A 227,045-nucleotide genomic window follows, 5' to 3' on the forward strand; every position below is an offset into this window, starting at 1 on the left:
GGGCGTGGGCATCGAACTGCAGGTGATCGCCGCGGTGGTGATCGGCGGCACCAGCCTGATGGGCGGGCGCGGCTCGGTGGTCAACACCTTCTTCGGCGTGCTGATCATCGCGGTGCTCGAGGCCGGCCTGGCGCAGGTCGGCGCCAGCGAGCCGAGCAAGCGCATCATCACCGGCGCGGTGATCGTGGTTGCGGTGATCATCGACACCCTGCGCCAGCGCCGCGCCGATCGCCGGCTGGCCTGACGCTCCCCCTCCCCACGAAGCAGCACCCCGCAACAGGAACACCCAGGCCATGGCCACCATCAAGGACGTCGCACTGCGCGCGGGCGTGTCGGTCACCACCGTCTCGCACGTGGTCAACGACACGCGCCACGTCAGCGCCAAGGGCCGCGAGCGCGTCGAGCTCGCGATCCGCGAACTCGGCTACGTGCCCAACGCGATGGCGCGCAGCCTCAAGAGCAACACCACCTCGACGCTCGGGATGCTGATCCCGAACAGCTCGAACCCCTACTTCGCCGAGATCGTGCGCATCATCGAGGACCGCTGCTTCGGCGCCGGCTACACGCTGATCCTGTGCAACACCGACGACGAGCCGCACCGCCAGAGCGTGTACCTGCAGGTGCTGGCCGAGCGCCGCATCGACGGGCTGATCGTGGTGTCGACCGGCGACGACGACTCGCTGGCCAGGCAGCTCAACGGCCTCAAGGTGCCGACCGTGCTGCTCGACCGCGAGATCGCCGACCCTCACTGCGACCTGGTCGAGACCGCCCACATGCAGGGCGGCCTGCTCGCGGTGCGCCACCTGCTGTCGCTGGGCCACCGCCGCATCGCCTGCATCGGCGGGCCGCAGGGCGTGTCGCCGAGCGAGCAGCGCATCGCGGGCTGGCGCATGGCGCTGGCCGAGAGCGGCAACAGCACGGGCGCGGCCGACGCCGACGCGCTGCTGTGGCGCGGCGGCTTCACCAGCCAGGGCGGCTACGAGGCGATGCACGCCATCCTGCGCGCCGGCACCAACGACATCCCCTCGGCGGTCTTCGTCTGCAACGACCTGATGGCGATCGGCGCGCTGCGCGCCGCGCACGAGAGCGGCGTGCGGGTGCCCGACGAGCTCTCGATCGTCGGCTTCGACGACATCGAACTCTCGGCCTACACCAGCCCCGCGCTCACCACCGTGGCCCAGCCCAAGGAGCGCATCGGCGCGCTGGCCGTCGACATGCTGCTCGAGCGCGTGGGCGGCCGCCGCCGCGATGCGCGCAAGGTGGTGCTGCAGCCCGAGCTGCACGTGCGCGCCTCGACCGCGCGCTATTCCGGAGCGCCCGCGGCCGCACCGGTATCCGTCCCCTCTTCCGCCGACACCCGAAAGTCCCGCACCCCGTGAGCCCGACGTCTTCCTCCCGCCCCGCGGCACCGCGCATCGTGGTGCTCGGCAGCCTCAACATGGACCTGGTGCTGCGCGTGCCGCATGCGCCCGCCGCGGGCGAGACCCTGCTGGGCCGCTCCTTCGCCACCATCCCCGGCGGCAAGGGCGCCAACCAGGCCGTGAGCTGCGCGCGCGAGGGCGCGCAGGTGCGGATGATCGGCTGCGTGGGCGACGACGACCACGGCCGCGCGCTGCGCCAGGCGCTCGAACGCGACGGCATCGACACCGAGGCCCTGCGCACCGATGCGGCCGAGCCCACGGGCACCGCGCTGATCATGGTCGAGGACAGCGGCCAGAACCGCATCGTGATGATCGCGGGCGCCAATGCCGGCGTCGACCTCGACGCGGCGGACCTGCGCACCCGGCTCGAGGGCGCGGCCTTCCTCGTGACCCAGTTCGAGACCCCGATGGCGCAGGTCGAGCGCGCGATCGCGGTGGCGCACGAGGCCGGCTGCAAGGTGCTGCTCAATCCCTCGCCGGTGCAGGCCATCGCCGAGCCCCTGTGGCCGAAGATCGACACGCTGGTGGTCAACGAGATCGAGGCGCGCACGCTCAGCGGCCTGGGCGCCGACAGCCCGCAGGAGGCCGCGGCCGCCGGGCAGGCGATGCGCGCGCGCGGCATCGCGCGCGTGGTGGTCACGCTCGGCGCGCGCGGCGCGGTGGCGGTCGATGCCGACGGCGCGCGCCACCATCCGGCGCTGGTCGTGCAGGCGGTCGACACCACGGCCGCCGGCGACACCTTCCTCGGCGCGCTCGCCACCGCGCTCGGCGAAGGCCAGTCCTTCGACGAGGCCGTGCGCCTGGGCATCCGCGCCGCCGCGCTGTGCATCCAGCAGCCCGGCGCCCAGCCTTCCATCCCGCAGCGCGACGCCGTGCTGCGCAGCCCCCTGCCCCCCGACTGGATTCCGCTGTGAAACGTACTGCCCTGCTGCACTCCGAACTGTCCCAGGTCATCGCCACCATGGGCCATGGCGACATGCTCGTGATCGGCGATGCCGGCCTGCCGATTCCCGACGGCCCGCGCCGCATCGACCTCGCGCTCACGCCCGGCGTGCCGCGCGTGGCCGAGGTGCTGAAGGCGGTGCTCAGCGAACTGCAGGTGGAGCGCGCGCTGCTCGCGCGCGAGGCGGTCGAGGGCCGCGCCACGGGCGAACTGCCCGAATGGTGCGCGGGGCAGCTCGCGGTCGTGCCCGAGACGGTGTCGCACGAGGAACTGAAACGCCTGAGCGCGCGCGCCAGGGCAGTCGTGCGCACGGGCGAATGCACGCCCTACGCGAACATCATCCTGTGCGCGGGCGTGACGTTCTAGCCGTTCATTCGAACTTGTAGTTCGCTCCCACGGGCTGCCCGACCTTGAGCATCTGCTCCACGCCCTGGATCACGATGCAGTTCATGCCGAAGGTGATGCCGCCGTCGACGCGCGGATCGGCGCGGTAGGTGCGCAGCGTGTCGTTGACCTCGGGACTGCTGAGCGCGGTGGCCGGGTCGATGTCGGGAATGGGGCAGCGGGTGCAGGGCTTGACCGGCTGCAGCTGCGCGCCGTCCGCCGAGCCCCCGGCTCCGCTGGCGACATGCAGCATCTCGACGCGGTCCTCGTCGTGCGACTCGATGCCGGCCAGCACGATGTTGGGCCGGAAGCGCTCGATGCCCACCGGGCCATGGCCGTCGCGCGCCAGCCGCTCGTTGAGCTCGGCCAGCGAGCCCTCGCTGGCCACCAGCAGCGCGAAGCCGTCGGCGAACTGGGTCTGGGCCTCGATGCCGCCGGTCCACTTGAGGCTCGACAGCCGCTTGACCTCGGGGTCGAAGCGCACCAGGCGCAGCTGCTGCGGCTTGCCGGGCTCGGAGAGGAAATCGCTGAACCACTGGGCCGCGATGTCGCCCATGTCGTAGGCATCGACCTCGTCCTTCCAGACCCGCACCCGCATCGGCTGCTCGACCCGGTCGAAGGCCAGGTGCAGCGCCAGCATGCCGGGCGCGCGCAGCACCACCTCGGTGTGCTTCATCTGCGGCTTGATCAGCGCCATGCGCGGCAGTTGCCGCTGCGTGACGAACTCGCCCTGCGCGTCGACCACCATCCAGGCCCGGTCGAACTCGAGGCCGGTCTCGGTCAGCAGCGCTTCGGGCAGCTCGACGCCGGCGCAGGACTTGACGGGGTACACGAACAGGCGCGCGATGGTGGCCTGGAGATCGAAATCTGTCACGGGGGCTCCTCGGATGGGGACTCGATTGTCCTCGCTCCCGGCATACCCCCATGGACGGTTTCCCCACGGGGCCGGCCGCAAGAGCCTCCTCCTACAATGCCGCGATGGCCCTCCCCCCCGAAGTCTGTATCCGCGGCGCCGGCATCGTCGGCCGCACGCTGGCCCTGCTGCTCGCGCGCGAACGCGTGCGCGTGGCGCTGGTGGCGCCGCCCGCCGCCGTCGAGCGGGAAGACGTCCGCGCCTATGCGCTCAACGCCGCCTCGCGCGAACTGCTGGTCTCGCTGCGCGCCTGGCCCGAAGGCATCAGCGCCACGCCGGTGCGCGAGATGGTGGTCGACGGCGACGAGGGCGGCCGCGTGCAGTTCAGCGCCGCGCGCCAGAAGGTCGAGGCGCTGGCCTGGATCGTCGACGTGCCGGCGCTCGAGAAGCAGCTGGCCGACGCGGTGCGCTTCCAGCCCCAGATCGAGGTGGTGAGCGAACCGGTCGCCGCGCCGCTCACCGTGGTCTGCGAAGGCAAGGCCAGCGCCACGCGCGAGGCGCTCGGCGTGAGCTACGCGGTCACGCGCTATCCGCAGCATGCGATCGCGGCGCGGCTCGAGGCCGAGCAGTCGCACGACGGCACGGCACGCCAGTGGTTCAACGACAAGGGCGAGGTGTTCGCGCTGCTGCCGCTCGACGGCGTGCACGGCCGCAGGCTGGCGCTGGTGTGGTCGGTCGATCAGCTGCGCGCGCCGGCGCTGCTCGCGCAATCGGCCGAGGAATTCAATGCCGCCGCGACCGAGGCCAGCCACCAGGCCTTCGGCGCGCTGCGGCTGGTGAGCGAGCGCGCCGCCTGGCCGCTCTCGCGCGCCATCGCCGACCGCTGGACCGGCACCCTGCCCGCCACCGAGCAGACCGCCGGCCAGGCGCCGCGCACCTGGGCACTGGCCGGCGACGCGGCCCACACCGTGCATCCGCTCGCGGGCCAGGGCCTGAACCTCGGCCTGGCCGACGCGGCCGCGCTGGCCACCGTCATCAAGGAGCGCGACTACTGGCGCAGCGTGGGCGATCCGCGCCTGCTGCGCCGCTACGAACGCGCGCGCCGCACCGAGGTGCTGCAGATGAGCCTGGCCACCGACGGGCTGCAGCAACTCTTCTCGCACGGCCTGGGCCCGCTGCCCGCGCTGCGCAACTGGGGCATGCGCGGTTTCGACCGCACGCGCCTGGTCAAGCACTGGGTCACGCGGCAGGCCATGGGCCTGAAAGCCTGAAGGCCTGAAGGCCTGAAGACCCTACTCCGGACGAACCGAACAACGACCTCCTCGAACCCATGAAGACACTCGCACGCCACCTGCTTCCCGCCGCCTTCGCGTCGCTCGCGCTCTTCGCGGTTTTCGGCGCCCATGCCGGCGAAGCCGAGATCCGCAAGAACCTCAAGGAACGCATCCCGCAGTTCCCGACCATCGACGAGGTCAGCAAGTCGCCGATGCCCGGCCTCTACGAGGTGCGCGTCAACGGCGCGCAGATCTACTACACCGACGAGCAGGGCAACTACCTGCTCGAGGGCAACATGATCGACGTGAACGCGCGCCGCAACCTCACCGAGGAACGCGTGGCGAAGCTGTCGGAGGTGGCCTTCGACAAGCTGCCCGTGAAGGACGCGATCAAGATCGTGCGCGGCAACGGCAAGCGCAAGCTCGCGGTCTTCGAGGACCCGAACTGCGGCTACTGCAAGCGCTTCGAGAAGGACATGAAGTCGGTCGACAACGTCACCGTCTACCTGTTCCTCTACCCGGTGCTGGGACCCGATTCGACCGTCAAGTCGCGCGACATCTGGTGCAGCAAGGACAAGGGCAAGGCCTGGAGCGACTGGATGGAAGCGGGCACGCGCCCGGCCACCGCGCCCGGCAGCTGCGACGTGACCGCGCTGCAGCGCAACGTCGAGTTCGGCCGCCGCTACAACATCACCGGCACGCCCACCCTGATCTACAGCAACGGCACCCGCACCCCGGGCGCCGTGCCCGCCGAGCAGGTCGAGAAGCAACTCGCCGCCTCCGCCAGCTGATGGCGACGAAGTCCCCCTCGCGGCGCGCGGCCGCGACGCCCGCGGCCGTGGCCGCGCCCGGCGTGCACTACCGCGTGGAATGCGCCGACCTGCATGCGCGCCTGTTCGAGGTCACGCTCACCATCGACCGCCCCGCGGCCGAGCAGCAGCTGACGCTGCCGGTGTGGATCCCGGGCAGCTACCTCGTTCGCGAGTTCGCCAAGAACCTGCAGGGGCTGCAGGCCTCGCAGGGCCGGCGCAAGGCACCGGTGCTGACGCAGCTCGACAAGTGCAGCTGGCGCGTCGAATGCACGGCCGGCCAGCCGCTGGTGCTGCGCTACAAGGTCTGTGCCTACGACAACTCGGTGCGCACCGCCTGGCTCGACGCCGAGCGCGGCTTCTTCAACGGCACCAGCCTGTGCCTGCGGGTCGAGGGCCAGACCGACGCGCCGCATGCGCTCGAGATCGTCGCGCCCGCCGCCTCGGCGCTGCCCGAGGGCGCCGCGCCCTGGTCCTGCGCCACCGCGCTGCCGCCGCTGAAGACCGACCGCCATGGCTTCGGCCGCTACCTCGCGGCCGACTACGACGAGCTGGCCGACAGCCCGGTCGAGCTCGGCGCCTTCTGGAGCGGCGAGTTCGAGGCCGGCGGCGTGCCGCACCGCTTCGTGGTCGCGGGCGCCGCGGCCTCGTTCGACGGCGATCGGCTGCTGGCCGACACCAAAGCCATCTGCGAAGCCGAAATGCGCTTCTGGCACGGCGACAAGGTCGGCAAGCGCGGCGGTCCCAAGCCGCCGATCGACCGCTATGTGTTCATGCTCAACGCGGTCGACGACGGCTACGGCGGCCTCGAGCACCGCCATTCGACGGCGCTGATCTGCAACCGGCGCGACCTGCCGCAGCTCGGCATGAAGAAGGCCGGCGACGGCTACGTCACGCTGCTGGGCCTGATCAGCCACGAGTACTTCCACACCTGGAACGTGAAGCGGCTGCGGCCCGCCGAGTTCGCGCGCTACGACTACGGCCGCGAGAACTACACGCGGCTGCTGTGGTTCTTCGAGGGCTTCACCAGCTACTACGACGACCTGCTGCTGCGCCGCGCGGGCCTGATCGACGACGCGGCCTATCTGCGGCTGGTCAACAAGACCATCAACCAGGTGCAGCAGACGCCGGGCCGGCAGGTGCAGTCGGTGGCCGACGCGAGCTTCGACGCCTGGGTCAAGTACTACCGGCAGGACGAGCAGACGCCCAACGGCACCGTCAGCTACTACACCAAGGGCGCGCTGGTCGCGCTGTGCCTCGACCTCAAGCTGCGCGCCGAGGGCCGCGGCACGCTCGACGACGCGATGCGCCACCTGTGGAATGCGAGCGGCGGCGGGCCGGTGAGCGAGGCCGACATCGCGGCCGCGCTCGAAGCCGCCGGCGGCCGCTCGTACGCGGCCGAGCTCGCGGCCTGGGTGCATTCGACCGCCGAGCTGCCGCTGTCCGAGCTGCTGCGCCTGCACGGCGTGGCCGCGCTCGACGATCCCTCGCAGCCCGCGCAGACGCTGGGCCTGCGCGTGGCGGAGAGCGGCGGCAGCGTGCAGGTCAAGGTGGTGCTGCGCGGCGGCGCGGCCGAGAAGGCCGGCTTCGCGGCCGGCGACGAATGGATCGGCATCGAGCTGCCGGCCGCGGGACGCAAGCCGGCGCAGGGCTGGCGCATCGGCAGGCTCGACGATCTCGCGCTCTACCTCGGCGCGGGCAAGCGCTGCACCGCGCTGGTCGCGCGCGACCGCAAGCTGGTGAAGCTGCCGCTGGTGCTGCCCACGGGCGTCACGACCTGGCGCCTGCTCGCGCAGGACACGGGCCGGGTCTCGAAGTGGCTGGCGCCGGTGGCGATCGCGGCGACGAAGGCTTAGGCCGGACACGCACCATGCAAAACGGGCCGTCGTCGGCCCGTTTTCTTTTGGCACTTCAGCCCGCGGGCAAGGCCCGTTCGGCCGCGGCCTCCTCGGCCGTCTCGCGCCGCACGAAATGAATCGGCTGCGGCTCGCCCACCATCACGCAGGGCTTGCCGGTGCGGCGGCAATGGTCCTGCACGCGCCAGCAGGCGTCGTGGCTCAGGCAGCCGGTCTGGCAGATGACGAGGTCGGCCGCGCGCAGGCTGGCCTCGAACGCGGGATCGTCGGCGCCATCCGCGCCTTCGAGATGCAGGAAGCGGCCACCGGCGATCTCGACCAGTTGGCGCGCGAGCGAAGGCGTGCGCTCGTCGCCGCCCACGCAGAGCACGGCCTTCTCGCGCAGGCCGGCAGGCACCGGCGCCTGCGCCGGCACGGCCAGGCGGCGCGCGGTGCCCGGCGCGAGCAGCGCATGCAGCCGCTTGGGCAGGGCCGCGCCGACGGCCGCGCGCGCGGCCAGTTCCTCGCGCACCATCGCCATCGCCGAATCGCGCGCCACCAGCGCGCCACGCAGGCGCACGATCTGCGCCTCCAGCCGCTCCACCAGCGCGGCCTGCTCGGTCAGCAGCTGCGAGCAGCGCTCCTGCACGCGGGCATAGGCCCGCAGCAGCACGGCATCTTCTTGCATCGGGAACTCCATGGCCGCGGATTCTAGTTGAGAACAATTCTCAACAAAGCCATGCAGCGGGAAGGGCAAAGGCCGCGGCGAGCAGCCCCGTGTCGCGGTGGCGCACGGCACGGTGGGTATAGTGAAGCGCGTTTTTCTTCCCTTCCCCGGAGACACCATGAGCTACGAGAACATCGAAGTGCGGACCGAAGCTGGCAAGGTCGGCATCATCACCCTCAACCGACCGAAGGCGCTCAACGCGCTTAACGACGCGCTGATGACCGAGCTGGGCCAGGCCCTGAAGGCCTTCGACGCCGACGACGCCATCGGCTGCATCATCCTGACCGGCAGCGAGCGCGCCTTCGCGGCCGGCGCCGACATCGCGGCGATGGCCAAGTACAGCTTCATCGACACCTACCGGGGCGACTACATCACGCGCAACTGGGAGACCATCCGCTCGATCCGCAAGCCGGTGATCGGCGCGGTGGCCGGTTTCGCGCTCGGCGGCGGTTGCGAGCTCGCGATGATGTGCGACTTCATCATCGCGGCCGACAACGCCAAGTTCGGCCAGCCCGAGATCAAGATCGGCGTGATCCCCGGCGCCGGCGGCACGCAGCGCCTGCCGCGCGCGGTGGGCAAGAGCAAGGCCATGGACATGGTGCTGACCGCCCGCATGATGGACGCCGCCGAAGCCGAGCGCGCGGGCCTCGTGAGCCGCGTGGTGCCGTTCGAGAAGCTGGCCGACGAGGCACTGGGCGCCGCGCTGGTGATCTGCGGCTTCTCGCAGATCTCGGTGATCGCGGCCAAGGAGTCGGTCAACCGCGCCTTCGAGAGCGGCCTGAGCGACGGCGTGATGTTCGAGCGCCGGCTGTTCCATGCGCTGTTCGCGACGCAGGACCAGAAGGAAGGCATGGACGCCTTCCTGACCAAGCGCCAGCCGGACTTCAAGAACGCCTGAGGGCGGGCGGGCCGAGAGGCCCGCTTTTTTTTGCCCTGGGGCCCGATGCCTTCAGCGCTGCGGCGTCGAAGGCGTTGTGCGTGCGCGCTCGAGCGCGGCGCGCAGCGAGGCGAGCGCCTGCGCGGGCGGCGTGCCGATGAAGGCCGAAGCACCGGGCTGCGGCGACCAGCGCACCTGGTCGCCCGCGATCTCGAGCAGCGCGACCAACGTACGACCACGGTAGAGCGCGATGCGCGCTTCGACCGGCGCGGCCAGCACCGCATCGGGCTGGATGGCCGAGCGCGCCACCGCGCCCAGCAATGCGGGGAAGGCTTCGATGTCGGCACGGCCATGGCGCGGTGCCGCGTCGCCCGAGTCCGACCAGGCGGTCCAGCGATCGAGTGCGGCAAAGGACGGCGCGCGCTCGGCGGCCAGGCGGGCACGCGATGGTGGCGGGTGCGCGGCGGACTCCGCTTGCGAGAGCTGCGCGGATGGCGCGGCGGCGGCGCCGCGGGTCGAGGCCCGTTCGCTTTCGCTCTTCTTGTAGGACTGCTCGGCCGCCGGTTGCGAGGCGCCAGGGGCGGCATCGGCGACGGGCGGTGCTGCGCCCGGTGCGGGTGGCGTGGCGGCGATGGCGGGCGCGGGCGCCGCAGGCGGTGGTGGAGCCACGGCCGCGGGCGGTGGGGCCATGGCTGCCGGAGGCGGCGGTGCCTGCGCGGGCGCGGGGGCAGGCGGCGGGGGCGCCGGCGCCGCGGCTGCCGCAGCGACTTCGGCCGGTGGCGGCGCCACGGCCGCGGCCGGCGGCGGAGTCGCTGGAGCCGGCACGGCCCGCTCCCGCGATGCCGGCTCGCGCGACTTGGCAACCGGCTCGGCCGGAGCCTGCCGCCGCTCGGCCTGCGGTGCCGGCGCGCGTTGCGCAGCCGCCGCGGGCGCGGGCGGTCGACGGACCGCGTCGGCATTGGCGGTCGCATCGGCCGCCGCACCCGAAGGCGCAGCGGGCGCAGAGGGCGCAGCGGGCGCAACGGGCGCGGCAGCTTCGGGCCGCGCCTCGGGCACCACCGCGGGCGCCTCGCGCGGTGCCGGCGGCGCTTCAGCCACCGTGCCACCCACGCGCGCCTCGCCATCGAGCCGCGCATCGGGCACCGGCTCCTGCCGCCACAGCACGGTGACGAAGCCGACCACCAGCAAGGTCGCGAAGGCCGCGTTCCACGGCATGCGTCCGCGCGCTTCGCCGCCGCCGAACAGGCGCCGCCACCACGGCTGCGCGGCCGGCACCTTGGCGGCGGCCGGCGGCGTGGCGGCCGCGAGGTTGTGCGCCATCTTGAGGATCGCCTCGCGCGTGCGTGCCTCGGGCAGCGCCTCGTTGTCGGGCGCGTGCGCGAGCGCGCGACGCAGGCGCGCGTCGCGCAGGTCGTCGTCCTCGTCGAATCCGGCGCTCATCGCGCGCCCTCCAGCACCGCGAGGTAGCGTTCCATGCAGCCGCGCAGCTTCTGCAGCCCGTAGCGCAGCCGGCTGCGCACCGTCTCGAAACCGATCTGCAGGCTGGTTGCCAGCGCCTCGACCGTGAGGCCGTCCTCGTGGTGCAGCAGGAAGGCCGCGCGCTGCTCGGTGGGCAGTTCGTCGAGGCAGGCCAGCAGGCGCCGGCCCGCGGCGCGCCAGAACGCGAGTTCCTCGGCCGAGGGATGCGTGGCCACGTCGTCGGAGGCGCCGTGCACGCCGCGCTCGAGCGCGGGAATGGCCTCGTCGTCCTCGCCCGCGTGGCCGTCGAGGGCCACTTCGCGCCCGCTCACGCGCAGCCGGTCCATCGCGAGGTTGTGCGCGATCGTGAAGGCCCAGGTGCGCCAGGCCGCGCCCTGCGGCGAGAAGCTCTCGCGCGCCGTGATGATCCGCACCCAGGTGTCCTGGAACACCTCGTCGGCCTGCGACGCCAGCCGCGCACCCAGCAACCGCCGCACGAAGCGGAACAGCCCGCCCTCGTGGCGCGCATAGAGCACGTCGAAGGCGGCGGCGTCGCCGCGCGCGTAGGCCAGCATCAGCTGATCGTCGGGCATGGCGTCGCGGCCGGTCCCTTCGGGCGCGGCCGGGCTGGCAGGGGCGGTGGAGGAACGGGCGCGGGGCAGCGCGGACATCGGTGGATTCTCACCTCAGCTGGTACGCACGGCGGCGCCGGTCGGGGTTGGCGCGGCGCAAAAAAAGACGCATCGGCTTAACCCCGCTGGCGGCGGCGCGCCGTAACAGCCTGCACCGATTCACTTCACGGAGCCGTTCCATGATCCCGTCACCGGCCTTTCGCCCTCGCCGCCCCCTCGTCGCGCTGCTGTGCGCCTCCCTGGTCCTGAGCGCCTGCGGCGCCACCGAGCCGCGGCCGGCGGGCCGCGACGATGCCGCCGTCGCCACCGCTGACAAGCGCTGGCCCGCGCCGGCGGTGCAGGCCACCGAGGCCATCACGCCCGCGCGCCGGATCGAGCCGGCGATGCCGAACTTCGAGGCGCCATCGGCGAAGCATTGCGCGCGCCCGATCCGGACCAGCGAGACCCCGGGCAGCGGCGGGAGCGCGCGGCACCGGTCCGCCCTGGGTGCCGTCGGCGCGCCCGCCGCGATGCCCGCACCCATCGCGCCGGGCACGGCACCGCCCGCCATGGCCGCGCCACCCCTCGCGTCGATGGCGGCACCGATGACCCCGGCACCCGGCGCCGCCCCCATGGCCGAAACCCGCGCCAGCGCGAAGATGGCGCGCCCGGCCATCGTGGAATCGGCTCCGGCCGCCGCGCCGCGCGACGCCCGCGCAGCCGTCGTCGCCCAACGTCCCGCGAGCGAGCCCGTCACCGCCGGCATGGTCGACGACAACGCCGACTTCGGCGAGTACCTGGCCTTCCGCAACCGCACCCAGGTCGCGCACCGCGAGCGGGACGTCAGCGAGCGCTACCTGCTGCAGGTGCGCGATGCGCAGGGCAGCGTCGTGCCCGATGCCGAGGTCGCCGTGCAGGCCGCGAACGGCGCCGCGATGTGGGCCCGCACCGATGCGGGCGGGCGTGCCTGGCTGCATCCCAAGGCCTTCGATGCCGCATCGAGCCCGGTGTACGAAGTGACCGTGCGCAAGAACGGTCGCCAGGCGACCTCGTTCCTGCGCCGCGGCCAGAAGAACGCGGTCGACGTGGTGCTCGAGCGTCCCGGCGCCCGCCCCGCGCGCGCGCAACTCGACCTCGTGTTCCTGATCGACGCCACCGGCTCGATGGGCGACGAGATCGCGCGCCTGCGCAGCACGCTGCGCGACATCGCCGACCAGGTCGCGCGCCTGCCGAGCCGTCCCGACACCTGCTTCGGCCTCGTCGCCTACCGCGACATCCATGACGAGTTCGTGGTGCGCCGGCACGACTTCACCAACGACCTCGACGCCTTCCAGGGCGTGCTCGACGCGCTGCAGGCCGCGGGCGGCGGCGACTATCCCGAGGCGATGAACGAAGCCCTGCACGAGACGGTGCAGCGCCTGAGCTGGCGCGGCGACGACACCACGCGGCTCGTCATGCTGCTGGCCGATGCGCCGCCGCACCTGGACTACCCCGGTCCGCAGTACGACGACAGCATGGTTGCGGCGCTCGGCAAGGGCATCAAGGTGCTGAGCGTGGGCGCCTCGGGCCTCGACAAGCAGGGCGAGTACGTCCAGCGCCAGATCGCGCAGTACACCGGCGGGCGCTTCGTGTTCCTGACCTACCGGAACGCCGCCGATCCCGCGAGCGGCCCGGGCACGCAGACCGTGCACGACGTGGGCAACTACTCGGTGCAGACGCTCGACAAGCTGGTGGTGCGGCTGGTGTCCGAGGAGCTCGGCAAGCTGCCCGACGCGCAAGCTTCGCAAGGTGGTTGAACTGTGCCAAAAGCCTGGGCTATAATCGCGGGCTCGGCTCTTTAGCTCAGTCGGTTAGAGCGATGGAATCATAATCCACAGGTCCGCGGTTCGAGTCCGTGAAGAGCCACCACACAAAAGAGAAGCCCGCTGTCCATCGGACAGCGGGCTTTTTCTTTGGTCCTGGCGCTGGCTTGCACCGGCGACGGGCCAGTACTTCAGTTCACATCGGGACTGCGCTTGGGCACATCATTGAGCACGGGAGCCTTCCGCTCGCCCAGCCGAGCCCCCGCCGGGTAGCGCGCGGCCCTCGATGCATGGGCCGCCAGCGCTTCATTGACCGCACGCGGCGACAGCAGCTGGACCTTGCCGCAGTTGCTGCACTGGTAGGCGCGCAGCCAGGGAAAGAAGCGCATCCAGGTGCTGCGCTTGACCCGGTTCAGGTGGGTCACGCTGCATTGACAGCAGGTAAAAACCGACATTGTGTTGATACCTGCGTATTAATGGTTAGCCCTTATTATTGCGCCCCAACGTGACAAAAGTCACGCCGTGAATGCCGACCAGACGTAAAGTCTGTTTCGTGACGCTCGAGTCTATTTTCGTGCGTCCAGTCTGCGCGGCAACTGCGCGCAGCAGCCTTGGAGACGTGAAATGCCCATGGACTTTCTTCGCCGCATCGAAGACGCTTCGTTCCCGCTGGTCATCGCGGATGAGAAAGACGTCCGCAGCGCAATCGTTCTGGAGGCCGCCGGGATGATCAAGGCGCAGCTGCCGAATCCGGAGCGGCCCGATGCCCGCCCGGCGGTGATCTTCGCCATCACGCCGCTGGGCCGACGACGCCTCAACGAGGACGCCGCCCCGCCTTGAGCGTGGTCCGCGCCGCTCACCAGGCCACCGTCCGCCCCCGGTAGTCCAGGTACTCCAGCCCGGGCCGGCCGCGCTTCGCGAGCATCACCTCCACCAGGCTCGGCACGCTCTGCCCGATCGTCAGCCGGCCCTCGGGCCCGCCGAGCTCGGTGCGCACCCAGCCGGGCGCCATCGCCAGCAGGGCACGCGGCGTTCCGGCCTGGCGCGCGGCGAAGCTGCGCAGCAACTGGTTCAGCGCCGCCTTGCTGCCGCGATAAACCTCGCGCTGGCCCGTCTCGTTGTCGGCGATGCTGCCCTGCCCCGACGACATGACGCCGATCAGGCCGTCCGGCGGCACGTTGCCCGCGAGGCTTTCCACCACCCGCATCGGGCTCAGCGCATTGGCGACCATGAGGTTCACGAAGTCCTCGGTCGACACCTCGCCGATGGTCTGGGTCGGATCGGGGTTGGTGGTGCCGGCATTGACGAACAGGATGTCGAACAGGCGGCCCGCCAGCCGTTCGCGCAGGGCCTGGATCTGGCCGGGATGCGTGATGTCGAGCGACTCGATCTCGACACGGCCGGGATGCGCGTCGGCCAGGTCGTGCAAGAGGGTGCGGGCCGTGCCGCGGACCGTGCCCATGACGTTCCAGTCTTTCGTGAGGAATTCGGCCGCGATGGCATGGCCGAGGCCACGCGAGGCGCCGACGACGAGGATGCTGTGGCGAGGATGGGACATGAGGCGTGCTCCTTGTTGGCTGCGATGCCACCCATTCTGGGAACGGGCTCCCGTTTGCACCAGACGCCCGGCCTGCAACCAACGATTGCGCCTGACGCCACATATCGTCCCTTCGGCCCTATGCTGGCGCCATGCCCCGCGTCGACCTCAACCTGCTGCCCGCCCTCGATGCCCTGCTGACCGAGGGCAGCGTGACCGGCGCGGCGCGGCGGCTCGAGCTCAGCGTGTCCGCCATGAGCCGCACGCTCACGCGCCTGCGCGAGGCCACGGGGGACCGGCTGTTGCTGCAGGCCGGCCGCGGCCTGGTGCTCACGCCCTACGCGATGCAACTGCGCGAACGCATCCCGGCACTCGCGCGCGAGGCGCAGGCCGCGCTGGCCCCGGCCGACCACGCGCTGCAGATCGCCACGCTCGACCAGTGCTTCACGCTGCGCGTCGGCGAGGGCTTCATCGACCTGCTCGCCGCGCCCCTGCTGGCACGCATCCGGCAGGCCGCGCCGCGGGTGCGGCTTCGCTTCGCGCCCAAGCCCGACTGGGACGCCCGGCCGCTGCGCGAGGGCGGGATCGACCTGGAGATCGGCACGGTGAAAACCACGGCGCCCGAACTGCGCACGCGCCGGCTGTTCCGCGACCGCTACGTGGGCGTGTGCCGCGTCGGCCATCCGCTGCTCGACGCGGCGGAGATCGCCGCCGAACGCTATGCCGCCTGCGGCCACGTGGTGGCCTCGCGCGCCGGCGAGATGGACCATCCGGTCGACGAAGCGCTGGCGTCGCTCGGTCTTGCGCGGCAGGTGGCGATGGTGGTGCCGGCCTACACCCACGCGATGCAGGTCGCGCGGCAGTCGGACCTGCTGGCCGTCATCCCGCACTCCTGCCTCGGCAACCCGTTCACGCCCGGCCATGCCGCGGCCCTGGGCCTGCGGCACTTCGAGCTGCCCGTGCCGACAGCGCCCTTCAACGTCTCGGCGATCTGGCATCCGCGGCTCGACCAGGAGGCCTCGCACCGCTGGCTGCGCGGCGAGGTGCTGGCGCTGTGCGAAGCCGCCTATCCCTGAGCGGCCCGCGGCTCAGGCCGCGACGGCCTCGCGCGCCGGCGCGACCTTCGACGGCACCGGCATGTGCGCCGACCACTCGATGATCTCGAGCTGTCCGTCGGCATGCTCGGCCAGCGCCGTGAGGCTCTCGACCCAGTCGCCGTCGTTGCAGTAGAGGATGCCGTCGATGTCGCGCATCTCGGCATGGTGGATGTGGCCGCAGACCACGCCCTGCGCGCCGCGGTTGCGGGCCTCGCGCGCCACGGCGTTCTCGAAGTCGCCGACGTAGCTCACGGCGCGCTTGACCTTGCCCTTGAGGTACTTCGACAGTGACCAGTACGGCAGCCCCAGGCGCGCGCGCATCGAGTTGAGATGGCGGTTGAGCTTGAGCGTGAACTCGTAGAGCGAGTCGCCCACGTAGGCCAGCCACTTGGCGCACTGGATCACGCCGTCGAACAGGTCGCCGTGGATGATCCAGAGCTTGCGGCCGTCGGCGGTCTCGTGGATCCATTCCTCGGCCACGTCGATGCCGCCGAAGTTGTGGTTCAGGTACTTGCGCGCGAACTCGTCGTGGTTGCCCGGGATGAAGATCACGCGCGTGCCCTTGCGGGCCTTGCGCAGCAGCTTCTGGATCACGTCGTTGTGCGCCTGCGGCCAGTACCAGTGCCGCTTGAGCTGCCAGCCGTCGATGATGTCGCCGACCAGGAACAGGGTCTCGCACTCGGTGTGCTTGAGGAAGTCCAGCAGCGCCCGGGCCTGGCAGCCCGGCGTTCCGAGGTGCAGGTCGGAGATCCACAACGTTCGAAACCGCTGCATCGGCCGCGAAACGTCCTCGTCCTCCGCCTCGGGGGGGCGGGCATCGGTGTCGCGCCATGCGCGCAGAAAAGCATCGTCGCGTTGCATGGACCGATAGGTTGGCTGTCTTGCGTGACCTGGCCATGGCAAGTGCGTGACATCCCGATGACGTCCCCACGCGTGCGCGGCCCACAATCGCGCGATGCGTCCCGGCCAGATCATCGTCCTCGCGACCCCCGTCTTCTTCCTGCTGATCGCGATCGAGTTCGCGGTCGGCCGCGTGCGCGCGCGCCGCGGCACGGGGCAGGACACCTACCGCCTCGCCGACGCGGTCAACAGCATCGGCCTGGGCATGCTGAGCCAGATCAGCGCGGTGCTCACCGGTCTGCTGCGCGTCGGCATCTACACGGCGGTGTACTCGGCCGTGGCACTGTTCCCCGACACCGACTTCTGGACCACCTGGTACGGCTGGCTGCTGGCGCTGGTGTTCTACGACTTCTGCTACTACTGGCTGCACCGCATGGGCCACGAGTCGGCCGTGCTCTGGGCCGCGCACGTGGTGCACCACCAGAGCCAGCACTACAACCTGTCGACCGCGCTGCGCCAGACCTCGAGCGGCGCGCTGCTGGGCTGGATCTTCTACCTGCCGATGGCGGCCGCGGGCGTGCCGCCGCTGGTGTTCGCCGTGGTCGCGCTGGTCGACCTGCTCTACCAGTTCTGGGTCCACACCGAGCAGGTCGGCAAGCTCGGCTGGTTCGACCGCTGGTTCTGCTCGCCCTCGAACCACCGGGTGCACCACGCGGTCAACGACCGCTACCTCGACCGCAACTACGGCGGCATCCTGATCGTGTGGGACCGGCTGTTCGGCAGCTTCAAGGAAGAGGACGAGCGCTGCGTCTACGGCACGCGCAGCCCGCTCGCGAGCTGGGACCCGCTGTGGGCCAACGCCGAGGTCTACTGGGGCCTGGCCAGGGATTCATGGCACGCGCGCAGCTGGGGCGACAAGCTGCGCGTGTGGCTCAAGCCGCCGGGCTGGCGACCGGCCGACGTGGCGGCGCGCTTTCCGAAGCCGGCCTTCGACATCGCGCAGGTGCGGCGCTACGAGCCCGAAGTGGGCCGCGGCGCGCAGTGGTTCGCGGGCGTGCAGTTCCTGCTGCTGCTCGCGGCCGTGGCGGTGTTCCTCTGGTTCTCCGACGGCCTGCCGCTCTCGCGCTCTGCCGTGTGGCTGGCCGCGCTCACCGCCGCGCTGTGGGCCATCGGCGGCGTGCTGCAGGGGCGGCTCTCGATCGCCGAGGCCCTGCTGGTGGAAGCCGCCGCGCTGGCGACCGCGAGCGCCGCGCTCGGCCTGCCCTGGCTGCACCACGCGACCAAGCCGCTGGCGCTCGCGATCGCGGTCTTCATCGCCGCGCGGCGCGCGCTGGCGCGGCCCGGTGGCATGACACGCTTCGATGTGCTGCTGGTCGCGGGCCTCGTCGGCTCGCTCGCGGGCGACGTGCTGCTGATGGGCCCGGCCTCGCTGTTCGTGCCCGGCCTCGTGTGCTTCCTGCTCGCGCACCTGGCCTACATCGGCGTGTTCCGCATCGGCGTGGGCTTCTTCCCGCGGCCCGCGGCGCTGGCGGTCACGCTGGCGATCGGCGCGGCGATGTACGCCTTCCTGTGGCAGGGCGGGCTGCCGGTCGCGCTGCGCATCCCGGTCGCCCTCTACGTGCTGGTGATCGCCTGCATGGCGGCCCAGGCGCTGGGCCGGGCCTTCGTGCTGCGCGACACAACGGCTGGATGGGGCGCGGGCTGGGTGGCGACCGGCGCCTGCTTCTTCATGCTGAGCGACGCGCTGCTCGCGACCAACCGCTTCGTGGCGCCGCTGCCGCTGGCGCAGCTGTGGGTGCTCGCGACCTACTACGTGGCGCAGACGCTGATCGTGCGGCACGCGCGGCCGCCGGGCTGACGCCGTGCGCCAGCGGTCGCGTCAGTCGTGGCAGCGCTGGATCTCGACCGTCGAGTGCCGGATCTCCTCGTGCATCGAGAAGCAGGCCCGCACCTGGTCCGCCGTGAGCGTGGCCGAATGGGTGACCACCGTCAGCGCGCAGGCATAGGCCTCGCGGCCCACGCGCCACACGTGCAGGTCGGCCACGCGCGTGAGCGAATCGACCAGGCCGGCCTCGATGCCCTCGCGGATCTCCTCGGCCACCGGGTGGTCCATCTCGCGGTCGAGAAGCACCTTGCCGGTTTCCTTCAGCAGCCCCTTGGCCCAGACCGCGACCAGCACCGCGCCGACGATGCCCATCGCCGGGTCGAGCCAGGCCCAGCCGTAGAACCAGCCGCCCAGCAGCGCCGCGATCGCGAGCACCGAGGTCGCGGCATCGGCCACGACGTGGATGTAGGCCGAGCGCAGGTTCAGGTCGTGGCCATGCGCGCCGTGCGCGTGGTGATGGTCGTGGTCGTGGGCGTGCGCATGCCCGTGATCGTGGCCATGGTGGTGGTGCGCCCCGCCCAGCAGCCGCGCGCAGACCAGGTTGACCACCAGTCCCAGCACCGCCACCGAGATCGCCTCGGGATAGTGGATCGCCGACGGCGACCACAGCCGCTCGAGCGAACCCACCACCATCAGCGCCGCGATGCCCAAGAGCACCAGCGCGCTCGCGAAGCCGCCGAGCACCTCGATCTTCCAGGTGCCGAAGGCGAAGCGCGGGTCGCGCGCATAGCGGCGCGCGGCCGCATAGGCGAAGGCGCTCAGGCCGATGGCCAGCGCGTGCGAGCTCATGTGCCAGCCGTCGGCCAGCAGCGCCATCGAGTTGAACCACCAGCCGGCGCCGATCTCGAGCGCCATCATCGCGGCGGTGATCCACATCACGAGCCGCGTGCTGCGCTCGGCGCGTTCGTTGTCGCTGCCGAAGTGGTGCTCGTGCTGCCACGCGCTCAGGTCATGGGTGTGCATGGCGAAAAGTCCTTCAGGTTCCGAACAGGTCCTGGCCCTCGGTGCGGCTCGATGGCGGCGTCACGCCGAGATGGCGGTAGGCCGCCAGCGTGGCGATGCGCCCGCGCGGCGTGCGCTGCAGGTAGCCCTGCTGGATCAGATAGGGCTCGATCACGTCCTCGATGGTGTCGCGCTCCTCGCCGATGCTGGCCGCGACGTTGTCCAGTCCCACCGGGCCGCCGTCGAAGCGGTGCACCACGGCCTCGAGCAGCTTGCGGTCCATGAGGTCGAAGCCCTGCGGATCGACGTCGAGCATGGCCAGCGCCTTGTGCGCGATCTCCTCGGTGATGCGGCCGTCGCCCTTGACCTCGGCGTAGTCGCGCACGCGGCGCAGCAGCCGGTTGGCGATGCGCGGCGTGCCGCGCGAGCGGCGCGCGATCTCGAAGCCGCCGGTCTCGTCGGTCTCGACCTTGAGCAGGCCGGCGCTGCGGCGCACGATCAGCGCGAGCTCCTCGGGCGTGTAGAACTCCAGCCGCGCGACGATGCCGAAGCGGTCGCGCAGCGGATTGGTCAGCATGCCCGCGCGCGTGGTGGCGCCCACCAGCGTGAAGGGCTGCAGGTCGAGCTTGATGCTGCGCGCGGCCGGGCCCTCGCCGATCATGATGTCGATCTGGTAGTCCTCGAGCGCGGGGTAGAGGATTTCCTCGACGACCGGACTGAGCCGGTGGATCTCGTCGATGAACAGCACGTCGTTGGGCTCGAGGTTGGTCAGGAGCGCCGCCAGGTCCTTGGGCTTCTCGAGCACCGGGCCCGAGGTTTGGCGCAGGTTCACGCCGAGCTCGGCCGCGATGATGTGCGACAGCGTGGTCTTGCCCAGGCCCGGCGGGCCGAACAGCAGCACGTGGTCGAGCGCCTCGCGGCGCTTGCGCGCGGCGCCGATGAAGATCTCGAGCTGCTCGCGCACCTTGGCCTGACCGACGTACTCGTCGAGCAGCTTGGGGCGCAGGGCCCGTTCGATCGCCTCCTCGTTGGGCGAGGCGGGCGCGGCGGACACCACGCGTTGCGGGGCGGGGGCGAAGTCGTCGGTCTGGATGGTCATGGGCGCGGGGGGTGCGGCGAGTTTAGTGGCTGCATCGCCGTTGCGGACGGCCCGCGGCCCCGGCGCCACGAGGGCCTTTCTCGGCCATTAGCAAGCATTCGCGGGCTTTCGCAGGCGCGGCCTGCGCCTACGAGGCGCCCGTCATGCACTGGCAGAATGCGCCGACCAGAATGAAGAGGGGATCACGACAGTGTCGATCTACGAACTGAAGCCGCGTTTCCAGGCCCTGCTTCGGCCGCTCGTGGTCGCACTGCATGCCCGGGGGGTCACCGCCAACCAGGTCACGCTGAGCGCCTGCGCGGTCTCGGTGGCCCTCGGCCTGTGGCTCTACCTGGCCGCGACCTCGCTCGCGGCCTTCGCATTGATCCCGGCCTGGATGTTCCTGCGCATGGCCTTCAACGCCATCGACGGCATGCTGGCGCGCGAGCACCACCAGCAAAGCCGGCTCGGCGCCTTCCTCAACGAACTCACCGACGTGGTCTCCGATGCCGCGCTGTACCTGCCCTTCGTGCTGGTGCAGCCCTTCAGCCCGGCCTGGGTCGGCACCGTGATCGTGCTGGCCGGCCTCAGCGAATTCGCCGGCGCGCTCGGCCCCACGGTCGGTGCCTCGCGCCGCTACGATGGGCCGCTCGGCAAGAGCGACCGCGCCTTCGTGTTCGGCGCGCTCGGCCTCTACGTGGCGCTCGGCGGCCCGCTGCCGGGCTGGACCGCGCTGCTGATGCCGCTGCTGGCGCTGCTGGTGGCCTGGACCGTGGTCAACCGCGTGCGCCGCGCGCTCGCCGAAGCCGATGCCGCGGACAGCGCCACGCCAAAAGAAACAACAGGGATTCAATGAACGACAACACCACCGACCTCGACACCGGCGCCTCGCCGTCCTCGCTCACGCAACGGCCGCTGGCCGAGCGCCAGTTCCGCACCCACGACGGCGAATCGCTGTTCTACCGCCACTGGCCGGCCACCGGCCCCGCGCGGCGCGGCGCCATCGTGCTGTTCCACCGCGGCCACGAGCACGGCGCGCGCATGGCGCACCTGGTCGACGAGCTCGACCTGCCCGACTTCGACGTCTTCGCCTGGGATGCACGCGGCCACGGCCGCTCGCCGGGCCAGCGCGGCTACAGCCCCAGCTTCGGCACCTCGGTGCGCGACGTGCAGACCTTCGTGCAGCACATCGTCGGCACGCACGGCGTGGCCGAACACGACATCCACGTGATCGCGCAGAGCGTGGGCGCGGTGCTGGTCGCGACCTGGGCCCACGACTACGCGCCCAAGGTGCGCGGCCTCACGCTGGCCTCGCCGGCCTTCAAGGTCAAGCTCTACGTGCCGTTCGCGCGGCCGGGCCTGGCGCTGATGCACAAGCTGCGCGGCCTGTTCTTCGTCAACAGCTACGTCAAGGCCAAGTTCCTCACGCACGACCCCGAGCGCATCGCGAGCTACGAGAGCGATCCGCTGATCACGCGGCCGATCGCGGTCAACATCCTGCTCGGTCTGTACGAAGCGGCCGAGCGCGTGGTGACCGACGCCAACGCGATCACCTTGCCGGTGCAGCTGTTGATCTCGGGCGCCGACTGGGTGGTGCACCACAAGCCGCAGCACCAGTTCTTCGAACGGCTGGGCAGCGCGGTCAAGACCAAGACGGTGCTGCCGGGCTTCTTCCACGACACGCTGGGCGAGAAGGACCGCGCACCCGCCGTGCAGGCCATCCGCGAATTCGTGCTGCGCCTGTTCGACGAGGCGCCCGCGCCGGTCGACCGCCGCGGCGCGCACCTCGAGGGCGAGACCGCCGAGGAATCGCGCGCGCTGGCCGCGCCGCTGCCGGCGCTGTCGCCGCGCGGCCTCTACTGGTCGCTCACGCGCGCCGGGCTGCGCTTCGGCGGCGGCCTGTCCGAGGGCGTGAAGCTGGGCCACGACACCGGCTTCGACTCGGGCAGCACGCTCGACTACGTCTACCGCAACGTCGCGCAGGGCAAGGGCGCCATGGGCCGCGCCATCGACCGCAACTACCTCGACGCCATCGGCTGGCGCGGCATCCGGCAGCGCAAGATCCACGTCGAGGAGCTGCTGCGCATCGCGATGGAACGGCTGGCCGAGATGCACCGCGAGGTGCGGCTGATGGACATCGCGGCCGGCCATGGCCGCTACGTGCTCGACGCGGTGCTCGCGAGCCCGGTCAAGGCCAGCTCGATCCTGCTGCGCGACTACAGCGAGATCAACGTGCGCGACGGCCGTGCGCTCATCGCCGAGAAGGGCCTGGAGGACGTCGCCCAGTTCGTGCAGGCCGACGCCTTCGACCGCATGAGCCTCGCGAGCGTCACGCCGCGGCCCACGCTGGCGGTGGTGTCGGGGCTGTACGAGCTGTTCCCCGACAACGAGATGGTGCGGCGCTCGCTCGCGGGCGTGGGCGACGCGGTGGAGGACGGGGGCTACCTGGTCTACACCGGCCAGCCCTGGCATCCGCAGCTCGAGATGATCGCGCGCGCGCTCACCAGCCACCGCCAGGGCGAGGCCTGGGTGATGCGCCGCCGCACGCAGGTCGAGATGGACCAGCTGGTGGAGGAGGCGGGCTTCCGCAAGATCGACCAGCGCAGCGACGAGTGGGGCATCTTCACCGTCTCGCTGGCCCGGCGCACCGAGCACTGAGCGACGCCATGCGCGCCTGGTTCGCGGCGAGACCCTGGAAGCGCGCCGCCGGCTGGCTGGCGGTGCTGGGGCCGCTGTTCTACCTGACCTACGGCCTCGCCAACTGGTGGGCCACCACGCGCGCGCAGGTGCCCTCGATGGCCTTCGCGTGGGAACGCCAGGTGCCGTTCTGGCCCTGGACCATCTTTCCCTACTGGACCATCAACGTCTTCTACGCGCTGTCGCCGTTCCTCGCGCGCGACCGCCACACGCTCGACCGCCACGGCGCGCGGCTGCTCAGCGCCACGCTGATCGCCTGCTCCTGCTTCGTGATCTGGCCGCTGCACTTCAGCTTCGGCCAGCCCGCGGTCGAGGGCGCGCCGGCCTTCCTGTTCGCGGCGCTGCGCGGCTTCGACCAGCCCTACAACCAGGCGCCCTCGCTGCACATCGCGCTGGCGGTGATCCTGTGGGACTGGTATCGGCAGTTCATCCGGCCGCTGTGGGCGCGCTTCGTGCTGCACCTGTGGGCCTTCGCGATCTGCGCGTCGGTGCTGACCACCTGGCAGCACCATTTCATCGACATCCCGACCGGCGCGCTGCTGGGCCTGGTCTGCATCTGGCTGTGGCCGCTGCGGCGCACGGTCTCGATGCCGCGCGCCTGGCGGCTCGCGCGCGATCCGCAACGCTGGAAGCTCGCGGCCTGCTATGCGCTGGGCGCGCTGGCCTGCCTCGGGCTCGCGCTGTGGGGCGGCGGCTGGGCGCTGTGGCTGGCCTGGCCCGCGGCCTCGCTGTCGCTGGTGGCGCTCAACTACGCGGGCTTCGGCGCGCGCGGCTTCCAGATGGACGGCCAGGGCCGCATGGGCTGGGCCGCGCGCTGGCTGTTCGCGCCCTACCGGCTCGGCGCGGCGCTCAACGCACGGCTGTGGACGCGCGGACTGCCGCCCGCGGCCGAGGTGGTGCCCGGGCTCTGGCTCGGCCGCCTGCCCACGCCGGCCGAATGGCAGGCCGCGGGCCGGCCGCGGCTGGTGAGCCTCTGCGCCGAGCTGCAGGTGCCGGGCGGCACCACGGGCGCGCGCTGCGTGCCGCTGCTCGACCTCGTGGTGCCGCCCCGCAGCGGCTGCGGCGCGCGGCCGCAGCGATCGAGGGCCAGCGTCGCGCCGCGCGCGGCCCGGTCTGGGTCTGCTGCGCGCTCGGCTTCTCGCGCAGCGCGGCCGCGACCATCGCCTGGCTCGGCACGCACGGCGTGGCCAGTGCCGCCGACGGGCTGGCGACGGCCGAGGCCGCGGTGCGCCGCGCACGGCCGCAGATCGTGCTGCGGCCGGCCTGGTTCGCCGCGCTCGCGCCGCTCGGCGCCCCCAGCTTCACCTCCGGAGCAGCGCCCCATGAATGACACCGACCGCGCCACCTGCGCCGCGCTCGCCGGCCTGCTGCGCGCGGCCGGCGTGCTGGCCCTCTGGGGTTTCGCGCTCAGCGCGATCGCGGCGCTCGTGCTCGCGCTCACCTTGCGCTCGCTGCCCACCACGCCGAGCATGGCCTTCGGCGCCGTCGCCATCCTCGGCGTGCTCGAGCGCTATTTCGCGTTCCGGCTGCGGCTCGACCAGGCGCTGTTCGAAGACCTCGCGCGCGGCGCCATCGCCTCGCTCGAAGCGCTCGACCAGGCGCTGGCCCGGCTCGGCCTGCGCGCCAGCGATGCTTCTTCCGCCGCGCGGCCGCTGGCCGACCGCACCCAGGGCACCCGCCAGCTGCTGCAGCGCCACGCCATCGTGGTCGCCTGCCAGAGCGCGATGTTCCTGCTCGCCCTCATGACACAGGACCTCACTTGAACGACGCCGCTCCTCCCCCAGAAGAAAAACAACCCGACAGCGGCATCGTGCGCCGCGCGCTCGCCGTGGTCGCGGGCAAGCTGATCATCGGCGCCGCGGGCCTTTTGACCGGCGTGCGCGCCATCTGGTCGGGCACCAGCCCCAAGGCCGAGCAGACGCTCTACTTCGCCAACCACACCAGCCATGGCGACTTCGTGCTGCTGTGGGCCACGCTGCCGCCCGATCTGCGCGCGCTCACGCGGCCGGTGGCGGGGCTGGACTACTGGATGGCCTCGAAGCTGCGCCAGTTCATCGGCGCCGACGTGTTCAACGCGCTGATGATCCGGCGCGACGGCTCGGGCCAGGGCGACAACCCGGTCGAGCAGATGAAGGCCGCGCTCGAGGCCGGCGACTCGCTGATCATGTTCCCCGAGGGCACGCGCAACACCGGCGACGAGATCCTGCTGCCGCTCAAGAGCGGGCTGTTCCACCTCGCGCGCGCCTGCCCCAACGTGCGGCTGGTGCCGGTGTGGATCGAGAACCTCAAGCGCGTGCTGCCCAAGGGCACGCTGGTGCCGATCCCGCTGGCCTGCACGGTGCGCTTCGGCACGCCGATCGTGCTGGCCGAGGGCGAGGACAAGCTGAGCTTCCTGGCGCGTGCGCGCAGCGCCATGCTCGATCTGCGGCCCGAGTACGACCGCCTCGACGAGAAGCCCAAGCCGGCCTCCGGGAGCGCCGCATGATCGAACTCTCGCCCTTCGCGCAGACCACGCTGCAGCTGTTCGGCGGCGTGCTCGGCGTGCTGCTGCTGGCCTCGGGCATCGGCGCCGTGCTCAAGTGGCGGGTGGCGCACGGCCAGCCGCATTCGGTGATCGACAACCTCAACGCGCGCGTCAATGCCTGGTGGGTGATGGTGGCGGCGATCGGCCTGGCCTTCGCGTTCGGCAAGGGCGGGGTGATCGTGCTGTTCTACCTGATCTCGTTCTACGCGCTGCGCGAGTTCATCAGCCTGGCCTACACCCGGCGCGGCGACCACCACGCGATCGCGGCCGCCTTCTACATCGGCCTGCCGGTGCAGTACTTCCTGGTCTGGATCGACTGGTACGGCCTCTATTCGATCTTCATCCCGGTCTATGCCTTCCTGGTGCTGCCGATCCTCGCGGCCGTGGGCGGCGACACGCAGCGCTTCCTCGAGCGCACCTCGAAGATCCAGTGGGGCCTGATGATCTGCGTGTTCTGCATCAGCCACGTGCCGGCGCTGCTCACCCTGCAGATCCCGGGCTTCGAGGGCCGCAACCTGCTGCTGATCGCCTTCCTCGTGATCGTGGTGCAGGGCAGCGACGTGCTGCAGTACATCTGGGGCAAGCTGTTCGGCAAGCGCAAGGTGGCGCCCGAGCTCTCGCCCTCGAAGACCTGGGAGGGCCTGATCGGCGGCATCGCGAGCGCCACCGCGCTCGGCGCCGCGCTGTCGTGGGCCACGCCCTTCAATGCGTGGCAGGCCGCGCTGATGTCGCTGACCATCTGCCTGATGGGCTTCTTCGGCGGCCTCGTGATGTCGGCCATCAAGCGCGACCGCGGCGTGAAGGACTGGGGCTCGATGATCGAGGGCCATGGCGGCATGCTCGACCGGCTCGACTCGGTGATCTTCGCGGCGCCGATCTTCTTCCACGCGCTGCGCTACTGGTGGGTGCCGTGACGGCGGCGAAGAAAGCGCCGGCGAAGAAGGCGACCGCCGCGGCCGAACGCATCGTCGACGACACGCCCATCGAATGCGCCGACGACGCCGCGCTCGCGCGCTGGTACGAGCGCCACCACGCGAGCCATGCCGGCGTCTGGCTGCGGCTCGCGAAGAAGGCCAGCGGCATCGCCTCGGTCGACACCGCGCAGGCGCTCGATCTCGCGCTGTGCCACGGCTGGATCGACGGCCAGCGCAAGAGCGAGAGCGACACGCATTTCCTGCAGCGCTACACGCCGCGCACCAAGCGCAGCACCTGGTCGCAGATCAACCGCGCCAAGGCACTGCAGCTGATCGAGGAAGGCCGCATGCAGCCAGGCGGCCTGGCCGAGGTCGAACGCGCCAGGGCCGACGGTCGCTGGGCCGCGGCCTACGAGGCCTCGCGCGTGGCGACCGTGCCGCCCGACCTGCGGGCCGCGCTCGACGCCAACAGGAAGGCCGCGACCTTCTTCGCCGCGCTCGATGCGCGCAACCGCTTCGCGGTGCTGTTCCGCACCCAGAGCGCGAAGAAGCCCGAGACGCGCGCGCGGCGCATCGCGCAGTTCGTCGAGATGCTCGCCAAGGGCGAGAAGATCCACCCCTGATTCAGGTGCCGGCCGCGATGCGCGCGAGCCGTTCGGCATCGACGATGCGGATGCGCTTGTAGCGCATGTCGATCGCGCCCTCCTCCACCAGCCGCCCCAGCTCCTTGTTGACGGTCTGGCGCGACAGCCCGAGCATGGCCGCGAGGTCGGTCTGCGACAGCCGCACCAGCGGCGGCGCGCCGTCCTCGCCCTGGCCGTTGTAGAAGTGCACCAGGTTCATCAGCGCGGCAGCCACGCGGCCGTGGATCGAGTTGAGCATCTGGTTCTGCAGCAGCACGATGCTCAGCCGCTGGCGCTGCAGGCCCAGCTTGGCCACGTCGCGCCACAGCAGCGGCTCGGCATCGAGCACGGCCAGCACCGCGTCGCTCGGCAGGTGCACGATCACCGAGTCCTCGTGCGCGTGGTAGTCGTAGGCCAGCGGCACCTCCTCGAGCAGGCGCACCAGCGGCGCCACCTGTCCCGGGCCGAGCAGCGCGTTCACGTACTTGCGGCCGTTCGGGCTCATGCTGCTGATCTCGAGGCAGCCCGACACCACCACCAGCAGCTCGCGCCGATGGCGATCGTGCGCCAGCACCTGCGTGCGGCGGCCGTAGCGCTCGAGCCGCGCCGACTTCATGAGCTCGGCGCGGCGCGCATCGGGCCAGCGCGAGAACAGCTCGTTCCAGCGCAGCGCGCGCTCGAGCAGCGCGGCGTTCTCCTCGGCCTCTCGTTCGGTGGTCTTGCGCGGTCGGGTCAGCGGGTTCTCCCTGCGGCGATGTTCGGGAATCTGTCAACGCTTTGACAGATTCGGGGGGCGGTCGTTTCTATCGTAAGCACCGGACACCGACAAGCACGCAAGCGGCAGCCGCCCTCGAGGGGCGACGAGCCCCACCGGAGACAACACGACATGAAGAAGACAGCCGCCGCGGGCCTCGCGCTCGCGGCCTCCTCCTCGCTCGCGCTCGCACAGGGCAGCGTGACGATCTTCGGCACCGCCGACCTCTACCTGGCCCATGCGAAGTCGGGACCGAGCTCCTCGACGCGGCTCGAGGATGGCGGCCAGACCGCGTCGCGCCTCGGCTTTCGCGGCGCGGAGGACCTGGGCGGCGGGTTCGATGCGCACTTCACGCTCGAGGCCGGCTTCGCGCCGGACACCGGCAAGGGCACGCTGGCCGGTCCCGAGATCGCGTTCACGCGCCAGTCCTTCGTCGGCCTGTCGACACCCTGGGGCCAGGTCGACGCGGGCCGCATGTACACGCCGATGTTCTACACGCTGTTCAAGGCCGATCCCTATGGCGTGAACTCGGTGTTCTCGCCGATCAACCTGGTCGCCGCGACCGACGCGCAGCCCGGCCTGCTGCCCTTCGCGGCGCGCGCCAGCAACATGGTGCGCTACCGCACGCCGGCCATCGCCGGCTTCTACGCCGACCTCGCCTATGCGCCCGGCGAGGCCAGCGCCGCGAGCCACCGCAGCGGCACGCTCTACGGCGGCAGCCTGAGCTGGGGGCGCCAGCCCTACTACGTGGGCTACGCCTTCCAGCGCGCGCGCTCGGGTTCGGCCGCCGCGCCCGTGGCCGAGCCGAGCACCAGCACCTACCAGGCGCTGAGCGCGGCCTACGACTGGGAGGCGATCGGGCTGCAGCTCTACGCCAACTACGTGCGCAACAGCACCAGCCTGCCCGGCGTGCCGAGCGCGAAGCTCGCGAGCCTCGGCCTCACCTACAACATCACGCCGGCCTCGAACCTGATGTTCGAGGCCATGCAGCGCAAGGTGGACGCGAGCGAGCGATCGCAGCTGGCCTGGACCCTGGGCTACGACTACTACCTGAGCAAGCGCACCGTGCTCTACGCGCGCTGGCTGCGGCTGCTCAACCGGCATGGCGCCTCGGCCACGCTCGCCACGGTCGCGGTCGCGCCCGACAGCGGCAACGGCGTGCGCGTGCTCGCGACCGGCATCCGCCACAACTTCTGAAACCCCTCGTCGCCTCTTCCATGGATTTCTTCAGCTCCCAGACCGAATCCCTGTCGGCCCTGTTCGCGCCGCGTTCCATCGCGGTGGTCGGCGCCTCCTCCAACCCGCAGAAGATCGGCGGCATCCCGGTCGACTACCAGCGCCGCTTCGGCTTCGACGGCGCGCTCTACCCGGTCAACCCGAACGCCGAGCGCATCCAGGACCTGCGGGCCTGGCCCAGCCTGCGCGCCATCGGCCAGCCGGTGGACCTCGCGATCCTCTCGGTGCCGGCCGCGCTGGTCGATGCGGCGCTCGACGATGCGATCGAAGCGAAGGTCAAGGGCGTGGTGCTGTTCTCCTCGGGCTTCGCCGAGACCGGCGCCGAAGGCACGGCCGCGCAGGCGCGGCTCGGCGCCAAGGCCCGCGCGGCCGGCCTGCGGCTCATCGGGCCCAACTGCCTGGGCTTCATGAACATCGCGCACAAGGTCTACGCCACCTTCTCGCCCGCGCCCGGCGTGGGCCGCGTGGCGCCGGGGCGCATCGGGCTGGTGAGCCAGTCGGGCGCCTTCGGTGCCTATGCCTACGCGATGGCGCGCGAGCGCGGCGTCGGCCTGTCGCTGTGGGCCACCACCGGCAACGAGGCCGACCTGCAGTTCGCCGACTGCCTGGCCTGGCTCGCGCAGGACCCGGCCACCGACGTGATCATGGGCTACATGGAAGGCTGCCGCGACGGCCCGCGGCTGCGCGCCGCGCTGGCGCTCGCGCAGGCCGCGGGCAAGCCGGTGGTGATGGTCAAGGTCGGCCGCACCGCGCTGGGCGCGCAGGCGGCGGCCTCGCACACCGCGGCGCTCGCGGGCGACGACGCGGTGTACGACGCGGTGTTCCGCCGCTACGGCGTGCTGCGCGCGCGCAGCCTCGGCGAGTTCTTCGACCTGGCGCACAGCGCCGCCGTGGCCGGCCGGCCGCGCGACCGCTCGATCGGGCTGTTCACGCTGTCGGGCGGCGTGGGCGCGCTGATGGCCGACGACGCCTCGGCCCAGGGCCTCGACGTGCAGCCGCTCGGCGAGGCTGCGCAGGCCACGCTGCGCGGCTGGGTGCCGTTCGCGGCGCCGCGCAACCCGGTCGACATCACGGGCCAGGTGACGAACGACATGAGCCTGCTCGAGCGCAGCGCGCGCCTGATGCTCGACGACCGCGGCTTCGCCTCGTGGATGGGCTTCCTCGCGGCCGCGGGCGCGTCGGACGCGTTCTGGCCCACGCTGCGCGCGCTGGTGGCGTCGCTGCGCGCGGCCTACCCCGACACGCTGCTCGCGATCAGCACGCTGCTCTCGCCCGAACGCCGCGCCGAACTCGAAGGCCTGCGCTGCCTGGTGTTCGCCGATCCGTCGGACGGCATCCGCACCATCGCCGCGCTCGCGGGATTGAAGAGCGGCGCCCTGCCCGAGGCCGATGCGCGGCCCGTCGGCGATCCGATCGCGCTCGCGCCCGGCGCGATGGCCGAACCCGCGGCGCTCGCGCTGCTCGCCGAGGCCGGCGTGCCGGTGGTCGCGCACCGCGTCGCGCACAGCGCCGACGAGGCCGCGGCGGCGGCCGAGGCCTTCGGCGGCGCCGTGGCGCTGAAGATCGTGAGCGCCGACATCGCGCACAAGTCGGACGTCGGCGGCGTGGCGCTCGGCCTGCGCGGCGCGGCGCAGGCGCGCGCGGCCTTCGAGCGCACGCGCGACCACGCACTGAGCGCGCGGCCCGAGGCGCGGCTCGACGGTGCGCTGGTGGCGCGCATGGCGAGCGGCGGCGTCGAATGCATCGCGGGCGTGCACCGCGACCCGGTGTTCGGGCCGGTGCTGATGTTCGGCCTCGGCGGCATCCACGTCGAGACCCTGCGCGACGTGGCGCTGCGCGTGCTGCCGGTCACGCGCGAGGACACGCTGGCGATGGTGCGCGAGCTGCGCGCCTTCGCGATCCTCGATGGCGCGCGCGGCCAGGCGCCGGTCGACCTCGCGTCGATCGCCGATGCGCTGTGCGCGCTGGCCGACTTCGCGCTGCGCGCCGGCGACTCGCTGGCGAGCGCCGAGATCAATCCGCTGATCGCGCGGCCGCGGGCCGAGGGCGGCTGCGTGGCGGTCGATGCGCTGATCGTGGGCCGCGACCCATCGCCGGCGGAAGGAGGCACCGCATGACGCCATCGAAGCGACGCCTGCTGCTGTGCGCGCTCGCGGCCTTCGCGGCCACCGGCGCCCGCGCCGAATTCCCGTCGAAGCCGCTGCGCATCGTCGTGCAGTACCAGGCCGGCGGCTCCTCCGACATCCTCGCGCGCCTGGTCGCCGAGGGGCTGTCGAAACGGCTGGGCCAGCCCGTGGTGGTCGAGAACCGCAGCGGCGCGGGCGGGATCATCGGCACCGACCACGTCGCCAAGAGCGCGCCCGACGGTCACACGCTGCTGCTGACGGTGCCGGGCCCGGTCACGGCCAACATCGTGCTCTACGGCAAGCTGCCCTACGACCCGCGCACCGACCTGCGCATGGTCTCGGACATCGCCACCACGCGCACCGTGCTCGCGGTGCACCCGTCGGTGCCGGCCAAGGATGTCGCCAGCCTGATCGCGGTGCTGAAGGCCGCGCCCGGCAAGTACGCGATAGGCTCCTGGGGCCCGGGCACGCAGCCGCACCAGATCCAGGTCTACATGGACCGCGCCTACGGCCTGCGCACGCTGCACGTGCCCTACAAGGGCGAGAGCCCGATGGCGATCGACCTGATCGGCGGCGTGATCCAGCTGACCGTGGGCTCGATCGCCACGCTGCAGCCCTACATCGCGGCCGGCAAGCTGCGCGCGCTCGCGGTCGCCGGGCCGCGCCGCGCCAAGGCGCTGCCCGAGGTGCCGACCTTCGCCGAGCAGGGCTTCGCCGACGAGGTCTACGCGCTGACCGGGCCGACCTCGCTGATGGCGCCCGCGAAGACGCCCGACGCGGTGGTCGAGCGGCTCGGGCGCGAGGTCGCGGCGGTGGTGCACCAGCCCGAGGTCGCGCGCCGCATCGAGGAACTCGGCGCCGAACCCGTGGGCAATCTGCCCGCGGAAGCCAGCGCCGCCTACCGCGCCTTCCTGCCCGTGACGCTGCGGCTCACGCAGGCCACGGGCGTGAAGCTCGATTGATTGCCTTCCCTTTCCTTCATCGCCACCAGCCAGAGGTTCCGTCCCCATGAATGCTCCCGCCTCCCAGGCCACCGTCGACGCCGCGCGCCAGGCGCTCGCGCGCTCGATCGGCCTCGCCGCCTTCGTCTACGGCTATCCGCTGACCGAGACGTATCGCACCTGCGCGCTGCAGACCGGGCCGCGCGCCGAACGCCGCATCGGCACCTCGGCCGGCTCGGACGTGCGCGCGCCGATCAACACGCTGCACCATGCGCCGCGCCCCTCGACCCACGAGGACCGCGACGTGGTGACGCCGGCCAACGACTTGCTCTACACCATCGCCTGGATCCACCTGGCCGACGGCCCGATGCTGCTGAGCGTGCCCGCGGCCGCGCGCCATCCGGGGCGCTACTTCGTGCTGCCGCTGTACGACGCCTACACCGAGAACTTCGAGAACCTCGGGCCGCGCAACTGCGATCCCGCGGGCGAGACCGTGGTGCTCGTGGGCCCGGGCGGCACGGTGCCCGAGGCGCTGGCCGCGCACCGCGTGGTGCGCTGCCCGACCGACCTGGTGTGGCTGATCGGCCGCATCCTGGTCGGCGACGAGGCCGACTGGCCCGCGGCGCGCGCGCTGCAGTCCGAGATCCGGCTCGCGCCCGCGCCCGGCACGGTGCCGCGCGGCCGCCCGGCGGCGATCGAACGCTGGGTCGGCGAACCGGTCGATGCCATGGCGGCCGCCTTCGAGAACGGCGAGCCGGCCGCGCAGGTCGCGCCGCGCTTCTTCGCCAACCTCTGCCAGGCGCTCGCCGAAGCGCCGGGCCGCGTCGAGGACCGCGCGCTGGTGGCCTGGTTCGGCCAGGCCGGGCTGCGGCCCGACGCGGCCTTCGCATGGGACACGCTCGACGCGCCGCTGCGCGAGGGCCTGGTCGAAGGCTTCGCCGAGGGCGTGCGGGTGGTCGGCGCGGTGGGCCGGCACCACCGGCCCAAGGCCTGGGCCATGACGCCCGCCACCGGCCGCTACGGCAGCGAGTTCCTCGGCCGCGCGCGCACCGCCTACCTGGGCCTGGGCGCACTGGCCACCAGCGAGGCCGTGTACGCCGCCTCGCACCACGACGCGACGCTGGAGCCGCTCGACGGCCGGCGCCGCTATGCGATGCGCTTCGAGGCCGACGACATGCCGCCGGCCGACGCCTTCTGGTCGGTGACGCTCTACGACAGCGACCGCTTCCTCTATCCCAACGCCATCGGCCGCCATGCGATCGGCGACCGCACGCAGGGCCTGCGACGCGGTGCCGACGGCAGCCTGGAACTGGTGCTGGGCCATGCACGGCCCGCCGATGCCGCCAACTGGCTGCCCGCGCCCGCCGGCCGCTTCTACCTGATCCTGCGCATGTACCACCCGCGCGAAGGCGTGCGCGCCTGGCGCATCCCGGCCCTGCAGCCGCAGGAGGACTGACGTCATGGCCGCGACGATCGACACCGGCATCGACACCCTGGCCGAGGAGGCCGTGGTCTACGCCTGGCCGCTCTACGAGATGTGCCGCATGCGCGCGGCCACCTCGCCGCAACGCTGCGAGACCGCCGGCGAGGCACCGGCACCGCAACGCTGGTGCAACGTGTTCACCCATGCGCGCAAGCTGCTGGGCCCGGGCAAGAGCCGCGTCGTGACGCCGAACAACGACACGCTCTACACCCACGCCTGGCTCGACCTCGGCGCGGGCCCGCTGGTGATCGACGTGCCCGACACCACGGGGCGCTACTACGTGCTGGGCCTGCTCGACTTCCATACCAACCCCTTCGCCCACCTCGGCCAGCGGCTCACGGGCACGGCGGCGCGTTCCTTCGTGCTCGTGCCGCCAGGTTGGCACGGCGCGCTGCCGGCCGCCTTCGACGCGCCCGGCGCGCGCATCGAGGCGCCCACGCGCTGGCTCTGGGTCATCGGCCGCATCCTGGTCGACGGGCCGCACGACCTGCCCGCGGTGCATGCGCTGCAGGACGGCTTCGTGGTGCGGACGCTGGCCGACTGGCAGGCCGGTGCGGCGCCCCAGCCGATGGCCTTCGATCCGGCCTGCGATCCGAAGGCGCCGCCAGACGCGGGGCATTTCGCGGCGCAGGTGCAGCGCGCGCTGCGCGAGAACCCGCCGCCCGCGCGCGATGCCGACCGGCTTGCGCGCTACGCCGCGCTCGGCCTGCACCCCGATGCCGTCGTGCTCGACGACACGCAGCGCGAGCGGCTGCAGGACGCGATCGCCCGCGTGCTGCCAGGGCTGCGCGCCACGGAAGCCGGCCGCGCGGCCGCCAGCGGCTGGGTGGCCATGCCGACGGTCGAAGCGAGCTTCGGCGACGACCACCGGCTGCGGGCGCTGGTCGCGCTCAAGTACATCGGCATGCTCGAGAGCCGCGAGGCCACCTACCCGCTCGCCTGGCACGACGCCGCGGGCCGCGCGCTGCACGGCAGCCACCGCTACAGCTTGCGCTTCGGGCCCGGCGAGCTGCCGCCGGTCGAGGCCTTCTGGTCGCTCACCATGTACGACAGCCGCGACTGCATGCTGGTCGACAACCCGATCGACCGCTACGCCATCGGCGACCGCACCCCGGCGCTGCGCCACGACGCCGACGGCGGCCTCACGCTGCGCATCCAGCATGCGGCGCCCGCGGACGATGCCGCGCGCGCGAACTGGCTGCCCGCGCCCGCGGGCGCCTTCTACCTCTGTCTGCGCGCCTACGTGCCGCGCGCGGAGATGCTCGACGGCCGCTATGCGCTGCCGCCGCTTCAACGACTGGGAGACGACGCATGAGCAGCACACAGGAACAGGAGAAGCCCTTCCTCATCGTCGGCAGCGGCACCGAGACGGTGGCGCCGGGCCTGCACATCCTGCGCGGGCAGGGACAGTCCTTCGTGGCCGAGACCGATGTCGGCCTGGTGGTGATCGACGCCGGCCCGGGCGGTGCGGTGACGCAGGGCATGATCGACGCGGTGCGCGAACTCAGCGACGCGCCGCTGCATGCGCTGTGCTACAGCCACGGCCATGTGGGCTACAACGCCGGCGTGCCGATGTGGCTCGCCCATGCGGCGCGGCGCGGCGACGCGCCGCCGCGCGTGATCGCGCACCGCAACGTGCCGCGGCGCCTCGCGCGCTACCGCGAGACCGAGGCGCTGCAGCACCGCATGGCCGAGATCCAGTTCAACCGGCCCGCGGGCTTCTTCGCGCAGCGGCTGTCGATGCATGCGCCGACCGAGACCTTCGACGAGCGGCTGGCCATCGGCCACGGCGAACGCGCCATCGAGCTGCGCTGGGCGCCCTCGGAGACCGACGACGCGATCGCGCTGTGGAGCCCCGCGCAGCGCGTGCTCTACGGCGGCGCGGCGCTGATCGATTCGATCCCCAACATCGGCACGCCCTTTCGCACGCTGCGCGACACGGTGCGCTGGGCCGACACGCTCGAGGCGCTGGCCGCGCTCGGCGCACGCAAGGCGGTGCGCGAGTTCGGCGCCACGCTCGAGGGCGAGGACCAGGTGCGGCACGTGCTCACGCACACGGCGCGCGCCCTGCGCTGGCTGCGCGCCGAGGTGGTGCGGCTGATGAACGAGGGCCTCAACGAGCGCGAGCTGCTGGCGCGCATCCGCTGCCCCGACGAACTGTTCGCGGTCGACTGGATGAAGCCCACCTACGGCGACCCGGCCTACATCGTGCGCGACATCTACCGCTCGGAGAACGGCTGGTGGGACCGCAACCCGACCAGCCTGCATCCCGAGCCGCCCGAGGCCGTCGGCCAGGCCGTGGCCGAGGCCATCACCGACAAGGCCGGCCTGATCGCGCGGGCGCGCGCGCTCGCGCAGCAAGGGCAATGGCAGCTCGCGCTGCACGTGATCGACCTGCTGGCCACCGCGCGCGGCGACGCGCCCGAGCTCGCCGAGGCGCGCGCGCTCAAGGCCGAGTGGCTGCGCCAGCGTGCGCGGCAGGTGCCCAGCTACGTGTCGCGCAACCTCTACCGCGTGAGCGCCGACATGATCGAGCAGGGCACGCAGGCGCGCTTCGGTATCCAATGACTTCCCGAGGACCCGCATCCATGACCGCATCCCTTCTCCGCACCGGCCTGTTCCTTGCCGGCCTCGCCGGCCTGCTGGCCACGGCCGCCGCGCAGGGCGCCGAGGCCTATCCCGACAAGCCCGTCACGCTGGTCGTGCCCACGGCCGCCGCGGGCGGCACCGACACCATCGCGCGGCTGGTCGCCGACGCGCTGGGCAAGTCGCTCAAGCAGCCCTTCGTGGTCGACAACCGGCCCGGCGCCAACGGCATCCTCGGCACCGAGCAGGTGGCGCGCGCGGCGCCCGACGGCTACCGGCTGCTGTTCACCTACGCCGCCGCGATGGTGGTGAACCCCAGCCTCTACCGCAAGCTGCCCTACGACCCGGTGAAGGACTTCGCGCCGGTGGCCCAGATCGGCCGCGGCGGCAACCTGCTGCTGGTGCGCAACGACCTGCCCGTGAAGACGCTGGCCGACTTCGTCGCCTATGCCAAGGCGCGGCCCGACAAGCTCAGCTATTGCTCGTGGGGCAACGGCTCGGGCGGCCACCTGGCGATGGAAAGCCTCAAGAAGCAGGCCGGCCTGGTGATCGAGCACGTGCCCTACAAGGGCAGCGGCCCCTGCGTGCAGGACCTGATGGGCGGCCAGGTCGAGGCGGCCTTCGCCGACATGTCCTCGACGGTGGAGCTGGTGCGCGCGGGCCGGCTCCGGGCGCTGGCCAACAGCGGGCCCTCGCGCATCCCGATGCTGCCCGAGGTGCCGACGATGACCGAGTCCGGCTACCCGTTCACCACCTATGCCTGGTACGGCGTGCTGGCGCCCGCGAAGACGCCGCCGGCGGTCGTGAAGAAGCTCAACGAGGCGGTGAACCGCGCGCTGCGCGACCCGGCCGTGGTGCAGCGCCTGCGCGAGCTCAACTTCACCGACCTGCCGCAGAACACGCCCGAGCAGTTCGCCGCGACCCTGCGCCAGGACCTGCGCGACTGGGGCGCGCTGGTCAAGGACATCGGGCTCCAGCCCGAATGAGGCGGCGGCCGGACCGAGGGTAAGCAAGATGGTCAAGCGCTCGCGCTTCTTGCAGACTGCGCGCTGATCGGCACGGTTCCTGCTCGTCGGCTCGACGACGGCCCCCGTGCCAGCGTCCGCGCCGACCATGACCGAGCTTCACTTCTCCCGCCACCTGAACGCCGAGGCCCAGGCACAGGCCTCGAGCCTGGACCACTGGGACCAGCACTACGAGCAGCTGTCGAACGGCCGCTTCGAGGGCCTGTCCGAGGACCTGCACCTGGGCTTCGTCCAGGTCTTCCACGAGCATGCGAACCAGACCCTGCTGCAGAACGGCCAGGGCCGCCCGGGCACGGTCTCGTTCGCCGTCACCGAGGTCGCGGGCAGCGGCAGCTGGTACTGCGGCCACGAGATCGAGGGCCGGCGCCTGATCGCGCTGTCGCCGCGGCGCGAATTCGAACTGCTGGCCGGCGCCGGCATGGACCTGATGGCGGTGTGCATCGACACGGCGCCACTGGCCGAGCTCGCGGCCACGCTGTTCGGCGCCGACTTCGAGCTGCGCCTGCCCGAGCCGGCGCCGGTGCGCCAGCCGGGCTTCGACGAGAGCGAGCTGTCGAAGCTGCTGGGCGCGGCGCTGTCGCTGGCGCGCGGCAACCTCGCGCAACTCGAGCAGCCGGCGGCGCGCCACATGCTGTCGCTGTCGCTGGCCGACGCGGTGCTGCACTGCATCGGCTGCGACGCCTTCGAAACCCGGCTGCCGCCCGGCACGGTGGCGCGGCGCCACATCGTGGCACTGGCGCGCGAGTACATGCGCGCCCATGCCGACGAGGCCATCAGCGTGCCCGACCTCTGCGCGGCCACCGGCGTGTCGCGCCGCGCGCTGCAGTACGCCTTCGAGGACGTGGTGCACCTGAGCCCCGTGACCTACCTGCGCGTGATGCGCCTGAACCGGGTGCGGCGCGAGCTGCAGACGCACCGGCGCGACAGCATCGGCGACGTGGCGGCGCGCTGGGGCTTCTGGCACCTGTCGCGCTTCGCGGCCGACTACAGCCGATTGTTCGGGGAACTGCCCTCGGCCACGCGCGCGCGCTGGCTTGCCGAATCCGGCTAACCGCCGCCCGGGCCGCGCCCTTAACTTCGCTGTCGCTCGTCACAACATGCGAAGAAAAGGGAACAGTCGTCCATGCGCAGCAGCCACCACCGAACGCCGGTCCGCGGCACCACCCGCACCCTTCTTGCCACCGCGCTCGCGCTGGCCCTCGGCCCGCTCGCGGCCGGCAACGCCCAGGCCCATGGCGGCGCTGCCCACATGGTGCCGCTCAAGAAGACGGTCGAGGATTTCGGCGCCACCGTGCGCTTCGACAGCTTCGCCAACGTCTGGACGGTGGCGCGCAACGGCACGCTGGTGCGCATCAAGCCCGGCTCGAAGACCGCGCTGATCAACGGCCAGCCGCTGCAGCTCGACGTGCCGGTGGTGCTGCGCAAGGGCGCGGCCTGGGTGCCGCACGACTTCATCAACCAGGTGTTCCAGTCCAGCCTGGACCGCACCTTCGTGGTCGAGCGCACGCCGAATCCGCTCAATCCGCTGTCGGCCGAGGAGATCCAGGCCGCGCTCGAGACGATCAAGGCCTCGGGCAACTACAGGCCCGGCCTGCGCTTCACCGAGATCAGCCTCAAGCGCCCGCCCAAGGACCAGGTCTGGGCCTTCGCGCTCTCGGGCCAGCCGGTGCGCGCCGCGCGGCAGGCGAGCTTCGTCGCGCTCGACGGCAAGAAGGTGATCGAGGGCAGCATCGACCTCGCGGCACGCAAGCTGCTCGAGTGGAAGCCGGTGGAAGGCGCGCACGGCATGGTGCTGCTCGACGACTTCGCCACCGTGCAGAGCGCGATCGAGGCCAGCGCCGACTATGCGAAGGCGCTCGCCACGCGCGGCATCGACGACGTGAAGAAGGTGGTGGCCACGCCGCTGACCGTGGGCTACTTCGACGGCAAGGATTCGCTGCGCCAGGAAGACCGCCTGCTCAAGGTGGTGAGCTACCTCGACGTGGGCGACGGCAACTACTGGGCGCACCCGATCGAGGGCCTGGTGGCGGTGGTCGACCTCGAGCAGAAGAAGGTGCTGAAGATCGAGGACGGCGGCCTGGTGCCGGTGCCGCTCAAGCCCACGCCCTACGACGGCCGCGATCGCGCCGGCACGCCCGCGCCCAAGCCGCTGGAGATCACCGAGCCCGAGGGCAAGAACTACACCATCGCCGGCAACATGCTGCACTGGCGCAACTGGGACTTCCACCTGCGGCTCGACTCGCGCGTGGGCCTGGTGCTCTCGACCGTGACCTACAACGACAAGGGCACCAAGCGCAAGGTGATGTACGAGGGCTCGCTGGGCGGGATGATCGTGCCCTACGGCGACCCCGACACCGGCTGGTACTTCAAGGCCTACCTCGACTCGGGCGAATACGGCATGGGCACGCTGACCTCGCCGATCGAGCCCGAGAAGGACGCGCCGCAGAACGCGGTGCTGCTCGACGCCACGCTGGCCGACTACACCGGCGCGCCCGTGAAGGTGCCGCGCGCGATCGCGGTCTTCGAGCGCTATGCCGATCCCGAGTTCAAGCACCAGGAGATGGGCAAGCCCAACGTGAGCACCGAGCGGCGCGAACTGGTGGTGCGCTGGATCAGCACGGTGGGCAACTACGACTACCTGTTCGACTGGGTGTTCGCCGAGAACGGCACCATCGGCATCAACGCGGGCGCCACCGGCATCGAGGCCGTGAAGGGCGTGAAGTCGCGCACCATGCAGGACGCGACCGCCGCCGAGGACACGCGCTACGGCACCCTGCTCGACCACCACATCGTCGGCACCACGCACCAGCACATCTACAACTTCCGGCTCGACCTCGACGTGGACGGCGAGAACAACTCGCTGACCGAGGTCGATCCGGTGGTGCTGCCCAACACCCGCGGCGGCCCGCGCACCAGCACCATGCAGACGGTGCAGCGCACGGTGGCGACCGAGCGGCAGGCGGCGCAGAAGTTCGACCCGTCGACGATCCGGCTGCTGAGCAATCCGGCCAAGAACAACAAGGTCGGCAACCCGGTCTCGTACCAGCTCATTCCCTACGCGGGCGGCACGCACCCGATCGCCAAGGGCGCCAACTTCGCGCAGGACGAGTGGATCAACCACCGACTGAGCTTCATGGACCGCCAGCTCTGGGTGACGCGCTACGACCCCGAGGAGCAGTTCCCCGAGGGCAAGTACCCGAACCGCTCGAACAAGGACACGGGCCTGGGCCAGTTCACCGCCGACGACCAGGCGATCGTGAACACCGACAACGTGGTCTGGCTCACCACCGGCACCACCCACGTCGCGCGCGCCGAGGAGTGGCCGATCATGCCCACCGAGTGGGTGCATGCGCTGCTCAAGCCCTGGAACTTCTTCGACGAGACGCCGACGCTGGGGCTGAACCGCCCGGCCAAGCCTGGCAAGTAAGGAGCTGCCGCATGGCGGACACCGAGGCCATCGGCCGGCTCGAGGACCTGATGACGCTGGCGCCCGAGCTGCAGGCGCCCACCTACCGCCACATGGACCGGCTCTATGCGACGCGCACGATCAAGCGCGGCGCGCAGGTCCATCCGCTGCCCGCGGGCCGCGCGGTCGACGTGCGCTACCGCGCGGGCGACGCGGAGTTCGGCATCGACGCGTTCATGGCGCGCAACCGCACGGCGGGCCTGCTGGCGATCAAGGACGGCCACGTGGTGCTCGAGCGCTACGCGATGGGCAACGACGCGGCCACGCGCTGGATGTCGTTCTCGGTCGCGAAGTCGATCGCCTCCACGCTCGTGGGCGCGGCGCTGCACGACGGCCTGATCGCGAGCCTCGACGACCTGGTGGTCGCCTACGTGCCCGCGCTGCGCGGTTCGGCCTACGACGGCGTCACGCTGCGGCAGGTGCTGCAGATGAGCTCGGGCGTGGCCTGGAACGAGGACTACCTCGACCCGGCCTCCCACCGCCGCCGCATGCTGCGCGCGCAGCTCGACCGGGACGCGGGCGCGGTGCTCGCCTTCATGGCGACGCTGCCGCGCGTGGCGCCGGCCGGCACGCGCTTCAACTACAGCACCGGCGAGACCTACCTCGTCGGCAGGATCCTGGCCGGCGCGCTGCGCGAGCCGATCGGCGACTACCTGTCGCGCAGGATCTGGGCGCCCTTCGGCATGGAGGCCGATGCCTACTGGCAGCTCGATGCGCCGGGCGGCCAGGAGTTCGCGGGCAGCGGCGTCAACGCGACCCTGCGCGACTTCGGCCGCTTCGGCCTGTTCATCCTCGGCGGCGGCATGGCCGGCGGACAGCGCGTGCTGCCCGAGGGCTGGCTGCGCGACGCCACGCGCGCCGACCCCGCGCAGCGGCTCGCACCCGGCACGCTCGAGGGCTACGAGCCGATGGGATACGGCTACCAGTGGTGGACCTTCCCGCGCGGCGCGCAGGCGCTGCCCGAATTCGACGGCGGCCTGTTCGCCGCGCTCGGCATCTTCGGGCAGCAGCTCTACATCCATCCGAAGGAAGGGCTCGTGGTCGCGATCCACAGCGCCTGGCCGCAGCCGGTGCACGGGCCGAGCCTGGTCGAGACGCATGCGCTGCTGGGCGCGCTGGTGGCAGCGTTGCGCGGTCAGGAAGCGCAGCCGCCGCGTACTCCAAACGGGGGATGATCCTGCCGCGAGGCATGGTCACGATGCGTCCGTCGAACCCTCGGCATGAAGGAGACGGACATGACCATCCTCGGCAGACCGCGCGCCCTGCGCGCTTCGCTCGCCTGCGCCACCCTTCTCGGCGCTTGCGCGGGAGCGTTCGCCAGCGAGAACGACAGCCACTGCGTGAGCGTCCAGAACCGGACGCTCGTCAACCGATGCAGCTTTCCGGTCGACGTCGGCTTCTGCGTCGAGAACCCGCGCCAGACCAAGAACTTCTTCGACAGCTCGGAAGCCTTCCGCTGCCCCAATGGCGGGCTGAGCACGCTGAGCCCGGGACGCGGCGAGGGCAACATCCTCAACGGCCGGGTCCAGTGGTGGGCCTGCTCGACCGCGCACCGCGGCAAGGGCCGATGGCGCTACGAGGCCGGAGCGGGCTACAGGGGACGCTGCGCCTGACGGCTGGCCCGCGCGCTGGCTAGCGAACGCCACGCACCAGGCCGACCAGCGCGGACTGCCGGTGGGTGCCGGTCTTCGCGAAGATCTGGCGCAGTTGCGAGCGGACGGTTTCGTAGGAGATCTCGCGCTGCTGCGCCAGCTTCTTCAGCGAGGTGCCGTTCACGAGGCCGCACACGACCTGGATCTCGGCGGGCGTCAAGCCGTAGGCCTCACGCAGCGCGCCGACCTCGTGGGCGCCGACTTGCTGCGGCGCGTGGATGAACAGCGCGGCCACGGCGGCCGAGTGATGGCGCCGCGTGCCGGGCAGCGGCTGGACCGTGAGCACCAGCGGGGCGCCGCCGGCCTGCGGAATCACGATTCGGGCCGACGGCGAGGCATGGGCATCCTGCAACGCGGTGGCGCCAGGGCGGCATCGCCGCAGCGCGGCGCGCAAGGCGTCCTGGTGTGCCGTGCTCCGAAAACGCAGCGTCTCGTCGGGCCCGAGGAAAAGCCCCCGCTCCCGCTGCAGCAAGGCCCGCGCCGCGCCGCTCGCATGCAGTATTCGCGCGCCTTCGCTGAGCAGGACGATCGGCTCGCGCGCATGCTCGATCGCCTGCTCCAGCCCCGCGACCCGCAGCAGCGCTTCGTCCAGCCTTTCCGCGGTGGCGCAGGCGCGCCGGATGTGCGGCAGCAGCATGGCCAGCCTGCGCCGATGCTCGGCCTGGGGTGGGCAGTCCTGCTTGCGGTAGTGGACCGCCAGCGCGATCAGCGGCGATCCGTCGCTGCGGCGCCGGACCCAGGTGTTGAGGGAATCGAAGGTGCCCCAGGGCTGCAGGAAGTCCGCGAAGAAGGGCATGCGGCCGAGCTCGCGCGTCGTCCAGACGTCGCTGTCGGCCACGATGCGGCCTTCCGCCATCGGCAGGTAGAGCTGCGCGACGCGCGGGTTCTCGTGGGTGACATCGCTCATGTAGTCGGCGATGTAGGTCAGCACGAAGGGGTCGACGCGCGCCGGGTGGAAGGCCAGATAGTCGAGGGTGTCTGCATCGAACATGTTGAGGTCCGCGGCCCGCGCACCGAGGACATCGCAGACGGCCTCCAGGGCCAGGCTCCAGCTCATCTCGCCGATGGCGGCCCCGTGCACGTGGTCGATCGCCGTCAGCAACCCCTGTTCGAGATTCTCGAAAGACATGTGGCACCCCGCTCCTCGTGCTCCGGTTTTCCGGGGGCCCGGCCTGGCGGGTACCACCGGATGGGCTGCGCCCTTTTTCTCGGTGAGCAGTCTATGCCAAAGGTATTCACTTTTGGCGAGGGATCGCGCCTGCCTCGCGCGTGGCGCAGCAGTCGCGGTGGGGCATGCCCGAGCGCGTTGTCTACTTCGCCAGCGCCTTCAGCGCCAGCTTGATGCCGTCGCTCACGCTCACGTCCTTCGGCAGTGCCTTGAGCGCGGCGGCCGCTTCCTTGTCGCTGTAGCCCAGCGCGACCAGCGCCTGCAGGATGTCGGCCTGGGCATCGGAGGCGATGTGCGCGGGCAGGCCGATGTCGGCGCCGAGCTTGCCCTTGAGCTCGAGCAAGAGGCGCTCGGCGATCTTCTTGCCGATGCCGGGCACCTTCACCAGCCGGCCGGCCTCCTGCAGGGTGACGGCCTGCGACAGCTCGCCCACGCTCATGCCCGAGAGCACGCCCAGCGCGGTGCGCGGGCCCACGCCCGAGATCTTGATGAGCTGACGGAAGGCGGCGCGCTCCTCGGCGCTGCCGAAGCCGTAGAGAATCTGCGCGTCCTCGCGCACGATGAAGTGCGTGAGCAGCGAGATCTTGGCGCCGACGCCGGGCAGGTTGTAGAAGGTGCTCATCGGCACGTCGACCTCGTAGCCGACGCCGTTGCAGTCGATCACGACCTGCGGCGGATTGCGCTCCGCCAGGGTTCCGGTGAGTTTGCCTATCATTGGCCCACCCCCGTTGCTTGCTCACTTCGTGTAGCCGCCTCCCCCCTCGAGGGGGCAACACCAGCGGCCCGGCAAAGCCGGTTCCGCGGTGTTTCCCGCGCTGAATCGTGTTTTTTCGAGCAGGGCCGGTCTTGCATGGGCTACCAACAAAGATGGAAATGGAAACCGCGTGATTCTGCGACACACCTTCGCTCCGCCCAACAACACGCGCCTGGGCCACCTGTGCGGCCCGCTCGACGCCCACCTGCGCCGCATCGAGGAAGCGCTCGCGGTGAAGATCGCGCACCGCCACGAGCAGTTCAAGATCGACGGCCCCAAGGTCAACGCGCAGCGCGCGATGGACGTGTTGCAGGCGCTCTACGAGATCGCCCAGCGCCCGATCGATGCAGCCGTGGTGCAGCTCACGCTGGCCGGCGATGGCTCGATGGACGAGGACGTCGACAGCGCGATCACGCTCGCCACCCGGCGCGCCGACCTGCGCGCGCGCACGCCCACGCAGGGCCTGTACCTCGACAACATCGCCAAGCACGACATCACCTTCGGCATCGGCCCGGCCGGCACCGGCAAGACCTACCTCGCGGTGGCCTGCGCGGTCGACGCGCTCGAGCGCAGCGCGGTGCAGCGCATCGTGCTCACGCGCCCGGCGGTCGAGGCCGGCGAACGCCTGGGCTTCCTGCCGGGCGACCTGACGCAGAAGGTCGACCCCTACCTGCGGCCGCTGTACGACGCGCTCTACGACCTGATGGGCTTCGAGAAGGTGCAGAAGGCCTTCGAGCGCAACGCGCTGGAGATCGCGCCGCTGGCCTTCATGCGCGGGCGCACGCTCAACAACGCCTTCGTGATCCTCGACGAGGCGCAGAACACCACGCCCGAGCAGATGAAGATGTTCCTCACGCGCATCGGCTTCGGCGCCAAGGCGGTGGTGACGGGCGACGTGAGCCAGATCGACCTGCCCAAGCAGCAGCTCAGCGGCCTGATCGACGCCGAGCGCGTGCTGCGGCGCGTGAACGGCATCGCGATCACGCACTTCACGAGCGCCGACGTGGTGCGCCATCCGCTGGTGGCGCGCATCGTCGACGCCTACGACGGCCAGCGCAAGCGCGCCGGCGCGGGCGGGCACTGAGATGGCGCTGGCCGCACTCACCCTGTCGCTGCAGTTCGGGCGCTTCAAGGGCGTGGAACGGCACCGCGCCGCACTGCCGCGCCACGGCGTGACGCGCTGGATCCGCCATGCGCTCGATGCCGACGCCGAGATCACGGTGCGCATCGTCGATGCCGACGAGGGCCAGCAGCTGAACCGCGAATTCCGCGGCAAGGACTACGCGACCAACGTGCTGACCTTCGACTATGCGCAGGCGCCGCTGGTGATGGCCGACCTGGTGCTGTGCGCGCCGGTGGTGGCGCGCGAGGCGAAGGAACAGCGCAAGACGCTGGCCGCGCACTACGCGCACCTGCTGGTGCACGGCACGCTGCATGCGCAGGGCTGGGACCACGAGACCGGCGAAGAAGACGCCGAGGCGATGGAAGCGCGCGAGATCGAGATCCTCGCGGGGCTGGGCATCCGCGATCCCTACAACCGCTGAGACGGCGCGCACCGATGGGCGTGGATGGCACCGACCCGTGGCTCGTGCGCTGGTTGCCGCTGCTGGCCGAATGCGCGGGCGCCGATCCGGTGCTCGAACTGGGCTGCGGCGACGGCCGCGACAGCGCCACGCTGGCGGCCGCGGGGCTGCGCGTGGAGGCGATCGAGCTGTCGGCGCAAGCTGCGGATGCCGCGCGCGAGCGGCGCCTGGCGGGCGTGCGCGTGCACCACCAGGATTTCCGCGCGCCCTTTCCGCTGGCCAAGGGGCAGCGCATCGGCGTCGTGCTCGCGAGCCTGTCGCTGCACTATTTCGAATGGGACCAGACGCTGGAACTGGTCGAGCGCATCCATGCGCTGCTGCGGCCCGGCGGCGTGCTGCTGTGCCGGCTCAACTCGGTCAACGACCGGCACTACGGCGGCTGCGGCCCGGGGCGCCCGGACGAGGACAACCTCTATCTGGTCGACGGCGCTCCCAAGCGCTTCTTCGAGCGCGCCACGGTGCAGCGGCTGTTCGCGCGCGGCTGGCGCATCGCGCAGCTCGAGGAACTGAGCATCGACCGCTACGAGCACCCGAAGGTGGCGTGGGAAGCGCTGCTGCGGCGCGACTGAAACGGGGCCGACGCGGCCCTCAGCTCATCTGCAGCGGAATCGTGACCGGCCCGTCGTTGAGCAGGTGCACCTGCATGTCGGCGCCGAACTCGCCCGTGGCCACCACGGGATGCGCGGCGCGCGCCTTCGCGACGAAGTGGTCGTAGAGCCGGCGGCCCTCGTCGGGCGGCGCCGCGAGCGTGAAGCTCGGGCGGTTGCCGCCGCTCACGTCGGCCGCGAGCGTGAACTGGCTCACCACCAGCAGGCCGCCGCCGATGTCCTGCACGCTGCGGTTCATCTTGCCGGCCTCGTCGGAAAAGATGCGCAGCTTGAGCATCTTGGCGAGCATGCGGTCGGCCGCGGCGTCGCTGTCGCCGCGCTCGGCGCACAGCAGCACCAGCAGCCCGGCGCCGATCTCGCCGACGGTGCGGCCCGCGATGTCGACGCGCGCCTGTGCCACGCGCTGGAGCACTGCTTTCATGGATGGGATTCCTCGGGGTTGTCTGGCGGAAGCTGGGTGGCGCGGGCTTCCATGCCCAGCGGCAGCAGCTGGATGGTCACGCGCAGGCCGGGCACGGCGTCCATCAGGGCCTGCTCGAGCGCGTCGCGCAGGGCGGCGGCGCGCTGCAGGGTCCAGTCGCCGGGCACGTGCATGTGCAGGTCGGCGAAGCGGCGCTGGCCGGCGCTGCGCGTGAAGATGTCGTCGAAGCGCAGCCGGCCGCCCTCGGGCACGCCGGCGGCGAAGCGCTCGAGCGTGGCGCGCAGCAGCGCCTGGGTCTCGGGCTCGAGCGCCTCGTCCATCAGGCCCTGCGAGGAACGCCAGACCAGCTTCACGCCCTCGCGCGCGATGTTGAGCGCCACGCCGATGGCCAGCAGCGGGTCGAGCCAGAGCCAGCCCGTGAAGTGCACCGCGACGATGCCCACCAGCACCGCGGCCGAGGTCCAGACGTCGGCCATCAGGTGGCGCGCGTCGGCCTCGAGCGCGATCGAGCGGCGGGCCCGGGCGGCACGGAACAGCAGCCACGCGAGCCCGGCGTTCAGGCCCGAGCTGACGATCGACAGCGCGAGGCCCCAGCCGAGCTGCTCGAGCGGCTGCGGCGCCAGCAGCCGCTGCACCGAGACCCAGAAGATCGCGACGGCCGCGCCCACGATCAGGATGCCCTCGAAGCCCGAGGAGAAGTACTCGGCCTTGTGGTGGCCATAGGGATGGCCCTCGTCGGCCGGGCGTTCGGCGATCGTCACCATGGCCAGCGCGAAGGTGGCGCTGGCCAGGTTCACGAAGGACTCCATGGCGTCCGAGATCAGGCCCATCGAATGGGTGATGTAGCCCGCGAGGCCCTTGAGCACAATCGTGACCAGGGCCACCGCGATGGAGGCCCGCAGCAGTGTCTTGGGTGTGAGGTTCATGCGTGCCCGGGGGGCGTTGACGGCGACAAGCGACAGGAAAAACGGTAAAAGGCCGCAGATAGGCACCGAATTATCATGTTCGTGTCCAGGTGTAACGCCTTGGCATTAATAATTGTGTCCGCCCCGAAACAGTTCGCGGAAAACCTGATGATGCACAAGAAATTCCTACTGCCCCTGCTGGGCTGCGCGCTGTTCGGCGCCGCGGCGATCTCGCAGGCGCAGACCGCCCCGGGCACGCCCGCGGCAACCGCAACCGCCGCCGCCCCCGAGCGCCAGGCCGGCTTCGTGAAGTCGGTGCGCGGCGACGTCAAGCTGCTGAGCGCCGCCGCCACCGCGCGCAACGCCGTGCCCGGCGACGCGCTGGCCTCGGTCGACCGGATCGTGACCGGCCCCGATTCCTCGGCCGCGGTCGTGCTGCGCGACGACACCACGCTGGTGGTCGGCCCGTCCTCGCGGCTCGACCTCAAGCAGTTCCACTTCGACGCCACCACCCACGAGGGCGGACTGCTCGTCTCGCTGCTGCGCGGCTCGATGCGCATGATCACCGGCCTGATCGGCAAGACCAACCCCGACGCGGTGCGCGTCGAGACCCAGACGGCAACCATCGGCATCCGCGGCACCGACTTCATCGTCCAGACCGACGGCCAGCCATGATGCGTTCCGGTTCCAGTTCCCTCCTTTCCTCCCGCCTGCGCTTCCTCGGTGCCGCGCTGCTGGTCGCGCTGCTCGCGGCCTGTTCCTCGCCCGCCACCCGCGTGGTGCTGCTGCCGCAGGCCGACGGCTCCGCGTCGGCGGTGGTGGTGCGCGCCAAGGATGGCGAGGAGGTGCTGTCGCAGCCCTACCAGCGCGCCACGGCCAGGAAGGGCGCCTCGGGCGCGCCGGTGGTCGATGCCGCCGACGCGGCCAAGGTGCAGGCCGAGAACAAGCCGCTGTTCGAGATGCGCCCGCCGCCCTCGCAGCGCTACACGGTGTACTTCGAGCTCGGCACCATCACGCTGACCGCCGCCTCGCAGAAGATCATGGAAGAGGCGCTGACCGCCGCCCAGACACGCCCCGGCGGCGACATCGTGGTGGTCGGCCACACCGACACCAAGGGCACGCTGCAGAACAACGACGTGCTCTCGCGCCGCCGCGCGCAGGAAGTGGCGCAGCTCTTCATCGAGCGCCGTTTCCCGGCCAACCGCATCGAGGCCGCGGGCCGCGGCGAACGCGAACTGGCGGTGCCGACGGCCGACGAGGTCGACGAGCCGCGCAACCGGCGCGTGACGATCGAGGTGCGCTGAAGCGCGCTCGCCAGGCAAGAAGGCCGGGATCGCCCCGGCCTTCTTGCTTTTGGCGCGCCCGGTTCAGGACAGCGTCACGCGCGCGAACTTGCGCTTGCCGACCTGCACCACGTAGCTGCCGGCCGGCAGCTTGAGCCCCTTGTCGCTGACCACCGCGCCGTCGATGCGCACGCCGCCGCCGTCGATCAGCCGGTTGCCCTCGCCGGACGAGGCCGCGAGGTTGGCCTGCTTGAGCAGCTGGCCGATGCCCAGCGGGGCGCCGGCCACGCTCACTTCGGGAATCTCGTCGGGCACGCCGCCCTTGCTGCGGTTGACGAAATCCTGCTCGGCCGCCTCGGCCGCCGCCGGGCTGTGGAAGCGCGCCGTGATCTCCTTGGCGAGCGCGACCTTGGCGTCCTTGGGATTGCGCCCGCCCTCGATCTCGGCCTTGAGCGCGGCGATCTCCTCGAGCGAACGGAAGCTCAGCAGCGTGTACCAGCGCCACATCAGGTCGTCGGAGATCGACAGCACCTTGGCGTACATGGTGTTGGCGTCTTCGCTGATGCCGATGTAGTTGTTCTTGCTCTTGGACATCTTCTCGACGCCATCGAGCCCTTCCAGCAGCGGCATAGTGAGTATGCACTGCGGTTCCTGGCCGTATTCCTGCTGCAGGTGCCGGCCCACGAGCAGGTTGAACTTCTGGTCGGTGCCGCCGAGCTCGAGGTCGCTCTTGAGCGCCACCGAGTCGTAGCCCTGCATCAGCGGGTAGAGGAACTCGTGCACCGAGATCGACTGGCCGGCCTTGAAGCGCCTGTTGAAGTCGTCGCGCTCCATCATCCGCGCCACCGTGTACTTGGCGGCCAGCTGGATCATGCCGCGCGCGCCCAGCGGGTCGCTCCACTCGGAGTTGTAGCGGATCTCGGTCTTCTCGGGATCGAGCACCAGGCTGGCCTGCTTGTAGTAGGTCTGGGCATTGGCCTCGATCTGCTCGCGCGTGAGCGGCGGACGCGTGCTGTTGCGGCCCGAGGGGTCGCCGATGGTGGTGGTGAAGTCGCCGATCAGGAAGATCACGCGGTGCCCCAGGTCCTGGAGCTGGCGCATCTTGTTGAGCACCACCGTATGGCCAATGTGGATGTCGGGCGCGGTCGGGTCGAGGCCGAGCTTGATGCGCAGCGGGGTGCCGGTGGCCTCGGAGCGCTGCAGCTTGCGCACCCATTCGTCCTGGGGGAGCAGTTCGTCAGCCCCCCGGAGGGAGATTTCGAGCGCGCGTCCTACACTATTTGAAAGGGCCACGGATGTAACAGATTCGGCGTTCATGGGCTTTTTTTGGCTGACTTTTGGAGTGCGGAAGCTATACTCGCCCGACTTTTCAAGCGCCGGATTCTAAGCGGCGCTTTTTCCGCACCGTCCCGCCGCCCTGACCGCTCTGGGCTTTGCCGACGGATCTGCAGAAACCTGAGCTGGAATTCAAAGTTTGATCAACGGCATTCTTGCCGCCGAGGAGCTTCTCGCTTCTCGCGTGGCCTATACGTTCCGGACCTACCCCAAGCAGATCACCGCGATCATCGCGGCGGCGCTGCTGAGCGCCGGAACCCTCGCCGTGGCTTCGCTCGGACCCGACGCCTCGGACCTCCCGGTCCACCAGGTGCTCGAAGCCACCTCCGCCCCCCTGTCGTTCGCCGAACAGGCCACGTCGCTCGAGGACTTCAGCTTCACGCTGTTCCGCACCGACGTCACCCGCTCGAGCGACACCGCCGAGGCGCTGCTCAAGCGCCTGGGCATCTCCGACCCGGCCGCCAGCGCCTTCGTGCGCGGCAGCGGCGAGGCCCGCACCGCGCTGTTCGCGCGCGCCGGCCGCACCGTGACCGCCGAGGCCACCCAGGACAATCAGCTCAAGAAGCTCAGCGCGCGCTGGATTCCCGACGGCGACGGCGGCTTCAAGCGCTTCGTGGTCGAACGCACGCCCGTGGGCTTCGTGGCCCTGACCGAGCGCGACACCCTCACGCCGGGCGCCCGCCTGGCCAGCGGCACCATCCGCAGCTCGCTGTTCGCCGCCACCGACGAGGCGCGCATCCCCGATGGCGTCGCCAGCCAGCTGGCCGACATCTTCGCGGGCGACGTCGACGTGCGCCAGCTGCGCAAGGGCGACCGCTTCGCCGTGGTCTACGAAACCTTCGAGGCCGACGGCCAGGCGCTGCGCAGCGGCCGCGTGCTCTCGGCCGAGTTCGAGAACAACGGCAAGATCCACCAGGCCGTGTGGTTCCAGCCGCCGGGCGCGGGTCAGAAGGGCAGCTACTACCGCCCGAACGGCGACAGCCTGCGCAAGGCCTACCTCGCGACGCCGGTGGAATTCACGCGCGTGTCGAGCGGCTTCGCGATGCGCATGCATCCGATCCTCAACAGCTGGCGCCAGCACAACGGCATCGACTACGCGGCGCCCACCGGCACCGCCGTGCGCACGGTCGGCGACGGCACGGTCGATTTCGCCGGCACGCAGAACGGCTACGGCAACATCGTCATCATCAACCACCGCAACAACCAGCAGACGGCCTATGCGCACCTGAGCCGCATCGACGTCAAGGCCGGCCAGAGCGTGAGCCAGGGCCAGACCGTCGGCGCCGTGGGCTCCACGGGCTGGGCCACCGGTCCGCACCTGCACTTCGAATTCCGGGTCAACGGCGTCTACCAGAACCCGACCTCGATCGCGCAGGAAGGCGGCGCCCCGATCACCGCCGCGATGCGCCCGGCCTTCGAGCGCATCGCCGTCGGCGCGCGCAACGAACTGGCCGCCGCGTTCTCGGTGGTGCAGGCCAGCGCGGACTGAGCGCCGCGCTCCTCCTCTCATATATAGAAGCGCCGGAACATCCGGCCGCTCCCCCAGCCCCATGGCCACCGGCGACCTCTACATCGGACTGATGTCGGGCACCTCGCTCGATGGCGTGGACGGCGTGCTCGCCGACCTCTCCGACGGTGGGATCTCGGTCACCGGCTACGCCAGCGCCCCCTTCCCGGTCGGCCTGCGCGGCGAGCTGATGGCCCTCAACACCCCGGGCGACAACGAACTGCACCGCGCGGCGCTCGCCGGCAACGGGCTGGCGCGCGTCTACGCGGGCGTGGTCGCGCAGCTGCTGGCCGATGCCGGCCTCGAGCCCGGCGCGGTCCGTGCCGTCGGTGTGCATGGCCAGACCGTGCGCCATCGGCCCGGCGAATTCGACGAGGTCGGCTACACGCTGCAGCTCAACAACCCGTCGCTGCTGGCCGAGCTCTGCGGCATCGACGTGGTGGCCGACTTCCGCAGCCGCGACCTCGCGGCCGGCGGCCAGGGCGCGCCGCTGGTGCCGGCCTTCCACCGGGCGCTGTTCGCCGGGCCCGGCGAGCCGATCGCGGTGCTGAACCTCGGCGGCATCTCGAACCTGAGCCTGCTGCCGGCCAGCGACGCGCCCGAGGGCGCGGTGGTGCTGGGCTTCGACTGCGGCCCCGGCAACGCGCTGATGGACCACTGGTGCCAGCGCTACCACGGCCAGCCCTTCGACCTCGACGGCCAGTGGGCCGCGAGCGGCACGGTACTGCCCGAGCTGCTCGCGCGGCTGCAGGGCGAGCCCTTCTTCGCCAAGGCCCCGCCCAAGAGCACCGGGCGCGACCTGTTCAATCCCGAATGGCTGGCCGCGCACGTGGGCACCGGCGCGGGCGATGCCCCGGTCGACGTGCAGGCGACGCTCGCCGAGCTGACGGCCAGCACCTGCGCCGCCGACCTGCTTCGCTACGGAAAAGAGAGCAAGCTGCTGATCGTCTGCGGCGGCGGCGCGCTCAACGGCCACCTGCTGTCGCGGCTGCGCGCGCTGCTGCCGGGCATCGCCGTGGTGGCCTCGAACGAACGCGGCCTGCCGCCGCAGCAGGTGGAGGCGGCCGCCTTCGCCTGGCTGGCGCGCGCCACGGTGCGGCGCGAGAGCGGCAACCTCGCCAGTGTGACCGGCGCCCGCGGCGCGCGCGTGCTGGGCGCGATCTACCCGGCCTGACTCAGCCCTGGCCCGAGACCTCGGGCTGCGCGGGCCGCGACGCCCGCACCTCCGCCGGCAGATGCCAGAAGATGAGCGCCGAAGCCACCGTGATCAGGCCCATGCTGGCGAAGGTGGCCTGGAAGGCATCGAGCGTGCGCACTGCCGTGTCGGTGCCGAAGATGCCGTTGTAACCCGCCAGCACCGCGCCCGCGGCGGCCACGCCCATGCTCATGGCGAGCATCTGCACCATCGACAGCAGGCTGTTGCCGCTGCTGGCCATGCTGCCGTCGAGGTCCTTGAGGGTGATCGTGTTCATCGCGGTGAACTGCAGCGAATTGACCGCGCCGAAGAACAGCAGCTGCAGCACATGCAGCGCGAAGGGCTGGCCCGGCGCAGTGAGGCCGAAGCTGGCCATCGCGAGCCCCACCAGCGCCGTGTTGACCACCAGCACCTTGCGGTAGCCGTGGCGCGTGATCAGCGGCGTGGCGAAGCGCTTCATCGCCATGCCGGCCAGCGCCACCGGCAGCATCATCAGGCCCGCGCGCACCGGCGAATAGCCCATCGACACCTGCAGCAGCAGCGGCACCAGGAAGGGCATGCAGCTGCTGCCCAGGCGCGAGAACAGGTTGCCGAGCAGGCCGATGCTCAGGGTCGGCACCTTGAACAGCGAGGGCGCGAACAGCGGGTCGGGCGTGCGCGCCGCGCGCAGCCAGTAGGCCACCACGCTCGCGAAACCGAAGATCAGCACCACCATCACGCCGCCCTGGCGCAGGCCGAGTTCGGCCACGCCGTCGAGCGAGAGCGAGATCGCCACCATGCCGAAGGCCAGCAGGCCGTAGCCCACGGCGTCGAAGCGCCGCAGCGCGGCGCCGCGCAGGTCGGGCATGAAGCGCAAGGTGGCGATGCAGCCGGCCAGGCCCACCGGCACGTTGATCAGGAAGATCCAGTGCCACGAGGCGTACTGCACCAGCCAGCCGCCCAGCGTGGGCCCGAGCAGCGGGCCGATCAGGCCGGGAATGGCCACGAAGCTCATCGCCTGCAGGAATTCGCCGCGCGGCACGGTGCGCAGCAGCGCCAGCCGACCCACCGGCAGCAGCAGCGCGCCGCCGAGGCCCTGCACCACGCGCGCGGCCACCAGCTGGCCCAGCCCGTGCGAGAGCGCGCACAGCACCGAGCCCAGCCCGAACAGCACGATGGCCGCGAAGAACACGCGCCGGGTGCCGAAGCGGTCGGCGATCCAGCCCGAGGCCGGGATCAGCATCGCCATGGTCAGCGCATAGGCCACCACCACCGACTGCATGCGCAGCGGGCTCTCGCCGAGGCTGGCCGCCATCGCCGGCAACGCCGTGTTGATGATGGTGGCGTCCAGCGTCTGCATGAAGAAGCCCACCGCCACGAGCCACAGCAGGCTCTTGCGGGCGGGGGCGACGGCGGTGTTGGCTACGGCGGTGTCGGGCGGCATGGGCGGGGAGGGAGGCGCAAAGCAAAAAGCCGCCCGGAGGCGGCTTCGTGGGGGGATGGTGCGCCGCGGGCAGGCACCATCGGTGGATCAGGCCGAGAAGCTGGAGCCGCAGCCGCAGGTGCTGGTGGCGTTCGGGTTCTTGATCACGAACTGGGCGCCCTGCAGGTCTTCCTTGTAGTCGATCTCGGCGCCGACCAGGTACTGGTAGCTCATGGCATCGATCAGCAGCGACACGCCGTTCTTGGTCATGGTCGTGTCGTCTTCGTTGGTGATCTCGTCGAAGGTGAAGCCGTACTGGAAGCCCGAGCAGCCGCCACCCTGGACGAACACGCGCAGCTTGAGGTCGGGATTGCCTTCTTCGGCGATCAGGTCGGCCACCTTGGCGGCCGCGCTGTCGGTGAAGACGATCGGTTCGGGCATCTGGGTCTGGATGTTTTCGGCAAGGGCGCTCATGAGGGGAAACTCCTGGAGAGGGGCCGGAACATGCGGCCAAGGGAGGGAATGCTACTGCAATGCGGGCTTTGGAGCCGGGGCCGCGGGCGGTGCACCCAATGCAAGTGGGGTCGCAACCACACGGCGGCAAGGCCGATCCGGCGGCAATGCCCATGAAAAAAACCGCCCGAAGGCGGTTTTCTCGGCAGGCGAAGGCTGGAGATCAGCGCTTCGAGAACTGCTTGCGGCGGCGTGCGGAGTGCAGACCGACCTTCTTACGTTCGACTTCACGCGCGTCGCGGGTGACGAAGCCGGCCTGGCTCAGCACCGGCTTGAGGCTCGCGTCGTAGTCGATCAGCGCACGGGTGATGCCGTGGCGGGTTGCGCCGGCCTGACCCGATTCGCCGCCGCCGTGCACGTTCACCATGACGTCGAAGGCTTCGAGGTTGTTCGTCAGCGCCAGCGGTTGCTTGGCGATCATGATCGAGGTCTCGCGGCCGAAGAACGCTTGGATGTCCTTGCCGTTGACCGTGATCTTGCCGGTGCCCTTCTTCAGGAACACGCGAGCGACGCTGGATTTGCGACGGCCGGTGCCGTTGTTCCATTCACCAATCATTCTCAAGGCTCCTTACAGTTCCAGCACTTTGGGCTGTTGGGCGGTGTGCGGATGCTCTGCACCACCGTACACCTTGAGTTTCTTGATCATGGCGTAGCCGAGCGGGCCCTTGGGCAGCATGCCCTTGACGGCCTTTTCCAGCGCGCGGCCGGGGTGCTTCGACTGCATGTCGCGGAAGTTCGTCGCCGTGATGCCGCCCGGGTAACCCGAGTGACGGTAGTACACCTTGTCGATGGACTTGGCGCCGGTGACGCGCAGCTGGGCTGCGTTGATGATGACGATGAAGTCACCGGTATCGACGTGAGGCGTATAAATGGCCTTGTGCTTGCCGCGCAGACGGAGGGCAACTTCGCTGGCTACCCGTCCGAGGACCTTGTCGGTCGCGTCAATCACAAACCACTCGTGCTTCACGTCAGCGGGTTTTGCGCTGAACGTGGTCATGAGATTTCTCTTTTCGTAAGAGGGTTTGGCGGGCCCTTTTCCACGGTCGGTTTTCCTCTGGTGGGAATCTCTTAGGTGGTGGAAGTACTTCGCCGCGGGGCCACAAAAACGCTGCGAAGCCCGCGATTATACGAAGAATCGGGGTTGGCGGGCAATTTTCGGGATGGCCGCCCCTTCGAGCCCCTCGAACGCCCGCTGCGGGCTCAGCGCCAGACCCGCACCAGCTCCAGCGTCTCGCGCGTCATGCCGAGGAAGACGCGGCGGTATTCGGCCTCGAAACGGACCACCCGGCCCAGGTCGGGCGCGTAGGAGACCGTCGCCTTGAAGGGCAGCGCCTGCGCGGGCCCGGTGCCCACGAGCGCGAACATCCAGCCGTCGTAGGCGATCTGCTGCACGCTCAGCGCCTCGCCGTCGACGGTCAGGCGGCTCGTGCCGATCACCGCGGCATCGAGCGCGTAACGCACCGTCTCCCCGCTGGAGGCCGAGGTGTACTCGCTGCGCCAGCGCATGCCCGGCGTCATCGCGGGCCGGGTCCAGCCGCCGGGCGGCGCGGCCGCGTCGAACAGCCCGCCGGCCGGCGAGGTCGCCGACACCAGCTGGCCATCGGCCTTCTCGACCCGCCCGCCCTGGTTGTAATAGACGTTCTCGCCCTCGATCCGGTCGACCCGGTAGCGCACCGGCGTCCGCACGCCCGTGAGGCCGTCGATCAGCGCGTATTCGAACACCTCGCCGAGCCGTGGCGCCCCCGGACGGCCCGCCGCGGGCGCGCCGCGGCCGTTGCCGTCGGCGCCGCTGGCGCCGACGGCGCGTGCTTCCAGCGCGGTCTTCGCGCGCGCCGGCAGTTCGGCCAGCCATTCCGCCGGCACCGCGAAATTCAGGCTGCCGCCATCCCGGGCGGCGAAGGTCGTGATGCCCAGCAGCCGGCCTTCGCTGTCGAACAGTCCGCCGCCGCTCGAGCCGGGCGCGATGGCCGCGGTGGTCTGCAGCAGGCGCTCGCCCTCTTCGCCGCGCAGGCCCGACAGGATGCCGTCGCTGAGGGTGTTCTCGAGGCCGCGCGGATTGCCGATGGCGTAGACGCGCTGTCCCACGCGCGCGCTGCCCGCGGGCGCCAGCGCAACCGGCGGCGCGGTGAAGTTCGCCACCTTGACCTGGCACAGGTCGCGTTGCGGGTCGGGGTACTCGAGGGTGGCGCCGTAGGCCACGTTCTCCTGGCGCACGACGAAGCTGCTGGCCTTGGCCAGCACATGGCAGTTGGTCACGAGCCGGCCGGGCGCGATCACGACCGCGCTGCCGGCGCTGAGCGGCCGGGACTGGGCGTCGAAGGTGCGGATGGCCCAGACGCTGCCCGACACCTTGGCGAACAGCGCGTCGGGCTCGAGCGCCGCGGCGGGGCCGGCGACCAGCAGCGCCGCCAGCCAGAGAACGCGAGCCCTCATGGCTTGGCGGGAAGCAGCGCGCCGAGATCGTCCATCGAGACGCGCGCGCCGACGGCGCGCGGCGCCGGTGGCGGCACGACGGGGGCCACGGGCGCGACGGGTGGCGGCGCGACGGCGACGGGCGGCGGCACGGCGGCCACCACCGGCGGCACGGCGGCCACCACCGGCGGCGCGGCGGGCTTCTGCTCGGCCACCGGCGGCGTCGGCGCGGGCGTGGGCGCGACCGGGGGCGGCGTCACCGCGATGGCAGTGGGCGGCGGCGGCACGACGGAGGGCGCCGCCAGCCGGGTCTCGCCGATGCGGATGCCCGCCAGCGGCTGGTCGCCGGTCTGGCCGCTGCGGTCGAAGCTGCGCACCTCGCCGAACACCAGCTGCATCCAGCTCGGGTAGTTGAAGCCGGCGCCGGTGCCCGAATCGATGGCCGCGCCCAGCACGCCGCCGATCAGGATGTTGCCGACCATGCCGGTGTTGACGCGCGAAATCGCCTGCCCCGTGGCCGGCGCCAGGCCCGGCTGCGTGCATTCGATGTTCAGCAGCGCGCCCGAACGGCGCACCGAGACGCTTTCGCCCGAGCGCATCACGATGCCGTTGCGGTCGTTCGTGAGCGTGCATTGGGCGCCCTCGACGGTCTTGCCGGCCTCCGTCAGCGTCTCGATCTTCACGCTCTGCTGGGTGCCGTGCGTCACCGACGCGCACCCCGTCAAAATGGACAAAACGCCCGCACCCACGCACAGGCCCCAGAATCTCCACCCTGCTCCACGCATTTGCGCCCTCTTTCTTGTTAATTAATGTTTCCGGCGCGCGAGTCTAGCGATCTCGCCGGATGCATGCCTCCACCTTTTAGGTACTTCTTCTCATGTTCAGCTACCGCCACGCCTTCCATGCCGGCAATCACGCCGACGTGCTCAAGCACCTGGTGCTGATCGCCACGCTCGATCACATGCTCGAAAAGGAGACCGCCCTGACGGTGGTCGACACCCACGCGGGCGCCGGCCTGTACCGGCTCGATGGCGATTACGCGGGCACCAGCGGCGAGGCCGCCGAGGGCGTGCTGCGCCTGGTCGCCGACCCCAAGGCCGCGCCGGCCCCGGCACCCGCCCCCGCGACGACGGCCGCCGCCAAGAAGGCGGCCAAGGAGGCCGAGGCCCCGCTGGCCGACGCGCTCGCGCGCTACCTCGAGGTGATCCACGACTTCAATGCCAAGGGCGGCGCCCGCGTCTACCCGGGCTCGCCGTTCATCGTGCAGCACCTGCTGCGCGACCACGACCGGCTCAAGCTGTTCGAGCTGCATCCCACCGACAGCCGCACGCTCACGGCCAACATCGCGCAGCTCGAGGCCGGCCGCCAGATCGCGGTGCTGCACGAGGACGGCTTCGGCAGCGCCACCAAATTCCTGCCGCCGCCCTCGCGGCGCGCGCTGGTGCTGATGGACCCGAGCTACGAGCTCAAGACCGACTACGGCCGAGTGCTCGACTTCATGGCCGAGGCGCTCAAGCGCTTCGCCACCGGCACCTACGCGGTCTGGTATCCGATCATTCCGCGGCCCGAGGCGCACGACCTGCCGCGCCGGCTCAAGACCATGGCGACCAAGGCCGGCAAGTCCTCGCTCAACGTCACGCTGACGGTCAAGTCGAGCAAGATCACGACCGCGCCCAGCGGCGAAACGCGCCGCCCGGGCCTGCCGGCCAGCGGCATGTTTTTGATCAACCCGCCCTATACGCTGAAGCCGCTGCTCGAGGCGGCGCTGCCGCAGCTGGTGCAGAAGCTGGGGCAGGACCGCAACGCGGGCTTCACGGTCGAAGCCGCGGGCTGATCCGCGCGGCGCGCGCTCAGCGCCGCCTTACCGGCGCGCGGCGCACCGGCGCCTTGCGGGCCGCCGCGGGCTGGGCCTGCGGCCGCAGCGGCGCCACGTCGAGCGAGGGCGTGTCGGTCTCGCCCGGCGCCGCCGCCTCGCCGTCGCAGCGCATGCCCTCGCGGTCGATGACGGTCAGCGCCACCTGCTTGATGCCCAGGCTCGCGAGCCCGATGCGGTCGGCCGCGGCGCGGCTCAGGTCGATCACGCGGCCCTGCGTGTAGGGGCCGCGGTCGTTCACGCGCACCAGCACTTCCTTGCCGTTGACGAGGCTGCGCACGCACACGCGGGTGTTGAAGGGCAGGGTCTTGTGGGCGGCCGTGAGGGCGCCCATGTCGAAACGCTCGCCGCTGGCGGTGCGGCGCTGATGGAACTGGATGCCGTACCACGATGCGCCGCCGCGCTCGAACACCTCGCCGCGCGGCTCGTCGCCAGGCAGGCCGTCGGCGGGCAGTTCGTCGGGCCCGGTCACCGCGAGGTCGTAGCGCACCGAAGGCACGTTCGAACGCGGCTCGGCGCCGGGCGGCACCGTCATCTGGCGCGGGATCGGCGACAGACTCTCCTGTGCCACGGCGCCGGGCGCCGCGCCGCCCTCGGTGGCCGGCGGCATGGCGCAGCCCGCGAGCGCGCAGGTGCAGGCCACGAGCGCGGCGCGAAGCGCCCCGCGCAGCGAGCCAGGCGCCCGCGCCGCCCCTCTCAATCCAGGCGCTCCAGGACAGCCAGCGTGGCCGCCGACTGGTTCATCGTGTAGAAGTGCAGCGCCGGCACGCCGCCCTCGCGCAGCCGCGCGCACAGGTCGGTCACGACGTCGAGGCCGAAGGCCTTGATCGAGGCCGTGTCGTCGCCGAAGGCCTGCAGCCGCAGCCGGATCCAGCGCGGGATCTCGGCGCCGCAGGCGTCCGAGAAGCGCATCAGCTGCGTCGAGCTGGTGATCGGCATGATGCCGGGCACGATCGGCGTGTCGATGCCGAGCGCGCGCGCCTCGTCGACGAAGCGGAAGTAGGCATCGGCGCTGAAGAAGTACTGCGTGATCGCCGAATCGGCGCCGGCCTTCACCTTGGCCGCGAAGGCCTGCAGGTCGGCCTCGGGCGAACGCGCCTGTGGATGCACCTCGGGATAGCAGGCCACCTCGATGTGGAAGTCGCGGCCGGTCTCCTGGCGGATGAAGGCCACGAGGTCGCTCGCGTACTGGAACTCGCCGCCGGCGCCGTAGCCGCTGGGCAGGTCGCCGCGCAGCGCGACCAGGCGCTTCACGCCCATGGCCTTGAGCTCGGCAAGCTGCGCGCGCACCGTCTCGCGCGTGGCGCCGATGCACGAGAAATGGCTGGCCGCGTCCACGCCCTCGGACAGGATCTCCTGCACCGCGCCGAAGGTGCCCTGGTGGGTGGAGCCACCCGCGCCGTAGGTGACCGAACAGAACTCGGGCTTGCGCGCATAGAGCTGCTGGCGCGCCGCGCGCAGCTTGACCGCGCCTTCGGGCGTCTTGGTCGGGAAGAATTCGAAACTCAGCGGAAGGCGCACCTGCGTCTCCTTAGGAACCGCCCGCGCCCGTCGCGCGCACGACGTGAATGAAAAACTCGCGGTTGCCGTCGCCGCCGGCGATCGGGCTGTCGAACCAGCGCAGCACGCGCAGCTCGAGCGCGGCGCAGGCATCGCGCAGGCGCTTCTCGACGATCTCGTACATCGCCGCGTCGCGCACGATGCCGCCCTTGCCGACCTGGCCCGGCTGCAGCTCGAACTGCGGCTTGACCAGCATCAGCAGCTGGCCGTCGTCCGCGAGGAACTGCACCACGGCCGGCAGCACCAGCGTGAGCGAGATGAAGGACAGGTCGCCGACGATCAGGTCGAAGCGCTCGTCGAAGGGCTCCTCGCCCTCTTCCTGCAGGTCGTCGGCCGAGAGCGCGCGCGCATTGACGCCCTCGATGGCGAGCACGCGCGCGTCCTCGCGCAGCTTCGCATGCAGCTGCCCGTGGCCGACGTCGACGCCCACCACCCGTGCGGCGCCGCGCTGCAGCAGGCAGTCGGTGAAGCCGCCGGTCGACTGGCCCACGTCGAGGCACAGCTTGCCGGCGGCATCGACGCCGCCGGCCTCGAGCGCGCCTTCGAGCTTGAGCCCGCCGCGCGAGACATAGCGCGCCTCGGCCGCATCGTCGAGCTCGAGCTCGGCCGACTCGGGCACCTCGTCGCGGTTCTTCGCGACCGCACGCCACGCATCGGTCGAGCCCGCATCGCGCCAGCGCATGCCGCCGGCGATGAGCCGCACGGCCTGCGAGCGCGAGGCGGCGAGGCCGCGTTCCACCAGCAACTGGTCGGCTCGCATGCGCGGCGATCAGTAGCGGTAGCTGTCCGGCTTGTAGGGGCCGTTCTTGCTCACGCCGATGTAGGCGGCCTGGGCGTCGGTCAGCTCGGTGAGCATGGCGCCGACCTTCTTCAGGTGCAGGCGCGCGACCTTCTCGTCGAGGTGCTTGGGCAGCACGTAGACCTTGCCGGCCTGGTAGGCGTCGGGCTTGGTGAACAGCTCGATCTGCGCGATGGTCTGGTTCGCGAACGACGACGACATCACGAAGCTCGGGTGGCCCGTGCCGCAGCCCAGGTTCACCAGGCGGCCCTTGGCCAGCAGGATGATCTTCTTGCCGTCGGGGAAGGTGATGTGGTCGACCTGCGGCTTGATCTCTTCCCATTCGTACTTCTCGATCGACGCGACGTCGATCTCGTTGTCGAAGTGGCCGATGTTGCAGACGATGGCCTGGTCCTTCATCTTCGCCATCGTGTCGTGCGTGATGACGTCCTTGTTGCCGGTGGTGGTCACGAAGATGTCGGCCTTGTCGGCGGCGTACTCCATCGTCACGACCTTGTAGCCTTCCATCGCGGCCTGCAGTGCGTTGATCGGGTCGATCTCGGTGACCCACACCTGCGCCGACAGCGCGCGCAGCGCCTGGGCCGAGCCCTTGCCCACGTCGCCGTAGCCGGCCACGCAGGCCACCTTGCCGGCGATCATCACGTCGGTCGCGCGCTTGATGCCGTCGACCAGCGATTCGCGGCAGCCGTAGAGGTTGTCGAACTTGCTCTTGGTGACCGAGTCGTTGACGTTGATGGCGCGGAACAGCAGCGTGCCCTTGGCGCTCATCTCGTTGAGGCGGTGCACGCCGGTGGTGGTTTCTTCGGTCACGCCGATGATCTCGGCCGACTTGCGCGTGTACCAGGTCGCATCGACGGCCAGCTTGGCCTTGATCGCGGCGAAGAGGATGCGCTCCTCTTCGCTGCCCGGGTTGGCGATCACGCCCAGGTCCTTCTCGGCGCGCTGGCCCAGATGCATCAGCAGCGTGGCATCGCCGCCGTCGTCCAGGATCATGTTCGGGCCTTCGCCCTTCGAGTCCTTGGGACCGAAGTCGAAGATGGCGTGGGTGTAGTCCCAGTAGTCCTTGAGCGACTCGCCCTTGATCGCGAACACCGGCGTGCCCGACGCGGCGATCGCGGCGGCCGCGTGGTCCTGCGTCGAGAAGATGTTGCACGAGGCCCAGCGCACCTGCGCGCCGAGGGCCTGCAGCGTCTCGATCAGCACCGCGGTCTGGATCGTCATGTGCAGCGAGCCGGTGATGCGCGCGCCCTTGAGCGGCTGGCTCTTGGCGAATTCCTCGCGGATGGCCATCAGGCCGGGCATCTCGGTTTCGGCGATGCGGATTTCCTTGCGGCCCCAGGCGGCCAGCGAGAGGTCGGCGATCGCCTGGTCGGCGGACGAAACAGGGGTGGGCTTGAGAACAGCGCTCATGTGAAGTGAACTCCAGAACTGTGTTTGAACGAGGCCACTGCGATCGGGGGAAAAGACTCACCGCGAGAACAGCGGATGAGCGTGGTTGCGATGGGTCCGAGCCTCACGCCTGACGGCGCTGCAACGCTCCTCGGAAGCGGCGGATTGTAGACGTGCCGGACATGGGCGCCAACGGCCGGGACTTCCCACATCACGGAACGCGAGCACGCGCCAACACCCCGCGTCATGCAGGGCTCAGAGTCGAGGCGTACAACGCGGCTTGCCTACTTTTTCCGCGAAAGCCTCTGCGATGCGTTCATCCCGCCCCTCCCTCCCCTCTTCGTCCACCGCGCGCCGCGCGCTCTGCACGGCGGCCTTGCTCGGCCTCGCCACCTTGCCGGGCCTGTCCTTCGCGCAGCAGGCGCAGGCCACGCAACCCGTGGTGCGCGTGCGCGGCACGCTGGTCTATGCCGATGCGAGCAAGCTCGTCGTCAAGGACCGCGGCGGCGAGGTCGTGAGCCTCGCGCGGCCCGCGGACATGCCGCTGTCGGAGGTCTATCGCATCAAGCTGTCCGACATCAAGAAGGGCAGCTTCATCGGCACCGCCGCGATGCCGCAGGCCGACGGCACGCAGAAGGCGCTCGAGGTGGTGGTGTTCCCCGAGGCCGCGCGCGGCACCGGCGAGGGCCACTATCCGTGGGACCTGCAGCCGCAGAGCACCATGACCAACGCCACCGTGGCCGACCTCGCGGCCGCGCCGCGCTCGGTGCACGGCGGGCAGCAGCTGCGCCTGTCCTACAAGGGCGGCGAGAAGACCGTGATCGTGCCGCGCGACGTGCCGGTCGTGACCTTCCGCGCCGGCACCGAGGCGCTGCTGGTGCCGGGCGCCAAGGTGCTGGTCAATGCGCAGGAGCGCAACGGCACGCCGACCGCGCTGCGCGTGGTGGCCGGCCGCGACGGTTTCACGCCGCCGATGTAAGCCGTTGCAGCTACCCGGCGACACCGCATCGATCGCCGACGCCGCAACGCGCACCATCCCTTCGGGAAATCCCCCAGGCAATTCCGCGGCCGCGATCGCCGCGGCAGGGTCGCCGCGGCGTATCGTGGCGGCGGACCGCGCGCGTGCGCTGCCGGTCCCGCCCCCATCTTGTCCAACGTCCTCAGGAGATTCCGCACCATGGCCACTGCCAAGAAAGCCGCCGCCAAGAAGACCACTGCCAGCACCGGCACCAGCGGCAGCGGAAGCGCCGCGAGACAGTCGACGCCCAGCGCGGCCGACATGCTCAACCCGCTCAAGGGCATGACGGAGCGGCTGCAGAACCTCAACATGACCGACGGCGCGAGCAAGCTGCTCGACAGCGGCCGCAAGGACCTGCAGGCGCTGATGCAGGCCAACGAGAAGTCGTTCCAGGGCCTGCAGACGGTGGTGCAGCGCCAGACCGAGATGATCAAGAGCGCGATCACCGACTGGCAGGCGGCCGCCAAGGACATCCCCGGCAAGGACCCGAAGGAAAGCCTCGCCAAGCTCGACGCGCTCGGCCGCCAGTCGTTCCAGCGCGCGGTCGACGACATCAAGGAACTCGCCAACCTCGCGGCCAAGTCGCAGGCCGATGCCTTCGAGGTGGTGCGCCAGCGCATCCAGTCGAACGTCGACGAGGTCACGAAGATGCTGCAGCGCAAGTAGCGCGCGGCCCAGGCGCCGCGCCGGCGCACGGCGCGGCCTTCCGACGACGAACCTCGGTGTGCGGCCATGACCCAGTCCTCCTCTCCCCTCGACCCCATGGCGATCTGGCGCGAACTCAGCGCGCAATGGGAAAAGAGCACCAACGCGTTCGCCAACGAGGCCATGGCCTCCGATCCGTTTCGACAGGGCATGCATGGCGGCATGAACGCCTCGCTGGGCGCGCAGAAGGCGCTCGGCGACCTGATGGCGCGGCTGCTCACGATGCTCAACCTGCCCACGCGCGCCGACCTGCAGGCGCTGTCCGAGCAGCTGCAGCACATCGACGACCACCTGGCGCGGATCTCGCGGCAGCTCGAGGAGGGCGGTGCCGCGCCAGCGCCGGCGCCGCGGTCATCGGCGGCACCCAAGCGCACGAAGCAGCCGCCCTCGGCCGCCGCCGCGCCGAGCGCACCCGCGAAGAAGGCCCCGGCCCGCACCCGCCGCCCGCGCCCATGAGCACGCCCGCCGCCGAGCTGCCGGTGCTGCCCGACCTGCGCGCCGAGATCGAGCGCACCATCCAGCGCAACATCAAGGGCCTGGAGTTCCTGACCAGCGCCACGCCCGCGGTCGGGCTCACGCCCAAGGACGAGATCCATCGCCGCGGCACGCTGAGCCTCTACCACTACCGGCCGATGGTCGACGAGATCTACCGCGTGCCGGTGCTGATCGTGATGGCCACCACCAACAAGGGCTACATCCTCGATCTCGCGCCGGGCCAGAGCATGGTCGAGCACCTGCTGCGGCAGGGCTACGACGTCTACATGATGGACTGGAACGCGCCGCGGCCGCAGGAGAAGCGGCTGCGCATCGAGGACTACGTGCTCGACTTCATCCCCGACTCGATCCGCCGCGTGCAGCAGCGCTCGGGCGAGGAGGACGTGAGCATCGTCGGCTACTGCATGGGCGGCGTGCTCTCCACGCTCTATGCGGCGCTGCATCCGGGCGGGCCCCTGAAGAACCTCGCGCTGTTCACCACGCCGATCGATTTCAGCCGCATGACCATGTTCCATGCCTGGTCCGACAAGCGCTATTTCGACGTCGACCGGCTCGTGGACAGCGTGGGCAACGTGCCGCCCGAGATGCTGTTCGCCTCCTTCGACATGCTGCGCCCCGCGGGCCGCGGCGCGGGACTGGTGCAGCTGTGGGACAACATGGCCAACGACGAGTTCGTCAAGTCCTACCGCATGTTCGACCGCTGGGGCGCCGAGATGCTGCCGCTGGCGGGCGAGTACTTCCGCCAGACCGTGAAAGAACTGATGTGGGGCAACAAGCTGCTCAAGGGCGAGCTCTCGATCGGCGGGCGGCCGGTGCGCCTCGCCGACATCGAGGTGCCGGTGCTGCATGCGCTCGCGCAGCACGACCACATCGTTCCCTATGAGGCGGGCGCGCCGCTGATCGCGGGCATCGGATCGGCGGACAAGGAGGAAGTGGTGCTCAAGGGCGGCCATGTGAGCCTGGCCGCGGGACCGAACGCGGTGCGCCGGCTGTGGCCGAAGCTCGACGAATGGCTGGGAGTGCGATCCACATGACGAATGCCGCAGACACCTCGACGAACCCGGGTTCGACCCGGCTCTATCCGCGCACGCTGCCGCATGCCGACGGCGAGATCGCGCTGCGCCGCATGGACGCCGCCGACGCGCCGGCGGTGCTGGCCTTCGCGCAGGCACTGCCCGCGCACGACCTGCTGTTCCTGCCGCGCGACATCACGCAGCCCAAGGTGATGGACGCCTGGGTGCGCGCCATCGCGCGCGGCGACATCGACAGCGTGCTCGCCGTGCGCGGCGGCCAGGTGCTGGGCTGCGCGGCCGTGATCCGCGATCCGCATTCGTGGTCGCGCCACGTGGCCGAGCTGCGCGTGCTGGTCGATCCAGCCCTGCGCGGCAGCGGCCTGGGCCAGCAGCTCGCGCAGGAAGGCTGCGCGCTCGCGATGGAACAGGGCCACGAGAAGGTGGTGGCGCAGATGACCGTGGACCAGCGCGGCGCGATCGCGGTGTTCCAGGCGCTGAGCTTCCGGCCCGAGGCGCTGTTGAGCAAGCACGTGAAGGACCGCGAGGGCCGCGCGCACGACCTCGTGGTGCTGTGCCAGGACGTCGCGCAGGTCGAGGCGCAGATGCGGGCCTATGGCGTGACCGAGGCGTTCTGAGCCGGCGAACCGGAGCGCCCCTGCGCGGCGAAGGCATCGAGCGTGCGCGCCAGGCGCCGCGCCTGCGACAATCGCCGGTTCGCCCGACCGACCCCTTCTACCTGGCCCTACCGTGTCTTTCGCCTCCGAAACCCGCCGCCGCCGCACCTTCGCGATCATTTCCCACCCCGACGCCGGCAAGACCACGCTGACCGAGAAGCTGCTGCTGTTCTCCGGCGCGATCCAGATCGCCGGCTCGGTGAAGGCGCGCAAGGCCTCGCGCCACGCGACCTCCGACTGGATGGAGATCGAGAAGCAGCGCGGCATCTCGGTGGCTTCGTCGGTGATGCAGATGCTGTATCGCGACCACGTGATCAACCTGCTCGACACGCCCGGCCACAAGGACTTCTCGGAAGACACCTACCGCGTGCTCACGGCGGTCGACTCGGCGCTGATGGTGATCGACGCGGCCAACGGCGTGGAAGCGCAGACGCGGCGCCTGATCGAGGTCTGCCGCCAGCGCGACACGCCGATCATCACCTTCGTCAACAAGATGGACCGGGAAGTGCGCGAGCCGCTCGACATCCTCGACGAGGTGGAGCGCGAGCTCGGCATGCCCTGCGTGCCGATGACCTGGCCCGTGGGCCAGGGCAAGAGCTTCCGCGGGATCATGAACCTGCGCACGCAGGCCATGACGGTGTTCGAGTCGGGCAGCGAGCGCCTGCCGCAGGACTTCGAGACCATTCCCCTGAGCGAACGCGACACCCTTGCCAAGCGCTTCGGCGCCGACTTCGAGACCGCGATGGAGAGCATGGAGCTCGCCACCGGCGCCTCGCCAACCTGGGACCGCGAGGCCTTCCTCGCGGGCAAGCAGACGCCGGTGTTCTTCGGCTCGGGCGTGAACAACTTCGGCGTGATGGAAGTGCTCGACGCGCTGGTCGACCTCGCGCCCTCGCCGCAGTCGCGCACCAGCACCACGCTGGTCAACCGCCAGCCGGTGGTGAAGGAGATCCAGCCCGAGGACAAGGACTTCGCGGGCGTGGTCTTCAAGGTGCAGGCCAACATGGACGCCAACCACCGCGACCGCATCGCCTTCGTGCGCATGGCCTCGGGCAAGTACACGCCGGGCATGAAGCTCAAGGTGCAGCGCACCGCCAAGGAACTGCGTCCCACCAGCGTCGTGACCTTCATGAGCCAGCGCCGCGAGGCGGTCGAGGAGGCCTATGCGGGCGACATCGTGGGCTTCACCACCCACGGCGGCGTGCAGCTCGGCGACACCATCACCGACGGCGCGAGCCTGCAGTTCACCGGCCTGCCCTTCTTCGCGCCCGAGCTGTTCATGACCGTGATCCTCAAGAACCCGCTGCGCACCAAGCAGTTGCAGCAGGGCCTGGCCCAGCTCGGCGAGGAAGGCGCGATCCAGGTGTTCCGCCCCGAGATCGGCGGCCCGATGCTGCTGGGCGCGGTCGGCCAGCTGCAGTTCGAAGTGGTGCAGCACCGGCTGAAGGCCGAGTACGACGCCGACGTGCGGCTCGAGGGCTGCCAGTACACCGGCGCGCGCTGGATCACGGCCGACACGCCGGCCGAGCTGCGCGAGTTCGTCAACGCCTATCCGCAGCGCATGGCCAAGGACGCGGCCGACACGCTGGCCTTCCTGTGCACCTCGCCGTACGACGTGCGGCTGGCGCAGGAGCGCTTCCCGAAGATCCATTTCCACCCGCTGCGCGAACACGCGGGGCTGGCGCTGCAGAGCGCGGGATAACGCGGAAGCGGGCAGCCGGACGCAGAGGACGCGAAGGTTTCGCGAAGGACGCCAAAGAGAAACAAAAAGGTTTTCTTCGCGCCCTTCGCGAAACCTTCGCGTTCTTCGCGTCCGGAAGTCCGAATTCAACTGCCCGTCGAGGCGTAGTGCCTCAGGCCCAGCCCCCAGACGCGGAACGCCAGCGCGAGGAAGACGAAGCCCGCCAGCGGCGACACCCAGCCCACCCAGTGCGGCGCGCCGAGCGGATCGGGCCGCCCGAGGATCAGCAGCGCGGGGTAGTAGGCCACGCAGGCCAGCGGCACCGCGAAGGTGAGCAGGCGCCGGAACCAGCGCGCGTACAGCGCCAGCGGGTACTGCGCCGCCTGCACGCCGCCATAGGTCAGCACGTTGGCGATCTCCAGGCTCTCGACGGTCCAGAAGGCCAGCGTGCCCTGCAGCACCAGGATGCCGAGGAACAGCGCCACGCCGCCGGCCAGTGCGAACAGCGCGACGGCCACCGCCTCGGGCGTCCAGGCGATGCCGGCCTGCGCGGTCGCGAAGCCGATCACCGCCAGCCCCTGCAGCAGCCGGCCCATGCGGCTGATGCGGAAGTCGTGGCCCATGAGCTGCAGCGCGAGCGGACGCGGGCGCAGCAGCAGGCGATCGAAGGCGCCGCTGCGCAGGAACTCGGTGCCCAGCACGTCGAAGCCGCGGCCCAGGGCGTCGGCCAGCGCGAACATGCAGTTGACCAGTCCGTAGAACAGCGCGACCTCGCCGAGCGTCCAGCCGCGCACCTCGCCGAAGCGGTGGAACATCGCCCAGACCGCGACCACCTCGATGCCGGTGACGAGGAACTGGCCCACCGTGAGCATCAGCGCCGAGGCCGGGTAGCGCGCCTGCGCGCCGACCGAGGCCTTCACCAGCCGCAGGAACAGCGCGATCGATCCCGGGGACCTGCTCATGTCGCGCTCACCCGCCCTGCACCTGCAGCCGGCGCATGGTGCGCACCAGCAGCCAGCGGCCGGTGGCCACCAGCAGCGCGATCCAGAAGCATTGCAGTGCCAGCCCGAGCAGCGCGTCGGCGCCGCGCAGCTGGCCGAAGTAGAGCCGCGCGGGAATGTCCATCAGCCCGGCCAGCGGCTGCACCAGCAGCGCCGTCTGCCAGGCATCGGGCAGCAGCGCGAGCGGCAGCAGGTTGCCCGACAGCACGATCACCAGCGGCGCCGACAGCGCGTTGATGCCGCGCTCGTTGAGCGCCGACAGCGTCGCGACGTTGAGCAGCATCACCATCGCGGTCGACAGCGCCAGGCCCAGCCCCATCGACAGCGCGAAGGCCAGCGCGGCCGCCACGCCCACCGGCGGCTGCCAGGCCCAGGCACCGAGCCCCAGCAGCGGCAGCGCGACGGCGGCGAAGCCCAGCATCAGCGCCGCGCGCGGCAGCAGGCGCGCGGCGATCCAGCCCGCACTGCGCGCATACCAGAGCGCATAGGCATCGACCGGGCGCAGCCGGTCGTAGGCCACCGAGCCGGTGCGCACCGACTGCGCCACCTCGGGATCGACCAGCCAGGGCATCAGCACCAGCAGGCCCTGCGCGAGCCAGGTGTAGGTGATGGCGTGCTCGAGCGACATCGGCGCCTGCGCGGCCGCCGAGGCGCCGCCGTAGAAGGCCGCGAACACCATCACCTTGATGCCGCCCCACCAGCACTGCGTGCCGAAGCCCGCGAGCGCGGCGGTGCGGTACTGCAGCATCTGCAGGAAACGCGAGGCGAAGGCCGCGGTGTAGGGGCGCGCGATCTCGCGCCATCCTTCCTTCATGCGTCGGCCGCTCCATGCATCGCATAGAAGCGCGCGATCACGGCCTCGATCGCCAGCCCCTCGAGCCGGATGTCCTCCACCGCATGCGCGGCCGCGATGCGCGCGATCAAGGCCGGCGCGGAGACGGCCGCGGGATCGAAGTCGAGCACCAGCGTGCGGCCGTCGCGCGCGTTCACGCGCACGCCGGGCCAGTGGGTGCCGAGGTCGTCGGGCAGTTGCGCCTCCTGCGCGAAGTCGACCACCAGCCGGCGCTCGGCCAGCACCTGCGCGCGCAGCGCCTCGACCGGGCTGTCGGCCAGCACGCGGCCATGGCCGATCACGATCACGCGCCGCGCGAGCGCCTCGATGTCGTGCATGTCGTGCGTGGTCAAGAGCACCGTGGTGCCGCGCTCGCGGTTGGCGCGGCGCACGAAGTCGCGCACCGCGAGCTTCGAGGGCGCGTCGAGGCCGATGGTGGGCTCGTCGAGGAACAGGATCTCGGGCTCGTGCAGCAGCGCGGCCGCGATCTCGGCGCGCATGCGCTGGCCCAGCGAGAGCTGGCGCACCGGCTGGTCGAGCACGCGCTCGAGGCTCAGCAGCGCGACCAGCTCGTCGCGCGTGCGGCGGTAGCGTTCGCGGTCGACGCGGTAGATGTCGCGCAGCAGGTCGAAGCCCTCGCCCACCGGCAGGTCCCACCACAGCTGGGTGCGCTGACCGAACACCACGCCGATGCGGCCCACGTGGCGCTCGCGGTCGGCGAAGGGATCGCGCCCGTCGATGCGCACGCTGCCGCCGTCTGGCCGCAGGATGCCCGAGAGGATCTTGATGGTGGTGGACTTGCCCGCGCCGTTGGGACCGATGAAGCCCAGCAGCTCGCCGCGCTCGAGCGCGAAGGACACGCCCGCGAGCGCCTCGACCGTGCGATGGCGGCGATGCAGCAGGCCGCGCACGGCACCGAGCACGCCGGGGTCGCGTTCGGCGATGCGGTAGGTCTTGAGGAGGCGGTCGACGACGATCTGGGACATGGGCGGGCCGCGCCGGGGCGGTCTGCGCGACCGGCCGGCGGGGGCGGGATGCTACACGAAAGCGCGGCGCGCGCGGCCACCGGTACGATCCGCGCTCCTGCCGTGCCTCGTCCGCCATGTCCTCCTCCACCGCGTCTTCCTCCCTCCCCGCCTCGCCCGACCGCCTGCTGCCGCTCGGGCAGTGGCCCGCCGCCGCGCGCGCCACGCTCGCGGGCGTGTTCACCGACATCGACGACACGCTGACCACCGAGGGCGCGATCACCGCCGATGCACTGGCCGCGCTCGGCGCGCTGCGCGCGGCCGGGCTGCAGGTGGTGGCGATCACCGGCCGGCCCGTGGGCTGGAGCGAGCCCTTCGTCAACGCCTGGCCGGTCGATGCGATCGTGGCCGAGAACGGCGCGGTGGCGCTGCTGCCGCTGCCCGGCGGCGGCATCGCCAAGCGCTACCAGCAGGACGCGCCCACGCGTGCCGCCAACTACCGGCGCATGCAGGCGGTGCTCGCGCGCATCGAGGCGGAAATTCCGGGCGCCGGCCGCGCCACCGACTCGCCGGGCCGCGAGACCGACATCGCGATCGACCACAGCGAGTTCGTACGGCTCGACGACGCCACCATCGCGCGCGTGGTGGCGCTGATGCGCGGCGAGGGCATGCATGCCACCGTGAGCAGCATCCACATCAACGGCTGGTACGGCGGCAACGACAAGCTCGAGGGCGCGCGCTGGATCGTGCGCGAGCTCTGGGGCCGCCGGCTCGACGACGAGATCGCGCGCTGGGCCTACGTGGGCGACTCGACCAACGACCAGCTGATGTTCCGCAGCTTCGCGCACAGCATCGGCGTGGCGAACGTCGCGCGCTTCGTGCCGCAGCTGGAGTTCCTGCCGCACTACGTGACGCGCGGCGAGCGCGGCGCGGGCTTCGGCGAAGCGGTGGCCGCGATCCTCGCGGCGCGACCGAACTAAGGCGCGGCACGCCGGCGCAGCGGCGCCCATTGGTTCCAGGTGCCCACGGCCGCCACCAGCAGCAGCACGCCCGCGTAGCCCTCGACCGTCGCGAGCAGCCCCAGCGGCGCGACCAGGAAGCCCGCGAGCATCGCCGGCAGGCTGAAGGCCAGGTAGCTCACCACGAAGATCGCCGCGAACAGCTCGCCGCGTTCGTGCGACTGGGCCAGCGGCGCGAGCGTCTGCACCAGCGCCGAGAAGGCGCCGCCGAAGCCGATGCCGGCCACCGCCGTGCCGACGAAGAACAGCGCCAGCGAACGCGTGGCGAGCGCCGCCAGCAGCAGCACCAGCCCGAGCGCCAGGCTGGCCATGCCGAGGATCGCCGGGCGCGGCGCCGCGAGGCGGCCCAGCAGCGTGGGCGCCGCGGCACCCACGCCCGACAGCACCGCGATCGTGAGGCCGTTGACCACGCCGCTGTCGATGCCGAACACGTGGTGCATCAGCGAAGGCGCGAGCGACAGGAACAGCCCGCCCAGCGCCCACACCGCGATGAACACCGGCAGCCCGCGCGCGAACTCGGCGCGCGCCCGCGCGGGGATCGACACCCGCGGCACCAACGAGGCCAGCGCACCGGCGCGCGGCGTCACCGTCTCGGGCATCCACAGCACCAGCGCCGCGCCGAGCGCGAACACCAGCGCCAGCACGCCGAACACCCACGTCACCGGCTGCCCGGTCCAGCGCACCGCCATGCCCGTGAGCAGCGCGCCCAGCGCCAGGCCCGCGAGCGGCGACACGCTGGTGATCAGCGCGCCCAGCCGCTTCTTCGCGGCCGGCGCCGCCTCCACCACGGCCGCGCTCAGCGCGCCGCTCGCGATGCCGGTCGCCACGCCCTGCACCACGCGCGCGAGGATCAGCCCGCCGATGTCGCCCGCCAGCAGGAACAGCCCCATCGCCACCGCCTGCAGCACCAGCGCCGCGAGCACCACCGGGCGGCGGCCGATGTGGTCGGACAGCGAGCCGGCGACCAGCAGCGAGATCAGCAGCGCGATGGCGTAGATCGCGAACGCCACCGTCAGCATCGAGGACGAGAAGCCCCAGGCGTGCTGGAACACCACGAACAGCGGCGACGGCGCGGCCGCCGCGAAGAAGAAGGCGAACAGCACCGCCGCCAGCAGCGGGAAGGCCAGGGCCGCCGGCATGCGCCGGGGCGCCGCGGCAATGGGCGCCGCGCGGACAGGGGCGGCGGCGGTGCCGGGGCGGCTTGCGAGGTCGGGGCATTGGGACACGGTGAACTCCTTGGCGCGGAACGACTCTTAACGCACAAATCTTTGCGTTTGCGATTCTAGGCCTCTCCCGCTGTTAAAGCAAATATCTTTGCGTTAAAGTCGATTCACCATGAACACCGCCGTCCCGTCCGCCGTTCCTTCGTCTTCAGCCAAGCGCCCCGGCGGGCGCAGTGCGCAGGTGCAGGCGCAGGTGCGCGCCGCGCTCGAGGAACTGGTCGCCGAACAGGGCCGAGAGCGCGTCACCGTGCCGGCCGTGGCCGAGCGCGCGGGCGTCAGCGCCTCCAGCATCTACCGCCGCTGGGGCGATCTTTCAGGCCTGCTCGCCGAGACCGCCACCCACCGCCTCGATCCAGACCGCCCGCTGCCGGACACCGGCACGCTGCGCGCCGACCTCGAGGCCTGGGCGCGCGAACTCATCGAGCACCTGGCCAAGCCGTGCAACACCTCGCTGCTGAAAGCCGCGGCCGCGCTGGCCAACGGCGACGAGGACACCGACTGCCTGCGCAGCCGCCGCCGCGAGGCGCTGGCCCTGGTGGAACAGGCCCGCGCGCGCGGCGAGGCCACGCCGACGGCCGAACAGGTGATCGATCACCTGATCGCGCCGATCGTGTTCCGGCTGGTGTTCGGGGGGGAGCCGGTGCGCGGGGAGCTGGGGGAGCGGCTGGTGGGGGAGTTGTTCGCGATCAGCCAGTGAGCGCCATACCCATGCCGGCCATGTTTAAAAAACCATCAAAAATCGACACGTTTTCGCGATATGTCGATCACATCGACATGTCTCACGCCACGAGTTCGTCGAAAAGCGCGTCGTTGACATAGTACTTTTCGCGGCCGTGGCGGCTTTCGCGCAGCACGCCCAGCCTGGCCAGCACCTGAAGATAGCCCGATGCCGTCTGCCGCTTGGCGATGCCGGCGTCGACCACGAACTGGATCTTGGTGTAAGGGTGACGGAAGATCACCTCGATCAGGTCCTTGCTGTAGACGTTCGGCGCCTCCCGCTGCACCCGCTCCCGGACCCTCTCCATCAGCGCTCGGATGCGCATCACCTGATCGAAGGTCTGCTGGGCCGTGCTCTCCACCGCCCGCAGCATGAAGAGCAGCCAGTTCTCCCAGTCCCGCGATTCGGTCACCCGGCGCAGGCCATCGTAGTAGCCGGCCCGGTTCGCGATGAAGTAGCGCGACAGGAAGAGCACCGGGCTGTCCAGCAATCCCTTGTCGACCAAAAACAGCAGGTTCAGGATGCGCCCCGTTCGGCCGTTGCCGTCCGCAAAGGGATGAATGGCCTCGAACTGGTAGTGCATCACTGCCATCTTCAGCAAGGGGTCGAGATCGTCGTCGCCGTGGATGAAGCCCTCCAGGTTCGCGAGCTTTTCCCGGATCACGGCTTCGCCGACCGGCGGCGTGTAGATCACCTCGCCCACGTTGTTCTTCAATGCGGTGCCGGGAATGGCGCGCACGCCGAACTCGATCTGCTTGATCCGCTGCGCGATCTCGATGAAGAGGTTGGTGGCCAGCGGGCGCGTCTTCAGGGCCTCGAGCCCGAGGTACAGCGCCTCGCGATAGCGCAGGACTTCCTTGGTGTGCGCATCGGCCTTGCCATCGGCATCGGCGTCCGCGCGATACAGCTCATCGTTGGTGGTGACGATGTTCTCGATCTCGGACGAAAGCCGGGCCTCCTGCAGAACGATGCTGCTGATCAGCACGTCCTGGTTCGGAATCTGCGCGGCGAGCCCTCGAAGGTTGGCCAGGACCCGGTTGGCGGAGATCGCCTGCTTGAGCACCGCCTTGCTTTCGAGCTCGATCGCGGGCGGCAGCAAAGGCAGCGCATTGAAGGGTTGCAGGCGATCGAATGCCATTCGGAAGGCCGGACGTGTATAGGAAACCGCCGATTCTTATGCATGTCCGCCTTGTCATGTTTAAAAAGCTTCAACTTTTAAACATGTTTGACAAAGAAGCAGGGAGCCCGCCTCACTTCTCCTTCGCCAACCCCAGCTTCTCGATCAGCACCTTCTCCCGCGCCACCGTGTCCTGCGCAAACTTCGTGTACTGCGCCGAGCTCATGTAGTCGGGCAGCATGTCGTAGCGCCCGAGCGCGGCGACGTAGCTCGGCTCCTCCATCGCCTGCTTGAAGGCGTCGTGCAGCTTCTTCACCACCTCGGGCGGCGTGCCCTTGGGGGCGCCGATGCCGAAGGGCGAGTTCTGCACGATGTCGTAGCCCAGCTCCTTGAGCGTGGGCGCGTCGGGGAACTTGGCCAGGCGCTTCTCGCCCCAGGTGTTGAGCACGCGCAGCTTGCCGGCCTCGACCTGCGGCGCGAAGCCGGTGCTGTCGGCGGCCGCCATGAGCTGGCCGCTGACCACGGCGAGCATCAGGTCGGCGCTGCCCTTGTAGGGCACGTGCTGCAGCTCGATGCCGGCCTTCTGCGCGACCAGCTCGGTGGTCAGGTGCGGGCTGGTCAGGGTGCCGGTGGAGCCGTAGGTCAGCTTGCCGGGATTGGCCTTGGCATAGGCGACGAAGTCGGCCCAGGTCTTGAACGGGCTGTTCGCGGGCACGACGATGCCGAAGGCATAGCCGGTCACGTTGATGACGTAGTTGATGTCCTTGAGCGGATCCCAGTTGATCTTGGTGGTGTAGCCGAGGCGGAACACGCCGAGCGGAATCTGGGCGATGGTGTAGCCGTCGGCCTGCGAGGTCTGCAGCGCCTGCGCGGGCAGCGTGCCGCCGGCGCCGGGCTTGTTGTCGACGATCACAGGCTGGCCGAGGATGCGGCTCGCGTTGTCGGCGAGCTGGCGCATGGTGATGTCGGTGGGGCCGCCCGCGGGGAAGGCGATCACCAGCTTGACCGGCTTGGCGGGAAAGGCCTGCTGCGCGAAGGCCGCGAGAGGCGCGGCGAAACCGCAGGCGGCGAGCGCGGCGGCGCGAAGGAAGGTGTGGCGGCGGAGCATGGCGGCTGGGGTCCCGGCTGGATTTGAAAGAGCGCGATTGGGCCCCGCCGATCCGGCCACGACAACCGGGGCAGCCCTGATTTCCTCAAGGCCGCAAGGACATTCAGGCCTGCTCGAAGCCCTCGAGCACGTTCACCGCGTTGACGCCCACCTCGGCCACCGCATAGCCGCCCTCGAACACGAACACCGTCGGCAGGCCCGCGCGCGCGAGGTCCTCGCCCATGCGCAGGTAGTCGTCGCTGCGCAGCCTGAAGCCCGAGATCGGATCGCCCTCGAAGGTGTCGACGCCGAGCGAGACCACGAGCGCGCCGGCCTTCACCTCGGCGATGCGCGCGAGCGCGCTCGTCAGCGCCGCGCGCCAGCCCGCGAAGTCGGTGCCGCGCGGCAGCGGCAGGTTGTGGTTGAAGCCCAGCCCCGCGCCGGCGCCGCGCTCGTCGGCATGGCCGAGGTAGTAGGGATAGTCGGAGACCGGATCGGCATGCAGGCTCGCGAAATGCACGTCGTCGCGCGCATAGAAGATGGCCTGGGTGCCGTTGCCGTGGTGGTAGTCGACGTCGAGCACGGCGACGCGCTCGATGCCCGCGTCGCGCAACGCCTGCGCGGCCACGGCGGCGTTGTTGAGGAAGCAGTAGCCGCCGAAGAAATCGGCGCCCGCATGGTGGCCCGGCGGCCGAGTAAGCGCGAAGGCGGCGCGCTCGCCGCCGACGACGCGCTGCGCGGCGGTGAAGGCGCTGGCCGCGCCGTGGCGCGCGGCGACCCAGCTGCCGGCCGTCAGCGGCGTGCCGGCATCGAAGCCGAACAGTCCCAGGCGCGCGGGAAAGCTCGCGGGCAGCACGTCGGTGCGCATGCCGCGCGTGGGCCAGTACGAGGGCAGCGCGTCGCGTTCGGCATTGGCGGGATCGAGCGCCACCCATTCGTCCCAGGCACCGGCGATGAAGTCGAGGTAGCGCGGCGCATGCACCTTGGCGAGCAGTGCGTCGGGCAGCGCATCGGGCGCGAGCAGCGGGCCGAGCGCGCGGCGCTCGATCTCGGCCTTGACGTGGTCGGCGCGCGCCGGCACCTCGAAGCACGGCACGAGCTCGCCGCGGAACATCTCGACTTTGCCCTGGTGCAGTGCGTGCCGGTCGTTGTAGATGGTGAGCATGGAACGGGGTCGGCGGCGGGCGCCGTGGCTGGACAGCCGCCCATCATGCCGCACGCCGCAGCACGGCCCGGCGCCGGCCCGCGGCCGTGAGCCCGAACAGGTCCTTGGGATCGTCGAGCTCGGGCACCAGCGCGATCTGCCGGCCCACGCCGCGCTCGATGGCGAGCTGGTGGATGTAGCGCAGCGCGGTGTAGTCCTCGAGCGCGAAGCCGACCGAATCGAACACCGTGACCTGGTCCGGCCGCTCGCGGCCCGGCACCTCGCCGAGCAGCACCTTCCAGAGCTCGTGCACGGGGAAGTCGGCCGCCATCTGCTGGATCTCGCCCTCGACGCGGGTCTGCGGCTCGTACTCCACGAACACGCGTGCGCCGCGCAGCACGCCGGGGTCGAGCTCGGTCTTGCCGGGCGAATCGCCGCCGACGGCGTTGATGTGCATGCCCGGTTCGATCATTCCGGGCTCGAGCACCGTCGCATGGCCCTGGTGGGCGGTGACGGTGGTCACGATGTCGGCGCCGCGCACCGCCTCGGCCACCGAATGCGCGCGCACGATCTCCATCGGCGAGCAGGCCGAGAGATGGCGCACCAGCTTGTCGGTGGCATGCGGGTCGATGTCGAACACGCGCACCTCCTCGATGCCCAGCAGCGCATGGAAGGCCAGCGCCTGGAACTCGCTCTGCGAGCCGTTGCCGATCAGCGCGAGGCTGCGCGAACCGGGCCGCGCGAGCGCGCGCGCGGCCATGGCGGAGGTGGCTGCCGTGCGCAATGCGGTGGTGAGGGTGAGCTCGGACAGCAGCACCGGGTAGCCGGTGTCGACCTCGGCGAGCACGCCGAAGGCCATGACGGTGGGCAGCCCGACCGCGGTGTTGTGCGGATGGCCGTTGACGTACTTGAAGGCATAGGCGCCGTCGTCGGCCACCGGCATCAGCTCGATCACGCCGAGGTGCGAATGGCTGGCCACGCGGGCCTTCTTGTCGAACTCGCGCCAGCGCAGGAAGTCGTCGCGCAGCGCGTCGGCCAGGGCCGTGAGGAACTGCGGCACGCCGGTCTCATCGACCAGGCGGACCAGGCTGTGGACATCGATGAAGCGGGTCATGGCAGGACTCCTTGCGAGCCCCGGCCGGCGCCGCACCCGATCCGTTCCACCATGGCGGGTCCAGGATGTGCGCCTGCGCCAAGGGTTCGAAGCCATTCTGCGCCGCGCGCGCGGCCGCGGCGAGGCCCGAGGCCCCGACCGCGTCGAGCGCAGGGGCAAGCCCCCGCGCCCGACGGTTCGGGGCTACCGTCCGGCGTTGGGCGACAGCAAGCGCGAAACACCTTCCACCCGTTCACGCTGAGCCTGTCGAAGCGCCGCGCGAGGCTTCGACAAGCTCAGCCCGACCGGTTCGGGATTTCAGCGCGCCAGCACCGGCGCCAGCGCCACGCCCGTGTGCGTGCCCAGCCGCACCACTTCCTCGGGCGCCGCCGCCGCCACCACGCGGCCGCCGCCGTTGCCGCCCTCGGGCCCGAGGTCGACGATCCAGTCGGCCTCGGCGATCAGGTCGAGGTCGTGCTCGATCACCACCACGCTGTGGCCGCCGTTCACCAGCCGGTGCAGCACGTGGATCAGCTTCTCGACGTCGGCCATGTGCAGGCCCACGGTCGGCTCGTCGAGCACGTAGAGCGTGTGCGGCGCCTTCTGGCCGCGGCGCGTGATGTCGTCGCGCACCTTGCTGAGCTCGGTCACCAGCTTGATCCGCTGCGCCTCGCCGCCCGACAGCGTGGGCGAGGGCTGGCCCAGGGTCAGGTAGCCGAGTCCCACGTCCTTGAGCAGCTGCAGCGGATGGCTGATGTTCGGCATGCTCGCGAAGAACTCGACCGCCTCGTCCACCTCCATCTGCAGCACGTCGCCGATGCTCTTGCCGCGCCAGCTCACGGCCAGCGTCTCGGGGTTGAAGCGCGCGCCGTGGCAGACCTCGCAGGGCACCTTCACGTCGGGCAGGAAGCTCATCTCGATGGTGCGCACGCCCGCGCCGTCGCAGGCCGGGCAGCGGCCCTCGCCGGTGTTGAAGCTGAAGCGCGCCGGGCCGTAGCCGCGCGCCTTGGCCTCGAGGGTGTCGGCGAACAGCTTGCGGATGGTGTCCCAGAAACCGATGTAGGTCGCGGGGCAGCTGCGCGGGGTCTTGCCGATCGGGGTCTGATCGACCTCGAGCACGCGGTCCACGCTCTGGTAGCCCTCGACGCCCTTGCAGCCGGCCCAGGCCGGGCGCTTGCCCGCGGCATCGGCGTCGCGGCCGGCCTTGGTGCTGCGCTGCTGCACCACCGCCTGCACGTTGGCCAGCAGCACGTCGCGCGCGAGCGTGGACTTGCCCGAGCCGCTCACGCCCGTGACCACCACCAGCCGCTGCAGCGGCACGGTGACCGTCACGTCCTGCAGGTTGTGCATGTCGGCGCCGCGCACCGTGAGCCACTGGCCGTTGTCGGGCGCCTTCGGGTCGGGCGAGGGAATGAGCCGGCGCGCCTGCAGCGGATGCTTGATGGCGTCGCGCAGGTAGCGGCCGGTCTGCGACTCGGCCGCCTGCTCGATGTCGGCCACCGCGCCCTGCGCCACCAGGCGACCGCCGCGCTTGCCGGCGCTCGGGCCGATGTCGATGATGTGGTCGGCGCGGCGGATCGTGTCCTCGTCGTGCTCCACCACCACCAGCGTGTTGCCCTTGTCGCCGAGCTTGTGCAGCGCGTCGAGCAGGATGCGGTTGTCGCGCGCATGCAGGCCGATGGTCGGCTCGTCGAGCACGTAGCACACGCCCTGCAGGTTGCTGCCGAGCTGCGCCGCGAGCCGGATGCGCTGCGCCTCGCCGCCGCTGAGCGTGGGCGCGCCGCGGTCGAGCGTGAGATAGCCCAGGCCCACCTCCTCGAGGAATTCGAGGCGGCTCTTGATCTCGGGCACCAGGTCGCGCGCGATCTCGGCCTCGCGGCCCGAGAGCGAGAGGTTCTCGAACCAGGTGCGGATGTCGGTCACGCTCATGCGCGCGAGCTCGGTGATGCCGATGCCGCCCTCGCCCCAGCCCGGCGTGCCGGCATGCGCATGGACCGCGCCGCCACCGAACAGCACCGCGCGCGCGGTCGGATTGAGCCGCGTGCCCTTGCAGGTCGGGCAGGCCACGTCGCCCACGTCCTCGGCGTCGGGCTCGGCGAAGGTCTGCTCGCGTCCCTTCTGGTCGTCGGCCATCACCGAGTCGTCGAAGATCTTGCGCTGTTCCTTGCTGAGCTTGACGCCGGTGCCCACGCAGTCGGGGCACCAGCCGTGCTTGCTGTTGTAGCTGAACAGGCGCGGGTCGAGCTCGGCATAGCTGGTGCTGCAGACCGGGCAGGCGCGCAGGGTCGAGAACACGCTGACGCGGCCGATGCCCGCGGCCGTCACGCCGGCCATCATCGCGGCGCGCAGCCCGTCCATCTCGCTGAGCACGTGCACCACGCCCTTGCCGTGCTCGAGCGCCTTCGTGAGCGCCTCGCGCAGCTGGTTCTCGTTCGTGGGCAGCACGTCGAGGCTGGCCACGGGCAGCTCGATGCTGTGTTCCTTGAAGCGGTCGATGCGCGGGAAACCGGCGGTCGGCAGGAAGTCGCCGTCGACGCGCAGGTGCGTGAAGCCGCGCGGCCGCGCCCAGTCGGCCAGCTCGGTGTAGACGCCCTTGCGGTTGCTCACCAGAGGCGCGAGCAGGCCGATGTGCTGCCCCTTGAAGTTGCGCATCAGCTGCGCCGCGATGCTGTCGGGCGTCTGCGGCTGCACGGCCGCGCCGTCCTTCACGCAGTGCTGCACGCCGAGCTTCACGAACAAGAGGCGCAGGAAATGCCAGACCTCGGTGGTGGTGCCCACCGTGCTCTTGCGGCCGCCGCGCGACAGGCGCTGCTCGATCGCCACCGTCGGCGGAATGCCGTAGACGGCATCGACCTCGGGCCGGCCCGCGGGCTGCACGATGCTGCGCGCATAGGCGTTGAGCGATTCGAGGTAGCGGCGCTGGCCCTCGTTGAACAGGATGTCGAAGGCCAGCGTGGACTTGCCTGACCCGCTCACGCCCGTGACCACGCTGAACTTGCCGCGCGGGATGTTGACGCTGAGGTTCTTGAGGTTGTGCTCGCGCGCGTTCACGATCTCGACCGCGTCGGCGCCCGGCGCCTTCTTGGCCTGCGCGATGTAGCGGCGCGCCGCGCGCTCGGCCACCTTGTAGGCGCCCGGGCCGATCGCGAGCTCGTAGTCGGCCAGCGCGGCGCCCGTGAGCGAGGCGCGGTTCTCGCGCAGTTGCTCGGGCGTGCCCTCGGCCACCACCTGGCCGCCGCCTTCGCCGCCTTCGGGGCCGAGGTCGATGCACCAGTCGCTGGCGCGGATCACGTCGAGGTTGTGCTCGATCACGATCAGCGAATGGCCGGCGTCGAGCAGCTTGCGCAGCGCGCGCATGAGGCGCGCGATGTCGTCGAAGTGCAGGCCGGTGGTGGGCTCGTCGAACAGGAACAGCGTGCCCTTGCGCGCCACCGCCTGCTTGCTCGAGGTCGCGCCCTTGGCGGCCTCGGCCAGGAAGCCCGCGAGCTTGAGGCGCTGCGCCTCGCCGCCCGACAGCGTGGGCACGGGCTGGCCCAGCTTCACGTAGTCGAGGCCCACGTCGGAGATCGGCTGCAGGACGCGCAGCACGTCGCGGTCGGCGTCGAACAATGCGGCCGCCTCGGCCACCGTGAGTTCGAGAATATCGGCCACGTTGTAGCTCTTGCCGTGGCGCTCGATGCGCACCTCGAGGATCTCGGGCCGGTAGCGCTTGCCGTCGCAGTCGGGGCAGCGCAGGTAGACGTCGGAGAGGAACTGCATCTCGACGTGCTCGAAGCCCGAGCCGCCGCAGGTGGGGCAGCGGCCGTCGCCCGAGTTGAAGCTGAACTTGCTCGCGGTGTAGCCGCGCTGGCGCGAGATCGGCGCGGTGGCGAAGATCTCGCGGATCGCGTCCCAGGCGCCGACGTAGCTCGCGGGATTGGAGCGCGCGGTCTTGCCGATCGGCGACTGGTCGACGAACACCACGTCGCCGAGGTGGTCGGCGCCGAGCAGGCGGTCGTGCGCGCCGGGCGCCTCGGTGGCCTTGCCGAAGTGGCGCATCAGCGCGGGCGCGAGCACGTCCTGCACCAGCGTCGACTTGCCCGAGCCGCTGACACCGGTCACGCAGACCAGGCGCGCGAGCGGGAACTCGACGCTGATGTCCTTGAGGTTGTGCTCGCGCACGCCCTCGAGGATGAGCCGGTGCGTGTTCTCGCTGACCAGCCGCTTGAAGCCCATGCCGATCTTCTTGCGCCCGCCCAGGTACTGGCCGGTCAGCGTGTCGGCGTCGCGCAGCGCGTCGGTGCTGCCGTCGAACACGATCTGGCCGCCGCGCGCGCCGGGGCCCGGGCCCATGTCGATCACGCGGTCGGCCGCGAGCATCACGGCGGGATCGTGCTCGACGACCACCAGGGTGTTGCCCGCGTCGCGCAGCCGCAGCATGGCCTCGGTGATGCGGTTCATGTCGCGCGGATGCAGCCCGATGCTGGGCTCGTCGAGCACGAACAGCGTGTTGACCAGCGAGGTGCCGAGGGCGGTCGTGAGGTTGATGCGCTGCACCTCGCCGCCGCTGAGCGTGCGGCTCTGGCGGTCGAGCGTGAGGTAGCCGATGCCGACGTCGTGCAGGTAGCGCAGCCGGGTCGTGATCTCCTCGAACAGCAGCTTGAGCGCCTGGGCCTCGCCGGCAGCGCTCGAACGCTGCGTCTCGCCGGCCGTGGCGGTGCCGCCGGCCGTCATGCGGTCGAACAGCTGGCGCAGCCGCTCGATCGGCAGCAGCATCAGGTCATGCAGGCACAGGCCCGGCAGTGCCTCGAGCTGCGCGCGCGTCCACTTCACGCCGATGGGCATGAAGCGCTTCTCGGGCGGCAGCACCGCGTCGGCGTCTTCCTTGCTGCCGATGCGCCACAAGAGGCTTTCGAGCTTGAGCCGCGCGCCCGCGCAGGTGGGGCACGGCGTGTAGCTGCGGTACTTCGACAAGAGCACGCGGATGTGCATCTTGTAGGCCTTGCTCTCGAGGTAGCCGAAGAAGCGGCGGATGCCGTACCACTGCTTGTTCCAGTTGCCCTCCTTGTAGTTGGGCGTGCCCTCGATCACCCAGTGCTTCTGCTCGGCGGTGAGCTTGTTCCACGGCGTGTCGCGCGGGATGCCGGCGGCCTCGGCATGGCGCATGAGGTCGTCCTGCGCCTCCTTCCAGGCCGGGGTCTGGATGGTCTTGACCGCGCCCGCGCGCAGGGTGAGCTTGTCGTTCGGGATCACGAGGCCGAGGTCGACGCCGATCACGCGGCCGAAGCCGCGGCAGCTGTCGCAGGCGCCGACGGCCGAGTTGAACGAGAACATCGAGGGAATCGGGTCGCCGTAGCGGATGTCGCTCTCGGGGCAGTGCAGGCCGGTGGAGAACTTCCACACGTCCGTCGGCGCGTTCTCCTCGGCGCCGGTCGCATGCACCGTCACGCGCCCGCTGCCGCGCTTGAGCGCGACCTCGATCGCCTCCACCACGCGCGAACGCTCGGCGCTCGAGACGCGGAAGCGGTCGGCCACCACGTCGAGCACCTTGCGCGGACCGGTGGGCGTGGCCACCTCGCGCTCGGCCTGCACGCGCGTGAAGCCGCTGGCCGACAGCCACTGCGTGACCTCGTCGGCCGTGGTGCTCGCGGGCAGCTCGACCGGGAAGGTCACGACCAGCCGCGGATCGCCCGCGGCCGCGGCGCGCTCGACGATCTGCGCATAGATGCTGTCGGGCGAGTCGTGGCGCACCGGCAGCGCGGTCTCGCGGTCGAACAGGTCGGCCGCGCGCGCATAGAGCAGCTTCAGGTGGTCGTTGAGCTCGGTCATCGTGCCGACCGTGGAGCGCGAGGAGCGCACCGGATTGGTCTGGTCGATGGCGATCGCGGGCGGCACGCCCTCGACCTTGTCGACCGCCGGCTTGTCCATGCGGTCGAGGAACTGGCGGGCGTAGGCGGAGAAGGTTTCGACGTAGCGCCGCTGGCCCTCGGCGTACAGGGTGTCGAACACGAGGCTCGACTTGCCCGAGCCGCTGGGCCCGGTGACCACGGTCATCTCGCCGGTGCGGATGTCGAGGTCGAGATTCTGGAGGTTGTGCTGGCGTGCGCCACGGATGCGGATGGAGCCCTGTGTCATGAGTGCCTTGGGGGTGGGGCAAACATTCTAGGGAGTGGTCCATGACGCGCCGGTGCACCCCGCTGTAAGGACGGTGGCCGCGCAGGGGTTTGTCCGAATGGTGGATTTAATACTTTTAGAAACAAATAAGGCGTTGGTTTGCAACGATGGCGACGCCATCGCAACGAAGGGACGAACACACATGACGAAGAAGCACGGCCGCCTGCGCGCGGCACTGATCGCGCTCGGCGCGCTGGTTCTGCTGCCCGCGCAGGCGCAGATCCTGATCGGCCAGACCGCCGGCATGACGGGCCCGGTGGCCGCCAGCGTCAACGAGACCATCGGCGGCGCGCAGCTCGTGATCGATGCCGCCAATGCGCAGGGCGGCGTGCATGGCGAGAAGATCGAGGTGGTCCGGCTCGACGACGGCTTCGACGTCAAGCGCGCGGGCGAGAACGGCCGCGCCCTGATCGAGGACAAGAAGGTGCTCGCGCTCTTCATGAGCCGCGGCACGCCGCATTCGCAAGCCATCATCCCCTGGCTCGACAAGCACGGCGTGGCGCTGATCGGGCCCTCCACCGGCGCAATGGTGCTGCACAAGCCCGTGCAGCGGAACGTGTTCAACGTGCGCGCCACCTACCAGCGCGAGGCCGAGAAGGCGGTGCAGCACCTGTTGACCATCGGCATGGTGCGCATCGCGGTCGTGCACGTGACCGACTCCTTCGGCGCCGATGCGCTCGAGGGCGCGATGACCGGCTTCGGCAAGGCCAAGGCCCAGCCCGCGGCCACCGTGCCGGCCGACCGCGACAAGCCCGACTACGCGGCCATCGTGCCCGCCATCGTCCAGGCCAATGCGCAGGCGGTGCTGTGGATCGGCTCGGGCAGCGCGGTGGTCGATGGCATCAAGGCGCTGCGCGCGGCCGGCTCGGCGGCGCAGGTGGTCACGCTGTCGAACAACGCCTCCTCGGGCTTCATCAAGCAGCTCGGCGACGCCAGCCGCGGCGTGGTGGTCACGCAGGTGTTCCCGAGCGAGCGCTCGATCAGCTATCCGATGGTGAAGGAGGCGATGGCGCTCGCGAAGGCCAAGGGGCAGAACGAACTCTCGCCCGCGGCGCTCGAGGGCTTCGCCTCGGCCAAGGTGCTGGTGGAGGCGCTGCGCCGCGCCGGCCCCAAGCCCACGCGCGCCCGCGTGGTGGCCGCGCTCGACGGCCTGCGCGACTACGACCTCGGCGGCCTCGAGATCAGCTACACGCCGCAGGACCACAGCGGCATCGATTTCGCCGACCTCTCGATCATCAGCGAGGGCCGCTTCAAGCGCTGAAGCGCCGCCTTTCCCTCTCGACGAAGCCGGGCCCAGCGCCCGGCTTTTTGCTTTTGCAAACAACGGTTTGACAGGGTTTGCACGAGGAATCGCATGTCACGTCTAGCTACACATAATTGCATTTGCTGACATGGACACGAATCCCGACGGGAAAGGTTTTGTCGATGAAGAAGAAGAAAAGCATCCCGCGCCTGCGCGCCGCTGCGTTGCTGATCGCGCTCGCGGCGACCGGCGCCTCGGCCCAGATCGTGATCGGCCAGTCGGCCGACCTGTCGGGACCGGTGGCGGCCAGCGTGAAGGAAACGATCATGGGCTCGCAGCTGGTCATCGACCAGGTCAATGCCCAGGGCGGCATCAACGGCGAGCAGATCGAGGTCATCCGCATGGACGACGGCCTCGATGCCAAGCGCTCGCTCGAGAACTCGCGCATCCTGATCGAGGACAAGAAGGTGGTCGCGCTGCTGCTCAACCGCGGCACGCCCAACACGCTCGCGGTGATCCCGCTGCTCGACAAGCATGGCGTGCCGCTGGTCGGCCCCTCGACCGGCGCGATGGCGCTGCACAAGCCGGTGCAGAAGAACATCTTCAACGTGCGTTCCACCTACCAGCGCGAGGCCGAGAAGGCGGTGGTGCACCTGCAGACCACGGGCATCCAGCGCATCGCGGTGGTGCAGGCCGACGACTCCTTCGGCAAGGACGGGCTCGAGGGCGCGAACCGCGGCTTCGAGAAGGCCAACCTCAAGCCGGTGGTGATCGCGCTGGCCGACCGCAACAAGCCCGACTTCGCGGCCATCGTGCCGAAGCTCGTCGAGGCCAATGCGCAGGCCGTGCTGTGGATCGGCTCGGGCACCTCGGTGTCCGACGGCGTGAAGGCGCTGCGCGCCGCGGGCTCGGCCGCGCAGGTGGTCACGCTGTCGAACAACGCGGCCTCGGGCTTCATCAAGGACCTCGGCAGCGCGAGCCGCGGCGTGATCGTCACGCAGGTGTTCCCCTACGAGCGCTCGTTCGGCAATCCGCTGATCAAGGAGGCCCTGGCGCTCGCCAAGGCCAAGGGGCAGGAGGAGCTGTCGCCCGCGCTGCTCGAAGGCTTCGTGGCGACCAAGGTGCTGGTGGAGGCGCTGCGCCGCACCGGGCCGAAGCCCACGCGCGCGCGGCTGCTGGCCACGCTCAATGCCTTCCAGTACGACCCGGGTGGCGGGCTCGACATCTCGTTCTCGCCGACCGATCACACGGGCATCGAATACGTCGACCTCTCCATAGTGAGCGACGGCCGCTTCAAGCGATGAGAGCCCCCCGGCTTTTCACGCCGCTGCGCGGCGTGTAACTCCACCCCCCGAGGGGGAGGCGCGGCCGCCTTGGGGCGGCCCGGCGGCGGCCGCAGGGCATCGCGGCTTACTTCGGCGCGCTCGCGGCCGCGGCCGGTGCGGCAGGCGCCGGCTCGTGCACTTCCACGCCGTGCTTCTCGCCCGACATGTCGACCTTGTCGCCGGCCTTCGAGATCACGTACAGCGCGATGGCCGCGAAGATGGCGAAGCCGACTGCGATTTTCCACATGGGTTCTGTCTCCTGAGAGGGGTAGTGCTGGGTTCAAGAAAAAGGCCTCATGCCGAGGGTCGGCATGAAGCCTCTTTGTTGAACGGAGGGCGCGCGGCGCCCTCCTCTCATCGGCGCCGTGGCGCTCAGTCGTGGGCGTAGATGTCCACGTCCTTCGTTTCGCGGATGAACAGCGTGCCGATCACCAGCGTGATGCCCGCGATGATGATCGGGTACCAGAGGCCGTTGTACATGTTGCCGGTGGAGGCCACGATGGCGAAGGCGGTGGTCGGCAGCAGGCCGCCGAACCAGCCGTTGCCGATGTGGTACGGCAGGCTCATCGAGGTGTAGCGGATGCGCGTGGGGAACAGCTCGACCAGCATCGCGGCGATGGGCCCGTAGACCATGGTCACCAGCAGCACCAGCCAGAACAGCAGCAGCACCGTCAGCAGCTTGTTCATCTTCGCGGGGTCGGCCTTGGCCGGGTAGCCAGCGATCTTCAGGTCCTCGGCCACGCCCTTCTTGAAGGCGGCGATCTCCTTGGCGGAGGTCTCGTCGAACTTGAGGTTCACGACGTTGCCGATCGGTGCTTCCACCGTCTTGTCGCCGATCTTCACGATGGCCTTCGAACCCGGCGCACCGGCCACGTTCTCATAGCTCACCGAGTTCTGCACCAGGTAGCGCTTGGCGATGTCGCAGGAGCTGCGGAAGTCGATCTCGCGTGCCACGGGGTTGCCCTGGAACGAGCAGGTCGCGGGGTCGGCGGTCACGGTCACGCCGGCCGTGGCCTGGGCGCGGGCGAGGTCGGGGTTGGCGGCCTCGGTCAGCATCTTGAAGACCGGGAAGTAGGTCACCACGGCCAGCAGGCAGCCGGCCATGATGATCGGCTTGCGGCCGATCTTGTCCGACAGCGTGCCGAAGACCACGAAGAACGGGGTGCCGAGCAGCAGCGCGGCGGCGATCATCAGGTTGGCGGTGGTCGCATCGACCTTGAGCTGCGCGGTCAGGAAGAAGAGCGCGTAGAACTGGCCCGAGTACCAGACCACGGCCTGGCCGGCGGTCAGGCCCACGAGCGCCAGGATCACGATCTTCAGGTTCTTCCACTCGCCGAAGGATTCGGCCAGCGGCGCCTTCGAGGTCTTGCCCTCGGCCTTCATGCGCTGGAACGCGGGCGATTCCGACAGCGACAGGCGGATCCACACCGAGATGCCCAGCAGCAGGATCGAGACCAGGAACGGAATGCGCCAGCCCCAGTCGTTGAACACCGCTTCGCCCAGGCCTTCGCGCACGCCCAGGATCACGATCAGGCTCAGGAACAGGCCGAGCGTGGCCGTGGTCTGGATCCACGAGGTGTAGGCACCGCGCTTGCCGTGCGGCGCGTGCTCGGCCACGTAGGTGGCGGCACCGCCGTACTCGCCGCCGAGCGCCAGGCCCTGCAGCATGCGCAGCGCGATCAGGATCACCGGCGCCGCGACGCCGATGGTCGCGTAGCTGGGCAGCAGGCCGACGATGAAGGTCGACAGGCCCATGATCAGGATCGTGACCAGGAAGGTGTACTTGCGCCCGATCATGTCGCCGAGCCGGCCGAACACGATGGCGCCGAACGGACGCACCAGGAAGCCGGCCGCGAAGGCCAGCAGCGCGAAGATGAAGGCCGCGCCCGCATCGAGGCCGCTGAAGAACTGCTTCGCGATGATCGCCGCGAGCGAACCGTAGAGGTAGAAGTCGTACCACTCGAACACGGTTCCCAGCGAAGAAGCGAAGATGACCTTCTTCTCCTCCGCCGACATGGGCCGGGGGGCCGGATGCGGCACTCCCCGTGAATCTAGTGTGGCTGCCATTGATCGTCTCCTGTGTATGCGTTCATGCGGCGCCCGAATTCGGGACCGTGGGGCATTCTTGGAGGCGCGACTGACCCGAGCCTTTCGCGAAACTGAACGGGCGCTTACGGATTAAGGTGAAACCCTCGACGCACGTTTCAGCCTGTAAGAAATGCAGCCTGGCGGCCGACGACGCTCAGTTTTTGCTGCTGCGCAGCAGGGCCGGACGCTGGTCTGTATCGGCCCATTGCGGGCCGTCGAACCAGGCATCGCCCGCGAGGTAGGCGCGCAGCATCGCGAGGCCGTCGAAGCCCCAGAACAGCCGGCCGTCGACCGCATAGGCCGGCGTGCCGAACACGCCGAGCGCGATCGCGTCCGCGGTGTTGCGCTGGAGCAGGGCCTTGCTCTCGTCGCTGCCGGCATCGCGACGCGGTTGCAGTTGCGCGGTGAGCGCGGCCAGCCGCGCGGGATCGGCCGCCTCGAGGCCGCCGCGCCAGACGTGGCGAAAGACGGTCTCGGCCACCAGCCGGCTCACGCGGCCGTCGTCGCAGGTGGAGAGCGCGAGCCGCAGGTGCGCGAGCGGGTTGTAGGGGTGCGAGGCCGGCATCGCGATCTCGATGCCGTGCTGGTGGCCCAGCCACAGCACGTGGCGGTAGGTCCAGCCGCGCTTGGCGGGAATCTCGGCCGGCCCGAGCTGGCCGTGCGCCTTGAGCACCGCGCCCAGCAGCACCGGCCGGTAGTCCACGCTGTAGCTCAGGCCCTCGAGCGCCTGCGGCAGCTGCTCGAACGCGAGGTAGGCATAGGGCGAGATGAAGTCCAGGTAGAAGTCGATGTGCTTCATGCGTCGATGTCTCCGATGGCCGGCGCCCGCCAGATGCCGGCCCGGGCCCGCCACTCTATCGCGCGCCAGACCTGCCGCCGCTCCTCGTCCTCCATGCGGCTCCAGCCCGCGATCTCGGGGATGGTGCGCAGGCAGCCCTCGCAGAAGCCGCTGAGCCGGTCCATGCGGCACACCGAGCTGCAGGGCGAGGGCACCGGCTCGGCCCGCTCGCGCAAGTCGGCGGCGCGATCGGCCAGGGCCTGCGCTTCGGCGACGTTCACGCCGCGGCCACCACCACGTCGGCCACCGGCGCGCCCGTGAGCGTCTCGAGGTCGTGCGGGCGCAGCTGGAACACCGCATGCGGATGGCCCGCGGCGGCCCAGATCTCCTCGAAGCGGAACAGCTCGCGGTCGATCAGCACCACGGGCTTCGTGACATGGCCCACGGGCGATACGCCGCCGATGGTGAAGCCGGTGCGCGCCTTCACGAAGTCGGCGTCGGCGCGGCCGGTCTTGCCGACGATCGCGTCGACCTTCTTCTCGTCGACGCGCTTGTCGCCCGAGGTGATGACCAGCACCGCGACCTCGTCGCTCTTGCGCCGGAAGATGATGCTCTTGGCGATCTGGCCGACCGCGATGCCGAGCGCGTCGGCCGCCTGCTGCGCGGTGCGGCAGGCGTCGTCGAGCATGCGCGGCGCATGCGGATGGCCGGCGTCCTGGAGCACGCGCGCGACGCGCTGGACACCGTCGGGAAGGGAATGGAGTTCGGAGCCGCACATGGCTTGGGTCTTCGGAGGTTCGTGGGGGCGTGCGCCCCGCGTTGCAGGCTCCCGAGCATACGAAAAAGCCTCGGGCCCGGCGCCACGGCCGCGCGGCCACCCTTTCTGGCACCGCACCAATGCGGACAGCGCCGCACCGCCGCCGCGCCGCTTTCGGTGCGATTGCGGTGCGCGCACGGGCCCCGACCGGTCTTTTTCGGCGGCATGGATATTGCTCGACCCCAACGCGGACCTCCCGGCCTGGGTGGGTCCGCAGTGCCTCCGCTAACGACGGCGGGGTTCGAGCGAGCCGATGGCGATGAGCCGCCGGATTCGTTTGTCCATCCGATTATTCGCATCCGTTCCGTCGCGGAGGCCTCCTGCCGCTGTCCCTCCGACAGCCCTGGTGGCCTGCCTCCGAGGACCGGCTGCCCCCGCAGGACCTCACCATGAAAATCGCAGTCATCGGCCACGGCATGGTCGGCCACAAGTTCCTCGAGCAGCTCCACGCGCTCGGCATTCCCGGCGCGGAAGTCACCGTCCTGTGCGAGGAGCCCCGGCCGGCCTACGACCGGGTGCACCTGTCCGAATTCTTCGCGGGCAAGACGGCCGACGACCTCTCGCTGGTCGAGCCCGGCTTCTTCGAGCGCAGCGGCTTCACGCTGCGCCTCGCGGCGCGCGCGGTGGCCGTCGAGCGGCGCAACAACACCGTCACCACGGCCGACGGCGAAGTCGTGGCCTACGACAAGCTCGTGCTGGCCACCGGCTCCTTCCCCTTCGTGCCCGCGGTGCCCGGACGCGACCGGCCCCACTGCTTCGTCTACCGCACCATCGAGGACCTCGAGGCGATGAAGGAATGCGGCGCGCGCTCGCGCAGCGGCGTGGTGGTGGGCGGCGGCCTGCTCGGCCTCGAATGCGCGAAGGCGCTGCGCGACATGGGCCTCGAGACCCACGTGGTGGAGTTCGCGCCGCGACTCATGGCGGTGCAGGTCGACGAGGGCGGCGGCCGCGCGCTGCGCGAGAGCATCGAGGCGCTGGGCCTGCACGTGCACACCGGCCGCAACACGGTGGAGATCGTCGACGGCGCCGCCGCGCGCCACCGCATGGTGTTCGCCGACGGCAGCTACCTCGAGACCGACATGATCGTGTTCTCGGCCGGCATCCGCCCGCGCGACGAGCTCGCGCGCCAGTGCCTGCTGGCCGTGGGCCCGCGCGGCGGCGTGGCGGTCGACGACCACTGCCGCACCAGCGACCGCGACGTCTACGCGATCGGCGAATGCGCCTCGTGGAACGAGCAGACCTTCGGCCTGGTCGCGCCCGGCTACGACATGGCGCGCGTGGCGGCGCGCCACATCGCGGGCGAGCAGGAAGCCGCCTTCACCGGCGCCGACATGAGCACCAAGCTCAAGCTGATGGGCGTGGACGTGGCGAGCATCGGCGACGCGCACGGCAGGACGCCGAAGTCGCGCGCCTACCAGTTCATCGACGAGCGCAAGAAGGTCTACAAGAAGATCGTCGTCAGCGAGGACGGCAAGCTGCTGCTCGGCGCGGTGCTGGTGGGCGACGCCGCCGAATACGGCACCCTGCTGCAGATGGCGCTCAACGGCATCGCACTGCCCGAGGATCCCGAGTTCCTGATCCTGCCCTCGAGCGACGGCAAGGCGAAGCCGGGCCTGGGCGTCGAGGCCCTGCCCGACAGCGCGCAGATCTGCTCGTGCAACGACGTCAGCAAGGGCCAGATCTGCGAGGCCGTGGGCCAGGGCGCCTGCACCCCGGCCGCGATGAAGGCCTGCACCAAGGCCGGCGCCACCTGCGGCGGCTGCGTGCCGCTGGTCACGCAGGTCATGAAGATGGAGATGGCCAGGCGCGGCATGGCCGTCAACAACCACCTCTGCGAGCACTTCCCCTATTCGCGCCAGGAGCTCTACCACCTGATCCGCGTGGGCGAGATCCGCAGCTTCGCCGACCTGCTCGCCAGGCACGGCAAGGGCCTGGGCTGCGACATCTGCAAGCCCGTGGCCGCGAGCATCTTCGCCTCGTGCTGGAACGAGTTCGTGCTCAAGAAGGACTTGGCCGCGCTGCAGGACAGCAACGACTACTTCCTCGGCAACATCCAGAAGGACGGCACCTATTCGGTGGTGCCGCGCATGCCGGGCGGCGAGGTCACGCCCGACGGGCTGATCGCGGTCGGCCAGGTGGCGAAGAAGTACGGCCTCTACACCAAGATCACCGGCGGCGCGCGCGTGGACATGTTCGGCGCGCGCGTCGAGCAGCTGCCCGCGATCTGGGAGGAACTGATCGCGGCCGGCTTCGAGTCGGGCCATGCCTACGGCAAGTCGCTGCGCACGGTGAAGAGCTGCGTCGGCTCGACCTGGTGCCGCTACGGCGTGGACGACAGCGTGGGCCTCGCGGTCGAGCTCGAGAACCGCTACAAGGGCCTGCGCGCGCCGCACAAGATCAAGTTCGGCGTCTCGGGCTGCACGCGCGAATGCGCCGAGGCGCAGGGCAAGGACGTGGGCGTGATCGCCACCGACAAGGGCTGGAACCTCTACGTCTGCGGCAACGGCGGCATGAAGCCGCGCCATGCCGAGCTGCTCGCGAGCGACCTGTCGAAGGCCGAGCTGATCCGGCTGATCGACCGCTTCCTGATGTTCTACGTGCGCACCGCCGACCGGCTGCAGCGCACCAGCACCTGGCGCGAGAGTCTCGAGGGCGGCCTCGACTACCTCAAGGGCGTGCTGCTGCAGGACACGCTGGGCCTCAACGCCGAGCTCGAGACCCAGATGCAGGCCGTGGTCGACACCTACCAGTGCGAGTGGAAGACCGCCGTCAACGACCCGGCCACGCGCCAGCGCTTCCGCTCCTTCGTCAACAGCGACAAGCCCGACGAGCACATCGTGTTCGTGAGCGAGCGCGGCCAGAAGCGGCCCGCGCGCGCCGAGGAACGCAGCGAGGCCGCCGACGTCTCGATGGCCTGAAGCACGACCACCCAAGAGGAAGCCCCATGACCCAGCAAGACCTGCACTGGACCGCCGTGTGCGCGGCCACCGACATCCTGCCCGACACCGGCGTGTGCGCGCTGGTCGAGGGCGTGCACGTGGCGATCTTCCGCGTCGGCCAGGAGGCCACGCTCTACGCCATCGACAACGTCGACCCGAAGGCCGGCGCCAGCGTGCTCTCGCGCGGGCTGGTCGGCAGCCTCGGCGACCGCATCGTGGTCGCCTCGCCGCTCTACAAGAACCACTTCGACCTGCGCAGCGGCGAATGCCTCGAGGCGCCCGAGCACTCGGTGCGCGCGCATGCGGTGCGCGAGCACGAGGGTCGCGTGCTCGTCGCGCTGGCCTGAGCCGCGCTCCCCCCTTCCCCGGCATTCCATTTCTTCCCAAGGATCCCCATGGCCTACCTAGCCCCCGCCGAGTTCGTCACCAAGATGGTCGATGCCGGCGAATCCAAGCTGCTGATGTCCACGCGCGACACGCTGATCCGCTCGTTCATGGCGGGCGCCATCCTCGCGCTGGCGGCGGCCTTCGCGGTCAGCATCACGGTCAACACCGGCAATGCGCTGGTCGGCGCGATGCTGTTCCCGGTCGGTTTCATCATGCTGTACCTGCTGGGCTTCGACCTGCTGACCGGCGTCTTCACCCTGGCGCCGCTCGCGGTGCTCGACAAGCGCCCCGGCGCCACCTGGGGCGGCGTGATGCGCAACTGGGGCCTGGTGTTCGTCGGCAACTTCGCGGGCGCGCTCACGGTCGCGGTGTTCATGGCGATCATCTTCACCTTCGGCTTCAGCGAGGCGCCCAACGCCATCGGCGAGCGGCTCGGCCACATCGGCGAGGGCCGCACGCTCGGCTATTCCACGCACGGCGCGGCCGGCATGCTGACGCTGTTCATCCGCGGCGTGATGTGCAACTGGATGGTGTCGACCGGCGTGGTCGCGGCCATGATGTCGACCACCGTCTCGGGCAAGGCGATCGGCATGTGGATGCCCGTGATGATCTTCTTCTACATGGGCTTCGAACATTCGATCGTCAACATGTTCCTGTTCCCCACCGGCCTGATGCTCGGCGGCAAGTTCACGCTGATGGACTACCTGATCTGGAACGAACTGCCCACGGTGATCGGCAACCTGGTCGGCGGCCTGAGCTTCGTCGGCCTCACGCTCTACGCCACGCACTACAAGACGGCGCCCAAGCGCGTCGCGGGCTGATCGCGCCTCCATGGCCGCCGGGCGCCAGGCGCCGCGCGTCACGCTGGGCCAGCACTCGCTGGCGGGCGTCGGGTCGGCGGTCAACCAGGACTTCCATGGCGCGATGCTGCCCGAGGGCGCGCAGCGCGCCGCCAAGGGCATCGCGCTCGCGCTGGCCGACGGCATCGGCTCGAGCCGCGTGAGCCAGGTCGCGAGCGCGGCCGCCGTGCGCGGCTTCCTCGAGGACTACTACGCCACCTCCGACGCCTGGTCGGTGCGCCGCGCGGCGCAGCGCGTGCTGGGCGCCACCAACTCCTGGCTGCATGCGCAGACCATGCGCAGCGACGCGCGCTTCGACAAGGACAGCGGCTACGTCTGCACCTTCAGCGCGCTGATCCTCAAGGGCCGCGAGCTGCACCTGCTGCACGTGGGCGATGCGCGCATCTACCGCGTGCACGCGAGCGCGCTCGAGCAGCTCACCGACGACCACCGCGTGCATGTCTCGTCGGTGGAGTCGTACCTGGGCCGCGCGCTGGGCGCGGGCCCCAACGTCGAGATCGACTACCGCTGCTGGGAGGCCGAGGCCGGCGAGGTCTACCTGCTGGCCACCGACGGCGCGCATGCGCACCTCGATGCCGCCGCCGTGAACGACGCACTGGTGCGCTGCGCCGGCGATCTCGACGCGGCCGCGCTGCGCCTGGTGCAGATCGCCCGCGCGCGCGGCAGCCAGGACGATGCCACCGTGCAGCTGCTGCGCATCGACGAACTGCCCGCGCCCGATGCGCCGGCGCCGGCGCTCGAGCGCGAAGGGCTCGCACTGCCGCCGGTGCTCGCGCCGCGCGACCGCTTCGAGGGCTTCACGCTGGTGCGCGAGATCCACCTGAGTTCGCGCAGCCACGTCTACCTCGCCACCGACGACGCCAGCGGCCGCCCGGCGGTGCTGAAGCTGCCCTCGGTGGACCTGCGCGAGGACGCTGCCTATCTCGACCGCTTCGTGCTCGAGGAATGGGTGGCGCGGCGCATCGACAGCCCGCACGTGCTCAAGGCCTGGCCGCTGGAACGTGCGCGCGGCCACCTGTTCGTGGCGATGGAATACGTGGAGGGCCAGACGCTCGCGCAGTGGATGGTCGACCACCCGCGGCCCTCGCTCGACAGCGTGCGTGCCATCGTCGCGCAGCTCGCGCGCGGCCTGCAGGCGATGCACGGCAAGGAGATGCTGCACCAGGACCTGCGGCCCGAGAACGCGATGATCGACCGCGCGGGCACGGTCAAGCTGATCGACCTGGGCGCCACCCACGTGGCCGGGCTCGACGATGGCGGCGGCGAGCCGCGCGCGCTCGCGATCGAGGGCACGCCGCAGTACACCGCGCCCGAGTACTTCACGGGCCAGGGCGGCACGGCGCGCTCCGACCTGTTCTCGCTGGCCGTGATCGCCTACCGCATGCTGAGCGGGCAACTGCCCTACGGACTGCAGGCGTCGCGCATCCGCACGCAGGCCGATGTCAACCGCCTGCGCTACGTGCCGCTGCGCCAGTTCCGGCCCGAGCTGCCGGCCTGGGTCGACGCGGTGCTGCACAAGGCGCTGCATCCGCAGCCCGCGAAGCGGCAGCAGGCGGTGTCGGAGTTCGCGCACGACCTGCAGTCACCCGGCGCCGAGTTCCTGCGCGCGCGAGCGCCGGCGCTGATCGAGCGCCGGCCGGTGCTGTTCTGGCAATGCACCACGGTGCTGCTGGCCCTGGCGGTGGTGGTGCTGCTGGGTCTGCGCGCCTTCGGGCGCTGACGGCGCTCAGCCCGCGCGCTTGGTGCGGATCGCCTTCGAGGCGCGCGAGTTCGGCTCGCGGCCCAGCGCTTCGCTGATGTAGACGCCGGCGTCGATCAGCTTGTCGAGGTCGATGCCGGTCTCGATGCCCATGCCGTGCAGCATGTAGACCACGTCCTCGGTCGCCACGTTGCCGGTCGCGCCCTTGGCATAGGGGCAGCCGCCGAGGCCGGCCGAGGACGACTGGAAGTTCCACACGCCCAGCTCGAGCGCCGCCAGCGTGTTGACCAGCGCCTGCCCGTAGGTGTCGTGGAAGTGGCCCGAGATGGCGTCGACGCCGAAGTGGGCCAGCGTGGCCTCCATCGCCGCCTGCACCTTGCGCGGCGTGCCCACGCCGATGGTGTCGGCCACGTCGACGCGCTGCACGCCGATGCCCTTCATCAGCTGCGCGAGGTAGCCGACCTTGGCCGGGGCGATCTCGCCTTCGTAGGGGCAGCCGACGGTGCACGACATCGCGCCGCGCACGCGGATGCCCTTGTCGAGCGCCGCGGCCACCACGGGCGCGAAGCGCTCGATGCTCTCGGCGATCGAGCAGTTGATGTTCTTCTGGCTGAAGGCCTCGCTGGCGGCGCCGAACACCACGATCTCGTCGGGCCATTCCTCGCGCGGCGCGGCGATGGCGGCCTCGAAGCCCTTGAGGTTGGGTGTGAGCACCGAGTAGCGCACGCCGGGCTTGCGCTTTATGCCGTGCATCACCTCGGCGTTGTCGGCCATCTGCGGCACCCACTTCGGGCTCACGAAGCTGGTGACCTCGATCTCCTCGAGGCCGGCGTCCTGCAGCCGGTGCACCAGGCCGATCTTGGTCTCGGCCGAAACCGGCTGCTTCTCGTTCTGCAGCCCGTCGCGCGGGCCGACGTCGACGATCTGGACGCGGGTGGGGAGTTTCATGGCTTGTCTCTGGTGTCGCGGGAGGATGGAACAGCGGAATCCATTGTCCGGCAGATGGGCCCGGCCTGCCTGGTACACAAGGCGCGGAAGGTAGCAATGCGCGCCAGAGCGGTTGCAAATGGTGCCAGCCTCCTTCGCATCGGGACTAGCCGTCGCTGCGCTCGAGCATGCTGGTGCGGAACGCCATCTTGCGCACGATGGCCGCGAAGGCGCGCGTGGGCGCCGCCTCGCGCGCCTTCGGTGCCCACAGCATGCCGGGCGTGCGCACCGGCGTCGGGCTCTCGAGCCGCACGGTCGCGAGCCCCGAGTTCGGCAGCACCGCATTGGCCGAGACGATGGCCGCGAGCCGCGTCTTCGCCACCAGGCCCATGATCGGCGCCAGCGTGTTGATCTCGGCCACCACCTGCGGCTCGGCGCCGCAGGAGCGGAAGCACTCGTCGAGCATCTGCCGCGTGGCGAAGCTCGCGGGCAGCAGCGCCATCGGCAGGCGGTGCAGCTCGACCATGCGCAGGCGCTTGCGCCGCGCCAGCGGATGGTCGTGCGCCACCACCAGCACCATCTCCTCGTTGTAGAGCGGCTCGAACTGCAGCGGCCCGGGCTGGGCCGGCCGGTAGGCGATGCCGAGGTCGAGCGTGCCCTGCTGCAGCCGCTGGCCGATCAGGTCGGCCGCGAGTTCGTCGACGATCACGCGCACGCGCGGATAGCGCTGCTGGAAGCCCGCGATGCAGTCGGGAATGAAGCCGAGGTTGAAGGTGTGGGTCGAGCCGATGCGCAGCTCGCCGGCCGCCTCCTGCGGGTCCTCGCGCAGCGCGCCGAGGCCGCGGTCGATCTCCTGCAGCGCGCGCGTGGCGTGGTGCAGGAAGGCCTCGCCGGCCTCGGTCAGCGCCACGCGCTTGCCGATGCGGTCGAACAGCGGCCGGCCCAGCTCCTCCTCGAGCTGCTTGATCTGGTGCGACAGCGTGGACTGCGTGACGTGCAGCCGCTCGGCCGCGCGCGTGAAGTTGAGCGAGCCGGCCAGGGCGCTGAAGTAGCGCAGGTGCCGCAGTTCCATGGAGGCCTTCCGTTGCGTCGAACGATCGATGCCATCGATGGTATCCATGCAAAACCATCATTGTTAAAAAACGGGCCGCCTGCATAGAGTTCGCTCCCATCCCGCGAGGGCATGACACGACACGACAGCAGGAGACACACGAGTGCACAAGGTCCTCAGCGGCATCAAGGTGCTGGAGCAAGGCACGTTCATCACGGGACCGGCGGCCGGCATGTTCCTGGCCGACCTCGGCGCCGAGGTGGTCAAGGTGGAGCAGCCCGGCAGCGGCGATCCGTTCCGTTCGTTCCGCGGCGGGCTCTACAGCCCGCACTTCCAGACCTACAACCGCAACAAGCGCAGCGTCACGCTCAACCCCAAGCTGGCCGAGGACGCGGCAGTGTTCGACGAGCTGGTGAAGGACTCGGACGTCTACATCCAGAACTTCCGCCCCGGCGCGGCCGAGCGGCTGGGCGCGGGCGAGGCGCGGCTGCGCGAACTCAATCCGCGGCTGATCTACTGCGCCATCAGCGGCTTCGGCCAGACCGGCCCGGCCGCGGCGCGCCCGGCCTACGACACGGTGGCGCAGGCGGCCAGCGCCTTCCTCAAGCTGCTGGTGAACCCGGCCAATCCGCGCGTGGTGGGCCCGGCCGTGGCCGACGCGATGACGGGCTTTTACGCGGCCTACGGCGTGCTCGGCGCGCTGGTCGAGCGCGGGCGCACCGGCCAGGGCCGCAAGGTCGAGGTCTCGATGCTCGAGGCCATGTGCCACTTCAACCTCGACGCCTTCACCCACTACTTCTCCGAGAACGAGATCATGGGTCCGTTCAGCCGGCCCAGCGTCTCGCAGTCGTACGTGCTCGAGTGCGCCGACGGCCTGTGGATCGCGCTGCACATGTCCTCGCCCGAGAAGTTCTGGCAGGGCCTGGCCAACGCGATCGAGCGGCCCGACCTGTTCCAGGACGCGCGCTTCGCCACGCGCGAGGGCCGCATCGCGCACCAGAACGACCTGATCGCGCTGCTCGACGGCCTGTTCCGCGCGCGCACGCGCGCCGACTGGTGCGCGCGGCTCGAGGCCGAGGACGTGCCCCATGCGCCCATGTACGACACGCGCGAGGCCATGGAGGACCCGCAGGCGCGCCACCTGCAGCTCGAGGTCAGCGCGCCCCATCCCGAGGGCGGCGACTGGCGCACCATCCGCTCGCCCGTGAGCTTCGACGGCGAGCGCGCGCTCGAGGTCACGGCACCGCCGGTGCTGGGCGCCGACAACGCGGCGATCGTCGAACCCATACGCCGACGCCTGCGGCAGCGCTGACGCATTCCCACCCCAGAAGAAGAGAACGGAGACAAAGCCCCATGACCCCATCGAACGCCGACGAGCTGACCCGGGCCGCGCTGCAGCGCCTGGAAGGCGCGGCCGACCCGCGCTTCGCGCGCATCATGCAGTCGCTGATCGAGCATCTGCACGCCTTCATCCGCGAGGTCGACCTGCAGCCCGCCGAATGGATGGCCGGCATCGAGTTCCTCACCGCCGTCGGCCAGGCCTGCGACGACAGGCGCCAGGAGTTCATCCTGCTGTCGGACACGCTGGGCGCCTCGATGATGGTGGTGATGCTCGATCAGTTGCGCGCCGCCGCGCGCGCCGGCAGGAACGGAGAGGCGCTGCCCGCGACCGAGACCACCGAGGCCACCGTGCAGGGCCCCTACTACTGGGACGGCGCGCCCGAGCTGCCGCTGGGCGCCGACATCGCGCCGGGCGTGCGCGGCGAACCGGCCTTCTACAGCGGCCGCGTCAGCGACACGCGCGGCGAGCCGCTCGCGAACGCGCTGCTCGACGTCTGGTCGGGCGACGGCGAGGGCGTCTACGACATGCAGGTCGAGGGCGCGGGCATGGCGGCGCGCGCGCGCATCCGCACCGACGCCGAGGGCCGCTACTGGTTCTGGTCGATCAAGCCCTCGTACTACCCGGTGCCGGTCGACGGCCCGGTGGGCCGCATGCTCGACGGCATGGGCCGCCATCCGAACCGGCCCGGCCACATCCACATGAAGGTGGCGGCCGAGGGCCACGTGCCGGTGACCACGCACCTGTTCGTCGCGGGCAGCCCCTACATCGACTCCGACGCGGTGTTCGGCGTGCGGCCCAGCCTCGTCGTCGACTTCGAGGCCCATGCGCCGGGCCGCGCGCCCGACGGCCGCGCGCTCGAGCGGCCCTACTGGTCCGCGCACTACGACTTCCATCTGCAACCCGCCACCTCGAACGCCCTCTCATGAAAATCGGCAAATCCACCGTCCCGCGCACCGCCATCTGCACCTCGGACGAACACACCATCGTCGTGCGCGGCCAGGACCTCTGCCGCGACCTGATCGGCCGCGTCTCGTTCTCGGACTACTTCTTCCTGCTGCTCACCGGCCGCCGTCCCGACGCGGCCTGCAGCGCGGTGCTCGACGCCACGCTGGTGGCGATCGCCGAGCACGGCCTGGTGCCCAGCGTGCAGGCCAGCCGCATGACCTTCGCGGCCGCGCCCGATGCGCTGCAGGGCGCGGTGGCCGCGGGCATCCTGGGCTGCGGCTCGGTGATCCTCGGCGCCTCCGAAACCGCGGGCCGGCTGTTCGCCGGCGTGGCGGCGCGCGTCGACGCGGGCGAAGCGCTCGACGACGTGGCGGCCGACACCCTTCGCGCGTTGAAGGAAGGCCGCCAGGCCATCCCCGGCTACGGCCATCCGCTGCACAAGGCCAACGATCCGCGCGTGGACCGGCTGATCGAGGTCGCGACCGAGGCCGGCGCCAACCTGCGCTACGTGCAGATCGCGCAGGCGCTCGAGCGCGCCATTCCCGCCATCGTGGGCCGCGAGCTGCGCATGAACGTCTCGGCCGCGATCCCGGCCGTGCTGCTGGGCGTGGGCTTCCCGGTGGCCTCGCTGCGCGGCGTGCCGATCCTCGCGCGCACCGCGGGGCTGATCGCGCACCTGGCCGAGGAGGCCGAGTCGCCGAGCGGCTTCGCGCTGTCCTACCAGGCCACGCGCGAGCTGCAGTACGAGGGCGAGCTGCCCGCCGGTTTCGGGAGCGCCGCATGAAGCGCCGCCTGCTGCTGGCCGGCGCGCTGCTGGCCACGGGCGCGGCGCTCGCGCAGGCGCCGGGCGCCGCGCGGCCGCTGAAGATCGTCGTGCCCTTCGGCGCCGGCACCTCGACCGACATCGTCGGCCGCATCCTGGCCGATGCGCTGGGCCGCCAGCTCGGCACCGGCGCGATCGTCGAGAACAAGCCCGGCGCGGGCGGCGCCATCGGCAGCGAGCAGGTCGCGCGCGCCGGCGCCGACGGCCAGACCCTGTTGCTGGGCACGGTGGGCACGCACGCCATCAACCCCTCGCTCTACAAGCGGCTGAGCTACCAGCCGCTGCGCGACTTCGTGCCGCTGGGCTTCATCGGCGCCACGCCCACGCTGCTGGTGGTGCCCGCCGGCTCGCCGTGGAAGCGCGTGGCCGACCTGGGCAACGCGAACGGCAACGTGAACTTCGCCTCGGCCGGCAACGGCACCTCGGGCCACCTGGCCGGCGAGCTGCTCAACGTGCGGCTCGGCAAGAGCTTCATGCACGTGCCCTACCGCGACGGCGCGCAGGCCATGACCGAGCTGATGGCCGGCAACGTGCAGTTCATGTTCTATCACCCGGCCGCGGTGCTGCCGCAGGTGCGCGCGGGCAAGCTGCGCGCGATCGGCGCCTCGGGCGCGAAGCGCAGCGCCGCCGCGCCCGAGGTGCCCACGCTGATGGAGCAGGGCGTGAAGGACTTCGACCTCGTCGCCTGGTTCATGTTGTACGCGCCCGCCGGCATGCCCGCCGCGCAGCGCGACCGGCTGCGCGAGGCCACGCGCCAGGTGCTGGCCCAGCCCGAGGTGCGCGAGAAGCTCGCGCAGCAGGGCATCGAGCAGGCCGAGATGAACGCCGACCAGCTCGACGCCTTCGCGCGCACCGAGATCGCCAAGTGGGGCGAGGCGGTGCAGCGCTCGGGCGCGCAGGTCGATTGATCGGTTCGAAAAAAAAAGCGGGACCTCCCGCGACAGGAGACAGACATGCGTACCCGATTCCAATGGCTGGCCGGCCTCTTCCTGGCCCTGGCCTGCAGTCTCGCCCTGGCCCAGGGCACGGCCTGGCCCAACAAGCCGATCCGCATCGTGGTGGGCTTCGCGCCCGGCACGCCGCCGGACATCTTCGCGCGGCTCTACGGCGACTACATGGGCAAGCAGCTCGGCGTGCCGGTGGTGATCGACAACAAGCCGGGCACGGCCGGCAACCTCGCGTCCGACACCGTGGCCAAGGCGCCGCCCGACGGCTACACCTTCCTCTACAACCTCTCGACCGCGTTCACGATCAATCCCTACATCTACGCCAAGCTGCCCTTCGATCCGCAGAAGGACCTGGTGCCGGTCGCCACCACGATGCGGCAGGGGCTGGTGCTGATCGCGAGCCCGAAGCTGCCCGCGAAGTCGATCAAGGAACTGCTGGCCGCCGCGAAAGCGAAGCCGGGCTCGATCTCGCATGCCTCCTACGGCGCGGGCAGCCCCTCGCACCTGATCGTGGAATGGCTCAAGGACGAGACCGGCACCGACATGCTGCACGTGCCCTACCGCGCGAGCCCGGTGGCCGACGTGATCGGCGGCCAGGTCGACACGGTGATGGAGCCGATCGCCACCGGCTATCCGCTGATCAGCAGCGGCCGCGTGCAGGCGCTGGCCTATTCGGGCCCGAGCCGGCATCCGGCCATGCCCGAGGTGCCCACGCTCGCCGAGGTGGTGCCGGGCCTCACGATGACCTCGTGGCACGGCCTGTGGGCGCCGGCCGCGACGCCGGCCGCGATCCAGCAGCGCTTCAACGCCGTGATGATCGAGGCCAGCAGGGACCCCGATCTCGCGAAGCGCATCCGCGAGCTCAACAGCGAGCCGCTGGGCCTCACGCAGGCCGAGATGACGGCGGCGCTGCGGCGCGACGCGGAGATCTACAGCCGCATCGTGAAGGCGAAGAACATCCGCGTCGACTGAGCGGCGCTCAGTAGCCGCGCACCGGATCGACCACGCCTGCGACCGGCAGCCCCTGCTCCATCGCGCGGATCTTGCCGGCGATCTGCGCGATCGACTCCTCGCGCAGCGTGCGCGCCGAGCCGTGCGGCGTCACGACGATCTTGGGATGGCGCCAGAAGGCATGGTCGGCCGGCAGCGGCTCGACCTGGAACACGTCGAGCGTGGCGCCCGCGAGCTGGCCGCCGTCGATCAATGGAATGAGGTCGTCCTCGACCAGGTGCGCGCCGCGCGCGATGCTGATCAGGTAGCCCTCGGGCCGCAGCTTGCCGAGCGTCTCGCGGTTGAGGATGCCGCGCGTGGCCTCGGTCAGCGGCAGCAGGTTGACCAGCACGCGCGTGGACGACAGGAACTCGTCGAACTGCGCCTCGCCGCTGAACACGCGCACGCCCTCGATCTGCTTGGGCGAGCGGCTCCAGCCCAGCACCGGGAACTCGAACTGCGCGACCGCCTTCGCGACCCGTTCGCCGAGCACGCCCAGGCCCATGATGCCGACCGGGAAGTCGCTGCGCGCCTTCGGGCGGCGGTAGCTCCACTTGCCTTCGCGCGCATCGGCCTCGTAAGCATCGAACTCGCGGAAGTGGCGAATCAGCGTGTGGCACACGTATTCGGCCATCTGCACCGACATGCCCGCGTCGTCGAGCCGCACGATGCGCGTGCCGGTTGGAATGCGGAGCTTGAGCAGCGCGTCGACGCCGGCGCCGATGTTGAAGATGCCGCGCAGCGCGGGCTGCTCGTCGATGAACTGCTGCGGCGGCGCCCACACGACCGCATGGTCGGCCTGCGGCGCGCCGGGGCGCCAGGCTTCGATCTCTGCGTCGGGCAGTTCGGCCTTCAGGCCTTCGATCCAGGGGTCGGGACGGTTGTCGGTGAGGTAGACGGTGATTCGCATGGAGCGAATCTTAGAGGCCCCAAGCGGCGGCGGCGGTCGCCGAGGCGGCCCTCCTCACCACTCGCGCCATTCCTCGGTGATGTCCTCGCCCTCGGTCTCCAGGCCCGCATGGCCCGCGGCCGCGATGATCAGCTCGCACAGGTCCTCGCGCTGGTCGGTCTCGATCAGGCTGCCCTCGCTGTCCTCGTTGAGGCGGTTGAGCTGCAGCACCACGCGCTCGACGGCCGCGAGGATCGCGGCGTCGCGCTTCGCCTCCGAGGCCTCGTCGATCGCCGCCAGCGTCGCGAGGTACTCGTCGACGATCTCGGTGCAGCGGTCGACCTCGGCCTGCGTGTAGCCGGGGTCGAATTCGGGATCGTGGTCCGCGTCCTCCTCGTCGTTGCGCATGTAGTCGACCATGCTCGCGAGGGTCTTGTCCTTCAGGGCCTGCAGTTCGGGTGTCATCGGTCTGTCGCTCCGTTCGTCTAAGAGATCGCCGCACGAGCGCCGGGGGCGACAGCCCACGCCTTGTGTGCCCATGCGCCATCTCCTATGCTCGATCGTTCAATCCGGAGACCCTACCCATGATCAAAGTCAGTGTGATGTACCCCTACACCGAAGGCGCCCGCTTCGACCACGATTACTACCGCGACAAGCACATGCCCCTGCTGAAGGCGCGCATGGGCGACGCCTGCAAGTCCTACACCATCGACAAGGGCCTGGCCGGCGGCGCGCCCGGCGCCAAGCCCACCTACGTCGGGATGTGCCACGTGTTCTGCGATTCCGTCGAGGCCTTCCAGGGCGCCTTCGGCCCGCATGCCAAGGAGATCCTCGGCGATGTGAGGAACTACACCGACATCGCGCCGGTGATGCAGATCAGCGAAGTGGTGGTCGGCTGAACGGCCGCCCGCCCACCCTCGCTTCCCTCGCGCCGGTGCCGCCGCCTCAGGCGGCCCTGGCCTGGCGCCGGCGCAGCCACAGCCGGCGCACGCCCCACAGCACGGGCACCAGCAACAGCAGCCACGGCAACACCGCCGCCACGAAGGTGATCAGGCTGCCCACGCTCTCGGCCAGCACGCGGCCCGCGTTGCGCAGGGCCTGCGTCATCGGGTTGTAGCTCTCGCCGCCGCCGACCAGCGCGCGCACGGTGGTGAACTGGATCTGGATGTGCTGCTTGCTGGTCTGCTGCTGCAGCACCTTGCGCTGCGTCGCCGAGGCATCGAGCTCGGCCTGGGTGTCGGCCAGCGTGCGCTGGATCTGCAGCAGGTCGGCCATGGTGCGCTTGGTGGTGGTGTCGCGCAGCATGACGCGCAGGCTGTCGCGGAACTCGGTGCGGTTCTTGATGCGCGCCTCGACGTCGATCACCTCGGCGGTCTTGTCCTCGCTGGTGGTGTTGTGCGCCACCACCTTCGCCACGCCCGCGAGGCCGGCCAGCAGCTTCTCGACGTCGGCCGGCTCCACGCGCATCTCGAGCGTGGCATTGCCGGCCTGCTGCGGCGTCTCGCGCAGCAGCGAGGACGACAGCAGCTCGCAGCGCAGGGTGCCGCAGAGGTCGCGCACCTTGCCCCAGGATTCGGCGAGCTGGTCGGGCGCGACCTCGACGTTGAGGTCCTGGCGGATCGCGAGGTAGCGCTGCAGCGGCGCGCTCTCGCCCGCCTGCTTCCCGGCCTGCTGGTCGAGCGACATCGCGACGGGCGCGGGCGCAGGCGGCGCGGACTCGGCCATGCGCCTGGACTCCATCGCGCCGCCGGCCGCGTAGTTGCCCGAAGGCCGGGCCGCGGCGGCATCGACTTCCGCGGCCGCGTCGCGCCGCTCGCAGGCGCCGAGCGTCAGCGCCGCGGCCAGCGCGAGCAGCAGCACGCGCGGGCGGGCGCCGAGGCGCTGGAAGGGGGAGAACGAAGAGAGCTGCGGCGGGCGATGCGTCATGAAGAATCCTTCAAGGGAAGTGGGCATCGCGGTGATACGGCCTGTCGGCGGCGCCGGGGTTAAAGCGGCGCCGCCATCTGGTAACAGCTTGCAAGCCCCGTGGACCGGGGCCGCTCATTCAGGCCGCTGCGGCCATGCGCAGCAACTCGTCGCCCTCGGCCACCTGCTCGCCCGGCGCGAACAGCAGCTCCTCGACCGTGCCGTCGGCCGGCGCGGCGATGGTGTGCTCCATCTTCATCGCCTCCATCACCGCCAGCGGCTGGCCGCGGCTGACCTTGTCGCCGGCCTTGACCGCGAAGGACACGACCTTGCCCGGCATCGGCGCCGTGAGGCGGCCGCCCTCGGCCTGCGTGTCGCCCGCATGGGCGAGACGGTCGATGGCGGTGATGCGGGTCGCGCCGCCCGCGGCGAACACGTGCGCGGTGGCATCGTCGAGGTAGACGTCGAGCGTCTGGCGCTGGCCCGCGAACTCGAGCTCGATCTCGCCCGCGGGCAGGCGGCCGACGACCAGCGGACCGGCCACGCCGCCGGCCTCGAGCCACAGGCTGCCGTCGCGCTTGTAGGTCAGCAGCGCGCTCTGCTCGGCGCCGCGGAATTCGAAGTCGAAGCGGCGCGTGTATTCGCCGAGCGCGCGCCAGCCGTCGCGGCGCGCGAAGGGATCGATGCTGCCGGCCGGCGCCGCGGCGAGCGCGGTGCGCGCCACGGCCGCGGCCGCCGCCAGCGGCAGGCCCAGGGTCTCGCGGTCGAACAGCACGGCGCGCTCGCGCTCGATCAGCGCGGTGTCGAGGTTGGCCTTCGAGAACGACTCGGTGGCCAGCACGCCGCGCAGGAACTGCACGTTGGTCGCCACGCCCACGATGTGGGTCTGCGCCAGTGCCGCGTCGAGCCGCGCGAGCGCCTCGTCGCGCGTGGCGCCGTGCACGATCAGCTTGGCGATCATCGAGTCGTAGAAGGGCGAGATCTCGCCGCCCTCGCGCACGCCGTCGTCGATGCGCACGCGGCTGCGCTGGAAGGCCGTGGCCTGCGGCTTGCGGTAGATGCGCAGGGTGCCAGTGGCGGGCAGGAAGTTGTTGTCGGGGTTCTCGGCGCAGATGCGCGCCTCGATCGCATGGCCGTGGATGCGCAGCTCGGACTGCTGCGCGGGCAGCGTGCCGCCCGCGGCGACGCGCAGCTGCCATTCGACGAGGTCGAGGCCGGTGATGGCTTCGGTCACGGGATGCTCCACCTGCAGGCGGGTGTTCATCTCCATGAAGAAGAAGTTCATCTCGCCGCCGTCGCGCTGCTCCACGATGAACTCCACCGTGCCCGCGCCCACGTAGTCCACGGCACGCGCCGCGGCCACCGCGGCCTCGCCCATCTGCTGGCGCATCGCCTCGGTCATGCCGGGCGCGGGTGCTTCCTCGAGCACCTTCTGGTGGCGCCGCTGCACCGAGCAGTCGCGCTCGAACAGGTAGACGTAGTTGCCGTGGCTGTCGCCGAAGACCTGGATCTCGATGTGGCGCGGGCGCTGCACGTACTTCTCGATCAGCACCGCGTCGTCGCCGAAGCTGTTGATGGCCTCGCGCTTGCACGAGGCCAGCGCGGCCTCGAAGTCGGCCGCCTTGTCGACCGCGCGCATGCCCTTGCCGCCGCCGCCCGCGCTGGCCTTGATCAGCACCGGGTAGCCGATGCGGTCGGCCTCGCGCTGCAGCAGCGCCGGGTCCTGGTCGTGGCCGTGATAGCCGGGGACCAGCGGCACGCCGGCCTTCTCCATCAGTTGCTTCGACTCGGCCTTCAGGCCCATGGCCTTGATCGCCGAGGGCGGCGGGCCGATGAAGACCAGGCCGGCATCGGCGCAGGCCTGCGCGAACTCCTCGTTCTCGCTGAGGAAGCCGTAGCCCGGATGCACCGCCTCGGCGTCCGTGGCCTTGGCGGCCTCGAGGATCTTCTCCCAGCGCAGGTAGCTGTCCTTCGGCGCGCTGCCGCCCAGGTGCACCGACTCGTCGCAGGCGCGCACGTGGTTGGCATGCGCGTCGGCATCGGAGTACACGGCGACCGTGCGGATCGCCATGCGGCGCGCGGTGGCAGCGACGCGGCAGGCGATCTCGCCACGGTTCGCAATCAGGATCTTCTTAAACATTGGACGAGTCTCCCGGAGGATTCTTTTTCAGTTGAAACGCGGGCACGACACCCGGATCGGGCCGGCCGCTGAAGATGCGGGCGACGCGGGAGAACAGCGCCTTGAGGAAGCGCCAGCTCTTGCGGGTCAGCCACACGCTCGCGACCAGCACGAGCACGAACAGCACGAGGAAGACGAAGGGATGCGCCACGGCCAGCCACAGGCCCGCGGGCACCATGGTGTCCTCCACCAGCGAGGCACCCACGTTCGAGAACGGCTCGGGCGAGGTGTTGATGGCCGCGCGCGTGGTGGCCTTGGCCGCATGCGCGGTGGCCGCGAAGCCGCCGCCGAGCAGCGCCGCCACCAGCGCCATCGCGCCGTGGTCGACACCGAACACGCTGGCCGCGAGCGCCGCGCCGGCCGGAATGCGGATCGCGGTGTGGACCACGTCCCAGAGCGAATCGAGCCCCGGGATCTTGTCGGCGAAGAACTCGACGAACACCATGAAGCCGCTGGCCGCGATCACCACCGGATGCGCGAGCAGCTGCAGCCCGCCCGGCAGCGGCACCCAGCCGAGGTAGCCGACCAGGCCCGTGAGCAGCACCACCAGGTACAGCCGCACGCCGCTGGCCCAGCCGATGGCGGCGGCCAGGGCGAGCAGTTGGGGCATGTCGAGCGCGGTCATGGGATGAAGGGGCCGGTCAGGACGACGCGCCCGCAAGCCAGGACGGCTTGCGCTTCTGCAGGAAGGCCTGCACGCCCTCGCGGCCCTCGTCGCTGGCGCGGATGTCGGCGATGCCTTCGACCGTCTTCGCGATCAGCGCGTCGTCGATCTCGCGGCCCGCCACGTCGGCCACCAGCTGCTTGCAGGCGCGCACGGCGGCCGGGCTCGCGCCGGTCAGCGCCTTGAGCAGCTCGTCGACCTTGGCATCGAGCGCATCGGCCCCGACCACCTCGTGCACGAAGCCGATGCGGTACGCCTCGACGGCGCCGAAGCGCTCGGCCGTGAGGAAGTAGCGCTGCGAGGCGCGCGTGCCCATGGCGCGCAGCACGTAGGGGCTGATGGTGGCGGGCACCAGGCCGATCCTGACCTCGCTCAGGCAGTACCAGGCGCTGTCCACGCTCACGGCCATGTCGCAGGCCGCGACCAGCCCCATGCCGCCCGCGTAGACGTCGCCCTGCACGCGCGCGATGGTCGGCTTCGGGCACTCGGCGATGGTGCGCAGCATGGCGGCGAGCTTGCCGGCGTCGGCGATGTTCTCGTCGCGGCTGTAGTCGGCCATGCGGCGCATCCAGTTGAGGTTGGCGCCGGCGCAAAACGCCGGGCCGTCGGCGCCCAGCACGATGGCCTTGACCTGCGCCGCCGCGCCGGCCTCGGTGAAGGCCCGCGTCAGCTCGGCGATGACCACGTCGTCGAAGGCGTTGCGGGCCTCGGGCTGGTCGAGCCAGATGCGCGCGACGGCGCCGTCGATCGCGAGGCTCAGCTTAGTGAAGTCGCTCATGCCGCGTTCCTCCTCACATGCGGAAGATGCCGAACTTCGGCTCGGGGATCGGCGCGTTGCGCGCGGCCGCCAAGCCCAGCGCGAGCACGCGGCGCGTGTCGGCCGGATCGATGATGCCGTCGTCCCACAGCCGTGCGGTGGCGTAGTAGGGGTGGCCCTGGTCCTCGTACTGCTGGCGGATCGGCGCCTTGAAGGCCTCTTCCTCGTCGGCGCTCCACTGGCCGCCCTTGGCCTCGATGCCGTCGCGCCGCACGGTCGCGAGCACGCTCGCGGCCTGCTCGCCGCCCATCACGCTGATGCGCGCGTTGGGCCACATCCAGAGGAAGCGCGGGCTGTAGGCCCGGCCGCACATGCCGTAGTTGCCGGCGCCGAAGCTGCCGCCGATGATGATGGTGAACTTCGGCACGTTGGCGGTGGCCACGGCCGTCACCATCTTGGCGCCATGGCGCGCGATCCCCTCGTTCTCGTACTTGCGGCCCACCATGAAGCCGGTGATGTTCTGCAGGAACACCAGCGGCGTCTTGCGCTGGCAGCACAGCTCGATGAAGTGCGCGCCCTTATGCGCCGATTCGGAGAACAGGATGCCGTTGTTGGCGACGATGCCCACCGGCATGCCCTCGATCTCGGCGAAGCCGCAGACCAGGGTGGCGCCGAAGCGGGCCTTGAACTCGTGGAACTCGCTGCCGTCGACCACGCGCGCGATGATCTCGCGCACGTCGAAGGGCTTGCGCGTGTCGGTGGGGATCACGCCGTAGAGCTCCTCGCGCGGGAACGCGGGCTCGCGCACTCCACGCGTTCGGGCTGAGCTTGTCGAAGCCTGTCCCGGCACTTCGACAAGCTCAGTGCGAACGGATCTGGACAGGTTCAGGTTGGCCACCGCCGAGCGCGCGAGCGCCAGCGCATGCAGGTCGTTCTGCGCCAGGTGGTCGGCCACGCCCGACAGCCGCGTGTGCACGTCGCCGCCGCCCAGGTCCTCGGCCGTCACCACCTCGCCGGTGGCCGCCTTCACCAGCGGTGGGCCGCCCAGGAAGATGGTGCCCTGGTTCTTCACGATGATCGATTCGTCGCTCATCGCCGGCACGTAGGCACCGCCCGCGGTGCACGAGCCCATGACCACGGCGATCTGGCCGATGCCCTGGGCGCTCATGTTGGCCTGGTTGTAGAAGATGCGGCCGAAGTGCTCGCGGTCGGGGAACACCTCGTCCTGGTTCGGCAGGTTGGCGCCGCCCGAGTCGACCAGGTAGATGCACGGCAGGCGGTTCTGCTCGGCGATCTCCTGCGCGCGCAGGTGCTTCTTCACCGTCATCGGGTAGTAGGTGCCGCCCTTCACGGTGGCGTCGTTGCACACCACCATGCAGTCGACGCCATTGACCCGGCCGATGCCCGCGATGATGCCGGCGCCGGGCGCGTCGCCCTTGTACATGCCGTGCGCGGCCAGCGGCGACAGCTCGAGGAAGGGCGTGCCCGGATCGAGCAGCTCGGCCACGCGCTCGCGCGGCAGCAGCTTGCCGCGCGCCGTGTGCTTGGCGCGCGCGGCCTCGCCGCCGCCTTGCGCAACCGCGGCGAACTGCGACTGCAGGTCGTCGACCAGCGCGCGCATGGCGGCGGCGTTGGCCTGGAAGTCGGCCGAGCGGGCGTTGAGTTTGGTTTCGAGTTGGGTCATGGTGAAATCAAATTCGGGGGCAGGACGCAGAGGACGCGAAGGTTTCGCAAAAGGCGCGAAAGAATTCAATCAAAAGATTTGGCTGTCCTTTTGCGTCCTTCGCGAAACCTTCGCGTCCTCTGCGTCCGGACCCCGTATTCATGCAGTCCGCGCTTCGTCGAGGCCGAGCTCGGCCTTCATCTCGTCGCGGATCTTGAACTTCTGGATCTTGCCGGTCACGGTCATCGGGAAGGCCGGCACGAAGCGGATGTACTTCGGCACCTTGTAGTGCGCGATCTGGCCCTTGCAGAACTCGCGCACCTCTTCCTCGGTGACGCTCTGGCCGGGCTTGGCGATGATCCAGGCGCAGAGCTCCTCGCCGTACTTGCGGTCGGGCAGGCCCACCACCTGCACGTCCTGCACCTTGGGATGGCGGTAGAGGAACTCCTCGATCTCGCGCGGATAGATGTTCTCGCCGCCGCGGATCACCATGTCCTTGATGCGGCCCACGATGTTGACGTAGCCCTCGGCGTCCATGGTCGCGAGGTCGCCGGTATGCATCCAGTGCTCGGCATCGATGGCCTCGCGCGTCTTGGGTTCGTCGTCCCAGTAGCCGTGCATCACCGAATAGCCGCGCGTGCAGAGCTCGCCCGACTGGCCCGGCGGCATGGTCTCGCCGGTCTCGGGGTCGACGATCTTCACCTCGAGGTGCGGCTGCACCGTGCCCACGGTCGACACGCGGCGGTCGAGCGGCGTGTCGGTGCTGCTCTGGCAGCTCACCGGGCTGGTCTCGGTCATGCCGTAGGCGATGGTGATCTGCTCGAGGTGCATCTCGCTGACCACGCGCTTCATCACCTCGATCGGGCACGGCGAGCCGGCCATGATGCCGGTGCGCAGGGTCGAGAGGTCGAACTCCTTGAAGCGCGGATGGTCGAGCTCGGCGATGAACATCGTGGGCACGCCATGCAGGCCGGTGCACTTCTCGGCCTGCACCGTCTCGAGCACGGTCAGCGGATCGAAGCCGTCGTTCGGATAGACGATGGCCGAGCCGTGCGTGAGGCAGGCCAGGTTGCCGAGCACCATGCCGAAGCAGTGGTACAGCGGCACCGGGATGCACAGCCTGTCGTCCGGCCCGAGCTTCATGCACTCGCCGATGAAGAAGCCGTTGTTGAGGATGTTGCGGTGCGTCAGCGTCGCGCCCTTGGGGAAGCCCGTGGTGCCGCTGGTGAACTGGATGTTGATCGGGTCGGTGGCCTTCAGCGTCTTCTGCACCGCGGCCACCTTCGGGTCGGCCGCGTCGCCGCTGGCCAGCAGCGCCGAGAAGCGCCGCATTCCGGGCACCTCGGCGCCCTCGCCAGCCTTGTCGATCCAGAAGGTGTGGGCCAGTTGCGGCAGCCGCTTCGGGCCGAGCTCCTGCAGCATGCCGAGGTAGTCGCTGGTCTTGAATTGCGCCATCGTCACCAGCGCCTTGCAGCCGACCTTGTTGAGCGCGTATTCGAGCTCGGCGGTGCGGTAGGCGGGATTGATGTTGACGAGGATCAGGCCGACCTTGGCGGTGGCGATCTGCATCAGCACCCATGGCGCGTTGTTGTGCGACCAGATGCCCACGCGGTCGCCCGGCGCGAGCCCCAGCTTCAGCAGCGCGCTGGCGAGCCGGTCCGACTCGGCCTGCAGTTCGCGGTAGCTGAAGCGCAGGCCTTCGTGGCGGCTCACGAGCGCCTCGCGATCGGGTTGCCGCTCGACCATGGCGTCGAAGAAGTCGCCGATGGTCTGTTCGATGAGGGGGACGTCGGTGGCGCCCTTGCCGTAGCTCTCGGTCAGTGCTGCAGTCATGTTGATGTCCTTGTCTCCTTGCCTTGCCTCTTCTCCTCTGGGGGAGGGAGAAAAACCGAACTAAGCGGTCTCTGCGAACAGCTCGCGCCCGATCAGCATGCGCCGGATCTCGCTGGTGCCGGCGCCGATCTCGTAGAGCTTGGCATCGCGCCACAGCCGCTCGACCGGGAATTCCTTGGTGTAGCCCACGCCGCCGAGCGCCTGGATCGCCTCGCCGGCCATCCAGGTCGCCTTCTCGGCCGAGTAGAGAATCGCGCCGGCCGCGTCCTTGCGGAAGGTGCGCGCATGGTCGTTGCGGTCGCAGGCCTTGCCCACGGCGTACACGTAGGCGCGCGTGGCCTGCCAGGTCGAGTACATGTCGGCGATCTTGCCCTGCATGAGCTGGAACTCGCCGATGCTCTGGCCGAACTGCTTGCGCTCGTGGATGAAGGGCAGCACCGCATCCATGCAGGCCGCCATGATGCCCAGCGGGCCGCCAGAGAGCACGGCGCGCTCGTAGTCGAGGCCGCTCATCAGCACCTTCGCGCCCTGGCCCTCGCCGCCGAGCACGTTCTCCTCGGGCACCTCGCAGTTGTCGAAGAACAGCGGGAAGGTGTTGGAGCCGCGCATGCCGAGCTTGTCGAGCTTGGTGCCGGCCGAGAAGCCCTTGAAGCCCTTCTCGACGATGAAGGCGGTCATGCCGCGCGCGCCCATCTCGGGCTCGGTCTTGCCGTAGATCACCAGCGTGTCGGCGTCGCCGCCGTTGGTGATCCACATCTTGCCGCCGTTGAGCACGTAGTAGCCGTCCTTCTTCTCGGCCTTGAGCTTCATGCTCACCACGTCGGAGCCGGCATTGGGCTCGCTCATGGCCAGCGCGCCCACGTGCTCGCCGCTCACCAGCTTGGGCAGGTACTTCTTCTTCTGTGCCTCGCTGCCGTTGCGGTGGATCTGGTTCACGCACAGGTTCGAGTGCGCGCCGTACGACAGGCCGACCGAGGCCGAGGCGCGCGACACCTCTTCCATCGCCACGATGTGCGCGAGGTAGCCGAGCTCGGTGCCGCCGTACTCCTCCTTCACGGTCATGCCGTGCAGGCCGAGGTCGCCGAGCTTCTTCCAGAGGTCGTGCGGGAACAGGTTCTCGCGGTCGATGTCCGCGGCGCGGGGCGCGATTTCATTCGCGGCGAAGTCCTGGATCGCGCTGCGCAGCGAGTCGATGGTCTCGCCCAGGTCGAAGTTCAGGCCGGGATCGTGCATGGGTGTTGTCTCCTCTGAAGGGGGCCGGCGCGTGGGGCTGCCCGCGCCACGACGCGCTGGAAAGGCGCCAGCTTACGCCTCGCGGCGCCGCAATTGGCGCCACAATGGTTGCAATTTGCGCCACGCCGGCACCGCCTCGCCATGTCCTCCCCCTCCTTCCTCCGCCCCGCCCGCGCGGTCACGCCGATGGCCTTCGTGCGAGCCATCGTCAAGGGCTACGAGCGCTACTGCCAGGACCCGTCCGAGGCGCTGAAGGCGGCACAGATCACGCCGCGCGAGCTCGCGCGGCCCGGCGCGCGCGTGACGGCGGCGCAGTTCGAGGCGCTGTCGGGCCATGCGATGCAGGAGCTCGACGACGAGGCGCTGGGCTGGTTCTCGCGCCGCCTGCCCTGGGGCAGCTACGGCATGCTGTGCCGCGCCTCGCTGACCTCGCCCGACCTCGGCGTGGCGATCAAGCGCTGGTGCCGCCACCACCGGCTGCTGACCGAGGACATCGGCCTCGCGCTCGAGGTGACGGGCGGCGTGGCCACGCTGCGCATCACCGAGAACCGCCCGCTCGACCCGGCCTTCCGCGAGTTCTGCCTCGTGACCAGCCTGCGCTTCATGCACGGCTACATGTGCTGGGCCATCGACTCGCGCATCTCGCTGCGGCAGGCCGGCTTTCCCTTTCCCGCGCCGGCGCACCGCGACGCCTACGCGGCGATGTTCACGCCCGAGGTGCGCTTCGACGCGGCGCGCGCGAGCATCGCCTTCGACGAGCGCTACCTCGCGCTGCCGCTGCAGCGCGACGAGCGCGCGCTGCGCACCATGCTCAAGCGCGCGCTGCCGCTCACGATCCTGCAGTACCGGCGCGACCGGCTGCTGGGCCAGCGCGTGCGCGAGCTGCTGCGCTCGCGCGCCGCCGAGACCACCACCGCCGAGGCGCTGGCCACGCTGCTCAACGTGTCGAGCCGCACCCTGCACCGCCAGCTGCAGGAGGAAGGCAGCTCGCTGCAGGCGCTCAAGAACGAGGTGCGCCACGAGCTCGCGGTCGACCTGCTGCGGCGCACCCACCGGCCGATCAAGCAGGTCGCGCTGGCGGCGGGCTTTCGCAACGAGAAGAGCTTTTCGCGCGCCTTCCTGCAATGGACGGGACTCGCGCCCAGGGACTTCCGCCAGCAGGCGGCCACGCCCGCGCCCGGACCGTCACGCACCCGGGACCTCCCTCCATGAACGGCTACACGCGGATTCGCAGGCTCCGGGTCTTCGGCGCCCGGGTCTACATCCACTGGTCCGCCCTTCTGCTCGGCCTGGGCCTGTTCCTGCTGTGCATCCGCACGCCGCTGCTCGCGGTCCTCACCATCGTCTCGTACTTCGGCATCATCTTCCTGCACGAGGCCGGCCACGCGGGCTTCGCCCGCCGCATGGGCTACCGGCCGTTCGCGATCTACCTCGGCGTGATCCATGGCGTGTGCGACTACGAGGAGCCCTACAGCCACAAGGACGAGGCCATCGTCGCCTGGGGCGGTGTTGCCGCGCAGCTCGCGGTGGCGCTGCCGCTGATCGCGCTGGCCGCCACCACGCCGCTGGCGAGCGTGCGCGGGCTCGGCCCGGTGATCGCCTTCCTCGGCTACTTCAACCTCGTGTTCGCGCTGCTCAACCTGGTGCCGGTGGCGCCGCTCGACGGCGCCAAGGCCTGGGCGCTGATCCCGATCGCGCTGGCCGAGCGGCGCCACAAGGCGCAGGCCGCGCGCCGCTCCGGCAAGCGCTGAACCGCGGCGCTCACTGCGCCTCGATGCTGAGTTCGCGCATGCGCCGCGTGATGACGTCCAACTCGGCGCGGTAGGCGCTCGCGAACTGCTCGGGCGTGCTGTTCATGATCTCGAAGCCGCGGGCCACGAACTGCTGGCCGACCTCGGGCGCGCCCACCACCTCGCGCACCTCCTTCGCGAGCCGCTCCACGATGGGCTTCGGCGTGGCCGCGGGCGCCAGCAGGCCGATCCAGACGTTGCTGTCGTACAGCGGATCGTCGAAGCCCAGCTCGTGCATCGTCGGCACCTGCGGCAAGGTGCTCGAGCGCTGCCGCCCGAGCACGGCCAGCGGCACGATCTTGCCGCCCGGCACATGCTGCATCGCGCTCGCCACCGACGACAGGCCGATGTCGACCGTGCCCGACAGCAGGTCGGTGACCACCAGCCCCTCGCCGCGCTGCGGCACGTGCACCATGCCGCCGCCCAGGCTTCGGTTGAGGCTCTCGCCGGCCAGGTGGCCGAGGCCGCCGATGCCCCACGAGGCATAGCTGAGCTTGGCGCCGCCGGAGCCGGCCTTGGCCTTGAGGTCGGCGAGGCTGCGCAGGCCCGAGCCTGGATGGGTCGAGATCAGCGCCGGGCTGCGCACGATCTGCGTGATCGGCGCGAAGTCCTTGCGCGGGTCGTAGGCCAGCGTGCGGTAGAGCGCGGTGTTGTTGATCTGCGAGTCGGTGATCGTCATCAGCAGCGTGTAGCCATCGGCCTTGGCGCGCGCCACCTCGGCGGCGCCGATGGCACCGGCCGCGCCCGCCTTGTTGTCGATCACCACCGGCTGGCCCAGCGCCTTCGACAGGCGTTCGCCGACGGTGCGCGCCACGTAGTCGGTGGCGCCGCCGGCCGGATAGGGCACGACGATGCGGATCGGCCGCGACGGGTAGGCCTCCTGGGCGGCGGCGGGAACGGCGAAGGCCAGCGCGGCGCAGGCGATCGAAAGCAGCTTGAGCATGGGTCTTGTCTCCTCGTTGGGTTCTTGTGGGGTCCGGTGCGCAGCGCGTCAGCAGCTCGCGGCGCGCTCGGGCTGCGAGGGCACCTCGTTCCGCCGCTCGTCCTCGAGCGCCTGCGCCACCAGCCGGCGGAACTGCACCAGTGCCGAATCCATGGCCAGCGGCAGCATCGGCAGCAGGGGCGCGTGCTCGATGTTGCGGGCCTGCGCGGTGATCATGTCGCGGTCCTCGTTGAAGGCCACGATCAGGCTGTCGTAGAGCGTGCGCGTGAGCTGCTCGCCGCCCAGCGAGGGCCGGTGCGCCTGCTGGAAGAAGTAGTGGGTGCTGGTCTCGGTCTCGGGCGTCAGGGTCTGGCAGCTGTGCAGCTCGACGGCATGGCGCATGTCGCCCTCGGCGTCCTCCACCGGCCGGCCGCCCGACTGCATCAGCAGCGTGCCCGGCAGCACGAAGTCGTAGACGAACCAGCGGTCGAAGCGCGCATCGGGCGCGAAGGGCCGCGCGCCGGCCCAGTGCGCGGGCGGCGGCACGTTCGCCACGCGGCGCGTCACGCGCAGGCCGCGCTCGATCTTCTCGATCTCGGGCCGCGCCTGCGCGATCGCGGTCGAGCCGCCGAGCGTCTTCTCGTGCACGTAGCTCAGGTGCGAGAAGTCCAGCAGGTTGTCGCAGATCAGCAGGTAGGGCGTGTCGTAGTGCAGGTAGCCCGGGATGTGGCGCCACTCGGGGTGGTCGCACGAGAAGTTGTCGGGCAGCAGCGCCGTGTCGGCGCGCTCGGCCTCGCCCATCCACACGAACACCCAGCGGTTGCGCACCGCCACCGGATAGCTGCGCACCCGCGCGCGCGGCGGCACCGTCGCCATGCCCGGCACCTCGACGCAGGTGCCGCGCGCATCGAACTTGAGCCCGTGGTAGCCGCAGCGCACGCAGTCGCCCTCGCGCCGGCCCTTGGACAGCGGCGCATGGCGATGGCAGCAGCGGTCTTCGAGCGCCACCACCTCGCCCTGCGCGGTGCGGTACAGCAGCAGCGGCTCGCCGATGACGGTGCGGTTGAACAGGCCCTCGGCGGGAATCTCGTGGTCCCAGGCGACCACGTACCAGCAGTTGCGGATGAACATGCGCGTTCTCGTCTCCATCGTGTGCGACGAGATCGTGTGCCCGCCGCTGCCGCGATCGTGGGGCGAACGACCGGGCGGCGCGTCCCCCGCGAAGGGGACGGCGACGACGATAGTCAGCGACGGAGGGTCAGGCCGCGAGCCGCACCAGCGCGGCGCGGTCGTGGATGCCGAGCTTGAGGTAGGCGCGCTTGCGCAGCGTGACCACGCTCGAGGGCGCGATATCGAGGTCGGCCGCGATGCCGTCGGCCGTGAGCCCGCAGGCGATGCGCGCCGCCACGTCGAGCTCGCGCGCGCTCAGCGCGCCCGCCAGCGCCGCGATGCGCGCGCGGGCCAGCGCGATGCGGGTGTCCATGTCGGGCCCGACCCCGCCCGCGCCCACCAGGTTGCGGTGCACCTGCCGCAGCAGCGGCGACACCGCGAGCACGCGCTCGATCTCCTGCGGCGCGAAGCGGCCCATGGCCTCGCTGCGGTAGAGGTTGATCGAGAACGCGGTGCGCGGCGCCGGCATGTAGAGCAGCGCCAGTCGCTCCGAGAGGTGCTCGCGCTCGTAGATCTGCTGGCGCCAGCCGGCATCGGGGATGTCGGGCGAGCGCATGTGCAGCACCGTCATCGCGGCCGACTCGCGGGTCTGCACGCGCATCTGCCGCGCGATGCGCGTGGCGTCGTCGAAACGGTAGAAGTGGCGCCGGTACTGCGCGAAGCAGTCGCGCGTGACGTTGGGCGTGGCCGCGTGGAACGCGTGCCCTTCGATCTGCGCCGGTGCCTCGTCGCCGTGCGACACCAGCGAGATGAACTCCACCGGCAGCAGCGCATTGAGGAAATGCAGCATCGCGCGCGCCGGTGCCGCGTCGCGCGGCGCATCGAGCAGCAGCGAGACCGTGCGCAGGTCGAGCACGGCCGACGACGGCCGGCCGAGGGCGGCATCGGAGACCTGCCAGGTGGATTGCGGCGGCGTCGGCTGCATGCCGGGATTGTGGCGGCCGGCGGCGCGGCGCGGAATGCCTGGCGCTCGGGATTAACCCGCGCGCGATGCCACGGGAAGACGCCTCAGGCCGGCTGGGCGATCTTCGCGAGCGCCTCGGCGATCGAGGCGCTGTCGGTGGGCCGCACCAGCTTTGCGACCTCGCGGCCGTCGCGCATGAACACCAGCGTGGGCCACAGCTTCACGCCGAACGAGCGGCCCAGCGGACGCCCGCTGCCGTCCTCGACCTTGATGTGGCGCAGGCCCGCATGCTGCGAGAAGGCCTCGGCGATGTTCGGCTGCGCGGCCTTGCAGATGCCGCACCAGTTGGTGCCGAACTCGACCACCGCGGGGCCTTGCAGGGCGTCGATCTCGCTGCGGTCGGGCTGTTCGGTCTTGTACTCGGAGGTCATGCGCGGGGGCTCCTGGTGGGCATTGGAGGGTGGGCCGGCGCCGCCGGCGGCCGGGCGTGATTCGATTCGAACAGAAAGCCGGCAGCCCTGCCGCCGGTGGGTGTTCGCTTCAGCCGATGGGCCGGTGCGCCGCGAGCAGGGCCGGCAGTTCGGCCATGTCGCTGAACACCTGCACCGCGCCGACGCTGCGCAGCGCCGCGGGCCCGCTGTGGCCCGACTCGCCCGTGCTGTAGCCGAACACCGTCGCACCCGCCGCCACGCCCGCCATCGCGCCCGTGACCGTGTCCTCGACCACCGCGCAGCGCTTCGGATCCACGCCCAGCGCCGCCGCCGCCGCGAGGTACACGTCGGGCGCCGGCTTCGAGCGCGGCATCTCGTGCCCGCTGAAGACCCGTCCCGCGAAGCAGTCGAGGATGCCGACCTTCTCGAGCTGCAGCTCGACCTTGAAGCGATCCGCCCCCGAGGCGCAGGCGATGCGTCCGTCGAGCCGCTCGAACAGCGCGCGCACCGCGGCGGGCGCATTCGGAATCGCCGTCAGGTCCCGCTCCAGCGCCTCGTTGCGGCGCTCGCGAAAGCCGTGGAGCCATTCGGGCGTGATGCGAAACCCCGTCTTCGACTCGATCAGATCGGCTTCGTCCTTGACCGCCTTGCCGGTGAAGATGCGCATCGATTCGTCGGTGGTGAGAGGCCAGCCCAGTTCGCCGAGCATCTCGGCAAGCACGCGGTTGGTGATGGGTTCGGAGTCGACGAGGACACCGTCGCAGTCGAAAAGGACCGCGGCGAAAGGAAAAGAAGACATGGGGAGATGGTACCGGCCGAGCAAAGCGAAGGCCCGGCCACCACCGAATGGCCGAGCGAAGCGATGGCCCGACCCACCCCCCTCTGGCTGCGCCGAGGAGCGCAGCGTTTCGCGGATAAGGGCTCGCAGCTGTTTGAGCGAAGCGAGTTCTGCGAGACCCCGCGAAACGCGAGCACCGCAGGTTGCCCGCAGCGAAGCGGAGGGACGCAGACAGTGGGGTCGCCTTCTTTTGCTTACTTTTCTTGGCGAGACAAGAAAAGTGAGTCGCCCGCCGGGGCGAGTCCCGGCCAACGACCGAAGCAAGAAGCAAAAAGGCAGAACCCCTCAGACCGCCCGAATAGGGATGTACATCTCCCCCCCACCCGCCACGAACTCCTTCGACTTCTCCTCCATCCCCGTCTCCACAGCCAGCGCCTCCGCCACCCCCTTCGCCGCAGCGTACTCCCGCACCTCCTGCGTGATCTTCATCGAGCAGAACTTCGGCCCGCACATCGAACAGAAGTGCGCCACCTTGCTCGAATCCTTCGGCAGCGTCTCGTCGTGGAATTCGCGCGCCGTATCCGGATCGAGCCCCAGGTTGAACTGGTCCTGCCAGCGGAACTCGAAGCGCGCCTTGCTCAGCGCATCGTCGCGCGAGCGCGCCCCCGGGTGCCCCTTCGCCACGTCCGCCGCATGCGCCGCGATCTTGTAGGCAATGATCCCCTGCTTCACGTCGTCGCGGTCGGGCAGCCCCAGGTGCTCCTTCGGCGTCACGTAGCACAGCATCGCCGTGCCGGCCCAGCCGATCATCGCCGCGCCGATCGCGCTCGCGATGTGGTCGTAGCCCGGCGCGATGTCGATCGTCAGCGGGCCCAGCGTGTAGAACGGCGCCTCGTGGCAGTGCTTGAGCTGCTCGTCCATGTTCGACTGGATCATGTGCATCGGCACGTGGCCCGGGCCTTCGATCATGGTTTGCACGTCGTGCTTCCAGGCGATCTGCGTGAGCTCGCCGAGGGTGCGCAGCTCGGCGAACTGCGCCTCGTCGTTGGCATCGGCGCCGCTGCCGGGGCGCAGGCCGTCGCCGAGCGAGAAGCTCACGTCGTAGGCCTTCATGATGTCGCAAATGTCCTCGAAGTGCGTGTAGAGGAAGCTCTCCTTGTGGTGCGCGATACACCACTTCGCCATGATCGAGCCGCCGCGCGAGACGATGCCCGTCATGCGGTCGGCCGTCAGGTGGATGAACGGCAGCCGCAGCCCGGCGTGGATGGTGAAGTAGTCGACGCCCTGCTCGGCCTGCTCGATCAGCGTGTCGCGGTAGATCTCCCAGGTCAGGTCCTCGGCCACGCCGCCCACCTTCTCGAGCGCCTGGTAGATCGGCACGGTGCCGATGGGCACCGGGCTGTTGCGCACGATCCAGTCGCGCGTGGTGTGGATGTTCTTGCCGGTCGACAGGTCCATCACGTTGTCGGCGCCCCAGCGGATCGCCCACACCAGCTTCTCCACCTCTTCCTCGATGCTCGAGGTGACGGCCGAGTTGCCGATGTTGGCGTTGATCTTCACCTTGAAGTTGCGCCCGATCGCCATCGGCTCCACCTCGGGGTGGTTGATGTTGGCGGGGATGATCGCGCGGCCGCGCGCCACCTCGTCGCGCACGAACTCGGGCGTGATGATGCGCGGGATGCTCGCGCCCATGGGGTTGCCGGCCACGCGCTTCGCGCGCTCCTCGTTGGCGAGGTACTCGGCCATCCACTCGCGCTTGCCGTTCTCGCGCAGCGCCACGTACTCCATCTCGGGCGTGACGATGCCGCGGCGCGCGTAGTGCATCTGCGTGACGTTGGCGCCCGACTTCGCGCGGCGCGGCGTGCGCTGCAGCGCCGAGGCGCCGGCGCGCAGCTCGGCCAGGCGCTGGGCATCGCGGTCCTCGTTCTTCGCGCCGTCATCGAGCGCATGGTGCGTGCGCCCCTCGTAGCTCTCGGTGTCTCCGCGCTCCACGACCCAGGCACCGCGCACGTCGGGCAGGCCGCGGCGCACGTCGATCTCGACCTTCGGGTCGGTGTAGGGGCCCGAGGTGTCGTAGAGCGACACGGTCTCGCCGTTGGTGAGCTTCACGTCGCGCACCGGCACGAACAGGTCGGGCCGGCTGCCGGGGATGACGCACTTGTGCGACGCGGGGAAGGGCTCGCGCGTGAGCGAGAGCAGGGAGGTGAACTTGTCGGGGGCATTCATGCGGGGCACTCCTTGTGGATGGAAAGGGTGCTCCGCAATCGCTCGGTGGGCTGTGGGCGCCATCCCGGGTGGGGAGGGACGACGGACCGAAGCCAGGGAGTGCAGCTCTTCTTACGCCGGTATGACCCGGATCAAGTTCGCGGGTCGGCAGCTTTGCCATCTCAGCACGCCACATGCGTGCACCCCGGAGCGGGGCTGATTGTGCGAGCGCCGGGGCGCGCCGTCAACCGCCCGCGTCAATGCCGAGGCTCAGGCCCGGGCTTGCAGGTCGCCGTCGACGTAATACCAGCGCGACAGGCCCGCGTCGTCGGACTCGCGCACGAAGCGGCTGCGCTCGTGCAGCCGCGAGGCCGTGCCCGAGGCGCCGCGCTGGCGCGCGACGAACTCGACCTCGGCATGGTCGGCATCGCTCATCGAGCGGCCGCGCACGTCGAGCCCGAGCCAGCGCACGTCCGGCTCGAAGTCGAGCGAGGCCGGCCGCGTGCTCGCGTGCCAGGTGCCGAGAAGGTACTCGGCACGCTCGCGCACGAAGGCCGTATAGCGCGAACGCATCAGCGATTCGGCATCGGGCGCGGGGGTGTGCTCGAAGTCGTCGAGGTAGCGGCCGCAGCACATCGCGTAGGCGATGGGCTTGTCGCGGCGGTCGGTACGGCCGCAGGGGCAGGGTGCGGTGGAGGGATCGGGAACGCTGGGCATGGAGGCCCCTATTGGAACACCGTGCGGGCCGGGCCCCCAGAGGGCAAGCCCTGGGGCCGCGGGCATCCACCCTTGGCGTGCCGCTTGCTACCCGCTAACGTGGCGCCCCGGAGACCGGGGTGGACCACGAGAAGACAACGCACACCATCGAGGAACAACGGCCATGTACCTGAGCGCTTCCGAACAGCAGGCCCTGCGCGGCGTGTTCACGCTGCTCGCGCGCGACGAGTGCGGCGAGCGCGAGATCCGCGAGCGCCTCGGCCATGCGCTGCTCGGCCTGCTGCGGGCCGACCAGTTCGCGTCCTTCGTCTGGGACGCCGAGCGCGGCGGCTTCGGCTCGCGCGTGGCGATCAACATGGCGCCGGCCAACCTCGACACCTATGCGCAGTGGCACCAGCACCACGACCCGATCACCTTCGTGCTGCAGTCGCGCCGCCGCGCCACGCGCGTGACCGAGGTGATGCCGCAGCGCGAACTGATGCGCACGCCCTTCTTCAACGACTTCCTCGCGCGCGACGGCCTGCACTGGGGTCTGAACCTTCACACCTTCGACGGCGAGCGCGCGCTCGGCGACCTGCGCATCTGGCGCCGCAAGGAGCGCGGCGACTTCGGCGCACGCGAGACGCTGATGCTCGACCTGATCGAGCCCGCGTTCGCGGGCGCGCTGCTGCGGGCGCGGCAGCGCGCGCAGGCGCCTTGCGTCGCGGCGCAGGACAGCGCCGCCTCGCCCTGGGCCAGCCTCAGCGCGCGCGAGCAGCAGGTGGCGCGCGCGGTGCGCGAAGGCCTCACCGACAAGGACATCGCGCGCCGCATGGCGGTGGGCGTGCCCACGGTGCGCACCTACCTGAGGCGCATCTTCGACAAGCTCGGCATCGAGCGCCGCTCAGCGCTCGCGGGCGTGCTGCCGCGCGATTGAATCACTTCGCGGCCGGCAGCCGTCCCAGCAGCGGCTCGATCGCCAGGCCCAGCGCCAGCAGGCGGCGGTCGCTGCCCGCCGGGCCGTCGAGCTCGAGCCCGATCGGCAGGCCGCTGGTCGCGCCCAGCGCCGAGGGCAGCTGCAGGCCCGGGATGCCGGCGTTGCTGCCGGGGTCGGTGTTCTGGATCAGCGCGCCGAAGTTCTCCGGGCTGCTGGCCTCGTGCGCGGCCAGCAGCGCCACCTGCGGCACGGTCGGGAACACCAGCGCGTCGAGCCGGTGCTTTGTGAAAGTGTCGCGGTAGAGCTTCTGCAGCGCCGGGCGCGCCACGCGCATCGCGTTGTCGTAGGCCGGCCTGGCATCGACCGTGCCGTTCGCGGCCGGCAGCTTGCGCGGCAGCACCAGGCCGTCGAAGGTGCCCTTGACGTCGGGGCTGGCGATGCCGGCGGCGAGCTGCTTCAGGTCGATGCCCGTGTCGTACTTCGCGAGGTAGGCCGCCATGTCGTCGTTCGCCTCGTAGAGCGCGACCGGGAAGCCCACCGCGCCGTTGAGCTCGCCGAGCTTCGGCATCTCGAGCTCGACCAGCGTGACGCCGGCCGCGCGCAGCTTGGCGAGCGCGGCATCGGTAGCAGCGCGGGTGTCGGCATCGAGGTTGGCGAAGAAGGCCGGCACCACGCCGAGCCGCACGCGCTTGAGGTCGGCCGGACGCACCGCCGCGCCGCCCGCGATCGCGCGGTCGAGCAGCACCAGGTCGGCCACCGACAGCGCCATCGGCCCGGCGGTGTCGCGCGTGTGCGAGATCGGCGCGATGCCCTGCTGCGGATAGCGGCCCATCGAGGGCCGCAGCGACGCGCAGCCGTTGAAGGCACAGGGAATGCGCACCGAGCCGCCGGTGTCGGTGCCCAGCGCGGCCGACACCATGCGCGCGCCGAGCGCCGCGCCATTGCCCGACGAGGACCCGCCCGCGATGCGGCGCGGGTCGTAGGCATTGCGCACGCCGACCTCGGGGCCCGAGGGAAAGGCCGGGTTGTAGCCGGTGACGCCGAAGGCCAGCTCGTGCATGTGGGTCTTGCCCAGCACGATGGCGCCGGCCGCGCGCAGCTTCGCGACCACCGGCGCGTCGGCCGCCGGCACGAAGCCCTTGAGCGCGGGCGTGCCGGCGCTGGCGGGCAGGCCGCGCACCTGGATGTTGTCCTTGATCGCCACCGGCAGGCCATCGAGCGGCTTGCAGGCCGCGCCCGGCTTGCGCGCGGCATCGGCGGCGCGCGCGGCGGCGAGCGCGCCCTGCTCGTCGAGCGTGATGAAGGCGTTGAGGTTGGCCTTCGCCCTGGCCTGCGCGACATAGGCCGTGACCAGCTGCTCGCTGGTCAGCCGGCCGGCACAGAGCTCGCGCACCGCCTCGCTGGCGGTCAGGGTGGCGATGTTGGGCGCGGCCGGCTGCTGGGCCTGGGCGCCCATGGCGAGCACGGCCAGCGCGGACGCGGCGAGACGCGCCGGGCGGCGCAAGGGGGCGAAGGAAGAACGGGTCATGGCGACGGCCTCGATGAACGAACGGAAGGCCGCCATCGTGCGCCGCCGCGCGGCGGCTGTCTGTCGTCGAAACCGATGACAAGGCGCGAATGCGCGACGAGAAAGCGCTACTCGAACATCACCCACTCGGGCCGCATGTTGAAGCGCACCGGCAGGATGCTCACGCCCAGGCCGCTGGTCACGTACATGCGCCGGCCGCGGTTCTCGATCCAGCCATAGGCCCAGGTGCGCGGCGCCGCGCCGGGCACGATCGGCGCGCCGTAGCCCGGCACCCAGACCTGGCCGCCATGGGTGTGGCCGGCCACGGTGAGCAGCGGCGCGGGCGCGGCGAGGCGCGGCATCCCGGCCAGGCTCGCGGGGTCGTGCATCAGCACCAGCGTGGGAGCGCCGGCCGGCACGCGCGACAAGGCGCGATCGGGCCGCGAATGACCGGTGGAGTGGTCGCCGATGCCCACCACCCAGAGCGCGCGCCCGGGCAGCGGCACGGCATCGTTCTCGAGCACCACGATGCCCTGCGCCGACAGCGCGTGCGTGATGCGCGCGCCGTCGTGCCACCAGTCGTGATTGCCGAGCACCGCGTACACGCCCAACGGGGCCTTCAGCCGCCCGAGCACCGCGGCCATGGTCTCGATCGGCAGCGGCTCGTCTCCGCCGTGGCCGGCCAGGAAATCGCCGGGCAGCAGCACCAGGTCGGGCTGCGCGGCATTGATGGCGTCGACGATGCGGCGCGCGCGCTCCACGTCGGTCACGCGCCAGAGGCTGCGTTCGGTGATGTGCCAGTCGCTCGCGACCGCGATGCGCAGCCGCGGCTGCGCGCCCCAGGCGGCGCTGTCCAGCGTCTCGGTGCGCGCCGCGACCCAGCGCGGCTCGATCGCGACGCTCCAGAGGCCGAGCGCGGCCAGCGCGAGCGCCGCGAAGGCGCGCCATCCGGGGCGGCGCATCAGCGCGGCCGGCTCACAGTGCCCGCTGGATCAGCAGCTTCTGGATGTCCGAGGTGCCTTCGTAGATCTGGCACACGCGCACATCGCGGTAGATGCGCTCGAGCGGGAAGTCGTTCACGTAGCCGTAGCCGCCCAGGGTCTGGATCGCCGCGCTGCACACGCGCTCGGCCATCTCGCTCGCGAACAGCTTGGCCATCGCGGCCTCTTTGAGGCAGGGGCGGCCGGCGTCGCGCAGGCTCGCGGCATGCCAGATCAGCTGGCGCGCGGCCTCGAGCTGCGTCGCGCAATCGGCGAGCCGGAAGCCCACGGCCTGCTGGTCGAAGATGGAACCGCCGAAGGCCTGGCGGTCCTTGGCATAGGCCACGGCCACGTCGAAGGCGCTGCGCGCCATGCCCACGCTCTGCGCGGCGATGCCGATGCGACCGCCCTCGAGCGCGCCGAGCGCGATCTTGTAGCCCTCGCCCTCGGCGCCGATCAGGTTCTCGGCCGGGATGCGGCAGCCGTCGAAGTTGATCTGCGCGGTGTCGCTGCTGTGCTGGCCGAGCTTGTCCTCGAGCCGCGCCACGTTGTAGCCCGGTGCGTCGGTCGGCACGATGAAGGCGCTCATGCCGCGCTTGCCCGCGGCCTTGTCGGTGACCGCGATCACGATCGCGACCTGGCCGTTCTTGCCGCTGGTGATGAACTGCTTCACGCCGTCGATCACATAGCCGTCGGCGTCCTTGCGCGCGGTGGTGCGCAGGCTCGAGGCATCGCTGCCGGCCTGCGGCTCGGTCAGGCAGAAGGCGCCGAGCATCCGGCCCTGCGCGAGCGGCTCGAGCCACTGCTTCTTCTGCTGCGCATTGCCGTAGCGCATCAGGATCGCGTTGACGGGGCAGTTGGTCACGCTGATCGCGGTGCTGGTGCCGCCGTCGCCGGCCGCGATCTCCTCGAGCACCAGCGCGAGCGTGAGGTAGTCGAGACCGGCGCCGCCGTGCTCCTCGGGCACGCAGATGCCGTAGGCACCGAGCGCCGCGAGGCCCTGGTGCACTTCCTTCGGAAAGCTGTGCTCGCGATCCCACTTCGGCGCGTGGGGCCAGAGTTCGGCCTGCGCGAAATCGCGCACGGCGTCGCGGATGGCTTCCTGGTCGGTGCTCAGCAGCATGGCATGTCTCCTTGTGTCGTTCTCGTCGCGTCGTCGTTACTTGCCGGACCCCAGGTCCATGATCAGGCGGGCCGCCATGTACAGGCGGCGCGGGATCGCGCTGATGTCCACGTACTCGGCCTTGTCGCTGTGGTAGCCGAAGCCCGGCAGGCCCAGGCTCTCGATCACGGGCTTGCCCGACAGCGCCGCGTAGGCCGCGTCGGTGCCGCCGCCGGTGCGCTCTTCCACGCCCAGCGTGCCGCCGGCTTCCTTGTAGTAGCCCACCGCCTTGTCGACCAGCTTCTTGCCGCCTTCGCCGGCATTGAAGGCCGGGCGGCCGCGCGTGACGATCACCTTCACGTCGGCATCGGGCAGCTTCTTCTGCTGCGCGCGCTCCTCGAGCGTCTTCATCGCGGCATCGAAGTCCTCGTTGCGCGCATAACGCACGTCGGCATTGAGCGTGGCGCTGGCCGGGATGATGTTCGAGACGTTGCCGGCCTTGGCGATGGTCCAGTTGAAGCGCAGGTTCTTCGACTTGTCGTCGATGCTCATGGTGCGCAGCACCAGGTCCGAGGCCTCGACCAGCGCGTTCACGCCGAGGTCGGGCGCGGCGCCCGCATGCGAGGCCTTGCCGGTGATGTTGACCTGCACGTAGGCGATGCCCGAGGTGCCGAGCGAGAGCTTCTCGTCGCCGGCGCCGGTGGGCTCGAACGAGAGCACGTAGTCGGCCAGCTTGGCCTCTTCCTGGATCAGGTCGCGCGAGCCGAAGGAGCCCTTCTCCTCGTCGGTGTTGAACAGCACGGTGATGGTGCCGTAGTCGCGCACGCCGTAGTCCTTGAGCAGCTTGAGCGTGTGCAGGATCACGGCATTGCCGCCCTTGTCGTCGGCGATGCCGGGGCCGTAGGCCTTGTCGCCCTCGATGCGGAACGGCGCCTTGGCGAGCGTGCCCTTGAGGTAGACGGTGTCCATGTGCGACATCAGCAGCAGGTTCTTGCCGCCGCGGCCCTTGAGCTTGCCGACGATGTTGTCGCCCACCACCAGGCCGGCCGACTTGCTGCGCGTGACGGTGAAGCCCAGGTTCTTGAGCTCGCCCTCGAGGAAGTTGCCCGCCGCGGCGATGCCCTCGGCGTCGCCGGTGCCGGTCTCGATGTTGACCAGCTTCTCCAGCGTCTTGATGACGGCGGGCTGCTCGTCGGTGGCGGCCTGGAACAGCACGTTGTCGCGCTTCTGCGCCCAGGCGGCCGGCGCGAGCAGGGCGCCCGCGAGCACGGCGGCGATGACGTTGCGTGAATGAAAGGGACGCATGGGACCTCCTGCTTTTCTGCGATTCGTTCGAAAACTGGGAAAGCCCGCCGGCAGCCGCCGCCGGCCGGCCGCCCGGTGGAGGGGCGGAAGGCGGCGGGCGGCCCGGGCCGGCGGACGGGCGTCGTACCTTTTACAGCAGTTCGAGCGCCACGGCGGTGCCTTCGCCGCCGCCGATGCACAGCGTGGCCACGCCGCGCTTCTTGCCTTGCGCCTTGAGCGCGTGGATCAGCGTGACCATGATGCGCGCGCCGCTGGCGCCGATCGGATGGCCCAGCGCGCAGGCGCCGCCGTGGATGTTGACGCGGTCGTGCGACACGTCGAGCTCGTGCATCAGCGCCATCGGCACCACCGCGAAGGCCTCGTTGACCTCCCAGAGGTCCACGTCCTTGACGGTCCAGCCGGTCTTCTTGAACAGCTTGGCCACGGCGCCCACCGGCGCGGTCGAGAACCACTCGGGCTGCTGCGCATGCGTGGCATGGCCGACGATGCGCGCGATCGGCTTGGCGCCGATCTTCTTCGCATGCGACTCGGTCATCATCACCAGCGCGGCGGCGCCGTCGTTGATCGACGAGCTCGAGGCGGCGGTGATGGTGCCGTTCTCCTTCTTGAACGCGGGCTTGAGCGTCGGGATCTTGTCGAGCTTGACCTTGCCCGGGCCTTCGTCGATGGAGATCACGGTGTCGCCGCCGCGGCCCTTGACCGTGACCGGGGTGATCTCGTCCTTGAACAGGCCGGTGTCGGTGGCCTTCTTGGCGCGCTCGACGCTGGCGATGGCGAAGGCGTCCTGCTGTTCGCGCGTGAACTTGTACTTGGCCGCGCAGTCCTCGCCGAAGGTGCCCATCGAGCGGCCCGGCTGGTAGGCGTCCTCGAGGCCGTCGAGCATCATGTGGTCGAAGATGCGGTCGTGGCCCATGCGGTAGCCACCGCGGCCCTTGAGCATCAGGTAGGGCGCGTTGGTCATGCTCTCCATGCCGCCCGCCACCATCACGTCGTGCGTGCCGGCCAGCAGCAGGTCGTGCGCAAGCATCGCGGCCTTCATGGCCGAGCCGCACATCTTGCTGAGCGTGACGGCGCCGGCGCTGTCGGGCAGGCCGCCCTTGTAGGCGGCCTGGCGCGCGGGCGCCTGGCCCTGACCCGCCATCAGGCAGTTGCCGAACAGCACCTCGCCCACGCTGTCGGGCGCGATGCCGGCACGCTCGACGGCGGCCTTGATCGCGGCGCCGCCGAGGTCGTGCGCCGCGAGGGAGGAGAAGTCGCCCTGGAAGCTGCCCATGGGGGTGCGGGCGGCGCCGACGATGACGATGGATTCGGACATGTGAGTGCTCCTTGATGCTGGAAAAAGAATGCGGGTCCGCGGATGCGAAGGCCCGTCAGGAATGCGCCGCCTGCTCCTCGTCGTGGAAGCGTTGCGACTCTTCGTACGGGAACACATCCAGCATCTGGCCAGCCTGGATGCGTTCCTTGTGGTGCTGCCAGAAGGCAGCGTCGAGCAGGTCGGCGTGGTGTGCCATGAAGGCCTCGCGCACGTCCTTGTTGCCCAGCAGGAAGGGCTCGAAGGTCTCGGGGAACACGTCCTTCGGGCCGACCGAATACCAGACCTCGCCGCTCATCTCCTCTTCCTCGTTGCGCGGCAGGGGCACCTTGCGGAACTGGCAGTCGGTGATGTATTCGATCTCGTCGTAGTCATAGAACACGACCTTGCCGCCGCGCGTGACGCCGAAGTTCTTCCACAGCATGTCGCCCGGGAAGATGTTGGCCGCCACCATGTCCTTGATCGCGTTGCCGTACTCGATTACCGCCTGCTCGAGCTGCTCCCGGGCACGCCTGGCCTGCGCCGGGCTCTCGGGATGCGCGAGCATGTCGAAGGCCTCCTGCAGGTAGATGTTCAGCGGGATCATCCGGCGCTCGATGTAGACGTGCTTGAGCACCAGCTCCATCTCCCCGTTGCCGTCGCGGTCGCCGATCTCGAGCTGGCTGGGCGCGAACTTGCGGATCTCCTCGATCAGCGCGGGCTCGAAGCGGTCGAGCGGAAAACCCACGTCGCTGTACTCAAGCGTGTCGGCCATGCGGCCCACGCGGTCGTGCTGCTTCACGAGCATGTACTTGCTCTTGATCTGCTCGCGCGTGGTGTCCTTCGGCGGCGGATAGAAGTCCTTGATGACCTTGAACACGAACGGGAACGAGGGCAGGTCGAACACCAGCATCACCATGCCCTTGATGCCGGGCGCGATGCGGAAGCGGTCGCTCGAGTAGTTGAGGTGCGAGAGGAAGTCGCGATAGAACAGCGTCTTGCCCTGCTTGGCCAGGCCCAGCGCGTTGTAGATCTCGGCGCGCGGCTTGCGCGGCATCAGCGAGCGCAGGAACTGCACGCAGGCCGAGGGCACCTCCATGTCGACCATGAAGTAGGCGCGCGCGAAGCTGAACAGCATCTGCAGGTCGTCCTCGCCGAACAGCACCGCGTCGACATGGAAGCGGCCCTGGCCGTCGTGCAGGATCGGCAGCGCGAAGGCCAGCTCGACGAAGCCGTTCATGATCTTGCCGACCACGTAGGCGCCCTTGTTGCGATAGAACAGCCCCGAGAGCACCTGCAGCTGGAAGTTGGCGCGCAGCTTGACCTGGTGGAAGCGCGCCTGCATCGCGCTCGCCACGCGCTCGGCATCGCGCCGCTTGTGGGCCCAGCTGCCGAGCAGCGCGAAGTCGTCGAGCATCTGCTCGATGGTGTCGGCCAGCGTGGCGGGCGACGGATAGTAGGGCCGGTAGGTGGGCGCGCCGCGCGGCTCGATGTACTCGGTGCTGATGGCCGGGCGCACGAAGATGAAGTCGTTCTGGAAGTACGCGCGGTGCAGGATCTTGGTGGTGACCGAGTTGAAGAAGCTCTCGGCCAGCTCGGGCTGGTGGTGGTCGACCAGGAGGCCGATGTAGTGCAGCTTGACCTGGTGCCAGACGTCCATCGGCTGCTCGCCGGCCTTGAACTCCTTCTCGAGCCGCGCCACCGCCTCGCTCACGCGCAGGTCGTAGAACTCGATGCGCTCGCGCTGCGCGCGCTGCTGGCCGTGCCAGTCGGCGGTCTCGAAGCGATGCTTGGCGCGCGCCGACTCGGCCCGGAACAGCCTGTAATGGCGGTTGAAGCCGTCCATCATCGCCTTCGCGATGTCGTAGGCCAGCGGGGAGTCGAGGCGCTGCGGGAACATGGACCGAAGAAGGCGCGGCCTTCAGCCGGCGGCGGGCGTCGGCGTCGGTGCCGCGGCGGGCTTGCCCGTGAGCTGGGTCACCAGTTCGCCGGGGCGGCTGTACTTGTGGCGCACGCGCTGCACCGCGGCCTTGTAGAGCGACTCGAGCGACTTGTCGCCTTCCACGCTCATGCCCAGGTCCTGCAGCAGGCCGTCGTGCACGCCGAAGGTCCAGCCGTGGATCGTGACCTTCTGGCCGCGGCTCCAGGCGTCGACCATCACCGTGCTGACGGCCACGTTGACCACCTGCTCGGCGACGTTGAGTTCGCACAGCGCATCGGCGCGCACTTCTTCCGAGAAGCTGTCGAGCATCACGTGGTGGCGGTCGCGCACGTCCTGGATGTGGCGGATCCAGTTGTCGGCCAGGCCGATGCGGGTGCCGTTGAGCGCGGCCTTCACGCCCGCGCAGCCATAGTGGCCCACCACCATGATGTGCGAGACCTTCAGATGCTCGACCGCGAACTGGATCGCCGACAGCGCGTTGAGGTCGGAGTGCACCACGATGTTGGCCACGTTGCGGTGCACGAACACCTCGCCGGGCTCAAGGCCGGTGATCTGGTTGGCCGGCACGCGGCTGTCGGAACAGCCGATCCACATGTAGCGCGGCGTCTGCTGCTTGACCAGGCTGGTGAAGAAACCAGGCCGGTCGCGTTCCATCTGCGCGGACCAGGCGCGGTTGTGGGCGAAGAGGTCGTCGAGTGATTCGGACATGCGGGGATTGTCGGTGAGGTGGAGGGGGATTCGGTGCGCCGGCGCCCGGCGCCGGCGGCTCTCAGGCGGCCCTGGCCGGTCGCGGTACCTTGCCGTTGGGTTTGCCGGCGGTTTCGGCCTTCTGCGCGCGCGCCAGCGCTGTCTGGCCCTTCTTTTCGTGAGCGCGCACTTCCGCGATATTGGCCTGCAGCTCGGCGAGCTGGCCCTCGAGTTGCGCGCGGTGGGCGCCCAGGATGCTGAGGAAGCGCTCGAGCTGCGGCACGGTGTCGCGCGGGCTGTCGTACATGTCGAGGATGTCCTTGGCCTCGGTCAGGCTCAGGCCCAGGCGCTTGGCGCGCAGCGTGAGCGTGAGCCGGGCCCGGTCGCGCGCGCTGTAGATGCGCTGCAGGCCGGCGCGCTCGGGCGTGAGCAGCCCCATGTCCTCGTAGAAGCGGATCGCCCGCGTCGTCAGGTCGAATTCCTTCGCGAGCTGGCTGATGGTGAAGGTTTGCGCTGGCATGGAGGCTGGTTCGAGGGGCACGAGGAGGCGCCGGGACGGGGGCGTTGCGGGGGCGACAGCACATTTGCGCCGCGCTCTCTACAATGGTGCCCTCAACCCATGACGTTTACGTAAACGTCAATCCTACATGAATCTGCTCGAACGCGAACTCCACTACCCCCTCGGCGACACCCTGCCCGCGCCCGGCGAGGCCCTCGAAGTGGCGCCCGGCGTGCGCTGGATCCGCATGCGGCTGCCGTTCGCGCTCGACCACATCAACCTCTGGCTGCTGCGCGACAACTACCGCGGCGTCGAGGGCTGGACCGTGGTCGACTGCTGCATCTCGCGCGACGAGGCGCGGGCGCAGTGGGAGCAGATCTTCGAGACCCAGCTGCAGGGCCTGCCGATCGTGCGCGTGATCGTCACCCACATGCACCCCGACCACATCGGCCTGGCCGACTGGCTGTGCAAGCGCTGGAACGTGCCGCTGTGGATCAGCTCGACCGACTACCACGTGGCGCGCGTGCTGTGCAGCAGCGGCGACACGCTCGCGGGCGGCGAGCATGCCGCGCGCTTCTTCAGCGCGCACGGCCTGGCCAACCCCGAGGCCCTCGACAAGATCCGCGGCCGCACCAACTACTACGCCAACATGGTGCCCTCGGTGCCCGAGAGCTTCGTGCGCATGCTCGACGGCGAGAGCGTCGACATCGGCGGCCATGCCTGGCGCTGCATCAGCGGCTACGGCCATGCACCCGAGCACATCGCGCTGTACTGCGACGACCTCAAGCTGCTGCTGGGCGGCGACATGATGCTGCCGCGCATCTCGACCAACGTGAGCGTGTACGCGGGCGAGCCCGAGGCGAACGCGCTGCGGCTGTTCCTCGACAGCATCGAGCGCTTCAAGTCGCTGCCCGCCGACACCCTCGGCCTGCCCGCGCACGGCAAGCCCTTCACCGGCATCCACCGCCGCGTCGAGCAGCTGCAGGAGCACCACCGCGACCGCCTGGCCGAGCTGCTCGAGGTCGCGCTGGCGCGGCCGATCACGGCCTTCGAAGGGCTGCCGATCCTGTTCAAGCGCGAACTCGACCTGCACCAGATGACCTTCGCGATGGGCGAGACCGTGGCGCACCTGCACCTGCTCTGGTACTCAGGACAGGTGAAGCGCGAGCTGGGCGCGGACGGCATCTACCGCTTCGGCGCGCTGGCCTGAGTTCCTGCGCGGCATGACATGGCGTGGCGCGGCCGACGGCCGCGCATAGACTCGCGGGCATGAACATGTCGCACACGCTGGCCGATCTGCGCGCGGGCCGGCTGGCCGGCGCCACGCGGCTCGATCTGAGCTGCGGCCTCGATGAATTTCCGCGCGAGATCCTGGACCTGGCCGACACGCTCGAGGTACTGAACCTCACGGGCAATGCGCTCGAGCGCCTGCCCGACGACCTGGGCCGGCTGCACCGGCTGCGCGTGCTGTTCTGCTCGGACAACCGCTTCACGCGCCTGCCCGAATCGATCGGCGACTGCGCGCATCTCGACATCGTCGGCTTCAAGGCCAACCGCATCGCCGAGGTGCCGGCCGCGTCGCTCGCGCCCTCGCTGCGCTGGCTGATCCTGACCGACAACGCGATCGAGCGCCTGCCCGACACGCTGGGCGACTGCGCGCGCATGCAGAAGCTGATGCTCGCGGGCAACCGCCTGAACGCCCTGCCCGAGACGCTGTCCGGCTGCACGCGGCTCGAGCTGCTGCGCATCTCCGCCAACCGCTTCGCGGTACCGCCAGCCTGGCTGTGGTCGATGCCGCGGCTGTCGTGGCTGGCCGCCGCGGGCAATGCCTTCGACGCGCGCGACGAGGAGGCCGCGGCGATCGCGCCCGCGGTGCCGCGCATCGACTGGCACGCGCTGCGGCTGGGCGCGAAGCTCGGCGAAGGCGCTTCGGGCGTGATCCACGAGGCGCTGCTGAACGAGCGGGAGCCGGTCGCGGTCAAGCTCTTCAAGGGGGCCGTCACCAGCGACGGCTGGCCGCGCAGCGAACTCGCGGCCAGCATCGCGGCCGGCGCGCATGCCACCCTGATCGGCGCGCAGGGCCGCATCGACGGCCATCCCGAGGGCACGCAGGGCCTGGTGATGGCGCGCGTGCCGGCGTCGTTCCGCACGCTCGCCGGGCCGCCGAGCCTGGCCTCGTGCACGCGCGACGTCTATGCCGACGACGCCCGCTGGTCCGCCGCCACCGCGCTGCGCATCGCGCGCGACATCGCGGCGGCGATGCGGCACCTGCATGCGCGCGGCCTGGTGCATGGCGACCTCTATGCGCACAACATCCTCTGGCATCCCGAGGACGGCGCGCGCCTGGGCGACTTCGGCGCCGGCTGGTTCGCCGATGCGCTGCCCTCCGGCGACGCGGCGCGCGCGCGGCAGCTCGAGGTGCGCGCCTTCGGCTGCCTGCTCGAGGAACTGGCCGCGCGCTGCGATGAACCGCTCCCCGCGATGACGGCGCTGCGCGATCGCTGCCTGCAGCCCGAGGTGGCCTCGCGGCCCTCGGCCGCGCTGCTCGCAGAGGCGCTCGCATGAGCCGCGGTCGCCTCGCGCATCCGCCGCTGCCGATGCGCGACGGCGTGAGCGCGAGCTGTGTCGGCCTGCCGACCGAGGACCACTGGCCCACCATCGCCGATTTCCTGATCGCGCGCTTCACCGCCATCGCGCCCGAGGCCTGGATGCGGCGCATCCGCGACGGCGAGGTGGTCGACGAGCACGGCGTGCCCGTCACGCCCGAGCGCCGCTACCAGGCGCCGCTGCGCGTCTTCTACTACCGCGCGCTCGACACCGAGCTGGCGATCCCGTTCGAGGAGCAGGTGCTGTACCGCGACGAGCACCTGCTGGTGGTCGACAAGCCGCACTTCGTGCCGGTCACGCCCACCGGCAAGTACCTGCACCACAGCCTGCTGGTGCGGCTCAAGCGCAAGCTCGGCATCGAGGCGCTGTCGCCGCTGCACCGCATCGACCGCAGCACCGCGGGCCTGCTGCTGTTCTCGCTGCGGCCCGAGACGCGCGGCGCCTACCAGACCATGTTCGCGCAGCGCACGGTGCACAAGGCGTACGAGGCGATCGTGCCGCTGCCCGGCGGCGAGGCCGCCGCGGCCGCGCTGCCGTCGGTCTACCGCAGCCGGCTGGTCGACGACGCGCACTTCATGCAGGTGAAGGAAGCGCCCGGCGAACCGAACTCCGAGACCGGCATCGCGGTGCTGAAAGTCTTCGACGGCCTCGCGCATCTCGCGCTCTCGCCGGTCACGGGCCGGCGGCACCAGCTGCGCGTGCATTGCATGGCGCTGGGCATGCCGATCATGAACGACCCCTTCTATCCGGTGCTGACGCCGGTCGACAGCGACGACTTCGACCGGCCGCTGCAACTGCTGGCGCGCTCCATCGCCTTCACCGATCCCCTGACCGGCGAGCCGCGCCGCTTCGACAGCCAACTGCGCCTGCTGCTGGCGCCAAGGTGACGCCCGCGGCGCGACGCCGGCACTAAGCTGCGGCCTCCGGCTGCCCCTGCCCTTCTTCCATCGGGCGGCCTCATGCACACCAGGAGACGCCGCACATGGACACCACCCGACTCTTCTCGCTCCAGGGCCGCACCGCCCTCATCACCGGCGGCTCGCGCGGCATCGGCCGCATGATCGCCGAGGGCTACCTCGCGCAGGGCGCGCGGGTCTACATCTCGGCGCGCAAGGCCGAGGCCTGCGACCAGACGGCCAAGGAGCTGTCGGCCTTCGGGCATTGCGTGTCGCTGCCGGCCGACGTGTCGACGCTCGAAGGGGCGCAGGCGCTGGTCGATGCATTCGCGAAGCACGAGTCGTCGCTGGACATCCTGGTCAACAACGCCGGTGCGGCCTGGGGTGCGCCCTATGCGGAGTTTCCGGAGAGCGGGTGGGACAAGGTGGTCGACCTGAACCTCAAGACGCCGTTCTTCCTGACGCAGGCGTTGACGCCGCTGCTGAAGAAGGCGGCCGCGGGGGGCGATCACCTGGCGAAGGTGATCAACATCGCTTCGATCGACGGGATCTCGGTGAATCCGCAGGAGACCTATTCGTATGCGGCGAGCAAGGCGGGGCTGATCCAGCTCACGCGGCGCATGGCGCTGCGGCTGGCGCAGGACGGGATCGTGGTGAGTGCGATTGCGCCGGGGGCCTTTGCCTCGAGCATGAACAAGGATGCTCGGGACCACGGGGATGAGATCAAGGGGCGGATTCCTGCGGGGCGGATTGGGAAGCCTGAGGATATGGCGGGGGCGGCGATTTATCTGGCTTCGGATGCGGGGGACTATGTGATGGGGTCTACGTTGGTGGTGGATGGGGGGGTGACGCACGCGCGTTGATTTTTGTGCTGCGTTTTTGTTGAGGCTGTTGGCCGGGTCTCGCCCCGGCGGGCGACTCACTTTTCTTGTCTCGCCAAGAAAAGTAAGCAAAAGAAGGCGACCCCGCTGTCTGTGTCCCTCCGCTTCGCTACGGGCAACCTGCGGTGCTCGGGGAAAGCGGGGGTCCGCAGAACTCGCTGCACTTCGTTCCGCTCAGACAGCTGCGGCCCTTATCCCGCTTTCCCCTGCGCTCCTCGGCACAGCCAGAGGGGGGTGATTCGGGCCTTTGCTTCGCTCGGCCGCGGGTACCTAACAGGCCATCGCTTCGCTCGGCATTGGTATTGCCCCCCTCTCCCTCTGGGAGAGGGCTGGGGTGAGGGCTCCGGGCGATGGATACCATCGCAACATTGGTAAGTCCCGGTGCCCTCACCCTAACCCTCTCCCAGAGGGAGAGGGGACAAGACAAACACAAGGCCGAGCAAAGCGATGGCCCGAACAGCATTGCAAGGCCGAGCGAAGCAAAGGCCCGACCCACCCCCTCTGGCTGCGCCGAGGAGCGCAGCGTTTCGCGGATCAGGGCTCGCAGCTGTTTGAGCGAAGCGAGTTCTGCGAGACCCCGCGAAACGCGAGCACCGCAGGTTGCCCCGCAGCGAAGCGAAGGGGTCGCAGACAGCGGGGTCGCCTTTTCTTTGGTTACTTTCTTTTGGCGAATGTATGGACCGGAGACATGGGTGACACATGTGCGAGGACATGGTGGACACATTCTGCATGGTGGTTCAGGCCTCGCGCAGGTCGATCTCGCGCAGCTTGTGGTGCACGAAGTAGACGTCATAGCAACCCTGTCTGCCGGGCTGCTCGCGCAGCGCGATCTCGTGGTCCTTGAGTGCTGCGGACACCTTGAAGCGCTTGCTCTTGAAGCGCACCTCTCCCAGCCAGCCGACCTTCACCACCGTGTCGTTCGGTCCGTACTCGAGCGGCGGCAGCGTTCTCGGATAGGCCCTCTCGCTAGCGCGATACCGGCTCGCCGGGGTGTTCATGCCCAGCGCCTGGTGCGGGCGCTCATGGTTGTAGACATGCCTCCAGCGATCGAACTGCTGCTGCGCCTGCGCCAGATCCTGGAAGCTGCGCCCGGCCAGCAACTCCGCCTTCAGGCTGCGATGGAAGCGCTCGTCCTTGCCATTGGTCTGCGGGTGATAGGGGCTGCTGAAGCTCACCCGCACGCCCAGGCGGATGAGCCACAGCGCGAGTTCGCTGAGTTGGCCCGGCTCGCGCGGACTGCCCCAGGGCGCGCCGTGTCCGCATTGATGCGCACCGGCAAGCCGTAGCGGGAGAAGACATCCTGCAGTTGCTCCTTCACGCTGGCCGTTTGCTGACGGGCGCAGGCGCGCAGGGCCAGGTTGTAGCGGGAATGGTCGTCCAGCAGCGTCAGCGGGTGGCAGCGCCCTGCTGCGGTGGACACGTAGCCCTTGAAGTCGATCTGCCAGAGGCTGTTGGGCGCCTCGTGCTCGAAGCGCTGCCAAGCGGTGGCCGCACTGCTGGCCTGGGCGCTGATGAGGCCGTGGCGCTTGAGGATGGAGTTGACGGTGCTCGGAGCCACGCAACCCTGTCCGAGGTCACTCAGTCGCCGTGCGAGCTTGCGTGCGCCCCAGGCGGGGTGCTGCTGGCGCAGCGAGACGATGGATTGTTGAAGCTCGGGCGAGGTCTCGCCGGGACTGTGGTGCGGGCGTCGACTGGCATCGCCCAGGCCGGCGGCACCCAACGTGGCGCTGCGCGCGAGCCATTTGTAGCCGGTCTGCGGGCTGATGCCGAAGCGCCGACACAGCTCGCGCCGGTTGGCACCTTCCTGGCGTGCCAGGGCAACGAACTCTTCTCTCAGGCTCATGGTGTCTCGGGTGCTCCAGGGCATGGTCGTCTTCCGATCGGGCGATATGCCCAATGGTGTCCACCATGTCCTCGCACACCTGTCCACCATGTGCCCGGTCCATACAGGCGAAGCAAAAGAAAGTGACTCGCCCGCCGGGGCGAGACCCGGCCGACGGCCTAAACAAAGCTCACCCCCACCGAGGCACAGCCTCCTCCTTCAACTGCTGCCTCAAAACATCGTAGTCAGGCACGACGCTCTCGACCGTCTCCCAGAAGCGATGCGAGTGATCCATCACCCGCAGATGCGCCAACTCATGCGCCACCACATAGTCGATCACCGACAACCGAAAGTGGATCAACCGCCAGTTCAGCCGAATCGACCCATCCGCACTCGCACTCCCCCACCGCGTCGCCGCATTCGACAACGACAGCTTCGCCCACCGCACCCCCAGCAGCGGCGCGAAGTGATCGAGCCGCTCGATGAACAGCTTGCGTGCCTGCCGCATCAGCCAGGCCTGCGCCGCATCGCGGATCTGCGACGGCTCGGCGTTCTGCGCCACGGCCAGCCGCAGCAGCCGCGGACCCGTGCCATCGCCCGCGTCGAGCGCCCCGCCCACGCCCTCGAAGCCATGCTTCGGATCGAGCCGCACCACCACCGGTTCGCCGAGGAAGGGAAAGCCCGCGCCGTCCTTCCAGTCGATGCGCGTGGCCTCGACGCGCGCGTGGCGCTGCTGCGTCTCGGCGAGCTTGCGCAGGATCCAGTCGCTCTTTTCGCGAACGGCGGCATCGACATCGCGCAGCGCGACCCAGCGCGGCGCGCGCACCGACAGGCCTTCGGCGCCGACGACGAAGCCGATGGTGCGCCGCTTGCCGCGCTTGAATTCATAGGCGACGCGCGCCGCGCCCAGCATCAGCTCGCGCGAGGCCTGCGGATGCACGAAGCTCGCGGGCGTCAGGGTGTCGGCCAGCGGCACGGCCGGACGCGGGTCCTCGACCAGCGGCACCGGGGTGGTGGGCACGGCCACCACCGGCGGCACCGCGAAGGGCAGCGCGTCGGGCACGAGGCTGCCGGGCTGACGCGCGCGCGGCCGCGCAGGGCCCGGGCTCTTGCGGGCACGCGGCGCGGCGGGCGGCGGTGCGGCCGCGGCGCCGTCGCCGAACAGGTCCAGCGCCAGCTGCATCAGCTCCCGCATGCGTGATTCCCGATGATGGACGACAAGGAAGGGACGGCCGCCGAAGACGCGCGCGCCCTCAACCCACCTTCTCGACCGCGGCGCCGCCGGCCACGCCACCGGTGGCATCGGCATCGCGGTACGCCTCGGGATCGAGGCGATGCATCTCGGCCTCGATCCAGGCCTCGACCTCGCGCATCAACTCGTCGGGCTTGCGGCCCGCGCTCGAGATCGGCACGCCGATCGACACGTCGACCACGCCGGCGCGCTTGATGAAGGCCTTGCGCGGCCAGACCTTGGCCGAGGTCACGGCGATCGGGATCACGGGCACGCCGGTCTCGCAGGCCAGGCGCGTGCCGCCGCTCTTGTAGGTGCCCTTCTGGCCACGCGGGATGCGCGTGCCCTCGGGGAACATGATGATCCAGATGCCCTGCGCGAGCAGCTTGCGGCCCTGGCTCACCACCTTGTTGAAGGCCTGGGCGCGCTGGCTGCGGTCGATGTGGATCATGTCGAGCCGGCCCATGGCCCAGCCGAAGAAGGGCACGTAGAGCAGTTCCTTCTTGAACACGTAGGCCAGCGGATGCGGCATCAGCGTGGGCATCAGGAAGGTCTCGAGCGTGGACTGGTGCTTGACCAGCAGGATCGCGCCGGCGAGCTTGTCGGCCGGCAGGTTCTCCATGCCGCTCACGCGCAGCCGGATGCCCAGGAGCGCACGCGCGCCGCTGCCGACGGCCCAGGAGAGCCAGCGCGCCGCCATCCAGTACAGCGGTATGCCGCGCATCCAGATCGAGCACACCAGCATGATGATCGCCCAGGGGACGACGGTGACGAACATCCACAGCGCGTGGAGAACGGAACGGAGCAACGCCATCAGAGAGCCACCTGCATGGATTCGGCCCGCGCCTCGCGCGCGAGCAGGAAGTCGACGAAAGCGGCGAGGTCTTCGTGCACCCTCGTGTCCGCCGGATACTCGGGAGGCAGCGGATCGAAGCCGCGGCAGGCCGCGCCCATGCCGGTCAGCAGCAGGTGCGGTTCGCAGCCGGCGGCCGCGCCGGCCTGCAGGTCGCGCAGGCTGTCGCCCGCGGTGGGCACGCCGGCCAGGTCGATGCCGAAGCGATCGCCGATCTGCTGGAACAGGCCCGGCTTGGGCTTGCGGCATTCGCAGTCCTCGTCGGGGCTGTGCGGGCAATAGAACACCGCATCGACGCGCCCGCCCACGGCCGCGAGCATCTTGTGCATCTTGGCGTGCATCGCATTGAGCGAGGCCATGTCGAACAGGCCGCGCCCCAGGCCCGACTGGTTCGACGCGATCACCACGTGCCAGCCCGCATGGTTGAGCCGCGCCACGGCCTCGAGCGCACCGGGCAGCGGCGTCCACTCGGTGTCGCTCTTCACGAAGTCTTCGCGGTGCACGTTGATCGTGCCGTTGCGGTCGAGGATCACGAGTTTCATGGAGGTGTTCCTTCCGACTCCAGCTTGCGCCGCTTCACCCAGGCGACCAGATGCGGCAGCGGATACTTCGCCGCGTCCAGCATGCCGATGCGCTGCACCAGCGTGTCGAGCGATACCAGGTCCTGCTTCAACAGCTCGCGAACGAAATCGGCGTCCTTCTCTCGACCGGCCACGCACTTGGAAACGACCAGGTCGTGCAGTTCCGGGCAGATGGCCGTGATCTCGCCGACGTAGTGCAGGCTGGCGCGACTCATCCAGTCGCCGGGCATGACGGCGGTCTCGGGCCCGACACCGTCGGCGAAATAACCGAAGGTCTCGTGAAAGCTCGAGTGCATGCCGATCGCCCCGTCGATCAGGTCGGCGCGTTCCGGATGCAGTGCGGGATAGAGATCGATTTCGCGCGACACCAGCAGCGACTCGGGCGGTTGATCGAGCAGCAGCAGCACGGCCTGACTGCCGACGACCACAAAAGAACTTTCTTTCGAGATCGCCGCGGAAGCGCGCAACACGTGCTGCAGTTCTTCGAGCTTCATGGGGTCGCGGCCTGCTCGCGCGCCTGCTTGAGCAATGCCATTCGTTCGACCTGCGAGACGAGACCGCCGAGCGGCGACACGCTGCGCATGAGCTGTCCATGCTCGGACTCGACGAGCGCGGCATCTTCGAGCACGCCGACATCGCCGGCGAGAAGACGCTCCCACTCGTCCCACAGCACGTCGGAGCGCGTGGGACCCGACTGCTGACGCCAGCGTTCGAGGGTGCGGCGGGCCTGCTCGCGCAACGCGGGCTCCTGGCGCAGCGCCGCCACCGCCCGCTGGTGCAGGGCGAGGGAAAACTGATCCAGTTGCCGTTGCCGGTTCATGCGCGATCGATTATCGAGTGACGTCTTCAGACAGCCAGCCGTTCGAGCTGCGCCACCCGGTTCATCGCGGCATGCAGCGACATCAGCAGCCCCAGCCGGTTGAGCCGCAGGTCGGCCTGCTCGGCATTGACCATCACGTCGGTGAAGAAGGCATCGACCGGTTCGCGCAGCGCGGCCAGGGTCTGCAGCGAACCGGTGTAGTCGCCCGCGTCGAACTGGGCGTTGGCGGCGGGCACCACCTGCGCCATGGCGGCGTGCAGCGCCTTCTCGGCGGGCTCCTGCAGCAGCAGCTCGCTGACGTGGGCGTCGGCCTCGGGGGCCTTCTTGAGGATGTTGCCGATGCGCTTGTTGGCCGCGGCCAGCGCGGCGGCGGCGGGCAGCACGGCGAAGGCGCGCACGGCGGCGAGCAGCTGGGGCACCTGGCCCAGGCGCTGCGGGCGCGGGGCCAGCACGGCGTCGACTTCCTGCGCGCTGGCGCCCTGCTCGCGCAGGCTGCCGGCGAGCCGGTCGAGGATGAAGTCCTGCAGCTCGACGGTGGCCTTGGAGGCATCGAAGCCCGCGATGTCCTGGAACTGCGCGGCGGCCTCGGCCAGCAGCGCGTCGAGGTCCAGCGGCAGGTTCTTCTCGATCAGCATGCGCAGGGTGCCGAGCGCATGGCGGCGCAGCGCGAACGGATCGCGGTCGCCGGTGGGCAGGTTGCCGATGCCGAACATGCCGACCAGGGTCTCGAGCTTGTCGGCCAGCGCGACCACCACGCCGACGCTGTTGCGCGGCAGCTCGTCGCCCGCGAAGCGCGGCTTGTAGTGGTCCTCGATGGCGTCGGCCACGGCCGCGTCGAGGCCGTCGTGCAGCGCGTAGTAGCGGCCCATGGTGCCCTGCAGCTCGGGGAACTCGCCGACCATGTCGGTCACGAGGTCGGCCTTGGCCAGCTGGGCGGCCTGCACGGCCTGACGCGCGACCTCGGCATGGCCCAGCTTGTCGGCGATGGCGCGCGCGATGCGCATCACGCGCTCCACGCGCTCGCCCTGGGTGCCGAGCTTGTTGTGATAGACCACCTTGCCCAGCGACGCGACGCGCGACGCCAGCGTCTTCTTGCGGTCCTGGTCGAAGAAGAACTTGGCGTCGGCCAGGCGCGGGCGCACCACGCGCTCGTTGCCGCCGATGACGGCACTGGCATCGGCGGGGCTGATGTTGCTGACGACCAGGAACTGGTTGGTGAGCCTGCTCGAGGCATCGAGCAGCGGGAAGTACTTCTGGTTCGCCTTCATCGTGAGGATCAGGCATTCCTGCGGCACCTCGAGGAACTCGCGCTCGAAGCTGCAGACCAGCACGTTGGGCCGTTCGACCAGCGCCGTGACCTCGTCGAGCAGCGCGTCGTCGTGGATCGGCACCGAGCCGCCGCCGACCTGGACCGCGGCCGCGGCGAGCTGGCGCGCGATCTCGGCGCGGCGCGCCTCGAAGCTCGCGATCACCGCGCCCTCGTCGTGCAGCTGCAGCGCATAGCTGTCGGCGTTGCGCAGCACCACCGGGTCGACCGCGGCCTCGAAGCGGTGGCCATGCGTTTCGCGGCCGGCGTGGAGGCCCAGCGCCTCGATCGCCACCACGGCATCGCCGTGCAGCGCGACCAGGCCGTGCGCGGGGCGCACGAAGCTCACGCTGCTCCAGCCCGGCAGCTCGCAGCCGCTCTCGAGCTGGTAGCTCATGACCTTGGGGATCGGCAGCTTGGCGATGGCTTCGGCCAGTGCCTTCTGCAGGCCTTCGGCCAGCGTGGCGCCCTTGGCGGTGCTCTCGTAGAACAGGGCTTCGGCCTTGCCGTCCATGGCGCGCTTGAGGCCGGGCACGGCCGAGGCGTCGGCGCCGAGCGCACCCAGGCGCTTGAGCAGCGCGGGCGTGGGCTGGCCCGAGGCGTCGAGCCCCACGGCCACGGGCATCAGCTTCTGCGAGACGGCCTTGTCGGCGGCGCGCTCGGCCACGTGCGTGAGGTGCGCGGCCAGGCGGCGCGGCGAGGCGAAGGGCGTGAGCACCGAGCCGGCCTCGGCCAGGCCCTGGGCCACGAGCTGATCGCGCAGCACGCCCGCGAAGGCCTCGCCGAGCTTCTTCAGCGCCTTCGGCGGCAGTTCTTCGACAAACAGTTCAACCAGCAGGGAGGTCTTGTTCATGGGGGTCGTCATCGCTCAGGCGGCCTTCTTCGGTGCGATCTGCGCGACCCATTCGCGCGGTGCCATCGGGAAGCCCAGCCGTTCCCGGCTGTCGTAGTAGCTCTGCGCCACGCTGCGCGCGAGGTTGCGGATGCGGCCGATGTAGGCCGCGCGTTCGGTCACGCTGATCGCGCCGCGCGCGTCGAGCAGGTTGAAGCTGTGCGCGGCCTTGAGCACCTGCTCGTAGGCCGGCAGCGCGAGCTGCTCGGCCATCAGGTGCTTGGCCTGCTTCTCGTGCGCGGCGAAGGCGGTGAACAGGAACTCGGCATCGGAATGCTCGAAGTTGTAGGTCGACTGCTCGACCTCGTTCTGCTTGTAGACGTCGCCGTAGCTCAGGCCCTCGGTCCACACGAGGTTGTAGACGTTGTCCACGCCCTGCAGGTACATCGCGAGGCGCTCGAGGCCGTAGGTGATCTCGCCGGTGATCGGCTTGCAGTCGATGCCGCCGACCTGCTGGAAGTAGGTGAACTGCGTCACCTCCATGCCGTTGAGCCAGACCTCCCAGCCCAGCCCCCAGGCGCCGAGCGTGGGGTTCTCCCAGTCGTCCTCGACGAAGCGGATGTCGTTCTTCTTGAGGTCGAAGCCCAGCGCCTCGAGGCTGCCGAGGTAGAGCTCGAGGATGTTCGCGGGCGCGGGCTTGAGCACGACCTGGTACTGGTAGTAATGCTGCAGGCGGTTCGGGTTCTCGCCGTAGCGGCCGTCCTTGGGGCGGCGGCTGGGCTGCACGTAGGCGGCCTTCCAGGGCTCGGGGCCGAGCGCGCGCAGGAAGGTGGCGGTGTGCGAGGTGCCCGCGCCCACTTCCATGTCGTACGGTTGCAGCAGCGCGCAGCCCTTATCGGCCCAGTACGACTGCAATTTGAGAATGATTTGCTGGAAGGTCAACATGAAGGGTGCCGGCCGGCGCGGCCGGGCGTTGGACGAAAGCGCGGCGGTGCGCCGCGAAAGCCCGCGATTTTACGGGCGGAGGGCAACTCTCCCACAGCGGGTCGGGAAGGCGCCTGCCACGGACGTGGCGCGGGCCATGCGACAAACCGGGGTCTGCGCTGCCCATCGTCTTCCGAGGGTCGCGCGGCCGGCGCTTTTTCACCCGGCCTGCCTGTCCAATCCCTCCCACGAGCCCCAGCCCCCACGCCCCATGCCAGCGCCCGAGACCGGCCCGAACACCCCGCTCTTCATCGTGCTCAATGCCGCCTCCGGCAGCGAGGACGCCGTCCAGGCCCGCCAGGTCATCGAGGAAGGCTGCGCCGCGGCCGACCGCCGGCTGCGCATCTTCACGGTCGACCGCGGCAGCGCCGACGACGGCCCCGGCAGCCTGCGCGCGCTGGCGCGCGAGGCGGTGGAGCGCGCACGGGCCGCCGGCGGCGTGGTGGTGGCCGCGGGCGGCGACGGCACCATCAACGCCGTGGCCCAGGCCACGCTGGGCAGCGGCTGCGCCTTCGGCGTGCTGCCGCAGGGCACCTTCAACTACTTCAGCCGCGCCCACGGCATCCCGCGAGACACCGCGCAGGCGCTCGAGGTGCTGCTGACCCAAACGCCGCGGCCGGTGCAGGTCGGGCTGCTCAACGACCGCGCCTTCCTGGTCAACGCCAGCCTCGGCCTGTACGCCCAGCTGCTCGAGGAGCGCGAGCACTACAAGTCGCGCTACGGGCGCAACCGCCTGATCGCGCTCGGCGCGGGTCTGCTCACGGTGCTGCGCGGCCACCGCACGCTCGACCTGCGCATGGGCTGGCGCGGCCAGGAGCGCGCGATCCGCACGCCCACGCTGTTCGTCGGCAACAACCCGCTGCAGCTGCTGCAGATCGGCATCGAGCATGCCGACGCGCCCGAGCAGGGCCAGCTGGCGGCGGTGGCGCTCAAGCCCCATGGCCTGCTGTCGATGCCGGGGCTGCTGCTGCGCGGCGCGCTCGGGCGGCTCGGCGAGGCCGACGAGGTCCTGAGCTTCCCCTTCGAATCGATGACCGTGCGCATCGGCCGCGCGGGCAGCCGCGGCCCGCGGCGCGTGAAGGTGGCGACCGACGGCGAGATCGCCTGGGCCGAGATGCCGCTGCTGTTCCGCGTCTCGCCCGAGCCGCTGTGGCTGATACGGCCCGACGTGGCGCCCGAGCTCGAGGCCGCCAAGCAATGAGTGTGTTGCTGCAGGTTTCCGACCCGCACTTCGGCACCGAGCAGCCGCCGGTGCTGGCGGCGCTCGAGCGGCTGGCGCGCGAGCTCGCGCCCGAGCTGCTGGTGCTGTCGGGCGACATCACGCAGCGCGCCACGCGCGCGCAGTTCGCGGCCGCGCGCGCCTTCGTTGATCGGCTGGCGCCGCCGGCGCTGCTGGCGATCCCGGGCAACCACGACATCCCGCTGTTCCAGCTCGCGGCGCGCGCCTTCGCGCCCTACGGCCGCTACAGCGAGGCCTTCGGCGACGAGCTCGAGCCGGTGATCGACCGGCCCGGCTGGCTGGCGATCGGCGTCAAGACCACGCGCCGCTGGCGCCACGAGGACGGCGAGGTGTCGCGCGCGCAGGTCGAGCGGGTGGCCCGGCGGCTGGCGGCGGCGGCGCCGTCGCAGCTGCGCGTGGTGGTCACGCACCAGCCGGTGGCGGTGACGCGGCGCGAGGACATCGGCAACCGGCTGCATGGCGGCGAGGTCGCGGTGGCGCGCTGGGCCGCGGCCGGCGCCGACCTGGTGCTCGGCGGCCACATCCACCTGCCCTTCGTGCTGCCGCTGCACGAATGCTTCGCCGGTTTTCCGCGGCCGATGTGGGCGGTGCAGGCGGGCACGGCGGTGTCGTGGCGCGTGCGCGCGGGGCATCCGAACTCGGTCAACGTGCTGCGGCGCGACGACGATGCGCGCGCCTGCGCGGTCGAGCGCTGGGACTATGCGGCCGAGCGCCAGGCCTTCGTGCTCGCCGACGCCGTAAGGCTTTCGCTTGCCAGCACGACGGCGCCGCTTTAGGGTGCGCCGCATGTCATCGGCAGTCCCCGTCCCCTCCTCCCTTTCCTCCTCTCCCCTCCCCACCCCGCCCGCCCTGGTCGCGCATGCCGAACAGCTCGGCGCCCACGCGCTGGGCGGCTTCCTCTCGCTGCTGCTGGCCTCGGTGCTGATCGCCGGCCTGGCCTGCTGGATGGCGCAGCGCCGCCGGCTCGCGCTGGCGGCCGAGGAAGAGCCCGACGAACCGCGGCTGGTGCTGGCGCTGGCGCTCGGCTTCGCGGCGATCCTCGGCGCCTCGAGCCTGTTCGCCTGGATCGCCTCGAACCTCGGCGACGGCCGCACGCTGGGCCTGGCCGACCAGGCACTGACCGATGCGATCGCGCAGCACATGCCGCGCGGCGTGATCCTCGCGTTCAGCTGGCTCACGCGGCTCGGCGACTTCGCCACCTTGGCGCCGGTGGCGGTGCTGGTGGCGCTGCTGCTGTGGCTGCGTTCCCATCGCGGCCTGGCGCTGGGCTGGTCGATGGCGCTGGGAGGCATCGTGCTGCTGAACCCTGCCCTCAAGCAGATCTTCGCGCGCGCCCGGCCGCTGCACGACCACGGCCTGGCGCACGAGACCAGCTACAGCTTCCCGAGCGGCCACAGCGCGGGCGCGATCGTGAGCTACGGCATGCTGGTCTATCTCGCGCTGCGCCTGCTGCCGCCGCGCTGGCACGTGGCGGCGGCGATGGCCGGCGCGGGTGCGATCGTCACCATCGCCTGCAGCCGGATCTTCCTGCAGGTGCACTTCGCGAGCGACGTGGTGGCGGGCCTGCTGACCGGGCTGGCCTGGCTGGTGGTGTGCGTGGGCGGGCTGGAGTTCGCGCGGCATCGCCAGCGGCGGCTCGCGCGCTGAAACCGGCCGCGAAAGAAAAAGGACCGCGCCCTTCCCTGCGGAAGGAGCGCGGCCCCAGAGACCGACCCGGATCGAGGGATCAGTATTCCCAGAAGATGCGCTGCAGTTCCTTGGTGTCGCTGGTCTTGGTCAGCGCGACCATCGCGAGGATGCGCGCCTTCTGCGGGCGCAGGTCGTGCGCCACCACCCAGTCGTACTTGTCGTCGGGCTGCTCGGCGTTGCGGATCACGAAGCCGTCGGGCACGCGCGAGCTGCGGATGACGACGATGCCGTCGGCGCGCACCTTCTGCAGGTTCGGCACGATGCGGTCGGCGACCGAGCCGTTGCCGGTGCCGCCATGGATCAGCGCCTTGATGCCGCTCTTGCCGAGCGCGTCGATGGCGGTCGAGGACACGCCCTCGTAGCCCATGGCGATCTCGACCGGCGGCAGCGCGTTGATCTTGTCGATGTCGAACTCCGAGTTCACGGTGTGGCGCTTCACGGGCGCGCGGAACCAGTAGTTCTTGCCCTCGACCACCATGCCCAGCGGTCCCCACTGGCTCGAGAAGGCGCTGGTCTTGATGTTCACGCTCTTGCTCACGTCGCGGCCGGTGTCGATGTTGTCGCCCATCGTCACCAGCACGCCCTTGCCCGCGGCGTCCTTGCTGCCGGCCACCGTCACGGCGTCGTACAGGTTGAGCGCGCCGTCGGCCGACAGCGCGGTGCCCGGACGCATCGAGCCGACCACCACGATCGGCTTGGAGGTGTGCACGGTCAGGGTCAGGAAGTAGGCGGTTTCTTCGAGCGTGTCGGTGCCGTGCGTGATCACGATGCCGTCGACGTCGTTCTGCTTCGACAGCGCCGACACGCGCTTGGCGAGCGTGAGCAGGTTGTCGTTGGTGAGGCTTTCGGAGGCGACCTGGAACACCTGTTCGCCGCGCACGTTGGCGACCTTGGAGAGCTCGGGCAGGCCCGCGATCAGCTTCTCGACACCGACCTTGGCGGCCGCGTAGGTGGCGCTGTTGACGGCCGAGGCGCCGGCGCCCGCGATGGTGCCGCCGGTGGCCAGGATCACCACGTTGGGGAGCGCCTGCTGCGCCTGCGCGAGCGCGCTGGCCGCCAGCATCGCGGCACCGGCCGCGAGGGCCCTGAAGCGGGGGGAAAGGTACATGGAGAACTCCTTGTGTTGAATGAATTTTTCGAGGCGGCGAGAAGATACATGAACCATGCCCGGCTGGCCGGCGCGGCCATGCCGGCATGGCATGCGGTCATGCGGCCGTGGCGAAGCAGGCATTACCATCCAACGCGCGCACGCCGCGCCACTCCCTCGCCATGAACGCCGACTCCGCCGCCCTTCCCGTCTCGACCGCCCAGGAAATGCCCGCGCCCGACGGCCCGCTGTCGCGCGCGCGCCCGGGCCGCGAACGCATCATGGCGGCGATCCGCACCGCGGCGATCGCGGAGTTCAGCCTGCACGGCCTGAAGGGCACCTCGACCCAGGCCATCGCGGCGCGCGCCGGCCTCACCAAGCCGCAGCTGCACTACTACATCGTCGGCAAGGAAGAGCTGTACGAAGAACTGCTGATGCAAGTGCTGCATGCGTGGAAGGTGGTGTTCTTGTTCGAGGACGCGAGCGACCCGGCGACGGTGCTCGGCGACTACATCCGCAAGAAGCTCGACCATGCGATCGACAGCCCCGAGATGTCGCGCATCTTCACGCGCGAGATCCTCGACGGCGGCCGCAACCTCGACCGCTACTGGCCCAACGCGCGCGCCTGGACGCAGAAGAAGGTCGACATCATCAACGGCTGGATCGCGCGCGGCCAGATGCGCCCGCTCGATGCGCGCATCCTGCTGATGCACGTCTGGGCCATGACCCAGAGCTACGCCGACTACGCGATCCAGACCCGCGTGATGCTGGGCCTGCCGCCCGACGCGCCGATCGACCGCGAGCCGATCGCGCGCGAGCTGGTGGCCTTCGTGCTGGCCGGCTGCGGCATCCGCGCGAGCTAGCAGCGCGCGCCGCCCGGGCGCCCTCCTCCTCCGCCAGAACCGCGCCGGCCCCAATCCGGTGCGCCCGCGCTGGCACGTCGCTTGCTAAACCTGACCACTTGCTCTGATTAAGCGGTCAAACACCATGCGCGTGCTCGTCGTCTACTGCCACCCGGTCGAAACCAGCTTCCATGCCGCCCTGCACCAGGAGGTGCTGAAGAACCTGCGCGCGGCCGGCCACGAGGTCGACGACTGCGACCTCTATGCCGAGGGCTTCGATCCGGTGCTCTCGCGCGAGGAGCGGCTGGGCTACCACGAGGTGCCGGCCAACCAGCTGCCGCTCAAGCCCTACGTCGAGCGGCTGCAGTGGGCCGAGGGCATCGTGTTCTGCTTCCCGACCTGGTGCTTCGGCCTGCCGGCCATGCTCAAGGGCTACTTCGACCGGCTGTTCATGCCCGGCGTGGCCTTCGACATCAGCGACCCCGCCAACGTGAAGCCGATGCTCACGCACATCAAGCGCATCAGCGCCGTGGTCACCTACGGCCGGCCGCGCTGGGTGGCGATGTACATGGGCGACCCGCCGCGCAAGATCGTCACGCGCTACATGAAACGGCTGACCGGGCATGGCGCCCGGGTCGACTACCACGCCCACTACCACATGAACGTGGCGACCGAGCCCCAGCTGAAGCGCTTCATGGCCAAGGTCGGCAACGCCATGGCGCGCTTCGCATGAGCGCGCCCGTGCTGCTCGACCGGCTGCGCCTGCCGCGCTGGCTGCTGCCGGCCGACTGGCCGCAGCGCGACGGCGTGCCGGCGCTCGCACGGCTCGCGATAGAGGGTGGCCGCGTGCAGACGCTGCGCCCCGCGGACGATGCCCCGACGCCCGCCGCGGGCTGGGACCTCGGCGGCACGCTCGCGCTGCCGGGCTTCGTCGATGCCCACACGCACCTCGACAAGGTCTTCACGCTGCCGCGCATGAAGGCGGTGCAGCCGGGCCTGCTCGGCGCCATCGACGCGATGCTGGCCGACCGCGTGAACTGGACGCCCGCCGACGTGCGCGAACGCGCGGCGCGCGGCCTGCAATGGGCCTGGGAATGCGGCACCACGCACCTGCGCACGCACGTCGACTGGTGGGAGCCCGATGCCCTGCCGATGGCCTGGCCGGTGATGGCCGAGCTGGCGCAGGAATGGGAAGGCCGCGTACGGCTCGAGCAGGTGAGCCTGATCAAGCTGCCGCTGTTCGAGGACGCGGCGCAGGCACTGCGACTCGCGAAGCAGGTCAAGGCCACCGGGCCGCACGCGCTGCTCGGCGGCTTCGTGCACTCCACCAACTGGAGCGAGAACGCGTTGCGCAACCTGCTGCGCTCGGCACAGGCCTGCGAGCTCGACATCGACCTGCACGTGGACGAGGAGCTCAATGCCTCGGCCACGGGCCTGGCGGCCACCGCGCGCATCCTGGCCGAGATCGGCTACGAGGGCCGCGTGGTCTGCGGCCACATCTGCGCGCTCGCGGAACAGCCCGAGGCGCAGGCGCTCGCCACGCTCGACGCGGTGGCGCGCGCGCCTATCACGGTGGTCTCGCTGCCCGCCACCAACCTGCTGCTGCAGGACGCCGTGACCGGCCGTACGCCGCGCCGGCGCGGCATCACGCTGGTGAAGGAAGCGCGCGAGCGCGGCATTCCGCTGCTGTTCGCGAGCGACAACGTGCAGGACCCGTTCTGCCGCCTCGGCAGCTTCGACCCCGTCGAAGCGCTGGGCACGGCCGCGCTGGTGGCGCAGCTCGACGAGCCGTTCGAGACCTGGTCGCAGGCGCTGTGCCGCGCCGACTGGCTGCGCCGCGACGCCACCGTGCAACGCCCGACGCTCGTCGGCGCGAGCGCCGACCTCGTGCTGTTCGGCGCGGCCGACCGCTTCGGCTGGCCCTCGCGCAGCGCGCAGCGCGTGGTGCTGCGCGCGGGCCGCGTCGCGCACGGCGAGGTGCCCGCTGCCTGGCGCGCGCACGGCGGCGCCGTCAGCGCCTGAGCCCTCTTCAACGAACAGAACCACTCCAAGGACCGTCCCCATGCTCCACGGCTACATCCCTCCCCACCGCTTCCTGCCCTACCTGAGCTGGACCGAGATCGCCGCGCTGCCCGACCGCGAGAACACGGTCATCGTGCTGCCCTGCGGCGCGATCGAGCAGCACGGCCCGCACCTGCCGTGCTCGGTCGACAGCGTGATCAGCTCGGGCGTGATGGGCAGGGCGCTCGAGAAGCTGCCGGCCGAGGTGCGCGCCTTCGCGCTGCCCACCATCACCTACGGCAAGTCGGAAGAGCACCTGCACTTCCCGGGCACGATGACGCTGACCGGCACCACGCTGCTGTCGACCGTGACCGAGATCGGCGAGTCGGTCTACCGCTCGGGCTTTCGCAAGCTGCTGTTCGCCAACGGCCACGGCGGCCAGCCGCAGGTGCTCGAGATGGCGGCGCGCGAGCTGCGGCTGCGCCATGGCGACTTCGTGGTGGTGCCGCACGGCGTGTCGCGGCTGCCGAGCGCGGCCAGCAAGCAGGTCAGCGAGCAGGAGAAGAAGCTCGCGATGCATGCCGGCCATTCCGAGACCGCGCTGATGCTCGCGCTCGCGCCCGAGACGGTGCACATGGAGCGCGCGGTGGCCAACTTCCCGCCGCCCTTCCCGATCAAGCTGCTGTCGGCCGACGGCCGCCCGGCCTGCGCCTGGACCGCGCGCGACTTCGGCCCCAGCGGCGTGATCGGCGACCCGACCACCGCCACGCGCGAACAGGGCGAGGCGATCCTCGACACGCTGTCCGACAGCTGGGTGCAGGCGCTGACCGAGCTGCATGCGCTGCGCTGGGTGGTGCGCGAGGAAGCCACCTGGGAGCGCGGCCACCAGCAGGGCTTCGTACAGCAGTCCTTCGCGCCGGCCTGAGCCTGCTTCTTGCATCGGCCCGTCTTTCCCCTTTTTCTTCACCCACGCCCTAGAGAGGTCCTCCCATGCGCTCCTTCGCACTGTCCCTGGCCGGCGCCGCCGCCATCGCCTTCCTCGCCGCGCCCGCGCAGGCCGAGGACAAGTTCACCTACATGACCAACTGGTACGCGCAGGCCGAGCACGGCGGCTTCTACCAGGCCGTGGCGCAGGGCATCTACAAAAAGTACGGCCTCGACGTGACCATCAAGATGGGCGGCCCGCAGGTCAACATCACGCAGATGATGGCGGCCGGCCAGGCCGACTGCATCATGGGCTCGAGCGACATCCAGATGATGCAGGTGCGCGAGGGCGGCGTGCCGGTGGTCAACGTGGCGGCCTTCTTCCAGAAGGACCCGCAGGTGCTGATCGCGCACGACGACGTGAAGGGCTTCGAGGACCTCAAGGGCAAGACGCTGCTGATCGGCGCGCAGGCCAACCGCGGCTACTGGCCCTGGCTCAAGGCCAAGTTCGGCCTCAAGGACGAGCAGACCCGGCCCTACACCTTCAACATCCAGCCCTTCGTGGCCGACAAGAACACGGCCCAGCAGGGCTACCTGACCTCCGAGCCCTACGCGATCCAGAAGGCCGGCGTGAAGAGCACCGTGCTGATGTTCAGCGACCACGGCTTCCCGGCCTATGCCACCACCGTGTCGTGCATGGAGAAGACGGTGAAGGAGCGCGGCAAGCAGGTCGCGGCCTTCGTCAAGGCCTCGGCCGAAGGCTGGAAGAGCTACCTCGCCGATCCCGCGCCCGCCAACGCGCTGATCAAGAAGGACAACCCCAACATGACCGACGACCAGCTCGCCTACAGCGTGGCCAAGCTCAAGGAGATGGGAATGATCACGGGCGGCGACGCCGGCAAGCTCGGCATCGGCGTGATGACCGATGCGCGCGCCAAGGCCAGCTACGACTTCCTCGTGAGCGCCAAGCTGCTCGACCCGGCCAAGGTCGAGCTCGCGAAGACCTACACGACCGAGTTCGTGAAGGACGCCAAGGTGCTGCCCTGATCGTCGCCACGCCATGAACCGCATCGACCCCCACACTCTCGCGCCGCCGACGGTGCCTGCCGTGCCCGCGGTGGAAGTGCTCTCGGCCGAGAAGACCTATCCCAACGGCACGCAGGCGCTGCTGCCGGTCGACCTGTCGATCGCCGAGGGCGAGTTCGTCACGCTGCTCGGCCCCTCGGGCTGCGGCAAGAGCACGCTGCTCAAGATGGTGGCGGGCATGCTCGAGCCCAGCGACGGCCGGCTTTTGGTGTGGCGCAAGCCGGTGAGCCAGCTGCACGACAGCGCGCGCCGGATGTCCTTCGTGTTCCAGTCGCCCACGCTGATGCCCTGGGCCAGCGTGCAGACCAACGTGCGGCTGCCGCTCGACCTGGCAGGCGTGCCGCGCAAGGAGGCCGATGCGCGCGTGATGGAGTCGCTGGCGCTGGTGGGCCTCGAGAAGTTCGCCAGCGCGCTGCCGCGCGCGCTCTCGGGCGGCATGCAGATGCGGGTGTCGATCGCGCGCGGGCTGGTCACGCAGCCCGACCTGCTGCTGATGGACGAGCCCTTCGGCGCGCTCGACGAGATCACGCGCCACAAGCTCGACGCCGACCTGCTCGAGCTCTGGCGCAAGAAGAAGCTCACGGTGATCTTCGTGACGCACTCGATCCACGAGGCCGTGTTCCTCTCGAGCCGCGTGGTGATGATGGCCGCGCGGCCGGGCCGCGTGGTCGAGCAGTTCCAGATCGACGAACCCTATCCGCGCAACGCCGATTTCATGGTCACGCCCGAGTTCGCACGCCATGCGAAGCGGCTGCAGGACAGCCTGCTGCGCGCCAGCCATGCCGACGAGGAGCACGCGCGATGAGCCGCACGCCGCTGCTGAGCCAGCCGCGCGTGCAGCGCGTGCTCTATCCCCTGGCGATCGGCGTGCTGCTGATCGCGCTGTGGCAATGGATGGTGGTGGCGATGGAGCTGCCGCCCTACCTCGTGCCCTCGCCCTGGCTGATGCTGCAGACCTTGGTGACCGACTGGGCGCCGCTGGGCAGCGCGCTGCTGGTCACGCTCAAGATCACCGTGCTGTCCTTCGTGCTCGCCACGGTGGCGGGCGTGCTGATCTCGTTCCTGTTCGTGCAGAGCAAGCGCATCGAGACCGCGCTCTTTCCGTACGCGGTGCTGCTGCAGGTCACGCCGATCGTGGCGGTGGCGCCGCTGATCATCATCTGGGTCAAGAACCCGACGGCCGCGATGACGGTGTGCGCGGCGCTGGTGGCGCTGTTCCCGATCATCAGCAACACCACGCTGGGCCTGCGCAGCATCGACCCCGATCTGCAGAGCTACTTCAAGCTCAACCGCGCCACGCGCTGGCAGCAACTGGTGCGGCTGCGCATCCCGAGCGCGCTGCCCTACTTCTTCGGCGGGCTGCGCATCTCCAGCGGCCTCGCGCTGATCGGCGCGGTGGTGGCCGAGTTCGTGGCCGGCACCGGCGGCTCGGGCGCGGGACTGGCCTACCAGATCCTGCAGGCCGGCTTCCAGCTGAACATCCCGCGGATGTTCGCCGCGCTGCTGCTGATTTCCCTCACCGGCGTCGCGCTCTTCGTGCTGATGGCCTGGCTCACCAAGGTGGCGCTGGGCTCGTGGCATGCGAGCGAACTTTCCCAGGACTGATCCCAACATGAACGCACAAGAATTCCCCATCGGGCCGCTGCTGCTCGAACTCCCCGACCTCGACTGGATCACCGACGAGGGCCGCGTCGTGCGGCTGTCGCAGGACTTCTCCTGGTTCAGCCCGGTGCTCAAGCGCCAGCTCGAAGGCAAGCATGCCGACGTGGTGGTGCGCCCGCGCAGCGAGGACGAGATCCGCGCGGTGGTCGGCGCCTGCGCGCGCCACGGCGTGCCGATCACCGTGCGCGGCAGCGGCACCGGCAACTACGGCCAGACCACGCCGCTGGCCGGCGGCGTGGTGCTCGACATGACCGGCTACAACGCCTGCCTCTGGGTGCAGCCCGGCGTGGCGCGCGCGCAGGCCGGCATCCGCCTGGGCGAGCTCGAGAAGCAGACCAGGGCCAGCGGCCAGGAGATGCGCTGCGTGCCCTCGACCTACCGCAGCGCCACGCTCGGCGGCCTGTTCGGCGGCGGCTTCGGCGGCGTGGGCTCGATCAACTACGGGCCGCTGGGCGCGCCCGGCAACGTGCTCGGCATCCGCGCGATGACCATCGAGCCCGAACCCCAGGTGGTGGAACTGCGCGGTGCCGAGGCGATGCGCATGCACCACCTGTGGGGCACCAACGGGCTGGTGCTCGAGCTCGAGGTCGCGCTGGCGCCCGCGCATCCGTGGCTCGAGACGCTCGTGACCTTCTCCGATTTCGAGGGCGCGCTGAACTTCGCCGACAGGCTCGCGAATGCGCCGGGCATCGTGAAGCGCGAGGTGTCGTTCTATGCGGCGCCGATCTCCGACCACCTGGCGCAACTCGCGGCGCACCTGCCCAAGGGCTGCCACACGGTGCTGTCGCTGGTGGCCGAGGCCAGCGAGCCGGCGCTGCTGCAGCTGGTCGAGAGCTTCGGCGGCAGCGTGAGCTACCGCAAGACCGCGGCCGAGGTGCAGAAGAGCAACCGCACCCTGATGGAATTCACCTGGAACCACACGACGCTGCACGCGCTCAAGGTCGACCCGACCCTGACCTACCTGCAGAGCGGCTTCGTGCCGGGGCGCCACGTGGCGCAGGTCATCGAGATGGAGAAGCTGCTCGGCGGCGAGGTGATGATGCACCTGGAGTTCATCCGCAACGTGGCGGGCCTGATGACCTGCAGCGGCCTGCAGCTGGTGCGCTTCAGCACCGAGGAACGGCTGCAGGAGATCATGCAGATCCACCGCGAGCACGAGGTGCACATCAACAACCCGCACGTGAACATCGTCGAGGATGGCAAGGCCGGCGGCCCGCTGCCGCCCGAGGTGATCGCGGTGAAGCGGCGCTTCGATCCGCTGGGCCTGCTGAACCCCGGCAAGCTGCGCGACTGGCCGGTGAAGCCGCGCGCGGCCGCGCTGGCGGCCTGAGTCAGGCCGCGCGGCGACGCCGCACGAAGGCGAGCGCGACGATCGCGCAGGCCAGGCCCCACAACGGCCATAGCCCGAGGTGCGCGACCCAGCGCGCATAGGGCGTGAGGCCGGTGCGGCCCTCGACCGGTGCCTCGAGCACGCCGCGCGTGAGCCGCGGCAGCGCATGGGTCACGCGGCCCTCGGCGTCGATGACAACCGTGGCGCCGGTGTTGGTGGCGCGCACCATCGGCCGCGCGAACTCGAGCGCGCGCATGCGCGAGATCGCCAGATGCTGGTCGATGGCGATCGAGTCGCCGAACCAGGCGATGTTGCTGACGTTGAGCAGGATGGTCGGTGCCGTCGCCGCGTCGCGGAAGTTGGCGCCGATCTCGTCGCCGAACAAGTCCTCGTAGCAGATGTTCGGCGCGATGCGCTGGCCCTGCCAGGCGAGCGCGGGCTGCGCGAGGCCGCCGCTGCGGAAGTCGCCGAGCGGGATGCTCATCATGTCGATGAACCAGCGGAAGCCGAAGGGAATGAACTCGCCGAAGGGCACGAGGTGGTGCTTGCTGTAGGCATAGGCCGAGGCAGCGCCGGGCCGGAAGCCGAGCACGGTGTTGGTGTAGCCCTGGCGGTCGCCCAGCGGCAGGCCGACCACGGCCGCCTGGCTGCCGCTCGCATAGCGCGCCTGGATCGCCTCGAGGTAGCCCACGGGCAGCTGCTGCGGCAGCAGCGGGATCGCGGTCTCGGGCGTGACCACCAGCGAGGCCCTGGCATCGCGCAGCTGTTCGCCGTACCAGCGCAGCGCGTTCTCGATGCCGCCGTTGGGGATGAACTTCTCGTCCTGCGCGATGTTGCCCTGCAGCAGCGCGACCTGCAGCGTGCCCGCGGCTTCGCCGCGCGAGGGCTGGGCCACGAGCGGAAAGCCGAACACGAGGGCGATCAGCAACGCGGCGCCCGCGAGTTCGGCGCGGGCCGCGGGCCGTGCCAGCGCGACCAGCGCGGCAGCCAGGGCCGCCACGGCGCCGATGCCGTAGACGCCGACCCATGGTGCCCAGCCCGAGAGCGGCCCCTCGACATGGGCATAGCCGCCCGCGCCCCAGGGAAAACCGGTGAACCAGCTGCCGCGCACCAACTCGGCCAGCGTCCACAGCGCGGCGAACACCAGCGCGCCGGTGACCGTGCCGCGCGGACCGCGCCGCACGAACCAGGCACCGGCGAAGGCGTAGTACAGGCCGAGCGCGGCCGCGAGCGCGAGCACCGCGATCGCGGCCAGCGGCGCGGCGAGGCCGCCGTAGGTGTGCATCGAGATGAAGAGCCACCAGAAGGTGCCGCTGAGCCAGGCGGTGGAGAACAGCCAGGCATGCAGTCCGGCGCGGCGCCAGCCCGCTTGCTGCTCGCGCAGCCGGCGCAGCCCGAAGGCGAAGACGCCGAGCGACACCAGTTGCAGCAGCCACATCGGCCGGCCCGAGCCGGGCATGGCGATCGAGGCGGCCTGCGCCAGTCCGGCCAGCAGGAAGGCCAGGGCCAGCAATGCGGCGCGCATCAGTCGGCCGCGTCGCCGCCGCGGGCCGGCGACACCTTGAACCAGCGCACCGCGCCGCCCTTGGTGTGCAGCACCACGAAGTCGAAGCCGCCGATCGCATGGTGCTCGCCGCGCTTGGGCACGTGGCCCATCTCGTGCGCGATCAGGCCGCCGATGGTGTCGAAGTCCTCGCTGAGCTGTTCCTCGTCGAACACGATGCCGAAGGCCTCGGCCACGCGCTCGATCGGCGTGTCGCCCGAGACGCGGTAGGTGTGGTCGGCCAGGCCGAAGATGTCGCCCTCGTCCTCGGCGATGTCGAACTCGTCCTCGATCTCGCCGACGATCTGCTCGAGCACGTCCTCGATGGTGATCAGGCCGGCCACGCGGCCGAACTCGTCGATGACGATCGCCAGGTGGTTGCGGTTGCCACGGAACTCGCGCAGCAGGTCGTTGAGGCCCTTGCTCTCGGGCACGAAGGTGGCGGGCCGCAGCAGCGCGCGGATGTTCAGGCCCGGCGCGCGCTGCAGCTTGAGCAGGTCCTTCGCGAGCAGGATGCCGATGATGTTTTCCTTCTCGCCCTCGTACACCGGGAAGCGCGAGTGCGCGGTGTCGATGACCAGGTGCAGCAGCGCGTCGTAGGGCGCGTCGATGTTGACCAGGTCCATGCGCGGTGCCGCGACCATCACGTCGCCGGCCGTCATGTCGGCCATGCGCAGCACGCCTTCGAGCATCACGCGCGATTCGGCGCCGATCACCTGGTTGTCTTCGGCATCCGCCAGGGTTTCGATCAGCTCGTCGCGCGAGTCCGGACCGGGATGGATGAATTCGGCGAGCTTCTGGAGAAACCCGCGCTTGTCTTCCCGTTCGACGGGTGCGCGTTCAGGGTGAGGTTCGGCCACTGCGGGAGGGCGTAGTTGGGGGGAGTGCAAGGATACCGGATTGCATGTGACAGGCTCTACCGGGTCCGTCCGGGGGCATGCAAGGAGCGTTCCCGGGCAGGGCCGGGCCGCCCGAGGGCCTTATTGCGCGGACTTGCCTCGCGCGCTGCGCACGCCGCTGCGGACTTCCTGCAGGCTGGCCAGGAAGGCCCAGAACTGCTTGGCACGCGACTTGAGGTGGAAGTCGACTGCGGCGTAGTGCTCGAGCGCGATCTCGCTCATGCGGCTGTCGAAGGTGGCGCTCGGCAGCTGCAGGTGGGCTTCCGATTCGGAACCGCTGCGCACCACGGTGGCGCCGGCATTGCGCGCGATCTTGAGCATCGCGGCGTTCTCGCTGAGCGCATGGATGAACAGCATGCCCACGCCTTCGTTGCGCGCCACGACCACCGCGCGCTCGAACAGCCGGGCGCCATAGCCGCGTCCGCGGGCATGGGCCGAGACCGAGACGCCGAATTCGGCGCAGTCGCTAGGCTGGTGGTCGGGCGCGAAAGCCAGGTGGGCCATCGCGATCAGCTCGAGCTTGCGGTTGTAGATGCCGAACAGCTCGTCGCGATCGAAATCGAGGCCGTCGACATAGCGCTGCACCTGCTCGTCGCCCGCGGCATAGCCGAAACGCAGATAGCGGTCGTGGGCGCTGAGCGCCAGCAGGTGGCTGGCGATGCGGTCGCGCTCGCGCGGGCCGATCGAGCGGATCGGCACCATGACGGGCTGCGGCGCGGTGGCGGCGCGTGGCTGGGCCTCAACCATCGGCGCCTTCAGAAAAGAGCCGAGGCCGAGGGATGCCCTGAGGAGGTCCTTGGCGGTAAGCATGGCTTGAATGTAAGGGTTTTCCCTTAACCCGCAAGCCCGGCGGGACACTTTCGTGACTCATTTGTGAATCAATACCCGAAAGCGTGTGCATCGAGCAACTTTTTCGTGCCTAGACCGGCACGGCCGTGGTGGCTTTGACACGGTCGAGCACGAAACTGGTCTTGCAGTCCTGCACGCTCGGGTGCTTGAGCAGGGTGTCCATGATGAAGCGGCTGTAGTGGGCCATGTCGGCCACGACCACGCGCAGCAGGTAGTCCATCTCGCCCGTGAGGGCGGCGCACTCGACGACCTCGGGCCAGGTCTGGACGCTGGCGCGGAACAGGTCCATCGGGTTGCGCTTGTGGCTCTCGGTGTGCTTTTCGAGCCGCACGTTGAGGTACGCCGTGAGGCCCAGCCCGACGGCCTCGGGCTTGACCAGTGCGACGTAGCGGTCGATTACGCGCTGCTCCTCGAGCCGCTTGACCCGCCGCAGCACGGCGCTGGGCGAGAGGCTGACCTGCTCGGCGATCTGGTCGTAGGTGGCGCGGCCATCTGCTTGCAGCGTGCGCAGAATCAGCCGATCTATCTTGTCGAGTGCTTCCATTAAGGGATTTTTGCATTTTTCCTGCAATCGATCCAAGAAACACGCTCGCAAACGCTGAAATCATGAGCGGCAATCGACCTACATTGCTGCACTGGCCGAGCCGCCATCCTTTTCTTTTCCCTCGATCCCCCGATTCCACTCACTTCTTCGGAGACTTGCCATGAGCCACGCCGACGCGCCCGCCTTCACGCCCTGGGACAACCCCATGGGCACCGACGGCTTTGAATTCATCGAATACGCGGCACCCGATCCGGTCGCCATGGGCAAGGTCTTCGAGCGCATGGGCTTCACGGCCATCGCCAAGCATCGCCACAAGAACGTGCTGCTGTACCGCCAGGGCGAGATCAACTTCATCCTGAATGCCGAGCCCGATTCGTTCGCGCAGCGCTTCGCGCGCGAGCACGGCCCGAGCGTGTGCGCCATCGCCTTCCGCGTGCAGGATGCCAAGGCCGCCTACGAGCGCGCCACCTCGCTGGGCGCCTGGGGCTTCGCCGACAAGGCGGGCCCGGGCGAGCTGAACATCCCCGCCATCAAGGGCATCGGCGACAGCCTGATCTACCTGGTCGACCGCTGGCCCGGCAAGAACGGCGCCAAGCCCGGCGACATCGGCAACATCGGCTTCTACGACGTGGACTTCGAACCGCTGCCGGGCGTGGCCTCGCAGGACGCCCTGACCACCAAGGGCAACGGCCTGACCTACATCGACCACCTGACGCACAACGTCTACCGCGGCCGCATGAACACTTGGGCCGGCTTCTACGAGAAGCTGTTCAACTTCCGCGAGATCAAGTACTTCGACATCGAAGGCCAGGTCACCGGCGTGAAGAGCAAGGCCATGACCAGCCCCTGCGGCAAGATCCGCATCCCGATCAACGAAGAGGGCAAGGAACAGGCCGGCCAGATCCAGGAGTACCTGGACATGTACAAGGGCGAAGGCATCCAGCACATCGCGATGGGCTCGGACGACCTCTACGAGACGGTCGACGCGCTGCGCGCCAAGGGCGTGACCCTGCTGGACACCATCGACACCTACTACGAGCTGGTCGACAAGCGCATCCCGGGCCATGGCGAGAGCGTGGAAGAGCTGCAGAAGCGCAAGATCCTGATCGACGGCAAGAAGGACGCGCTGCTGCTGCAGATCTTCAGCGAGAACCAGCTCGGCCCGATCTTCTTCGAGTTCATCCAGCGCAAGGGCGACGACGGCTTCGGCAACGGCAACTTCAAGGCGCTGTTCGAGAGCATCGAGCTCGACCAGATGCGCCGCGGCGTGCTGAGCGCCGCAAAATAAGCGCTCCTTCCATCCTCCAGGAGCTCCGCATGCGCAACATCCTCTCGATCGGCCTGACCACCCTCGCTGCGACGGTCGTTCTTTCGGGATGCGCGGCGGGGCCGGGAGGCGCGCCGGCCGGCGTCGCATCGGGCTCGCACCTCGACAGCGTGCAGAAGGCGGCCGTGCTGCGCGTCTGCACGCCGGGCGACTACCGGCCGTTCAGCTTCCAGAAGGCCGATGCCTCGTTCGAAGGCATCGACGTCGACCTGATGGCCGGCTTCAGCGCCAGCCTGGGCGCGAAGCCCGAGTGGATCAAGACCACCTGGGCCAACCTGCTGCCCGACCTCGCGGCCGGCAAGTGCGACATCGCCGTGGGCGGCGTGTCGGTGACCACCGACCGCCAGAAGCGGGCCTTCTTCAGCGCGCCCTACATGGTCAACGGCAAGACGCCGATCGCGCGCTGCGCCGACGTGGCCAAGTACCAGAGCGTGGCCGACATCGACAAGCCGGCCACGCGCGTGATCTTCAATCCGGGCGGCAGCAACGAACGCTTCGCCCGCACCAACTTCAAGCAGGCCCGGCTCACGCTGCACGGCGAGAACGTGACGATCTTCGACGAGATCCTCGCCAACCGCGCCGACGTGTTCGTGACCGAGTCGGCCGAGGCGATCGTGCAGCAGAAGCTCAAGCCGGGCCTGTGCGCGATCAATCCCGACAAGCCGCTGCAATACGGCGAAATGGCCTGGATGCTGCCGCGCGACGACGTGGCCTTCAAGGCCTATGTCGACCAATGGCTGCACCTGCAGCAGGCCGGCGGCGACTTCCAGCGCGTCATGGACCGCTGGCTCAAGTAATCAACCGAAGCACCCATGGACACCCCTGCCACCGTCGTCACGCCCGCCGTCTACGGCGCCTCCGATCGCCCGCCGCGCGGCGACTATTCGCGTGGCGGCACGGTGCAGGCCGACTACACCTGCGCGCAGGACTGGGCCAGCTACACGGCGGCCGACCACGACACCTACAAGCGGCTCTACGAGCGCCAGGCCGCGCAGCTGCCGGGGCTGGCCTGCGATGCCTTCATCAAGGCGCTGCCGCTGCTGGGCGTGAAGGACCGCATCCCGCGCTTCGAGGAGCTCAACGAGCGGCTGCACAAGGCCACCGGCTGGGAGATCGTGGCGGTGCCGGGGCTGATTCCCGAGCTGCCTTTCTTCACGCTGCTCGCGAACCGCAAGTTTCCGGTCACCGACTGGATCCGCAAGCCCGAGGAGTTCAACTACATCGTCGAGCCCGACGTGTTCCACGACCTGTTCGGGCACGTGCCGATGCTGTTCGATCCGACCTTCGCGGACTACGTGCAGCGCTATGGCGCGGGCGGCATCAAGGCCCACGAACTCGATGCCGGCGAGAAGCTGGCGCGGCTGTACTGGTACACGGTGGAGTTCGGGCTGATCCGCCAGCCCGATGGACTGCGCGCCTATGGCGCCGGCATCCTGAGCTCGGTCGGCGAGCTGCAGCACGCGGTGCGCTCGAACGAGCCGCTGCGGCTGCCGCTCGATCTGCTGCGCACCATGCGCACGCTCTACAAGATCGACACCTACCAGGCCAACTACTTCGTCATCGACAGCTTCGCGCAGCTGTTCGACCTGACCGAGCCCGACTTCGCGCCGCTGTACCGGGCGCTGGAGACGGCGACCGACATTCCGGCCGGCGTGCTGCAACCCGGCGAATCCGGCAAGGCCTGAGCTTCTTTTTCGGCAGCGGCGCCGAAGTGCGCGGCTCCCGTTCGCTCCATGCATCGATCGGCAGCTATCGCGCAGGCGACAGCCGATGCATTTACCTAGGACAAGCCCGCTGGTCGCTTGTCCTGTGCGGCTCCCACAATCCGCGCCAAAGGAGCTTGCATGCAGACATCCGCGCGACAGCACTATCCGGCCGGCGTACCGCACGAGATCGATCCCGAGCAGTACCGATCGCTTTCCCACATGTTCGACGAGGCTTTCGGCCGCTATGCCGATCGCCCGTTCTCGGTGTGCATGGAGCGCTGGATGTCGTACGGCGAGCTCGATGCGCAGTCGAAGGCACTCGGCGCTTGGCTGCAGTCGCGCGGTCTCGAGCCCGGCGCGCGCGTGGCGATCATGCTGCCGAACATCCCGCAGTTCGCGGTCACCATGTGTGCCGTGCTGCGCGCCGGCTACACCTGTGTGAACGTCAATCCGCTGTACACCGCGCGCGAGCTCGAGCACCAGCTCAAGGACTCGGGCGCGACGGCGATCGTGATCCTCGAGAACTTCGCCTCCACGCTCGAGCAGGTGATCGAGAAGACGCCCGTGAAGCACGTGGTCATCACGGCGATGGGCGACCTGCTCGGCGGCCTCTACGGCAGCTGGATCACGCTCGCGGTGCGGCACCTGAAGAAGATGGTGCCGCCGTTCAAGCTGCCGCTGAGCGATGGCCGCACGGTCACGCCGTTCTCGCAGGCGCTCGGCGAAGGGCGCGGCCGCACGCTGGCCGCGGACAAGAGCACGCTCGATTCGATCGCCTTCCTGCAGTACACGGGCGGCACGACCGGGCTGTCGAAGGGCGCGGTGCTCACCCACCGCAACATCGTGGCCGCCACCCTGCAGGCCGAGGCCTGGTTCACGCCGGCGCTCGCGCGCGCGGGTGACCTCGCGAAGGTCAACAGCATCGCGGCGCTGCCGCTGTATCACATCTTCGCGCTCACTCTGTGCCTGCTCGTGATCCGCCAGGGGTCGCACATGACGCTGGTGCCGAACCCGCGCGACTTCGACAAGTTCATCGCGGTGCTGAAGAAGCGCCCCTTCCACATGCTGCCGGCGGTGAACACCCTGTTCAACGCGCTGCTGATGCATCCCGAGTTCAAGACCATCGATTTCTCGACGCTGTTCGTCTCGCAGGCCGGCGGCATGGCGGCGTCGGAGGGCACGGCGAAGCGCTGGTTCGAGGCCACCGGCTGCCCGATGATCGAAGGCTGGGGCATGAGCGAGACCTGCGCGATCGGCACCAACAACCCGGTGTCGAACACCAGGTTCACCGGCACCATCGGCCTGCCGTTGCCGAGCATCGAGATCGCGATCAAGGACGATGAAGGCAATTCGATGCCGATCGGCGAATCCGGCGAACTCTGCATCAAGGGACCGAACGTGATGAAGGGCTACTACAACCAGCCGGCCGAGACGGCGGCTGCCTTCACCCCCGACGGCTTCATGCGCACCGGCGACGTCGCCGTGATGCAGGAGGACGGCTACAGCCGCATCGTCGACCGCAAGAAGGACATGATCCTGGTCAGCGGCTTCAACGTGTTCCCGAACGAGCTCGAGAACGTGATCTCGCTGTGCCCGGGTGTGGTGGAATGCGCGGCGATCGGTGTGCCCGACGAGAAGCAGGGCGAGGCGATCAAGGTGTTCGTGGTGCGCCGCGACCCGAGCCTGACCGAGGAGGCTGTGCTGCAATACTGCAATGGACAACTCACCGGCTACAAGCGCCCACGGCACATCGAATTCCGCGATGCGCTGCCCAAGACCAACGTCGGCAAGATCCTGCGCCGCGAACTTCGCACCGCCGCCTCCGCGGCTCATTGAATGAGCGCGGCGGCGGTCGCCGGGCTGCCGGCGAATGTCGTCGTGCTCGAGCGAGGGTGGCTGTCGTCCAACAACATCCTCGTGATCGGCGCCGATGAGACGGCGCTGATCGACACCGGTTATGTGACCCATGCCGAGCAGACGGTGACGCTGGTCGAGTCGGCATTGGACGGTCGGCCGCTGGACCGGGTGCTCAACACGCACCTGCACAGCGACCATTGCGGCGGGAACGCGGCGCTGCAGGCGCGCTATCCGGCCCTTCGCATCGAGATTCCGCCGGGCGAGGCGGCGCTGGTGGGTCGCTGGGATGAAGACGCGCTGAGCTTCAAGGCGACGGGGCAGAGCTGCCCGCGGTTTCGTGCCTCGGCGCTGCTGCAGCCCGGGACGGAACGCGAGGTCGGCGGGCTGCACTGGCAGATTCATGCGGCGCCGGGTCACGATCCGCATTCGGTCATTCTGTTCGAGCCTGTGTCGCGGACTTTGGCGTCTGCCGATGCGCTGTGGGAGAACGGGTTTGGTATCGCTTTTCCGGAGTTGAAGGGGGAGCCTTCATTCGGCGAGATGGCGGCCACTCTGAATCTGATCGAGCGCCTGGCGCCATCGATCGTGATTCCGGGGCATGGGTCGGTCTTCACGGATGTGGAAGGCGCGTTGAAGGTGGCACGGCGCCGGCTCGAAGGGCTGCAACGAGATCCCACCAAGCATGCGCGGCATGCGATCAAGGTGCTGATCAAGTTCAAGCTGCTGGAAAAGCAGCGGATGTCGCGCGCGGATTGGATGGCCTGGGTGCGCGAGACGCCTTATCTGGCCATGGTGTGCGGCCGGTTCTTCGAGGGCGTGGCGCTGGATGTGCTGGCGCAGGAGATTTTGGGCGAGCTCGTTGCGGCAAAGGCGGCCGAATCGACCGAATACGAAATTCTCAATCTTTGAATTGAATCGGCAATAAAAAGGCGCATCATTTTGGCCGATGCGCTTTTTGTTTTGCTTTTGCTTGCGCAAAGAAAAAAGCCCCAACCGATTGGTTGGGGCTTTTTTGGCTGTAAGAGCCTGACGATGACCTACTTTCACACGGGAACCCGCACTATCATCGGCGCTGAGTCGTTTCACTGTCCTGTTCGGGATGGGAAGGAGTGGGACCAACTCGCTATGGTCATCAGGCATAAAGGGTTGCTTGGCTGATCACATGATCAACCAAACGAATTCATAGAGTTTTGAATCAGCACGCGCTTAGGCGTTATTTGAATGTGTTTTTGAATGCGTCAACTTGGCATAACACCTTGATCTGACTGATCAAAGTTATAGGGTCAAGCCGCACGAGCAATTAGTATCAGTTAGCTTAACGCATTACTGCGCTTCCACACCTGACCTATCAACGTCCTGGTCTTGAACGACTCTTCAGGGGGCTCGAGGCCCCGGCAGATCTCATCTTGAAACGAGTTTCCCGCTTAGATGCTTTCAGCGGTTATCTCTTCCACACTTAGCTACTCGGCAATGCCACTGGCGTGACAACCGATACACCAGAGGTGTGTCCACTCCGGTCCTCTCGTACTAGGAGCAGGCTTCCTCAAATCTGCAGCGCCCACGGAAGATAGGGACCAAACTGTCTCACGACGTTTTAAACCCAGCTCACGTACCTCTTTAAATGGCGAACAGCCATACCCTTGGGACCGGCTACAGCCCCAGGATGAGATGAGCCGACATCGAGGTGCCAAACACCGCCGTCGATATGAACTCTTGGGCGGTATCAGCCTGTTATCCCCAGAGTACCTTTTATCCGTTGAGCGATGGCCCTTCCATACAGAACCACCGGATCACTATGTCCTGCTTTCGCATCTGCTCGACTTGTCAGTCTCGCAGTTAAGCACGCTTATGCCATTGCACTATCGTCACGATGTCCGACCGTAACTAGCGTACCTTCGAACTCCTCCGTTACGCTTTGGGAGGAGACCGCCCCAGTCAAACTGCCTACCATGCACTGTCCCCGATCCAGATAATGGACCTAGGTTAGAACCTCAAACACACCAGGGTGGTATTTCAACGTTGGCTCCACAAGATCTAGCGACCCTGCTTCAAAGCCTCCCACCTATCCTACACAGATCTGTTCAAAGTCCAATACAAAGCTACAGTAAAGGTTCATGGGGTCTTTCCGTCTTTCCGCGGGGAGATTGCATCATCACAAACATTTCAACTTCGCTGAGTCTCAGGAGGAGACAGTGTGGCCATCGTTACGCCATTCGTGCAGGTCGGAACTTACCCGACAAGGAATTTCGCTACCTTAGGACCGTTATAGTTACGGCCGCCGTTTACTGGGACTTCAATCAAGAGCTTGCACCCCATCATTTAATCTTCCAGCACCGGGCAGGCGTCACACCCTATACGTCCACTTTCGTGTTTGCAGAGTGCTGTGTTTTTAATAAACAGTCGCAGCCACCGATTTTTTGCAACCCATTCATGCTCCGTTGTTCACTTCACACTAATAGGGCACACCTTCTTCCGAAGTTACGGTGTCAATTTGCCGAGTTCCTTCTCCTGAGTTCTCTCAAGCGCCTTAGAATACTCATCTCGCGCACCAGTGTCGGTTTGCGGTACGGTCGTATACAGCTGAAGCTTAGTGGCTTTTCCTGGAACCTCGTTCAGTCACTTCGCGAGCAAGCTCGCTCGATCGTTGGCCTCGGTATATGTGCACCGGATTTGCCTAATGCACGCCTACATCCAACTAAACCGGGATATCCAACACCCGGATGACCTATTAAGATCCGTCCCCACATCGCACTGTATAACGGTACAGGAATATTGACCTGTTTCCCATCAGCTACGCATCTCTGCCTCGCCTTAGGGGCCGACTCACTCTACGCCGATGAACGTTGCGTAGAAAACCTTGCGCTTACGGCGAGGGGGCTTTTCACCCCCTTTAACGCTACTCATGTCAGCATTCGCACTTCTGATACCTCCAGCACGCTTTACAACGCACCTTCACAGGCTTACAGAACGCTCTCCTACCACTTGCAATAAATTGCAAATCCGCAGCTTCGGTAACTGGCTTAGCCCCGTTACATCTTCCGCGCAGGACGACTCGATCAGTGAGCTATTACGCTTTCTTTAAATGATGGCTGCTTCTAAGCCAACATCCTGACTGTTTTAGCCTTCCCACTTCGTTTCCCACTTAGCCAATTTTAGGGACCTTAGCTGGCGGTCTGGGTTGTTTCCCTCTTGAGTCCGGACGTTAGCACCCGGTGCTCTGTCTCCCAAGCTGTACTCTTCGGTATTCGGAGTTTGCCTTGGTTTGGTAAGTCGCCATGACCCCCTAGCCAAAACAGTGCTCTACCCCCGAAGGTAATACTTGAGGCACTACCTAAATAGTTTTCGGAGAGAACCAGCTATTTCCAAGTTTGTTTAGCCTTTCACCCCTATCCACAGCTCATCCGCTAGTTTTGCAACACTAGTCGGTTCGGACCTCCAGTACCTGTTACGGCACCTTCATCCTGGCCATGGATAGATCACTTGGTTTCGGGTCTACACCCAGCGACTGATCGCCCTATTCGGACTCGATTTCTCTACGGCTTCCCTATTCGGTTAACCTTGCCACTGAATGTAAGTCGCTGACCCATTATACAAAAGGTACGCAGTCACCCTTGCGGGCTCCTACTTTTTGTAAGCACGCGGTTTCAGGATCTATTTCACTCCCCTCCCGGGGTTCTTTTCGCCTTTCCCTCACGGTACTAGTTCACTATCGGTCGATGATGAGTATTTAGCCTTGGAGGATGGTCCCCCCATATTCAGACAGGATTACACGTGTCCCGCCCTACTTTTCGCTAGCTCAGTACCACACAAGTCTTTTAACGTACGGGGCTGTCACCCACTATGGCCGGCCTTTCCAAGCCGTTCTGATAAGTCTTGTGCTATCACTAGCAGGCTCTTCCGATTTCGCTCGCCACTACTTTCGGAATCTCGGTTGATGTCTTTTCCTCGAGCTACTGAGATGTTTCAGTTCACCCGGTTCGCCTCGCATGACTATGTATTCATCATGCGATACCTTTCGGTGGGTTTCCCCATTCGGAAATCTCCGGATCAAAGCTAATTTGCCAGCTCCCCGAAGCTTATCGCAGGCTATCACGTCCTTCGTCGCCTATCATCGCCAAGGCATCCACCACGTGCTCTTATTCACTTGACCCTATAACTTTGACGTTTCTTCACAGAAACCAAAGTCAATCAAGGAATTGCCAGGTCTTTCACCTGGCGCGTTATGCCGTCTTCATAAATCGATTTGACTCGAAATTGAAGTTCATATTGACGCAATCAAAAATTCAAGTTGCTGACGGCACGGTGAGCCATGAAGCTCTTTCCGTCAGCAACGCTGATTCAACTCTATGAATTTTTAAAGAACAGCCGATTGATCAGGAGATCCCGATCAACAACAAAGAAGCCTCATGCCTTCGCAGGAAGCCGCTTTGGTGTTGAAACGTTCCGAGGGGAACCGATGATTGGTTGTGGTGGAGGATGACGGGATCGAACCGACGACCCCCTGCTTGCAAAGCAGGTGCTCTCCCAGCTGAGCTAATCCCCCAAATCCCTCAGTTTTCTCTCACACGAGGTATCAGAAGATTTGGTGGGTCTAGTTGGGCTCGAACCAACGACCCCCGCCTTATCAAGACGGTGCTCTAACCAGCTGAGCTACAGACCCATTCGCCAATCGCCTTCAAAATCGAAGACAACCGACTTCTTCCAACAACCGATAAGTGTGGGCGTTTAAATTAAATTGCTTGTTTCCAGAAAGGAGGTGATCCAGCCGCACCTTCCGATACGGCTACCTTGTTACGACTTCACCCCAGTCACGAACCCTGCCGTGGTAATCGCCCTCCTTGCGGTTAAGCTAACTACTTCTGGCAGAACCCGCTCCCATGGTGTGACGGGCGGTGTGTACAAGACCCGGGAACGTATTCACCGTGACATTCTGATCCACGATTACTAGCGATTCCGACTTCACGCAGTCGAGTTGCAGACTGCGATCCGGACTACGACTGGTTTTATGGGATTAGCTCCCCCTCGCGGGTTGGCAACCCTTTGTACCAGCCATTGTATGACGTGTGTAGCCCCACCTATAAGGGCCATGAGGACTTGACGTCATCCCCACCTTCCTCCGGTTTGTCACCGGCAGTCTCATTAGAGTGCCCAACTGAATGTAGCAACTAATGACAAGGGTTGCGCTCGTTGCGGGACTTAACCCAACATCTCACGACACGAGCTGACGACAGCCATGCAGCACCTGTGTTACGGCTCTCTTTCGAGCACTAAGCCATCTCTGGCGAATTCCGTACATGTCAAAGGTGGGTAAGGTTTTTCGCGTTGCATCGAATTAAACCACATCATCCACCGCTTGTGCGGGTCCCCGTCAATTCCTTTGAGTTTCAACCTTGCGGCCGTACTCCCCAGGCGGTCAACTTCACGCGTTAGCTTCGTTACTGAGAAAGTGAATTCCCAACAACCAGTTGACATCGTTTAGGGCGTGGACTACCAGGGTATCTAATCCTGTTTGCTCCCCACGCTTTCGTGCATGAGCGTCAGTACAGGCCCAGGGGATTGCCTTCGCCATCGGTGTTCCTCCGCATATCTACGCATTTCACTGCTACACGCGGAATTCCATCCCCCTCTGCCGTACTCCAGCAATGCAGTCACAGATGCAGTTCCCAGGTTGAGCCCGGGGATTTCACAACTGTCTTACATTACCGCCTGCGCACGCTTTACGCCCAGTAATTCCGATTAACGCTTGCACCCTACGTATTACCGCGGCTGCTGGCACGTAGTTAGCCGGTGCTTATTCTTACGGTACCGTCATTAGCCTTCTTTATTAGAAAAGGCCGTTTCGTTCCGTACAAAAGCAGTTTACAACCCGAAGGCCTTCATCCTGCACGCGGCATGGCTGGATCAGGCTTGCGCCCATTGTCCAAAATTCCCCACTGCTGCCTCCCGTAGGAGTCTGGGCCGTGTCTCAGTCCCAGTGTGGCTGGTCGTCCTCTCAGACCAGCTACAGATCGAAGGCTTGGTGAGCCTTTACCTCACCAACTACCTAATCTGCCATCGGCCGCTCCATTCGCGCAAGGTCTTGCGATCCCCTGCTTTCATCCGTAGATCGTATGCGGTATTAGCACAGCTTTCGCTGCGTTATCCCCCACGATTGGGCACGTTCCGATGTATTACTCACCCGTTCGCCACTCGCCGCCAGGATTGCTCCCGCGCTGCCGTTCGACTTGCATGTGTAAGGCATGCCGCCAGCGTTCAATCTGAGCCAGGATCAAACTCTATAGTTCGATCTTGATTTGCGCCTGATCTCGCGATCAAGCAAAACTCACAAAAACGGAATTGAAGTGAACTTCACTTCTATTCTCATGAGCGTTTTAAGTCTTGCGACTTGTTCCGAAGAACTTACGCAATTACCTTCAAACGCCCACGCTTATCGGCTGTAATTTTTTAACGATCACCGAAGCAACTTGTCGTTTACTTCGTCTTGTTCGCTGCGATCAGCGAAGCCTTGTAGTCTAACACGGTTTTTAAAGAACCGTCAAAACTTTTTTCATCTTCTTCACCGCTTGACTCCAACTCGATGACTTTCGTCATCACCGCCGAAGCCAGTCAGCGAAGCCCTCGATTATGCACAGATTTCTCAACATGCGTCAACTTCGAGAGAAGTTTTTTCGACTGCTTCATCAACCTGCCCTCGGCTTTCGCCTTCGGGCCTGTCGACCTGATTTTGCGTTGCCGCATCGTCAGCCCAGCCAGCGAGTATATGCCATTTATTCGGCACTGCAAGAGCGCCGCCAACAAATCGACCGCCCGGCTTTCCTGCCTGCGGCAGCGCTACGCGCTGCCGCAGGCAGAACAGGCTCCTCGGATAATCCGCCCCACATGGCACTCATCACACTCCTCGACGCCCAATTGGCGTTCGGTCACGTCCCGCTGCTCGATCACACGGACTTCTCTCTCCTTGAATCGGAGCGCATCGGCCTGATCGGCCGCAATGGCGCGGGGAAGTCCTCCCTGCTCAAGATACTGGGGGGACTGGAGAAGCCCGACGACGGCGCCCTCCAATACCAGCAGCACCTGCGCGTGTCCTATGTGGCGCAGGAACCCGCCCTGGACATGGAGGCCGACGTGTTCACCGCCGCCAGCGCCGGCCTGTCCGAGGTGATCGCCGTGCGCGACCTTTATCTGTCGGGTGCGGACGGCCTGGACCTGGACGCCCTCCAGTCCCAAATCGAGGCCTTCGATGCCTGGAACTGGGAGCAGCGCGTCGAAGAGACGCTGCACCGCCTCCATCTGGACCGCAATGCCCGCGTCGGCAACCTGTCGGGCGGCACCCGCAAGCGGGTCGCCCTGGCACAGGCCCTGGTCGCGGCGCCCGATGTGCTCCTGCTCGACGAGCCCACCAACCACCTGGACCTCGACTCCATCGAGTGGCTCGAACAGCTGCTGATCGACTTCAAGGGCAGCGTGGTCACGGTGACCCACGACCGCAGCTTCCTGAACCGCGTCGCCACCCGCATCGTGGAACTCGACCGCGGCAAGCTCGGCTCCTACCCCGGCAACTTCGAGCAGTACCTGCTCCAGAAGGAAGAGCAGCTGGCCCAGGAGGCGGTGATCAACGCCAAGGCCGACAAGCTGCTGGCGCAGGAAGAGGTCTGGATCCGCAAGGGCGTCGAAGCCCGCCGCACCCGCAGCCAGAGCCGCATCGGCCGCCTCGAGGCGCTGCGCGCCAACCGCAGCGCCCGCCGCGAGGTGCAGGGCAGCGTCAACATGGACGTGGCCACCGGCCAGGCCAGCGGCAAGATCGTGGCCGAGCTGACCGAGGCTTCCAAGTCCTTCGGCGAGAAGACCGTGATCCGCAACTTCAGCGGCACCATCCTGCGCGGCGACAAGATCGGCCTGCTCGGCCCCAACGGCGCGGGCAAGACCACGCTGCTCAAGCTGATCCTCGGCGAGCTCGAACCCGACAGCGGCAAGATCCGCCGCGGCACCAACCTCGAGGTCGCCTACTTCGACCAGATGCGCGACAAGCTCGACCTCGACGCCACGCTCGAGGACTTCATCAGCCCCGGCAGCGAATGGATCGAGATCGGCAGCCAGCGCAAGCACGTCAAGAGCTACCTGTCGGACTTCCTGTTCTCCCCCGCGCGCGCCAACTCCCCGGTGCGCTCGCTGAGCGGTGGCGAGCGCAACCGGCTGCTGCTGGCGCGCCTGTTCGCCCGCCCGGCCAACGTGCTGGTGCTCGACGAACCGACCAACGACCTCGACATCGACACCCTGGAACTGCTCGAAGGCCTGCTGCAGGACTACGACGGCACGGTGTTCCTCGTGAGCCATGACCGCACCTTCCTCGACAACGTGGTGACCAGCACCATCGCCTACGAGGGCGACGGCCGCTGGCGCGAGTACGAGGGCAGCGTGCAGGACTGGCTGATCCAGTCCCGCCGCGCGCGCGAGATCGCCGAGCAGCGCCTGGCCGCGACCGCCACGCCCGCCGTGGCGCCCCCGCCGCCCGCCGCCGGCGTGGCACCGGCCCCCGCCAGCGCATCGCGCAAGAAGCTCAGCTACAAGGAGCAGCGTGAGTTCGACGCCCTCCCCGCGCTGATCGAATCGCTGGAAAGCGAGCAGAAGCGCATCGCGGAGATCCTGGCGCTCGACGGCGGCGCGATCTACGCCACCGATGCCTCGCGCGCCACCGAGCTGGCCGCGCGCCATACCCAGATCGACGACGAACTGCTGAGCGCGATGGAACGGCAGGAGGAATTGGGCGCGAGCCGCTGAGTCCGCCTGCCGTCCGACGCCGGGCGGCCGCGACCTCGGCTATACATGCGGCTCCCACCCAATCCAGACAACAGAAAGCGCCGGGGGAGTCCACCGCATGCCGTTCATTCCAGCGTTCCTCGGCCGATCGATGGCGGCGGCCCTGCTGCTCGTCCTCGGCGCCTGCGCCCAACTGCCCCAGAACGTGGACCGCCCGGTGTCCACCGCGCTGGCCTCCCCGGCCGGCACGCCGCTCGCCACGCTGGTCCAGGAGCGCCGCCGGGCCGACGCGGCGCGCTACGAATCGGGGTTCCTGCTGCTCGCGGGTCCGCAGGCGGCCTACGGCAGCCGGCTGGCGCTGATCGACGGCGCCCAGAAGACGCTGGACCTCCAGTACTACGCCATCCACGTCGACGCCAGCACCGGGCGCCTGGTGCGCGGCCTGCGCGCCGCGGCCGAGCGCGGCGTGCGGGTGCGCATCCTGCTCGACGACTTCCACAGCACCGGCCGCGACGCGCTGGTGCTGGGCCTGGCCTTCGTGCCGAACATCGAGCTGCGGCTGTTCAACCCGCTCGCGGGCGCGCGCGGCTCGACCTTCAGCCGGCTGCTGAACTCGGCCGGCGACGCCTCGCGCATCCAGCAGCGCATGCACAACAAGCTGTTCCTGGCCGACAACGTGCTGGGCGTGACCGGCGGGCGCAACCTCGGCGACGCCTACTTCGGCAACTCGCTCAACGGCAACTTCATCGATGTCGACGTGCTCGCGGCCGGCCCGATCGTGCAGGACCTCTCGCGCAGCTTCGACAGCTACTGGAACAACGAGCGCGCCTATCCGGCGCAGTCGCTGGTCTCGCGCGAGGAGCTGCAGGCGATCCGCGACCGTGCGCGCCAGACCGACCGGGAGCTGGCCGAGGAATCGGCCCGCGCGCGCGACGCCGACGCCGCCCCGGCGACCTCCGGCGATCAGCCCAAGCCGCCCGACGGCGAGCCCCGCCCCGACGGGCCGCCCACCGCCGCGCAGCGCGCGCGCGCCTGGGACGAGAAGCCGCTCGACCTGCGCAGCGCGCGCTTCGTCTGGGCCCCGGCCGCGATGCTGGCCGACCAGCCCGGCAAGATCCCGGCCGACGTGCCCGGAGGCCCTGACGGTGCCCGCGCGCCCGGCCTGGTGGTGAGCCAGCCCGAGGACAAGCCCAGGGTCTCGCGCAGCGCGGCCGCGCTCACGGCCGATTCGGACTTGGCGGCCGGCAGCGAGACGGTGGTCGAGGGGCTGCTGCAGCTCATCGGCCAGGCGCGCTCCGACCTGCTGATCATCTCGCCCTACTTCGTGCCCGGCGCCGACATGAAGCAGGCCTTCGCCGCCGCCCGCGCGCGCGGCGTGCGCATCCGGGTGCTGACCAACTCGCTGGCCTCGAACGATGCGCCGGTGGCCCACGTCGGCTACGCACGCCACCGCGAGGAGCTGCTGAAGATGGGCATCGGCCTGTACGAGCTGCGCAGCGAGCAGGCCGGCCTGGGCAGCGCCTTCGGCGGCTCCACCGGCTCGACCGGCGGCAGCAGCGTGACCGGCGAGTCGCGCGCGATGCTGCATTCGAAGGTGCTGGTGATGGACGGCCGGCTGCTGGTGGTCGGCTCGATGAACCTCGACCTGCGCTCGCAACTGCAGAACACCGAGATCGCGCTCCTGATCCGCAGCGGCGAGTTGTCGGGCCTGGCGGCCGAGCAGATCGAGCGCGGGCTGCGCGAGCGCGCGTGGCATGTCGAACTGGTCGACGGCTCGCTGGTCTGGCACGCACCCGAGGGCAGCGGCCTGCCCGACAGCCGGACCGAGCCCGATGCCAGCCTGAGCCTGCGCCTGCTGCTCAAGCTCTTCGGACCGCTGGCGCCGGACCAGTTGCTCTAGCTAATCCGGCGCCGCGGAAGCGGCCTCAATGCTTGTGCTGATGCGCCGCCCCGCCCGCGTCGGCACCGGCCGGCGCACCCACGGGCAGCGTGACGTCGAGCGCGGTCTTCACGCCCTTCGCGTCCTCGAACTTCAGGGTCAGCGGCACGTTCGTGCCCTTGGCGACCGCGCCCTTCAGGTCCATCAGCATGACGTGGAAGCCGCCCGGCTTGAGCTCCACCGTCTGACCGGCCGGCAGGTCGAGGCCGGCGCTCAGCTCGCGCATCTTCATGGTGTCGCCTTCCATCTTCATCTCGTGCACCTCGGCCACGCCGGCCGCGGGCGTGGAGATGCTCACGAGCTTCGTGCCCGTGGGCGAGGTCAGCTTCATGAAGGCGCCGGTGCCGCTCTGGCCCGGCACCGACTGGCGCACCCAGCCGTCGCGCACGTCGACCGTGGCCACGCCCTGCGCCACCACATCGAGCTTGGCGGCCGGGCGCTTCAGGCCCGCGGTGGACTTGCCCGAGGCCGGCACCTCGGCCCAGTCGGCGCTGCCCACGTCGCAGGTCTGCAGCACCTTGAACCACAGCGTGCCCGGCGTGGCCGGCGCCTTGCCGCGCACCACGAACTCGGCCTTCTCGGTGCCGGGCAGCGCGGCCTGCGCGTTCTCGGCGGTCCAGCGCACCTCGCCGCCAGCGCCCTTCTGCACATCGAGCTTCCAGCCCTTGCGCGCCTGCGCCTCGCTCAGCACGAAGCCCGGCGGCAGCTTCACCGCCAGCCCGGTGGTGGCCTTGGCGCCCTCGCAGGCATGGCCGACGCGGAAGGCGGCGTCGTAGTCGCTGCCCACGGTGACGCCGCCGGGCGGCAAGGTGACATGGGCCAGCACGGCGGCGGCGCTGCCGGCCAGCAGGACGGCGGCGGCGACGGTGCGCAGGGTGAGGTGACGGTTCATGAGGGGTACTCCTTGAGGAAAGACGGTGGAAGACAGGGCAGGCGTCAGAGGTCGAACTTGAGTTCGCCCACGTAGGTGCGCTGCGGATAGGGGTGGAAGGCCCAGTACTTGTTGTTGTTCAGGTTGTCGATGCCGAAGGATGCGCTCCATTGGCGATCGATGCGGTAGCGCACCCGCAGGTCGGCCACGAAGAACTTCGAGAAGCCCATGTAGGCGAAGCCATTCGGGTCGCTGTTGTCGAGCGTGCCGTACTGCTTGCCGCTGTAGCGCATGCCCAGGGTGTAGCTCCAGTTGGCGTCGGGCCGGTAGGTGGCCAGCAGGGTGGCGCGCACCTTGGGCACGCGCGGCTGCTGCTGGCCGACGCTGGCCGGAAAGCCGCGGTTGGCCGTGATCTTCGAGTTCGCGAGCGTGAGGCTGCCGCCGAGGTCGAGGCCGCGGATGCCGACGTCGGTGGCGTTCAGCGCCACCTCGAGCCCGCGGGTGCGGATGGCATCGACGTTCTGCACCGTGCTCACGAGGTTGGTCAGCGCCTGGCTGTAGAGCGCGTCCTTCGTGCGCTCGAAGAACAGCGTGGTGCGCAGCACGCCGTCGAGCCCCCAGCCGTCGAGGCCGCGTTCGGCGCTGAGCTCGGTGGTCCACGAGCGCTCGGGCCGCAGGTTGGGGTCGGTGTTGACGATGCGGTTGCCGTCGATCGAGCCCTGGTAGAGCTCGCTCACGGTCGGCATGCGTACCGCGCGGCCGGTCGAGGCCTTGAACAGCCAGTCGGATGTGGCCTGCCAGGCGATCGCGGCCTTGGGCGAGTCGTAGCTGTTCCTGCGCGGCGCGAAGTCGAGCAGACGGGTCGCGTTGCCGAGCTGGCCGCCCCAGGCCTCCCAGCGCTCGTGGCGCAGGCCCAGCGTGGTCTTCCAGTCGCGCGCGAAGCGCCAGGTGTCCTGCAGGTAGAGCGACTGCAGCCGGGTGTTGCCGTTGAAGGCCGAGAACGGCGTGACCGGCGGGCCGCCGATCCAGTCGACGGTGGTGCCGACGCTGGTGCGCAGCCTGGCCGCGTCCTGCTGGAAGCCGAAGTCGACCACGTGCGCGCCCACGCCCTCGGCCGAGCCGGTGGGCCGCCAGGTGCCCGCGGCCTTGAAGGTGTGCCAGCCGCTGCCGCCCATGTCGGTGGTGCGGCCCGGCCCGCCGAGGAAGGCGCCGGGCAGCGGCGTGGTCGGCGTGCGCGAGGTGTCGCTCGCGTAGTCGAACAGGCTGGCCGCCACTTCCCAGTCGAACACGCCGCCGCTGTGGCTCTTGACCGAGAGGCCGTGCATGTAGTGGGTGAGCCGGGTCTCGGTCGGCACCAGCGCGCCGCTGGGCGCGTCGAGGTTGTAGCTGCGCCCGGCGATGTTGACCCGCCCGCCGTAGACCGGCAGGCCCAGCGGATCGCGCAGCCAGGTGTCGACGCTGCCGTGCGTGGTGTTGTTCCAGGCGCCCAGCGTGTAGGTGGCGCGCACCGTGGGCGAGAAGTCGTAGGCCAGCTTGAGCTTGGCCTGTTCCTGCGTGGTGTCGTAGATCGTCGCGCCGCCGACCAGCCACCAGGGCTGGTTCGACGGATTGAGCCCCAGCACCGCGCCGGTGACCGGGGTGCCGGCATTGCCGAGCGTGCCCGCGCTCAGCAGCCGGTTGCCGAACACCAGCGCCTGGCCCTTGCTCTGGGTGCGCGAGGCGCTGAGCCACCACGACCAGTCGCCGCTGCGGCTGCCCAGCGACAGGTCGAGCTGCTGGCCGGCCGGCGAGGAATGGCTGTTGTAGAGGTCGAAGTTCGAGACGAAGCCGCTGAGCTTCACGTGGGCCTCGAACTTCTCGGGCATGCGCGTCACGTAATCGACCACCGCGCCCACCGAGTTGCCCGGGTAGGCGGCCGAGAACGGCCCGTACAGCACGTCGACGCGTTCGATCTCCTCGGGCGAGACCATGCCCCAGCGCGGCGCGTAGGTGGCGCCGTTGCCCAGCGGGTTCGACAGCATGATGCCGTCGGCATAGACCATCGAGCGCGCGCTGTTGCCGGTGCCCGAGGCGCGCGTCGCCAGCACCGCGTGGTTGAAGTCGCCGATGTAGCGCTTGCGCACGACCAGGCTCGGCAGGTACTTCAGTGCGTCCTCGCTGTCGGTGGCGTTCACCGTCTCGACGATCTGCGCGTGCGTCGTGCCTTCGATGGTGGTCGGGATCTGCGCCGGCAGCGAGGTCGGCCGGCCGCCGGTAACGGTGATGGCGCCGAGCGCGCGCTCGGCACCGGCGCTATCGGCCGCCGGCGCGGGTTGCGCCCAGGCGGGCGCGCCGAGCGAGGCGCCCAGCGGGAATGCCATGGCGATCGCCACGGCGCGGGAATGCTTGTTCACAGGGAGGCTGCTCCACGAAACGCTGGCCAGGAAGGACCGGAGACGCCCGTCGAACGGGCGCATCCAGCCATGGACTCGAGGGTTTCAGGAGCGCGAAGGCGGTCCGCGCGCGGGCAGCGGCGCCGCGGTGGCCGCGGCCAGGCGCGCGGCGGGAATCGGCTGGAGCACGCGCCCCAGCGGCAGGGGAAGGTCGAGGCTGGCGACCGGCGGCACCGGCGGCGGCGCGCCGGTCAGCACGCACAGCGGGCAGTCCATGTGCGAGACGCCCATTTCCTGCACGCCGTCCTCGGTGTGGACCACCGCCTTGACGGCGCCGGCGCTCGAGCAGACCAGCTCGATCGCCTGCGGATGCACCAGCGGCGAGGCGATGGCCGCGCCCAGCGAGAGCGCGAACCACAGCAGCACCCAGCGGCCGGCGAGGCCGAGGAAGCGGGTGTGGCGGCGCATCAGGTGCATGGCGGGCGCGATTATCGGCGCGTTTTGGACGCGGCGGGCTTGGCCGGCGCCTTCGCGGCCGGCTTGGCCGTCGACCTGGCCGGTGCCTTGGCCGCCGGCTTGGTGCCCTTCGGCGCCGCCTTGCCGCCCTTGGCCGGGGCCGCCGCGCGCGCGCCCGCCTTGCCGCGAACCGGCGCGGCCTTGGCCGACGGCCGGCCGCCGCGCGTGGCGCGCGCCGAGCGCACGCACGGGCGGCGCCGCCGCGGCTTCGGCCTCGGGCTCCTCGGCCGCGGTGGGGAGCGTGCCGCGCTCGCCCGGCAGCACCTCGGTCACCGTGAAGCCGCGCGCCGCCAGCAGGGTCGGCAGGCCCTGGGCGCCGATCATGTGCAGCGCGCCCACGGCCGCGAACACGCGCTGGCCGCCGTCGTGCATGCGCGCGATGCCGGTCGCCAGGATCGGGTTGCGGTCGTCGAGCAGCCGCGTCATCAGCCGCTGCTCGGCCGGCGTGCGCATGCAGTCGCACCACTCGGGGTAGCGCGCGAGCCGCGCGAGGTCGCCGCGCGCCCAGGCGTCGGCCAGCTCCTTGAGCTGGGTGCGCAGCTGGCCCGATTCGAGTTCGTCGAGCGCCGAATCGATCTGCGCCGCCTCCTCCTCCTCGGAGCCGCCGGTCAGCATCTCGAGCTGGGCCGCCGGGTTCTCGAGCGCGAACACCGGCTTGTTGGCGTTGCGCGCCCACACGGCCAGCATCTCGTCGATGCCGAAGTCGGGATAGAGGCCGTCGGCCCGCCCGGCCAGGCCGGTCAGCGCCGTCACCTGCAGGATCGGCTGCAGCGCCGCGTTGGCGCCCGGCGTCACGCAGGCGATCTCGTTCTGCCGCGCCAGCCGCCGCGCGCGCTCGCCGCTGAGCAGCCGCGCGATCAGCGCCGGGTCGGCCGGCTGGGTCAGCGGTTTCATCGCGGTGGGATCGCGCACGTCGATCTCGAGCGCCAGCGCGTCGCTCTGGCCGAGCGCGCGCTGCACGGTCGGGCCGGGGCGCAGCCAGGGCGCGCGCCCGAGGTGGATGGTGCCGTACAGCCACGAGGTGCGGCCGTCCTTCTCGATGCGCCACAGCAGGCCGCGGTCGGCGCCGCTGCGCTGGTCGCTCGAACTGCGCGAGCGCTCGAGGCTGCCGATGGCCGAGGGCGGGCAGGCCGCCTGCGCCGCCACGCCGGCCAGCGCGCAGCAGGCGCCGACCAGGGCCGGCAGCGCGCCGCGCGCCCAGGAGAAGGAGAAACGGAAGGAGGAGAGGAAAGAAGAGGAGACCAGGCGCATGCGCCGTGCCGACCGATCGGCCGGCTTGTCGATTTCGCGCCTCGGTGCAACCAGTGCCCGGAGTATCCGCAAGGCTCGCTCCATGAAGAAAGAAAGTCCGGCATTACAACAGCACCGCTGCCCATAATCCGGAACATGCAGAGCATCTTCCATCTCGCCTTCCACGTGCGCGACCTCGACACCGCACGCCGCTTCTATGGCGAGGCCCTCGGCTGCACCGAAGGCCGCAGCACCGACACCTGGGTCGATTTCGACTTTTTCGGCCACCAGATCTCGCTGCATCTGGGCGAACCCTTCGCCACCACGCGCACCGGCCGCGTCGGCGACGCGATGGTGCCGATGCCGCATTTCGGCATCGTGCTGGCCCTGCCCGACTGGCAGGCACTGGCCGCGCGGCTCGAGGCCGCCGGCACCGACTTCGTGCTGAAGCCCCAGGTGCGTTTCGAAGGACAGCCGGGCGAGCAGTGGACCATGTTCTTCTGCGACCCCTTCGGCAATCCGATCGAGGCCAAGGGCTTCCGCTCGCTCGACGCGCTTTACGACAAGTGACCCACGCTCCGGTCCGGCCGGTCGATGTTCCGCGGCTCGCGGCGCGGCTGGCCCTGGCCGCAGCGCTGGCCCTGCCGCTGCTGGTGGGCACTGCCGCCGCGCGCGCGGCGCAGGACTGCGAACTCAACGGCCAGCCGGTCAACCCCGCCAACGGCAACGAGACCGCGCGCAAGACCGGCTTGCTGCGCTGCAAGGACCGCGGCAGCGGCCAGCTGCTGCGCGAGGAGCAGATCCAGAACGGCGTCTTCATGGGCCTGGTGCGGGTCTACGAGAACGGCCGGCTCGCGAAGGAGCACACGCTCAACGCCAAGGGCAACATGCAAGGCCCGGCGCGCGAATTCGCGCCCGACGGCCAGGTGCTGCGCGAGGCCACCTACGACGACGGCCAGGAACGCGGCCTGGTGCGCAGCTTCTATCCGGGCGGCAAGCTGCGCCGCGCCAGCTTCTATCCCGACCAGGGCGGCGACCGGGCCTCGGCCGAGTTCACCGAACGCGGCCAGCTCTCGGCGCTGCGCTGCGGCAACGCGCCGGTACTGGCGCCCGCGGCCGACGACGCGCGGCTGTGCGGCTTCGGCGGCGCGCCCTCGCAGGTCGAGCTGTTCGACGCGCGCGGCACCCTGCGCTCGCGCCAGTCCTACCTGGCCGGCAAGCGCGTGCGCACGCAGGATTTCTACGACAACGGCAAGCCCTCGCTGCTCGACGAGATCAGCGGCAACCAGCGCACCGAGCGCCAGTTCTCGTCCGAGGGCGTGAAGCGCCGCGAGACCGTCTCGCTGCTGGGGGCGGCGCGCTCGGCGATCCGCCTGCGCGACCAGGAGTTCTCCGAGCGCGGCACGCTGGTGCGTGACCAGCGCTGGAACAGCGCCGGCGAACCGATCGGCGACGACAGCTACTACCTCAACGGCCAGCCGCACACCAGGTCGGTCTACGGCGGCACGGGCAGCGCGCGCACGGTGCTGGTCACCGAGTTCCACGACAACGGCCAGCGCGCCGCGCTGGGCCGCTACCTCGTGGGAGGGCGCGGCGCGCGGCAGCTGCCGCAGGGCACGCACCAGCGCTTCGACGAAAAGGGCGCGCTGGTCGCCGAATCGAGCTTCGACGCGCGCGGCCGCGTCACGCGCGAGCGCAGCTGGGACGAGAACGGCGAGCTGGTGCGCGACGACGAAGTGTTCGAGGACGGCTCGCGCAAGGCCTACGCGCGCTGAGAGCCGCCCTCCGGGGCGATCAATCGAGCTTGATGCCCGCCTGCTTGATGATCGGGCCCCAGCGCTTCGACTCCGCGCGCGACAGCGCCGCGAACTGGGCCGGCGTGCCGGGCATGGCTTCCATGCCGAAGTCCTCGAAGCGCTTCTGCACCTGCGGATTGCCGAAGGCGCGGTTGAGGTCGCCGTTGAGCTTGTTCACCACCGCCGCGGGCAGGCCGGCCGGGCCGAGCACGCCCTGGAACGCGAACACCTCGGAGTTCGACACGCCCACCTCGGCCAGCGTCGGCACCTCGGGCAGCAGCTTGCTGCGCGCGCCCGAGCCGATGGCCAGCACGCGCACCTTGTTGCCCTTCATGATCGACAGGCCCGAGGCCAGGTCGAGGAACATGCACGGCACCTGGCCGCCCATCACGTCGGCCATGGCCGGCGCCGCGCCGCGGTAGGGGATGTGGGTGATGAAGGTGCCGGTGCGCACCTTGAACATCTCCATCGCCAGGTGGTGCGGCGAGCCGTTGCCCGGCGAGGCGTAGTTGACCTTGCCCGGGTTGGCCTTCACGTAGGCCAGGAACTCCTTGAAGTTCTTGGCCGGGAAGTCCGGGTGCACCACCAGCGCCAGCGGGAACTTGCCGATCGCGCCGATGTAGCTGAAGTCCTTCTCGGGGTTGAAGGGCAGCTTGCCGAACAGGTGCTCGTTGAAGGCCAGCACCGCGTTGTCGGCCGACAGCACGGTGTAGCCGTCGGGCTTGCTCTTGGCGACCATGTCGGCGCCGATGTTGGTCGAGGCGCCGGGGCGGTTGTCGATCACGATCTGCTGGCCCAGCGTCTGGCGCATGGCCTCGGCCAGCGCGCGCGCGATCACGTCGGTGCCGCCGCCCGCGGGATAGGGCACCACCCAGCGGATCAGTTGCGAGGGATAGTCCTGCGCGCGGGCGAAGGGCGCGGCGGCCACGGCGGCGCCCGAGGCGAGCGTGGCAAGGAGGGTACGGCGGTCCATGAGGGTCATCTCCAGGTTGTCATTCGGTTGCGGACAGCGATGGTACGGGCAGCGCATGCAGCGCGTCGGCCAGCGCGGCGCGGCAGCGCGCCTCGTCGCCGACCTGCTCGAACAGCAGCAGCGCGAGCCGCGCGAGGAACAGCGATTCGCGCTCGGCGCCGGCCTCGCTGATGGCGTTCGCGCAGTCGGCGTAGAGGCGGTCGCGGGCCTCGGGGGCCAGGGTGGGAAGTGCGGTGGTCATGCGGCGAGGGTCTCCAGTTGCACGGCGGCGGCCGCGCGTTCGAGCGCGCGCGGCAGCGCGCCCGCGCTCAGGCGGCGCCAGCGCGCGGCCACGTGGCCGTCGGGGCGCAGCAGGTAGACGGCGCCCTCGCGCGCGCCCAGGGCGTCGAATACCTGCGCGTCGGCATGGGCATCGGCGGGGCCGTCGGCCGCGATCGTGCACAGCGCGAACGGCAGGGGGCCCTCTTGCGCCCGTGCGATGTCGTCGGCGGGCAACTCGATGGCCGCGCCGTGCGCGGGCTGCAGCACCAGCAGCGTGAAGCGCGCGCCGATCCGGTCGGTGAGATGGCCCTGCGCGAGCTGCTGCTCGGGCATCGCCTCGCCGGGCAGCGGGCCGGCGGGCAGCGCGTCGCCGTCCGCGCTCGACAGCGGCGAATGGTCGTAGCGCACCGCCTGCGTCTGGCGCGGATTGATCAGTTGCGCGATGCCGCGGTGCGCGCCCGACAGCGACAGCGCGGCCTCGCGCAGCAGGTCGAAGCCGCGCGAGGGCGGCGACATGAACTCGGTGCTGCGCATCGCGTTCTCGGCATTGACATGGAAGGCGGCGATGCGCTCCGTGGAGTAGCTGTCGAGCAGCGCGGCATCCGACAGCCCGCGCGCCACGAAGGCCAGCTTCCAGGCCAGGTTGTCGGCATCGTCGAAGCCCGAGTTGAGGCCGCGCACGCCGAAGATCGGCATCGCATGCGCCGCGTTGCCCGCGAACAGCACGCGGCCGTGGCGGTAGCTCGCGAGCGTCATCGCGCCGGCGCGGTAGACCGAGGTCCAGACCGTCTTCCACGGCAGGTGGCCCTCGCCGATCGCATCGAGGTGGCGCTGCACGAACTCGGCCACGGCCGGCGGCTGCAGCGCCTCCTCGGTGCTCTGGCCGGCGCGCAGCTGGTAGTCGATGCGCCAGATGTCGTCGGGCTGCCGGTGCATCAGCACGGTCGAGCCAGGGTTCCACGGCGGGTCGAACCAGGCGCGGCGCTCGGTCGGGTGGCCGCTCCTGAGCTCGATGTCGATGATCACGTAGCGGCCTTCGTAGCCCGTGCCCTCGAGCGCCAGGCCCAGCGCCTTGCGCACGAAGCTCTGGCCGCCGTCGCAGGCCGCGAGCCACTGCCCACGCAGTTGGTACTCGCCCTGCGCGTTGCGCGCCTCGAGCAGCACGCCCGCCTCGTCCTGCGAGAGGCCGGTGAGCTCGGTGCCCCAGCGGATGTCGATCAGCCCCGGCGCCGCGGCGTTGCGGCGCTCGATCTCCTCGAGCAGATAGTGCTCGGCGTAGTACTGCTCGAGGTTGATCATCGGCGGCAGCTTCTGCCGCGCGTCGTGCGGCATCTCGAAGCGGAACACCTCCTCGGTCTTGTAGAAGCTGCGCCCGCCGGTCCACGGCAGGCCCTTGGCCAGGAAGGCCGGCAGCACGCCCAGCCGCGCCATGATCTCCAGGCTGCGGCGCGAGATGCAGGCCGCGCGGCTGCCGACGCAGACCGTGTCATCGGCCTCGAGGATCACGCTGCGCACGCCGTGGTTGGCGAGCCCCAGCGCGAGCGCCATGCCGACCGGGCCGCCGCCTGCGATCACCACCGGATGGCTGCCGCCCGCCACCGTTTCGAGGCCGTCGGCCGCGAGCGCGGGCAGGCGCACCGGGTAGCGCGTGTAGTCGAAGGCGCCGACCGAGGGCGGCAGGCCGGCCGCTGGCGGCGGCAGCGGTCCGCCGGCGGCGTCGCCGGGGCGCGCGGTCGGAGCGGGGTTCGAGGGAGCAACGGGGCGGTTCATGCCCGGGATTGTCCCGACGCGCCCGGCGCCGCATTGTCATAACTTCGTACGAAGTGTTTACCCGAATCCCGCACCCCTTCCCTACCCCATGAAACGCTGGCGCCTTCCCGCCGCGCCCGAGGCCACGCTGTCGGCCGGCGTGGTCGGCGACGTGCTCGCCGGCGTCGGCACGCCGCACCTCGCGGCCAGCTACCTCGCCGCGATGCAGCGCGTGATGCCGGTCACCTTTTGCACCGTGTTCGCGGTCGGCGCCAGCGGCCGCATCGAGACCGTGTCGGCCGCCAGCAGCTACGGCAGCACGGCGGAGCGCACGGCCGAGCGCTACGTCGCGCAGCGCTTCGACCTGCTCGATCCCAACATGGCCTGGCTGGCCGCGCGCAAGCTGCCGCGGCGCGCGCAACTGTGGCTGGGCCACCAGCTCGGCGACGAGGTGGCCAATCCGGCCTACCGCGCCGCCTGCTATGGCGACGTCGGCATCCGCGAGCGCGCCTCGGTGCTGTTGCTGCTGCCCACGGGCCAGCGCGTGGCCGTGAGCTTCTACCGCAGCCTGGCGCAGCCCGAGTTCGGCGCCGGCGACTTCGCCGTCATCGAGCGCCACGCCACCCTGCTGGCCGACGCCACCACCGCCCACGGCCGCAGCGCCGTGGCCGCGCGCGAGGCCACGGCACCGGCGCTGGCCTCGCGGCTGCTCACGCTGAGCCTGCGCGAGCGCGAGGTCATCGGCCACCTGATGGCCGGGCGCACCGCGAAGGAGGCGGCGCGCGAGATCGGCGTCGAGCTCACGACCGTGCGCACCCACCAGTACCGGGCGTTCCGACGGCTGGGGATACGGTCGCAGAAGGAATTGCTGCGCGGCTGGCCAGGCTCAAGCGTTCCGCCATGAGCCTGTCGGGGACGAGCGTTGATTTACGCTTTATAAGCCCTTGATTTTGCTGGAGTTTTTTTCTTCTAAAGGCCAGCCAAAGGGTTCTAAGAGATTTAGCTCTTGGACTCGTTGCCCGCGATACGCCACCGCGCCCAGCGGCGCAACCCTTTCAGCTCGGCACGCCCCTCCGTGCGCAGTTCCATCAATAAGGTCTGAACCGCGCTGGCCGGCAGAGCGGGCAGCACCTGCCGCAGGTCCGCCAAAGGTGCGCCTTCATGCCCTTGCCTGGCCAGATGCTTCAGCAAGAGCGCCTTGTTGGTTTCGCGATCGAGTCCCTTCTTCCTCGTGTGCGTCCCCTTCGCGCCCAGCACGGCGTAGAGCGCCTCGGAAAGGATGTAGTGGGTGCCTTTGCCACGCCCCAGGGACTCCACCGCTCCAGCGGCGATGAGTCCGGGCAACCGCTCTCTCAAGTCCGCGGGCAGATCTCGTTCATATTGCAGACACTCCAGCGCCAGGTAGTCACGCGTGGTGAACGAGCTCCGCGTGTCCTCGCCCAAACGTTCCATGAAGCGGACGAAGCCGGGATTGCGCACGCCGCCTTCCAGCGTCAGCCTCACCTCATGGTCCGAGGTACCGGCAAAGCTGGGCAACGGCTTGCCTTGGCGAATGGCCGTCTCCACCATCAGGTTCAATCCCTGGCCCGAGCGCTCGATCAATCCGCACTTTGCCAACGCTTCCGCGAGGCGTCGGTTCCTCGGGTATTGCCGATCGACAATGTTTTCGGGCGTGATTCCCGCAGGCAACCCGCCAGGACTGACGACTTCAAGGCGCTTCGCATACTGACGCACGAACACCGAGCCACCCAGTCGATAGTCGCGGTGCGCCAGCGCATTGAGAACCGCCTCCCGCACAGGCACTTCGTCGAAGGTCGGAATGTCGATGCGAAAGAAATCGTCCTGGAAGCTCTGCCTGTCGTTGCGCAGGTTGATCTTGGACCACAGCGCGTCTTGCCAGAGCATGAAGCCTTCACGGTACTCCTCCCGATCAGCCGCCGGTCCCGAGGCCTCCGAGGACCGGTACTCGAATATCACCTCGGCCTGCGCGAGATGTCGTGTCAGTGCCTTGCGGGAGCCAAACAGAATCAAGGCGGCATAGCTGACCCGGTCATCGATCAACAGCTCCGCATCGCGCAGCGTTTCGACATCGCTCAGCACCAGCTTGCGCGTATCACCGGTACGCCTGGCCCAACGCTCACGGAAAAGCCCGATGGCCGCGGGTGCCAGATCCTCGATGGAGGCACCCTCGCATATTTCCACGGAGAAATCCGAATCCGTTTCCGCGAATATCGCCTTGAGCTCCGCGTCACCCATTGCGGCGAGTTCGTCGCCTGCTCGCTTCAGGTAGCGGCCCTTGGCATGCCACGGCGCTCCCGGTGAGCGTGGGGGGGATGTGGACCACGACGACACGGCCTTCCGGCAGCCTCAGCTCTTCCACCGAAACACGCTGGTTCAGTTGCTGATGCAGGCCCGCCTCGGTTCGACCCGGCTCCGTAAACGCCATCGAGCCCACGACAACGCGTGGGCGCCTGTCGGTGACGCCGAAGATCATCTTGCCGCCGCCCTCGTTGGCCAGCGCCGCGCAGTACTCCACCAGCTTGTCGAAGTGGAAGTTGCTCTTCGCTTCCTTGAATTCCAGCCGAGCGCCTTCGGGCTCGTCCAGCCATTGCAACAGTTGCTCGCGGGAAGTCGGCATCGGGAAACTTCAGCCTGAAGGGCGCAGAGCGTCGGAGGCTGTCAGCCTTGAGGATCCTCGGCGGCTTCTTCCTTCGATTCCACCGGTGCTTCGGCCAACTTCGCGCGCCCGCCCGGCGCCACGATCTCCTGGTCGATCGCGCCGAACATCGAGCGCCCGTCGAGCCCCTTCATCTCGATGCGGATGGTGTCGCCGTAGCGCATGAACTCGGTCGAGGGCGCGCCGTCCTGGATGGTCTCGATGCAGCGCTTCTCGGCGATGCACGAATAGCCGCGCGGCCATTCCATGCGGCCGTTCTTCTCCACGCCCTTGTTGCTCACGGTGCCGCTGCCGACGATGCTGCCGGCGCGCACGTTGCGCGTCTTGGCGACGTGGGCGATGAGTTGGCCGAAGTGGAAGGTCATCTCGGGACCGGCCTCGCACAGGCCGACCTTGCGGCCGTTCCAGCTGCTCTGCAGCGCGAGGTGCACGCGGCCGCCGGCCCAGGCCTCGCCGAGCTCGTCGAGGGTCACGGCCACGGGGCTGAAGGCGGTGGCGGGCTTGCTCTGGAAGAAGCCGAAGCCCTTGGCGAGCTCGGCCGGGATCAGGTTGCGCAGGCTGACGTCGTTGGCCAGCATCACGAGGCGGATGCCGTCGAGCGCCTGCTCGGGCGTGGCGCCCATCTTCACGTCGCCGGTGACGACCGCGATCTCGGCCTCGAAGTCGATGCCCATGGCCTCGCTGGGCACGACCACGTCGTCGGTCGGGCCGATGAAGTCGTCGCTGCCGCCCTGGTACATCAGCGGGTCCTGATAGAAGCTCTCGGGCACCTCGGCGTTGCGCGCCTTGCGCACCAGCTCGACGTGGTTGAGGTAGGCCGAGCCGTCGGCCCACTGGTAGGCGCGCGGCAGCGGCGCCATGCACTGGGCGGGATCGAAGGGAAAGGCGTGGCGCGCGCGGCCGGCGTTGAGCGCGGCGTACAGGTCCTGCAGCTGCGGCGCCATGAAACCCCAGTCGTCGAGCACCTGCTGCAGGCGGTGGGCGATGCCGGTGGCGTAGTGGGCGAGCGTGAGGTCGCGCGACACGACGACGAGCTGGCCGTCGCGCGAGCCGTCCTTGAGGGTGGCGAGTTTCATGGTGCGGTGCTGGGAAAAAGGCGACGGGGCGCCGCGCCGGGCCGCGCGCCGCTCCCCTAAACTGGTTGGACGGGCGGCAGTGTACCGAGGTGGCCCCGATGAACCTCGGCCGCGGCGCCCACTCCACCCTCCATGCCGACGACCGTCGCCTCCCCACCCTCCTCCGCGGCGCCCTGGCGGCCTTCGTGGCGGGCGCTGGCGCTGCTGACGCTATTGGTCGCGCTCGGGCACATGGCGCTGCTGGGCCTCGCGCCGGCCGGGCTCGGCGCCGAGCCCGCGTCGCCGATCACCAAGTTCAGCACGCGCACCATCGTGATCGCGCCGCCGGTGGCCGAAACGCCCGCGGCGGCGCCGCCACCACCGGCCGCGACCGCCCCGCCCGCGGCCACCAGGCCGCTGCGGCCGCGCGCGGTGCATGCGCCGCGGCCGAAGCCCGATCCGGTCCCCGCCGCGGCGGCTCCCTCACCCGATCCAACGCCCGAGGCCATGGCGCCCAAGGACCCGGAATCGCCCGACCTGGTGGCGCAGGCCGCTCCCGATTCAGGAGCAGCACCCACGCCCGAGCCGCCTGCCAGCGCGGCCGCCGCCCCGTCGGCCACGCCGGGCAGCGCGCCCGCCGCCGGCGCCGGCGAAGCGCCCACCACGATGGCCGGCACCCAGTCGCTGCGCATTCCGGGCTCGGTCACGCTGAGTTTCGATGCCGTCGGTCAACGTGGAGCCGCGCCGCAAAGCGGCTTCTTCGGCGAACTGGTCTGGCTTCAGGATGGCACCCGCTACGATGGCCGGCTGACCCTCAAGGCCACGTTCTTCACACTGCTGAACTGGCACAGCACCGGGGTGATCGGCCCTTCGGGACTGGAGCCCGAGCGTTATTCCGAAAGCCGGAGATCCGAGCAGGCCTCGCATTTCGCGCGCGACCGCGGCGAGGTGGTGTTCAGCAACAACGCCCCCACCGTGCCGCTGAAGCCCGGCGCGCAGGACCGCATGAGCGTCATGATGCAGCTCGGCGGCCTGCTGGCGGCCAGCCCCGAGCGCTACCCGGCCGGCACCCGGATCGCGATCCAGACCGTGGGAGCGCGCGACGCCGACGTCTGGGTGTTCGTGGTCGGCGACGAGGAAAAACTGAGCCTGCCGGCCGGCGAGTACCTGGCGCGCAAGCTCACGCGCGATCCGCGCAAGCCTTTCGACCGCAAGGTCGAACTCTGGCTGGCCCCGGCCTACGGCTATCTGCCGGTGCGAATCCTCCAGACCGAGCCGAATGGCGACTTCGCTGACGCCCGATTGCGCAAACCCCTACCCGCCACGCCCCCCGGTTGATGCGAAAAACCAGTCATCCAAACGTTTTAATGGCAACACGACAACCCATCTTGAAACTGGCGCGTTGATTGCTATGTAACCCTCATGAACGCCCTCGACATCCTCACAGGCCCCGCCATGAACATGCTTTACGACTCGGATTCCTTCGTCGTCGTGCACGTGCAGCCGAACGAAGGCGAAGTTCCGGCCGAACCCAACGTGCCGGTGCTCGAGCGCCACGGTTTCGAGATCGTCGACAAGCGTTCCGGCAAGGAGCTCTACCTCGACGGTTCCTGGGCCGAGCTGTTCCGCCAGCAGATCGCGGCCTGGCAGCTCAACACCCCGACCCAGGAAGAGGTCGAGGACACGCTCGAGGGCTACGCCGAGCTGGCGCAGACGCCGCTTCTGGTGCACTGAGCCGAGTCCCGTGCCAGCAACGAAGCGCCCCGCGGGGCGCTTTTTCTTTGGCTTCTATCGGTAGATCCAGCGGAACATTGGCCCGACCAGCAGCAGCACCGCCACCAGCCGACAGACCTGGAATGCCGTCACCACCGGCACCCCGAGCTGCAGCACCTTGGCCGTGATCGACATCTCGGCGATGCCGCCCGGCGAGGTGCCGAGGATCATGGTCGCCGGATGCAGTCCCGTGGCCCAGGCCAGCAGCCAGGCCACGCCGGCGCACACCACGAGCATGGCCAGCGTGCCCAGCGTCACGGAGCCCAGCCAGCGCGGCGCGGTGTGCAGGAACTCGCGGCTGAAGCGCACGCCCAGGCTCACGGCGATCAGCAGCTGCGCGGCATTCGACATCCAGCCCGGCACCGCCGACAGCGACAGCCCGGCGACGGTGAAACCCATCGCGACCAGCAGCGCCCCCATGAACCACGGGTTGGTGCGGCCCAGCGCGCGCATCGCCAAGCCGCCCGCGCCCGTGGCCAGGGCCAGCAGCGCGAGGCCGCCGGGGTTCACCTCGCGCGCGCTCGGCGGGCTGATCTCCAGGCCATGCAGCCCGCTCCACTGCATCGCGAACGGGATCGTCACCGTGACGATCAGCACGCGCAGGCTGTGGGCCGCGGCCACCAGGTCGGTGCGCGCGCCCTGGGCCTCGGCCAGCAAGGTCATCTCCGAGGCGCCACCGATCGCGCCCGCGAAGTAAGTCGTGGCTCTCATGGAACGCTCGGGCACCTGGGGCATGCGCGGTGCATGCAGGCCGTAGAGCCAGCGCCCGAAGCCCCAGCCCAGCAGCAGCGCCCAGGCGATCGCGAGCACGATCGCCCACCAGACGCTGGCCACCAGCGCGACCACGTGCGGCGTGAAATACAGGCCCAGCGCGGTGCCGATGGTCCACTGCCCGGCATTGCGCAGCGGCACGTGGCTGGCCATCGGCGCGCCGGCGATCGAGGCCAGCGACACCGCCAGCAGCGGGCCGATCATCCAGGGCAGCGGGGTGTGGAGCGCGAGGCAGATCTGGGCCGCCACGAAGGCGAGCAGCAGCGTGGCCAGCACGCGGACCGGGAAGGAAAGGGACACGCGGAACGGACGGACAGGCGGTAGGGGCAAAGGACGGCAGCGCGCGCGGCGCCGTTGCGTAGTATGGCGCGATGTCTTTCGCGCACCGGCCCGTCTCCTCCCTCCTGCTCGCTCTTCTGGGCAGCACCCTCATCGCCGGCTGCGCGGGCTGGCCCGGTGGCGCCGACGCCCCGGACGCACCCATCGCCCGCCGCGTCGAGGCCCTGCTGCCCACCGACGCCCTGCTGCTCGGCGAACAGCACGACGCCCCCGAGCACCATGCGATCGAGCGCGAGACGGTCGAGGCGCTGGCCGCGCGCGGCCGGCTCGCCGCGCTGGCGCTCGAGATGGCCGAGGAAGGCAACGGCACCGCGCACCTGCCGGCCGCGGCCACCGAAGCCCAGGTGCGCACCGCGCTGAGCTGGAACGACAAGGCCTGGCCCTGGGCCGACTACGGTCCGGCCGTGATGGCTGCGGTGCGCGCCGGCGTGCCGGTGGTCGGCGCCAACCTGCCGCGCGCGCGCATGAAGGACGCGATGGCCGACGTCTCGCTCGACGTGCAGCTCAATGGCGAGGCCTACACCGCGCAGCAGGACGCCGTGCGCGAGGGCCACTGCAAGCTGCTGCCCGAATCGCAGATCGTGCCCATGACCCGGATCCAGGTCGGCCGCGACCGCGCCATGGCCCAGGCCATCGTCAAGGCGCGCCAGCCGGGCCGCACCGTGCTGCTGATCGCGGGCGCGGGCCATGTCGACCGCCAGTTGGGCGTGGCGCAGCACCTGCCGAACGAGGTCTCGTTCAAGGCCGTGCGCCTGCTCGCCGCGCCCGCCGGTGTCGACGCGGCATCGGCCGGCTACGACCGCACCTGGCGCACGCCGCCGCTGCCCGAGAAGGACTATTGCGCGGAACTCCGCAAGTCGATGGGCCCGGCGAAGAAGTGAAGTCCTGAGCGATCCGGACGTGCGAAGGCCGCGGCGGGAAAGGCGTCCCGCCGCGGCCTTCGTCCTTCTTCATACGGCGGGCCCGCGGGCCCGCTCCCGCTTCAGCGCGACAGGATCGACGAGGTCGCCGAGTTGCCGGTGGCCGAGGCCGTGACCTGGTTGCCGGTGGTGCGCAGCGTGCTGCTGCCCACCGGCCCCATCACGCCGGCACCGAAGTTCACCGTCGTCACCGTGGCCGACACCATGCCGCTGTTGACCTGGTAGTTGCCGACCGCCGCGCTCGCCGTGCCGGTGTTCAGCGCGGTCTGCGTCACGCGGTTGGTGGCGCTGTTGCCGAAGGCCTGCGCGCTCAGCGTGTTGCTGTTGACGCCGACGCTGCCGTTGAGCGTGCCCGGGCCGGTCGCGTTGAGCGCCACCTGGTAGCTGGTGCCCGTGCTCGACGCGTTCACCGCGCCGCTGTTGGTCTGGCTGTTGAGCACGCCCACGCTGGCACCGAGATTGAGCGCCAGCGGCGAGGCCACGAAGACCACGTTGCCGTTGGGGAGCGCGCCGCCGTAGCTGCCACCCGCGCTCGAGTCGACCAGGTTGGTGGCCGCGTTGCCGCGCGCCAGCGCCGAGGTGGTGTTGCCGTTGAGGGCCACGCTGCCCGCGTTGAGCGGATCGCTGCCCGCGAGGGTCACGCCCGCGGCCGTGACGGCCGAGGAGGTCACCGTGGCGCTGCTGGTCTGCGCGTTCGACACGCCCACGCTCGCCCCCTGCGTCGCGTCGCCCGCCACCGTGGCGGCGTTGATCGCGCGGTTCGCCGAGGCCTCGGCCAGCGTGCTGTTGTTCGAGATCGTCGCCGCGCCGTTGAACAGCCCCGCCGTGTTCGGCACCAGCCGGTCGTCGTTGTAGATCGCGGTGGTGGCGGTGCTGGTGACCGAGGTCGCCGCGGCCTGGCGGTTCGCCACCAGGTGGTCGCCCGTGGCCGTCTGCCCGCCCGCCGCCGTTTCCGACAGCGCCACGCTGCCCGTCGACGCCGCCGGCTGCAGGTTGGCCGCCTTCACGTCGAGCGTGTTGGTCGCGTCGTTCATCACGCCCAGCGCCGTGTTGGTGTTGCCCGAGAGCCGCACCGACGAGCCCGAGGATGCGGCCGGCGCGAACAGCTCGGAGTTCGAGCTGGCCGTGACCGGCGCCTGACCGACCTGCGTCGACTGGACCACCGCGCGCGCATCGACGTTGGCGCCCGAGAGCGTCGCGGCGTTGACCGTGGTGTTCGAGGCGGCGCGCGCGCTCTGACGGTTGTCCGACAGGCTCAGCGTCGCGCCCTGCACCGCGGCGGTGCCGAGGGTGTCGATGCCGATACTGCCGGTGGCGATCGCGCCCACCGGGCCGGCGCCCACCTGCACGTTGACCAGCGCATGGTCGGCGCTCGCGAGCACCGCCGAGCCCGCGGCCGTGGTCAGCGCCGAGCCCGCCAGGCCGGTGGCGATGGCGCCGCCCTTCACCTCGATGCTGTTGGTCGAGGCATTGCCGGTGGCGGCCGCGCCGGTGACGTTGCCCTCAAGCGTGGCGCTGCTGTCGATCAGCGCGGTGGTGCCGGTCAGGGTCAGCCGGGTCGTGTTGTTGGCGATTCCGCTCACGGCGGCGGCGCTGAGCTGGGAGTTCAGCAGGCCGGTGGTGGCGCCCTGCGAGGCACCGCCCGTGAGCGACACCGCGTTGCCCGCGCGGTTGCCCGCCGCCTCGGCGAGCGTCTGGTTGCCCGACATCGCGACCGCGCTGTCGACCACGCCCGGGCCGGCCGGCACGGCGCGGTCGTCGTTGAAGATCGCGCTGTCGGCGGTCGCGCTGGCCGAGGTGATGGCCGACTGGCGGTTCATCAGCGCATGGATGGCGACGGTGCCCCCGTCGCCCGGCCCGGCGGTCTGCAGCACGAGGGCGGGCAGGATCGCGTTGGCCGTGGTGTCGGCCGCGACGGCGATGCGGCTGGTCGCGTCGTTGACCACGGCCTGCGCGCTGTTGGCGTTGCCCGAGATCGTCACCGAGGAATTCGACGCCGAGGCCGGCGCGTAGGCCTGCGCGAAGGAGCGCGCCTCCACCGCCGCCAGGCTGGCCTGGCCCGACTGCAGCGCCGAGGTGGCCGAGACGCTGCCGGCCGCCAGCGCGATGTCGTTGCTGGCGCTGTTGGCCACCGCCTTCGCGCTCTGGGCGTTGTTCGACACGCTGAGCGTGCTGCCATCGACCCCCACGCCCGGCGCGGTGCCGATGCCGAAGGCACCGGCCGCCTTGGACGAGATCGCCGCGGTATTCAGCATCAGCTGCGCGTTGGACAGCGCATGGTCGCCGAGCGCGCCGTTCAGCACCGCGGCGTTGGCCGCCGCGGCCACCGGCAGCACGCCGCCCGTGTCGATGGCGTTGCCCTTCACCTCGATGCCGTTGACGGCCGTGTTGCCGGTGGCCGTGCCGCGCACCGCGTTGCCGTCCACCGAGAGCTGCGAATCGGTGATGCCCTTGCCGCTGACCGCGAGCTGCACCCCGGCCTGGTCGGTCAGCGCGCCGCCCTCGAGCCCGAGCTGCGAGGTGGTCTTGGCCGTGGTGATCTGCAGGTTCTGCACCGCCGTGGTGGTGGCGATGCCGGCCGCGGCGAGGCGCACGCCGTTGACCGCGCTGTTGCTGGTCGCGGCGGCCGCGGTGGTGTTGTTGTCGGCATCGAGCTTCGAGTCGTGGACACCCGAGCCCGCCCCGCCGGTGCCGATCTGCGTCAGCACCTCGGGCCCGCCGCTGCGCGTGGCCGCCACGGTGCCCTGGCCCGACTGCGCGTTCTGCACGCTGAACGAGGCATCGGTGGTCGCGACCCCGCCGGTCACGGTGGCGCCCGAGAGCACCAGGCCCGCGGTGCCGATCGAGGTGGCCGTCACGTCCACCGTGTTGCCGGTGGCGCGGCTGCCGTAGGCCAGGGCCTGCGTCGTGTTGCCGCTGCTCGAGACCGAGGCGTCCTGCACGCCGCCGTCGACCACCGTGCGCACCACGTTGCCGCCGACCGTGTTGGCCTCGACCTTGGTTTTGGCGCCGGCCACCGACTGCACGTTGGTCACGTTGGCCACCGAGGCGAAGTCGCTCGAGGCGATCTGGTTGGCGCCGAGCTTCAGGCCGTTGGCCGCGTCGTTGCCATAGCTGGCGGCGACGAAGGCGTTGCGGTCGTTGCCGAGGCTGGCCGATGCGACGTCGCCGCTCACCGTGGCCGCGATGGAATTCACGCTGACCGCCGTGGCGCCGACCGTCGACTGGATCGACTGGCTGCCGAGGATGGCGTAGGAGGCATTCACCGCCGGCTGCGTGGCCAGGCTGTTGTCGAAGGGCAGGTTGTTGCCGAGGTTGGCGGTGATGGTCGAGGCTGTGTCCGCCGACGGGTTCACCGTCACGTTGCCGGCCTGCACGCCCAGCGTGCTGGTGGCCGAGTTGCCGTAGGCGATCGCGCGCTGCAGGTTGTCGCTGGCCGTGGCCGAGCCGCCCGACAGGTTGCCGGCCACCGCGACGCGGGCCTCGGGCACGTTGAGCACCGCGCCGGTCGAGGAGGTGGCATCGTTCATCTGCACGCTGGCGATGCCGGCGCCGGTGCCCACCGCATTGCCCTTGATCGACAGGTCGCTCGCGGCGCCGCTGCCGACCGCCACCGCCTCCTGCCGGTTGCCGGTGAGCGACAGCGCGCTGTCGGCCACCGTGGCCGGCCCGTTCGCGACCAGCCAGACCTTGGAGGTGCCGTTGATCGCCGTGACGGTGCTGGCGTTGTAGTTGCCCTGCAGGTTGGTCAGGGTGATGGCGCCCTTGGCCGACACGCGGCCATCGGCGCTGGTGCCGCCGCCGAGCGCCACCGCGTCGCTGCCCAGCGCCACGGTGTTGGCGTCGAGCGCCAGGCCCTGGTTGATCTGGTTGCCGCGCGCCGCGACCGACGCGCTGTTGTCCGCCACGGTCACGCTGCTGGCCTTGGTCTGGCCGGTGGCGTCGCCGGTCTGCACCGCGACGATGGTGCCGTTGGCGACCGCCGACACCGCCGATTCGGTGTTGGCCTGCTGGTTCGAGAGGCCCGCCGTGCCCGCGAAGCTGGCCGCGGTGGTGCCGGGCAGGATCGCGCTCGAGGCGATGTTGCCGGTGGCCGCGGCGCTCACGCTGTTGTCCTTGAGCGTGACGCTGCCGCCGTCGATCGACTGCACGCCCGCGAGCACCTGGCCGTTGACGGTCTGCGCCAGCACGCTGGAGCGCAGGTTGCCCTGGCTGTTGAGCACGGCCAGGTCGGCATCGAGGGTGGTGGTGACGGCCGTGCCGCCGTGCACGCTGGCATTGACCGGCGTGAGGGGCGGGGTCGCGGCGACCACCGACACGCCGTTCATCACGATGCGGTTGCCCGCGCTGCCGGCGGTGGCCGAGAGCGCCTCGTTGCCAGTGGCGGCGCTCGAGATGGTGTTGCCCTGCACCGAGAGCGAGCCGCGCAGTTCGTTGACCTGGCCCGCCGGCGCGCCGGTGACCAGCGCCTGCACGGTCGAGTTGGTGTTGTCGGCCGCGTGCGTGACCGCCGCGAGGATGCCGTTGCCGTTGGCCTGCAGGTTCGACACCACCGCCGAGCCCGCGAAGCTCGGCGCCGCGCCCGCCTGGATCTCGGCCGCGCTGCTCGCGCTGTTGCCGCGCAGCGTGGCCGACAGCGTGTTGCGCTCGAGCGTGGCGCCGGCGGTCACGGTGTTGGCCATCGTCGAGGTCAGCGCCAGGTCGATCCTGTTGTTGGCCAGGCCCGCGCCCGAGGCCGCTCCGGTGCCCAGCTGCAGCGAGGTCACGACGATGTTGCCCTGCGCGTCGAACAGCGGCGTGCCGCCCGGGTAGATCAGCGCCGCGCCGCCGGTGATGCCCTTGGCGCCGGCCATCGCGCCGCCGGTCACCAGCGAGTTGCCCTTGTTGATCACGCTCGAGGCCGAGATCGTGTTGTCGGTGGCGGCCGCGCTGCCGTTCGTGAAGTTGTTGAGCTCGACCGCGAGCTTGCTCTTGGCGACGCCGGCGGCGATGGTGCCGCTGTTGGTGGCCACGCCCAGCGAGGCCGCGTTGTCGACCGGCGTGGAGGCCGGGCTGCCGGAGGCCGGCTGGATCGCGTTCGCGAAGTCGTTGCCGGCGGCACTGGCGCCGATCAGGTTGCCGCTGGTGCTGGCCGCGATCGGATTCGGATTGGCCGGCGTGCCGCTGACCGTGGTGCCGCCGACGGCACCCGTGATGCTCGCCGTCACGCCGTTGGTGTTGGAGGGCTGCGAGTTCGCCATCGACGTTCCCGACACCGAGCCGTTGAGCGTGTTGCTCACGGTGGTGTCGGCCGCGTGCGCGGCGCCGGCGGCGAGCAGCGCGACCGCGACCGCGGAACCGATGCGGCTGAGACTGGTGGCGGGCCTGCGGGCGCCCCGGTTGCGGATCTTGCGAGCTTTCATGGCGTGACTCCTGGTGTGAAGACGTTGTGGACGAAAGGGACGGACGAACGCAAGGGAACCGGGCCGCCCTCGCGGGCGCGCACGGTCCGAGGGAACGGGGGTGTCAGCTGCCGCGGCCGGGGGCGGCGGCGGGATCGGGGTTGGCGGCGGCCGCGGGGCCGCTCGCGCTGACGGTCTGGGCCGCGTCGGGCACGGCGGCGGTGGCGGCGGCGCCGGCCGGGGCGACCGCGCTGTCGCCGGTCGGCGCCGGCGCGGGCGCGACGGAAGCGCTGGGTAGGGGCGCGACCGTGGCGGCGCCCTGCGGCGTGGCCGGCGCGGGGCCGTTGCCCACCACCGGCGCGCCGATGCGCAGCTTCGCGATCTCCTGCAGCCCGGGGCCGTCGCGGTGGATCGAGGTGTCGGCCGCGTCGGGCCGCCACAGCACCGTGATCGCGGCCGGCGCGATGCCGCGGTTGGCCAGCGCCGAGGTCACGGCGGCGATGCGCTGGTCGGTGAGCTCGTCGCGCTTGCGCGCGTCCCAGTTCTCGGTGTCGCGCGCCACCAGCACGATGTCGGTGGCGCCCTTCTTCGCGGCGCCCGCGACCTGGTCGATCTGCGCCAGCGCGCTGCCGCCGAGCACGGTGGCGCCGAAGTCGAAGGCCACCTGCAGCGCGGCGCCGGTCAGCCGCGCGCCGCCCGAGCCCGCGGCATTGACCGCCACGCCCGGGCTCGCCTGCACCACCGGCGCCGCCGCGCCGCCGGCCGCGCCGGCATCGGCCGGGTTCTGCACCTTGCGCAGCTGCTCGGCCGGCACCAGCGGGATCTGCTCGCCGCCGCCCGGACGCAGCGTCATGCAGGGCCGATGGTCGACCTGCGTGACCGCGGCCATCAGCCGCACCACGCCCTCCTCGAGCGCCGCGCGCACGCCCATCTGCACCGGCTCCTGGCCCTTGGCGCCGATGTCGACGTCGTAGAGCCGGCTGCCGAAGAAGCGGAACACGTTGAGCCCGACCTCGTAGCCGTTGAACTGCTTGGTGAGGCTCACCGTGCGCACCACCATCAGCGAGCGCGTGTCGACGATGCGCAGGTCCACGCCCACCGACTGGGTGAAGGTGCGCGCCTTCACGCCGACCTGGTTCACCGCGACCTCGGCGCCGCCCGAGTTGATGTTGTAGTTGAGCTCGGTGATGCCGCCGACGATGAAGTAGTCGGACTTGTTGATCGTGCCGCCGAAGTACGGCAGCCACGGCACCACCTGCGCGCCGCCGCCGGGCCCGCCGCCGAGCTGGTGCGTGCGGCCGTCGCCGAGCTGGCGCCGGTCGGCGTAGGCCAGCTCGCGCTCGGCGATCACCGGGTCGAAGCGCTCGGCGATGCGCACCGCGCCGCCGAGCTTGCCGAGCGCCGAATAGACCATCAGCGCGCCGCCCTGCGTGATCGCGTTGCCTTCGTTGATGCTGTACTTGCCGGTGTAGTCCTTCACGTCGCCCACGCCGATCACCACCTCGGGCCGGCGCGTGGCCGCGATGTGGTCGGCGAAGCAGGCCAGCACCGGCTCCATCGGCGTGACGTTGTCGCGCACCGAGGGCCCCAGCACCACCGGTGCCTCGTTGGGTGCGAAGCGCTGCTGCGGCGCCGAGGTGCAGCCGGCCAGCACCAGCGCGCCGGCCAGCGGCGCCGCGAGAAAGACCGCCCGGCGGGCGTGGGGCGAGATGCTGTGCATGGCGCCCCCCTCTCAGTTGAGCACGCCGAAGGCACAGGCGGCGCTGCCGCTCACTCCCGCCGTCTGCGCACCGGTGTTGCCCTGGGCCGAGTTCAGCGCCTGCCAGGCCGCGCCCTGCACCTGCGTGCTGGTGCCGCCGACCACCGCCGAGCCCACCGTGCCCGCGTTGGCCTGGTTGGTGCCCACCACCGCCGCGCCGAGCGTGCCGACCGCGCTGTTGCTGTCGTTGCCGGTGGCGCCCGAGCGCGCGCCGGCGTTGGAGGGCGAGTTGGCGACCGTGCTGTTGTTGCCGTCGTTGCCGGTCGAGGTCGCCGAGACGTTGCAGTTGTACTGGCGCCCGACCGTGGTGTTGTAGACCGGCGCCGCGTAGTAGCCGCTCTTCTGCTTGCGGATCATGTCCTGCACCGCGGCCTGGTTGACCTTGTCGGTGCTGGTCTGGAACTGCCAGGCCGCGTTCTCGCCGACGTTGTTGGCCTGCGCGCGCGGCGCCGCCACCAGCAGCAGCGCCACGATCAGGGCCACGTGCACCGTGGCGGCCCAGGGTGCACCACGGCGACGATCGGCGCACCGCGGTACGGGGGCACGAGATGCACGAGGCATGGCAGGCTCCTTCAGGAGGAAGAGCACTAAACGAAAAGTGCTACTTCTTTGTGAAGGTGGATGCTATGGATCGGCCCGTGGGGCTGGATATTCCGGAAACCAGTAGTACCTATGCGTACAAACCAGCGGTGAGCACTGGATGGCCAGACAGTGCGACCGCCCCGATTTCGTGCGCTTTGCTGGGGGCCGACGGGGCTCGCGCCCCCATGGCGGGGGGCGCGTCCGCGGCCCGTTGCGGGCCGCGGGGAAGGCCTGGGATCAGGCGTGCGCCTTGATCGAATCCGCCAGCGTGTTCACCAGCGTGTCGATGTGCGACTTCTCGACGATGTACGGCGGCGCAATCACCAGCACGTCGCCCGCGGGGCGCACCAGCGCGCCCTTGTGGAAGCAGTCGAGGAACACGTTGTAGGCCCGCTTGCCCGGCGCGCCCGCGATCGGCGCCAGCTCGACCGCCGCGGCCAGGCCGAGGCTGCGGATGCCGATCACGTTGGGCAGGCCCTTGAAGGCGCTGTGGAAGGCGTCGCCCAGCAGCTTGCCCATCTCGCCGGCGCGCGGGAACAGGCTTTCCTTCTCGAACAGCTCGAGCGTGGCGATCGCCGCCGCGCAGGCCACCGGGTGGCCCGAGTAGGTGTAGCCGTGGAAGAACTCGACCACGTGCTCGGGCGCGTCGGTCTTCATCATCGCGTCGTAGAGCTTGTCGCGGCAGATCACGCCGCCCAGCGGGATCACGCCGTTGGTCACGCACTTGGCGAAGTTCAGCATGTCGGGCACCACGCCGTAGTAGTCCGACGCGAAGTTGGTGCCCATGCGGCCGAAGCCGGTGATGACCTCGTCGAAGATCAGCAGGATGCCGTGCTTGTCGCAGATCTCGCGCAGGCGCTTAAGGTAGCCCTGCGGCGGCAGGTACCAGCCGGCCGAACCGGCCACCGGCTCGACGATGATCGCGGCCACGTTGCTCGGGTCGTGCAGCGGCAGGATGCGGGTCTCGAGCTCGACCAGCGGGTCCTCGGCCCACACCGGTTCCTGGTTGTGGATGTAGGCGTTGTTGACCGGGTCGTGGATGAAGCGCATGTGGTCCACGCGCGGCAGGAAGGCCGAGCCGAACACCTTGCGGTTGCCCGGGATGCCGCCCACCGACATGCCGCCGAAGCCCACGCCGTGGTAGCCGCGCTCGCGGCCGATGAAGACGTTGCGGTGTCCTTCGCCGCGCGCGCGGTGGTAGGCCAGCGCCACCTTCATCGAGGTGTCGGCGGCCTCGCTGCCGGAGTTGCAGAACAGCACCTTGTTGAGGTCGCCGGGGGCCAGCGCGGCGATCATCTCGGCCGCGCGGAAGGCCTTGTCGTTGCTGATCTGGAACGCGGTGGCGTAGTCGAGCGTGTCGAGCTGCTGCTTGATCGCCTCGTTGATCGGCTTGCGGTTGTGGCCCGCGCCCACGCACCACAGCGACGAGATGCCGTCGATCACCTTGCGGCCGTCGTGGGTGGTGAACTCCATCCCGTCGGCCGCCACGAAGACCCGCGGGTCCTTCTTGAAATGGCGGTTTGGGGTGAAGGGCAACCACTGGTTGTCCATGTTGAAGTCCTGGTAGGCCATGCGCGTGCTCCTGTGTGTCTCGTCGGGATGTGGAAGGCCCCGTCGCCGAACGGCCGGCGCCCCGGGGAAAAGGGACGTGGCGGACGGGGAGAACGGCATTCTGGCACCCCTGCGACAATCACGCCCCTGACCATGACCACCACCCCTGCCTACATCCTCACCCTCTCCTGCCCCGACCGCACGGGCATCGTGCATGCCGTCTCGGGCTTCCTGCTGGAGCGCGGCGGCAACATCGAAGAGGCCGCTCAGTACAACGACCACCACACGGGCCTGTTCTTCATGCGCGTGCGCTTCGCCTGCGCCGAGCATGGCGAGGCCGCGCTGCGCGAGCAGCTCGCCGCCTTCGCCCAGGGCTTCGGCATGACCCTGCAACTGCAGGCCGCCGCCCAGCCGATGAAGACGGTGATCCTGGTCAGCAAGGAAGGCCACTGCCTCAACGACCTGCTGTTCCGCTGGAAGAGCGGCCTGCTGGCCATCGACGTGCGCGCGATCGTCTCGAACCACCGCGACTTCTACCAGCTGGCCGCCAGCTACAACGTGCCCTTCCACCACATCCCGGTGACGGCCGCGACCAAGGCGCAGGCCGAGGCCAAGCAGCTCGAGATCATCGAGGCCGAGGGCGCCGAGCTCGTGGTGCTGGCGCGCTACATGCAGATCCTCAGCAACGACCTGTGCCAGAGCCTGGCCGGCCGCGCGATCAACATCCACCACTCGTTCCTGCCGAGCTTCAAGGGCGCCAAGCCCTACTACCAGGCGCACGACCGCGGCGTGAAGCTGATCGGCGCCACCGCCCACTACGTGACGGCCGACCTCGACGAGGGCCCGATCATCGAGCAGGACGTGGCGCGCGCCGACCACACCGACACCGTCGAGGACCTCACGGCCCGCGGCCGCGACACCGAGAGCCAGGTGCTGGCGCGCGCGGTGAAGTGGCACAGCGAGCACCGGGTGCTGCTCAACGGGCATCGCACGGTCGTGTTCCGCTGAGCGGGCGTCGCCCGGAAAGAACAAAGCCCCCGGGGCGGCCTTCGCAGGTCGCCCCGGGGGCTTTTTCATGCCGGCCGCGTCAGTTGCGGTTCGGATTGTTCGGCCGACGGTCGTAGCGGTTCGGCACGCCGTCGCCGTCGCGGTCCCAGCGGCCGGCGCTGTAGGCCCAGCGGCCGCCCTCCTGGCGCCATTCGGGCGCGCGGTAGGCGTAGCCCGGGCGGGCACGCACCCAGACGCCGTTGGTCCATACGTGGCGGCCGCCACGCCACTCGTAGTGGCCCGGGGCCCAGACATAGCCGCGGCGCGGCGGCGGCACCCGCTCGTAGCGCGGCGGCGGCGGAGGCACCTGGATGGTGACCACCGGCTGCGCCTGGGCGGCCGTCGGCAGCGTGAGCGCGCCCACCGAGAACAGCGAGGTGGCGGCGACGGAAAAAGCGATGGCTGCGAGTTTCTTCATGGCTAGGCTCCATGAGTTGTTGGAGGAGCCTTCATGCTGCCGGTGCCTTGTGAACCGCCTGTAAGCGCCACGCGAAATCTTGTGTAGAGCTGTGACGCGGCGCCCGGCGCGCCGCCTGCAGGCGGCCGCCGACGCGTGTAGGCCTATTCCCGCAATTCCTGCAGATCGACCGCGCCGGCCATGGCCGTGAGGCCCGCGGCATTGGGATGCAGATGGTCGCCGCTGTCGTAGGCCGGCAGCAGCGCGAGCGGTCGCGCCGGATCGCGCAGCGCGGCGTCGAAGTCGACCACCGCGTCCACGTCCTGGCGGCCGCGGATCCAGCGATTGACCGCGGCGCGCAGCGCCTCGGTGTGCTCGTTGCCGTACGGCGAGCCGCCGAACGGCGGAATGGTGCCCAGCAGCACCTTCACGCCCTTCTCGCGCGCCTGCCGCACCAGTTGCTGCAGCCCGGCCTGCAACTGCTCGGGCGTGGGGATCTCGCTCGCGGCCACCGCCTGCCCGGGCAGGCCGATGAAGGCGGTGCGGCCGATGTCGTTGGTGCCCAGCAGCACGATCACGTGCGTGACGCCGCTCTGGCCCAGCACGTCGTCGCCGAAGCGCACGAGGCCGCTGCGGCCCGCGCCGCCATGCAGCAGCCGGTTGCCGCCGATGCCGAGGTTGAGCACCGCCACCTCGCGCGCGGCGTCCGGGCCCGGACTCCTGCGCAGCAGCGTGGCCAGCTGGTGCGGATAGGAATTGCCGCCGCCCTCGCCGTCGAGCGCGCCCGCGGTGATCGAATCGCCGAAGGCCACCACCGTGCGGATCTCGCGCGCGGCCCAGACGTCCACGCCGGTCACGAAGGCATTGGCCGGCATCCGCTGCGCATCGGGCAGGCGCGGCGCCGCCACCGCGTTGCCGTTCGACATCCAGCTGGCGTTGCTCGGCTGCAGATGCACCGTCGACAGCGGCGCGGCGCGCTCGTAGTAGCTGCTGACCACCAGCGTCTGCCCGGCCTCGACCGGGAAGTCGACGCCGTCGCTCCAGGCCTCGGCGCCGGGCGCGATCGCGAGGCCCGGGCGGCCGTCGAAGCGCAGCGGCCGCAATGAAGTCGGCGAGATCGCGCCGCCACCGGTGCCACGCGCCACGGTCGCGGCGCTCAGTTGCAGCGGCACGGTGCCGAAGCGGTTGGAGAAACGCACGCGCACGCGCGAGCCGCCCACGCTGGGCTGCAACTGATGGCGCAGCGTGAGGCCGGAGGAGGCACGGTCATCGGGCGCCACCGGCGGCGGCGTGCCCGCTGGCGCGAGCTGCCGGAAATCCAGCGGCGCGGCGGCCCAGCTGGCGATCCAGCGCTCGGCGGCGGCCGGAGCAGCGGGCGCGGCCGCCTCCGAGGGCGGCGCGGCGTGCGCGAAAACGGCGAACAGCGCCAGGCACAACATGCCCGTCGCCCGCCTGGCGAATCCTTGTGAAACCAGCGTCATGCCCCGTCAAGCGAAAGCGCCAAAGTGTACGGAGCCGCCGTGCCACTTCGCGCGACAGGGTCTGCCGCCTGGTTACCAGGTGTCTACGTAGGTCGCCGGCGCCTCGTGGGGCCGCGTGGCCGAGGCCAGCCCGCGCACCAGCCAGTCGCGCGTCTGCGCGGGATCGATGACCGCGTCGATCTCCAGCGTCTGCGCCATGTGGATCGCCTCGCCGTTCTCGTACTGCTGCGCCACCAGCTGCTTGAACAGCGCATCGCGCTCGGGCCCCTCGGCGGCCGCGGCGAGCTCCTTGCGAAAGCCCAGCCGCACCGCGCCCTCGAGCCCCATCGCGCCGAACTCGCCCGTGGGCCAGGCCACGGTGAACACCGGCGCGTCGAAGCCGCCGGCCGTCATCGCCTGCGCGCCCAGGCCGTAGCCCTTGCGCAGCACCACCGCGAAGAAGGGCACGCGCAGGTGCGAGGCCACCATGAACATGCGGCAGACATGGCGCACCTGCGCCTGCGCCTCGATCTCGGGGCCGACCATGAAGCCCGGCGTGTCGCACAGCGAGACGATCGGCAGGCCGTGCGCGTTGCACAGCTGCATGAAGCGCGCCGACTTGTCGGCTGCCTCCACGTCGATCGCGCCGCCCAGGTGGTGCGGGTTGTTGGCCATCAGGCCCACGGGCCTGCCCTCGATGCGCGCGAGCGCGGTCACGATGCCCGCGCCGAAGCCCGCGCGCAGCTCGAGCAGCGAGCCGGTGTCGGCCACGCCGCGCATCGCGGCGCGCACGTCGTACACGCGCAGCCGGTTCTCGGGCACCACGTGGCGCAAGGCGCGCGGGTCGGCGCACTGCCAGTCGGCGACCGGGCCCTGGAAGTACGACAGGTACTGCTTCGCGGCCGCGACCGCCGCGGCCTCGTCCTCCACCAGGATGTCGATCACGCCGTTGCGCGACTGCACGCTGCTCGGCCCGATCTGCTCGGGCGCGAACGTGCCGAGGCCGCCGCCCTCGATCATCGCGGGGCCGCTCATGCCGATGTTGCTGCCGCGCGTGGCGATGATCACGTCGGCGCAGCCCAGCAAGGCCGCGTTGCCCGCGAAGCAGCGGCCATGCACGATGCCGACCACCGGCACCTTGCCCGAGAGCGCGGCGAACTGGCTGAAGGTGTGGTTGTTGAGGCCCGCCACGATCGGCATGTCGGTGTCGCCGGGCCGGCCGCCGCCGCCCTCGGCGAACAGCACCACCGGCAGCCGCAGCTGGTGCGCCACCGCGAGCAGCCGGTCGGTCTTGTGGTGGTTGCGCATGCCCTGCGTGCCGGCCAGCACCGTGTAGTCGTAGGCCAGCACGGCGCAGCGCGACTTCTCGGGGCCGAACTGCCTCGTGTTGATGCTGCCGATGCCGGTCACCATGCCGTCGGCCGGCGTGTTCGCGACCAGGTCCTCGAGCGTGCGGCGGCGCGTCTGCGCCGCGATGGCGAGCGCGCCGTACTCGATGAAGTTGCCGGGGTCGGCCGCGCTGTCGCAGAGGTCGGCGATGTTCTCGCGCGCGGTGCGCCCGCCCTGCGCATGGCGCTTGTCGACGGCCGCCCGGCGGTTCTCGTCGAGCGTGAACGCATGGCGGTCGATGACCTTCCTGAGGTCGGCCCGGATCGCATCGAGGTCGTGCGCGGCGCGCGCCTCGGTGTCCACGGCCTGCGCGTCGACCGCCTCCAGCCGCAGCAGCGACTGGCCCTCGACCAGGTAGTCGCCCGGCGCTGCCAGCAGCGCCACCACGCGGCCCGCGGTGGGCGCATGCAGCAGGTGTTCCATCTTCATGGCCTCGAGCACGCCGAGTTGCGCGCCCGCGGGCAGCACGTCGCCGACCGCGACCTCGAACTGCACCAGCTTCGCGGGCATCGGGGCCTTGACCGTGAGGCCATCATCCACGTCATCGATCGCGGAGGCCGCCGTCTGCGCGACGACCGGCGCGATCTCCTTCGCGCGTTTCTCGAAGGCCGTTGCAGCCGCCAGCAGTTCGCCCAGGTGCGCCTCGACGAAGCGCGTGTGCACCGCCTGCGTCGCGAACTCGGGCCGCGCGGCGACCGCGCGCAGCAGCGGCAGGTTGGTGGCGATGCCCTCGATGCGGCACTCGTCGAGCGCGCGCAGCGAGCGGCGCAGCGCATCGGCGAAGCGCGCCGAGGGCGCATGCACGATCAGCTTGGCCAGCAGCGTGTCGTAGTGCGGCGAGGGCGCGAGGCCCGCATAGCCATGCGTGTCGACGCGCACGCCGAGCCCGGCGGGCAGCTCGAAGCGCGCGAGCGTGCCGCCCGAGGGCCGCGCGTGGCCCTGCGCATCGAGGGTCTCGGCATTGATGCGCCACTGCAGCGCGAAGCCGCGCTGCGCCGCGGTGCGGTCGGCCTCGATGCCGAGCGCGGCCAGCGATTCGCCGGCCGCCACCGCGATCTGCAACTGCACCAGGTCGAGCCCGGTCACGGCCTCGGTCACCGTGTGCTCGACCTGCAGCCGCGGGTTGGCCTCGATGAAGACGAAGGGCAGCGTGGCCGAGGCCGCGTCGACCAGGAACTCGAAGGTGCCGAGCCCGCGGTAGCCCACGGCCCGCGCCATGCGCAGCGCGGCCTGCGTGAGCTGCGCGCGCAGCGCCTCGGGCAGCGAGGGACTGGGCGCGATCTCCACCAGCTTCTGGAAGCGCCGCTGCAAGGTGCACTCGCGCTCGCCGAGGCTGGCCACGGCCTGGCCGTCGCCGAGCACCTGCACCTCGATGTGGCGTGCATCGCGCATCAGCCGCTCGACGTACACGCCCTCGATGCCGAAGGCCGCGCGCGCTTCCGACATGCAGCGCGCATGCGCCTCGGCCAGTTCGCCCGCCTCGAGCACCGCGCGCATGCCGCGCCCGCCGCCACCGCCGATGGCCTTGACCATCAGGCCCGCGCCCTGCGCCTGCTGCTCGGCGAAGAAGGCCTGCGCCTGCGCGAGCGTCACCGCGCCCGCGCTGCCGGGCATCACGGGCACCTCGCAGCGCGTGGCCAGTTCGCGCGCGCGCGCCTTGTCGCCGAAGAGCGCGAGCTGCTCGGGCGTGGGCCCGATGAACACCAGCCCCGCATCGGCGCAGGCCTGCGCGAAGTCGGCGCGCTCGCTGAGGAACCCGTAGCCCGGATGCACCGCGTCGCAACCCTGCGCCTTCGCGGCCGCGATCAGCGCGCCGATGTCGAGGTAGGCCGCGGGCCCGGTCGCGTCGAGCGCGAGCCCCACGTCGGCCAGCTGCACGTGGAGGGCCGAGGCATCGTCGCGCGCATGCACGGCCACGCTGGCGATGCCGAGGTCGCGCAGGGCGCGCACCAGGCGCACGGCGATCTCGCCGCGGTTGGCAATCAGGACTTTGGAAAACACGCGGGGTCTTTCAGTTCTTGTCTTTGAGCAGCCGGCGCAGCACCTTGCCGGCGCCGGTGGTGGGCAATGCATCGATGAAGCTCACGAAGCGCGGCGCCTTGTAGCTCGCCATGTTCTCGCGCGACCAGGCGATCAGCGCCTCGGCCGCGACCTCGGCACCGGGCTTGCGCACCACGAAGGCCTTGACCACCTCGCCCTTCTCGGGATCGGGCTGCGCGATCACGGCGGCCTGCGCCACCGCCGGATGCTTGATGAGGATGGTCTCGACCTCCTCGGGGAACACGCTGTAGCCCGAGACCTTGATCATCTCCTTGAAGCGGCCGATGAAGGTCAGGTAGCCCTCGGCATCGAGCTTGCCCATGTCGCCCGTGTGCACCCAGCCGTCGCGCAGCGTGGCGGCCGTGGCGTCGGGCTTGTTCCAGTAGCCCTTGAACGAGCCCGGGCTGGTCAGCACGATCTCGCCGACCTCGCCGGTGGGCATGTCGGCCTGCGTTTCCGTGTCGACGATGCGGATCGTCACGCCCGGCACCGCCACGCCCTGCGTGCCCCAGCGCGGCGCATGGCGCGGCGTGTAGGTGTCGCAGGTGTGGGTTTCGCTCAGGCCGTAGGCGGCCTCGAAGGAGGTGCAGTTCGGCGCATGCGAACGCCACTGCGCGGCCAGCGGCTCGGTGAAGGCGATGCCGAAGCTGGTGACAGGGTTCATGCGCAGGCTCGCGAGGTCGAAGCCCGCGATGTCGGGCAGCTGCATGCAGGCCACGTTCATCGGCGCGATGCTGTACCACCAGCTCACCTTGTGGCGCGCGATCGCTTGCAGCGCCGCGCGCGGATCGAAGCGGTGCAGCAGCACCGAGGCCGCGCCCGTGAGCACCGGCACGTTCACGCCCATCAGCATGCCGGCGATGTGATACAGCGGCGCGATCGACAGCAGCACGTCGTCGGGCCCGACCCCGTTGCAGTCGGCCGCGGCGCGGGTCTTGAAGAGCGCATTGCCGTAGCTGAGCATCGCGCCCTTGGGCAGGCCGGTGGTGCCCGAGGTGTAGGTCATGAGCGCGACGTCGTCCATGTCGATGGCCACCGGCTGTGGCTTTGCATCGGCGTTCATGACGGCGAGGAAGTCCTCGCAGCCCGCGGGCACCGTGCGCTCGGCGTTGCGCTCCGCGGCGAGTTCGGCCGGCAGGTCGAGCGCGGGCGTCTCGGGCGTCTTGGGCAAGAGGTCGGCGTAGTGCACGACGAACACGTGTTCGAGCGCGCTCCCGGGCTTCACCTTCTCGACCACCGGCAGCAGCGGCGCGGCCGCCACGATCACGCGCGCCTTCAGGTCGTTGACCTGGTAGGCGAGCTCGTGCTCCTTGTTGAGCGGGCCGCTGGGGCAGACGATGGCACCGATCTTCTGGATGCCGAAGTGCGCCACCAGGTACTGCGGGCAGTTGTTGAGGAACAGCACCACCGGTTCGCCCTTGCGCACGCCCAGGACCTGCAGCCGCGCGGCGAAGGCGTCGCTCGCGCGGTCGAGTTCGCGCCAGCTCATCGCATGGCCGTACCAGTGGCAGGCCGGATGCTCGCCGCGCTCGCGCGCATGGGCGCGCAGGTAGTCGTGCAGCGGCTGTTGCGCGCGCGGCGGGAGCGCGCGCAGCAAGGGTTCGTCGGTTGTCTCCATGGCGTCACTTTCTCAGGGTTATCGATAGCCGCTCGCGCCTGGCGGGCGCTTGCCATCGCCGGATGGTGCACGAACAATCCTACCCATGGGTATAACTTCCGCGACACGGCACAAACCCTCTGGGCGCAAGGCGCGCGCGGAGCAGGACGATCCTCCACGCGTGCCAGGCATGCAGGGCATGCACGAGGCGCATGCGACGGAGGCCACTGCCCTCACGGCGCGCCCCGACCTGCCGCAGGGCACCGGCCGCCAGCGTGCCGCCACGCAGGGCACCGACCTGCAGCGCGAGCGCATCCTGCAAGCCGCCACGCAGCTGTTCGCGGCGCAGGGCTACGCCAACACCACCATGGCGCAGATCGTGCGCGCGCTCGGTGTCACGAAGCCCTTCGTCTACTACTACTTCCGCGACAAGCAGGAGATCTTCGAAACCCTCTCGTGGCGCCCCGCGGTCGACTGCTTCACCGCGCTCGACTTCGCGGCCGACGATCCGCGCCGCGCGAGCGAGAAGGTGCTCGAGGGCATCGAGCGGCTGATCCGCGCCACCGTGGCGCACCATCCGGCTGCGTTCTTCCCGTACCGCGAACCGCAGGTCTACCGGCCCGAGTACCTGGCCGCGCAGAAGAAGCTCGCGCACCACTTCTACGACCTGCTGTGCCCGCTGCTCGAACAGGCGCGGCGCGACGGCGACCTCGATTTCGACGAGACCAAGATCACCGCGCTCGCGGCCTGCAGCCTGCCGGGCTTCCTCTACAGCTGGTACCGCCCGGGCGGACGGCTCTCGCCCGACGAGGTGGTGGCCGAGCTCACGAAGCTCGCGAGCCGCGTGATCGGGCTGCGCACCGGCCACTGACCCCCCATCCCAGGAGACACACCATGAAGTTCCACCCGGCGCCCCTGGCGCGGCTCGCGCTCGCCTGCCTGATCGCCACCGCTGCCGCCGGCACCGCGCAGGCCCAGCAGACCTACAAGCTCGCCTACATCGACCCGCTCTCGGGCCCCTTCGCCAACGTCGGCGAGCTGATGCTGATGCACACGCAGTACGCGATCGAGGAGATCAACGCGAAGGACGGCGTGCTCGGCGGCACGAAGCTGCAGCTGCTGCAGTTCGACAGCAAGCTCTCGGCGCAGGAGAGCCAGAGCGCGCTGCAGGCCGCGATCGACCAGGGCGCCAAGGCCATCGTGACCGGCGGCTCGGGCTCCTCGGTGGTGACGGCGCTGGTGCAGGCGGTGGCGCGCTGGAACCAGCGCAACCCGGGCAAGGAGCTGCTGGTGCTCAACCACTCGTCGATCGATCCCGAGATGACCGGCAAGGCCTGCAGCTTCTGGCACTTCCAGACGGAGGCCAACACGGCGATGAAGATGAAGGCGCTGGCCAACTACATCAAGAAGACGCCCGAGATCCGCAAGGTCTATCTGCTGAACCAGGACTACGCGCACGGCAAGCAGTGGGCCAGCTACGGGCGCCAGCTCGTGGGCCTGGCGCGGCCCGACATCCAGTTCGTCGGCGAGGCGCTGCATCCGATCGGCCGGGTCAAGGACTTCTCGCCCTACATCGCCAACATCAAGCAGAGCGGCGCCGACTCGGTCATCACCGGCAACTGGGGCCAGGACATGACGCTGCTGCTCAAGGCCGCGGGCGATGCCGGCTACGACCTGCGCTACTTCAACCACAGCGCGGGCTCGGTGCCGGGCACGGTCACGGCGGTGTCGCAGGCGAAGCTGGGCCAGCTGACCTGGGTCGCCGAATGGCATCCGGGCCAGGCCGGCACGCCGAAGGTCGATGCACTGGCCAAGGCCTACAAGGCCAAGACCGGCAAGGACTTCCTCGCGCCGCGCATCGACATGACGCCGCGCCTGCTCGCGGCCGCGATCGAGAAGGCCGCGAGCACCGACACCGTGAAGGTGGCGCGCGCGCTCGAGGACCTGAGCTACGACTCGGTGGTCGGCCCGGTGCGCATGCGCGGCGAGGACCACCAGCTGCTGCTGCCGCAGGTGGTCAACACCATCGCGCCGGTCGACGGCAAGGCCGTGAAGCTCGGCTGGGAAGGCACGAACTACGGCTTCCGCACCGACGCGGTCTACAGCGGCAACGAACTGGCGCAGGGCACCGACTGCAAGATGGTGCGCCCTTGAGCCCTCAGCCGATGCGCGCGATGGTCGTCCCCGCCACCACCGGCGCCGCGCCCGCCGCCAGCCGCGCGAGCCGGCCCGCGCGGTGGGCCACGACCTGCACCTCCATCTTCATCGCCTCCATCACCGCGATCGGGTCGCCCTGCGCGACCAGCGCGCCCTCGTCCACGGTCCACGCCTGAAGCGTGCCGGTGATGGGCGCGGCCACGGCGGCGGGGTCGGCGGCCTCCTCGAGCTGCGGCGATGACGACGGCGCGGCCGGCGCATCGCCGATGCCGCGCAGCAGCGCCGGCGGCAGGCCCAGCGTCACGCGGCGGCCGTCGATCTCCACCGCCGTGCGCAGCAGCGCGGCATCGCGCACGGGCTCGGCGCGCACGGCCGCGGCCAGCGGCTGCGCGAAGTCGGTCTCGATCCAGCGCGTGTGGACCTTGAAGCCGTCCTCGGCCACGAAGTCGGGCGCCTCGACCACGGCGCGGTGGAACGGCAGCACCGAGGCCACGCCCTCGATGCGGAACTCGCGCAGCGCGCGGCGCGCGCGTGCCATCGCCTGCGCGCGCGTGGCACCGGTGACGACCAGCTTGGCCATCAGCGAATCGAAGCTGCCCGGCACGCTTGAGCCCGAGGCCACGCCGGTGTCGACGCGCACGCCGGGCCCCGACGGCGGCTCGAACAGGCGCACCGGCCCGGGCGTGGGCAGGAAGCCGCGGCCCGGGTCCTCGGCGTTGATGCGGAACTCGAAGGCATGGCCGCGCGGCGCGGGCGTCTCGCTGACCGACAGCGGCAGCCCGTCGGCGATGCGCAGCTGCTCGACCACGAGGTCGATGCCGGTGGTTTCCTCGGTCACCGGATGCTCGACCTGCAGCCGCGTGTTGACCTCAAGGAAGGAGATCGCGCCCGTGGGCCCGAGCAGGAACTCGACCGTGCCGGCGCCGACATAGCCCGCGCGCGCGCAGATGTCGTGCGCGGCGCGGTGGATGCGCTCGCGCTGCGCGTCGCTCAGGAAGGGCGCGGGCGCCTCCTCCACCAGCTTCTGGTTGCGCCGCTGCAGCGAGCAGTCGCGCGTGCCGAGCACCACCACGCGGCCGTGCGTGTCGGCGATCACCTGCGCCTCGACATGGCGCGGCCGGTCGAGGAACTGCTCGACGAAGCACTCGCCGCGGCCGAAGGCAGTGACGGCCTCGCGCACCGCCGATTCGTAGAGCTCGGCCACCTCGTCGAGCCGCCACGCGACCTTGAGGCCGCGGCCGCCGCCGCCGAAGGCCGCCTTGATCGCGATCGGCAGGCCGTGCGCCTCGGCGAAGGCCAGCACCTCCTGCGCGTCGCGCACCGGCGCCGGCGTGCCGGCCACCAGCGGCGCGCCGACCTCGAGCGCGATGCGGCGCGCCTGCACCTTGTCGCCCAGCGCCTCGATGGCCGAAGGCGGCGGCCCGATCCAGCACAGGCCGGCCTCGATCACGGCGCGCGCGAAGGCCGCGCTCTCCGAGAGGAAGCCGTAGCCCGGATGCACCGCGTCGGCGCCGCTGCGCGCGGCCGCGGCCAGCAGCTTGTCGATGGCCAGGTAGGTGTCGGCCGGGCGCGTGCCCTCGAGCGCATGGGCCTCGTCGGCCACGCGCGTGTGCAGCGCGTCGAAATCGGCATCGGCGTAGACGGCCACCGAGCGCACGCCGTAGTCGGCGCAGGCGCGCGCGATGCGCACGGCGATCTCGCCGCGGTTGGCGATCAGGACTTTCTTCATGGCGTGTCGGAGGAAGGAACGGGGAGGCAGTGCGCGTCGAAGGCGCGCACCGGGTTGAAACGCAGGCGCGCGCCGACCGGGATCTGGCCGGCGCGATCGAGATGGTGGGTGGCGACGGCGCCGATCACCGGGTAGCCGCCGGTCAGCGGATGGTCGGCGAGGAACAGCACGGGCTGGCCGCTCGGCGGCACCTGGATCGCGCCGAGCGCGGTGCCCTCGCTGGGCAGCTCGGCGGTGTCGCGGCGCGCCAGCGGTGTCTCGCCCGCGAGCCGCAGGCCGACGCGGTTGGACTGCGGCGTGACGGTCCAGTGCTGGCTCGCGAGCAGCGCGACCGCCTCGGGCGTGAACCAGTCGGCGCGCGGGCCCAGCACCACGTCGAGCACCACCTCCTCGTGCAGCGTCGGTAGCGCGCGCGGCGCCGCATCGGGCAGGCCGACGACGGCGCCGCGCGCCACCGGCCGCAGCGCCAGCCGGTCGCCGGCGGCGATCGGCGGCGGGCCGATGTGCGCCAGGGTGTCGGTGGCGGCGCTGCCGAGCACGGGCGCGAGCTCGAAGCCGCCGCGCACCGCGAGGTAGCTGCGCAGGCCCGCGCGCGGTTCGCCGACCGTGAGGCTGTCGCCATCGGCCAGCGCGATCGCCTCGCCCACGGGCACCGTCCAGCGCGCGCCGCCGGCGCTGCGCAGTTGCAGCGGCACGTCGGCACCGGCGAAGGCCAGCACCGCATCGCCGCGGCAGCTGAAGCGGAAACCCGCGCCGACGATCTCGATGCAGGCCGCGTCGCTGGCATTGCCCACGAGGCGGTTGGCCGTGCGCAGCGCGCCGCGGTCCATCGCGCCCGAGGCCGAGACGCCCTGGCCCGCGAGCCCGTGGCGGCCCAGGTCCTGGAACAGCGCCTGCAGGCCGGTGGCATGGATCTCGAGGGCGGGCCCTTCGTGCGTGGCCGATGGCGGCGCGACTGGAACCGGTGGCGCGATGGCTGGCGCGCCTTGCCCCGAGACATCGATGAAGCGCACCGTGTAGCCCGGCTGCAGCAGCGCGGGCTCCGCGCGGGCCAGGTCCCACATCGGCGTGGCGGTCACGCCGATGATCTGCCAGCCGCCGGGGCTGGCCTGCGGATAGACGCCGCTGAAGCGCCCCGCGAGCGCGACCGCGCCGGCCGGGATGCGGGTGCGCGGCGTGGCGCGGCGCGGCACGTCGAGGCTGGGGTCGCCGCCGCTCAGGTAGGCGAAGCCCGGCGCGAAGCCGGTGAAGGCCACGGTGTAGTCGTGGCCGGTGTGGCGGCGGATCACCTCCTCGCGCGCGAGGCCCAGGTGCCGCGCGACCTCGTCGAGGTCCTCGCCGTCGTAGTCGACCGGGATCTCGATGCGCCGGCCCGCGCGCTCGACCGTGCCGTCGAGGCGGCGCGCGCCGATGCGCCGCACGAGCGCCTCGTGCGTGACCGCGCCGGGGCGGAAGCGGACCAGGATCGTGCGCGCGGCCGGCACCAGTTCCTCGATGCCCTCGATCGGTTCGGCCTGCAGCGAGGCCAGCAGCGCGAGCGTCTGCGCGAGGTCGTCGAGCTCGACCAGCAGCGCGTCGAGGTTGACGGGCAGGAAACGCATCATCGCGGCGCTCCCGCCGGCTCGTCGTCCTCGCGCGCGAAGGCCCGCACCGCGACGCCCGCGCGCTCGAAGGCGGCGCGCACCTCGCGCGCCATCGCCACCGCGCCCGGGCTGTCGCCATGCACGCAAACCGAATCGGCCTGCAGCCGCAGCGTGCTGCCGTCGATGGCCTCGACCTCGCCGTGCGTGGCCAGCCGCAGCATGCGTTGCGCCACCGCCCGCGCGTCGTGCAGCACCGCGCCCGGTTCGCTGCGCGGCACCAGCGTGCCGTCGGCGCGGTAGGCGCGGTCCGCATAGGCCTCGGAGACGGTGCGCAGGCCGCTCGCGCGTGCCCAGCCGAGCAGCGGCGAACCGGCGAGACCGACCAGCCAGAGCCGGTCGTCGATCGCGCGGAGGGCGGCGATCACGTCGCGCGCCTGCCGCTCGTCGTGCGCGATGGCGTTGTAGAGCGCACCGTGCGGCTTGACGTAGCGCACCGAGGTGCCCGCGGCGCGGGCCAGGCCCTGCAGCGCGCCGATCTGGTAGATCACGTCGGCCACGAGCTCGGCGCTGCCCATCGCCATCGCGCGGCGGCCGAAGCCCGCGAGGTCGGGATAGGACACGTGGGCGCCGACCGCCACGCCATGGGCCTTGGCATGGCGCAGGGTGTCGAGGATGCCGGCCGCGTCGCCGGCATGGAAGCCGCAGGCCACATTGGCGCTGCTCACGATGCCGAGCATCGCCGCGTCGTCGCCCATGCGCCAGGCGCCGAAGCTCTCGCCCAGGTCGCTGTTGAGATCCAGCGCGCTCATTGGAATACCTTCGTGCTTCGCACTGCGGTGCGAGCTTGCTTGGGGCGGCCCGGCGCGGCGCTCACGCTGCGGTGCCCGACAGAAGGGCACGCCGGGCCGGGCGCGGGAGGGAGGGCTTCGGAAGGCGCATGGAGAACATGGAATCGACTCGAATCTGGCCGTTTTGTTGGAACGAAGTTTATTTGATTGTTGAACAATTCAATCAATCAGTTGAGCAATATGCATGCCGACTTGCAGGGGCAAACCCTGATCCAGGGCGTGGGGCGGCGCGGCGCGAGGAACGGAATCTGCTAAAACCCCTCACCCCCGACATCCCCCATCCGCATGACCTCCGCCGCTTCCGAACCGCTGACTCCCCCTGCCCAGGCCTTGAGCGAGCGCATGGCCGAAGCCTTGCGGCAGAAGATCACGCAGGGCGAGTTCATGCCCGGCGAGCGCCTGTCGGAGCAGTCGCTGAGCGAGAGCCTCGGCATCTCGCGCAACACGCTGCGCGAGGTGTTCCGCATGCTCGCCAAGGACGGCCTCGTGAAGCACGCGCCGAACCGCGGCGTGTTCGTGGTCATCCCGAGCATCGCGTCGATCATCGACATCTACCGCGTGCGTCGCCTGATCGAGTGCCAGGCGCTCGCGCAGGCCTACCCGCGCCATCCCGCGAAGAAGAAGATGCGCGAGGCGGTCGATCGCGCGAAGGCCTGCCGCGACGGCGGCGACTGGCTCGGCGTGGGCACCGCGAACATGGCCTTCCACATGGCCGTGGTCGAGCTCGCCGACAGCGAGCGGCTCAACCTGCTGTTCGGCTCGGTGCTGGCCGAACTGCGGCTGGCCTTCGGCCTGCTGCGCGACGCCGAGTTCCTGCACGCGCCCTATGTCGAGATGAACGAGAACATCCTCGCGCTCGCGGAGGCCGGCGAATTCGCCCGCGCCGCCGCGGCGCTCAACGACTACCTCGTGCATTCCGAACGCATCGTGCTCGCGGTGTACGCGCGGCACATCAACGATTCGGGCTGGAGCGTTTGAGGACGCACTCGCAGCGCACCTGGGTCCCGCATCGCATTCCTACCTGGTGAAGTAGGGGATGAAGATGTCGTTGGCCGACGCGCCCACGCGCTCGATCCACTCTCGTGAGAAGCGCTCCCCGAGGCGCTTGAGATCGCGGCCGAAGAGAAACGATGCCGCCTCGATCTTCATGCCGTTGCGCCGCAGCTCGTTCATCGATCGCGCGGCGGCCGCCTCGCTCGCGGCCCAGCCGCGCGTCTCGGCCGATGCTGCGGCGGCCTGCAGCGCCTGCCGGCTCGAGGCATCCAGCGCGCTCCATGCCTTCGCATGCACGAACACGATGTTCTTCGGGAACCACGCGTTGATCTCGTAGAAGTAGTGCATGGACTGCCATGCGCGGCTTTCCATGGCCGTGACGGCGGAGGTCGGCATGCAGTCGATGCGCCCTTCGGCCAGCGCCTTGTCGAGCTCCGTGGCCGGAACATCGACCGGCACGGCCTCCATCAGCGTCGCGATGCGCGCGGTGGTCGTGTTGTAGGTTCGCATCCGCATGCCGCGCAGGTCGCTCATGCTGGCGAGCGGCCGCACCGACAACAGGCCCTGCGGAGGCCATGCCACGGCATGGAGCACGCGCATGCCGCGCTGCTCGAAGGCACGCTCGATCAACGGCCGTTGAATGCGCCAGAGCCGCAGCGCATCGGCATAGCTGTCGGTGATGAAGGGCACCGAATCCGCGCCGGCGATCGGCATCTCGGCGATGAGGCTGCTCATGATCGTCTCGCCGGCCTCGATCTTTCCGGCCTGCACCGCGGCCCGGATGTCGTTGAGCGCGACGAGGGCGTTCTTCGGGAAGACGTCGATGCGCAACCGGCCTTGCGTCGCGAGTTCGACATCCTTGGCCATCGTCATGAGATTGACGGTGTGGAAATTCTCCGCCGGGTAGCCGGTCGCGAGCCGCCAGACCGTGGCGGCTCGCGCCTGCGGCAAGGCCGCCCCGGCGCAGGCCAGCAAGGCAAAGCCTCGGCGCGTGATCGCGGCGTCGCCAGCACGCAGCCGAGCGGCGTTTGCCGCGGTCGACACATCCTTGGTCGTGAGAGTCCGCTTCATGGTGAGACGGCGCTACCGCTCCACGCCCATGAAGACGTTGGGCAATATCGTCACGATGCTCGGGAACAAGGTGACCAGCGCGATGCACAGCACGAGGCAGAAGAAGAACGGGATCGCCGCCTTGGCGATCACGTTGCTGTCCTTGCCCGTCATGTTCTGCAGCACGAAGAGGTTGAAGCCCACCGGCGGCGTGACCTCGGCGATCTCGACCAGCAGCACGACGAAGATGCCGAACCACACGAGGTCGAAGCCGGCCTTCTGGATCATCGGCAGCACCACCGCGCTGGTCAGCACGATCATCGAGATGCCGTCGAGCGCGGTGCCGAGCACGAGGTAGACGAGCACCAGCACGCTGATCAGCGCATAGGGCGACAGGTGCATGCCGTCGACCCATTCGGCCAGTTCGCGCGGGATGCCGGTGAAGGCCATGGTCTTGGTGAGGAAGGCCGCGCCCGCGAGGATGAACATGATCATGCAGCTGGTGCGCGTGGCACCCATGATCCCGTCGCTGAAGTTCTTCCAGGTCAGGCTGCGGCCCCAGGCCGCGATCGCGAGCGAACCCAATACACCGAAGGCCGCGCATTCGGTGGCCGTGGCCCAGCCCGCGACCAGCACCCAGACGATGAACACGATCAGCAGCGCGCAGGGGATCAGGTTGCCCGAGAGCCGGATCTTCTCGATGAAGGTGGTCGGCGGGTCGGCCGGCGGCACCTTGTCGGGATTGCGCAGGCTCCACCAGCCGATGTAGCCCGAGAACAGCAGCATCAGCAGGAAGCCCGGCAGGAAGCCGGCGAGGAAGATGCGGATGATCGAGACATCGGCCGCGACCGCGTAGACCACCATCGTGATCGAGGGCGGGATCAGGATGCCGAGGGTGCCGGCGGTGGCGAGCGAGCCGATGGCCAGCTTCTCGTTGTAGCCGCGGCGCTTGAGCTCGGGCAGCGCGACCTTGGCGATGGTGGCGCAGGTCGCGGCGGACGAACCCGAGACCGAGCCGAACACGCCGCAGCCGAGGATGGTGGTGTGCATCAGCCGGCCCGGCACGTTGTTGAGCCAGGGCCGCAGGCCGTCGAACATCTGCTCGCTGAGCTTGGTGCGGAACAGGATCTCGCCCATCCAGATGAACAGCGGCAGCGCCGCCAGTTCCCACGAGGCGTTCGACTCCCAGAAGGCCGAGAACAGGTTCTTGCCGGGCAGCGTGTTGGTGAAGAAGGCCTGGCCGATCCAGCCGACGATGGCCAGCGTCATCGCGATCCAGACGCCGCCCGCGAGCAGCACCACCATGATGACGAGCAGCAGGGCGCCGATGAGGAGTGTTTCGATCATGGAAGGCTCAGACTTCGGAAGAAAAATCGCCGGCGGCGTGTCGTTCCTCGACCGCGCGCTGGTAGCTGGGTTTGTGGCCACGCAGCACGCCGACCAGCTCGTCGACCATGGCGATCAGCAGCAGCCAGCAGCCGATCACGAAGGTCGATTGCGGAATCCAGATCGGGATCACGACCAGGCCCGTGGCCATCTCGGCGAACTCGTAGCTCTCCCAGGTGAAGCTGGTGGCCCAGTAGGTGAGGTAGGCCACCGACACCGCCGCGATCAGCAGGCAGGTGACGTCGAGCGCGCGGCGCATCTTCTCGGGCACGGCCTCGAGCAGCAGCGTGACGCGCACGAAGTCGCCGTGGCGGAATGCATGGGCCATCGCGAAGAAGGCCGCGGCCGCGCACAGCCACGCCACCACGTCGTTGAGCCCGCTCACGTGCCAGTTCATCTGTCGGCCCACGCCGGCCACGATCATCAGCACGAAGATCAGGAACACGCAGAACGCACCGAGCGCGCCTGCACCGTCGTACAGGCGATCGAGGAAGCGGCGCACGATCAGTTCTTCTTGTAGGCGTCGACGATCGCGGCGCCATCGGCACCGGCGGCCTTGAGCCAGTCGGCCTGCATGATGCCGCCGACCTGGCGCATGTCGGTGTCGAGCTTGGCCGAGGGCTGGTGGATCTTCATGCCGCGCTCGGCCAGCAGGCGCTTGTACTCGTCGTTCTTCTCGACCGCGACCTTCCAGCCGCGGGCTTCCGCATCGGCCGCGGCCTTGGTCACGGCGGCCTTGGTGGCGGCATCGAGCGCGTCGAAGGACTTGGCGTTGACGAGGATCGCGTTCTTCGGGATCCAGGCCTTGGTGTCGTAGAAGTTCTTCAGGCTCTCGTAGGTCTTGGTGTCGTAGCCGGTGGAGGCCGAACTCATGTAGCTCTCGATCACGCCGGTGGCCATGGCGGCGCTGAGCTCGGCCTGCTGGATCTGCACCGGCTGCGCGCCGATCAGTTCGGCGATCTTGGCGGTGGCCGGGCTGTAGGCGCGCCACTTGATGCCGCGCAGGTCGGCCACCGAGGCCACTTCCTTCTTCGAGTAGATGCCCTGCGGCGCCCACGGCACCACGAACAGCACCTTGATGCCTTGCGCGGCGAGCAGCTTCTCCATCGCGGGCTTGGAAGCGTCGTAGAGCTTCTTCGCCTCGGGGTAGGTGGTGGCCAGGAAGGGCACGCCGTCGAGCGCGTAGATCGGGTTCTCGTTGGCGAAGTTGGCCAGCAGGATCTCGCCGGCCTGGGCCTGGCTGCTCTGCACCGCGCGCTTGATCTCGGGCGCCTTGAACAGCGAGGCGTTCGCATGCACGGTGATCTTGAGCTTGCCGCCGGTGGCGGCCTCCACGTCCTTGGCGAACAGGGCGATGTTCTCGGTGTGGTAGTTGTTGGCCGGGTAGGCCGTGGGCAGGTCCCACTTGGTCTGGGCCAGCGCGGAGGCGGCGAGGCAGGAGAGCGCGAGTGCGGCGAAAGACTGACGGAACATGAACGGGACTCCTCGAGAAAGTGACGTGACCGGTGATGGGTGGAAGCGAAACGGCGGGTCCAGGCCAGTCCCCCGGCCTGCCCCTTCAATGCAAGGCCCATGCCAAATAAATGAACAACTTCTGCGTCGGTTTCTGGCCTTTTGAATTTATTGTTGAACAATTCTCGTGCGTATGCCCAACAATGAGGCGTGATGAAAACCCGAATACGTGCGGGTTCCCGGCCTCGCCATGCGGCGGCCGGCGCCGTCTCGCGCCCTGACATTTGCTAAGGGAAACCCCGTCCTGCCGCCGGGGGAGCCGCTTCGATACTCCAGTGGTCGTCCCCCTCGGCGCGCCCCGCGGCCGTCTCCCGCAGAAGCACAACATCCAGACCATGGCAGGCAAGAACTCGCTCCACCCGATCCCCCATCCCGCCAAGAAGCCCTTCGTGGGCAACCTGCTGTCGATCGGCTCCGACTCCCCGGTGCTGGACATGTGGAAGATCGCCCAGGAGCTCGGCGGCATCTACTGGCTCGACATGCCGGGCATGCCGGTGATCGTGGTGTCGTCGCCCGCGCTGGTCGACGAACTCTGCGAGGAGGCGCGCTTCGACAAGAGCACGCGCGGCGCGCTGCGCCGGCTGCGCGCCGCCTCGCACGGCCTGTTCACCTCCGACACCCACGAGGAGACCTGGTCGAAGCCGCACAACATCCTCTTGGCCAACTTCAGCCAGCGCGCGATGCAGGCCTACCACCCCATGATGCTGGACATCGCGGGGCAGCTCGTGACCAAGTGGGAGCGGCTGAACTTCGACGAGGAGGTCGACGTGGTGCGCGACATGACCGCGCTCACGCTCGACACCATCGGCCTGTGCGGCTTCGGCTACCGCTTCAATTCCTTCTACCGCGAGGGCTTCCATCCCTTCGTCGACGCGATGGTGCGCACGCTCGAGACGGTGCAGAACCGGCGCGGCCTGCCGCTCGAGGAGCTGATGCTCAAGAAGGAGCTGGCGCAGCAGCGCAAGGACATCCGCTACATGCACAAGATGGTGGAGGACATCATCGAGGAGCGGCGCGCGAGCGGTGCCGACATCGCGACCAAGCCCGACCTGCTGAGCTACATGATCGCGGGCGTGGACAAGAAGAGCGGCGAGCAGCTCACCGACAAGATGATCCGCGACGAGTGCATCGAATTCCTCATCGCGGGCCACGAGACCACCAGCGGCCTGCTCTCGTTCGCCATCTACTTCCTGCTGAAGAACCCCGAGGCGCTGGCCAAGGCGCAGGCCGAGGTCGACAACGTGTTCGGGCCCGACACCTCGCTCAAGCCCACCTACGCGCAGGTCAACCGGCTGCAGTACGTGATGCAGGTGCTCAAGGAGTCGCTGCGCATGTTCCCGACCGCGCCCGCGATCTCGATGCGCGCGAAGGAAGACACCCAGATCGGTGGCCAGTACACGATCAAGAAGAACAACATGGTCATCATGCATGCGCTGGCGCTGCATCGCGACAAGGGCATCTGGGGCGAGAACGCCGACCAGTTCGATCCCGACAACTTCAGCCGCGAGGCCGAGCGCGAGCGGCCGGTCAACGCCTTCAAGCCCTTCGGCAACGGCCAGCGCGCGTGCATCGGGCGCCAGTTCGCTCTGCAGGAGGCGGTGCTGACCTTGGGCATGATCCTGCAGCGCTTCAACCTGGTCGACCACACCGGCTACAAGCTCAAGATCAAGGAAGCGCTGACCATCAAGCCCGAGGGCTTCAGGATCAAGGCGCTGCTGCGCGACCCGGCGACGCGCCCGCGCGGCAACATCAACGACGCGGCCGCCGCGCCGGTGCAGCCCGTGCAGCCGGCGGCGCGCAAGCCGCAGGCCGCGCGCCACGGCACCTCGCTGCTGGTGCTGCAGGGCTCCAACCTCGGCACCGCCGAGGACCTCGCGCGCCAGCTCGCCGAGGCCGGCGAGGCACGCGGCTTCTCGACCCAGCTGGCCTCGCTCGACGACTACGCCGAGCGGCTGCCGGCCAACGGCGCGGTGGCCATCGTCTGCGCCTCGTACAACGGCGTGGCGCCCGACAACGCGGCCGAGTTCCACCGCTGGCTCGACAAGGCCGACGACGCGCTCAACGGCGTGCGCTTCAGCGTCTTCGGCTGCGGCAACACCGACTGGGCCGCCACCTACCAGGCGGTGCCGCGGCGCATCGACGAGCGGCTCGAGGCGCTGGGCGCCACGCGCGTGCATCCGCGCGGCGAGGGCGATGCGCGCGAGGACATGGATGGCGCCTTCCAGGACTGGAGCGACGCGCTGTGGCCCGAGCTGGTGAAGGCCTTCGACATCAAGACCGGTGCCGACACGCCCGCGCAGAGCGAGCCGCTCTACACGCTCGAGGAACTGCCGCCGCCGCAGAACAACGCCATCGTCGACGCGCTGGGCGCGGTGGCGCTGCGCGTGATCGAGAACCGCGAGCTGCAGCACGGTGCCGGCGGCGAGGCCGGCCGCTCCACGCGCCACGTCGAGCTGATGCTGCCCGAGGGCCTGGTCTACCGCGCCGGCGACCACCTGAGCGTGGTGCCGCGCAACAGCCCGAGGCAGGTCGAGCGCGCGATGGCGCGCTTCGGCTTCGACCGCACGGCCCACGTGCGGCTGCATGCGATCGCGGGCCGCAAGCCGGCGCTGCCGGTCGAGCAGGTGATCGCGGTCGACCGCCTGCTGGGCGACTATGTCGAGCTGCAGGACGTGGCCACGCGCAAGCAGATCGCCACGCTCGCGGCCTAC

The 227,045-nt window shown here is 69.9% G+C and carries 193 protein-coding genes, 3 tRNA genes, 3 rRNA genes, 4 pseudogenes and 2 riboswitches (2 of these 205 running past the window's edge); of the genes and pseudogenes, 95 read left to right on the forward strand and 108 right to left on the reverse strand.

The features are described from left to right. The 4 genes in view from INQ48_27685 to rbsD are tightly spaced (at most 49 nt apart) and all read left to right on the forward strand, a layout consistent with a single transcriptional unit that may run on beyond the window. Positions 1–244, forward strand: the final stretch of a protein-coding gene (locus INQ48_27685) for an ABC transporter permease (protein ID QRF57053.1). It extends 749 nt beyond the left edge of the window; the window shows 244 of its 993 coding nt (coding positions 750–993); the start codon falls outside the window, past its left edge; the stop codon is at positions 242–244. A 49-nt stretch (positions 245–293) separates the two neighbouring features. Beyond that, positions 294–1,379: a LacI family DNA-binding transcriptional regulator gene (locus INQ48_27690; GenBank protein QRF57054.1), complete on the forward strand. Its 1,086-nt coding sequence runs from the start codon at positions 294–296 to the stop codon at positions 1,377–1,379. Between the two features lie 38 nt (positions 1,380–1,417). Continuing rightward, positions 1,418–2,335, forward strand: a complete 918-nt coding sequence (gene rbsK / locus INQ48_27695; protein ID QRF60925.1) for a ribokinase — start codon at positions 1,418–1,420, stop codon at positions 2,333–2,335. Beyond that, positions 2,332–2,730, forward strand: coding sequence for a D-ribose pyranase (rbsD, locus tag INQ48_27700; GenBank protein ID QRF57055.1), 399 nt, complete (start codon positions 2,332–2,334; stop codon positions 2,728–2,730). Before rbsK ends, rbsD begins: the two co-directional genes overlap by 4 nt. A 4-nt stretch (positions 2,731–2,734) precedes the next feature. Here the strand turns inward: rbsD and INQ48_27705 are convergent, their stop codons facing one another. After that, the gene (locus INQ48_27705) at positions 2,735–3,622 is read right to left on the reverse strand and encodes an MOSC N-terminal beta barrel domain-containing protein (protein ID QRF57056.1); all 888 of its coding nucleotides are present in this window, start codon (positions 3,620–3,622) and stop codon (positions 2,735–2,737) included. Positions 3,623–3,726: 104 nt separating this feature from the next. Here INQ48_27705 and INQ48_27710 point away from each other — a divergent pair, with 104 nt between their 5' ends. The 3 genes from INQ48_27710 to INQ48_27720 are packed head-to-tail and all read left to right on the forward strand — an operon-like array spanning position 3,727 to position 7,540. After that, entirely contained in the window at positions 3,727–4,872 is a 1,146-nt protein-coding gene (locus tag INQ48_27710) for an FAD-dependent monooxygenase (GenBank protein QRF57057.1), read from the forward strand. A 59-nt stretch (positions 4,873–4,931) separates the two neighbouring features. Beyond that, complete coding sequence (locus INQ48_27715) at positions 4,932–5,666, forward strand: DsbC family protein (protein QRF57058.1); 735 nt, start codon at positions 4,932–4,934, stop codon at positions 5,664–5,666. After that, the gene (locus tag INQ48_27720) at positions 5,666–7,540 is read left to right on the forward strand and encodes a M61 family metallopeptidase (protein ID QRF57059.1); all 1,875 of its coding nucleotides are present in this window, start codon (positions 5,666–5,668) and stop codon (positions 7,538–7,540) included. The genes INQ48_27715 and INQ48_27720 overlap by 1 nt, the downstream gene beginning before the upstream one ends. Before the next feature lie 55 nt (positions 7,541–7,595). Here INQ48_27720 and INQ48_27725 read toward each other — a convergent pair whose 3' ends face one another. Next, on the reverse strand, positions 7,596–8,207 hold the full coding sequence (locus tag INQ48_27725; GenBank protein ID QRF57060.1) for a DUF2325 domain-containing protein: 612 nt from the start codon (positions 8,205–8,207) through the stop codon (positions 7,596–7,598). 157 nt (positions 8,208–8,364) lie between these two features. On the opposite strand from INQ48_27725, the gene INQ48_27730 reads away from it, so the two are divergent. Further along, positions 8,365–9,144, forward strand: a complete 780-nt coding sequence (locus tag INQ48_27730) for an enoyl-CoA hydratase (GenBank protein ID QRF57061.1) — start codon at positions 8,365–8,367, stop codon at positions 9,142–9,144. A 51-nt stretch (positions 9,145–9,195) separates the two neighbouring features. Here the strand turns inward: INQ48_27730 and INQ48_27735 are convergent, their stop codons facing one another. Further along, a complete protein-coding gene (locus tag INQ48_27735; protein QRF57062.1) occupies positions 9,196–10,563 on the reverse strand; it encodes a hypothetical protein in 1,368 nt (455 codons plus the stop codon). Further along, on the reverse strand, positions 10,560–11,252 hold the full coding sequence (locus INQ48_27740; protein QRF57063.1) for a sigma-70 family RNA polymerase sigma factor: 693 nt from the start codon (positions 11,250–11,252) through the stop codon (positions 10,560–10,562). Before INQ48_27740 ends, INQ48_27735 begins: the two co-directional genes overlap by 4 nt. 140 nt (positions 11,253–11,392) lie before the next feature. On the opposite strand from INQ48_27740, the gene INQ48_27745 reads away from it, so the two are divergent. Together INQ48_27745 and INQ48_27750 are read left to right on the forward strand one after the other, a co-directional pair. Next, positions 11,393–12,988 carry a VWA domain-containing protein gene (locus INQ48_27745; GenBank protein ID QRF57064.1) on the forward strand — a complete coding sequence of 532 codons (1,596 nt, stop codon included), beginning with the start codon at positions 11,393–11,395 and terminating at the stop codon, positions 12,986–12,988. A 35-nt stretch (positions 12,989–13,023) separates the two neighbouring features. After that, positions 13,024–13,100, forward strand: a tRNA-Met gene (locus INQ48_27750). An 85-nt stretch (positions 13,101–13,185) separates the two neighbouring features. On the opposite strand, the gene INQ48_27755 is transcribed toward INQ48_27750, so the two are convergent. Then, a complete protein-coding gene (locus tag INQ48_27755; GenBank protein ID QRF57065.1) occupies positions 13,186–13,419 on the reverse strand; it encodes a hypothetical protein in 234 nt (77 codons plus the stop codon). Between the two features lie 199 nt (positions 13,420–13,618). Here INQ48_27755 and INQ48_27760 point away from each other — a divergent pair, with 199 nt between their 5' ends. Next, entirely contained in the window at positions 13,619–13,834 is a 216-nt protein-coding gene (locus tag INQ48_27760) for a hypothetical protein (GenBank protein ID QRF57066.1), read from the forward strand. A gap of 16 nt (positions 13,835–13,850) precedes the next feature. On the opposite strand, the gene INQ48_27765 is transcribed toward INQ48_27760, so the two are convergent. Then, positions 13,851–14,552: an SDR family NAD(P)-dependent oxidoreductase gene (locus INQ48_27765; GenBank protein QRF57067.1), complete on the reverse strand. Its 702-nt coding sequence runs from the start codon at positions 14,550–14,552 to the stop codon at positions 13,851–13,853. Between the two features lie 131 nt (positions 14,553–14,683). Between INQ48_27765 and INQ48_27770 the strand changes: the two genes are divergently transcribed. Then, the gene (locus tag INQ48_27770; protein QRF57068.1) at positions 14,684–15,607 is read left to right on the forward strand and encodes a LysR family transcriptional regulator; all 924 of its coding nucleotides are present in this window, start codon (positions 14,684–14,686) and stop codon (positions 15,605–15,607) included. Between the two features lie 12 nt (positions 15,608–15,619). Here the strand turns inward: INQ48_27770 and INQ48_27775 are convergent, their stop codons facing one another. Further along, entirely contained in the window at positions 15,620–16,489 is an 870-nt protein-coding gene (locus tag INQ48_27775) for a UDP-2,3-diacylglucosamine diphosphatase (protein ID QRF57069.1), read from the reverse strand. A 94-nt stretch (positions 16,490–16,583) separates the two neighbouring features. On the opposite strand from INQ48_27775, the gene INQ48_27780 reads away from it, so the two are divergent. After that, complete coding sequence (locus INQ48_27780) at positions 16,584–18,326, forward strand: sterol desaturase family protein (protein QRF57070.1); 1,743 nt, start codon at positions 16,584–16,586, stop codon at positions 18,324–18,326. Between the two features lie 21 nt (positions 18,327–18,347). On the opposite strand, the gene dmeF is transcribed toward INQ48_27780, so the two are convergent. After that, complete coding sequence (gene dmeF, locus INQ48_27785; protein QRF57071.1) at positions 18,348–19,316, reverse strand: CDF family Co(II)/Ni(II) efflux transporter DmeF; 969 nt, start codon at positions 19,314–19,316, stop codon at positions 18,348–18,350. Between the two features lie 13 nt (positions 19,317–19,329). After that, positions 19,330–20,394, reverse strand: a complete 1,065-nt coding sequence (ruvB, locus tag INQ48_27790; GenBank protein QRF57072.1) for a Holliday junction branch migration DNA helicase RuvB — start codon at positions 20,392–20,394, stop codon at positions 19,330–19,332. A 190-nt stretch (positions 20,395–20,584) separates the two neighbouring features. On the opposite strand from ruvB, the gene INQ48_27795 reads away from it, so the two are divergent. The 7 genes and pseudogenes from INQ48_27795 (at position 20,585) to INQ48_27825 (ending at position 27,131) form a co-directional block, all read left to right on the forward strand. Next, positions 20,585–21,229 carry a CDP-alcohol phosphatidyltransferase family protein gene (locus tag INQ48_27795; GenBank protein QRF57073.1) on the forward strand — a complete coding sequence of 215 codons (645 nt, stop codon included), beginning with the start codon at positions 20,585–20,587 and terminating at the stop codon, positions 21,227–21,229. A 59-nt stretch (positions 21,230–21,288) separates the two neighbouring features. Next, on the forward strand, positions 21,289–23,031 hold the full coding sequence (locus INQ48_27800) for a bifunctional alpha/beta hydrolase/class I SAM-dependent methyltransferase (protein QRF60926.1): 1,743 nt from the start codon (positions 21,289–21,291) through the stop codon (positions 23,029–23,031). Between the two features lie 8 nt (positions 23,032–23,039). After that, positions 23,040–24,400 (forward strand): annotated as a pseudogene (locus INQ48_27805) (phosphatase PAP2/dual specificity phosphatase family protein). Continuing rightward, positions 24,393–24,833 (forward strand): hypothetical protein, encoded by a 441-nt coding sequence (locus INQ48_27810; GenBank protein ID QRF57074.1) that lies wholly within the window; start codon positions 24,393–24,395, stop codon positions 24,831–24,833. The pseudogene INQ48_27805 and the gene INQ48_27810 overlap by 8 nt, the downstream one beginning before the upstream one ends. 44 nt (positions 24,834–24,877) lie before the next feature. Further along, positions 24,878–25,555, forward strand: a complete 678-nt coding sequence (locus tag INQ48_27815; protein QRF60927.1) for a 1-acyl-sn-glycerol-3-phosphate acyltransferase — start codon at positions 24,878–24,880, stop codon at positions 25,553–25,555. Further along, on the forward strand, positions 25,552–26,508 hold the full coding sequence (locus tag INQ48_27820) for a phosphatidate cytidylyltransferase (GenBank protein QRF57075.1): 957 nt from the start codon (positions 25,552–25,554) through the stop codon (positions 26,506–26,508). Before INQ48_27815 ends, INQ48_27820 begins: the two co-directional genes overlap by 4 nt. Further along, on the forward strand, positions 26,496–27,131 hold the full coding sequence (locus tag INQ48_27825) for a YdeI/OmpD-associated family protein (GenBank protein ID QRF57076.1): 636 nt from the start codon (positions 26,496–26,498) through the stop codon (positions 27,129–27,131). Before INQ48_27820 ends, INQ48_27825 begins: the two co-directional genes overlap by 13 nt. A 1-nt stretch (position 27,132) precedes the next feature. Here INQ48_27825 and INQ48_27830 read toward each other — a convergent pair whose 3' ends face one another. Next, positions 27,133–27,816, reverse strand: a complete 684-nt coding sequence (locus INQ48_27830) for a Crp/Fnr family transcriptional regulator (GenBank protein ID QRF60928.1) — start codon at positions 27,814–27,816, stop codon at positions 27,133–27,135. A gap of 201 nt (positions 27,817–28,017) precedes the next feature. Here INQ48_27830 and INQ48_27835 point away from each other — a divergent pair, with 201 nt between their 5' ends. The 11 genes from INQ48_27835 (at position 28,018) to INQ48_27885 (ending at position 42,361) form a co-directional block, all read left to right on the forward strand. Then, a complete protein-coding gene (locus INQ48_27835) occupies positions 28,018–29,082 on the forward strand; it encodes a porin (protein QRF57077.1) in 1,065 nt (354 codons plus the stop codon). Positions 29,083–29,102: 20 nt separating this feature from the next. Next, on the forward strand, positions 29,103–31,238 hold the full coding sequence (locus INQ48_27840; protein ID QRF57078.1) for an acetate--CoA ligase family protein: 2,136 nt from the start codon (positions 29,103–29,105) through the stop codon (positions 31,236–31,238). Continuing rightward, positions 31,235–32,209: a tripartite tricarboxylate transporter substrate binding protein gene (locus tag INQ48_27845; GenBank protein ID QRF57079.1), complete on the forward strand. Its 975-nt coding sequence runs from the start codon at positions 31,235–31,237 to the stop codon at positions 32,207–32,209. The genes INQ48_27840 and INQ48_27845 overlap by 4 nt, the downstream gene beginning before the upstream one ends. A 46-nt stretch (positions 32,210–32,255) precedes the next feature. Next, positions 32,256–33,644 carry a DUF1254 domain-containing protein gene (locus INQ48_27850; GenBank protein QRF57080.1) on the forward strand — a complete coding sequence of 463 codons (1,389 nt, stop codon included), beginning with the start codon at positions 32,256–32,258 and terminating at the stop codon, positions 33,642–33,644. A 4-nt stretch (positions 33,645–33,648) separates the two neighbouring features. Beyond that, positions 33,649–34,986, forward strand: a complete 1,338-nt coding sequence (locus INQ48_27855) for a DUF1254 domain-containing protein (protein ID QRF57081.1) — start codon at positions 33,649–33,651, stop codon at positions 34,984–34,986. Further along, entirely contained in the window at positions 34,983–36,239 is a 1,257-nt protein-coding gene (locus tag INQ48_27860) for an MBL fold metallo-hydrolase (protein ID QRF57082.1), read from the forward strand. The genes INQ48_27855 and INQ48_27860 overlap by 4 nt, the downstream gene beginning before the upstream one ends. 20 nt (positions 36,240–36,259) lie before the next feature. Continuing rightward, the gene (locus INQ48_27865) at positions 36,260–37,243 is read left to right on the forward strand and encodes a tripartite tricarboxylate transporter substrate binding protein (protein ID QRF57083.1); all 984 of its coding nucleotides are present in this window, start codon (positions 36,260–36,262) and stop codon (positions 37,241–37,243) included. Positions 37,244–37,370: 127 nt separating this feature from the next. Beyond that, entirely contained in the window at positions 37,371–38,333 is a 963-nt protein-coding gene (locus tag INQ48_27870) for a helix-turn-helix domain-containing protein (GenBank protein ID QRF57084.1), read from the forward strand. 72 nt (positions 38,334–38,405) lie between these two features. After that, entirely contained in the window at positions 38,406–40,709 is a 2,304-nt protein-coding gene (tynA, locus tag INQ48_27875; GenBank protein ID QRF57085.1) for a primary-amine oxidase, read from the forward strand. 92 nt (positions 40,710–40,801) lie between these two features. Further along, positions 40,802–41,923 carry a beta-lactamase family protein gene (locus tag INQ48_27880; protein QRF60929.1) on the forward strand — a complete coding sequence of 374 codons (1,122 nt, stop codon included), beginning with the start codon at positions 40,802–40,804 and terminating at the stop codon, positions 41,921–41,923. 60 nt (positions 41,924–41,983) lie between these two features. After that, complete coding sequence (locus tag INQ48_27885) at positions 41,984–42,361, forward strand: hypothetical protein (GenBank protein ID QRF57086.1); 378 nt, start codon at positions 41,984–41,986, stop codon at positions 42,359–42,361. Positions 42,362–42,380: 19 nt separating this feature from the next. On the opposite strand, the gene INQ48_27890 is transcribed toward INQ48_27885, so the two are convergent. Both INQ48_27890 and ruvA read right to left on the reverse strand, forming a co-directional pair. Continuing rightward, entirely contained in the window at positions 42,381–43,529 is a 1,149-nt protein-coding gene (locus INQ48_27890; protein ID QRF57087.1) for a helix-turn-helix transcriptional regulator, read from the reverse strand. A 181-nt stretch (positions 43,530–43,710) separates the two neighbouring features. Next, positions 43,711–44,283 carry a Holliday junction branch migration protein RuvA gene (ruvA, locus tag INQ48_27895; GenBank protein ID QRF57088.1) on the reverse strand — a complete coding sequence of 191 codons (573 nt, stop codon included), beginning with the start codon at positions 44,281–44,283 and terminating at the stop codon, positions 43,711–43,713. A 169-nt stretch (positions 44,284–44,452) separates the two neighbouring features. Here ruvA and INQ48_27900 point away from each other — a divergent pair, with 169 nt between their 5' ends. The 3 genes from INQ48_27900 to INQ48_27910 are packed head-to-tail and all read left to right on the forward strand — an operon-like array spanning position 44,453 to position 46,474. Next, the gene (locus tag INQ48_27900) at positions 44,453–45,406 is read left to right on the forward strand and encodes a PhoH family protein (protein ID QRF57089.1); all 954 of its coding nucleotides are present in this window, start codon (positions 44,453–44,455) and stop codon (positions 45,404–45,406) included. A 1-nt stretch (position 45,407) separates the two neighbouring features. Further along, entirely contained in the window at positions 45,408–45,866 is a 459-nt protein-coding gene (ybeY, locus tag INQ48_27905; protein QRF57090.1) for an rRNA maturation RNase YbeY, read from the forward strand. 14 nt (positions 45,867–45,880) lie between these two features. Next, the gene (locus INQ48_27910; GenBank protein ID QRF57091.1) at positions 45,881–46,474 is read left to right on the forward strand and encodes a class I SAM-dependent methyltransferase; all 594 of its coding nucleotides are present in this window, start codon (positions 45,881–45,883) and stop codon (positions 46,472–46,474) included. A 19-nt stretch (positions 46,475–46,493) separates the two neighbouring features. On the opposite strand, the gene INQ48_27915 is transcribed toward INQ48_27910, so the two are convergent. Then, positions 46,494–46,934, reverse strand: a complete 441-nt coding sequence (locus INQ48_27915) for a D-tyrosyl-tRNA(Tyr) deacylase (GenBank protein ID QRF57092.1) — start codon at positions 46,932–46,934, stop codon at positions 46,494–46,496. Continuing rightward, entirely contained in the window at positions 46,931–47,860 is a 930-nt protein-coding gene (locus INQ48_27920; GenBank protein ID QRF57093.1) for a cation transporter, read from the reverse strand. The genes INQ48_27915 and INQ48_27920 overlap by 4 nt, the downstream gene beginning before the upstream one ends. 150 nt (positions 47,861–48,010) lie before the next feature. On the opposite strand from INQ48_27920, the gene INQ48_27925 reads away from it, so the two are divergent. Further along, positions 48,011–48,514 (forward strand): FecR domain-containing protein, encoded by a 504-nt coding sequence (locus INQ48_27925; GenBank protein ID QRF60930.1) that lies wholly within the window; start codon positions 48,011–48,013, stop codon positions 48,512–48,514. Next, on the forward strand, positions 48,514–49,143 hold the full coding sequence (locus INQ48_27930) for an OmpA family protein (protein QRF60931.1): 630 nt from the start codon (positions 48,514–48,516) through the stop codon (positions 49,141–49,143). The genes INQ48_27925 and INQ48_27930 overlap by 1 nt, the downstream gene beginning before the upstream one ends. Positions 49,144–49,206: 63 nt before the next feature. Here INQ48_27930 and INQ48_27935 read toward each other — a convergent pair whose 3' ends face one another. Beyond that, a complete protein-coding gene (locus tag INQ48_27935; protein QRF57094.1) occupies positions 49,207–50,439 on the reverse strand; it encodes a tyrosine--tRNA ligase in 1,233 nt (410 codons plus the stop codon). Between the two features lie 157 nt (positions 50,440–50,596). On the opposite strand from INQ48_27935, the gene INQ48_27940 reads away from it, so the two are divergent. Both INQ48_27940 and INQ48_27945 read left to right on the forward strand, forming a co-directional pair. Beyond that, positions 50,597–51,946, forward strand: coding sequence for a M23 family metallopeptidase (locus INQ48_27940; protein ID QRF57095.1), 1,350 nt, complete (start codon positions 50,597–50,599; stop codon positions 51,944–51,946). A gap of 61 nt (positions 51,947–52,007) precedes the next feature. After that, positions 52,008–53,138 carry an anhydro-N-acetylmuramic acid kinase gene (locus tag INQ48_27945; GenBank protein ID QRF57096.1) on the forward strand — a complete coding sequence of 377 codons (1,131 nt, stop codon included), beginning with the start codon at positions 52,008–52,010 and terminating at the stop codon, positions 53,136–53,138. A gap of 1 nt (position 53,139) precedes the next feature. Here the strand turns inward: INQ48_27945 and mdtD are convergent, their stop codons facing one another. The 6 genes from mdtD to INQ48_27975 form a co-directional block, all read right to left on the reverse strand. Beyond that, positions 53,140–54,582 carry a multidrug transporter subunit MdtD gene (gene mdtD, locus INQ48_27950; GenBank protein ID QRF57097.1) on the reverse strand — a complete coding sequence of 481 codons (1,443 nt, stop codon included), beginning with the start codon at positions 54,580–54,582 and terminating at the stop codon, positions 53,140–53,142. A gap of 87 nt (positions 54,583–54,669) precedes the next feature. Further along, positions 54,670–55,035 (reverse strand): iron-sulfur cluster insertion protein ErpA, encoded by a 366-nt coding sequence (gene erpA / locus INQ48_27955; protein ID QRF57098.1) that lies wholly within the window; start codon positions 55,033–55,035, stop codon positions 54,670–54,672. A 202-nt stretch (positions 55,036–55,237) separates the two neighbouring features. Next, positions 55,238–55,630, reverse strand: a complete 393-nt coding sequence (gene rpsI / locus INQ48_27960; protein QRF57099.1) for a 30S ribosomal protein S9 — start codon at positions 55,628–55,630, stop codon at positions 55,238–55,240. 12 nt (positions 55,631–55,642) lie between these two features. Then, complete coding sequence (gene rplM / locus INQ48_27965) at positions 55,643–56,071, reverse strand: 50S ribosomal protein L13 (GenBank protein QRF57100.1); 429 nt, start codon at positions 56,069–56,071, stop codon at positions 55,643–55,645. A gap of 203 nt (positions 56,072–56,274) precedes the next feature. After that, positions 56,275–57,507: a trypsin-like peptidase domain-containing protein gene (locus INQ48_27970; GenBank protein ID QRF57101.1), complete on the reverse strand. Its 1,233-nt coding sequence runs from the start codon at positions 57,505–57,507 to the stop codon at positions 56,275–56,277. Next, on the reverse strand, positions 57,504–58,193 hold the full coding sequence (locus INQ48_27975) for a hypothetical protein (protein QRF57102.1): 690 nt from the start codon (positions 58,191–58,193) through the stop codon (positions 57,504–57,506). The genes INQ48_27970 and INQ48_27975 overlap by 4 nt, the downstream gene beginning before the upstream one ends. Positions 58,194–58,363: 170 nt before the next feature. Here INQ48_27975 and INQ48_27980 point away from each other — a divergent pair, with 170 nt between their 5' ends. Continuing rightward, on the forward strand, positions 58,364–59,320 hold the full coding sequence (locus INQ48_27980) for a 23S rRNA (adenine(2030)-N(6))-methyltransferase RlmJ (GenBank protein ID QRF57103.1): 957 nt from the start codon (positions 58,364–58,366) through the stop codon (positions 59,318–59,320). Positions 59,321–59,336: 16 nt separating this feature from the next. Here the strand turns inward: INQ48_27980 and INQ48_27985 are convergent, their stop codons facing one another. The 4 genes from INQ48_27985 to INQ48_28000 all read right to left on the reverse strand — a co-directional run bounded on the left by INQ48_27985 (position 59,337) and on the right by INQ48_28000 (position 63,128). Beyond that, a complete protein-coding gene (locus INQ48_27985) occupies positions 59,337–59,969 on the reverse strand; it encodes a septal ring lytic transglycosylase RlpA family protein (GenBank protein QRF60932.1) in 633 nt (210 codons plus the stop codon). An 86-nt stretch (positions 59,970–60,055) separates the two neighbouring features. Then, positions 60,056–60,880 (reverse strand): methylenetetrahydrofolate reductase [NAD(P)H], encoded by an 825-nt coding sequence (gene metF, locus INQ48_27990; protein ID QRF57104.1) that lies wholly within the window; start codon positions 60,878–60,880, stop codon positions 60,056–60,058. A 10-nt stretch (positions 60,881–60,890) separates the two neighbouring features. After that, positions 60,891–61,679, reverse strand: coding sequence for a TlyA family RNA methyltransferase (locus INQ48_27995; GenBank protein ID QRF57105.1), 789 nt, complete (start codon positions 61,677–61,679; stop codon positions 60,891–60,893). A 9-nt stretch (positions 61,680–61,688) separates the two neighbouring features. After that, a complete protein-coding gene (locus INQ48_28000; protein ID QRF57106.1) occupies positions 61,689–63,128 on the reverse strand; it encodes an adenosylhomocysteinase in 1,440 nt (479 codons plus the stop codon). Between the two features lie 70 nt (positions 63,129–63,198). After that, positions 63,199–63,267, reverse strand: a riboswitch (S-adenosyl-L-homocysteine riboswitch). Positions 63,268–63,417: 150 nt separating this feature from the next. Here INQ48_28000 and INQ48_28005 point away from each other — a divergent pair. The 6 genes from INQ48_28005 to INQ48_28030 all read left to right on the forward strand — a co-directional run bounded on the left by INQ48_28005 (position 63,418) and on the right by INQ48_28030 (position 68,714). Then, positions 63,418–64,086 (forward strand): hypothetical protein, encoded by a 669-nt coding sequence (locus INQ48_28005; GenBank protein QRF57107.1) that lies wholly within the window; start codon positions 63,418–63,420, stop codon positions 64,084–64,086. A 198-nt stretch (positions 64,087–64,284) separates the two neighbouring features. Further along, a complete protein-coding gene (phaP, locus tag INQ48_28010; GenBank protein QRF57108.1) occupies positions 64,285–64,791 on the forward strand; it encodes a TIGR01841 family phasin in 507 nt (168 codons plus the stop codon). Between the two features lie 66 nt (positions 64,792–64,857). Beyond that, on the forward strand, positions 64,858–65,286 hold the full coding sequence (locus INQ48_28015) for a hypothetical protein (protein QRF57109.1): 429 nt from the start codon (positions 64,858–64,860) through the stop codon (positions 65,284–65,286). Beyond that, positions 65,283–66,359, forward strand: a complete 1,077-nt coding sequence (locus INQ48_28020; protein ID QRF57110.1) for an alpha/beta fold hydrolase — start codon at positions 65,283–65,285, stop codon at positions 66,357–66,359. Before INQ48_28015 ends, INQ48_28020 begins: the two co-directional genes overlap by 4 nt. Further along, the gene (locus INQ48_28025; GenBank protein QRF57111.1) at positions 66,356–66,973 is read left to right on the forward strand and encodes a GNAT family N-acetyltransferase; all 618 of its coding nucleotides are present in this window, start codon (positions 66,356–66,358) and stop codon (positions 66,971–66,973) included. Before INQ48_28020 ends, INQ48_28025 begins: the two co-directional genes overlap by 4 nt. Before the next feature lie 112 nt (positions 66,974–67,085). After that, a complete protein-coding gene (locus tag INQ48_28030) occupies positions 67,086–68,714 on the forward strand; it encodes a peptide chain release factor 3 (GenBank protein QRF57112.1) in 1,629 nt (542 codons plus the stop codon). Between the two features lie 125 nt (positions 68,715–68,839). Here INQ48_28030 and INQ48_28035 read toward each other — a convergent pair whose 3' ends face one another. The 3 genes from INQ48_28035 to INQ48_28045 are packed head-to-tail and all read right to left on the reverse strand — an operon-like array spanning position 68,840 to position 71,512. Then, positions 68,840–69,655: an ABC-2 family transporter protein gene (locus INQ48_28035; GenBank protein ID QRF57113.1), complete on the reverse strand. Its 816-nt coding sequence runs from the start codon at positions 69,653–69,655 to the stop codon at positions 68,840–68,842. Positions 69,656–69,662: 7 nt separating this feature from the next. Then, positions 69,663–70,508, reverse strand: a complete 846-nt coding sequence (locus INQ48_28040) for an ABC-2 family transporter protein (protein ID QRF57114.1) — start codon at positions 70,506–70,508, stop codon at positions 69,663–69,665. Next, the gene (locus INQ48_28045) at positions 70,505–71,512 is read right to left on the reverse strand and encodes an ABC transporter ATP-binding protein (protein QRF57115.1); all 1,008 of its coding nucleotides are present in this window, start codon (positions 71,510–71,512) and stop codon (positions 70,505–70,507) included. The genes INQ48_28040 and INQ48_28045 overlap by 4 nt, the downstream gene beginning before the upstream one ends. A gap of 116 nt (positions 71,513–71,628) precedes the next feature. Here INQ48_28045 and INQ48_28050 point away from each other — a divergent pair, with 116 nt between their 5' ends. Further along, positions 71,629–72,471 (forward strand): HAD-IIB family hydrolase, encoded by an 843-nt coding sequence (locus INQ48_28050; protein ID QRF57116.1) that lies wholly within the window; start codon positions 71,629–71,631, stop codon positions 72,469–72,471. On the opposite strand, the gene INQ48_28055 is transcribed toward INQ48_28050, so the two are convergent. Then, positions 72,468–73,649 carry an MFS transporter gene (locus INQ48_28055; GenBank protein ID QRF60933.1) on the reverse strand — a complete coding sequence of 394 codons (1,182 nt, stop codon included), beginning with the start codon at positions 73,647–73,649 and terminating at the stop codon, positions 72,468–72,470. The two genes, INQ48_28050 and INQ48_28055, sit on opposite strands and share 4 nt — an antisense overlap. A gap of 196 nt (positions 73,650–73,845) precedes the next feature. On the opposite strand from INQ48_28055, the gene INQ48_28060 reads away from it, so the two are divergent. Continuing rightward, a complete protein-coding gene (locus INQ48_28060; GenBank protein QRF57117.1) occupies positions 73,846–74,430 on the forward strand; it encodes a TetR/AcrR family transcriptional regulator in 585 nt (194 codons plus the stop codon). 82 nt (positions 74,431–74,512) lie between these two features. On the opposite strand, the gene INQ48_28065 is transcribed toward INQ48_28060, so the two are convergent. The 5 genes from INQ48_28065 to uvrA form a co-directional block, all read right to left on the reverse strand. Beyond that, positions 74,513–75,589 (reverse strand): Fic family protein, encoded by a 1,077-nt coding sequence (locus INQ48_28065; protein ID QRF57118.1) that lies wholly within the window; start codon positions 75,587–75,589, stop codon positions 74,513–74,515. Between the two features lie 112 nt (positions 75,590–75,701). Beyond that, positions 75,702–76,676, reverse strand: coding sequence for a tripartite tricarboxylate transporter substrate binding protein (locus tag INQ48_28070; GenBank protein QRF57119.1), 975 nt, complete (start codon positions 76,674–76,676; stop codon positions 75,702–75,704). Positions 76,677–76,779: 103 nt separating this feature from the next. Beyond that, positions 76,780–77,820 (reverse strand): histone deacetylase family protein, encoded by a 1,041-nt coding sequence (locus INQ48_28075; GenBank protein ID QRF57120.1) that lies wholly within the window; start codon positions 77,818–77,820, stop codon positions 76,780–76,782. Between the two features lie 43 nt (positions 77,821–77,863). Further along, positions 77,864–78,913, reverse strand: coding sequence for an ornithine cyclodeaminase (locus INQ48_28080; GenBank protein ID QRF57121.1), 1,050 nt, complete (start codon positions 78,911–78,913; stop codon positions 77,864–77,866). A gap of 297 nt (positions 78,914–79,210) precedes the next feature. Next, the gene (uvrA, locus tag INQ48_28085) at positions 79,211–85,006 is read right to left on the reverse strand and encodes an excinuclease ABC subunit UvrA (GenBank protein QRF57122.1); all 5,796 of its coding nucleotides are present in this window, start codon (positions 85,004–85,006) and stop codon (positions 79,211–79,213) included. Between the two features lie 181 nt (positions 85,007–85,187). Between uvrA and INQ48_28090 the strand changes: the two genes are divergently transcribed. Together INQ48_28090 and INQ48_28095 are read left to right on the forward strand one after the other, a co-directional pair. After that, entirely contained in the window at positions 85,188–86,306 is a 1,119-nt protein-coding gene (locus INQ48_28090; GenBank protein ID QRF57123.1) for an ABC transporter substrate-binding protein, read from the forward strand. A gap of 164 nt (positions 86,307–86,470) precedes the next feature. After that, a complete protein-coding gene (locus INQ48_28095; GenBank protein ID QRF57124.1) occupies positions 86,471–87,592 on the forward strand; it encodes an ABC transporter substrate-binding protein in 1,122 nt (373 codons plus the stop codon). Positions 87,593–87,698: 106 nt separating this feature from the next. On the opposite strand, the gene INQ48_28100 is transcribed toward INQ48_28095, so the two are convergent. The 5 genes from INQ48_28100 to INQ48_28120 all read right to left on the reverse strand — a co-directional run bounded on the left by INQ48_28100 (position 87,699) and on the right by INQ48_28120 (position 91,257). Next, the gene (locus INQ48_28100; protein ID QRF57125.1) at positions 87,699–87,860 is read right to left on the reverse strand and encodes a hypothetical protein; all 162 of its coding nucleotides are present in this window, start codon (positions 87,858–87,860) and stop codon (positions 87,699–87,701) included. Between the two features lie 125 nt (positions 87,861–87,985). Further along, the gene (locus INQ48_28105) at positions 87,986–89,680 is read right to left on the reverse strand and encodes an MHS family MFS transporter (protein ID QRF57126.1); all 1,695 of its coding nucleotides are present in this window, start codon (positions 89,678–89,680) and stop codon (positions 87,986–87,988) included. A gap of 175 nt (positions 89,681–89,855) precedes the next feature. Further along, positions 89,856–90,500: a 2-hydroxychromene-2-carboxylate isomerase gene (locus INQ48_28110; GenBank protein ID QRF57127.1), complete on the reverse strand. Its 645-nt coding sequence runs from the start codon at positions 90,498–90,500 to the stop codon at positions 89,856–89,858. Continuing rightward, positions 90,497–90,760 carry a DUF1289 domain-containing protein gene (locus tag INQ48_28115; GenBank protein ID QRF57128.1) on the reverse strand — a complete coding sequence of 88 codons (264 nt, stop codon included), beginning with the start codon at positions 90,758–90,760 and terminating at the stop codon, positions 90,497–90,499. Before INQ48_28115 ends, INQ48_28110 begins: the two co-directional genes overlap by 4 nt. Then, complete coding sequence (locus tag INQ48_28120; GenBank protein QRF57129.1) at positions 90,757–91,257, reverse strand: YbaK/EbsC family protein; 501 nt, start codon at positions 91,255–91,257, stop codon at positions 90,757–90,759. Before INQ48_28120 ends, INQ48_28115 begins: the two co-directional genes overlap by 4 nt. A gap of 428 nt (positions 91,258–91,685) precedes the next feature. On the opposite strand from INQ48_28120, the gene nirB reads away from it, so the two are divergent. Genes nirB through INQ48_28140 form a run of 4 tightly spaced genes read left to right on the forward strand, consistent with a single transcriptional unit; the run spans position 91,686 to position 97,202 of the window. After that, the gene (gene nirB, locus INQ48_28125; protein ID QRF57130.1) at positions 91,686–94,214 is read left to right on the forward strand and encodes a nitrite reductase large subunit; all 2,529 of its coding nucleotides are present in this window, start codon (positions 91,686–91,688) and stop codon (positions 94,212–94,214) included. A gap of 26 nt (positions 94,215–94,240) precedes the next feature. Continuing rightward, complete coding sequence (gene nirD, locus INQ48_28130) at positions 94,241–94,582, forward strand: nitrite reductase small subunit NirD (protein QRF57131.1); 342 nt, start codon at positions 94,241–94,243, stop codon at positions 94,580–94,582. A gap of 48 nt (positions 94,583–94,630) precedes the next feature. Further along, positions 94,631–95,443 carry a formate/nitrite transporter family protein gene (locus tag INQ48_28135; protein ID QRF57132.1) on the forward strand — a complete coding sequence of 271 codons (813 nt, stop codon included), beginning with the start codon at positions 94,631–94,633 and terminating at the stop codon, positions 95,441–95,443. Between the two features lie 10 nt (positions 95,444–95,453). Then, the gene (locus INQ48_28140) at positions 95,454–97,202 is read left to right on the forward strand and encodes a bifunctional protein-serine/threonine kinase/phosphatase (protein QRF57133.1); all 1,749 of its coding nucleotides are present in this window, start codon (positions 95,454–95,456) and stop codon (positions 97,200–97,202) included. 6 nt (positions 97,203–97,208) lie between these two features. On the opposite strand, the gene INQ48_28145 is transcribed toward INQ48_28140, so the two are convergent. Both INQ48_28145 and INQ48_28150 read right to left on the reverse strand, forming a co-directional pair. Further along, complete coding sequence (locus INQ48_28145) at positions 97,209–98,129, reverse strand: hydroxymethylglutaryl-CoA lyase (GenBank protein ID QRF57134.1); 921 nt, start codon at positions 98,127–98,129, stop codon at positions 97,209–97,211. Positions 98,130–98,274: 145 nt separating this feature from the next. Continuing rightward, positions 98,275–99,180, reverse strand: coding sequence for a LysR family transcriptional regulator (locus INQ48_28150; protein ID QRF57135.1), 906 nt, complete (start codon positions 99,178–99,180; stop codon positions 98,275–98,277). A gap of 142 nt (positions 99,181–99,322) precedes the next feature. On the opposite strand from INQ48_28150, the gene INQ48_28155 reads away from it, so the two are divergent. Genes INQ48_28155 through INQ48_28175 form a run of 5 tightly spaced genes read left to right on the forward strand, consistent with a single transcriptional unit; the run spans position 99,323 to position 104,188 of the window. Next, positions 99,323–100,471, forward strand: a complete 1,149-nt coding sequence (locus tag INQ48_28155) for a CoA transferase (protein QRF57136.1) — start codon at positions 99,323–99,325, stop codon at positions 100,469–100,471. Positions 100,472–100,512: 41 nt separating this feature from the next. Further along, positions 100,513–101,427: a hydroxyquinol 1,2-dioxygenase gene (locus INQ48_28160; GenBank protein QRF57137.1), complete on the forward strand. Its 915-nt coding sequence runs from the start codon at positions 100,513–100,515 to the stop codon at positions 101,425–101,427. Next, positions 101,424–102,230 carry a citryl-CoA lyase gene (locus INQ48_28165; GenBank protein ID QRF57138.1) on the forward strand — a complete coding sequence of 269 codons (807 nt, stop codon included), beginning with the start codon at positions 101,424–101,426 and terminating at the stop codon, positions 102,228–102,230. The genes INQ48_28160 and INQ48_28165 overlap by 4 nt, the downstream gene beginning before the upstream one ends. After that, positions 102,227–103,177 carry a tripartite tricarboxylate transporter substrate binding protein gene (locus tag INQ48_28170; GenBank protein ID QRF57139.1) on the forward strand — a complete coding sequence of 317 codons (951 nt, stop codon included), beginning with the start codon at positions 102,227–102,229 and terminating at the stop codon, positions 103,175–103,177. The genes INQ48_28165 and INQ48_28170 overlap by 4 nt, the downstream gene beginning before the upstream one ends. Positions 103,178–103,222: 45 nt before the next feature. After that, entirely contained in the window at positions 103,223–104,188 is a 966-nt protein-coding gene (locus tag INQ48_28175; GenBank protein QRF57140.1) for a tripartite tricarboxylate transporter substrate binding protein, read from the forward strand. A 7-nt stretch (positions 104,189–104,195) separates the two neighbouring features. Here INQ48_28175 and INQ48_28180 read toward each other — a convergent pair whose 3' ends face one another. Beyond that, positions 104,196–105,116: a glyoxylate/hydroxypyruvate reductase A gene (locus INQ48_28180; protein QRF57141.1), complete on the reverse strand. Its 921-nt coding sequence runs from the start codon at positions 105,114–105,116 to the stop codon at positions 104,196–104,198. A gap of 54 nt (positions 105,117–105,170) precedes the next feature. After that, positions 105,171–105,560 carry a hypothetical protein gene (locus INQ48_28185; protein ID QRF57142.1) on the reverse strand — a complete coding sequence of 130 codons (390 nt, stop codon included), beginning with the start codon at positions 105,558–105,560 and terminating at the stop codon, positions 105,171–105,173. Between the two features lie 119 nt (positions 105,561–105,679). Here INQ48_28185 and INQ48_28190 point away from each other — a divergent pair, with 119 nt between their 5' ends. Continuing rightward, positions 105,680–105,994 carry an EthD family reductase gene (locus INQ48_28190; protein ID QRF57143.1) on the forward strand — a complete coding sequence of 105 codons (315 nt, stop codon included), beginning with the start codon at positions 105,680–105,682 and terminating at the stop codon, positions 105,992–105,994. A gap of 46 nt (positions 105,995–106,040) precedes the next feature. Here the strand turns inward: INQ48_28190 and INQ48_28195 are convergent, their stop codons facing one another. The 7 genes from INQ48_28195 to INQ48_28225 form a co-directional block, all read right to left on the reverse strand. Next, positions 106,041–107,021, reverse strand: a complete 981-nt coding sequence (locus INQ48_28195) for a DUF4349 domain-containing protein (protein QRF57144.1) — start codon at positions 107,019–107,021, stop codon at positions 106,041–106,043. A 118-nt stretch (positions 107,022–107,139) separates the two neighbouring features. Further along, positions 107,140–109,140, reverse strand: a complete 2,001-nt coding sequence (locus INQ48_28200) for an acetyl/propionyl/methylcrotonyl-CoA carboxylase subunit alpha (GenBank protein ID QRF57145.1) — start codon at positions 109,138–109,140, stop codon at positions 107,140–107,142. Next, positions 109,133–109,804 carry a DUF4126 domain-containing protein gene (locus INQ48_28205; GenBank protein ID QRF57146.1) on the reverse strand — a complete coding sequence of 224 codons (672 nt, stop codon included), beginning with the start codon at positions 109,802–109,804 and terminating at the stop codon, positions 109,133–109,135. Before INQ48_28205 ends, INQ48_28200 begins: the two co-directional genes overlap by 8 nt. A 16-nt stretch (positions 109,805–109,820) precedes the next feature. Then, the gene (locus INQ48_28210) at positions 109,821–110,621 is read right to left on the reverse strand and encodes an enoyl-CoA hydratase/isomerase family protein (GenBank protein ID QRF57147.1); all 801 of its coding nucleotides are present in this window, start codon (positions 110,619–110,621) and stop codon (positions 109,821–109,823) included. Positions 110,622–110,634: 13 nt separating this feature from the next. After that, positions 110,635–112,284 (reverse strand): methylcrotonoyl-CoA carboxylase, encoded by a 1,650-nt coding sequence (locus INQ48_28215; GenBank protein ID QRF57148.1) that lies wholly within the window; start codon positions 112,282–112,284, stop codon positions 110,635–110,637. A 138-nt stretch (positions 112,285–112,422) separates the two neighbouring features. Continuing rightward, positions 112,423–114,096 (reverse strand): AMP-binding protein, encoded by a 1,674-nt coding sequence (locus tag INQ48_28220; GenBank protein QRF57149.1) that lies wholly within the window; start codon positions 114,094–114,096, stop codon positions 112,423–112,425. 60 nt (positions 114,097–114,156) lie between these two features. After that, positions 114,157–115,329: an isovaleryl-CoA dehydrogenase gene (locus tag INQ48_28225; GenBank protein ID QRF57150.1), complete on the reverse strand. Its 1,173-nt coding sequence runs from the start codon at positions 115,327–115,329 to the stop codon at positions 114,157–114,159. Between the two features lie 141 nt (positions 115,330–115,470). Between INQ48_28225 and INQ48_28230 the strand changes: the two genes are divergently transcribed. Then, positions 115,471–116,541 carry an AraC family transcriptional regulator gene (locus tag INQ48_28230; GenBank protein QRF57151.1) on the forward strand — a complete coding sequence of 357 codons (1,071 nt, stop codon included), beginning with the start codon at positions 115,471–115,473 and terminating at the stop codon, positions 116,539–116,541. Continuing rightward, complete coding sequence (locus INQ48_28235; GenBank protein ID QRF57152.1) at positions 116,538–117,080, forward strand: hypothetical protein; 543 nt, start codon at positions 116,538–116,540, stop codon at positions 117,078–117,080. The genes INQ48_28230 and INQ48_28235 overlap by 4 nt, the downstream gene beginning before the upstream one ends. Positions 117,081–117,090: 10 nt before the next feature. Here INQ48_28235 and INQ48_28240 read toward each other — a convergent pair whose 3' ends face one another. The 7 genes from INQ48_28240 to INQ48_28270 all read right to left on the reverse strand — a co-directional run bounded on the left by INQ48_28240 (position 117,091) and on the right by INQ48_28270 (position 124,246). Beyond that, a complete protein-coding gene (locus INQ48_28240; GenBank protein ID QRF57153.1) occupies positions 117,091–118,062 on the reverse strand; it encodes a tripartite tricarboxylate transporter substrate binding protein in 972 nt (323 codons plus the stop codon). A 48-nt stretch (positions 118,063–118,110) separates the two neighbouring features. Then, complete coding sequence (locus INQ48_28245; protein ID QRF57154.1) at positions 118,111–119,172, reverse strand: aromatic ring-hydroxylating dioxygenase subunit alpha; 1,062 nt, start codon at positions 119,170–119,172, stop codon at positions 118,111–118,113. A gap of 127 nt (positions 119,173–119,299) precedes the next feature. Then, complete coding sequence (locus INQ48_28250) at positions 119,300–120,136, reverse strand: helix-turn-helix transcriptional regulator (GenBank protein ID QRF57155.1); 837 nt, start codon at positions 120,134–120,136, stop codon at positions 119,300–119,302. Positions 120,137–120,219: 83 nt separating this feature from the next. After that, positions 120,220–120,546 carry a thioredoxin family protein gene (locus tag INQ48_28255; GenBank protein ID QRF57156.1) on the reverse strand — a complete coding sequence of 109 codons (327 nt, stop codon included), beginning with the start codon at positions 120,544–120,546 and terminating at the stop codon, positions 120,220–120,222. Positions 120,547–120,655: 109 nt separating this feature from the next. Then, the gene (locus INQ48_28260; GenBank protein ID QRF57157.1) at positions 120,656–121,345 is read right to left on the reverse strand and encodes an HAD family phosphatase; all 690 of its coding nucleotides are present in this window, start codon (positions 121,343–121,345) and stop codon (positions 120,656–120,658) included. Positions 121,346–121,669: 324 nt separating this feature from the next. Next, positions 121,670–123,550, reverse strand: coding sequence for a phosphomethylpyrimidine synthase ThiC (gene thiC / locus INQ48_28265; protein QRF57158.1), 1,881 nt, complete (start codon positions 123,548–123,550; stop codon positions 121,670–121,672). Positions 123,551–123,641: 91 nt separating this feature from the next. Then, a riboswitch (TPP riboswitch) is annotated at positions 123,642–123,747 on the reverse strand. A gap of 52 nt (positions 123,748–123,799) precedes the next feature. Beyond that, positions 123,800–124,246, reverse strand: coding sequence for a hypothetical protein (locus tag INQ48_28270; protein QRF57159.1), 447 nt, complete (start codon positions 124,244–124,246; stop codon positions 123,800–123,802). A gap of 163 nt (positions 124,247–124,409) precedes the next feature. On the opposite strand from INQ48_28270, the gene INQ48_28275 reads away from it, so the two are divergent. Continuing rightward, a complete protein-coding gene (locus INQ48_28275) occupies positions 124,410–125,162 on the forward strand; it encodes a helix-turn-helix transcriptional regulator (protein ID QRF57160.1) in 753 nt (250 codons plus the stop codon). Between the two features lies 1 nt (position 125,163). On the opposite strand, the gene iaaH is transcribed toward INQ48_28275, so the two are convergent. The 8 genes from iaaH to INQ48_28315 form a co-directional block, all read right to left on the reverse strand. Next, positions 125,164–126,690 carry an indoleacetamide hydrolase gene (iaaH, locus tag INQ48_28280; protein ID QRF57161.1) on the reverse strand — a complete coding sequence of 509 codons (1,527 nt, stop codon included), beginning with the start codon at positions 126,688–126,690 and terminating at the stop codon, positions 125,164–125,166. A 107-nt stretch (positions 126,691–126,797) separates the two neighbouring features. Beyond that, positions 126,798–127,631, reverse strand: a complete 834-nt coding sequence (locus INQ48_28285) for a metallophosphoesterase (protein QRF57162.1) — start codon at positions 127,629–127,631, stop codon at positions 126,798–126,800. Positions 127,632–127,644: 13 nt separating this feature from the next. Next, a complete protein-coding gene (locus tag INQ48_28290; GenBank protein QRF57163.1) occupies positions 127,645–128,772 on the reverse strand; it encodes an acyl-CoA dehydrogenase family protein in 1,128 nt (375 codons plus the stop codon). Positions 128,773–128,808: 36 nt separating this feature from the next. Continuing rightward, a complete protein-coding gene (locus INQ48_28295) occupies positions 128,809–130,056 on the reverse strand; it encodes a M20/M25/M40 family metallo-hydrolase (protein QRF57164.1) in 1,248 nt (415 codons plus the stop codon). A 130-nt stretch (positions 130,057–130,186) separates the two neighbouring features. Then, positions 130,187–131,371 carry an acetyl-CoA C-acyltransferase gene (locus tag INQ48_28300; GenBank protein QRF57165.1) on the reverse strand — a complete coding sequence of 395 codons (1,185 nt, stop codon included), beginning with the start codon at positions 131,369–131,371 and terminating at the stop codon, positions 130,187–130,189. A gap of 55 nt (positions 131,372–131,426) precedes the next feature. After that, the gene (aceK, locus tag INQ48_28305) at positions 131,427–133,247 is read right to left on the reverse strand and encodes a bifunctional isocitrate dehydrogenase kinase/phosphatase (GenBank protein QRF57166.1); all 1,821 of its coding nucleotides are present in this window, start codon (positions 133,245–133,247) and stop codon (positions 131,427–131,429) included. Positions 133,248–133,268: 21 nt separating this feature from the next. Further along, positions 133,269–133,997 carry a carbonate dehydratase gene (gene can / locus INQ48_28310; protein QRF57167.1) on the reverse strand — a complete coding sequence of 243 codons (729 nt, stop codon included), beginning with the start codon at positions 133,995–133,997 and terminating at the stop codon, positions 133,269–133,271. Positions 133,998–134,058: 61 nt separating this feature from the next. Next, on the reverse strand, positions 134,059–134,496 hold the full coding sequence (locus INQ48_28315; GenBank protein QRF57168.1) for a MerR family DNA-binding transcriptional regulator: 438 nt from the start codon (positions 134,494–134,496) through the stop codon (positions 134,059–134,061). A 127-nt stretch (positions 134,497–134,623) separates the two neighbouring features. Here INQ48_28315 and INQ48_28320 point away from each other — a divergent pair, with 127 nt between their 5' ends. The 4 genes from INQ48_28320 to INQ48_28335 all read left to right on the forward strand — a co-directional run bounded on the left by INQ48_28320 (position 134,624) and on the right by INQ48_28335 (position 138,841). Next, entirely contained in the window at positions 134,624–135,685 is a 1,062-nt protein-coding gene (locus INQ48_28320) for an MBL fold metallo-hydrolase (GenBank protein QRF57169.1), read from the forward strand. A 65-nt stretch (positions 135,686–135,750) separates the two neighbouring features. Continuing rightward, entirely contained in the window at positions 135,751–137,040 is a 1,290-nt protein-coding gene (locus tag INQ48_28325; GenBank protein QRF60934.1) for a protein kinase, read from the forward strand. Continuing rightward, a complete protein-coding gene (locus INQ48_28330; protein ID QRF57170.1) occupies positions 137,037–137,969 on the forward strand; it encodes a pseudouridine synthase in 933 nt (310 codons plus the stop codon). The genes INQ48_28325 and INQ48_28330 overlap by 4 nt, the downstream gene beginning before the upstream one ends. A gap of 95 nt (positions 137,970–138,064) precedes the next feature. After that, positions 138,065–138,841, forward strand: coding sequence for an SDR family oxidoreductase (locus INQ48_28335; protein ID QRF57171.1), 777 nt, complete (start codon positions 138,065–138,067; stop codon positions 138,839–138,841). Positions 138,842–139,596: 755 nt separating this feature from the next. On the opposite strand, the pseudogene INQ48_28340 reads toward INQ48_28335, so the two are convergent. From INQ48_28340 to glyQ, 8 genes and pseudogenes are all read right to left on the reverse strand, one after another. Beyond that, positions 139,597–140,726 (reverse strand): annotated as a pseudogene (locus INQ48_28340) (IS481 family transposase). Between the two features lie 145 nt (positions 140,727–140,871). Further along, positions 140,872–141,876: a M48 family metallopeptidase gene (locus tag INQ48_28345; GenBank protein QRF60935.1), complete on the reverse strand. Its 1,005-nt coding sequence runs from the start codon at positions 141,874–141,876 to the stop codon at positions 140,872–140,874. 58 nt (positions 141,877–141,934) lie between these two features. Next, complete coding sequence (locus INQ48_28350; protein QRF57172.1) at positions 141,935–142,726, reverse strand: 1-acyl-sn-glycerol-3-phosphate acyltransferase; 792 nt, start codon at positions 142,724–142,726, stop codon at positions 141,935–141,937. Continuing rightward, entirely contained in the window at positions 142,726–143,349 is a 624-nt protein-coding gene (gmhB, locus tag INQ48_28355) for a D-glycero-beta-D-manno-heptose 1,7-bisphosphate 7-phosphatase (GenBank protein QRF60936.1), read from the reverse strand. The genes INQ48_28350 and gmhB overlap by 1 nt, the downstream gene beginning before the upstream one ends. Then, positions 143,304–143,840 carry a hypothetical protein gene (locus INQ48_28360; protein ID QRF57173.1) on the reverse strand — a complete coding sequence of 179 codons (537 nt, stop codon included), beginning with the start codon at positions 143,838–143,840 and terminating at the stop codon, positions 143,304–143,306. Before INQ48_28360 ends, gmhB begins: the two co-directional genes overlap by 46 nt. Further along, positions 143,837–144,166 (reverse strand): hypothetical protein, encoded by a 330-nt coding sequence (locus INQ48_28365; GenBank protein ID QRF57174.1) that lies wholly within the window; start codon positions 144,164–144,166, stop codon positions 143,837–143,839. Before INQ48_28365 ends, INQ48_28360 begins: the two co-directional genes overlap by 4 nt. A gap of 26 nt (positions 144,167–144,192) precedes the next feature. Beyond that, positions 144,193–146,325: a glycine--tRNA ligase subunit beta gene (locus INQ48_28370; GenBank protein ID QRF57175.1), complete on the reverse strand. Its 2,133-nt coding sequence runs from the start codon at positions 146,323–146,325 to the stop codon at positions 144,193–144,195. 15 nt (positions 146,326–146,340) lie between these two features. Further along, positions 146,341–147,249, reverse strand: coding sequence for a glycine--tRNA ligase subunit alpha (gene glyQ, locus INQ48_28375; GenBank protein QRF57176.1), 909 nt, complete (start codon positions 147,247–147,249; stop codon positions 146,341–146,343). A 250-nt stretch (positions 147,250–147,499) separates the two neighbouring features. On the opposite strand from glyQ, the gene INQ48_28380 reads away from it, so the two are divergent. Genes INQ48_28380 through INQ48_28390 form a run of 3 tightly spaced genes read left to right on the forward strand, consistent with a single transcriptional unit; the run spans position 147,500 to position 150,175 of the window. Next, the gene (locus INQ48_28380; protein ID QRF57177.1) at positions 147,500–148,489 is read left to right on the forward strand and encodes a diacylglycerol kinase; all 990 of its coding nucleotides are present in this window, start codon (positions 147,500–147,502) and stop codon (positions 148,487–148,489) included. After that, on the forward strand, positions 148,486–149,304 hold the full coding sequence (locus INQ48_28385; protein ID QRF57178.1) for a metallophosphoesterase: 819 nt from the start codon (positions 148,486–148,488) through the stop codon (positions 149,302–149,304). The genes INQ48_28380 and INQ48_28385 overlap by 4 nt, the downstream gene beginning before the upstream one ends. 10 nt (positions 149,305–149,314) lie before the next feature. Further along, the gene (locus tag INQ48_28390; GenBank protein ID QRF57179.1) at positions 149,315–150,175 is read left to right on the forward strand and encodes a phosphatase PAP2 family protein; all 861 of its coding nucleotides are present in this window, start codon (positions 149,315–149,317) and stop codon (positions 150,173–150,175) included. Positions 150,176–150,254: 79 nt separating this feature from the next. Here INQ48_28390 and INQ48_28395 read toward each other — a convergent pair whose 3' ends face one another. Further along, positions 150,255–151,325 carry an asparaginase gene (locus INQ48_28395; protein QRF57180.1) on the reverse strand — a complete coding sequence of 357 codons (1,071 nt, stop codon included), beginning with the start codon at positions 151,323–151,325 and terminating at the stop codon, positions 150,255–150,257. Positions 151,326–151,486: 161 nt separating this feature from the next. On the opposite strand from INQ48_28395, the gene INQ48_28400 reads away from it, so the two are divergent. The 8 genes from INQ48_28400 to INQ48_28435 all read left to right on the forward strand — a co-directional run bounded on the left by INQ48_28400 (position 151,487) and on the right by INQ48_28435 (position 159,149). Continuing rightward, positions 151,487–152,167 carry a TetR family transcriptional regulator C-terminal domain-containing protein gene (locus INQ48_28400; protein ID QRF57181.1) on the forward strand — a complete coding sequence of 227 codons (681 nt, stop codon included), beginning with the start codon at positions 151,487–151,489 and terminating at the stop codon, positions 152,165–152,167. A 124-nt stretch (positions 152,168–152,291) separates the two neighbouring features. Continuing rightward, positions 152,292–152,879, forward strand: a complete 588-nt coding sequence (locus INQ48_28405; protein ID QRF57182.1) for an NAD(P)H-dependent oxidoreductase — start codon at positions 152,292–152,294, stop codon at positions 152,877–152,879. Beyond that, the gene (locus INQ48_28410; protein QRF57183.1) at positions 152,876–154,168 is read left to right on the forward strand and encodes an amidohydrolase family protein; all 1,293 of its coding nucleotides are present in this window, start codon (positions 152,876–152,878) and stop codon (positions 154,166–154,168) included. The genes INQ48_28405 and INQ48_28410 overlap by 4 nt, the downstream gene beginning before the upstream one ends. 40 nt (positions 154,169–154,208) lie before the next feature. Then, positions 154,209–155,072, forward strand: a complete 864-nt coding sequence (locus INQ48_28415; GenBank protein ID QRF57184.1) for a creatininase family protein — start codon at positions 154,209–154,211, stop codon at positions 155,070–155,072. A 65-nt stretch (positions 155,073–155,137) separates the two neighbouring features. Further along, positions 155,138–156,118 (forward strand): ABC transporter substrate-binding protein, encoded by a 981-nt coding sequence (locus INQ48_28420; protein ID QRF57185.1) that lies wholly within the window; start codon positions 155,138–155,140, stop codon positions 156,116–156,118. A gap of 13 nt (positions 156,119–156,131) precedes the next feature. Further along, on the forward strand, positions 156,132–156,962 hold the full coding sequence (locus INQ48_28425) for an ABC transporter ATP-binding protein (GenBank protein ID QRF57186.1): 831 nt from the start codon (positions 156,132–156,134) through the stop codon (positions 156,960–156,962). Next, positions 156,959–157,762 carry an ABC transporter permease gene (locus INQ48_28430; protein QRF57187.1) on the forward strand — a complete coding sequence of 268 codons (804 nt, stop codon included), beginning with the start codon at positions 156,959–156,961 and terminating at the stop codon, positions 157,760–157,762. The genes INQ48_28425 and INQ48_28430 overlap by 4 nt, the downstream gene beginning before the upstream one ends. Before the next feature lie 7 nt (positions 157,763–157,769). Then, positions 157,770–159,149, forward strand: coding sequence for an FAD-binding oxidoreductase (locus INQ48_28435; protein ID QRF57188.1), 1,380 nt, complete (start codon positions 157,770–157,772; stop codon positions 159,147–159,149). A gap of 1 nt (position 159,150) precedes the next feature. Here the strand turns inward: INQ48_28435 and lnt are convergent, their stop codons facing one another. The 4 genes from lnt to INQ48_28455 form a co-directional block, all read right to left on the reverse strand. Beyond that, positions 159,151–160,674, reverse strand: a complete 1,524-nt coding sequence (lnt, locus tag INQ48_28440) for an apolipoprotein N-acyltransferase (protein QRF57189.1) — start codon at positions 160,672–160,674, stop codon at positions 159,151–159,153. Beyond that, the gene (locus INQ48_28445) at positions 160,674–161,552 is read right to left on the reverse strand and encodes a CBS domain-containing protein (GenBank protein ID QRF57190.1); all 879 of its coding nucleotides are present in this window, start codon (positions 161,550–161,552) and stop codon (positions 160,674–160,676) included. Before INQ48_28445 ends, lnt begins: the two co-directional genes overlap by 1 nt. 120 nt (positions 161,553–161,672) lie before the next feature. Next, positions 161,673–162,401 carry a GNAT family N-acetyltransferase gene (locus tag INQ48_28450; protein ID QRF57191.1) on the reverse strand — a complete coding sequence of 243 codons (729 nt, stop codon included), beginning with the start codon at positions 162,399–162,401 and terminating at the stop codon, positions 161,673–161,675. A 109-nt stretch (positions 162,402–162,510) separates the two neighbouring features. Then, positions 162,511–162,984, reverse strand: a complete 474-nt coding sequence (locus INQ48_28455) for an Lrp/AsnC family transcriptional regulator (protein QRF57192.1) — start codon at positions 162,982–162,984, stop codon at positions 162,511–162,513. Between the two features lie 160 nt (positions 162,985–163,144). Here INQ48_28455 and hppD point away from each other — a divergent pair, with 160 nt between their 5' ends. The 5 genes from hppD to INQ48_28480 all read left to right on the forward strand — a co-directional run bounded on the left by hppD (position 163,145) and on the right by INQ48_28480 (position 168,783). Further along, on the forward strand, positions 163,145–164,272 hold the full coding sequence (gene hppD, locus INQ48_28460; GenBank protein ID QRF57193.1) for a 4-hydroxyphenylpyruvate dioxygenase: 1,128 nt from the start codon (positions 163,145–163,147) through the stop codon (positions 164,270–164,272). Between the two features lie 29 nt (positions 164,273–164,301). Then, positions 164,302–165,108, forward strand: coding sequence for a transporter substrate-binding domain-containing protein (locus INQ48_28465; GenBank protein ID QRF57194.1), 807 nt, complete (start codon positions 164,302–164,304; stop codon positions 165,106–165,108). Positions 165,109–165,123: 15 nt separating this feature from the next. Further along, positions 165,124–165,996, forward strand: a complete 873-nt coding sequence (locus tag INQ48_28470) for a phenylalanine 4-monooxygenase (protein QRF57195.1) — start codon at positions 165,124–165,126, stop codon at positions 165,994–165,996. Between the two features lie 159 nt (positions 165,997–166,155). Further along, entirely contained in the window at positions 166,156–167,853 is a 1,698-nt protein-coding gene (locus tag INQ48_28475; GenBank protein QRF57196.1) for an AMP-binding protein, read from the forward strand. After that, positions 167,854–168,783 (forward strand): MBL fold metallo-hydrolase, encoded by a 930-nt coding sequence (locus INQ48_28480; protein ID QRF57197.1) that lies wholly within the window; start codon positions 167,854–167,856, stop codon positions 168,781–168,783. A gap of 115 nt (positions 168,784–168,898) precedes the next feature. Here INQ48_28480 and rrf read toward each other — a convergent pair. The 5 genes from rrf to INQ48_28505 all read right to left on the reverse strand — a co-directional run bounded on the left by rrf (position 168,899) and on the right by INQ48_28505 (position 174,158). Then, positions 168,899–169,011 (reverse strand): 5S ribosomal RNA (gene rrf, locus INQ48_28485). Between the two features lie 142 nt (positions 169,012–169,153). Continuing rightward, positions 169,154–172,024, reverse strand: a 23S ribosomal RNA gene (locus INQ48_28490). A gap of 317 nt (positions 172,025–172,341) precedes the next feature. Then, positions 172,342–172,417, reverse strand: a tRNA-Ala gene (locus INQ48_28495). Positions 172,418–172,457: 40 nt separating this feature from the next. Then, positions 172,458–172,534: transfer RNA gene (locus tag INQ48_28500), tRNA-Ile, on the reverse strand. A gap of 89 nt (positions 172,535–172,623) precedes the next feature. Further along, positions 172,624–174,158 (reverse strand): 16S ribosomal RNA (locus INQ48_28505). The 16S, 23S and 5S rRNA genes sit together here with 2 tRNA genes alongside, the layout of an rRNA operon. 595 nt (positions 174,159–174,753) lie before the next feature. Here INQ48_28505 and INQ48_28510 point away from each other — a divergent pair. Then, the gene (locus tag INQ48_28510; protein QRF57198.1) at positions 174,754–176,652 is read left to right on the forward strand and encodes an ATP-binding cassette domain-containing protein; all 1,899 of its coding nucleotides are present in this window, start codon (positions 174,754–174,756) and stop codon (positions 176,650–176,652) included. Positions 176,653–176,749: 97 nt separating this feature from the next. Beyond that, positions 176,750–178,531 carry a phospholipase D family protein gene (locus INQ48_28515; GenBank protein ID QRF57199.1) on the forward strand — a complete coding sequence of 594 codons (1,782 nt, stop codon included), beginning with the start codon at positions 176,750–176,752 and terminating at the stop codon, positions 178,529–178,531. A gap of 25 nt (positions 178,532–178,556) precedes the next feature. On the opposite strand, the gene INQ48_28520 is transcribed toward INQ48_28515, so the two are convergent. From INQ48_28520 to INQ48_28535, 4 genes and pseudogenes are all read right to left on the reverse strand, one after another. Then, positions 178,557–179,462, reverse strand: coding sequence for a copper chaperone PCu(A)C (locus INQ48_28520; GenBank protein ID QRF57200.1), 906 nt, complete (start codon positions 179,460–179,462; stop codon positions 178,557–178,559). A 44-nt stretch (positions 179,463–179,506) separates the two neighbouring features. Beyond that, the gene (locus tag INQ48_28525) at positions 179,507–181,801 is read right to left on the reverse strand and encodes a TonB-dependent receptor (protein ID QRF60937.1); all 2,295 of its coding nucleotides are present in this window, start codon (positions 181,799–181,801) and stop codon (positions 179,507–179,509) included. 117 nt (positions 181,802–181,918) lie between these two features. Beyond that, positions 181,919–182,290 (reverse strand): hypothetical protein, encoded by a 372-nt coding sequence (locus INQ48_28530; GenBank protein QRF57201.1) that lies wholly within the window; start codon positions 182,288–182,290, stop codon positions 181,919–181,921. 11 nt (positions 182,291–182,301) lie between these two features. After that, positions 182,302–183,664, reverse strand: a pseudogene (locus INQ48_28535) (TraB/GumN family protein). A gap of 51 nt (positions 183,665–183,715) precedes the next feature. Between INQ48_28535 and INQ48_28540 the strand changes: the two are divergent. Both INQ48_28540 and INQ48_28545 read left to right on the forward strand, forming a co-directional pair. Next, complete coding sequence (locus INQ48_28540) at positions 183,716–184,129, forward strand: VOC family protein (protein QRF57202.1); 414 nt, start codon at positions 183,716–183,718, stop codon at positions 184,127–184,129. 47 nt (positions 184,130–184,176) lie between these two features. Further along, positions 184,177–185,334 carry a hypothetical protein gene (locus INQ48_28545; protein ID QRF60938.1) on the forward strand — a complete coding sequence of 386 codons (1,158 nt, stop codon included), beginning with the start codon at positions 184,177–184,179 and terminating at the stop codon, positions 185,332–185,334. A gap of 19 nt (positions 185,335–185,353) precedes the next feature. On the opposite strand, the gene INQ48_28550 is transcribed toward INQ48_28545, so the two are convergent. Genes INQ48_28550 through INQ48_28560 form a run of 3 tightly spaced genes read right to left on the reverse strand, consistent with a single transcriptional unit; the run spans position 185,354 to position 188,359 of the window. Further along, positions 185,354–186,328, reverse strand: a complete 975-nt coding sequence (locus INQ48_28550; GenBank protein ID QRF57203.1) for a tripartite tricarboxylate transporter substrate binding protein — start codon at positions 186,326–186,328, stop codon at positions 185,354–185,356. Positions 186,329–186,347: 19 nt separating this feature from the next. Next, the gene (locus tag INQ48_28555; GenBank protein ID QRF57204.1) at positions 186,348–186,569 is read right to left on the reverse strand and encodes a hypothetical protein; all 222 of its coding nucleotides are present in this window, start codon (positions 186,567–186,569) and stop codon (positions 186,348–186,350) included. After that, positions 186,566–188,359: an FAD-dependent monooxygenase gene (locus tag INQ48_28560; protein QRF57205.1), complete on the reverse strand. Its 1,794-nt coding sequence runs from the start codon at positions 188,357–188,359 to the stop codon at positions 186,566–186,568. Before INQ48_28560 ends, INQ48_28555 begins: the two co-directional genes overlap by 4 nt. An 88-nt stretch (positions 188,360–188,447) precedes the next feature. Between INQ48_28560 and INQ48_28565 the strand changes: the two genes are divergently transcribed. After that, a complete protein-coding gene (locus tag INQ48_28565; GenBank protein ID QRF57206.1) occupies positions 188,448–189,242 on the forward strand; it encodes a helix-turn-helix transcriptional regulator in 795 nt (264 codons plus the stop codon). A gap of 95 nt (positions 189,243–189,337) precedes the next feature. Here the strand turns inward: INQ48_28565 and INQ48_28570 are convergent. After that, positions 189,338–190,976: pseudogene (locus INQ48_28570) on the reverse strand (putative DNA binding domain-containing protein). Between the two features lie 41 nt (positions 190,977–191,017). Beyond that, the gene (locus INQ48_28575; protein QRF57207.1) at positions 191,018–192,091 is read right to left on the reverse strand and encodes a fumarylacetoacetate hydrolase family protein; all 1,074 of its coding nucleotides are present in this window, start codon (positions 192,089–192,091) and stop codon (positions 191,018–191,020) included. 132 nt (positions 192,092–192,223) lie between these two features. Here INQ48_28575 and INQ48_28580 point away from each other — a divergent pair, with 132 nt between their 5' ends. Together INQ48_28580 and INQ48_28585 are read left to right on the forward strand one after the other, a co-directional pair. Continuing rightward, on the forward strand, positions 192,224–193,408 hold the full coding sequence (locus tag INQ48_28580; protein ID QRF57208.1) for a DUF3108 domain-containing protein: 1,185 nt from the start codon (positions 192,224–192,226) through the stop codon (positions 193,406–193,408). Between the two features lie 117 nt (positions 193,409–193,525). Beyond that, positions 193,526–193,804 (forward strand): DUF3567 domain-containing protein, encoded by a 279-nt coding sequence (locus INQ48_28585; protein QRF60939.1) that lies wholly within the window; start codon positions 193,526–193,528, stop codon positions 193,802–193,804. 54 nt (positions 193,805–193,858) lie between these two features. On the opposite strand, the gene INQ48_28590 is transcribed toward INQ48_28585, so the two are convergent. After that, a complete protein-coding gene (locus INQ48_28590; protein ID QRF57209.1) occupies positions 193,859–194,914 on the reverse strand; it encodes an AbrB family transcriptional regulator in 1,056 nt (351 codons plus the stop codon). A gap of 71 nt (positions 194,915–194,985) precedes the next feature. Between INQ48_28590 and INQ48_28595 the strand changes: the two genes are divergently transcribed. Further along, the gene (locus INQ48_28595; GenBank protein ID QRF57210.1) at positions 194,986–195,834 is read left to right on the forward strand and encodes a ChaN family lipoprotein; all 849 of its coding nucleotides are present in this window, start codon (positions 194,986–194,988) and stop codon (positions 195,832–195,834) included. Positions 195,835–195,935: 101 nt separating this feature from the next. On the opposite strand, the gene INQ48_28600 is transcribed toward INQ48_28595, so the two are convergent. The 4 genes from INQ48_28600 to INQ48_28615 all read right to left on the reverse strand — a co-directional run bounded on the left by INQ48_28600 (position 195,936) and on the right by INQ48_28615 (position 205,167). Continuing rightward, the gene (locus INQ48_28600; protein QRF57211.1) at positions 195,936–201,275 is read right to left on the reverse strand and encodes a hypothetical protein; all 5,340 of its coding nucleotides are present in this window, start codon (positions 201,273–201,275) and stop codon (positions 195,936–195,938) included. A gap of 103 nt (positions 201,276–201,378) precedes the next feature. Continuing rightward, a complete protein-coding gene (locus INQ48_28605; GenBank protein QRF57212.1) occupies positions 201,379–202,974 on the reverse strand; it encodes a hypothetical protein in 1,596 nt (531 codons plus the stop codon). A gap of 12 nt (positions 202,975–202,986) precedes the next feature. Continuing rightward, the gene (locus tag INQ48_28610) at positions 202,987–203,502 is read right to left on the reverse strand and encodes a hypothetical protein (GenBank protein ID QRF60940.1); all 516 of its coding nucleotides are present in this window, start codon (positions 203,500–203,502) and stop codon (positions 202,987–202,989) included. Between the two features lie 330 nt (positions 203,503–203,832). Continuing rightward, positions 203,833–205,167, reverse strand: a complete 1,335-nt coding sequence (locus tag INQ48_28615) for an aminotransferase class III-fold pyridoxal phosphate-dependent enzyme (protein QRF57213.1) — start codon at positions 205,165–205,167, stop codon at positions 203,833–203,835. A gap of 132 nt (positions 205,168–205,299) precedes the next feature. Between INQ48_28615 and purU the strand changes: the two genes are divergently transcribed. After that, positions 205,300–206,154, forward strand: coding sequence for a formyltetrahydrofolate deformylase (gene purU, locus INQ48_28620; protein QRF57214.1), 855 nt, complete (start codon positions 205,300–205,302; stop codon positions 206,152–206,154). A gap of 79 nt (positions 206,155–206,233) precedes the next feature. Here purU and INQ48_28625 read toward each other — a convergent pair whose 3' ends face one another. The 4 genes from INQ48_28625 to INQ48_28640 all read right to left on the reverse strand — a co-directional run bounded on the left by INQ48_28625 (position 206,234) and on the right by INQ48_28640 (position 213,073). Then, entirely contained in the window at positions 206,234–206,611 is a 378-nt protein-coding gene (locus INQ48_28625) for a YXWGXW repeat-containing protein (protein QRF57215.1), read from the reverse strand. A gap of 143 nt (positions 206,612–206,754) precedes the next feature. After that, the gene (locus tag INQ48_28630; protein QRF57216.1) at positions 206,755–208,029 is read right to left on the reverse strand and encodes an SGNH/GDSL hydrolase family protein; all 1,275 of its coding nucleotides are present in this window, start codon (positions 208,027–208,029) and stop codon (positions 206,755–206,757) included. A 114-nt stretch (positions 208,030–208,143) separates the two neighbouring features. Further along, positions 208,144–211,440 (reverse strand): carbamoyl-phosphate synthase large subunit, encoded by a 3,297-nt coding sequence (locus INQ48_28635; protein QRF57217.1) that lies wholly within the window; start codon positions 211,438–211,440, stop codon positions 208,144–208,146. Positions 211,441–211,450: 10 nt separating this feature from the next. Then, positions 211,451–213,073 (reverse strand): AMP-binding protein, encoded by a 1,623-nt coding sequence (locus tag INQ48_28640; GenBank protein ID QRF60941.1) that lies wholly within the window; start codon positions 213,071–213,073, stop codon positions 211,451–211,453. Between the two features lie 109 nt (positions 213,074–213,182). Between INQ48_28640 and INQ48_28645 the strand changes: the two genes are divergently transcribed. Continuing rightward, the gene (locus INQ48_28645) at positions 213,183–213,947 is read left to right on the forward strand and encodes a TetR family transcriptional regulator (GenBank protein ID QRF57218.1); all 765 of its coding nucleotides are present in this window, start codon (positions 213,183–213,185) and stop codon (positions 213,945–213,947) included. Between the two features lie 23 nt (positions 213,948–213,970). Then, the gene (locus INQ48_28650; protein QRF57219.1) at positions 213,971–215,230 is read left to right on the forward strand and encodes a branched-chain amino acid ABC transporter substrate-binding protein; all 1,260 of its coding nucleotides are present in this window, start codon (positions 213,971–213,973) and stop codon (positions 215,228–215,230) included. A 4-nt stretch (positions 215,231–215,234) separates the two neighbouring features. Here the strand turns inward: INQ48_28650 and INQ48_28655 are convergent, their stop codons facing one another. From INQ48_28655 to INQ48_28665, 3 genes are read right to left on the reverse strand one after another with little or no spacing between them, the layout of a single operon-like run. Further along, positions 215,235–216,962, reverse strand: a complete 1,728-nt coding sequence (locus INQ48_28655) for an ATP-grasp domain-containing protein (protein QRF57220.1) — start codon at positions 216,960–216,962, stop codon at positions 215,235–215,237. Next, positions 216,959–218,563 (reverse strand): 5-oxoprolinase/urea amidolyase family protein, encoded by a 1,605-nt coding sequence (locus INQ48_28660; protein ID QRF60942.1) that lies wholly within the window; start codon positions 218,561–218,563, stop codon positions 216,959–216,961. Before INQ48_28660 ends, INQ48_28655 begins: the two co-directional genes overlap by 4 nt. Then, entirely contained in the window at positions 218,563–219,354 is a 792-nt protein-coding gene (locus INQ48_28665) for a LamB/YcsF family protein (protein QRF57221.1), read from the reverse strand. The genes INQ48_28660 and INQ48_28665 overlap by 1 nt, the downstream gene beginning before the upstream one ends. A gap of 324 nt (positions 219,355–219,678) precedes the next feature. Here INQ48_28665 and INQ48_28670 point away from each other — a divergent pair, with 324 nt between their 5' ends. After that, complete coding sequence (locus INQ48_28670; protein ID QRF57222.1) at positions 219,679–220,371, forward strand: GntR family transcriptional regulator; 693 nt, start codon at positions 219,679–219,681, stop codon at positions 220,369–220,371. A 39-nt stretch (positions 220,372–220,410) separates the two neighbouring features. On the opposite strand, the gene INQ48_28675 is transcribed toward INQ48_28670, so the two are convergent. Genes INQ48_28675 through INQ48_28690 form a run of 4 tightly spaced genes read right to left on the reverse strand, consistent with a single transcriptional unit; the run spans position 220,411 to position 224,295 of the window. Then, a complete protein-coding gene (locus INQ48_28675) occupies positions 220,411–221,457 on the reverse strand; it encodes a TRAP transporter substrate-binding protein (protein QRF57223.1) in 1,047 nt (348 codons plus the stop codon). Between the two features lie 12 nt (positions 221,458–221,469). Beyond that, the gene (locus INQ48_28680; GenBank protein ID QRF57224.1) at positions 221,470–222,783 is read right to left on the reverse strand and encodes a TRAP transporter large permease subunit; all 1,314 of its coding nucleotides are present in this window, start codon (positions 222,781–222,783) and stop codon (positions 221,470–221,472) included. A 7-nt stretch (positions 222,784–222,790) separates the two neighbouring features. Beyond that, the gene (locus tag INQ48_28685; protein QRF57225.1) at positions 222,791–223,324 is read right to left on the reverse strand and encodes a TRAP transporter small permease; all 534 of its coding nucleotides are present in this window, start codon (positions 223,322–223,324) and stop codon (positions 222,791–222,793) included. A 2-nt stretch (positions 223,325–223,326) separates the two neighbouring features. Beyond that, positions 223,327–224,295, reverse strand: a complete 969-nt coding sequence (locus INQ48_28690; protein QRF57226.1) for a TRAP transporter substrate-binding protein — start codon at positions 224,293–224,295, stop codon at positions 223,327–223,329. A gap of 374 nt (positions 224,296–224,669) precedes the next feature. Here INQ48_28690 and INQ48_28695 point away from each other — a divergent pair, with 374 nt between their 5' ends. Then, positions 224,670–227,045 carry the 5' portion of a cytochrome P450 gene (locus INQ48_28695; GenBank protein ID QRF57227.1) on the forward strand. 843 nt of this gene lie beyond the right edge of the window, so the window shows 2,376 of its 3,219 coding nt (coding positions 1–2,376); the start codon lies at positions 224,670–224,672; the stop codon falls past the right edge of the window.

The organism is Variovorax paradoxus (assembly GCA_016806145.1).
Taxonomy (GTDB): Bacteria; Pseudomonadota; Gammaproteobacteria; order Burkholderiales; family Burkholderiaceae_C; genus Variovorax.

Coding starts and splice junctions, on each gene's coding strand:
- INQ48_27690 (QRF57054.1), top strand. CDS start 294: ATGGCCACCATCAAGGACGTCGCACTGCGCGCGGGCGTGTCGGTCACC.
- INQ48_27710 (QRF57057.1), top strand. CDS start 3,727: ATGGCCCTCCCCCCCGAAGTCTGTATCCGCGGCGCCGGCATCGTCGGC.
- INQ48_27715 (QRF57058.1), top strand. CDS start 4,932: ATGAAGACACTCGCACGCCACCTGCTTCCCGCCGCCTTCGCGTCGCTC.
- INQ48_27720 (QRF57059.1), top strand. CDS start 5,666: ATGGCGACGAAGTCCCCCTCGCGGCGCGCGGCCGCGACGCCCGCGGCC.
- INQ48_27725 (QRF57060.1), bottom strand. CDS start 8,207: ATGCAAGAAGATGCCGTGCTGCTGCGGGCCTATGCCCGCGTGCAGGAG.
- INQ48_27730 (QRF57061.1), top strand. CDS start 8,365: ATGAGCTACGAGAACATCGAAGTGCGGACCGAAGCTGGCAAGGTCGGC.
- INQ48_27735 (QRF57062.1), bottom strand. CDS start 10,563: ATGAGCGCCGGATTCGACGAGGACGACGACCTGCGCGACGCGCGCCTG.
- INQ48_27740 (QRF57063.1), bottom strand. CDS start 11,252: ATGTCCGCGCTGCCCCGCGCCCGTTCCTCCACCGCCCCTGCCAGCCCG.
- INQ48_27745 (QRF57064.1), top strand. CDS start 11,393: ATGATCCCGTCACCGGCCTTTCGCCCTCGCCGCCCCCTCGTCGCGCTG.
- INQ48_27760 (QRF57066.1), top strand. CDS start 13,619: ATGCCCATGGACTTTCTTCGCCGCATCGAAGACGCTTCGTTCCCGCTG.
- INQ48_27765 (QRF57067.1), bottom strand. CDS start 14,552: ATGTCCCATCCTCGCCACAGCATCCTCGTCGTCGGCGCCTCGCGTGGC.
- INQ48_27770 (QRF57068.1), top strand. CDS start 14,684: ATGCCCCGCGTCGACCTCAACCTGCTGCCCGCCCTCGATGCCCTGCTG.
- INQ48_27775 (QRF57069.1), bottom strand. CDS start 16,489: ATGCAACGCGACGATGCTTTTCTGCGCGCATGGCGCGACACCGATGCC.
- INQ48_27780 (QRF57070.1), top strand. CDS start 16,584: ATGCGTCCCGGCCAGATCATCGTCCTCGCGACCCCCGTCTTCTTCCTG.
- dmeF (QRF57071.1), bottom strand. CDS start 19,316: ATGCACACCCATGACCTGAGCGCGTGGCAGCACGAGCACCACTTCGGC.
- ruvB (QRF57072.1), bottom strand. CDS start 20,394: ATGACCATCCAGACCGACGACTTCGCCCCCGCCCCGCAACGCGTGGTG.
- INQ48_27810 (QRF57074.1), top strand. CDS start 24,393: ATGAATGACACCGACCGCGCCACCTGCGCCGCGCTCGCCGGCCTGCTG.
- INQ48_27820 (QRF57075.1), top strand. CDS start 25,552: ATGATCGAACTCTCGCCCTTCGCGCAGACCACGCTGCAGCTGTTCGGC.
- INQ48_27835 (QRF57077.1), top strand. CDS start 28,018: ATGAAGAAGACAGCCGCCGCGGGCCTCGCGCTCGCGGCCTCCTCCTCG.
- INQ48_27840 (QRF57078.1), top strand. CDS start 29,103: ATGGATTTCTTCAGCTCCCAGACCGAATCCCTGTCGGCCCTGTTCGCG.
- INQ48_27845 (QRF57079.1), top strand. CDS start 31,235: ATGACGCCATCGAAGCGACGCCTGCTGCTGTGCGCGCTCGCGGCCTTC.
- INQ48_27850 (QRF57080.1), top strand. CDS start 32,256: ATGAATGCTCCCGCCTCCCAGGCCACCGTCGACGCCGCGCGCCAGGCG.
- INQ48_27855 (QRF57081.1), top strand. CDS start 33,649: ATGGCCGCGACGATCGACACCGGCATCGACACCCTGGCCGAGGAGGCC.
- INQ48_27860 (QRF57082.1), top strand. CDS start 34,983: ATGAGCAGCACACAGGAACAGGAGAAGCCCTTCCTCATCGTCGGCAGC.
- INQ48_27865 (QRF57083.1), top strand. CDS start 36,260: ATGACCGCATCCCTTCTCCGCACCGGCCTGTTCCTTGCCGGCCTCGCC.
- INQ48_27870 (QRF57084.1), top strand. CDS start 37,371: ATGACCGAGCTTCACTTCTCCCGCCACCTGAACGCCGAGGCCCAGGCA.
- tynA (QRF57085.1), top strand. CDS start 38,406: ATGCGCAGCAGCCACCACCGAACGCCGGTCCGCGGCACCACCCGCACC.
- INQ48_27880 (QRF60929.1), top strand. CDS start 40,802: ATGGACCGGCTCTATGCGACGCGCACGATCAAGCGCGGCGCGCAGGTC.
- INQ48_27885 (QRF57086.1), top strand. CDS start 41,984: ATGACCATCCTCGGCAGACCGCGCGCCCTGCGCGCTTCGCTCGCCTGC.
- INQ48_27890 (QRF57087.1), bottom strand. CDS start 43,529: ATGTCTTTCGAGAATCTCGAACAGGGGTTGCTGACGGCGATCGACCAC.
- ruvA (QRF57088.1), bottom strand. CDS start 44,283: ATGATAGGCAAACTCACCGGAACCCTGGCGGAGCGCAATCCGCCGCAG.
- ybeY (QRF57090.1), top strand. CDS start 45,408: ATGGCGCTGGCCGCACTCACCCTGTCGCTGCAGTTCGGGCGCTTCAAG.
- INQ48_27910 (QRF57091.1), top strand. CDS start 45,881: ATGGGCGTGGATGGCACCGACCCGTGGCTCGTGCGCTGGTTGCCGCTG.
- INQ48_27915 (QRF57092.1), bottom strand. CDS start 46,934: ATGAAAGCAGTGCTCCAGCGCGTGGCACAGGCGCGCGTCGACATCGCG.
- INQ48_27920 (QRF57093.1), bottom strand. CDS start 47,860: ATGAACCTCACACCCAAGACACTGCTGCGGGCCTCCATCGCGGTGGCC.
- INQ48_27925 (QRF60930.1), top strand. CDS start 48,011: ATGCACAAGAAATTCCTACTGCCCCTGCTGGGCTGCGCGCTGTTCGGC.
- INQ48_27930 (QRF60931.1), top strand. CDS start 48,514: ATGCGTTCCGGTTCCAGTTCCCTCCTTTCCTCCCGCCTGCGCTTCCTC.
- INQ48_27935 (QRF57094.1), bottom strand. CDS start 50,439: ATGAACGCCGAATCTGTTACATCCGTGGCCCTTTCAAATAGTGTAGGA.
- INQ48_27945 (QRF57096.1), top strand. CDS start 52,008: ATGGCCACCGGCGACCTCTACATCGGACTGATGTCGGGCACCTCGCTC.
- mdtD (QRF57097.1), bottom strand. CDS start 54,582: ATGCCGCCCGACACCGCCGTAGCCAACACCGCCGTCGCCCCCGCCCGC.
- erpA (QRF57098.1), bottom strand. CDS start 55,035: ATGAGCGCCCTTGCCGAAAACATCCAGACCCAGATGCCCGAACCGATC.
- rpsI (QRF57099.1), bottom strand. CDS start 55,630: ATGATTGGTGAATGGAACAACGGCACCGGCCGTCGCAAATCCAGCGTC.
- rplM (QRF57100.1), bottom strand. CDS start 56,071: ATGACCACGTTCAGCGCAAAACCCGCTGACGTGAAGCACGAGTGGTTT.
- INQ48_27970 (QRF57101.1), bottom strand. CDS start 57,507: ATGAGGGCTCGCGTTCTCTGGCTGGCGGCGCTGCTGGTCGCCGGCCCC.
- INQ48_27980 (QRF57103.1), top strand. CDS start 58,364: ATGTTCAGCTACCGCCACGCCTTCCATGCCGGCAATCACGCCGACGTG.
- INQ48_27985 (QRF60932.1), bottom strand. CDS start 59,969: ATGCCGCCGGCCACCGAGGGCGGCGCGGCGCCCGGCGCCGTGGCACAG.
- INQ48_27995 (QRF57105.1), bottom strand. CDS start 61,679: ATGCGAGCCGACCAGTTGCTGGTGGAACGCGGCCTCGCCGCCTCGCGC.
- INQ48_28000 (QRF57106.1), bottom strand. CDS start 63,128: ATGAGCGCTGTTCTCAAGCCCACCCCTGTTTCGTCCGCCGACCAGGCG.
- INQ48_28005 (QRF57107.1), top strand. CDS start 63,418: ATGCGTTCATCCCGCCCCTCCCTCCCCTCTTCGTCCACCGCGCGCCGC.
- phaP (QRF57108.1), top strand. CDS start 64,285: ATGGCCACTGCCAAGAAAGCCGCCGCCAAGAAGACCACTGCCAGCACC.
- INQ48_28015 (QRF57109.1), top strand. CDS start 64,858: ATGACCCAGTCCTCCTCTCCCCTCGACCCCATGGCGATCTGGCGCGAA.
- INQ48_28020 (QRF57110.1), top strand. CDS start 65,283: ATGAGCACGCCCGCCGCCGAGCTGCCGGTGCTGCCCGACCTGCGCGCC.
- INQ48_28025 (QRF57111.1), top strand. CDS start 66,356: ATGACGAATGCCGCAGACACCTCGACGAACCCGGGTTCGACCCGGCTC.
- INQ48_28035 (QRF57113.1), bottom strand. CDS start 69,655: ATGAGCAGGTCCCCGGGATCGATCGCGCTGTTCCTGCGGCTGGTGAAG.
- INQ48_28040 (QRF57114.1), bottom strand. CDS start 70,508: ATGAAGGAAGGATGGCGCGAGATCGCGCGCCCCTACACCGCGGCCTTC.
- INQ48_28045 (QRF57115.1), bottom strand. CDS start 71,512: ATGTCCCAGATCGTCGTCGACCGCCTCCTCAAGACCTACCGCATCGCC.
- INQ48_28050 (QRF57116.1), top strand. CDS start 71,629: ATGTCCTCCTCCACCGCGTCTTCCTCCCTCCCCGCCTCGCCCGACCGC.
- INQ48_28055 (QRF60933.1), bottom strand. CDS start 73,649: ATGCCGGCGGCCCTGGCCTTCCCGCTGCTGGCGGCGGTGCTGTTCGCC.
- INQ48_28060 (QRF57117.1), top strand. CDS start 73,846: ATGAACACCGCCGTCCCGTCCGCCGTTCCTTCGTCTTCAGCCAAGCGC.
- INQ48_28065 (QRF57118.1), bottom strand. CDS start 75,589: ATGGCATTCGATCGCCTGCAACCCTTCAATGCGCTGCCTTTGCTGCCG.
- INQ48_28070 (QRF57119.1), bottom strand. CDS start 76,676: ATGCTCCGCCGCCACACCTTCCTTCGCGCCGCCGCGCTCGCCGCCTGC.
- INQ48_28075 (QRF57120.1), bottom strand. CDS start 77,820: ATGCTCACCATCTACAACGACCGGCACGCACTGCACCAGGGCAAAGTC.
- INQ48_28080 (QRF57121.1), bottom strand. CDS start 78,913: ATGACCCGCTTCATCGATGTCCACAGCCTGGTCCGCCTGGTCGATGAG.
- uvrA (QRF57122.1), bottom strand. CDS start 85,006: ATGACACAGGGCTCCATCCGCATCCGTGGCGCACGCCAGCACAACCTC.
- INQ48_28090 (QRF57123.1), top strand. CDS start 85,188: ATGACGAAGAAGCACGGCCGCCTGCGCGCGGCACTGATCGCGCTCGGC.
- INQ48_28095 (QRF57124.1), top strand. CDS start 86,471: ATGAAGAAGAAGAAAAGCATCCCGCGCCTGCGCGCCGCTGCGTTGCTG.
- INQ48_28100 (QRF57125.1), bottom strand. CDS start 87,860: ATGTGGAAAATCGCAGTCGGCTTCGCCATCTTCGCGGCCATCGCGCTG.
- INQ48_28105 (QRF57126.1), bottom strand. CDS start 89,680: ATGGCAGCCACACTAGATTCACGGGGAGTGCCGCATCCGGCCCCCCGG.
- INQ48_28110 (QRF57127.1), bottom strand. CDS start 90,500: ATGAAGCACATCGACTTCTACCTGGACTTCATCTCGCCCTATGCCTAC.
- INQ48_28120 (QRF57129.1), bottom strand. CDS start 91,257: ATGTGCGGCTCCGAACTCCATTCCCTTCCCGACGGTGTCCAGCGCGTC.
- nirB (QRF57130.1), top strand. CDS start 91,686: ATGAAAATCGCAGTCATCGGCCACGGCATGGTCGGCCACAAGTTCCTC.
- nirD (QRF57131.1), top strand. CDS start 94,241: ATGACCCAGCAAGACCTGCACTGGACCGCCGTGTGCGCGGCCACCGAC.
- INQ48_28135 (QRF57132.1), top strand. CDS start 94,631: ATGGCCTACCTAGCCCCCGCCGAGTTCGTCACCAAGATGGTCGATGCC.
- INQ48_28140 (QRF57133.1), top strand. CDS start 95,454: ATGGCCGCCGGGCGCCAGGCGCCGCGCGTCACGCTGGGCCAGCACTCG.
- INQ48_28145 (QRF57134.1), bottom strand. CDS start 98,129: ATGAAACTCCCCACCCGCGTCCAGATCGTCGACGTCGGCCCGCGCGAC.
- INQ48_28150 (QRF57135.1), bottom strand. CDS start 99,180: ATGGAACTGCGGCACCTGCGCTACTTCAGCGCCCTGGCCGGCTCGCTC.
- INQ48_28160 (QRF57137.1), top strand. CDS start 100,513: ATGACCCCATCGAACGCCGACGAGCTGACCCGGGCCGCGCTGCAGCGC.
- INQ48_28165 (QRF57138.1), top strand. CDS start 101,424: ATGAAAATCGGCAAATCCACCGTCCCGCGCACCGCCATCTGCACCTCG.
- INQ48_28170 (QRF57139.1), top strand. CDS start 102,227: ATGAAGCGCCGCCTGCTGCTGGCCGGCGCGCTGCTGGCCACGGGCGCG.
- INQ48_28175 (QRF57140.1), top strand. CDS start 103,223: ATGCGTACCCGATTCCAATGGCTGGCCGGCCTCTTCCTGGCCCTGGCC.
- INQ48_28180 (QRF57141.1), bottom strand. CDS start 105,116: ATGCGAATCACCGTCTACCTCACCGACAACCGTCCCGACCCCTGGATC.
- INQ48_28185 (QRF57142.1), bottom strand. CDS start 105,560: ATGACACCCGAACTGCAGGCCCTGAAGGACAAGACCCTCGCGAGCATG.
- INQ48_28190 (QRF57143.1), top strand. CDS start 105,680: ATGATCAAAGTCAGTGTGATGTACCCCTACACCGAAGGCGCCCGCTTC.
- INQ48_28195 (QRF57144.1), bottom strand. CDS start 107,021: ATGACGCATCGCCCGCCGCAGCTCTCTTCGTTCTCCCCCTTCCAGCGC.
- INQ48_28200 (QRF57145.1), bottom strand. CDS start 109,140: ATGTTTAAGAAGATCCTGATTGCGAACCGTGGCGAGATCGCCTGCCGC.
- INQ48_28205 (QRF57146.1), bottom strand. CDS start 109,804: ATGACCGCGCTCGACATGCCCCAACTGCTCGCCCTGGCCGCCGCCATC.
- INQ48_28210 (QRF57147.1), bottom strand. CDS start 110,621: ATGAGCGACTTCACTAAGCTGAGCCTCGCGATCGACGGCGCCGTCGCG.
- INQ48_28215 (QRF57148.1), bottom strand. CDS start 112,284: ATGACCCAACTCGAAACCAAACTCAACGCCCGCTCGGCCGACTTCCAG.
- INQ48_28220 (QRF57149.1), bottom strand. CDS start 114,096: ATGACTGCAGCACTGACCGAGAGCTACGGCAAGGGCGCCACCGACGTC.
- INQ48_28225 (QRF57150.1), bottom strand. CDS start 115,329: ATGCACGATCCCGGCCTGAACTTCGACCTGGGCGAGACCATCGACTCG.
- INQ48_28230 (QRF57151.1), top strand. CDS start 115,471: ATGTCCTCCCCCTCCTTCCTCCGCCCCGCCCGCGCGGTCACGCCGATG.
- INQ48_28235 (QRF57152.1), top strand. CDS start 116,538: ATGAACGGCTACACGCGGATTCGCAGGCTCCGGGTCTTCGGCGCCCGG.
- INQ48_28240 (QRF57153.1), bottom strand. CDS start 118,062: ATGCTCAAGCTGCTTTCGATCGCCTGCGCCGCGCTGGCCTTCGCCGTT.
- INQ48_28245 (QRF57154.1), bottom strand. CDS start 119,172: ATGTTCATCCGCAACTGCTGGTACGTGGTCGCCTGGGACCACGAGATT.
- INQ48_28250 (QRF57155.1), bottom strand. CDS start 120,136: ATGCAGCCGACGCCGCCGCAATCCACCTGGCAGGTCTCCGATGCCGCC.
- INQ48_28255 (QRF57156.1), bottom strand. CDS start 120,546: ATGACCTCCGAGTACAAGACCGAACAGCCCGACCGCAGCGAGATCGAC.
- INQ48_28260 (QRF57157.1), bottom strand. CDS start 121,345: ATGTCTTCTTTTCCTTTCGCCGCGGTCCTTTTCGACTGCGACGGTGTC.
- thiC (QRF57158.1), bottom strand. CDS start 123,550: ATGAATGCCCCCGACAAGTTCACCTCCCTGCTCTCGCTCACGCGCGAG.
- INQ48_28270 (QRF57159.1), bottom strand. CDS start 124,246: ATGCCCAGCGTTCCCGATCCCTCCACCGCACCCTGCCCCTGCGGCCGT.
- INQ48_28275 (QRF57160.1), top strand. CDS start 124,410: ATGTACCTGAGCGCTTCCGAACAGCAGGCCCTGCGCGGCGTGTTCACG.
- iaaH (QRF57161.1), bottom strand. CDS start 126,690: ATGACCCGTTCTTCCTTCGCCCCCTTGCGCCGCCCGGCGCGTCTCGCC.
- INQ48_28285 (QRF57162.1), bottom strand. CDS start 127,631: ATGCGCCGCCCCGGATGGCGCGCCTTCGCGGCGCTCGCGCTGGCCGCG.
- INQ48_28290 (QRF57163.1), bottom strand. CDS start 128,772: ATGCTGCTGAGCACCGACCAGGAAGCCATCCGCGACGCCGTGCGCGAT.
- INQ48_28295 (QRF57164.1), bottom strand. CDS start 130,056: ATGCGTCCCTTTCATTCACGCAACGTCATCGCCGCCGTGCTCGCGGGC.
- INQ48_28300 (QRF57165.1), bottom strand. CDS start 131,371: ATGTCCGAATCCATCGTCATCGTCGGCGCCGCCCGCACCCCCATGGGC.
- aceK (QRF57166.1), bottom strand. CDS start 133,247: ATGTTCCCGCAGCGCCTCGACTCCCCGCTGGCCTACGACATCGCGAAG.
- can (QRF57167.1), bottom strand. CDS start 133,997: ATGTCCGAATCACTCGACGACCTCTTCGCCCACAACCGCGCCTGGTCC.
- INQ48_28315 (QRF57168.1), bottom strand. CDS start 134,496: ATGCCAGCGCAAACCTTCACCATCAGCCAGCTCGCGAAGGAATTCGAC.
- INQ48_28320 (QRF57169.1), top strand. CDS start 134,624: ATGAATCTGCTCGAACGCGAACTCCACTACCCCCTCGGCGACACCCTG.
- INQ48_28325 (QRF60934.1), top strand. CDS start 135,751: ATGTCGCACACGCTGGCCGATCTGCGCGCGGGCCGGCTGGCCGGCGCC.
- INQ48_28330 (QRF57170.1), top strand. CDS start 137,037: ATGAGCCGCGGTCGCCTCGCGCATCCGCCGCTGCCGATGCGCGACGGC.
- INQ48_28335 (QRF57171.1), top strand. CDS start 138,065: ATGGACACCACCCGACTCTTCTCGCTCCAGGGCCGCACCGCCCTCATC.
- INQ48_28345 (QRF60935.1), bottom strand. CDS start 141,876: ATGCGGGAGCTGATGCAGCTGGCGCTGGACCTGTTCGGCGACGGCGCC.
- INQ48_28350 (QRF57172.1), bottom strand. CDS start 142,726: ATGGCGTTGCTCCGTTCCGTTCTCCACGCGCTGTGGATGTTCGTCACC.
- INQ48_28360 (QRF57173.1), bottom strand. CDS start 143,840: ATGAAGCTCGAAGAACTGCAGCACGTGTTGCGCGCTTCCGCGGCGATC.
- INQ48_28365 (QRF57174.1), bottom strand. CDS start 144,166: ATGAACCGGCAACGGCAACTGGATCAGTTTTCCCTCGCCCTGCACCAG.
- INQ48_28370 (QRF57175.1), bottom strand. CDS start 146,325: ATGAACAAGACCTCCCTGCTGGTTGAACTGTTTGTCGAAGAACTGCCG.
- glyQ (QRF57176.1), bottom strand. CDS start 147,249: ATGTTGACCTTCCAGCAAATCATTCTCAAATTGCAGTCGTACTGGGCC.
- INQ48_28380 (QRF57177.1), top strand. CDS start 147,500: ATGCCAGCGCCCGAGACCGGCCCGAACACCCCGCTCTTCATCGTGCTC.
- INQ48_28385 (QRF57178.1), top strand. CDS start 148,486: ATGAGTGTGTTGCTGCAGGTTTCCGACCCGCACTTCGGCACCGAGCAG.
- INQ48_28390 (QRF57179.1), top strand. CDS start 149,315: ATGTCATCGGCAGTCCCCGTCCCCTCCTCCCTTTCCTCCTCTCCCCTC.
- INQ48_28395 (QRF57180.1), bottom strand. CDS start 151,325: ATGTACCTTTCCCCCCGCTTCAGGGCCCTCGCGGCCGGTGCCGCGATG.
- INQ48_28400 (QRF57181.1), top strand. CDS start 151,487: ATGAACGCCGACTCCGCCGCCCTTCCCGTCTCGACCGCCCAGGAAATG.
- INQ48_28405 (QRF57182.1), top strand. CDS start 152,292: ATGCGCGTGCTCGTCGTCTACTGCCACCCGGTCGAAACCAGCTTCCAT.
- INQ48_28410 (QRF57183.1), top strand. CDS start 152,876: ATGAGCGCGCCCGTGCTGCTCGACCGGCTGCGCCTGCCGCGCTGGCTG.
- INQ48_28415 (QRF57184.1), top strand. CDS start 154,209: ATGCTCCACGGCTACATCCCTCCCCACCGCTTCCTGCCCTACCTGAGC.
- INQ48_28420 (QRF57185.1), top strand. CDS start 155,138: ATGCGCTCCTTCGCACTGTCCCTGGCCGGCGCCGCCGCCATCGCCTTC.
- INQ48_28425 (QRF57186.1), top strand. CDS start 156,132: ATGAACCGCATCGACCCCCACACTCTCGCGCCGCCGACGGTGCCTGCC.
- INQ48_28430 (QRF57187.1), top strand. CDS start 156,959: ATGAGCCGCACGCCGCTGCTGAGCCAGCCGCGCGTGCAGCGCGTGCTC.
- INQ48_28435 (QRF57188.1), top strand. CDS start 157,770: ATGAACGCACAAGAATTCCCCATCGGGCCGCTGCTGCTCGAACTCCCC.
- lnt (QRF57189.1), bottom strand. CDS start 160,674: ATGCGCGCCGCATTGCTGGCCCTGGCCTTCCTGCTGGCCGGACTGGCG.
- INQ48_28450 (QRF57191.1), bottom strand. CDS start 162,401: ATGCTTACCGCCAAGGACCTCCTCAGGGCATCCCTCGGCCTCGGCTCT.
- INQ48_28455 (QRF57192.1), bottom strand. CDS start 162,984: ATGGAAGCACTCGACAAGATAGATCGGCTGATTCTGCGCACGCTGCAA.
- hppD (QRF57193.1), top strand. CDS start 163,145: ATGAGCCACGCCGACGCGCCCGCCTTCACGCCCTGGGACAACCCCATG.
- INQ48_28465 (QRF57194.1), top strand. CDS start 164,302: ATGCGCAACATCCTCTCGATCGGCCTGACCACCCTCGCTGCGACGGTC.
- INQ48_28470 (QRF57195.1), top strand. CDS start 165,124: ATGGACACCCCTGCCACCGTCGTCACGCCCGCCGTCTACGGCGCCTCC.
- INQ48_28475 (QRF57196.1), top strand. CDS start 166,156: ATGCAGACATCCGCGCGACAGCACTATCCGGCCGGCGTACCGCACGAG.
- INQ48_28480 (QRF57197.1), top strand. CDS start 167,854: ATGAGCGCGGCGGCGGTCGCCGGGCTGCCGGCGAATGTCGTCGTGCTC.
- INQ48_28510 (QRF57198.1), top strand. CDS start 174,754: ATGGCACTCATCACACTCCTCGACGCCCAATTGGCGTTCGGTCACGTC.
- INQ48_28515 (QRF57199.1), top strand. CDS start 176,750: ATGCCGTTCATTCCAGCGTTCCTCGGCCGATCGATGGCGGCGGCCCTG.
- INQ48_28520 (QRF57200.1), bottom strand. CDS start 179,462: ATGAACCGTCACCTCACCCTGCGCACCGTCGCCGCCGCCGTCCTGCTG.
- INQ48_28525 (QRF60937.1), bottom strand. CDS start 181,801: ATGGCATTCCCGCTGGGCGCCTCGCTCGGCGCGCCCGCCTGGGCGCAA.
- INQ48_28530 (QRF57201.1), bottom strand. CDS start 182,290: ATGCACCTGATGCGCCGCCACACCCGCTTCCTCGGCCTCGCCGGCCGC.
- INQ48_28540 (QRF57202.1), top strand. CDS start 183,716: ATGCAGAGCATCTTCCATCTCGCCTTCCACGTGCGCGACCTCGACACC.
- INQ48_28550 (QRF57203.1), bottom strand. CDS start 186,328: ATGGACCGCCGTACCCTCCTTGCCACGCTCGCCTCGGGCGCCGCCGTG.
- INQ48_28555 (QRF57204.1), bottom strand. CDS start 186,569: ATGACCACCGCACTTCCCACCCTGGCCCCCGAGGCCCGCGACCGCCTC.
- INQ48_28560 (QRF57205.1), bottom strand. CDS start 188,359: ATGAACCGCCCCGTTGCTCCCTCGAACCCCGCTCCGACCGCGCGCCCC.
- INQ48_28565 (QRF57206.1), top strand. CDS start 188,448: ATGAAACGCTGGCGCCTTCCCGCCGCGCCCGAGGCCACGCTGTCGGCC.
- INQ48_28575 (QRF57207.1), bottom strand. CDS start 192,091: ATGAAACTCGCCACCCTCAAGGACGGCTCGCGCGACGGCCAGCTCGTC.
- INQ48_28580 (QRF57208.1), top strand. CDS start 192,224: ATGCCGACGACCGTCGCCTCCCCACCCTCCTCCGCGGCGCCCTGGCGG.
- INQ48_28585 (QRF60939.1), top strand. CDS start 193,526: ATGAACATGCTTTACGACTCGGATTCCTTCGTCGTCGTGCACGTGCAG.
- INQ48_28595 (QRF57210.1), top strand. CDS start 194,986: ATGTCTTTCGCGCACCGGCCCGTCTCCTCCCTCCTGCTCGCTCTTCTG.
- INQ48_28600 (QRF57211.1), bottom strand. CDS start 201,275: ATGAAAGCTCGCAAGATCCGCAACCGGGGCGCCCGCAGGCCCGCCACC.
- INQ48_28605 (QRF57212.1), bottom strand. CDS start 202,974: ATGCACAGCATCTCGCCCCACGCCCGCCGGGCGGTCTTTCTCGCGGCG.
- INQ48_28615 (QRF57213.1), bottom strand. CDS start 205,167: ATGGCCTACCAGGACTTCAACATGGACAACCAGTGGTTGCCCTTCACC.
- purU (QRF57214.1), top strand. CDS start 205,300: ATGACCACCACCCCTGCCTACATCCTCACCCTCTCCTGCCCCGACCGC.
- INQ48_28625 (QRF57215.1), bottom strand. CDS start 206,611: ATGAAGAAACTCGCAGCCATCGCTTTTTCCGTCGCCGCCACCTCGCTG.
- INQ48_28630 (QRF57216.1), bottom strand. CDS start 208,029: ATGTTGTGCCTGGCGCTGTTCGCCGTTTTCGCGCACGCCGCGCCGCCC.
- INQ48_28645 (QRF57218.1), top strand. CDS start 213,183: ATGGGTATAACTTCCGCGACACGGCACAAACCCTCTGGGCGCAAGGCG.
- INQ48_28650 (QRF57219.1), top strand. CDS start 213,971: ATGAAGTTCCACCCGGCGCCCCTGGCGCGGCTCGCGCTCGCCTGCCTG.
- INQ48_28655 (QRF57220.1), bottom strand. CDS start 216,962: ATGAAGAAAGTCCTGATCGCCAACCGCGGCGAGATCGCCGTGCGCATC.
- INQ48_28660 (QRF60942.1), bottom strand. CDS start 218,563: ATGCGTTTCCTGCCCGTCAACCTCGACGCGCTGCTGGTCGAGCTCGAC.
- INQ48_28665 (QRF57221.1), bottom strand. CDS start 219,354: ATGAGCGCGCTGGATCTCAACAGCGACCTGGGCGAGAGCTTCGGCGCC.
- INQ48_28670 (QRF57222.1), top strand. CDS start 219,679: ATGACCTCCGCCGCTTCCGAACCGCTGACTCCCCCTGCCCAGGCCTTG.
- INQ48_28675 (QRF57223.1), bottom strand. CDS start 221,457: ATGAAGCGGACTCTCACGACCAAGGATGTGTCGACCGCGGCAAACGCC.
- INQ48_28680 (QRF57224.1), bottom strand. CDS start 222,783: ATGATCGAAACACTCCTCATCGGCGCCCTGCTGCTCGTCATCATGGTG.
- INQ48_28690 (QRF57226.1), bottom strand. CDS start 224,295: ATGTTCCGTCAGTCTTTCGCCGCACTCGCGCTCTCCTGCCTCGCCGCC.